Source organism: Nostoc sp. C057 (assembly GCF_013393925.1).
GTDB classification, from domain to species: Bacteria; Cyanobacteriota; Cyanobacteriia; order Cyanobacteriales; family Nostocaceae; genus Nostoc; species Nostoc muscorum_A.
The window spans coordinates 4918803-5149488 of the sequence record NZ_CP040281.1; the positions used below are offsets into that span (position 1 = coordinate 4918803).

General features: G+C 41.7%; 193 protein-coding genes, 1 tRNA gene and 6 pseudogenes (1 of these 200 running past the window's edge). 97 read left to right on the top strand and 103 right to left on the bottom strand.

All coding sequences use genetic code 11. The features are described from left to right. Positions 1-251 precede the first annotated feature (251 nt). Positions 252-551: a ferredoxin gene (locus FD724_RS20985; protein WP_012410088.1), complete on the top strand. Its 300-nt coding sequence runs from the start codon at positions 252-254 to the stop codon at positions 549-551. Positions 552-911: 360 nt separating this feature from the next. Here FD724_RS20985 and FD724_RS20990 read toward each other — a convergent pair whose 3' ends face one another. Continuing rightward, positions 912-2627: a SpoIID/LytB domain-containing protein gene (locus FD724_RS20990; protein WP_179073985.1), complete on the bottom strand. Its 1716-nt coding sequence runs from the start codon at positions 2625-2627 to the stop codon at positions 912-914. 115 nt (positions 2628-2742) lie between these two features. Between FD724_RS20990 and FD724_RS20995 the strand changes: the two genes are divergently transcribed. The 4 genes from FD724_RS20995 to FD724_RS21010 all read left to right on the top strand — a co-directional run bounded on the left by FD724_RS20995 (position 2743) and on the right by FD724_RS21010 (position 5461). Then, entirely contained in the window at positions 2743-3006 is a 264-nt protein-coding gene (locus FD724_RS20995) for a ParB N-terminal domain-containing protein (protein ID WP_012410090.1), read from the top strand. 149 nt (positions 3007-3155) lie between these two features. After that, positions 3156-3647 carry a Dps family protein gene (locus tag FD724_RS21000; protein WP_012410091.1) on the top strand — a complete coding sequence of 164 codons (492 nt, stop codon included), beginning with the start codon at positions 3156-3158 and terminating at the stop codon, positions 3645-3647. Between the two features lie 146 nt (positions 3648-3793). Continuing rightward, positions 3794-4438, top strand: a complete 645-nt coding sequence (grpE, locus tag FD724_RS21005; protein ID WP_179075569.1) for a nucleotide exchange factor GrpE — start codon at positions 3794-3796, stop codon at positions 4436-4438. 696 nt (positions 4439-5134) lie between these two features. Then, the gene (locus FD724_RS21010; RefSeq protein ID WP_114084717.1) at positions 5135-5461 is read left to right on the top strand and encodes an STAS domain-containing protein; all 327 of its coding nucleotides are present in this window, start codon (positions 5135-5137) and stop codon (positions 5459-5461) included. On the opposite strand, the gene FD724_RS21015 is transcribed toward FD724_RS21010, so the two are convergent. From FD724_RS21015 to FD724_RS21055, 9 genes are all read right to left on the bottom strand, one after another. Continuing rightward, the gene (locus FD724_RS21015) at positions 5462-6598 is read right to left on the bottom strand and encodes a SpoIIE family protein phosphatase (protein WP_114084716.1); all 1137 of its coding nucleotides are present in this window, start codon (positions 6596-6598) and stop codon (positions 5462-5464) included. A gap of 405 nt (positions 6599-7003) precedes the next feature. Then, on the bottom strand, positions 7004-7771 hold the full coding sequence (locus FD724_RS21020; protein WP_114084715.1) for a DUF1350 family protein: 768 nt from the start codon (positions 7769-7771) through the stop codon (positions 7004-7006). 287 nt (positions 7772-8058) lie between these two features. Then, a complete protein-coding gene (locus tag FD724_RS21025) occupies positions 8059-8778 on the bottom strand; it encodes a hypothetical protein (protein WP_179073986.1) in 720 nt (239 codons plus the stop codon). A gap of 377 nt (positions 8779-9155) precedes the next feature. Further along, entirely contained in the window at positions 9156-11087 is a 1932-nt protein-coding gene (locus FD724_RS21030; protein ID WP_179073987.1) for a M48 family metallopeptidase, read from the bottom strand. Between the two features lie 6 nt (positions 11088-11093). Beyond that, positions 11094-11681, bottom strand: coding sequence for a LemA family protein (locus FD724_RS21035; protein ID WP_114084712.1), 588 nt, complete (start codon positions 11679-11681; stop codon positions 11094-11096). Positions 11682-12112: 431 nt separating this feature from the next. Continuing rightward, on the bottom strand, positions 12113-12520 hold the full coding sequence (locus tag FD724_RS21040; protein ID WP_114084710.1) for a hypothetical protein: 408 nt from the start codon (positions 12518-12520) through the stop codon (positions 12113-12115). Between the two features lie 270 nt (positions 12521-12790). Beyond that, positions 12791-13222 (bottom strand): CAAD domain-containing protein, encoded by a 432-nt coding sequence (locus tag FD724_RS21045; protein WP_179073988.1) that lies wholly within the window; start codon positions 13220-13222, stop codon positions 12791-12793. A gap of 179 nt (positions 13223-13401) precedes the next feature. Then, positions 13402-13863 carry a BON domain-containing protein gene (locus FD724_RS21050; RefSeq protein ID WP_179073989.1) on the bottom strand — a complete coding sequence of 154 codons (462 nt, stop codon included), beginning with the start codon at positions 13861-13863 and terminating at the stop codon, positions 13402-13404. Positions 13864-13982: 119 nt separating this feature from the next. Further along, positions 13983-15263 carry a histidine kinase gene (locus FD724_RS21055; protein WP_179073990.1) on the bottom strand — a complete coding sequence of 427 codons (1281 nt, stop codon included), beginning with the start codon at positions 15261-15263 and terminating at the stop codon, positions 13983-13985. A gap of 513 nt (positions 15264-15776) precedes the next feature. Between FD724_RS21055 and FD724_RS21060 the strand changes: the two genes are divergently transcribed. From FD724_RS21060 to FD724_RS21080, 5 genes are all read left to right on the top strand, one after another. Beyond that, positions 15777-18878 (top strand): MFS transporter, encoded by a 3102-nt coding sequence (locus FD724_RS21060; RefSeq protein ID WP_179073991.1) that lies wholly within the window; start codon positions 15777-15779, stop codon positions 18876-18878. A gap of 434 nt (positions 18879-19312) precedes the next feature. Then, on the top strand, positions 19313-21949 hold the full coding sequence (locus FD724_RS21065) for a GAF domain-containing protein (protein WP_179073992.1): 2637 nt from the start codon (positions 19313-19315) through the stop codon (positions 21947-21949). 264 nt (positions 21950-22213) lie between these two features. Beyond that, positions 22214-23899 (top strand): dihydroxy-acid dehydratase, encoded by a 1686-nt coding sequence (gene ilvD / locus FD724_RS21070; protein WP_179073993.1) that lies wholly within the window; start codon positions 22214-22216, stop codon positions 23897-23899. A 708-nt stretch (positions 23900-24607) separates the two neighbouring features. Next, on the top strand, positions 24608-24988 hold the full coding sequence (locus tag FD724_RS21075; protein ID WP_179073994.1) for a hypothetical protein: 381 nt from the start codon (positions 24608-24610) through the stop codon (positions 24986-24988). Positions 24989-25015: 27 nt separating this feature from the next. Continuing rightward, a complete protein-coding gene (locus FD724_RS21080) occupies positions 25016-27541 on the top strand; it encodes an ABC transporter substrate-binding protein (protein WP_179073995.1) in 2526 nt (841 codons plus the stop codon). Between the two features lie 253 nt (positions 27542-27794). Here FD724_RS21080 and FD724_RS21085 read toward each other — a convergent pair whose 3' ends face one another. After that, positions 27795-33692 (bottom strand): AAA family ATPase, encoded by a 5898-nt coding sequence (locus FD724_RS21085; RefSeq protein WP_179073996.1) that lies wholly within the window; start codon positions 33690-33692, stop codon positions 27795-27797. A gap of 145 nt (positions 33693-33837) precedes the next feature. Here FD724_RS21085 and FD724_RS21090 point away from each other — a divergent pair, with 145 nt between their 5' ends. The 6 genes and pseudogenes from FD724_RS21090 (at position 33838) to FD724_RS21115 (ending at position 37548) form a co-directional block, all read left to right on the top strand. Further along, the gene (locus FD724_RS21090; protein WP_094344177.1) at positions 33838-34164 is read left to right on the top strand and encodes a DUF433 domain-containing protein; all 327 of its coding nucleotides are present in this window, start codon (positions 33838-33840) and stop codon (positions 34162-34164) included. Between the two features lie 3 nt (positions 34165-34167). Next, positions 34168-34508: pseudogene (locus tag FD724_RS21095) on the top strand (DUF5615 family PIN-like protein). Positions 34509-34615: 107 nt separating this feature from the next. Continuing rightward, the gene (locus FD724_RS21100; RefSeq protein WP_179073997.1) at positions 34616-35341 is read left to right on the top strand and encodes a pyridoxine 5'-phosphate synthase; all 726 of its coding nucleotides are present in this window, start codon (positions 34616-34618) and stop codon (positions 35339-35341) included. A 181-nt stretch (positions 35342-35522) separates the two neighbouring features. Next, complete coding sequence (locus tag FD724_RS21105; RefSeq protein WP_114084698.1) at positions 35523-36242, top strand: SnoaL-like polyketide cyclase; 720 nt, start codon at positions 35523-35525, stop codon at positions 36240-36242. A 65-nt stretch (positions 36243-36307) separates the two neighbouring features. Beyond that, positions 36308-36637 carry an MgPME-cyclase complex family protein gene (locus FD724_RS21110; RefSeq protein WP_114084720.1) on the top strand — a complete coding sequence of 110 codons (330 nt, stop codon included), beginning with the start codon at positions 36308-36310 and terminating at the stop codon, positions 36635-36637. A 275-nt stretch (positions 36638-36912) separates the two neighbouring features. After that, complete coding sequence (locus tag FD724_RS21115) at positions 36913-37548, top strand: hypothetical protein (RefSeq protein ID WP_256874328.1); 636 nt, start codon at positions 36913-36915, stop codon at positions 37546-37548. A gap of 111 nt (positions 37549-37659) precedes the next feature. Here the strand turns inward: FD724_RS21115 and FD724_RS21120 are convergent, their stop codons facing one another. From FD724_RS21120 to folD, 3 genes are all read right to left on the bottom strand, one after another. Next, on the bottom strand, positions 37660-38121 hold the full coding sequence (locus tag FD724_RS21120; protein WP_114084696.1) for a divergent PAP2 family protein: 462 nt from the start codon (positions 38119-38121) through the stop codon (positions 37660-37662). A 269-nt stretch (positions 38122-38390) separates the two neighbouring features. Further along, complete coding sequence (crtE, locus tag FD724_RS21125) at positions 38391-39323, bottom strand: geranylgeranyl diphosphate synthase CrtE (protein WP_163938862.1); 933 nt, start codon at positions 39321-39323, stop codon at positions 38391-38393. A 187-nt stretch (positions 39324-39510) separates the two neighbouring features. After that, on the bottom strand, positions 39511-40389 hold the full coding sequence (folD, locus tag FD724_RS21130) for a bifunctional methylenetetrahydrofolate dehydrogenase/methenyltetrahydrofolate cyclohydrolase FolD (RefSeq protein WP_179073999.1): 879 nt from the start codon (positions 40387-40389) through the stop codon (positions 39511-39513). Positions 40390-40639: 250 nt separating this feature from the next. On the opposite strand from folD, the gene FD724_RS21135 reads away from it, so the two are divergent. From FD724_RS21135 to FD724_RS21145, 3 genes are all read left to right on the top strand, one after another. Next, positions 40640-41128: a hypothetical protein gene (locus FD724_RS21135; protein ID WP_179074000.1), complete on the top strand. Its 489-nt coding sequence runs from the start codon at positions 40640-40642 to the stop codon at positions 41126-41128. A 24-nt stretch (positions 41129-41152) separates the two neighbouring features. Further along, entirely contained in the window at positions 41153-41587 is a 435-nt protein-coding gene (locus tag FD724_RS21140) for an NUDIX hydrolase (protein WP_179074001.1), read from the top strand. 148 nt (positions 41588-41735) lie between these two features. Then, on the top strand, positions 41736-42839 hold the full coding sequence (locus FD724_RS21145; protein ID WP_179074002.1) for an AI-2E family transporter: 1104 nt from the start codon (positions 41736-41738) through the stop codon (positions 42837-42839). Positions 42840-42904: 65 nt separating this feature from the next. On the opposite strand, the gene FD724_RS21150 is transcribed toward FD724_RS21145, so the two are convergent. Then, positions 42905-44377 (bottom strand): sensor histidine kinase, encoded by a 1473-nt coding sequence (locus FD724_RS21150; RefSeq protein WP_179074003.1) that lies wholly within the window; start codon positions 44375-44377, stop codon positions 42905-42907. 519 nt (positions 44378-44896) lie between these two features. Here FD724_RS21150 and FD724_RS21155 point away from each other — a divergent pair. Beyond that, positions 44897-46498: an alkaline phosphatase gene (locus FD724_RS21155; RefSeq protein WP_179074004.1), complete on the top strand. Its 1602-nt coding sequence runs from the start codon at positions 44897-44899 to the stop codon at positions 46496-46498. Between the two features lie 124 nt (positions 46499-46622). On the opposite strand, the gene FD724_RS21160 is transcribed toward FD724_RS21155, so the two are convergent. Further along, entirely contained in the window at positions 46623-46874 is a 252-nt protein-coding gene (locus tag FD724_RS21160) for a hypothetical protein (protein ID WP_179074005.1), read from the bottom strand. Positions 46875-46969: 95 nt separating this feature from the next. On the opposite strand from FD724_RS21160, the gene FD724_RS21165 reads away from it, so the two are divergent. Beyond that, positions 46970-47197, top strand: coding sequence for a DUF4926 domain-containing protein (locus FD724_RS21165; RefSeq protein ID WP_179074006.1), 228 nt, complete (start codon positions 46970-46972; stop codon positions 47195-47197). Between the two features lie 9 nt (positions 47198-47206). Here FD724_RS21165 and FD724_RS21170 read toward each other — a convergent pair whose 3' ends face one another. Both FD724_RS21170 and FD724_RS21175 read right to left on the bottom strand, forming a co-directional pair. After that, positions 47207-47620: a type II toxin-antitoxin system VapC family toxin gene (locus tag FD724_RS21170; protein WP_179074007.1), complete on the bottom strand. Its 414-nt coding sequence runs from the start codon at positions 47618-47620 to the stop codon at positions 47207-47209. Continuing rightward, positions 47607-47867, bottom strand: coding sequence for a DUF2281 domain-containing protein (locus FD724_RS21175; RefSeq protein ID WP_179074008.1), 261 nt, complete (start codon positions 47865-47867; stop codon positions 47607-47609). The genes FD724_RS21170 and FD724_RS21175 overlap by 14 nt, the downstream gene beginning before the upstream one ends. 237 nt (positions 47868-48104) lie before the next feature. Here FD724_RS21175 and FD724_RS21180 point away from each other — a divergent pair, with 237 nt between their 5' ends. Beyond that, complete coding sequence (locus tag FD724_RS21180) at positions 48105-48764, top strand: hypothetical protein (protein WP_179074009.1); 660 nt, start codon at positions 48105-48107, stop codon at positions 48762-48764. A gap of 146 nt (positions 48765-48910) precedes the next feature. Then, the gene (locus tag FD724_RS21185; protein ID WP_179074010.1) at positions 48911-49420 is read left to right on the top strand and encodes a hypothetical protein; all 510 of its coding nucleotides are present in this window, start codon (positions 48911-48913) and stop codon (positions 49418-49420) included. A gap of 177 nt (positions 49421-49597) precedes the next feature. Here FD724_RS21185 and FD724_RS21190 read toward each other — a convergent pair whose 3' ends face one another. Next, positions 49598-49819 (bottom strand): hypothetical protein, encoded by a 222-nt coding sequence (locus tag FD724_RS21190; RefSeq protein WP_179074011.1) that lies wholly within the window; start codon positions 49817-49819, stop codon positions 49598-49600. A 219-nt stretch (positions 49820-50038) separates the two neighbouring features. Continuing rightward, on the bottom strand, positions 50039-52252 hold the full coding sequence (locus FD724_RS21195) for a phosphoketolase (RefSeq protein WP_179074012.1): 2214 nt from the start codon (positions 52250-52252) through the stop codon (positions 50039-50041). A gap of 186 nt (positions 52253-52438) precedes the next feature. On the opposite strand from FD724_RS21195, the gene FD724_RS21200 reads away from it, so the two are divergent. The 6 genes from FD724_RS21200 (at position 52439) to FD724_RS21225 (ending at position 61018) form a co-directional block, all read left to right on the top strand. Continuing rightward, positions 52439-53821 (top strand): cytochrome P450, encoded by a 1383-nt coding sequence (locus tag FD724_RS21200; RefSeq protein WP_179074013.1) that lies wholly within the window; start codon positions 52439-52441, stop codon positions 53819-53821. 612 nt (positions 53822-54433) lie between these two features. Beyond that, positions 54434-55810 carry a cytochrome P450 gene (locus FD724_RS21205; RefSeq protein WP_179074014.1) on the top strand — a complete coding sequence of 459 codons (1377 nt, stop codon included), beginning with the start codon at positions 54434-54436 and terminating at the stop codon, positions 55808-55810. A 102-nt stretch (positions 55811-55912) separates the two neighbouring features. Further along, positions 55913-56671, top strand: coding sequence for a DUF2993 domain-containing protein (locus tag FD724_RS21210; protein ID WP_179074015.1), 759 nt, complete (start codon positions 55913-55915; stop codon positions 56669-56671). Positions 56672-56775: 104 nt separating this feature from the next. Then, complete coding sequence (gene crtO, locus FD724_RS21215) at positions 56776-58470, top strand: beta-carotene ketolase CrtO (protein WP_179074016.1); 1695 nt, start codon at positions 56776-56778, stop codon at positions 58468-58470. Positions 58471-59282: 812 nt separating this feature from the next. Further along, positions 59283-60026, top strand: a complete 744-nt coding sequence (locus FD724_RS21220) for a tetratricopeptide repeat protein (protein WP_179074017.1) — start codon at positions 59283-59285, stop codon at positions 60024-60026. A gap of 77 nt (positions 60027-60103) precedes the next feature. Then, positions 60104-61018 (top strand): NAD(P)-dependent oxidoreductase, encoded by a 915-nt coding sequence (locus FD724_RS21225; RefSeq protein WP_179074018.1) that lies wholly within the window; start codon positions 60104-60106, stop codon positions 61016-61018. Positions 61019-61061: 43 nt separating this feature from the next. Here the strand turns inward: FD724_RS21225 and FD724_RS21230 are convergent, their stop codons facing one another. The 4 genes from FD724_RS21230 to gcvT form a co-directional block, all read right to left on the bottom strand. After that, positions 61062-62516 (bottom strand): hypothetical protein, encoded by a 1455-nt coding sequence (locus FD724_RS21230; protein WP_179074019.1) that lies wholly within the window; start codon positions 62514-62516, stop codon positions 61062-61064. 269 nt (positions 62517-62785) lie between these two features. Next, positions 62786-65719: an aminomethyl-transferring glycine dehydrogenase gene (gene gcvP / locus FD724_RS21235; RefSeq protein WP_179074020.1), complete on the bottom strand. Its 2934-nt coding sequence runs from the start codon at positions 65717-65719 to the stop codon at positions 62786-62788. 190 nt (positions 65720-65909) lie between these two features. Further along, positions 65910-66299 (bottom strand): glycine cleavage system protein GcvH, encoded by a 390-nt coding sequence (gcvH, locus tag FD724_RS21240; RefSeq protein WP_069072677.1) that lies wholly within the window; start codon positions 66297-66299, stop codon positions 65910-65912. Positions 66300-66424: 125 nt separating this feature from the next. Next, entirely contained in the window at positions 66425-67561 is a 1137-nt protein-coding gene (gene gcvT, locus FD724_RS21245; RefSeq protein WP_179074021.1) for a glycine cleavage system aminomethyltransferase GcvT, read from the bottom strand. Between the two features lie 227 nt (positions 67562-67788). Between gcvT and FD724_RS21250 the strand changes: the two genes are divergently transcribed. Next, the gene (locus FD724_RS21250; protein ID WP_114081222.1) at positions 67789-68286 is read left to right on the top strand and encodes a pentapeptide repeat-containing protein; all 498 of its coding nucleotides are present in this window, start codon (positions 67789-67791) and stop codon (positions 68284-68286) included. A 142-nt stretch (positions 68287-68428) separates the two neighbouring features. Here the strand turns inward: FD724_RS21250 and FD724_RS21255 are convergent, their stop codons facing one another. Next, positions 68429-70195, bottom strand: a complete 1767-nt coding sequence (locus tag FD724_RS21255) for a tetratricopeptide repeat protein (protein WP_179074022.1) — start codon at positions 70193-70195, stop codon at positions 68429-68431. Between the two features lie 355 nt (positions 70196-70550). Here FD724_RS21255 and FD724_RS21260 point away from each other — a divergent pair, with 355 nt between their 5' ends. Further along, positions 70551-71909 carry a lipid-A-disaccharide synthase gene (locus FD724_RS21260; RefSeq protein ID WP_179074023.1) on the top strand — a complete coding sequence of 453 codons (1359 nt, stop codon included), beginning with the start codon at positions 70551-70553 and terminating at the stop codon, positions 71907-71909. A 41-nt stretch (positions 71910-71950) separates the two neighbouring features. Here the strand turns inward: FD724_RS21260 and FD724_RS21265 are convergent, their stop codons facing one another. The 6 genes from FD724_RS21265 to FD724_RS21290 form a co-directional block, all read right to left on the bottom strand. Beyond that, complete coding sequence (locus FD724_RS21265; RefSeq protein ID WP_179074024.1) at positions 71951-72337, bottom strand: hypothetical protein; 387 nt, start codon at positions 72335-72337, stop codon at positions 71951-71953. Positions 72338-72459: 122 nt separating this feature from the next. After that, entirely contained in the window at positions 72460-72918 is a 459-nt protein-coding gene (locus FD724_RS21270) for a type II toxin-antitoxin system YhaV family toxin (protein WP_179074025.1), read from the bottom strand. Next, positions 72911-73246, bottom strand: coding sequence for a hypothetical protein (locus FD724_RS21275; RefSeq protein WP_179074026.1), 336 nt, complete (start codon positions 73244-73246; stop codon positions 72911-72913). The genes FD724_RS21270 and FD724_RS21275 overlap by 8 nt, the downstream gene beginning before the upstream one ends. 90 nt (positions 73247-73336) lie before the next feature. Continuing rightward, positions 73337-75994 (bottom strand): DNA mismatch repair protein MutS, encoded by a 2658-nt coding sequence (mutS, locus tag FD724_RS21280; protein ID WP_179075570.1) that lies wholly within the window; start codon positions 75992-75994, stop codon positions 73337-73339. Between the two features lie 134 nt (positions 75995-76128). After that, positions 76129-77679, bottom strand: a complete 1551-nt coding sequence (locus FD724_RS21285; RefSeq protein WP_179074027.1) for a metallophosphoesterase — start codon at positions 77677-77679, stop codon at positions 76129-76131. Between the two features lie 111 nt (positions 77680-77790). Further along, positions 77791-78762: a YegS/Rv2252/BmrU family lipid kinase gene (locus FD724_RS21290; RefSeq protein WP_163935230.1), complete on the bottom strand. Its 972-nt coding sequence runs from the start codon at positions 78760-78762 to the stop codon at positions 77791-77793. Between the two features lie 196 nt (positions 78763-78958). Between FD724_RS21290 and FD724_RS21295 the strand changes: the two genes are divergently transcribed. Further along, positions 78959-79381 carry a lysozyme inhibitor LprI family protein gene (locus FD724_RS21295; RefSeq protein ID WP_114081214.1) on the top strand — a complete coding sequence of 141 codons (423 nt, stop codon included), beginning with the start codon at positions 78959-78961 and terminating at the stop codon, positions 79379-79381. A 178-nt stretch (positions 79382-79559) separates the two neighbouring features. On the opposite strand, the gene FD724_RS21300 is transcribed toward FD724_RS21295, so the two are convergent. After that, positions 79560-80237: a response regulator transcription factor gene (locus FD724_RS21300; protein ID WP_012410149.1), complete on the bottom strand. Its 678-nt coding sequence runs from the start codon at positions 80235-80237 to the stop codon at positions 79560-79562. A gap of 233 nt (positions 80238-80470) precedes the next feature. Between FD724_RS21300 and FD724_RS21305 the strand changes: the two genes are divergently transcribed. Both FD724_RS21305 and FD724_RS21310 read left to right on the top strand, forming a co-directional pair. Beyond that, entirely contained in the window at positions 80471-80800 is a 330-nt protein-coding gene (locus tag FD724_RS21305; RefSeq protein WP_306297070.1) for a phycobilisome rod-core linker polypeptide, read from the top strand. Between the two features lie 511 nt (positions 80801-81311). Further along, entirely contained in the window at positions 81312-81863 is a 552-nt protein-coding gene (locus tag FD724_RS21310) for a Uma2 family endonuclease (protein ID WP_179074028.1), read from the top strand. Positions 81864-81905: 42 nt separating this feature from the next. On the opposite strand, the gene FD724_RS21315 is transcribed toward FD724_RS21310, so the two are convergent. The 3 genes and pseudogenes from FD724_RS21315 to FD724_RS21325 all read right to left on the bottom strand — a co-directional run. Next, the gene (locus FD724_RS21315) at positions 81906-82472 is read right to left on the bottom strand and encodes a Uma2 family endonuclease (protein ID WP_179074029.1); all 567 of its coding nucleotides are present in this window, start codon (positions 82470-82472) and stop codon (positions 81906-81908) included. A 106-nt stretch (positions 82473-82578) separates the two neighbouring features. Continuing rightward, positions 82579-82797: a CopG family antitoxin gene (locus tag FD724_RS21320; RefSeq protein WP_179074030.1), complete on the bottom strand. Its 219-nt coding sequence runs from the start codon at positions 82795-82797 to the stop codon at positions 82579-82581. Beyond that, positions 82794-83000: pseudogene (locus FD724_RS21325) on the bottom strand (BrnT family toxin); the annotation flags it as partial. The pseudogene FD724_RS21325 and the gene FD724_RS21320, both read right to left, overlap by 4 nt. A gap of 302 nt (positions 83001-83302) precedes the next feature. On the opposite strand from FD724_RS21325, the gene FD724_RS21330 reads away from it, so the two are divergent. The 3 genes from FD724_RS21330 to glgA all read left to right on the top strand — a co-directional run bounded on the left by FD724_RS21330 (position 83303) and on the right by glgA (position 88259). Continuing rightward, the gene (locus FD724_RS21330) at positions 83303-85573 is read left to right on the top strand and encodes a PAS domain S-box protein (protein WP_256874330.1); all 2271 of its coding nucleotides are present in this window, start codon (positions 83303-83305) and stop codon (positions 85571-85573) included. 143 nt (positions 85574-85716) lie between these two features. After that, a complete protein-coding gene (gene hemC, locus FD724_RS21335; protein WP_179074031.1) occupies positions 85717-86688 on the top strand; it encodes a hydroxymethylbilane synthase in 972 nt (323 codons plus the stop codon). Between the two features lie 131 nt (positions 86689-86819). Continuing rightward, positions 86820-88259 carry a glycogen synthase GlgA gene (gene glgA, locus FD724_RS21340; RefSeq protein ID WP_179074032.1) on the top strand — a complete coding sequence of 480 codons (1440 nt, stop codon included), beginning with the start codon at positions 86820-86822 and terminating at the stop codon, positions 88257-88259. 340 nt (positions 88260-88599) lie between these two features. On the opposite strand, the gene FD724_RS21345 is transcribed toward glgA, so the two are convergent. Then, positions 88600-89898, bottom strand: a complete 1299-nt coding sequence (locus FD724_RS21345) for a HEAT repeat domain-containing protein (RefSeq protein WP_179074033.1) — start codon at positions 89896-89898, stop codon at positions 88600-88602. 292 nt (positions 89899-90190) lie between these two features. Between FD724_RS21345 and FD724_RS21350 the strand changes: the two genes are divergently transcribed. From FD724_RS21350 to FD724_RS21360, 3 genes are all read left to right on the top strand, one after another. Next, positions 90191-90991: a DUF1838 family protein gene (locus FD724_RS21350; RefSeq protein WP_179074034.1), complete on the top strand. Its 801-nt coding sequence runs from the start codon at positions 90191-90193 to the stop codon at positions 90989-90991. A gap of 732 nt (positions 90992-91723) precedes the next feature. Then, entirely contained in the window at positions 91724-91963 is a 240-nt protein-coding gene (locus FD724_RS21355; protein ID WP_012410158.1) for a hypothetical protein, read from the top strand. 32 nt (positions 91964-91995) lie between these two features. Beyond that, the gene (locus tag FD724_RS21360; RefSeq protein WP_179074035.1) at positions 91996-92901 is read left to right on the top strand and encodes a HEAT repeat domain-containing protein; all 906 of its coding nucleotides are present in this window, start codon (positions 91996-91998) and stop codon (positions 92899-92901) included. An 88-nt stretch (positions 92902-92989) separates the two neighbouring features. Here FD724_RS21360 and FD724_RS21365 read toward each other — a convergent pair whose 3' ends face one another. The 4 genes from FD724_RS21365 to FD724_RS21380 form a co-directional block, all read right to left on the bottom strand. Beyond that, positions 92990-93598: a HEAT repeat domain-containing protein gene (locus tag FD724_RS21365; protein WP_114081199.1), complete on the bottom strand. Its 609-nt coding sequence runs from the start codon at positions 93596-93598 to the stop codon at positions 92990-92992. A 194-nt stretch (positions 93599-93792) separates the two neighbouring features. Then, entirely contained in the window at positions 93793-94287 is a 495-nt protein-coding gene (locus FD724_RS21370; RefSeq protein ID WP_012410161.1) for a bleomycin hydrolase, read from the bottom strand. 86 nt (positions 94288-94373) lie between these two features. Further along, entirely contained in the window at positions 94374-94931 is a 558-nt protein-coding gene (locus FD724_RS21375; protein ID WP_163935266.1) for a bleomycin hydrolase, read from the bottom strand. 354 nt (positions 94932-95285) lie between these two features. Next, positions 95286-95456 (bottom strand): NblA/ycf18 family protein, encoded by a 171-nt coding sequence (locus tag FD724_RS21380; RefSeq protein WP_242060871.1) that lies wholly within the window; start codon positions 95454-95456, stop codon positions 95286-95288. Between the two features lie 304 nt (positions 95457-95760). Here FD724_RS21380 and FD724_RS21385 point away from each other — a divergent pair, with 304 nt between their 5' ends. The 3 genes from FD724_RS21385 to FD724_RS21395 all read left to right on the top strand — a co-directional run bounded on the left by FD724_RS21385 (position 95761) and on the right by FD724_RS21395 (position 98102). Next, on the top strand, positions 95761-96378 hold the full coding sequence (locus FD724_RS21385) for a phycobiliprotein lyase (protein ID WP_179075572.1): 618 nt from the start codon (positions 95761-95763) through the stop codon (positions 96376-96378). Further along, the gene (locus FD724_RS21390; protein WP_179074036.1) at positions 96375-96920 is read left to right on the top strand and encodes a hypothetical protein; all 546 of its coding nucleotides are present in this window, start codon (positions 96375-96377) and stop codon (positions 96918-96920) included. Before FD724_RS21385 ends, FD724_RS21390 begins: the two co-directional genes overlap by 4 nt. 414 nt (positions 96921-97334) lie before the next feature. Continuing rightward, complete coding sequence (locus FD724_RS21395; protein ID WP_012410166.1) at positions 97335-98102, top strand: phycobilisome rod-core linker polypeptide; 768 nt, start codon at positions 97335-97337, stop codon at positions 98100-98102. 233 nt (positions 98103-98335) lie between these two features. On the opposite strand, the gene FD724_RS21400 is transcribed toward FD724_RS21395, so the two are convergent. The 5 genes and pseudogenes from FD724_RS21400 to FD724_RS21415 form a co-directional block, all read right to left on the bottom strand. Further along, positions 98336-99253 (bottom strand): RluA family pseudouridine synthase, encoded by a 918-nt coding sequence (locus tag FD724_RS21400; protein WP_179075573.1) that lies wholly within the window; start codon positions 99251-99253, stop codon positions 98336-98338. A gap of 283 nt (positions 99254-99536) precedes the next feature. Next, positions 99537-99911, bottom strand: a complete 375-nt coding sequence (locus FD724_RS21405; protein ID WP_179075574.1) for a Uma2 family endonuclease — start codon at positions 99909-99911, stop codon at positions 99537-99539. A 70-nt stretch (positions 99912-99981) separates the two neighbouring features. After that, positions 99982-100335 carry a DUF952 domain-containing protein gene (locus tag FD724_RS41005; RefSeq protein WP_256874605.1) on the bottom strand — a complete coding sequence of 118 codons (354 nt, stop codon included), beginning with the start codon at positions 100333-100335 and terminating at the stop codon, positions 99982-99984. Positions 100336-100503: 168 nt separating this feature from the next. After that, positions 100504-101025 (bottom strand): annotated as a pseudogene (locus FD724_RS41010) (HAD family hydrolase); the annotation flags it as partial. 115 nt (positions 101026-101140) lie between these two features. Next, positions 101141-102679 carry a thioredoxin-like domain-containing protein gene (locus tag FD724_RS21415; protein WP_179074038.1) on the bottom strand — a complete coding sequence of 513 codons (1539 nt, stop codon included), beginning with the start codon at positions 102677-102679 and terminating at the stop codon, positions 101141-101143. A gap of 89 nt (positions 102680-102768) precedes the next feature. Between FD724_RS21415 and glsA the strand changes: the two genes are divergently transcribed. Then, positions 102769-103683: a glutaminase A gene (gene glsA, locus FD724_RS21420; protein WP_179074039.1), complete on the top strand. Its 915-nt coding sequence runs from the start codon at positions 102769-102771 to the stop codon at positions 103681-103683. On the opposite strand, the gene FD724_RS21425 is transcribed toward glsA, so the two are convergent. Beyond that, the gene (locus tag FD724_RS21425) at positions 103660-105309 is read right to left on the bottom strand and encodes a hypothetical protein (protein WP_179075575.1); all 1650 of its coding nucleotides are present in this window, start codon (positions 105307-105309) and stop codon (positions 103660-103662) included. The genes glsA and FD724_RS21425 overlap by 24 nt on opposite strands. A gap of 537 nt (positions 105310-105846) precedes the next feature. Between FD724_RS21425 and psaA the strand changes: the two genes are divergently transcribed. From psaA to FD724_RS21445, 4 genes and pseudogenes are all read left to right on the top strand, one after another. Beyond that, positions 105847-108105, top strand: coding sequence for a photosystem I core protein PsaA (psaA, locus tag FD724_RS21430; protein ID WP_114081191.1), 2259 nt, complete (start codon positions 105847-105849; stop codon positions 108103-108105). Positions 108106-108225: 120 nt separating this feature from the next. After that, positions 108226-110451, top strand: coding sequence for a photosystem I core protein PsaB (gene psaB / locus FD724_RS21435; protein WP_114081190.1), 2226 nt, complete (start codon positions 108226-108228; stop codon positions 110449-110451). A 157-nt stretch (positions 110452-110608) separates the two neighbouring features. After that, complete coding sequence (locus FD724_RS21440) at positions 110609-111079, top strand: transposase (protein WP_179074040.1); 471 nt, start codon at positions 110609-110611, stop codon at positions 111077-111079. Positions 111080-111160: 81 nt separating this feature from the next. Next, positions 111161-111329 (top strand): annotated as a pseudogene (locus FD724_RS21445) (DNA methyltransferase); the annotation flags it as partial. Between the two features lie 125 nt (positions 111330-111454). Here FD724_RS21445 and FD724_RS21450 read toward each other — a convergent pair. Further along, positions 111455-111649, bottom strand: coding sequence for a hypothetical protein (locus FD724_RS21450; protein WP_073640193.1), 195 nt, complete (start codon positions 111647-111649; stop codon positions 111455-111457). Positions 111650-112355: 706 nt separating this feature from the next. Here FD724_RS21450 and FD724_RS21455 point away from each other — a divergent pair. Next, entirely contained in the window at positions 112356-113411 is a 1056-nt protein-coding gene (locus FD724_RS21455) for an SGNH/GDSL hydrolase family protein (RefSeq protein ID WP_179074041.1), read from the top strand. Between the two features lie 61 nt (positions 113412-113472). Beyond that, a complete protein-coding gene (locus FD724_RS21460) occupies positions 113473-113835 on the top strand; it encodes a DUF4864 domain-containing protein (protein ID WP_114081187.1) in 363 nt (120 codons plus the stop codon). A gap of 25 nt (positions 113836-113860) precedes the next feature. Here FD724_RS21460 and larE read toward each other — a convergent pair whose 3' ends face one another. After that, positions 113861-114691, bottom strand: coding sequence for an ATP-dependent sacrificial sulfur transferase LarE (larE, locus tag FD724_RS21465; protein WP_179074042.1), 831 nt, complete (start codon positions 114689-114691; stop codon positions 113861-113863). 196 nt (positions 114692-114887) lie between these two features. Beyond that, complete coding sequence (hrmK, locus tag FD724_RS21470; RefSeq protein ID WP_179074043.1) at positions 114888-116726, bottom strand: hybrid histidine kinase/response regulator HrmK; 1839 nt, start codon at positions 116724-116726, stop codon at positions 114888-114890. Positions 116727-116931: 205 nt separating this feature from the next. Here hrmK and FD724_RS21475 point away from each other — a divergent pair, with 205 nt between their 5' ends. Beyond that, positions 116932-117798 (top strand): branched-chain amino acid ABC transporter permease, encoded by an 867-nt coding sequence (locus FD724_RS21475; RefSeq protein ID WP_114081184.1) that lies wholly within the window; start codon positions 116932-116934, stop codon positions 117796-117798. 21 nt (positions 117799-117819) lie between these two features. Here the strand turns inward: FD724_RS21475 and FD724_RS21480 are convergent, their stop codons facing one another. Further along, entirely contained in the window at positions 117820-117969 is a 150-nt protein-coding gene (locus FD724_RS21480; RefSeq protein WP_012410182.1) for a photosystem I protein PsaX, read from the bottom strand. 181 nt (positions 117970-118150) lie between these two features. Next, a complete protein-coding gene (gene lipA, locus FD724_RS21485) occupies positions 118151-119053 on the bottom strand; it encodes a lipoyl synthase (RefSeq protein ID WP_179074044.1) in 903 nt (300 codons plus the stop codon). A gap of 332 nt (positions 119054-119385) precedes the next feature. Here lipA and FD724_RS21490 point away from each other — a divergent pair, with 332 nt between their 5' ends. Then, positions 119386-120072 (top strand): response regulator, encoded by a 687-nt coding sequence (locus FD724_RS21490; RefSeq protein WP_179074045.1) that lies wholly within the window; start codon positions 119386-119388, stop codon positions 120070-120072. A gap of 776 nt (positions 120073-120848) precedes the next feature. Next, positions 120849-126527 carry an ATP-binding sensor histidine kinase gene (locus FD724_RS21495; RefSeq protein ID WP_179074046.1) on the top strand — a complete coding sequence of 1893 codons (5679 nt, stop codon included), beginning with the start codon at positions 120849-120851 and terminating at the stop codon, positions 126525-126527. A 249-nt stretch (positions 126528-126776) separates the two neighbouring features. Here the strand turns inward: FD724_RS21495 and FD724_RS21500 are convergent, their stop codons facing one another. Both FD724_RS21500 and FD724_RS21505 read right to left on the bottom strand, forming a co-directional pair. Then, positions 126777-128168, bottom strand: coding sequence for a cytochrome P450 (locus FD724_RS21500; protein WP_179075577.1), 1392 nt, complete (start codon positions 128166-128168; stop codon positions 126777-126779). A 158-nt stretch (positions 128169-128326) separates the two neighbouring features. After that, positions 128327-129343 (bottom strand): terpene synthase, encoded by a 1017-nt coding sequence (locus FD724_RS21505; RefSeq protein ID WP_179074047.1) that lies wholly within the window; start codon positions 129341-129343, stop codon positions 128327-128329. 665 nt (positions 129344-130008) lie between these two features. On the opposite strand from FD724_RS21505, the gene FD724_RS21510 reads away from it, so the two are divergent. The 3 genes from FD724_RS21510 (at position 130009) to FD724_RS21520 (ending at position 133612) form a co-directional block, all read left to right on the top strand. Continuing rightward, a complete protein-coding gene (locus tag FD724_RS21510) occupies positions 130009-131307 on the top strand; it encodes a response regulator (RefSeq protein ID WP_179075578.1) in 1299 nt (432 codons plus the stop codon). Between the two features lie 316 nt (positions 131308-131623). Continuing rightward, positions 131624-132166, top strand: a complete 543-nt coding sequence (locus FD724_RS21515; RefSeq protein WP_114081242.1) for a methanogen output domain 1-containing protein — start codon at positions 131624-131626, stop codon at positions 132164-132166. 84 nt (positions 132167-132250) lie between these two features. Continuing rightward, positions 132251-133612 carry an ATP-binding protein gene (locus FD724_RS21520; protein ID WP_179074048.1) on the top strand — a complete coding sequence of 454 codons (1362 nt, stop codon included), beginning with the start codon at positions 132251-132253 and terminating at the stop codon, positions 133610-133612. A 168-nt stretch (positions 133613-133780) separates the two neighbouring features. On the opposite strand, the gene FD724_RS21525 is transcribed toward FD724_RS21520, so the two are convergent. Beyond that, positions 133781-135385, bottom strand: coding sequence for an NAD(P)H-quinone oxidoreductase subunit N (locus FD724_RS21525; protein ID WP_114081178.1), 1605 nt, complete (start codon positions 135383-135385; stop codon positions 133781-133783). Positions 135386-135388: 3 nt separating this feature from the next. Here FD724_RS21525 and FD724_RS21530 point away from each other — a divergent pair, with 3 nt between their 5' ends. Next, entirely contained in the window at positions 135389-135607 is a 219-nt protein-coding gene (locus FD724_RS21530; RefSeq protein ID WP_179074049.1) for a hypothetical protein, read from the top strand. 121 nt (positions 135608-135728) lie between these two features. Here the strand turns inward: FD724_RS21530 and FD724_RS21535 are convergent, their stop codons facing one another. The 8 genes from FD724_RS21535 to prfC form a co-directional block, all read right to left on the bottom strand. Continuing rightward, positions 135729-136001, bottom strand: coding sequence for a hypothetical protein (locus tag FD724_RS21535; RefSeq protein ID WP_179074050.1), 273 nt, complete (start codon positions 135999-136001; stop codon positions 135729-135731). Between the two features lie 78 nt (positions 136002-136079). Continuing rightward, complete coding sequence (locus FD724_RS21540) at positions 136080-137141, bottom strand: WD40 repeat domain-containing protein (protein WP_179075579.1); 1062 nt, start codon at positions 137139-137141, stop codon at positions 136080-136082. A 96-nt stretch (positions 137142-137237) separates the two neighbouring features. Continuing rightward, positions 137238-138209, bottom strand: coding sequence for a GTP-binding protein (locus tag FD724_RS21545; RefSeq protein WP_114081175.1), 972 nt, complete (start codon positions 138207-138209; stop codon positions 137238-137240). 294 nt (positions 138210-138503) lie between these two features. After that, the gene (locus FD724_RS21550; protein ID WP_179074051.1) at positions 138504-139409 is read right to left on the bottom strand and encodes an alpha/beta fold hydrolase; all 906 of its coding nucleotides are present in this window, start codon (positions 139407-139409) and stop codon (positions 138504-138506) included. A gap of 80 nt (positions 139410-139489) precedes the next feature. Next, positions 139490-139930, bottom strand: coding sequence for a SufE family protein (locus tag FD724_RS21555; protein WP_179074052.1), 441 nt, complete (start codon positions 139928-139930; stop codon positions 139490-139492). A gap of 382 nt (positions 139931-140312) precedes the next feature. Next, the gene (locus tag FD724_RS21560; protein ID WP_179074053.1) at positions 140313-140831 is read right to left on the bottom strand and encodes an RNA-binding protein; all 519 of its coding nucleotides are present in this window, start codon (positions 140829-140831) and stop codon (positions 140313-140315) included. Between the two features lie 686 nt (positions 140832-141517). Next, positions 141518-143791 carry a M48 family metalloprotease gene (locus FD724_RS21565; protein WP_179074054.1) on the bottom strand — a complete coding sequence of 758 codons (2274 nt, stop codon included), beginning with the start codon at positions 143789-143791 and terminating at the stop codon, positions 141518-141520. Between the two features lie 193 nt (positions 143792-143984). Continuing rightward, positions 143985-145613, bottom strand: coding sequence for a peptide chain release factor 3 (gene prfC / locus FD724_RS21570; RefSeq protein WP_012410201.1), 1629 nt, complete (start codon positions 145611-145613; stop codon positions 143985-143987). Positions 145614-145737: 124 nt separating this feature from the next. Here prfC and FD724_RS21575 point away from each other — a divergent pair, with 124 nt between their 5' ends. Continuing rightward, on the top strand, positions 145738-146097 hold the full coding sequence (locus FD724_RS21575) for a DUF4870 domain-containing protein (protein WP_012410202.1): 360 nt from the start codon (positions 145738-145740) through the stop codon (positions 146095-146097). Positions 146098-146139: 42 nt separating this feature from the next. Here FD724_RS21575 and FD724_RS40365 read toward each other — a convergent pair whose 3' ends face one another. Next, entirely contained in the window at positions 146140-146415 is a 276-nt protein-coding gene (locus FD724_RS40365) for a hypothetical protein (RefSeq protein WP_114081169.1), read from the bottom strand. An 8-nt stretch (positions 146416-146423) separates the two neighbouring features. Between FD724_RS40365 and hemB the strand changes: the two genes are divergently transcribed. Together hemB and FD724_RS21585 are read left to right on the top strand one after the other, a co-directional pair. Next, on the top strand, positions 146424-147404 hold the full coding sequence (gene hemB, locus FD724_RS21580) for a porphobilinogen synthase (RefSeq protein ID WP_179074055.1): 981 nt from the start codon (positions 146424-146426) through the stop codon (positions 147402-147404). Between the two features lie 446 nt (positions 147405-147850). Continuing rightward, a complete protein-coding gene (locus FD724_RS21585) occupies positions 147851-148144 on the top strand; it encodes a hypothetical protein (RefSeq protein WP_179074056.1) in 294 nt (97 codons plus the stop codon). Here FD724_RS21585 and FD724_RS21590 read toward each other — a convergent pair. After that, a pseudogene (locus FD724_RS21590) lies at positions 148122-149189 on the bottom strand (ISKra4 family transposase). The gene FD724_RS21585 and the pseudogene FD724_RS21590 overlap by 23 nt on opposite strands. A 63-nt stretch (positions 149190-149252) precedes the next feature. Here FD724_RS21590 and FD724_RS41720 point away from each other — a divergent pair. The 7 genes from FD724_RS41720 (at position 149253) to FD724_RS21625 (ending at position 156603) form a co-directional block, all read left to right on the top strand. After that, the gene (locus FD724_RS41720) at positions 149253-150608 is read left to right on the top strand and encodes a CHAT domain-containing tetratricopeptide repeat protein (protein WP_306297071.1); all 1356 of its coding nucleotides are present in this window, start codon (positions 149253-149255) and stop codon (positions 150606-150608) included. Positions 150609-150714: 106 nt separating this feature from the next. Continuing rightward, positions 150715-151665 carry a serine protease gene (locus FD724_RS21600; RefSeq protein WP_179074057.1) on the top strand — a complete coding sequence of 317 codons (951 nt, stop codon included), beginning with the start codon at positions 150715-150717 and terminating at the stop codon, positions 151663-151665. A gap of 333 nt (positions 151666-151998) precedes the next feature. Beyond that, positions 151999-152982 (top strand): alpha-ketoacid dehydrogenase subunit beta, encoded by a 984-nt coding sequence (locus FD724_RS21605; protein WP_179074058.1) that lies wholly within the window; start codon positions 151999-152001, stop codon positions 152980-152982. Positions 152983-153154: 172 nt separating this feature from the next. Continuing rightward, positions 153155-154567 carry a protein translocase subunit SecD gene (secD, locus tag FD724_RS21610; RefSeq protein ID WP_179075581.1) on the top strand — a complete coding sequence of 471 codons (1413 nt, stop codon included), beginning with the start codon at positions 153155-153157 and terminating at the stop codon, positions 154565-154567. Beyond that, complete coding sequence (gene secF, locus FD724_RS21615) at positions 154564-155550, top strand: protein translocase subunit SecF (protein ID WP_179074059.1); 987 nt, start codon at positions 154564-154566, stop codon at positions 155548-155550. Before secD ends, secF begins: the two co-directional genes overlap by 4 nt. A gap of 72 nt (positions 155551-155622) precedes the next feature. Continuing rightward, positions 155623-156036 (top strand): hypothetical protein, encoded by a 414-nt coding sequence (locus FD724_RS21620; protein ID WP_179074060.1) that lies wholly within the window; start codon positions 155623-155625, stop codon positions 156034-156036. Positions 156037-156132: 96 nt separating this feature from the next. Beyond that, positions 156133-156603 (top strand): GNAT family N-acetyltransferase, encoded by a 471-nt coding sequence (locus FD724_RS21625; protein WP_179074061.1) that lies wholly within the window; start codon positions 156133-156135, stop codon positions 156601-156603. On the opposite strand, the gene FD724_RS21630 is transcribed toward FD724_RS21625, so the two are convergent. From FD724_RS21630 to FD724_RS21655, 6 genes are all read right to left on the bottom strand, one after another. Then, on the bottom strand, positions 156566-157504 hold the full coding sequence (locus FD724_RS21630) for a sensor histidine kinase KdpD (protein WP_114081164.1): 939 nt from the start codon (positions 157502-157504) through the stop codon (positions 156566-156568). The genes FD724_RS21625 and FD724_RS21630 overlap by 38 nt on opposite strands. Positions 157505-157608: 104 nt before the next feature. After that, complete coding sequence (locus tag FD724_RS21635) at positions 157609-158202, bottom strand: L-threonylcarbamoyladenylate synthase (RefSeq protein ID WP_179074062.1); 594 nt, start codon at positions 158200-158202, stop codon at positions 157609-157611. Positions 158203-158274: 72 nt separating this feature from the next. Next, positions 158275-159162, bottom strand: a complete 888-nt coding sequence (gene prmC / locus FD724_RS21640) for a peptide chain release factor N(5)-glutamine methyltransferase (protein WP_114081162.1) — start codon at positions 159160-159162, stop codon at positions 158275-158277. Between the two features lie 25 nt (positions 159163-159187). After that, a complete protein-coding gene (locus FD724_RS21645; protein ID WP_159402533.1) occupies positions 159188-159997 on the bottom strand; it encodes a Tic22 family protein in 810 nt (269 codons plus the stop codon). 601 nt (positions 159998-160598) lie between these two features. Beyond that, positions 160599-160672, bottom strand: a tRNA-Pro gene (locus tag FD724_RS21650). A 286-nt stretch (positions 160673-160958) separates the two neighbouring features. Then, positions 160959-161507: a GNAT family N-acetyltransferase gene (locus FD724_RS21655; protein ID WP_114081160.1), complete on the bottom strand. Its 549-nt coding sequence runs from the start codon at positions 161505-161507 to the stop codon at positions 160959-160961. A 507-nt stretch (positions 161508-162014) separates the two neighbouring features. On the opposite strand from FD724_RS21655, the gene FD724_RS21660 reads away from it, so the two are divergent. Continuing rightward, positions 162015-162734, top strand: a complete 720-nt coding sequence (locus FD724_RS21660; RefSeq protein ID WP_012410214.1) for a hypothetical protein — start codon at positions 162015-162017, stop codon at positions 162732-162734. A 202-nt stretch (positions 162735-162936) separates the two neighbouring features. Next, positions 162937-163848 carry an alpha/beta fold hydrolase gene (locus FD724_RS21665; RefSeq protein ID WP_179074063.1) on the top strand — a complete coding sequence of 304 codons (912 nt, stop codon included), beginning with the start codon at positions 162937-162939 and terminating at the stop codon, positions 163846-163848. Positions 163849-163939: 91 nt separating this feature from the next. On the opposite strand, the gene tsaD is transcribed toward FD724_RS21665, so the two are convergent. Next, complete coding sequence (gene tsaD / locus FD724_RS21670) at positions 163940-164989, bottom strand: tRNA (adenosine(37)-N6)-threonylcarbamoyltransferase complex transferase subunit TsaD (RefSeq protein WP_179074064.1); 1050 nt, start codon at positions 164987-164989, stop codon at positions 163940-163942. A gap of 267 nt (positions 164990-165256) precedes the next feature. On the opposite strand from tsaD, the gene FD724_RS21675 reads away from it, so the two are divergent. The 3 genes from FD724_RS21675 (at position 165257) to FD724_RS21685 (ending at position 166735) form a co-directional block, all read left to right on the top strand. After that, positions 165257-165751 (top strand): Photosystem I reaction center subunit III, encoded by a 495-nt coding sequence (locus FD724_RS21675; protein WP_114081157.1) that lies wholly within the window; start codon positions 165257-165259, stop codon positions 165749-165751. Positions 165752-165790: 39 nt separating this feature from the next. After that, positions 165791-165940, top strand: coding sequence for a photosystem I reaction center subunit IX (gene psaJ / locus FD724_RS21680; protein WP_012410218.1), 150 nt, complete (start codon positions 165791-165793; stop codon positions 165938-165940). Between the two features lie 273 nt (positions 165941-166213). After that, positions 166214-166735, top strand: coding sequence for a photosystem I reaction center protein subunit XI (locus FD724_RS21685; protein WP_114081156.1), 522 nt, complete (start codon positions 166214-166216; stop codon positions 166733-166735). A gap of 93 nt (positions 166736-166828) precedes the next feature. Here FD724_RS21685 and gmk read toward each other — a convergent pair whose 3' ends face one another. The 5 genes from gmk to tyrS all read right to left on the bottom strand — a co-directional run bounded on the left by gmk (position 166829) and on the right by tyrS (position 171281). After that, a complete protein-coding gene (gene gmk, locus FD724_RS21690) occupies positions 166829-167425 on the bottom strand; it encodes a guanylate kinase (RefSeq protein ID WP_179074065.1) in 597 nt (198 codons plus the stop codon). A gap of 165 nt (positions 167426-167590) precedes the next feature. Continuing rightward, entirely contained in the window at positions 167591-167857 is a 267-nt protein-coding gene (gene remA, locus FD724_RS21695) for an extracellular matrix/biofilm regulator RemA (RefSeq protein ID WP_012410221.1), read from the bottom strand. A gap of 752 nt (positions 167858-168609) precedes the next feature. Further along, the gene (locus FD724_RS21700) at positions 168610-169335 is read right to left on the bottom strand and encodes a hypothetical protein (protein ID WP_199346215.1); all 726 of its coding nucleotides are present in this window, start codon (positions 169333-169335) and stop codon (positions 168610-168612) included. Next, a complete protein-coding gene (gene pyrF / locus FD724_RS21705) occupies positions 169332-170051 on the bottom strand; it encodes an orotidine-5'-phosphate decarboxylase (protein ID WP_114081238.1) in 720 nt (239 codons plus the stop codon). Before pyrF ends, FD724_RS21700 begins: the two co-directional genes overlap by 4 nt. A gap of 42 nt (positions 170052-170093) precedes the next feature. Next, positions 170094-171281, bottom strand: a complete 1188-nt coding sequence (tyrS, locus tag FD724_RS21710) for a tyrosine--tRNA ligase (protein WP_179075583.1) — start codon at positions 171279-171281, stop codon at positions 170094-170096. 173 nt (positions 171282-171454) lie between these two features. On the opposite strand from tyrS, the gene FD724_RS21715 reads away from it, so the two are divergent. Beyond that, a complete protein-coding gene (locus FD724_RS21715) occupies positions 171455-173380 on the top strand; it encodes a transglycosylase domain-containing protein (RefSeq protein WP_179074066.1) in 1926 nt (641 codons plus the stop codon). Positions 173381-173444: 64 nt separating this feature from the next. Here the strand turns inward: FD724_RS21715 and FD724_RS21720 are convergent, their stop codons facing one another. Continuing rightward, positions 173445-173768, bottom strand: a complete 324-nt coding sequence (locus tag FD724_RS21720) for a DUF1825 family protein (protein WP_012410226.1) — start codon at positions 173766-173768, stop codon at positions 173445-173447. 126 nt (positions 173769-173894) lie between these two features. Continuing rightward, the gene (locus FD724_RS21725) at positions 173895-174818 is read right to left on the bottom strand and encodes a DnaJ domain-containing protein (RefSeq protein ID WP_179074067.1); all 924 of its coding nucleotides are present in this window, start codon (positions 174816-174818) and stop codon (positions 173895-173897) included. 183 nt (positions 174819-175001) lie between these two features. On the opposite strand from FD724_RS21725, the gene FD724_RS21730 reads away from it, so the two are divergent. Beyond that, positions 175002-175376 (top strand): NINE protein, encoded by a 375-nt coding sequence (locus FD724_RS21730; protein ID WP_012410228.1) that lies wholly within the window; start codon positions 175002-175004, stop codon positions 175374-175376. A gap of 14 nt (positions 175377-175390) precedes the next feature. Further along, positions 175391-175924: a ComEA family DNA-binding protein gene (locus FD724_RS21735; protein ID WP_114081153.1), complete on the top strand. Its 534-nt coding sequence runs from the start codon at positions 175391-175393 to the stop codon at positions 175922-175924. A 106-nt stretch (positions 175925-176030) separates the two neighbouring features. Here the strand turns inward: FD724_RS21735 and lepB are convergent, their stop codons facing one another. Continuing rightward, complete coding sequence (gene lepB, locus FD724_RS21740; RefSeq protein WP_012410230.1) at positions 176031-176603, bottom strand: signal peptidase I; 573 nt, start codon at positions 176601-176603, stop codon at positions 176031-176033. Between the two features lie 1703 nt (positions 176604-178306). Between lepB and FD724_RS21745 the strand changes: the two genes are divergently transcribed. Next, a complete protein-coding gene (locus tag FD724_RS21745; RefSeq protein ID WP_179074068.1) occupies positions 178307-179218 on the top strand; it encodes a polysaccharide deacetylase family protein in 912 nt (303 codons plus the stop codon). 189 nt (positions 179219-179407) lie between these two features. Here the strand turns inward: FD724_RS21745 and gltB are convergent, their stop codons facing one another. Further along, complete coding sequence (gene gltB / locus FD724_RS21750; RefSeq protein ID WP_179074069.1) at positions 179408-184090, bottom strand: glutamate synthase large subunit; 4683 nt, start codon at positions 184088-184090, stop codon at positions 179408-179410. A 764-nt stretch (positions 184091-184854) separates the two neighbouring features. Here gltB and FD724_RS21755 point away from each other — a divergent pair. The 9 genes from FD724_RS21755 (at position 184855) to FD724_RS21795 (ending at position 194491) form a co-directional block, all read left to right on the top strand. Further along, entirely contained in the window at positions 184855-186867 is a 2013-nt protein-coding gene (locus tag FD724_RS21755; RefSeq protein ID WP_179075584.1) for a phosphodiester glycosidase family protein, read from the top strand. A gap of 322 nt (positions 186868-187189) precedes the next feature. Then, positions 187190-187609, top strand: coding sequence for a cupin domain-containing protein (locus FD724_RS21760; protein ID WP_179075585.1), 420 nt, complete (start codon positions 187190-187192; stop codon positions 187607-187609). A 231-nt stretch (positions 187610-187840) separates the two neighbouring features. Beyond that, complete coding sequence (locus FD724_RS21765; RefSeq protein WP_179075586.1) at positions 187841-188170, top strand: iron-sulfur cluster assembly accessory protein; 330 nt, start codon at positions 187841-187843, stop codon at positions 188168-188170. Between the two features lie 125 nt (positions 188171-188295). Beyond that, the gene (rpsL, locus tag FD724_RS21770) at positions 188296-188679 is read left to right on the top strand and encodes a 30S ribosomal protein S12 (protein WP_012410236.1); all 384 of its coding nucleotides are present in this window, start codon (positions 188296-188298) and stop codon (positions 188677-188679) included. Between the two features lie 528 nt (positions 188680-189207). Further along, entirely contained in the window at positions 189208-189678 is a 471-nt protein-coding gene (rpsG, locus tag FD724_RS21775; RefSeq protein WP_012410237.1) for a 30S ribosomal protein S7, read from the top strand. 138 nt (positions 189679-189816) lie between these two features. After that, entirely contained in the window at positions 189817-191895 is a 2079-nt protein-coding gene (gene fusA, locus FD724_RS21780; RefSeq protein ID WP_012410238.1) for an elongation factor G, read from the top strand. Between the two features lie 23 nt (positions 191896-191918). Continuing rightward, positions 191919-193148: an elongation factor Tu gene (gene tuf, locus FD724_RS21785; RefSeq protein ID WP_100899834.1), complete on the top strand. Its 1230-nt coding sequence runs from the start codon at positions 191919-191921 to the stop codon at positions 193146-193148. Positions 193149-193327: 179 nt separating this feature from the next. Continuing rightward, the gene (gene rpsJ, locus FD724_RS21790) at positions 193328-193645 is read left to right on the top strand and encodes a 30S ribosomal protein S10 (RefSeq protein ID WP_008232935.1); all 318 of its coding nucleotides are present in this window, start codon (positions 193328-193330) and stop codon (positions 193643-193645) included. A 198-nt stretch (positions 193646-193843) separates the two neighbouring features. Then, positions 193844-194491: an LON peptidase substrate-binding domain-containing protein gene (locus FD724_RS21795; protein WP_114081149.1), complete on the top strand. Its 648-nt coding sequence runs from the start codon at positions 193844-193846 to the stop codon at positions 194489-194491. Between the two features lie 92 nt (positions 194492-194583). On the opposite strand, the gene pheA is transcribed toward FD724_RS21795, so the two are convergent. Beyond that, positions 194584-195459 (bottom strand): prephenate dehydratase, encoded by an 876-nt coding sequence (gene pheA / locus FD724_RS21800; protein ID WP_179074070.1) that lies wholly within the window; start codon positions 195457-195459, stop codon positions 194584-194586. A gap of 672 nt (positions 195460-196131) precedes the next feature. On the opposite strand from pheA, the gene FD724_RS21805 reads away from it, so the two are divergent. Then, positions 196132-196719 carry a DUF1997 domain-containing protein gene (locus FD724_RS21805; RefSeq protein WP_114081146.1) on the top strand — a complete coding sequence of 196 codons (588 nt, stop codon included), beginning with the start codon at positions 196132-196134 and terminating at the stop codon, positions 196717-196719. 8 nt (positions 196720-196727) lie between these two features. Here FD724_RS21805 and FD724_RS21810 read toward each other — a convergent pair whose 3' ends face one another. The 4 genes from FD724_RS21810 to FD724_RS21825 all read right to left on the bottom strand — a co-directional run bounded on the left by FD724_RS21810 (position 196728) and on the right by FD724_RS21825 (position 203560). After that, positions 196728-197384 (bottom strand): ribonuclease HII, encoded by a 657-nt coding sequence (locus FD724_RS21810; RefSeq protein WP_179074071.1) that lies wholly within the window; start codon positions 197382-197384, stop codon positions 196728-196730. 8 nt (positions 197385-197392) lie between these two features. Next, the gene (locus FD724_RS21815; RefSeq protein ID WP_179074072.1) at positions 197393-199552 is read right to left on the bottom strand and encodes an Rne/Rng family ribonuclease; all 2160 of its coding nucleotides are present in this window, start codon (positions 199550-199552) and stop codon (positions 197393-197395) included. Between the two features lie 852 nt (positions 199553-200404). Beyond that, positions 200405-203071: a TIGR03960 family B12-binding radical SAM protein gene (locus FD724_RS21820; protein WP_179074073.1), complete on the bottom strand. Its 2667-nt coding sequence runs from the start codon at positions 203069-203071 to the stop codon at positions 200405-200407. Positions 203072-203230: 159 nt separating this feature from the next. Beyond that, positions 203231-203560 carry an STAS domain-containing protein gene (locus tag FD724_RS21825; RefSeq protein WP_179074074.1) on the bottom strand — a complete coding sequence of 110 codons (330 nt, stop codon included), beginning with the start codon at positions 203558-203560 and terminating at the stop codon, positions 203231-203233. 475 nt (positions 203561-204035) lie between these two features. Between FD724_RS21825 and FD724_RS21830 the strand changes: the two genes are divergently transcribed. Then, positions 204036-204239: a hypothetical protein gene (locus FD724_RS21830; protein ID WP_094331166.1), complete on the top strand. Its 204-nt coding sequence runs from the start codon at positions 204036-204038 to the stop codon at positions 204237-204239. Positions 204240-204666: 427 nt separating this feature from the next. Here FD724_RS21830 and FD724_RS21835 read toward each other — a convergent pair. Then, positions 204667-205641, bottom strand: a pseudogene (locus tag FD724_RS21835) (transposase). 293 nt (positions 205642-205934) lie between these two features. Continuing rightward, complete coding sequence (locus FD724_RS21840) at positions 205935-206279, bottom strand: hypothetical protein (protein ID WP_179074075.1); 345 nt, start codon at positions 206277-206279, stop codon at positions 205935-205937. Between the two features lie 282 nt (positions 206280-206561). On the opposite strand from FD724_RS21840, the gene clpS reads away from it, so the two are divergent. The 3 genes from clpS (at position 206562) to FD724_RS21855 (ending at position 208835) form a co-directional block, all read left to right on the top strand. Further along, positions 206562-206843: an ATP-dependent Clp protease adapter ClpS gene (gene clpS / locus FD724_RS21845; protein WP_114081141.1), complete on the top strand. Its 282-nt coding sequence runs from the start codon at positions 206562-206564 to the stop codon at positions 206841-206843. Between the two features lie 59 nt (positions 206844-206902). Next, the gene (locus FD724_RS21850; protein ID WP_179074076.1) at positions 206903-207727 is read left to right on the top strand and encodes a CPBP family intramembrane glutamic endopeptidase; all 825 of its coding nucleotides are present in this window, start codon (positions 206903-206905) and stop codon (positions 207725-207727) included. Between the two features lie 229 nt (positions 207728-207956). After that, positions 207957-208835: a S1 RNA-binding domain-containing protein gene (locus FD724_RS21855; RefSeq protein WP_256874607.1), complete on the top strand. Its 879-nt coding sequence runs from the start codon at positions 207957-207959 to the stop codon at positions 208833-208835. A gap of 83 nt (positions 208836-208918) precedes the next feature. Here FD724_RS21855 and FD724_RS21860 read toward each other — a convergent pair whose 3' ends face one another. From FD724_RS21860 to FD724_RS21875, 4 genes are all read right to left on the bottom strand, one after another. Then, complete coding sequence (locus tag FD724_RS21860) at positions 208919-209098, bottom strand: hypothetical protein (protein ID WP_179074077.1); 180 nt, start codon at positions 209096-209098, stop codon at positions 208919-208921. Between the two features lie 70 nt (positions 209099-209168). Further along, positions 209169-209807, bottom strand: coding sequence for a pentapeptide repeat-containing protein (locus FD724_RS21865; RefSeq protein WP_179074078.1), 639 nt, complete (start codon positions 209805-209807; stop codon positions 209169-209171). Then, on the bottom strand, positions 209804-211201 hold the full coding sequence (locus FD724_RS21870) for a DICT sensory domain-containing protein (RefSeq protein ID WP_179074079.1): 1398 nt from the start codon (positions 211199-211201) through the stop codon (positions 209804-209806). Before FD724_RS21870 ends, FD724_RS21865 begins: the two co-directional genes overlap by 4 nt. A gap of 67 nt (positions 211202-211268) precedes the next feature. Further along, complete coding sequence (locus FD724_RS21875; protein ID WP_114082787.1) at positions 211269-212861, bottom strand: photosystem II high light acclimation radical SAM protein; 1593 nt, start codon at positions 212859-212861, stop codon at positions 211269-211271. Between the two features lie 575 nt (positions 212862-213436). Between FD724_RS21875 and FD724_RS21880 the strand changes: the two genes are divergently transcribed. The 4 genes from FD724_RS21880 (at position 213437) to FD724_RS21895 (ending at position 216032) form a co-directional block, all read left to right on the top strand. Continuing rightward, positions 213437-213817: a DUF1830 domain-containing protein gene (locus FD724_RS21880; protein ID WP_114082788.1), complete on the top strand. Its 381-nt coding sequence runs from the start codon at positions 213437-213439 to the stop codon at positions 213815-213817. 159 nt (positions 213818-213976) lie between these two features. Continuing rightward, the gene (locus FD724_RS21885; protein ID WP_114082789.1) at positions 213977-214438 is read left to right on the top strand and encodes a DUF4079 domain-containing protein; all 462 of its coding nucleotides are present in this window, start codon (positions 213977-213979) and stop codon (positions 214436-214438) included. A gap of 162 nt (positions 214439-214600) precedes the next feature. Continuing rightward, positions 214601-215167: a hypothetical protein gene (locus FD724_RS21890; protein WP_179074080.1), complete on the top strand. Its 567-nt coding sequence runs from the start codon at positions 214601-214603 to the stop codon at positions 215165-215167. Positions 215168-215264: 97 nt separating this feature from the next. Beyond that, the gene (locus FD724_RS21895) at positions 215265-216032 is read left to right on the top strand and encodes an ATP-binding cassette domain-containing protein (protein WP_179074081.1); all 768 of its coding nucleotides are present in this window, start codon (positions 215265-215267) and stop codon (positions 216030-216032) included. A 74-nt stretch (positions 216033-216106) separates the two neighbouring features. On the opposite strand, the gene FD724_RS21900 is transcribed toward FD724_RS21895, so the two are convergent. Then, entirely contained in the window at positions 216107-216880 is a 774-nt protein-coding gene (locus FD724_RS21900; protein ID WP_012410259.1) for a response regulator transcription factor, read from the bottom strand. 578 nt (positions 216881-217458) lie between these two features. Between FD724_RS21900 and FD724_RS21905 the strand changes: the two genes are divergently transcribed. Next, a complete protein-coding gene (locus FD724_RS21905; protein ID WP_012410260.1) occupies positions 217459-217707 on the top strand; it encodes a DUF6761 family protein in 249 nt (82 codons plus the stop codon). 306 nt (positions 217708-218013) lie between these two features. On the opposite strand, the gene grxD is transcribed toward FD724_RS21905, so the two are convergent. The 7 genes from grxD to FD724_RS21940 all read right to left on the bottom strand — a co-directional run bounded on the left by grxD (position 218014) and on the right by FD724_RS21940 (position 222661). Further along, positions 218014-218337: a Grx4 family monothiol glutaredoxin gene (gene grxD / locus FD724_RS21910; RefSeq protein WP_163928538.1), complete on the bottom strand. Its 324-nt coding sequence runs from the start codon at positions 218335-218337 to the stop codon at positions 218014-218016. Positions 218338-218429: 92 nt separating this feature from the next. Next, positions 218430-218687 (bottom strand): BolA family protein, encoded by a 258-nt coding sequence (locus tag FD724_RS21915; protein WP_069070136.1) that lies wholly within the window; start codon positions 218685-218687, stop codon positions 218430-218432. Between the two features lie 228 nt (positions 218688-218915). Continuing rightward, complete coding sequence (locus FD724_RS21920) at positions 218916-219521, bottom strand: hypothetical protein (RefSeq protein WP_114082793.1); 606 nt, start codon at positions 219519-219521, stop codon at positions 218916-218918. A 553-nt stretch (positions 219522-220074) separates the two neighbouring features. After that, positions 220075-220833 (bottom strand): 1-acyl-sn-glycerol-3-phosphate acyltransferase, encoded by a 759-nt coding sequence (locus FD724_RS21925; protein ID WP_179074082.1) that lies wholly within the window; start codon positions 220831-220833, stop codon positions 220075-220077. A 113-nt stretch (positions 220834-220946) separates the two neighbouring features. Continuing rightward, positions 220947-221432, bottom strand: coding sequence for a tRNA adenosine(34) deaminase TadA (gene tadA / locus FD724_RS21930; protein ID WP_179074083.1), 486 nt, complete (start codon positions 221430-221432; stop codon positions 220947-220949). Between the two features lie 294 nt (positions 221433-221726). Further along, on the bottom strand, positions 221727-222041 hold the full coding sequence (gene grxC, locus FD724_RS21935) for a glutaredoxin 3 (RefSeq protein ID WP_114082796.1): 315 nt from the start codon (positions 222039-222041) through the stop codon (positions 221727-221729). 47 nt (positions 222042-222088) lie between these two features. After that, the gene (locus FD724_RS21940; RefSeq protein ID WP_114082797.1) at positions 222089-222661 is read right to left on the bottom strand and encodes a DUF981 family protein; all 573 of its coding nucleotides are present in this window, start codon (positions 222659-222661) and stop codon (positions 222089-222091) included. Between the two features lie 355 nt (positions 222662-223016). On the opposite strand from FD724_RS21940, the gene glpX reads away from it, so the two are divergent. Together glpX and FD724_RS21950 are read left to right on the top strand one after the other, a co-directional pair. Continuing rightward, positions 223017-224054: a class II fructose-bisphosphatase gene (gene glpX / locus FD724_RS21945; RefSeq protein WP_114082798.1), complete on the top strand. Its 1038-nt coding sequence runs from the start codon at positions 223017-223019 to the stop codon at positions 224052-224054. Between the two features lie 238 nt (positions 224055-224292). After that, positions 224293-225579, top strand: coding sequence for a glutamyl-tRNA reductase (locus FD724_RS21950; protein WP_179074084.1), 1287 nt, complete (start codon positions 224293-224295; stop codon positions 225577-225579). A gap of 255 nt (positions 225580-225834) precedes the next feature. On the opposite strand, the gene FD724_RS21955 is transcribed toward FD724_RS21950, so the two are convergent. The 4 genes from FD724_RS21955 to FD724_RS21970 all read right to left on the bottom strand — a co-directional run. Continuing rightward, complete coding sequence (locus tag FD724_RS21955) at positions 225835-227829, bottom strand: ATP-binding protein (RefSeq protein ID WP_179074085.1); 1995 nt, start codon at positions 227827-227829, stop codon at positions 225835-225837. A 12-nt stretch (positions 227830-227841) separates the two neighbouring features. After that, a complete protein-coding gene (locus tag FD724_RS21960) occupies positions 227842-228711 on the bottom strand; it encodes a substrate-binding domain-containing protein (RefSeq protein WP_179074086.1) in 870 nt (289 codons plus the stop codon). A 309-nt stretch (positions 228712-229020) separates the two neighbouring features. Then, complete coding sequence (locus FD724_RS21965; RefSeq protein WP_179074087.1) at positions 229021-229803, bottom strand: ABC transporter ATP-binding protein; 783 nt, start codon at positions 229801-229803, stop codon at positions 229021-229023. Then, on the bottom strand, positions 229793-230686 hold the 3' portion of the coding sequence (locus FD724_RS21970) for a branched-chain amino acid ABC transporter permease (protein WP_179074088.1). 240 nt of this gene lie beyond the right edge of the window; 894 of the gene's 1134 nt are visible here — the last part of the coding sequence; its start codon lies off the right edge, out of view — the gene reads right to left on this strand; its stop codon occupies positions 229793-229795. Before FD724_RS21970 ends, FD724_RS21965 begins: the two co-directional genes overlap by 11 nt.

Genomic DNA, 230686 nt, shown 5'->3' on the forward strand with positions numbered 1-230686 from the left:
GCTTTCTTAGCTAGAGCATAGTTTTTTATTATCACAGCTCAACTAGGGCAGTAAATACATAAATAAAACTTATCGGGATTAAGCAACTAAATTTCATTACTAATCGGGTTCAATTTCGAGTTACATAGTTTAATTTTTCTCGTAGTATCAGAATTGAAGCAAATATAAACTAGCGGCTAATTCCCAAGAACAGCCGCGACCTTTGGCTTAAGATAACTTATACTGCCGTTCACAAAAGAGAGGATTACTCAATGCCAACTTATAAAGTGACACTAATCAACGAGGCTGAAGGGCTGAACACAACCCTTGATGTTGAGGACGATACCTATATTCTAGACGCAGCTGAAGAAGCTGGTATTGACCTGCCCTACTCTTGCCGTGCTGGTGCTTGCTCTACCTGTGCAGGTAAACTCGTATCAGGTACTGTCGATCAAGGCGATCAATCATTCTTAGATGACGATCAAATAGAAGCTGGATATGTACTGACCTGTGTTGCTTACCCAACTTCTAATGTGACAATCGAAACTCACAAAGAAGAAGAACTCTATTAAGAGGAAAACTAAATAGCCAAATACCTATTTCTATTGGTGATTATAGTTGCTCGAACATTTGGACTGAGCGATCGTCCAACGTCTTAATGTTGCAAGACTAAGCATCAATTTGTGTGTGCCTCTTAAAGCCACTTTGAAAAAAAGCCTGATTTTATGTTGAGCAGGAACACAGTAAATTTAGTGTTCCTGCTTAATTTTTTAGTATTGAGTTCCACCTCAGCAATTTTAGCTTTTGTTGACTCCTGATTCCTACCTCAAGATAGAGGTAGGAATCAGGAGGTAGAAACTTTTTCTATCTAATTTTGAGTCCTGTATTTTGTACCTAACTCAAAAAGCAAACTGCTGTAAAAAGCGATTAGCTTAGAATTTAATCTCTTTGTTGAGAACTTGAATCTGAGTACCAGGATAATAAAATTGGAGAATTTTAGGACTTGACCAACCTAGTTTTGCTAGATTTTGAGCGCCAGTTTGACTCAAGCCAACTCCATGTCCTAATCCACCACCAATAAAAGCGTATCCCCACAGTTCTGGTTTGCCTTTATTCAGAGGTTCTAGGTAAAAAAGCGTACTTGTAGGAGCAGCAAAGGCGCTGCGAACTTCGTCTTTGTGAAGAATAAAGGTGCTTTTATCAGTTTTAACCGCGAGTTCCAGAATGCGTCCACTCTCGCTTCGCTTCACCACTGCCATAGCCTGAATTGTCTTAAATTTGGCATGAGGACTGTTTTTTACCTGCAAAAATTTCTGCAAGTCCTTGATAATATCTTCTAAACGGGTTTCCCTGCGCCAGCGAAAAGCATCCCATTTGCTCTCATTAAATCCCTGTTGGATATTAATAAATTTCTGGAAGTTCTTTTCATCTGCCAAACTCTGCTTAGACAAGTTCCAAAAATTAGTCGCAGCATCTAGTACAGGGCGCAAATAGGGACGATCGTCGCCATTCCAGACATCGCTGAAGGAAGCAGTAACACCACCTGTGGTAGAAGAATACAGGGCATCTACTAGTTCGTTTTTATAAGTTACTACCTTACCCCTGGTGGAGGCGATCGCTTGGTCTGTTTTAGCCGCCGCTCCATTTAGCCCATAATAAACTTGGCAGTGAGTATCGGCACACAACTGATAGTTATCTGCGGCAAACCTGCGTAAATTTCTTAAAGCATAAGTCCGGGCGAGAATTGCTTGGGCTTCTAGCGCCGCTTTTGGTGCATCCGTTCCTATTTCGTAAGGCACAACCCCACGTAAATAAGTTTCTAAGGGGACTTGGTTAACTAAAGTGTATGTGCCGTAAGCATTTGGCTGCAAATTCAGTTGTCCAGAATAAAGACGAGCATTTTCTGGTTTTTCGCTTTTATTGACCCGAATCAAGTTTTTATCAGTGCTAATTTCCAAATCATTTGGGCTATAGCGTTTACCATCCACCACCCAACTAACTTGCGGCACTTGTTTTAAAACTTTAGTATCAAGATATACTTTATCTTTATTAGAAGCTTGAATGTTCTGCAATAGTAAGCGTCGCAATAAAGGAGTGCTATAAACATCTCGTTTAGCCCAAACCTGCCAGCGTTCTGGCTGGGCGATTTCCACTTCTATTCCCTGAGAACGCCATTTGTTAGCACTATCTTCCGCAGTTTCAAAAGTACGGTATGTACCTAAGACTACCATTTCTTCAACTGCTGGCTGGGGTAAAGCTTGCATAACTGTTTCCAGCTTTACAGGATTCTTTGTCACCAGGATTTGCTGCTTGTTACCCGCTTGAAATTTTAGCTTTAAGCGATCGCCTTTTGTGGGTTCCAGTTGCAGTTTAGCTGTGGGTTGTGAACCAAATCGCTGCACAATCCCAATTTTCAGTCCTATATCCTGGATGTTACTCTCAGGGCCTGATGCAGCAGTCAGTCCCAAGAGACAAAATGTTGTCAGCACAGTGTGGGAAAAACGCCAAAACAAAAATTTCATGGCTACCTGATAGCGTACCCCTATGGGGAAGCAAGCTACGCGCAGCATATCGAGCTTCTTTTGCCCCCTAATGCGGCGTTGGAGCTTATTTTCCAATTGCTTTGCAGTGCGGTCTTTTTGTCGCATGAGCGCTCCAATGATACCATTACCAGTTTTGCCCTAAATATAGATTGCAAAACGAAGTCATAACGACTATGATTTATTTAGAGACACAAAACAGAACTAGTTGGATAAACTCCTTATGGTTAGAGTCCAAGAAATTCCATTAAATCAGATAAAACGGCCATTGCCCCGTGCAAACGATCCAAATAAAGTGCAAGCCTTAATGGAATCGATTGCGGAGATTGGGCAGCAAGAACCTATTGATGTCCTAGAAGTAGATGGACAATATTATGGCTTTTCTGGTTGCCATCGGTATGAAGCTTGCCAGCGTTTAGGCAAAGAAACCGTTTTAGCCAGAGTTCGTAAAGCACCCCGTAGCGTTTTAAAGATGCACTTGGCATAGAGAATGAGAGTAGGGAGGCAGGGGGACAAGGGGACAATGCCCAATTCCCAATTCCCAATTCCCAATTCCCAATTCCCAATTCCCAATTCCCAATTCCCAGTGCCCAATTCCCCATGCCCAATTACATATAACCTAATTAGGAGAAAATTATGTCATCAAAAGTAACAGTCAAAAATGTAAATATCGGCATTGACGAGGCTAGTAGGGCTAAAATTGCCGAGGGTTTATCTCGTCTGTTGGCTGACACTTATACACTTTATCTGAAAACTCATAACTTCCATTGGAATGTAACGGGGCCGATGTTCCAAACATTGCATTTGATGTTTGAAACCCAGTATACAGAATTAGCTTTAGCGGTTGATTTAATAGCTGAGAGAATTAGAGCGCTTGGCTATCCCGCACCGGGAACCTACAGCGAATATGCCAAACTGAGTTCAATTCCAGAAACTCCTGGGGTTCCGAAAGCTGTTGAGATGATCCGCTTATTAGTGGAAGGACAAGAAGCCGTAGTCAGAACTGCACGGTCTATTTTCCCCGTGATAGAGGAAGTTAACGACGAGCCTACTGCCGATTTATTAACTCAACGGATGCAAGTACACGAAAAAACCGCTTGGATGTTGAGAAGTTTACTGGAAGAATAGGAATTAGGGAATAGGAATTAGGGAATAGGGCATTGGGAATTGAAAAAAACTTAATCACCAATACCCATGCCCAATCCCCAATACCCAGTCCCCAATACCTACTTGCCCTGAGCGGAGCCGAAGGGATGCCCAATACCCAATGCCAAATGCCCAATACCCAAAAGTTGCAAGATTTAATGCAACAAGTGGGTATTTCTAGTTTTAAAGCGCTAAGTCGAGCTACTGGTGTTTCAGAACGGCAACTTTTGCGGTTACGCCAAGGAAAGCTAGAGCAGATGCGGGTAGATGTGCTGCTGAAGCTGTCACCAGTGCTACAGATGCCATTGAATGAATTAATCGCAACTTTTTCAACCGTAGAGTTATTACAAGAGAAAGCAGCGCCCAATCAGGAATTGTTACAAGAGATTACAGATTTAAGAAAAGAGTATCAGCGATCGCAGTTTCAACTAGAACAGCAGCGAGAGATATTACTACAAGAACTCCAGCAGTCAACTTTACAACTGCTGGAGTCTTTCTTATTGCAATGGCCAACAGCAGCACAGAAAGCTCAAGAGAATCCACAGCTAGCAGCAGTGAAAATAGTACCGTTAGTGCAGAAACCTCTGGAAAAGCTTTTACAGGCGTGGGGAGTGGAAGCGATCGCACCAGTGGGAGCAGAATTACCTTATAATCCCCAACTACACCAACTGATGGAGGGAACTTCATTACCTGGAGAAATAGTCAAGGTGCGCTACACTGGATATCTTCAAGGTGAGAAGCTGCTTTACAGAGCTAAAGTTAGTCCTGTTTGAGGGAGTTAGGGGTTAGGAGTTATAAATTCATAACTCTTTACTTTTTATGCTGTCTGTTGAAAAATGACAAATATTGGGAATACTAAAATTGCAGATGCGATCGCCTCTGAGAAGTTCTGTTAAAGCGTTGGTGTAGGTTTAAGCTTACTTGGCGCTGTTGAAACCGAAATTTTTAGCTCTAGAGCGGCATTCCAGAGATAAATTATTTCCATAATGTAAGTAATCGGACATAAATAAAAAAATATTTAGGAAATAATCTGAAAAGTCATAACTTCAGCTTGTAGATCAGTAGATAGCTACATCAATGAGATGAAAGTAAGTTGGCGTTAAAAATCAATATCTGTGATAAAACATAAAATCAGCAAAAGCTTGAAAATTGGTTATTCCAATGTTTTTACACAATTAAACATACATGGGTTTTATCATGCCAACTTACCAATTTTGTTATTTATAGTTAGTCTGTTCGTAGTAGAAAAAATATACTTAATTAAGCTAGTATTTTTTTTATAATTACAAAAACATCATATTTAAATATTTATAATGAATCTTCGTCGATACAGATTAATTATCATTTATTACTCAATTTTTAATGTTAGATTTAATTTTGAAAGCATTTTTAAATGCTCTATGATGGGTATATAATAGCGAAAATAGCGGCATCAGAGCATCATTTACACAAATAAGCGTGACATAATTATGAGAGAACAAGTAAAAGTTATTCAGCTCAGTGGTAATTTGAATGCCACAACTTCACAAGAATTTCGACAAAATATCACTGATATTTTAGAAACTGGTGCGAAAATTGTGTTAGTGGATTTTAAAGATGTAATATTTATGGATAGCTCAGGTTTAGGAGCTTTAGTGTTAGCTTTTAAAACCTTGCGGGCAGCAGATACTAAGCTTGTTCTCTGCTCAATTAATGAGCAAGTAAGGATATTATTTGAACTTACTAATATGGATAAAGTATTTGAAATATTCCCTAGCCAAGACGCATTCAATCAGGTTTTAGTATCCAATACATAATTAATCAAACTTCATTTGCAAAATAGATAAATCATCATCAAAAGCATCTTTGGAGTTCAGAGCAATTAAATAACTCAGTACATGATCGAGTTGGCAATCAACAGGGTTTTGTAAGCTAACTAGTAGCTGAATAAAAGCATCCAAACTCCAAAGAGTGCCATCTGATTTAGTGATTTCATAAGCGCCATCACTAAAAATGTAAAGGCTACTGAATTTTTCAATATTGTAAACCCCGTCAACATATTTTGCTTCTGGAAACATCCCAACTGGCATACCGGGGGTCTTCAAAAGTTGAACATCAGACTTTCTCGGTGATAAACCAGTTATTAAAACTGCTGGCGGATGACCTGCACTAGAATAAACTAATTGGCGGGTAATTCGATTGTAAACTCCGTACCAAATCGTAAAGTATTTGTCATTTTGATAATTCATCTGGAAGGTATCATTCAAAGCCTTCAACACATCACTAGGTTGATAGTAATTCAGACTTTTGAGCGCACGAGAACGCAGCAGATTCAGCACTGAAACTGAGGGAAGAGTAGCTTTGAGTCCATGTCCCGCAGTATCGAGTAAATAAATTGCTAGATAATCGTCATCAAGCCAATAGTAATCGAAACAGTCACCACCGAGTTGCCGCGAGGGAATAAATCGAAAATTTATATTGAAAGGTTCAGTCATAGGAAAAGGCAGCAGCGATCGCACATATTCTGCTGCTTCTGACATTTCTGATTCTAAAAGCAACTTTTGAGCCTGCAAATCCCTACTCAACTGATGCAGGCGTAACCCCGCTCTTACCCGCGCTTGTAATTCATTATGCTCGATAGGTTTGGAAATAAAATCATCAGCACCAGCATCTAGACCTTTAACGCAATCGGCAACTGAGTCTAAGGATGTTAATAAAATAAAGAATGTGGTAAAAAATCTGGGATCTGCCTTAATACGCTGGCAGACTTCCAGACCAGTTAACCCCGGCATAATCCAATCACAAATAATTAGTGCTGGATGGCAAGCTAGCGCTTTTTCTATTCCTTCCTCGCCACTACTGGCAGTAACTACTTCATAACCCTGTTTTTCCAACATCCTTTTCAAAAGTATTTTTATGGAATAATCATCATCAATTATTAGTATTTGGAACATAGCAATTTCTCAGAAAAACTCATTAACAATTTGGTGAAAAGATAGAAATTAAAAAATAATTTTAATTAATTAGTTACTAATAAAACAGTTTTCTTTTTCATGAAGTACAAAGCTACGGGTTTTAATGTGGGAGGCAGAAACTCTTTATATCTAAATTTTTATTCCTAAATTATGTACTTAGTTGCAACCTGCTGTATTTCTGTATTAATAAGTAGGACAGCGTAAATAATTCAAAGTTTGCTGTAAGGGTTTTAGACCTACTTTGTTCGCATAGCCTCTCGTGAAGAATAAAAAGCTGAAACCTCCTACTATTAACTAATGCCAATATTATTACATTAGTTAATGTAGCTGGAATTTTTCTATATTTCCCAGTCGAATTTATGGCTTTTTGACAGTCATAAAACGTTATGGAGGTGCAAGAGGATTCATCCACAACAGGATAGAACTTCTTAACTGGTTCAAGTCGCGGTATGCTTCTTGCTTGAACCATTGCCCTAATGCATCAAAGGGGGTAAAAGACGTTCCAGTTTGCCATTTAATATCTTGACCTAAAGGCGTTGTATGATTTCCTGGTAACGTTTGTGCTGTCACCATGTCATCAAAGCGTTCTTGTAATATTTTGGTTAAAGCTGCTGATTGGTCAATTGTGTCATTACTAAACTTTATTAATAAATTACGTCGGATAGTGTAACGCTCTTGGACAAGCTTGTTAGTTTCCAACGGTGAGGGAGTAAACTCGATTTTCAAAGTAGAATTGAACTGTTCTACTAGGGGAATAGCTTCTTTGGCGGCGTAGTTGTTAAAGGATATTAAAATATTGCCTGCACGTTCTACTTTAAAGAGGCTACCAATTAGCAAGTGAAGTTTACAGCCCATACTGTGTCCAAGACCATAGATGGGGAAGTAAAGCTTGCGTAATGCTCCAGAATCATGTAATCGTTCCAAGGTGCGGTCAAAGTTTAACAGTACGGATTTTGCGATCGCTGTATGATCCAATGTATTGACAAAAGGCGTAGCAATTACAACATAGCCTTTACTTGCCAGTTGTTCGAGTAACCAGCGATAAGTGATGTGTGGTGCAGTGGCGACAAATGCACCTCCTAAAAAATGGATGATACCTATGGGATTTCGGGGAATGATTACCCAGTTACCTCTGACTTCTTTCCAGTCCATGCCGATAAGCGATCACTTTCTTGATATTCTTTATGTTAGACCGGGGATCGCTACCGTGGGAAGGATTATGGAAAAAGCTACGAACAATTGGTAATTACGTTACAGTTGAAGTTTAAATCTCTAGCCATAACTGGGCTATCAGAAGAGGTTTTTTAGTCTGACCTATTTTTCGATTACAACTTACGTTACTGAGTCTTGTCTGCGATATGCTGTTCGCAAACGAACGTGATTACGTTAGCGTAGCAAGTCCGCACAGCGTCTTGTAGAGAGAGTCATTACAAATTATTTTAACCCTGAGTCTGTAATCGTTTCATTTCGTGTTGCACATCTAATGCAATCTGTAATGCTTCATTGAGCAACCTTCCATGCTCAGTAGCCTGTTCATTTACTTGCATGGCTGTTAAAGTTGCTAAATTGTTGACGAATAGTTCTGTATTACTAAGGATAAAGCTCTTATTCTCTCTCAAAATCCTTTCTGTCTTCAAAGCGCGAACTAAATCAGCTTTGGTGAGATTAAGCGCTGCGAGTACACTTTCTCTTTCTTTTATCAGCACTTCTGGATTACCAGCTTCTTCTATTTGGTCATTGATATGTATTGCTCTAATTACAGTATTATATCTTTCAACATCGTTTAACAGGATTTGGAGAGATTTTGTCATGTTTATCTTGACAATTTTACTTCTCTTTTTCCATATTAAATATAAGATAGTTTGCGTCAGACCGCCAACCCAAAGACCTAATATAATTAATACTATCCAGGATGGAATTGCTATCCATGATACAAATATTTTGAGAATTATATCAAATAAAAGATAGCCAAAAACAAATGTAGCAAACCCAATAAAAACTACAGTTGCTCCTTCCGAACTTTTAATTTTTTGGATGTATAACTTTGCAAAATTTTTGAGAGGATTTGTAATGATTAAAAGTTGATCATTGACAGGTAAATTAGTCAGCTTTTGCAGTTCATCCTGACTAATTTCCAAGCCCTGTAAATCATCCCGCACAGCTTTTTAATCCTTGCCAGAATAGTTATTTAATCTAATATAGCAATCAAATTTCTAGAATGCTGGCATTTTGTCTAAACTTTTTTAAGCAAGTTAATACTTCTAGGCAATGCCAAGAGTTTTTGTACAATATGATACTCTTTTGCCCAGATAGAAATCCTATTTGAGTTGTGAAAATGAACGAACCGCCAACGTGTAGCGTATCGAAGAGAAGAACGCCAAGAAAAAATGAGAGCGTGAATAAATCAATTGCCTGTAAATGTAATAGATCATGCAACGGGTTATTTTCCTGTTAAACAGCTATTTCTAGCTATAGAAAAGTCCGCAAAAACGGACTCTATTGTTTAGTTATAAATAATTGTGTCTCACTCGTTACATTAACTTCCCTTCGGAGAAGATTGTTTCTGTTTTGAAATGCCACGCTGAGGGTTTAAAAATGGGGGAATGGGACAGTCTAGCGTCATAGCGATCGCTCTTAGTAAGTCTGCTTCTGACTGTGTAACTTTGTTATCTAATAGTACCGTGTGAGCGCAGGCATCTACAATAGCTTGCTTGAGTTTGGGACTGGCAAGGCGGAGGCGTTCAATACTTTTCTTAAGTTCAGTAAAATTACAGCTTGGTGGCGTGTCTGGTTTTTCTTGTTCTGCGGCTTTAGGAAGCCGAAAAACTCCAGAACGAAAAGCATAGGCGATGTCTTCGGTGGACGCATTGGGTTGAGAGTGTCCAACGCGGGCAATTACGGACAGTACTAACAGGCTATCTGGCCAAATCTGTTCTATGGAGGTGTATTCTACTGTTGTTGTAGATGTAGGATTTATACTAGGTTGGAGGCGATGCCACAGTATTAACTGCAACACAAAATGCCACAGTGATAAACTTCCGGTGGCTACAGCTAAACCGTGGACAGATTTGCATAGTCTTTTGCATTCTTTGGCAGAATTTTGGCGCAATACGGGTACTGCCAAATCTACAAGTGGTAAGCGAATTTTGGCATCTAACTGGCTAATTTCGCTACTCAATTCCAGAGTTTTATCTACCAGCTCAGCAGGCTGTACCTCGCGTAACCAAGCAATTTGACGTTCTTGGATCTCGATATTTTCTGTATCTAACGCTAGTGCAAAAGCGATCGCCATTGCACTTTCCTGCTCCCGTACACCCAAGCGCAGGGATTCTGGTAACTGCGATAACAGTGCTTGAGCATGGGCAAAATGCTCTGGGGTAACGCTGCCAACTTGGTTGACAACCTGTTCTGGTGTGGCGTTAGAACTACCAGCAAAGCCCATTGTTAGAGATTCCGGGGAAGGGGAACGCATTTGATTGCTAGATGGCATTGCTGGCAAATTGCTGACGTTCAAACCCCCAACGCGACGGATACGTTCTGCTAGAGGTGGGTGGGTAGAAAACATATTGTCCCAGAAAGAGGGGTTGAGCGCATTACCAAAAAACATGTGGCTAGCGGCTTCTGCACCAGGCGAAATCAAGCGTGAATCCATCTGTTGGAGTTTTTGGAAGACTCCGTTAAGTCCGTTGGGGTTGCGAGTGAACTGTACAGCCGAAGCATCGGCAAGAAATTCGCGTTGGCGAGAGACGGCGGCTTTAATCAAGCGTCCGCAGACTAATCCGATACCGCCAATTGCCATTAGTGACAAACCAAAAGCCCAGATAGGTAAACCCTTATCTTCTTTTCCTAAACGGAAGCTACCACGAATGCGCCACAACAATTCTCCGGTTAAATAAATGAACAAAATCCCGTGCAAGAGTCCCACTAAACGCAAATTTAGCCGCATATCTCCATTAAGAATGTGGCTGAATTCGTGGCCGATGACTCCTTGTAACTCATCTCGGTTTAGATGTTGTAAAGTCCCACGGGTAACACCAATTACAGCATCATTGGGCGTAAATCCGGCAGCAAAGGCATTAATGCTGGTTTCTCTTTCCAGGAGATAAACTTCCGGGACAGAAATACCAGAAGCGATCGCCATTTCCTCGACTATATTTAATAGTTGTCGCCCTTGTTCATCTGCCATATCTGGGAGTAACAGTCTTCCCCCCAACTCCTGAGCAATGACGCTTCCTCCTTGACGGAGACAGGCAATTTTATAGAGACTTCCCACTGCGATCGCAATTATTGTAATCCCAGCCACGTAGAGAAATATCCCTGGATGCCACCAAACACGAGGAGCCATGCGGAGCAGAAATAAAGTGGCAATGTAAATCGCCATAATCATGACTGCGATCGACAGGGAAAATAATCCAATTAATTGTTGCGTATTTTGGCGTGCCCGATCCTGATGTTCAAAGAAATTCATAGATATTTAAAAAGACACGCGTGGAGCATTTCTCATTTCTGGAGTAGCTTCGGCAAGCAATTCTGCAACAGTAAAGTTAAAAGTATTTGCCACAAGATTGCTGGGGAAAGATTCGCTCTTGGTGTTGTAAAGTGTCACCGCGTCATTAAAAGCCTGACGTGCAAAAGCAATCCGGTTTTCAGTGGAAGATAATTCTTCCATCACCTGAGTCATGGCGCGATCGGCTTTCAATTCTGGATAAGATTCTGAAAGTACCATCAACCGACTTAACGCACCCGTCAGCGCTCCTTCAGCATTGCCCAACTGTTGCATCGCTTGCGGATCGCCGGGATTTTGTGCGGCTCGACTGCTAGCATTAATTGCAGAATTACGAGCCGCAATAACTGCTTCTAAGGTTTCTCGCTCATGTTTCATGTACCCTTTGGCAGTTTCCACCAAGTTGGGAATTAAGTCATAGCGACGCTGTAATTGAACATCGATTTGAGAGTAAGCATTTTTGTAACGGTTACGATACTTGACTAAATCGTTGTAGGCATTAATGATAATTAGAGCAACAATGGCAACTAAAGCAACAGAAAATATTAAAAGCCCCATATTTTTAGATTATTTCAATCAGGTACTGACTTTATATCCAGCAAAATTTGTGTGGATATAAAGATGAGTCTACTTTTAACAAGTTGGCTTCGTCGCCTGTAAAATTAGTTACGCAATTGCACTGAGCTAGATAGGTTGCACCCAACGCAGTTAAGGGACTTTGCCCGGATTTCTCACAATACTGTAGGCAGAGGAGTGTGGGGAGTGTGGGGAGTGTGGGGGGTAAGACTTCTTCCCCATCCTCCCACACCTCCCACACCTCCCACACCTCCCACACTCCTTGATTTCTCACTTGTGAGAAATCAAGGTTTGGCGTTAACCCAAGCGTATTGCTATATAAATAGAGACGCAATTACTATAATTGCGTCTCTACAAAATGTCTATTTAGCCTTTTTACGTGTAATTGCACCCACCAAAAGGATAGTTGTTAATTAAATTATTCCTGGGCCTCTACCGCGTTTGTCACCCTTTTCGGTCAACTTGCCTTCTTCATCCTGATTAACTTCTCCAAGTTCTTCAACACGTTGTGCAGTATCTTCTGCTGCTTGTTTGCGTGCATCACCTGGTTCTTCGTAGTACATTTCCGGTTCAACCGCATAGTTGTTCAACAAACCTTCTTTGTCTACGGTGTATCCGTCAGTAGTGCGTATACTTTCTGGATCGGTTTGATCATCTGTAGCTGCATCTGCTTCTCTTTCTTCTGTAGGGAGTGTTTTGTAGTTGCCTCCTTCTCTTTCGATCCGAGCAGCTGTTTCGGCTGGGATAATGCCGCGATCGTAAGTATCTACTTCAGCGCGATCGGATGAATCTATATCTCTCTTAACTGCTTCATTAGCCATAATTTATGTCCTCGTAAAAGAATCTATTAAATAACTTCAAAAACTAGATTAAGCTTTTTTTAATCTCCGAGCTACTATCTTTAGAAGTGATTTAAAATTAAAAAGAGGATTACATCCTCTATCTTCCGGTGTATCAAAAGATTAATATTAATTCAGGTTAAATACTAATAATTTAGATTTACTATTTAAGACAAGGAGTTTAAGCCCCTTGTCTTAAAGGTAGATAAATTTCTACCATAATGTATTGTGCTAGTTGAATGGTTAGAAAGTTTATTCGCCCACAAATTGATTTTTGAGGGATTGAATTTCATCAGCTAATTCTTGCCTAGTTGAAGCCTTTAGTAAATAACGAAAAATAAACCAACTGGCATAACCAATTCCAACTAATTCAAAGAGTGGTGATAGTAATGGAATATCATTGATCGCATCCAGTAGTGCTAGCACTAACTTTGCTGTAACAATGGCAGCTAGAATTAACGCAACAGTTATTAGAGGCTGTTTATAGTCCTGAAAAAAGCTACCTAAGTAGTCGGGTAGTTTCTCCAAAAATTGAGAAACTTGTCTACTAATTTGCTGCCATTGAGATTCCGGTTCCGATGCTGGCGGTAACTTTGGCAAATTTGCATCTACACCTTCAAGTGCTAGCGTACCTTGTGATAATGAAGTATTGATGGATTGACGTTGCTGTTGTTCGGTTTCCATAGTTTTTCAACAATTACAAAATTTTCTGTAACTGAACTGAGCATCAATAAATATAATTATTAAAGTCGTCAGTTGTCAATTATTAATGGTCAGCAATAAGTATAACTGACCATTAATACCGAGTAGGAAAATATAAATTTATTTTTTATACCTACTCACTCGGATTTATTGTTAGTTACTTACCTTGTTGGTGGGGCAACAGTTGTTTTAACAACTACACTTTTCACGCCTTTAATTTGTTTAGCTAAAGTTTCAATTTTAGCCAACTCTTGCTGATTGTTAACAGTTCCACCAACAGTCACAACTCCATCCTTTGTGGCATCAACTGTTAGTTGACCCTTGGGTATGTTTGCCTCTAACTTGGAGCGAACTTCACTTGCTAAGTCACCTTTAGCTCTATCCGCATCGCCACCAGTGGTATTATTGCGCTGTTCGCGGGCACGGATATCAGAATCAAGTTGTCTTCTGCGAGTTTCACTTTGTGCGTCTTTCTGAGAAGCTTCTGTTGTCTGTACAGTCGGTGATTGTGGAGCTTCATTAGGATTACCTGGTGCAGATTCACTTGTTTTAGAAGCGTTATCACAAGCAGCAACACCAAAAACTAAAAGGGTGCTAATTAAGAAGGGGGTTAGCTTTTTCATAGATTTAATTCGCAATCGGAAAGTGAAATTTGTTGTTTTTACGGTGAAGTGAGGAGCAAGTTTTTGAATTCTTGCTCTTGCAATTGTGTGTAATTAGTGAGAGTGAAAACTACTTTGGATTAAAGTGTTTCATCACGACGGTCAACAATCACTACAGCAGGATCGTTAATATGAGGCTCTGTTGAGTGATTGGGGTGAATTGGATTAGCTACTGCTGTGTCATGATGGATTACTCGGTCGGAACCTGGCCGATGTTCGCCTAAATCAGTGGCATCATAAATAGCAAATTCTTCAATACCTCGACGGTTGAGAATCGCTTCAGCTTGGTGGATTTCAGCTTGGGTACCATCGATAATTACCAAGTAGTCGCCTCTTTGGAAGCGATCGCTATATACCCGCGCTCTGTCTTCAGGAATTCCCAAGCCAACCAATGCGCCAACAATACCGCCAGCAGCTGCACCGATCGCACCACCAGCTAAGGTTGTGGCCAAAGCTGTTGCGACTGCACCACCAGCAATCACAGGCCCAACTCCAGGAATTGCTAGAGTTCCAAGACCAACTAATAAGCCAGTTAAGCCGCCTAGAACACCGCCTGTAGCTGCTCCAGTTTTAGCACCATCGTCTGCTTTATTACCTGTTGCGACATTTCTATCTACATCGACACCAGCGATCCCACGACCGTCTGTATCTTTGGCGATGATGGAGACTCTACTTAAGGGAAAACCTGCATCTCGTAATTCTGTGAGTGCTGCTTCTGCATCTCGGCGATGAGGAAAGACTCCGATCGCGCGTCTAGCAACACCACTATGAGCCACATTTACGTTATGGGTTGGAGCGACATAATCAGCATTTCTCGCATCTGGGTTGTCGTAAATACCAAACTCTTCGACACCACGCTGATGGAGAATTGCTTCTGCTCTAGCGATTTCTGTATCTGTGCCATCAAGGATTACTAAATAGTGTCCTCGTCTTACACGTTCATCATAAACTCTAGCTCGTTCTTCAGGAATTCCTAAACCAATCAATGCACCAAGCAAACTACCAGCTACCGCACCGATCCCTGCACCAGCAAGAGTTGTAGCTAGAGTAGTTGCTGCGGCTCCAGCCAGCATAATTGGCCCAATTCCAGGAATTGCCAAAGTACCAAGACCGACTAATAAACCAGTTAATCCGCCCAAAGCACCGCCTGTAGCGGCTCCAACTTTAGCACCTTCATCAGATTTATCACCGACGCGATCGCGCACTTCAGCACCAGCAATATCTTCTCTGTCTCCATCTTGGGTAATGACAGAGACTCTGTTCATATCAAAGCCGACTTTTTTCAATTCATGTAGCGCATGTTCAACATCTCGACGATTAGAAAATACACCTACAGCACGTTTATGTACACCTACAACCATTATCTTTTTCTCCTCAGCAACAATAAATTATTCACAAATTTATAGCTTGTAATACCCTTATTAATACATGTTTAGATTTTTGTTTCATCAATCGCTTGGAAGAATTTTTATCTCTATCATTAGGTATAGGTGGTTTTATCTAAATGAGTATTTATAAAATCATGCTTTTATAAATACTTAGATGTTCTAGCTCTAAAATTTTTGCTAGATATTGACATAAAAAACATCGATTCATTATGTCTAAAATAGTAATTCACCCTTTTAAGAACTGCTGTGTACTTAGATTGTTTTTTATATATCTCACTTTTATAGTAAAAAACTTATTTTGTAAAAATGTGACAAAGTTAGCAAATTAAAAAGTTTTATTTAACTAAAAAAATAAATTTTAAAATACGACCTTTGGTAAATAAACCTATTACCTAAGAAAGTGTCAGCTTAGATAGTTGATAATTAAGCTGATAAATAAGCCATTTTATAAATGGGTATTTAATTGAGTGAAAGTGAGAAAATATTATGTTTCAAAGTGTTCCAACTATTTTAGGATTAGCGCCAATAACCTTAGCTCAGGAAGTACTAACTCCAGAAGAAGCATCAGTACTTTTTTCTGGGCCTAAATTCTTGGTAGCATTGCTGGCTGGGGTTTCGATGGCATTTGCTTTTCAATTGTTATTCACAAACTTTTCAGTTGCTGTCGGAATTTCATCTTGGGAAATTGATTCAGATTCCGATGATGAGTCAGAAAGTTTGGGTAAGACAATTCGTAAGGTTCAAGGCAAAGTTGGCGCTTGGGTGTTAATAACTGCGAGCATTGCATTATTTATTGCTTGCTTTCTAGCTGTAAAACTTAGCTTAATCGAAAGCGCATTCTTAGGAGCAATTATTGGTGTAGTCATCTGGTCTACCTATTTCTCACTAGTAATTTGGTTGGGTTCATCAGCCGTAGGTTCTTTAATTGGTTCTATCTCTAATACTGTCACTTCTGGTTTTCAAGCTTTAATGGGTACAGCAACTGCTGGTATCGGTGCTAATGCTGCAAAACAACAGTTAGTTTCGACTGCGGAAGATATTACAGCCGCAGTTCGGCGGGAATTAACTTCAGGTTTTGATTCTGAAGGGATTAAAAATACTCTCCAAAGTTCTTTAAGTTCTCTGCAATTGCCAAAGCTGGATGTTAAAGAAATTCGCAACCAATTTGACCAGCTTCTTAAAGATACAGATTTGCAATCTGTTGCTAATAGCGATTTATTGCAAAACATTAACCGTCAAACATTTGTTGATTTAATCAGCACTCGCACAGATTTATCTAAAGAAGAGATAAATGGCATTGCTGACCAATTTCAAGGTGCTTGGCAACAAGCTTTGAATCGCAAAAATCCCACAGAACAAGTAATTAATTTACTTAAGTCTGCTACTCCTGAAGAATTGAATTCCGAACAATTGGGTGAACGGCTTCAACAACTGGTTACAGTTGGAGGTGGTAATGGCAATGGTGTAATTAAACAAGCTATTAGATATGGTTTGAGCGCTGCCGCACCAGCAGTTCTCGAACGGGTCAATCTTTCTAATATCGATGTGAATAAAATTACAACTCAGTTGCAAAAGCTGAAAGAAAAAGTTCAAGATATCGATGTAGAACAAGTAACAGAACAATTTCAAAAGTTTAGAGAGCAAGCCACTGAGCAAGTATCTGCAAAATTGCCAATATCACTTGAAAACACGATTAAAGCAGATGTCGAAGATTACATATTGAATTCATTCCCTTGGCATTTTAATCGAATTACGCTAGTAGATGAATTTAAAGAAGTCATCTATGACGTAAACGCAGATCCGACAACTGTAAGACGAGAGTTGGAAGAAATAAATCAAGAATATTTCACCAACTTGCTGAACCAGCGAGACGATCTCAGTGAACCCAGGGTGAAAGAAATTGCCGAACAAATGGAAAGCGATCGCTTGGAAGTTTTAGAGACTGTAAAACAGGCCGAAGCGCGAGAAAAAGGGCAAAATTTCCGCACGCGCATCGAAGATTATCTCCGTTCCACTGGGAAAGAAGAACTCAACCCTGAAGGTATTGAACGGGACTTTGCCAAGTTAGTAGAAGATCCAGAAGCTGGTTTTGAAGATTTAAGTAGCCGCTTCGGACAATTTGATCGCGATACTTTTGTCCAATTGCTGCAACAGCGTCAAGATGTCAGCGAAGAGGAAGCTAATAATATTGTTGGTCAACTCGAACGCAACCGCGATAATATTTTGAATCGTGCTAGAGAATTGCAAGAACAAGCAAAAGCGAAAGCCGATGAACTGCGTCAAAGAGTTGAAAACTATCTGCGGAATACTAACAAAGACGAACTCAATCCCGAAGCTATCAAACGTGAGTTTAGAGTTTTACTAGACGATCCGCAAGCCGGAATTAGCCTATTACGATCGCGCCTATCGCAATTTGACCGCGACACATTGGTACAACTGCTCAGTCAGCGTCAAGATTTGAGCGAAGAACAGGTAAACCAAATTCTCAATCAGCTAGAAGCAGTCCGAGATAGTATTTTGCAAGTACCGCAGCAAGCAAAAGAACAGTACGAAAAAACTACAAAAGCGATCGCCGAATATCTCCGCAATACCAACTTGGAAGAACTTGATCCCGAAGGTATCAGAGCCGATTTGGAAAAATTACTCGACGATCCCAAAGCTGGAGCCTTAGCACTGCGCGATCGCTTATCTCATGTCGATCGAGAAACCTTAGTGCAACTCGTGAGTCAGCGCGGAGACTTGAGCCAAGAGCAAGTTAATCAGATCATCGATCGCGTACAAGATGCCATTGGTGATATTGTAAGAGCGCCGCGACGTTTAGCCAAGCGTACTGCTCAACAAGCCTTAGATTTTGAAGCCAATCTTGAAGAATATCTGCGTAATACCAACAAAGACGAACTCAACCCTGAAGGAATCAAACGCGATTTACAATTGCTGTTGTCTTCTCCCCGCGCTGGAATTGGGAGTTTGAGCGATCGCGCCTCAAAATTTGACCGTTCCACAATTGTGGCGCTGTTATCCCAACGTGAGGATATCTCAGAAGAAGAAGCTAACCGGATTGTGGATCAAATTGATTCTGTCCGCAGTTCCATTGTCGAACAATTTCAGCAGATTCAGCAGAAAGTGCAATCAGTGCTGGATGGAGTTTTTGCCAAAGTTCGCAACTATCTTAACTCCCTGGATCGTTCTGAACTCAACTATGAAGGTATTAAGCAAGACTTTGCCAAAGTATTCGACGATCCGCAAGCTGGATTTGAAGCATTGCGCGATCGCCTGAGTGAATTTGATCGTGACACCTTAGTTGCTGTGATCAGTTCTCGTGAGGATATCTCTGAGGCAGATGCTAACCGGATTATCGACCAAATAGAAGCAGCGCGGGATGGCGTATTGCAACGAGCCGAACGCATCCAGAAAGAAACCCAAAAACGTTTGAAAGCGATCCAACAGCAAGCTAAAAAGCAAGCCGAAGAAAGCAAAAAAACCGTTGCCAATGCTGCATGGTGGATATTTGGGACAGCGATCACTTCCCTTTGTGCCAGTGCGATCGCAGGTGCGATCGCTGTGACTGGGCTAACTCTTCCTGGGTAAAATATCTCTGTCATCGATAATTTTAAGAAATAGAGAGTGGGATTCAGTTTATACAAATGAATGCCACTTTTTTTATAAGAATTTATCAGTAAGGATTAATTTAATTCCTAATGGTCAAAACAGAGTAAATAACTGTGTTCAAGCCAGATTGATCCCCTTATTTCATTCAATAGCTGAACATACATACAGTTATTGTAAGTTGTTACAAATGATAATTTATGGTGCAATAAAGAAAACATATATTGAATCGGCACACCTCTTAAGGAAGAGCTATAGAAATAATAACTGCCGTAAGATTAATATCCTTGCATTATCAGATAATTTTAACTATATCTATTTCTACAAAGTATGGGCTACAGGCAATAGCACAGAGGCGTAACCAGCAGTCACTACAGATATTGACAACCTAATGGATTAAACCAGGCATATTACAGATGAACAATGATGAATTTAATTCAACGTGCCACCTCACAGAATGTCAGCAGGCAGAGGAGGCACTACAACAGCAAATTCAATGGCAGCGATTGGTGATGGCAATTGCCCAGCGCATCCGCCAGAGTTTGAATTTGGACAAGGTTCTCAATACCACCGTTACTGAAGTCCGTCAATTCCTACAAGTAGATCGAGTGTTCATGTATCAGTTTGAACCAGACTACAGTGGGGTAGTGGTGGTAGAGTCTGTTGATGATCGTTGGATTGCTATCCTGAATACCCAAGTTCAAGACACTTATTTGATGGAAACTCGCGGCGAGGAGTACAGACATGGGCGCATCCAAGCTATTGCAGATATTTATACAGCAGGTCTGACTGAATGCCACCGCGATTTACTTACTCAGTTTCAAGTCAGGGCAAACTTGGCGGTTCCAATTTTGCAAGGAAAAAAATTGTGGGGATTATTAGTTGCTAACCAGTGTGCAGCACCCCGTCAGTGGCAGACGTGGGAAATCGATTTTCTTAAACAATTGGCAGTACAGGTGGGCATTGCCATCCAGCAATCTCAACTTTATGAGCAGGTACATACTGAACTCGCTGAACGCAAGCGGGTGGAAGCTGGTTTGAGAGCGCGTGTGCGCCAGCAGGCAGCCGTAGCTAAATTGGGTCAGTTAGCTCTAGCTAATATCGACCTTTACACATTAATGGACGAAGCTGTTGTCCTGGTAACTCAAAGCCTTGAGGTGGAATACAGTAAAGTTTTAGAAATGCTGCCAGATGAGAACAGCTTATTCTTGCGATCGGGAGTTGGTTGGCAGCCAGGGCTAGTAGGAAATTTTAAATTAGAATTAGGTGGAGGAAATGAGACTCAGGCTTCGTATACACTACTTTCCCATGAGCCAGTAATTGTTTGTGACCTGCGGAAAGAAACACGGTTTCAAGGACCACCGCTATTAATTAACCACTCAGTGATCAGTGGCATGAGCGTCATCATTCAAGGTCAAAAACAACCTCTGGGTGTTTTAGGCGCACACACAACTAGACAGCGAGAGTTTACCCAAAATGATATTCACTTTTTGCAAGCGATCGCTAATGTGTTAGCTACGACCATTGAGCGCAAATGGGCAGAACAGAAAATCCGCGAACAAGCAGCTTTATTAGATATCGCTTCTGATGCGATTATCGTGCGAAATTTCCAAAACCAAATTTTATTCTGGAATCAAGGTGCAGAACGTCTATATGGTTGGGAAGCTCATGAAGCTTTGGGAAAGAACCTGGAGGAGTTGCTGTGCAAAGAAAGCTCACAGCAGTTACAAGTGGCTTTAACAAATGTTACTAACTCTGGCTTATGGCAAGGTGAGTTACATAAAGTGACAAAGGGCGGCAAAGAAATTATCGTGGAAAGCCGATGGACACTGATGCGTGATGAAGCAGAGCAACCCAAATCCATCCTCTGTGTTGACACCGACATCACAGAGAAAAAACAACTCCTGGCCCAATTTCTTCGTGCCCAGCGCCTAGAGAGTCTTGGCACGTTGGCAAGTGGTATTGCCCACGACCTCAACAATATTCTGACACCCATTCTTTCCTCAGTGGAAATGTTAGCGCTCAAACTTCCCAATCTGGATGCAGGCAATCAACAACTGCTGAAGCTTCTTGACCATAACTCTAAACGGGCGGCAGATTTGGTCAAGCAAATTATGACTTTTTCTCGTAGGTCTGAAGGCAACGGCATTTCTTTACAAATAGAACACCTACTGTTAGAAATTGAGCAAATTGTCCAAAGCACATTTCCAAAATCGATCGCAATTATTAATAATCTACCTAGACATAAACTCTGGACTATCTTGGCAGATCCGACTCAAATTCATCAGGTGTTAATGAATTTGTGCGTCAACGCTCGTGATGCAATGCCCAAAGGCGGTACATTATCTATCTCTGCGGAAAATTTATTCGTTGATGAAAATTTTGCCAAGATGAATCTAAATGCTCAGGTGGGCCCTTATATAGTCATAACTATTTCAGATACAGGATTTGGGATTTCTCCAGTAATTTTGGAGCGAATTTTTGAACCATTTTTCACAACCAAAGAACCAGGCAAAGGCACTGGCTTAGGTTTGTCAACTGTGATTGGGATTGTCAAAAACCACAATGGTTTTGTGAAAGTGTCTAGCGAGGTAAGCAAAGGTTCCCAATTCCAAGTGTACCTACCAGCTTTGAACAAAAGTACAAAGCAACAAACAGAGAACTTGGAATTGCCCAATGGCAACGGAGAATTAATCCTAGTTGTAGATGATGAAGCCGCTATCCTAGAGATTAGCAAAACTTTGCTAGAAGACCACAACTACAAAACCTTGACAGCTATTAATGGCATCGAGGCAATCTCATTATATGCCCAGCATCAAAATCAAATCAGTATGGTGTTGATGGATATGATGATGCCGTCAATGGATGGGTTAACTGCAATTGGCATAATGCAACAAATGAATCCACAAGTCAAGATTATGGGCATCAGCGGCATGGTGACAGACAGCCAAATAGTCGAGGCTGCTAACGCTGGTATCAATATATTTTTGAAGAAGCCTTACACTTTCCGTCAATTATTACACGCTATTAACGACTTCTTGAGCGAGCCATAGTCTTAAAAATGGGGTTAGCTTGGGTTAAGGCTAAAAACTAAAACTGGCGTAGTAGTCTGTCCCATTAATTTTGCTAGGTTTGTAGTAAGCACTTTAGTGCTTGAATGTTTGAGGACTAAAGATCCTTACTACAAGCGTATTTACCCCTCAAATTTAATGAGACAGACCAGTAGTGGTTACTCATGTTCGATCGTGCTGCGTATACATGAGAAAATCAGGTAATACAATCGCAATACAAGCGATCATGCCAGGGAAGGAAAAAAGATGTCGGAGAATTTGAGAAGCCAAGTAGTGACGCAAGGAGTGCAGCGATCGCCAAATCGAGCTATGCTGCGTGCAGTTGGTTTTAAAGATGAAGATTTCAACAAAGCCATTGTCGGTATAGCCAACGGTTACAGCACCATCACTCCCTGCAATATGGGGATAAATCAACTGGCGCAAAGGGCAGAGGTGGGGATTAAAACCGCCGGAGCGATGCCACAAATGTTTGGCACAATTACCATCAGCGATGGGATTTCGATGGGAACAGAAGGGATGAAATATTCCCTCGTGTCGCGGGAAGTCATCGCCGATTCCATTGAAACCGCCTGTACTGGACAAAGTATGGATGGTGTACTAGCCATTGGGGGTTGTGATAAGAATATGCCAGGGGCAATGCTAGCGATCGCCCGGATGAATATCCCTGCAATATTCGTTTACGGTGGCACAATTAAACCCGGTCACTACAACGGACGCGATTTAACCGTTGTCAGTTCTTTTGAAGCAGTTGGTCAATACAGTGCGGGAAAAATTGACGAAAAAGAATTATTAGAAGTCGAAAGTCGCGCTTGTCCTGGCGCTGGTTCTTGTGGGGGAATGTTCACGGCTAACACCATGTCTTCAGCATTTGAAGCGATGGGAATGAGTTTGCCCTATTCTTCCACAATGGCAGCCGAAGATGCTGAAAAAGCTGACAGCACCGAAAAATCAGCCTTTGTGTTAGTCGAAGCCATCAAAAAACAAATCTTACCTCGCCAAATTATCACCCGCAAATCTATAGAGAATGCTATCTCTGTGATTATGGCGGTGGGTGGTTCGACCAATGCCGTGTTGCATTTTTTAGCGATCGCCCGCGCCGCGAATGTAGAGTTAACCCTAGATGACTTTGAAACAATCCGCGCCCGTGTTCCTGTTTTGTGTGATTTAAAACCAAGTGGTAAATATGTCGCTACAGACTTGCACAAAGCTGGTGGCATTCCCCAAGTCATGAAGATGCTACTCGTGCATGGCTTATTGCATGGTGATAGCCTGACCATTAGCGGGCAAACCATTGCAGAGATATTAGCAGACATCCCCGAAGAACCATCCGCCAATCAAGATGTGATTCGGACTTGGAGTAACCCAATGTATGCTCAAGGACACTTAGCCATCCTCAGAGGTAATCTGGCAACGGAAGGGGCTGTTGCCAAAATTACTGGCGTGAAAAAACCAGTAATTACTGGGCCTGCACGGGTGTTTGAGTCGGAAGAAGCTTCTTTAGATGCAATTTTGGCGGGTAAAATTCAAGCTGGTGATATTTTGGTTATCCGCTACGAAGGGCCTAAGGGTGGCCCTGGAATGCGAGAAATGTTGGCTCCCACCTCCGCAATTATCGGGGCTGGTTTGGGTGATGCGGTGGGATTAATTACCGATGGGCGCTTTTCTGGCGGTACTTATGGCATGGTAGTTGGTCATGTTGCTCCAGAAGCAGCCGTTGGTGGTGCGATCGCACTTGTAGAAGAAGGCGATAGTATTACGATTGATGCACCTGCACGACTCTTGCAGTTGAATATCTCCGAAGAAGAATTGGCCCGTCGTCGTGCTAATTGGCAACCCCCCGCTCCACGTTACACCAAAGGCGTGTTGGCGAAATATGCCAAACTGGTATCTTCTAGCAGTATCGGTGCTGTGACAGATTTGGATTTGTTTTAATTAACCTGACAACTGTGGCGCAAGTTCGCCTTTAACAAGGGGATTTTGCCCCTTTTCTGGTTAATTGAGAGCGTCGCTGCATTTACGCTGTAATAGTTGGATCTAGCGATCGCCAGGAAGTTGCAAGGTTCAAGGAGGCAGGAGGCAGAAGGAGTAAATCAGTAGGGGATTCGACCCTTACTGATAGCGCAGCGTAAAGCCTGCGGCATAGCAACTCTTAGAGACGCTACGCGAACGCTTAGAGCGAGTCTGCGAGCGTCTTTAGAGCCACTGAACTCTCGTACCCTGCGGGAAGCTAACGCAACAGTGTTCTTGTCTTAAACCCTTGCTCCAGATGGTCGCAGCAGAAAACACAGGGCAGTTTTCCTCCTGCCGACGCTCGCGGACTCGCTAACGCTGCGCTATCCTGCCCTCTGCCTCCTGCCTTCCTTGATAAACTCAGTAGCTCCTTTGCGATCGCAAGCATTGGTAAAAAAACTGCTGTATCAAAACAACTTGTCAGATGAAATAGTATTGATTGCCTCTAAGTTTTGAAGCTATTGAAGAGAGATGTTCTGTGTTTATACCAGATTTTTACCTAAATTTTATGAGTTTTTGTAAAAATTTTGAAGAAGTTTCAGGAAATTTACATAGAAGATGTGATGTCAATCGATATACTACAGAAATACAATTGACCATCAACTGCTGAAAAACCTAAAAGGGCACAAAATGAGTTCTGAATCTAACGTCAAACTGACGATCGCTCTTTCTAATCCAGACTTAGATGCAGAGGAACAAGAACGGGAAACACGGAATCTGCTGCGAGACATCAAAGAATTAGATGTAGAAAGTGCTGAACTTGTAGCAGTTACAGAAATACCTCAAGGAGCCAAATCTGTTGGTGGCTTTTTGGTAGGAGTGTTGCAGGCCGAGGTTAGCCTTGCCAATTTTAAGAAATTGTTGGGATTTTTGGGCGATCGCTTGGGTAACAAAACCATTGAATTAGAAGTCGAGGCTAACGGTAAGAAGCTCAAGGTGAAAGCTAGCAGTCAGCAAGAGTTAAACGCTGCCATTGAACAAGCTCAAAAGTTTATCGCGGGCAACTCATAAATTCCATTAGCAAGGAAGAATAGGGAGATGGCAAAAGTAGCACTGCTAATCGGAGTCAGTGAGTATGAACCTGGTCTTACTCCATTGCCAGCAGCGACAAAAGATGTCGAGGCAATACAGCGAGTTTTAGAGAACCCAGAGATTGGCGGTTTTAATGATGTCAAAGTGCTGCTGAACCCTCAACGGCATGAGATGGAGGAAGCGATCGAAATCTTGTTTGATAATCGTCAAAAAGATGACCTCGTGCTGCTGTTTTTTTCTGGACATGGCATTAAAGATGAGAGTGGTAAGCTTTACTTTGCAGCTCGTAATACCCGTAAAACTGACAAGGGAGTACCAGTTAGGGCAACAACAGTACCGGCTAACTTTGTCCATGAGGTTATGAGTAATAGTCGCTCCAAACGCGAGATAGTGATTCTTGATTGTTGCTTTAGCGGCGCATTTGCAGAGGGTATGGCGGCTAAAGATGATGGTTTTGTGGATGTCAAAAACCAATTGGGTGGAGAAGGGCGAGCTGTTCTCACATCTTCGACTTCAACTCAATTTGCTTTTGAACAGCAAGGGGTAGATACCTCAAATTACACCAGCTACATAGTTGAGGGGTTAGAGACTGGTGCAGCAGACCGCGATGAAGATGGTTGGATTTCTGTTGATGAATTGCATGAATACGCTGCCAAGAAGGTGCAAGAAAGTACGCCAGCCATGAAACCAGAGATATATCCTGTCAAAGGTGGCTTTAAAATCAAGCTTGCAAAAGCACCAAGTAACGATCCCAAACTCACATATCTTCGAGAAGTTGAGTATTGGGTAGAGGGCGGGAACGGTAAAATTTCTGTTGCTGGTCGCACTGCATTGGATGCATTACGAGAGACCCTGCAACTATCATCTGAGGACGCTGCTGCAATTGAAACTCAGGTTTTAGCACCTATCGAAAACAAAAGGATAAAATTACAGCAATATGAGCTAGCGTTCCGTGACGAGATTAGACAAGGGTTTCCTCTCAGCGATAGAACTGGTGCTAATTTGAAACGTCTTCAGCAAGCGTTAGGACTTAGAGATGAAGATATAGCCCTAATAGAAGCTCCAATAATTGCTGAACAGCCACTTACCCCACCTCCGGTAATTGTCAATCCCCCACCTCACGAACCTAGCAAATTTAACTATATAGCAGCTAGCATTATCGGAGTAATCGGATTAGTTATTGGCGGTACTGTAGTCTACTTTTTTAGACCAGGAAGTAAATCTCAACCTGTAGTTCAGCCAATAGAAAACTCCTGTACCAAAGAGGAGTTTACTTTAGGTGATAGAATTAGCTTGGGTGAAGAAATTTTATTAAAACCAGATACAAACCCAGATAAAAAAGCTGGAGTTCAAGCATTTGCTAACAGTGACTGTAAGACTGCTATTGAAAAATTTGATGCTTATCGAAAAACTAATTCCACTGACCCAGAAGCATTAATTTACTTAAACAATGCTAAAGCTCGCCAGAAAGTAGATCGGCTCAAAATTGCCGTGAGCGTACCTATCGGTACAACTCAATCTGTCGCAGAAGAGATACTACGCGGTGCAGCTCAAGCCCAAGATGAAGTAAATAACAGTGGCAGTGTTAATGGCAAACTATTGGAGTTGGCGATCGCTAATGATAATAATGACCCAACCGATGCCGTACAGATTGCCAATCAGTTTGTTAAGGATACCAAAATTTTGGCTGTGGTTGGGCACAATGCCAGTAATGCTTCTATACCCGCAGCTTATGTCTATCAAAAAAACGGGTTAGTGATGATATCTCCTACCAGTTTTGCCCAAAACCTCTCTAATACTGGTAATTATATTTTCCGCACTGTTCCCAATGTTAGTTTAATGGCAGATAGCCTGTCTCGTTATGCTATCAAAACAATGAAGAAAAACAATATTCTTATTTGTGTTGATTTTAAAGCAGTTGACAATCAGTCGTTTAAAGAGGAATTACTCACAAAAATAACGGCTGCTGGGGGCAAGATTAATACTACAAATTGTGATGTTTCTTCCTCTAATTTCAATCCTAGTGCAGTCATTTCTCAGGCTATCAATAGTAAGGCGGATGGTTTGGTATTAGGTCTATACATCGACCAAATTAAGAAAGGTTTAGCAGTAGCAGAAGCTAATAAAGGGCAGTTAGCACTATTCAGTAGTCCCACACTTTATACAATTGAAACATTAGAAGTTGGGAAAGCCAATATCAACGGTATGGTACTCGCTGCGCCTTGGCATCCCGCAGCATTTCCTGATAATCCTTTTTTAAAAAATTCTCAAAAACTTTGGCGTGGGCGTGTGAATTGGCGAACGGCTACGGCTTATGATGCAACTAAAGCAATTATCGCAAGCTTGCAGCAAAATAGTACACGTGAGGGATTACAACAAGTACTGCACAGCCCAAGTTTTTCAGTCGATGGTGCTACAGGAAAGATTCAGTTTGCACAATCAGGCGATCGCATAAATAATGACATCTTTTTAGTTAAAGTTCAACAAATACCTGGCACTGATAAATACGAATTTGTGCTTATCAAACCTTAGTTTTGCAGTTTTACTTAATAGCGATCGCATCACAACAGAATTTGCCAAAGTTTTGATTTCTGTCTTCTGAATGGCTAACCAATTATTAATATTATCCTTACCTTGCCCGTGTTTTTAACAGTGCTTGCTGCTTGAGACTATCAGGTTTTTTCCTTCCCTTTACGCTTTACCTCAAAAACCGAAAAGTATTGAAGTGGAAATTACTCTAGCATTCAGCACGGGCTAAACGCCCCGCTACCGCTAACAGCACTCATTATTGTTGTTGAGTAGAAATTTGAATGACAAACTCTGTGCCCTGTCCAAGTTCTGAAGTGCAGGAGAGTAAACCGCCATGTCCTTCTACCACAATTTGACGAGCGATCGCTAATCCTAATCCAGTGCCTTTTCCTACAGGCTTGGTAGTGAATAAATGGTCAAATACTCGTTCCTTGACCTCCGGTGACATCCCCACCCCGTTATCGGCAATCTTAATCAAGATATTCTGACCTGAGTTTGCTACACGGGTTTGAATGGTGATGCAATTGGGGTTAGCTAGAATTGCTTCCAAACTCCGCTCTGTATTGTATTGTTCAAGTGCATCAATGGCATTTGCTAATAAGTTCATAAACACTTGATTAAGTTGTCCAGCAAAGCATTCGACTAGGGGGAGTTTGCCATAATTCTTCACCACCTCAATTGCCGGACGATTTTCGTTAGCTTTTAAACGATGTCTCAGAATTAGAATAGTGCTGTCAATGCCTTCGTGAATATCAAAGGGAACTTTATAATCCTTATCTGCTCTGGAAAAGGTTCGCAAACTGGTACTGATACTACGAATACGGTTAACACCCAATTTCATCGATTCCAGTAATTTGGGTAAATCTTCACGTAAATAATTAAGGTCGATGGCATCAATTTCGTCTTTAATATCTGAGCCAGGATTAGGAAACTTCTCTTGATAAAGATTAATCAGTGCAAACAAGTCTTTAATATAATCTTTGGCTGGTTCAATGTTGCCGGCAATGAAACCAATAGGATTGTTGATTTCATGGGCAACACCTGCCACCAGATTACCAAGAGCAGACATTTTTTCACCTTGCACTAATTGCAATTGCATCGTTTGGAGTTCTTGTAAAGCTTGTTCTAATCGTTGCTTCTGCTGTTGCAGCAATTGTTTTGCTTCCTGGCTTTCGGTTATGTCTTCAGAAGTACCAAGAATACCAAAAATATTTCCTTCTATATCTTTTAGAGGAATTTTATTTGTGTTTGACCAGATTTTTTTTCCATCTGCTTGCTGTAATGTTTCGATAATATTGAGTTCAGCTTGTCCAGACTCTATGATCTGGCGATCGCACTTTACATACCAATCTGCTTCTTCACGAGTCCAAGGTAGATCGTAGTCCGTTTTACCAATAACATTTTCTGGCAATTCTACACCCGAAGCTTGAGCAAATTTCTGGTTACAGCCTAAATAAACACTATTGCGGTCTTTCCAGAAAACAGACTGAGGGATATTATCCATAATTAACCGCAAGAATTGTTCCGTCTGTCCCAGGTTTTCTAGAGTATTTTGTGCTTGCTGATAAAGTTGAGCGTTTTCTAAGGAGATTGCAGCTTGAGTACATAACAAATTGAGAATTTCGACGCGATCGCTGCTAAATGCCCCAGCAACCAGATTGTTTTCTAAATACAAAATCCCTAATAGTTTACCTTGATAGATAATCGGTGTACACAGCAAGCTTTTGGGTTGCTGACGCATAATGTAGGGATCAGCCATCAACACCGGATGCACTGTGGCATCAAGAATAACGGTAGGTTGCAGGCTGCGTTTAACCGCATAAATTAGGCTATGGGGAATGTCTGCGCTATCTTCTACAAAAATGGACTGTAACAACCGTGATTGCTGCCCAACTTCAGTAGTTGCCTCAACTAGCAATCTACCTTCTTTGAGCAGTAGTAACGCACACTTATCTGCTCCAGCATTTTCAATTACCACTTGTAGCAGCTTCGTAAGTAATTTATCCAGTTCAATTTCACTGGAAAGAGTCTGAGAGGCTTTGAGAACCGTTGCCAAATCTAGCATTACTGATGCACTGCTGCTAGATGTTACTGATTTATTAGTGCTTGAGTGCAAGGTAGCAATGCTGTCAATATTTGCGATCGGCGATACTCTTTCAGAATCACTTCGTGAACGCGTCTGTTGTAAAATAGGCGCTAGAAGCTGTGGATAACGTTGTTCTAAATCATCAACTTTGGCTTTAGCACCCCAGCGAGTGTAACAATAGTAAGCATTAATCAAATATTCTTGGGCAATGCGTTCTTTGCCCCATTCTAAATAAAACTTAGCTGTGAGTTCATTAGCAAGAGCTTCCTCGTTGAGATATTCGTTTTCTTTGGCTTTAGCAATGGCGCGATCGTAATACTCAATTGCCTCAGCTTTTGCCCCCAAAACTCGACATTTTTCTGCGATAATTAAAGCATGGCGGTGAGCCTGATTATTTGGTGCATAAGCCGCCCAATTGCTGAGTTTTTCTTGATGGCCCCTCACCCGTTCTATAATGCTGATTTGGTCTGTCTTACTGGCAGTTGGGTAAACCGCTAATCGAACTAGTGCATCGTAGAAGTAAAACAGAGGAACCATCACTAGTCCTGTGATTGCACCCAAATACGGTTCTGCAAGTTTGGCGTTTTGTAGAGCTTGTTCATAGTCTTGGAAAAGGTAGGAAAGGAAAAGTTTATTGAAATAAACCTGATATAGTCCTGCTCCCTGATTAGTTTTGACGTAAAGCTGAATTATTTCATCTTCATGGCAGTATTCGCCAAGCAATCGCTCAGGTTCAACCACAACCTCCAACAAATTGACTACAACCTGATGATAAATACTTTGTGTGTGCAGACAGTTATCCTGGCGCAATTGCTGAATGACCTTGCGATGCACTTCTATCGTTTGTCTTAAGGCAGATAGTTCTTGACCACTCCAGTAAGCTGTGTAGCAATAGCACATCAGGCTGAGAGCGACATACTCGATATCACCGCTTTCTAGCCCACTGGCGTAGGCTTGCAAATATCCTTCCAAGGTATATTTTGCAGGTTCTTGCCAATGTCTGAGGAAGCAGTTAAAGGCAAAAATTGTTTTAGCAGTTAGCTTGGGGGCATGGATGCGTTGCATAAGATTCATCCCCAGTTGCCCAAACCGATAGCCTGCGTCAATATCTCCCAATGTGGCAACCAAGGTCAACCCATACATTACATAGCCATGAGTCGATTCTGGAGCATTGCCGTATTCTACTGATAAATCGAATTCGGCAAAGATCACCAGGGGCAAAAGTTCAGGAGCAGCTTGATAAGCCGCAGAAATAATACTGGATAAAATAACCATTGCCGCTTTTTTCTCCGGTGCGGCTATTTGCGGTAATTCCAACAAAGATTCGATTGACCTGTCATTAAGCAAAGTTTGGGTGTGCCTCAGTGCCTGTTCGATGTCTGCTGAGGTGGGTTGTTCCGGCAAATGCACTCCCAGATGCTTGAGGATTTCTCGTGCTAATTGCAAGGCTTCTAGCTGTTGATGTTGTGCCATACAAGCCTGGATTTTAATACTGTAGATATTTACTCGATCTAGCCAGGATTGGGCATGATTCAGTACTATCTCAGCTAACTGTTCCATCTGTTCAAAATCGGTGCAGAGGTAAGCTGATTCTGTTGCTCCTTCATACAAAATGAGGGCGAGATTGTATTGGTTGTGCCAGCAATTACTCGTTAGTATGGCAATACCTGTGTTGAAATAGTTTAAAGCTGCTGCATAAGCTGTTGCACCCTTGGCTTTATGTCCAGCCGCCAGGTTTAGCTGCGCGAGTTCCTGTTGCTCCTGTTGATCACTAATCAAAGTGATCCCTTGATTAAGGTGGTTGACGATCGCAAAAATTTTCTCATCTCGTTCATTGACAGTCGTCGCTTGTTGCAGCAAACGTCCAATGTGCAGGTGAGTAACTTGCTTTTGATTGTCAGGAATTAGTGAATAGGCAGCTTGCTGAATGCGATCGTGAAGAAATTTGTAAATTGTCATTTGTCCTTTGTCATTCGTCCTTTGCAAATCACTAATGACTAATGACGAATCCTGATAAAACTTATAGACTTCATTAGTAGGAATAATCAAACCATCTTGGACAGCTTTCCAAAAGTCTGCGGCTGTTTCCATCTGGGATTTTTCATGGACGATCGCTAACGTAGCTAAATCAAATTGATTTCCGATACAAGCCGCTAATTTCAAAACTTTTTGAGTTTCTGGTGACAACTTTTCAAGCTGAATTGCCATAAACTCTACTACATCATCAGTAAGGGCGAGCGATCGCACTTGAGCAACATCACATTCCCAATAACCACCATCAAAATTAAATGTAATTAGTTTTTCTTGATGTAGAGCTTTGAGAAACTGGGTGCTGAAGAAAGGATTACCTTTGGTTTTGCTCAATATCAACTCTGTTAACGGTGTGGCTAACGCTAGGGAGCAACTCAATGTATCTGCAACCAAGTGATTAACAGACGTTTGATCGAGAGGAGTTAAGGTAATTCTATTGACTGTAGCACCCAACTTCTGAATCTCTTGCAAAGTCAGCATCAGGGGATGTACTGGATTAACTTCGTTATCTCGATAAGCACCAATTAATAGTAGATAGCCGATGTCAACTTCACTCATTAACAAGTGCATTAACTTTAAAGAAGCAGAATCTGCCCATTGCAGATCGTCAATAAAGATCGCCAATGGATGTTCTACGGCAGTGAAGACTTGAGTGAATTTCAAAAACAGCGATTTGAAGCGATTTTGTGCCGCACTCCCAGAGAGTTCCGGCGCAGGAGGCTGTTTACCAATCATACTTTCCAGTTCTGGAATCACCTCAATCATCACTTGTCCGTTCTCACCCAAAGCAGAGAGAATTTTGCACTTCCACTCCTCGAATTGAGTGTCAGTTTCACTCAGTAGTTGTTTGATTAAGTCTCGAAAGGCTTGCACAAAGGCAGAGAAAGGAATGTTGCGCTGGAATTGGTCAAATTTACCTTTAATAAAGTAACCCCGTTGTCGCACGATTGGCTTGTGGACTTCGTTAACCACAGCAGTTTTGCCAATACCAGAGAAGCCTGCTACTAACATAATTTCAGTGCTTCCCTGACTGACTCTCTCAAAGGCATTCAGTAAACTTTCAACTTCGTCTTGGCGACCATAAAGTTTTTCTGGGATGATGAAGCGATCGCAAATATCCCGCTCACCTAATTGAAAGGATTTGATTTCTCCAATTTCTTGCAATTGAGACAAACATTTTTCTAAATCAAATTTCAGCCCTAATGCACTCTGATAGCGGTCTTCAGCATTTTTCGCCATCAATTTCATCACAATGTCACAAAGAACTTGGGGAATCTCTTCTTCCCCCCTGCCCCCTGCCCCCTGCCCTCTGCCCCCTAATTTTTCTGGTTCCTTGGCAATATGGCAGTGAACCAACTCCATCGGATCGTTAGACTCGAAGGGTAAGTGTCCAGCCAGCAATTCATAGAAGGTAACGCCGAGAGAATAGTAATCACTGCGATAGTCTATTCCGCGATTCATCCGTCCGGTTTGTTCCGGGGAAAGGTAGGCAAGAGTACCTTCTAAGACATTAGGACTGTGAACTTCTTGGGTTTCTCTGGATAAGAGAGAGGCAATACTAAAGTCAATCAACTTGACTTGCTTAGTTTCTGGGTTGATGAGGATGTTAGCAGGCTTGATATCTTTGTGGATAACTCGATGGCGATAGAGTCCGTCAAGAATATTGCTCAGAGCGATCGCAATTTCCAAAAACTCTGTCAAAGTATATTGCTTACCCCTTATTGTTTCATTCATCCAATCTCTGAGGGAAATACCACCAAAATCCTCCATCACCAAAGCATAGCTGTTGCGGTAAGGTTCCAGGCTGTAGGGATGGGCAATACCAGGTAGGTCAATATTTTTAGCGATCGTGTATTGATTGCGGAATAGCAGTAGATCGTTGAAGGTAGGATACTCCTGCTGTAGCAGTTTGATTACAACCGGAAGTTGATCAGCCTCTCGAATTGCACGATAAACTAAGGTTCTAGAGCCTGCATAAAGTTGTTCGCTAATTCGATAGTTAAAAAGCTTGTCCATCGGCTTAACTGCTATATTCATACTTCATCAACTCTTCATAAATAGCTATTTATTTAAAGTATTGTGCCCAAAAACCTGCTTTTGCTAACGCAATTACATTTTGTAACGGAGATTTAACACCTAAACTTTGTTAATAAGTACAATAAAAATTGAGCTAAGATAAGCTATGACTCTTCAAGAACTAGAAAATCAAATCCTGGCACTACTTCCAACAGAAAAAGCAGCAATTATCCAAAGCCTAACTCAAACCATCAACATCGGGGCAAAAGGGATCACGAAAACACCAGGTATTTGTGGTGGAGAAGCTTGTATTGCTGGGACTCGTATTGCAATTTGGCTATTAGTTGAAGCACGTCGTTTGGGAATTACTGAAGTCCAACTTTTGCAAGATTATCCTCATATTGGCGCGGCTGATTTAGTTAATGCTTGGATATATGCAGATGCTTATCCTGAAGAAATTGAAGCTGCGATTCGGGCTAATGAGGTTGCTTAAATCATGGCGCGTTTATACGCTGATGAGATGTTCCCACGTAAAGTTAGTGAACTGTTAAGAACAATGGGACATGATGTTTTAACTGTACAGGAAGCTGGTAACGCAAATTTAGGTATTCCAGATGACGAAGTGTTAGCCTTTGCAATCGCGATAATCGAACTGTAATAACACTAAATCGTCAAGATTTTATCAAACTGGATAGAAGCTCACCTAAACATTTAGGTATTATTGTTTGTACAAATGATACTGATAGGTTTCGAATGGCAACTCGAATTAATGAAGCAATTAATCAAGACGAATCATTGACAGGTAACTTGATTCACGTTGTACGCCCTACCAGTTGAAAATAATTGAAGCTCGTCTTCAATTTGTTTTGAGCTTCTCAAGCAAAACTTCCCCAATTTCCGGTAAAATCAAGTTCTGAGGATTGTGGAATTGGGAGAAATTTGGGGTGCCTACACTTGGCGTTAACATTGACCACATTGCCACCATCCGGCAAGCGCGGCGGACGGTAGAACCAGACCCAGTAGCGGCGGCGGTGCTGGCAGAATTAGCGGGTGCTGATGGAATTACGGTGCATCTGCGCGAAGATCGGCGACATATCCAAGACCGGGATGTGCGTATATTGCGGCAAACAGTGCGATCGCATCTTAATTTAGAAATGGCCGCAACAGAAGAGATGCTAGCGATCGCTCTGGATATCAAACCAGATTACGTGACTTTAGTCCCCGAAAAGCGCGAAGAAGTCACAACAGAAGGCGGACTAGATATTATTGGCCAAATTGCTAGAATAGGTGAGATAGTCGATAAATTGCAAAGCGCTAGCATTCCAGTTAGTTTATTTATCGATGCCGAACCAGCACAAGTTGAAGCATCTGTCAAGGTACAGGCGCAGTTTATCGAATTGCACACCGGACAATACGCTGAGGCTAAAGATGAAACAAATCGCCACCGAGAATTAGCCATATTAGCTAAAGGTTGTCAACAAGCGATTCAAGCTGGATTGCGAGTCAACGCTGGTCATGGACTCACTTACTGGAACGTCTATCCGGTGGCTGCGCTTCCAGGCATGGAAGAACTGAACATTGGTCATACCATCATCAGTCGGGCAGCATTAGTAGGTATAGAAAGGGCAGTCCGCGAGATGAAGCAAGCTATCAGAGGTGACAGGGGATAGGGAATAGGGAATAGGGGAAGAAACTATAACCTGTAACCTGTAACCTATAACCTGTAACCTATAACCTGTAACCTATAACCTGTAACCTATAACCTATAACCTGTAACCTGTAACCTATAACCTAGAGGGGTTGTCACTGCGAAATCTGGAAATTGGGATCAAATCTTCAGCAAAAACTTCTATGAGCGCAACACAGTCTAACAACCTGCCACTTTGGGTACAGGATAGAGATAAAGTGATAGCAGAAAGCACTGATGTCGAGTGGCGCTATCAGACACCGCCTGATTATTCTCGTTCCAAAGAAAATCTTGCCCAAGAAAGTATCCACAATCACCTTGAAGGTACACTGGAAGCGATCGTGCAAAATTTAGTGCGAACCTTCGAGATGGAGGTATCTTTCAAAGCTAACCCACAACAGTGGTTATCTATTGTCAATGAACAGTTTCGTGTGAGTACCAATGGCGGAGTAGAGTATACCGCAGCAGATTTATCAGCCCAAGGTACTTACAATCTCTTTATGCCTGATTCAGAGCATTACAAAGCTTCAGAAGAAACCTTTGAATCATCCGCAAAAGTCTTCCACACAACATTTCCCCAAGGATTTCCTTGGGAAGTGCTGGAAGTTTTCTCAGGGCCACCAAATGTCACATTCAAATGGCGGCATTGGGGACATTTTAATGGAGAATATAAAGGCCATGCACCGACTGGAGAGACAATAGAAATTATCGGTATGAGCATTGCAAAAGTTACCGATGACTTGAAGGTTATTTCCTTAGAACACTACTTCGACAATAATCTGTTCTTGGAAAAGCTAACATCTGGTGGCAAACAGACAAATGCCCAAAAGTCGGGAAGTGCTTGTCCGTTCAGTTCTTGGTTCAAGAAATCCCCTAAGAGTTAGTTGATAAGGGTACAGAATGTCGTACTGTGCCCTTACATTATTCACACAGCAACCAAAGGATGAAAATGCAAACATACTATTACGTTTTGGCTAGTCAACGCTTTCTTCTCCAAGAAGAACCGATACACGAAGTTATCAAAGAACGCACTCGTCACTACCACGAACAAGAAAAACAAATAGATTTTTGGTTGGTTGAGCAACCAGCTTTCTTGGAAGCACCCCAATTTGCACAAATCAAGGCAAAGTGTCCCCAACCAGCAGTAGCAATTATTTCTACAAATCCCCAATTTATTACTTGGTTAAAACTGCGTTTAGAGTACGTTATCACTGGAGAATTCCAGGCTCCTTCTGAGACAATACCAGATGCTTTGGCATCGCTTGCTACCGTATCTTAAAAATGGGGAATGGGGCATGGGGAAGAGGTTATAGGTGACAGGTTATAGGGAATAATCTGTACCCTGTAACCTATAACCTATTCCCTTCTTTACTCCAATTTTATTTGCTAAGAAGAAAATATGTTTTGTAACAGTCCTTCCATTCCCACACTGAAGTAAGTAGGTTTTCAGCTTTTTTCTTATAAAATCTTCTAAGACACCTTGATTTACATAATCTAACTTTTGTGCATAGATTTCAGACTTTACCAAGTGTTTTAGGATTAGCGATATCTACGATGAGCTTCGCTTACGCAGGGTTGATTGGTGGCATGAGTTCTGTTTTTGCCCAACAAGCCATTCCTCTTTGTCAACCACCGACTTCGGGCGAGTATCTTTTATTAGTAGTCAGTCCCACAGCTGATAATCAAAAGCAGTTGCGTAGCGCCTTACCGCCTGAACTCAAAACCATTACCTGCAAATATCTCAACGAAACTGTGACGCGGATAGGGGGGTTTAAAAAGATTGATGATGCCAATCGATGGGCAAGGTATGTAAGTAATATTGTTGGCTTGTCTGCTATCATCACCACTCGACCAACAACGGCAGATGTAAAGCCGCCACAAACACAGCCACAACTACAGCAACAGCCACTTCAGCAAACAGTTAACTATAATCCTCAAGCATTAGGAGAGGGTTATGCAGTTTTGGTAGATTATTACAATCGTCCTGAACTAGTAAATAGCGTGCAGCAAGCAGTAGGAGGTAACGTAGGTTTTGTTTCTTATGGACAACGCCCTTACTTGTTGGCAGTTTATACCACCAATCAAAGTGAAGCATACAACACATTGCAGAAGCTGAACAATGGCGGTTTTGTTGCCAGCATAGTAGATAGCCGTAAAGTGATTCTGCTGCGCTCAACTGTGCGATTGTAGTGATATTAAGTTTTCTAGAATACTGATGCGATCTACCAAGTTGGTAATTTGTCAGCTGACAAATTACCAGTTCCCCATTAAAAATAGTCGCTCAAACAAGGATTTATTACCCTAGTTTAAATAAGCAAAACTAGCTAACCAACAGATGGTTATACCCAAAGCCGACCCAGCTATTACCTGAACTGGTGTATGTCCAAGTAATTCTTTCAGACGGTCTTGGCTAAAGTCTGGTTTTTCATGAAATAATTCATCAATCATTTGATTGAGGATACGAGCTTGCTTACCAGCCGCTTGGCGAACTCCGGCTGCATCGTACATAACGATGATGGCAAAAACCATCGCAAGGGCAAAATCAGGAGATGCCCAACCAAGTGTTTGCCCTACACCAGCCGCTAGAGCTGTAACTAAAGCTGAATGGGCACTGGGCATACCTCCTGTTGTCACCAAAACACGGATATTCAGTTTGCGATTTTTGACGATCTCGACTACGAGCTTTAATGCTTGAGCAATTAAACAAGCGACCAGAGCAACCAGCAGCACCCGGTTGTCTAAAATGTTGCCTATGTCCTGCATGGTATTTTGGTTAGGTTAGTAAATATTAGCAGCGTTTGTTGGTTGAGGAAACATTTAGATTCAACCCAAAATCCAAAATTAACCTAGTACATCACGGCGGAAACAGATGAATTATTCAAAATTCTCTAAAAGCTTATTTAATCAGCTTTTTGAATTTTGAATTTTCAATTCTGCTGGGCGGTAGTAGTACAGTATCGTGTAAAGAAACCACCCATTCCCAATCAATAAAATCCTTACGGTATAAGAATTTAGAATTCCGCAAAGCGTTGCTAGTTATTGCGGCTAGTAATGAAATGAGCGATCGCTTGGAGTGGCTTGGCTCTGTCTCCAAATGGTTCTAATTCTGCACAAGCTACTTTAACTAGCTCTTGGGCTTTTAAGCGCGATTCTTCAAGTCCCCAAAGGCTAGGATAGGTCACTTTCTTTGCTTTTTGGTCTTTACCAGCTGTTTTACCTAATTGCTCTTTTGTAGAAGTGATATCCAGAATATCATCTATGATTTGGAATGCTAGCCCAATATTTTCGGCATAACGGGTTAGTCGCTGCACATCTTCAGTTGATGCCCCAGCGATGATCCCGCCAGAAACTACGCAAGCTTCCAAAAGGGCGGATGTTTTGTGTCTATGAATGAAATTTAGCGTTTCTAGAGAAATATCTGATTTCCCCTCACACTCTAAATCGACAACTTGACCACCGACCAAACCAGCTGCTCCCAGCGCCCGACCAAGACGAACAATTACCTGCAAGGTAAGCTCTCTGTTAACGCTTTGGGGGGTTTTAAGGGCAACTAACTCAAAAGCGAGTGCCAACAAGCCGTCCCCAGCCAAAATCGCCACATCTTCGCCATAGACTTTATGATTTGTCAGCTTTCCCCGACGGTAATCGTCATTATCCATCGCTGGGAGATCGTCATGAATCAAAGACATTGTGTGGATCATCTCCACAGCACAAGCCGTTGGCATAGCCATTTCGATAGTGCCGCCCATCATTTCACAGGTAGCAAGACAAAGAATGGGACGTACACGCTTGCCGCCAGCTAATAACGAGTAGCGCATCGCCTCATAAATCTTTTCTGGATAAATGATGGGGATAGCCTGATCTAAAGCATTATCACAAAGCTTTTGTCGCTCTTTGAGATAGGCTACTAAGTTAAATGTGGCTTCCTCTGGTGGTGTCTTTTGAACGTTATCAGTTGCTACCATTCTTCAATTCCTGACACTTTGGGATTTTTGTCTTATACGTCACAATTTTAAGGTGCTGTGGGGCTGAAAAAATGAAGAGTTCACAATTATGAGTTAGGAATTAAGAGTTAGGAGTTGAGATGCGATTAATCGCGTCTGTACAAGAGTTAGGATTAATAATTCTTAACTTTTAACTCATCACTCTCTTTCATTTTCTTGCTGCTCTGGAATAGCTGGTGAAGGTATTTTGTAACAATATGGCAACAGTCATAGGGCCAACACCACCAGGAACGGGGGTGATAAATCCTGCTACACCAGCAGTTGATTCAAAGTCAACATCTCCAATTAAGCGACTTTTGCCACTAGCATCGATGACACGATTCATTCCCACATCTACCACAACAGCACCTGGTTTTACCATATCAGCAGTGATGAGTCCGGGACGACCTGCTGCTGCAATTAGAATATCAGCATTTTGGGTGATGCTTTTGAGGTCATGCGATCGCGAATGAGCGATCGTGACTGTAGCATCAGCTTCTAATAGCATCAGCGCCATAGGTTTACCCACCAAAATACTCCGTCCCACCACTACTGCCTGTTTTCCTTGCAATGGAATCTCATATTCCTGCAAAAGCCGCATCACACCATCTGGGGTGCAGCTGCGTAAACCGATTTCTCCCCGTACTAGTCGCCCTAGGTTAACTGGGTGCAGTCCATCAGCATCTTTATCGGGATCAATTTGATGTAGCAGAGCCACAGCATCTAAGTGGTCAGGTAAGGGCAGCTGCACAAGAATGCCATCCACCTGTTCATCATGGTTTAGTGCAGCAATGACCTCTTGTAATTCCCTAAAGGTAGTTTCGGCAGGAAAATGCTTACCAAAAGAGGCGATGCCAACTTTTGCACAGGCTTTTTCTTTATTGCGGACATAAGCGGCTGACGCTGGGTTATCACCAACCATTAACACTGCTAAACCAGGGGGTCGTCCAATTTCTGGTTGTAATTGTGTAATTGCTACAGAAAGTTCTTGCTGAATTTTTGCAGCTAAAGCTTTACCATCAAGGAGTTTGGCAGTTTTTGTTTCCATGAAAATTCCCAATTATAAATTAATGCGCTTTTTATCCAAAAGTCTAGAGTAAAAATATTGCCTATTGACTTTTAACTATTATTGTGTATCTGCTTGATGTCGTAGCGTTTCTCTCACAGTCAATCCATAATGCTTATTTTCTCAGATCAACGGCTTTATCTGAAGAATAAAGAATTGCAGGATGAAATTCAGAACATTTTTTGCTCAGTTGAGAGCGTGTTTCTGAAACCACAGAGAAAGAATATTATAAATGGGAACTGACCTAATGAAACTGGCGACAAAGCAAGCAGTGAAGCAAAAATTTGCTCAATCAGTGGCTTTCATGCAACAAACAAGAAATTTGTCCCTTTCGTTCTTATCCGTGCATAGTATTGTTTCTTACCGCCTGGGGTTGATTTTTTTATTGGTGGTAGGACTTTGTAGTTGTGGTAGTTTAACCTCATCTGGCTTGAATGGGACTAATTTCCAAATTGGTAGCAATGTCACGCCAATTCGAGAAATTAAGCCAGAACAAGACAATCGGGCTATAGTTTACATCCAAGGTCAGGTAGAAAAACAAGCTCCTCTGATGAAGCAATGGGCCTATCAAATCAATGACTCGACTGGCAAAATTTGGGTTATCACCAATCAAAAAAATCTAGCAAAGGGAGCGCAAGTGGTGATTAAGGGTAAAATTCGCTACCAAAGCATCCCTTTAGGTGGTAAAGAATTGGGGGAAGTTTATCTAGAAGAAGAGTAATCAGCAATTAAAAATTAATAATATATGAACAATCAACCAGTGCATGTAGCGATCGCAATTCTCTATCAAGAAAACAAGTTTCTCATGCAACTACGCGACAACATCCCCGGTATTCTCTACCCTGGTTACTGGGCGCTATTTGGCGGTCATATCGAACCTGGTGAAACGCCAGATGTCGCAGTGAAGCGAGAAATTTTAGAAGAAATCGGCTATGAACTACCGCCCTTTGTGGAATTTGGCTGTTATACCGACGAAAGAGTTGTCCGTCATGTCTTTCATGCACCACTATTGGTGGAATTAAATCAACTGGTTTTAAATGAAGGTTGGGATATGGGATTATTAACCCCAGAAGATATTCACCAAGGTAACTGTTATTCGCAAAACGCCCGCGAAGTACGCCCTTTGGGAAATACGCATCGGCAAATTATGTTGGATTTTATGGAGAGAAATCAATCTTAATGGGAATTGGGAATTGGGAATTGGGCATTGGGTTATTAATTTTTCTCCCCCTGCTTCCCCTGCTTCCCCTACTCCCCCTACCTTCCTCTCCCCACTCCCGCTCCCTAGAAGCCAAAATAAAGTTATAACTCTTGTGGAGTCATCACTAATGCAATCAGCAAACAAACTACCGCGATGGTTAACTATAGGATTGGCATTTCCGATTATTATTCTCAACGGTTGGCTATTGCTCCAGGTGGTGCAGTATTTTCAGCCATTGATCAGTATTATTGCAGCCGCCATTCTACTGGCTTTTGTGTTGAACTATCCAATCCAGTTTTTGCAAGAACAAGGGGTAAAACGTAACCTAGCGATCGCAGGAGTGTTACTTTTAACTCTAGTGATTTTAGTAGCTTTAGGCATTACCTTAGTTCCCCTAATTATCCAACAACTCGTTGAGCTAGCCAATATTTTGCCAAGTTGGATTGATTCTGGTACTCAGCAACTCCAAACTTTCCAGGATTGGGCGTTAAGTCAGCAACAGCTTCCCATTAATTTAAGTGGGTTATTTACCCAAGTTCTGGAACGATTATCTAACCAACTTCAGTCTTTCACTGGTAGAATTCTTGGTTTTGCCGTTGATACCATTGGTATTGTTCTCAATGTGTTGCTGGCGGTAGTGCTAACTGTCTATCTAATATTAAATGGCGAACGTCTTTGGGACGGAATATTTCAGTGGTTTCCCCATAACATTGGGTTAAGATTGCGGGAATTACTACGAGAAGACTTCCACAATTACTTTATCGGTCAAGCAACATTGGGAGCCATATTGGGGGTGACAATTACACTGGCATTTTTGACGCTGCGAGTTCCCTTGGCTTTACTTTTTGGCATCGGGATTGGTTTATTTTCTCTCTTCCCCTTTGGTACAGGATTCGGCATTGCCATAGTAAGCCTTTTGGTGGCATTGCAAAACTTTTGGTTAGGAGTTGAAGTATTAGGTATAGCCGTTGCAATCGACCAAGTTAATTCTAATTTTGTTGCACCTCGAATTCTTGGTAATTTAACTGGTTTAAATCCCGTATGGGTAGTGATTTCTTTGTTGTTGGGGGCAAAGTTAGGAGGGGTGCTGGGTTTATTAATTGCAATTCCTATTGCTAGTTTTATCAAGGATACAACAGATAGCTGGCAGGCTGGAGAGTTTAATAAGATAGATGATATCGTGTCAGAACCTGTTACAGTAACCAATGAAACAGCAAGGACTTATAGTTAGAATCCAATATCTAAATGAAGAAAAACTGACAAACAATGTCTCTTCTTTGGTTATTGTTTGATTTTCTAAACAAGCTCAGAATTTAGGTGAATCGGAATTTCAATAATAAACTCAGTCCCTTTGCCAAAAGTTGATATACATTGCAGATGACCACCGTGTTTTTCCACAACAATTTGATAACTAATAGATAAACCTAATCCAGTTCCTTTCCCAACGGGTTTAGTAGTAAAAAAGGGATCAAATAATTGCTTTTGCAAACTCTCTGGAATTCCCAGACCATTATCGGAAATGCGAATAATTACTTGATTGTCATCAGTGAGTTGAGTCCGAATACAAATTTTTCCTTTATCCCTTAACAATGACGTAGGCGCTTCGCCTTCCCGCAGGGTATGACTAATACTTCGACTACGCTCAGTACAAGTGACAAATGACTCTTCTATAGCATCAATAGCATTCGCCAAAATATTCATAAATACCTGATTGAGTAACCCGGCGTAGCACTCCACTTGGGGAAGATCGCCGTATTCTTTAATTATGTTGATGTTTTCACCTATTTGGTTATTTTGAAGACGACTTTGTAAGATTATTAGCGTACTATCAATACCTTCATGGATATCAACTAATTTTTTCTCAGATTCATCAAGACGAGAAAAATTTCGTAAAGAAAGAATGATTTGCTCGATTCGCTTGGTACCAACCTGCATAGAAGTGAGAAGACGGGGGAGATCGGTAGTTAAAAAATCCAGTTCAATTTGTGCGATCGCAGTTTTAATTTCCGTTTCTGGTTCAGGATAAGATTGTTGGTACAATCTAATAATATTGAGTAAATTTTGACTATATTCGATAGCGTGAACAAGGTTCCCAGCAATAAAGTTGACAGGATTGTTGATTTCGTGTGCAATACCAGCAACAAGTTGTCCTAATGCAGCCATTTTTTCATTCTGAATTAACCGCGTATAGTTTTGCTGAAGATCGCGAAAGCCTGCTTTAGCAACTCTAGATTGTTCTTCTACCTGTTGTAGCTGAACGAGTGTTAATACATGAATTTGGGAGTATGCTAAGAGTAATTGATGAAAATCGACTAGCTTATATTTTCCACACGTAGTTTTAATCAAAATTGGCTCGTATGCAATTTGAGGTGGTCGTTGCAAAGTTATCTCAGTTGCTTTAACAATAGGCGTATCCTCAGAAATGGCTAATATCTCTGTCTGGAAAAACTTGTAAAGAATTTTAATCGGTTTTGTAGAAAATAAAGCCAAACTGTAGGGGTAACTCATATACTCAAAAAATTTCCGCCGTGAAATCATCCCTACATACTCTTGATTGTTATTGAGGATAATTCCTGGTAATAAAGGCTCTTGCTTAAAGAGCGTAACTAAATCATTCCCTGGAAACTCTATTTCAATATGAACTTGCCAAGAGAGTAATTCTTGTAACGTTGACTCTAATCGCAAATTTGACTCATCAGTATTTGTTGTACTACGAATAGTCGATATACTCTCATGTCTTGACTGTTGAGGTAATATTTCTGGCAACATTATGAATACCCGTCTCTATAATTTCAAAATTCATCAATCGTTATAAACTTATCTTTCCCAGATTGCTCACCAAAATTCACAGTGTAGATGTGGGAATATAGAGTACCTCAGCAAATCTAATACTTTTATGAAAGCGTAGACATTTATCGGCTTATCATTAGGGGCTATTTCTCAGGTAAATTTTAATTAGGATACGTTAGTCTAAAGCAATAACACACCATTTTCATAGCGATGTGTTAAGCGCTATGAGTATCTTTTGAGCTGCAAATTATATCAAAATATTCACTTAATAAAAAGGTTAAAATATAACCTTTTTATTGATGTTCTCTTTCTATTTAATATTAAACCAAGGCCACTAGCAACAGAGTACCACCTAATGTTGTAGACTCAGGTACTTTATCTGTAAGAGACATATTAAAAATTTTATTAACCCTTAGATAACTAAATCTTTACTTTTTATTATAAAAAAAGTGGTAAAAGCTTATTTTGTAATACTTTTTAAAATTGCCATTATTTAATATGGAATCTCATAACTCATTGAGGCTAAACCGTCGCCAGTTTTTGCTACGTTCAGCGATTACGGCAGGTGGGATTATATCCACCAATTTTGTATCAAAATCACAAGTTTTTGCTGAAGCACCTGCAATTATCACCTCAGATAAAATGCGTCCTGCTATACCTTATGGCGTAGCTAGCGGAGATATTTCTAACGATAGTATTGTTATTTGGAGTCGTAGCGATCGCCCCGCCAAAATGATCGTAGAATACTCTACCAGCGAATCTTTTAGAAATGTGCAGCGAGTTGTCGGGCCCAATGCTTTACAAAATAGCGACTTTACAGCACGACTTTATCTGAGAAACCTGCCACCAGACCAACAATTATTTTATCGGGTAATCTTCCAAGACTTAGATTATAAAGGCACTTACAGCGCTCCTGTAAAAGGCTCTTTCCGAACTCCCCCCAAATTTGGGCGAGATATATTCTTTGTTTGGGGTGGCGACACCGCCGGTCAGGGATGGGGGATTAATCCTGATTTTGGTGGGATGAAAATTTACGAAACCATGCGTCAACTTAATCCCGACTTTTTCATTCACTCTGGCGATAATATTTATGCTGATGGCCCCATTCAATCAGAAGTAAAGCTAGACGACGGCACAATCTGGAAAAACATCACTACACCAGAAAAATCAAAAGTAGCAGAAACTCTTACAGAATTTCGTGGCAACTATATTTACAATTTGTTGGATAAAAACATCAAGCGTTTCAACGCTGAAGTTCCGATATTGGCACAGTGGGACGACCACGAAACAAGAAACAATTGGTATCCTGGACAAACTATCCTCAATGATGACCGTTATACAGTTAAGGATGTTAACTTGCTAGCTCAAAGAGCAAGGCAAGCATTTTTGGAATATCTGCCTATTGGGTATACAACCAATGAGTTAGACAAAGCGAAAATTTATCGCTCCTTTAAGCATGGCCCATTATTAGACATTTTCATGCTGGATGAGCGTACCTATCGGGGGCCGAATAGCCCTAATAATCAGCCAGTACCAAGTAAAGACACAGAATTTACGGGTAGAACACAAATACAATGGTTAAAAAGGCAATTGCTGTCATCAAAAGCAACATGGAAAGTGATTGCTAGTGATATGCCTCTGGGATTGATAGTTAGAGATGGTAGCACCAACTTTGAAGCTTGGGCTAACGGAGATGGCCCGGCTTTAGGAAGAGAACTAGAACTTGCAGATTTACTCAGATTTATCAAAAATAAGAATATCCAGAATGTTGTTTGGTTAACTGCTGATGTACATTACGCAGCAGCCCACTATTATGACCCCAGCAAAGCACAGTTTACCGACTTTAAGCCTTTTTGGGAGTTTGTCGCCGGGCCTCTGAACTCTGGCACATTTGGGCCAAACCAACTAGAAAATACCTTTGGCCCCCAATTGATATTTCAAAGTCTTCCTCCAGGTACAAAAGCAAATCGTCCTCCAAGTGAAGGTTTGCAATTCTTTGGAGGAGTCAAAATTGATGCTTATACAAAAGTGATGACTGTAACATTGCGTAACTTGGCTGGAGAGACTGTTTACAGTGTAGATTTGCCGCCAGAAAAATAAATCATCAAAAGCGTGGTGAAATATTAAAACAAGGGGATTTCCCCCTTGTTTAAGGTAAACAAATTCTCTTTTCTCTGTGTACTCTGCGCCTCTGTGGTTGATTAAAAATTGTACTCAGAGTAAGTTACCCATGAATATGAAGAAATAGGGAATAACCACTAGCAGCAAAAATAAAAAGCATAGCCGCAGGAAAAATTACTACATCCCTGACAATAAATAAAATCCAATCTTTTCTTAATTCTTGTTTAAATTTAAGTTCTCTCAGCTTTCGCTCAAGTTCCACATCTTCTTGTGACTGCAAACTTTCAGGTGATAAAATTAGCGGATCGTCGCCTGTACTGGCAATTATTTTTGATAAATCTGTTCTATCTGTCATGCTATTTGGACACAAATAACTAAAATACTGCTGTCGAAGTTATTTGATAAACTCTGATTACATTATAGTTGGCTGATGCTGCAAGATTGATAGCGATGATTCAAGAACTTGATCGGGTTATTTTGACTAGTGATATACCAGAATCTAGTTTAGAAGAGGGTGATATAGGTACAGTTGTTTTAGTGCATCAGAGTGGCAAAGGATATGAAGTTGAATTTGTCACATCAGATGGGGAAACTGTGGCAATTGTTTCACTATACAGCATACAAGTACGTCCAATCGGTAGAAGAGAAATTGCGCGATCACGGCTGATATATTTATAAATAATTACTTCAAAATAGGAGATTTTCAAAAGGATAACTTTGCTTCCAACGATAGGTATTAAAGTCACGTTGATCTACTGAAAAAATGCGTCCATGCCCTAAATGTTCTGCTAAAATTACTAGGGAAGCATCAGCCAAATCCATTGGAAGATCAGCATATTTTTTCATTAATTCAATAATTCGAGCAGTATGGTGAAGTTCTAAATTAAAAATCGTAAATAATTCTTGTTGCAGACTATTTAGAAAAATAATTTCAGCGTCAACTCCCTTGCGAGTTAGCAAAAGATAACAGGTTTCTGTGACAACACACCATGTTGTAATTAAAGGTTCATTATATTGTTTTAAAGCTTGTTTTGCTCTTTCGTGGTGAGTGTCTTTTTTATCAATAAGAGCTAACCAAAATCCTGTATCAACGATGATCATATTTATTATCTAATGTATTAGATAAAACTTCTTTATAGGTTGTTGATAAATTTTCGTCAACAGAACAACAACCAATTAATCCAATTTCATCAAACTTATCATAGAGACTTTTTTCTTGACTATGATTTTCTGATTCTGGTTGTGGATACCGCTTTTTGAGTAACTGAATAAAATCAAGTAGTAAGATTTGAGCTTCTTCTGGTAAAGTATCAATATCTCTAGATATCTCTTCAAATTTAATTACCATAATTAACTGCTAAATTGAGTCTTTTCAGTATTATCCCATTATAAACTACGCGGTGATGGTAGGGTGAGACGTTTGATACGGTGAGCTAGTTTATCACGAGTCAAGTATTATTACTGTTAGATTGCTCTATATTTATAGGCTAAAAAGATACTAATATGCCACTTAGCTAAATTGTAAATAGTTCTAGGTATTTTTTGTTTGCCGGAAATTTAGACGTAAATCTAGGAGTAGTTTGTTATGAGTTTACAAGAAGAAGTTGCTCAGATTTTTAGGAATTGGGGCAGTGGTATGTTGGAAGTTGAACGCAAAGCATTAAGAGAAAAGGCTTCTAAATATACAGTTGATGATTGGAAAGCAGAACACATAGTATATGTAGCTGGATCTGGTGCATTAACTGGCGCAATTGGAGGCCCAGTAGGGTTAGCAGCAATACTACCTGATCTTTTTTGGTGTAAAAAAGTAGGCACTCAGGGATGTCTTGGGATTGGTTACATCAAAGGTTACGTTATAGACTATGAAAATGACATGAACATGATCCTAGCTGTTTGGTCAGACTTAGCAGAAGCAACAGTTTCAGTACCAGTTGGAAAAGTAGGGATTAAGATTTCAAACAAGATACTTCCTAAAGTAGCTGGCAAGGTAGTAGAAAAAGTAATCCTTAAGGGAAGCAGTAAAATTGGGGCTAAACTAGCAGCAAAAGCTGCATCCAAAGCAGCGACAAAACTAACTGCGAAATTAGCAGCAAAAACTGGTGTTGGATGGATTCCTTTAATTGGTGGAGTAGTATCAGCAGGAATCAATTGGTGGTTACTAAGCGGATTGCTAGATGCGGCAGAAACTTACTATAAGAGTGATTACATTGTTTTAAAGGATGATGAGATTTCCTCACTAGCCTAAATAAAAAAATCAGTGTGAGCGCATTGCAAATCTTGTCTGTCGGGTGCGTTATGATCTTTTTATTTTTAAAGTTTTTTTGCAAACATGACTGCAAGTAATTACAACTAAGTGTAATATTTTTTATTAAAAATAAAAAATTAACTAATATGAAAAAGTTTTTTTGTTCAATTCTCATTTTAATAATATTATATGGCTGCAAAGGCTCTGGGAAACTTGCAGGTAAGATAGCAGAAGGTGTAGGGAAAGGTTTCGCTAATGCCGTAGGTGAATCTATGGTAAAAACTGGTAGCGAAGCTATTGCTAAGTCATTTAGTAATCAGAACAAAGTCTCTAAACAACAGGCTTTATGGGAAACAGCTAGTGAGATGAATAAGTCTACACCTATACAAATAGATCAAGAAACTATGCTGAATAACGTTAGTGTAGAAGGCAATGGATTAGTTTTTAACTATGAATTGATAAACTACTTATCTTTTCAAGTAGATCCAAAACAGCTTTTTCATAATATATCTCCGGTAGTACAAAATTCTCTCTGTAGCACTCCAGATACAAAACTTGCTTTGCGAAAAGGTGTATCATTTTCCTATTGTTATTTTGGTAATGATAATAGATTTATAATGAAATTCATTATAGAGCCAGCAGATTGTGGCTATTAAATTAGTGCCTGCTTACCGATTTTGTCAAGTTAAAATAACTACAATCTATATCTGCTTTTTTGTCACAAATTTCACTAAATCCTCAGAATATCCCTAACCTATTTTAAAATAGGTTAGGGATATAAATTTATAGCAATATAGCAAATCCTTAATGCAGTAACTCGATCGCACTTTTTCTCAAGTCTCCACATTCCCCACACTTCCAGATAAAAATATCACTCTTCGTCCTAGCTTCAAAACTAGCTTTTGCGACTTGTAAACTAAGTTTCTGGCTTCAAAACTAGCTTTTGTGACTCCAAAACTAGCTTTTGCAACTTCAAAACTAGCTTTTGCAACTTCAAAACTAGCTTTTGCGACTCCAAAACCAGCTTTTGTGACATCAAAACCAGCTTTTGTCAAAGGATTTCAGCAAATCTACTCCCATTTTTCCTGCTTGCTAAGTTCTCTTCAATAAAAAAACGCAAGTATACGCATTCCGACGCAATTTCAGCGTTTCTATACGTATAAATGCGATAAAAGTAGGAACAATTCCAGCTTGATTTAATAGGCGTTGCTGAATCTAGGGATGAAACGCAAAGGAAAATTCAATAAAATCATCCCGCATTTATGCAACATCATTTAATGCACTAATGCGATCGCACGTTTTGTTAACGCTTCAGCAGTCAATCCATTAAATGCCATCAACTCACCAGCACTCGCAGTTGTTTCGCCACGCTTCCAAGCAAAGGTGTCACGCTTGGCTGTACTCCGTAACAAAATTGGTTCTAGCATTCCCGCAGCACCACCTGTCACCGCAATTAGCGCATCACCATCAAATAATTCGGCAAATGCTGCATCATCCAAGAAACCGCCTTCGGGTTCAGAACAGGTATCCCACGCAGTATCATGGCTACGGTACAATTGCCGAGGATTGATCACAGAAACAATCTTCACACCAATACCTTCAGTTTCTAAGAAAGCCGCAGCTTCAAATACTGGTATTAATGTTAAATCCCCAATCACAGCAAACACAACTTGTTTATCGCCAGCAACTTCATGCAATAGCACAGCACCATCGCGCAACCCTTGACGAGTTTGTTCTAAAGTTGTGCGAATTGGCAATGGTGATTTACTAGCTGTAATCACAACTCCCTTATTCTTAGTTTTCAACGCCCAGTCATAACAGGCTTGAATACTATTAGCATCGGGAGGAAATAATGGGAAAACATTACCATTTCGCATCAACGAAGCAAAGTAAGCTTCAATTTCTGGACGTTGGTGAGTCCAACCGTTGCGCCCTTGCTCTAATGCGCCTGCTGTGAATAAAGTAATAGTCGAGGGAGTTTGACGGCGCAATTCTGCCATTGCTTGGGTTACAGTTTGCCAAATTGGTAATCCGTTGATGGCAAAAGATTCGTAAGAACACCACAAAGTTCTCGCACCCATTAACGCTAAACCCGCAGCTAAACCGGCACAAGCATCTTCACTCAATGGTTCATAAACTTGTCCATTTGGTGCTTGATTATATAAGTCGTCGGTTGTGGGGTGGATAATCTTTAATGCTTGGTTGATGTTGGCAATTCCAGATGCTTCATTACCGTCGGCGTTGGTGACAAGAAAATTCCGATCTTTATTTCCAACTATTCCTACTAATCGTCCCATCGCAGTTGTGGAAACTTTTGGTTCGCCGCCAACTGCATATTCTTCTAAAGGTAATTCGCCTAATTCTGGCAATGGTAATTCAAATTCTGTCACCACAGTTTTTGCTGCTGGGCCACCGCCTGCACGTTCTGCATTTGTTCTGACTAATTGCCAAGCTTCTGCTGACAAAGCACGGGTTTGCAATGCACTAACAATATGCGGCGCATCCAGCGTATCTTTAGGATACAAGTTGTGAGATTTCGCTCCCCGCGCGTGGACTCCTGCACCTTTGAGTTGTTTAATAATGAAGACGGTAAGTTTACCACCCAGTGCCGATCGCGCTGCTTTATCTACACCCGAAAGTACTGCTTGAGTAAATGCTAGGCGTTTCTCAAAGGAAAAAGCGGTACTATCAACGTAATCCCCTGGTTGGTTCTGATCGTCAAAATCCTTGGCATCCACTAATACGACTTCATCAAAACCGTTACCTTGCCAATATGCTTGCATCTGTTCGTTGGTTTTGAGGGAAACCATGCTGTGATGTTCTTGGCTGTAACCGTTCCACACCAACACTGGTAAGAAGTTGGTGACAGCAGGATAAGCAGTATGGAAATGTGCGATCGCACTTACAATATAAGGCTCACCCAATCCACCATCCCCAACTGTAAAGGGGAACAACTTATCTTTGTGCAACAGTGCAGCCGCCATTGCAAAGTGTTGCCCTTGTCCCAAAGGCCCCGCAGGTGCGAGAATACCGGGAATGTAACCAGAAAGGTGTCCTAAAAGTCCATGCTTTTCTCGGAAGCGATCGCGCAATTGTTGGACTGTAAAAATTCCCATGTCCTCTAGCGAACGATCCAAGAACATGGCACTATAAAATCCGGGGGCGTGGTGTCCGACTTCGGTAATAATGTTCTTGTATCCCAGCATGACAAGAGATGCGTAAGCTTCTGCTTGACTGGCGAATCCGCCGGGATGCCCAGAAGCTTTACTAGCGGTAACTTGCAAAGTCAGGTAGCGCAGGGCATCAGCAGCTAGTAAAGTTTGATATACAGCTGCTTTATCTGTGGTTGATGCGATCGCTATTTTGCCCGATTCGATAGCAGGTGTTGCACCATGAGTTTCAAAATCTGGTAATGCTTCACCAAAATATTGAATTCCTTCAGAAAAATTGGGAAGCGCTGAAGATGCTTTTGCGGAGATTGCAGTCATGCTGAGTACCTTGTGACGATGAGATGAAACTGTAGATGCTCGTTGAATTTAACCAAAATTTTACATCTTCGAGGTTGTAACAGTTTATTGCTTTTTTGCAACGTTAGAATAAGTACTTTAAATGCTTACTCAACCAAGATTTCAATTAGTTGAAGTAGCAAAAAAATATTCAGTAGGAAAAAATTTATGAAATTCCCAAATGGCCCGCAAACTCCAGCAGTTGTACAGATGCTGCGCTGGATTGTTAATCCGATGTCATTTATGGAGGCTTGTGCCAAAAGCTATGGCGAGATTTTTACTCTCCGATTAGACAAAAATCTGCCTCCTATGATAATTGTCAGCAACCCCCAAGCACAACAGCAAATTTTGACAAATGATACCAAGGAATTGGAAGCCCCTGGCGATCTGAATAAGGTGTTTGAACCTTTGCTGGGCAAGCATTCTGTAATTAGCATTAGCGGCGCAGAACACCAGCGTCACCGCCAGTTGTTGATGCCTCCCTTTCACGGCGAAAGAATGCGGAATTATAGTCAGGTGATTACTGATGTCACCAAGCAAGTCATTAGCCAATACCAGATAGGCAAACCCTTCAATATTCGATCTGCAACTCAAGCTATTACCCTGCGGGTGATTATGCAAGCTGTGTTTGGGCTACATGAAGGGCCTCGTGCCGAAAAACTACAGAACTTTTTGAGCGATCTTTTAGAAAAGGCCAGTTCTCGGTTAAGTGTGGCTTTGCTTTATTTTCCAGCTTTGCAAAGAGATTTTGGCCCGATTAAGGTCTGGGGAAACCAGATGCGCCTTCAGCAAGAAGCTGACGAACTCATCTACGAGGAAATTCGGGAACGTCGAGAACAACCAGATTCATCACGCACGGATATTCTTAGCTTACTCATGGCTGCTAGAGATGAAGCCGGTCAACCCATGACGGATGAAGAATTGCGCGATGAATTGATGACTCTGTTAGTCGCTGGTCACGAAACTACAGCTACAGCTTTAGCATGGGCATTATACTGGATTCACAAAATACCATCAGTACGCCAAAAGCTACTGCAAGAATTAGATAGCTTGGGCGATAACCCAGATCCCAACACCGTCTTCAAGTTACCCTATCTCAACGCTGTTTGTTCCGAGACATTGCGGATTTACCCAGTTGCTATGCTAACTTTTCCCAGAAAAGTAAGAACCCCGATATCGCTGGGCGGTTACGAACTAGAACCCGGTACAGTCCTACTTGGTTCTATTTATCTGACCCACCACCGGGAAGATATTTATCCAGAACCTAAGCAGTTTAAGCCAGAACGCTTTTTAGAACGGCAATTTTCTGCCTATGAATATTTGCCCTTTGGCGGTGGTGCTAGGCGCTGTATTGGGCTAGCATTCGCCCAGTTGGAAATGAAGCTAGCACTTGCTCAAATCCTTTCTAGTAAAGAATTAGAACTAGTTAATAAAGGTGAAGTACGACCTAAACGCCGTGGATTGGTGACAGGCCCAGATCGCCCTATTGAGATGGTTGTCAGGAGTCAACGTCAGGTGAAGTCTCCCATTCTACAGACAACTACTGTTTGATGTTGAGGGGTTTGATGGTTGCATTCAGGGAACCTTCAACTTTCATCTATATATTTAGATAGATTTTCAATGCTTTTAAATAATCCCCCATAATCCTCTTTTAAGGAGATTTATGGGGGATTTTAATATATTGCAACTGTAAAAAGAATGAGTTTGAAGACTGAGTTCATACAGCAATATCAAACATTTTAACATCACCAAAAGACAAAGACGTAGTTTTCATAGATATATCCCAAAATAATTGAGTAAGCTTTTTCTATAAATACCTCTAAAAACTTGGTAAAAATATTATTATTATCTTTGTAAAAATTCATGTTAATGATTTGTCAGCATGATTCACCTAGCGGTAATTAACTCTCGAACATCTCCCCAAAGTATTAAAAAGGTTTGCTCTAATTCCCTAATTAAAAATTAAGCTTAGGGAGTATCTAGTGGTCTGTCTCATTAATTATGAAGGTTTATAAAAGTTCGTAGTAAGGACTTTAGTCCTTGATTTGAGCGATAAATCGCTCACTACAAACCTAGCAAAATTAATGCGATAGACCACTAGGCTTACCTCAAGTGTATTGAATTATTTGCAGCTTACTAAACCCTAAAAGTATCGAATAAATAATGAAAACTCTTGATAGTCTAACCACACCAGCGTTGCTGCAAACTCTGCAATTAATTGCTCAACCCACAAAAACTTTAGAAAAGTATGCTACAAAGTACGGTGATATTTTCACAATGCGGGTAATGGGTTTAAAGTCGCCACCAATAGTATTTTTTAGCCATCCCCAAGCAATTAGTGATTGTTTTGCCATCCCTGCACACAAGTTAGATTTTAAAAAAGCAACCCATGTGTTTAAACCCTTATTTGGAGAGAATTCTCTTGTATTTCAAGAAGCGCGATCGCACCAACAACAACGGCAGCTATTACTACCAGCTTTTCATGGCGATAATTTAAAATCTTATGGACAAACAATTTGCCAAATTACTGAAGAATTTACACAAAATTGGACATCAGGTACAAATATTTGTATACACAAATTAATGTCAAATATCACTTTAGAAATTATTTTACAAGTGGTATTTGGTATTACTCATGGTAGGCGTTACCAAGAATTAAAAGAACAATTGAGTTCTTTATTAGAAGACATAACTAAACCTTGGTATTCCAGCTTGTTTTTCTTTCCTTTGCTGCAAAAAGATTTAGGCGCATGGAGTCCTTGGGGACTTTTCTTAAAAAGACGAGAGCAAATTGACAAACTCATCTATGCAGAAATTTCTGAAAGACGTTGGCAAAATGATGCTATGCGTACAGATATTCTCAGTATGCTGATGTCAGCGCGTGACGTAAATGGGCAACAGATGACAGATGAGGAATTACGCGATCAACTAGTTTCATTATTGCTGTTAGGTTATGAAACTACATCTGGTGTATTAGCTTGGATATTTTATTTAATTCACTCTCACCCAGAGGTTAAACATCGGCTAATGCAAGAACTAAATACCTTGGACAATCTCACAAATCCTGAAGCGATTACACAATTACCTTATCTCACCGCCGTCTGTCAAGAAACACTGCGAATTCATCCTATTGCTTTAATTTGCACACCACGAATGGTAAAAGAACCAGTGGAAATTCTGGGGCATAAATTTACATCAGAAACAGTTTTAGTTCCATGTATTCATTTAGCACATCGCCGAACAGACACTTACTCAGAACCAGAACAGTTTCGTCCAGAAAGATTCCTCAACCAAAAATTTTCACCTTACGAATATTTACCCTTTGGTGGAGGTTATCGCGGTTGCATTGGTGCAGCATTTTCTATGTATGAACTAAAATTAGTAACAGCCATAATATTATCTCGCTTTGAATTAAGCCTTACTGATAAACGTCCAGCATATCCAGTCCGTCGTGGTATTACAATTCTCCCTAGCGGCGGTGTCAAAATGGTTGTTACTAAAAAAGCAAAATTTAAAAGACAAACAATACTTTCTACTTGATTACTCAATCCTCCGATTTGCATATACCTAAATACAGATCCGCTCCTTAGCATATAGCCTTTACAGTAACTAGTAAGAGGACATTTAGGAGATTACTAATTCATGCCTGATGAGCATCGGTTGGAGGAAAAATTTTTATCCCAGGAAGCTGAAAGAAGAATATCTGAAAAGCTAGATGACGCGGAAAAAATAGAAATAGATGTACAAACCGATCTGTTGAAAATAGTTCAGGGACAAGCGGATGGAGTTTCGGTTGTAGGACAAGGATTAGTAATCCAAGAAGATATTCGCGTACAAGAAATACGGCTGCAAACAGATAGTATCTCCATCAATCCTTTCAGCGCTCTTTTGGGTCAAATAGAACTCAATGAACCAGTCAATACCATAGCTCGTATTATACTTACAGAAACCGATATTAACCGCACCTTGGCATCAGATTTCGTTAGCAGCCAGATGCAAGATTTTGATTTGGATGTAGATGGCAAAATTGTGAGTTTTGAGGTACAAAAAATTGAGATATTTTTACCTGGTGATGGGAAAATAGAATGTAAGGGAAGAGTGCTGTTAAAAGAGAGGGGAAATACTCGCCCTTTGGCTTACACTGCGATCGCACGTCCACGCACACATTCACAACCCGCGATGCTGGAGAGTTTTAACTGCACTGAGGGAGGAGGAATTTCCATAGAAGTAGTTTCAGCTTTAATGCAGAAAGCAAAAGGATGGATGAACATACCATATTTTAAATGGGAAGATATGGTGTTTCATATTAAAGATATAACAGTAGAAATTGGTATTTTAATACTGATGGTAGAAACCCAAGTGAGGCAAATACCGTCATCGTCAAATCTACCATCTTCTTAGTAGAATTGACTTTAGTTAAAGATAATTTTTGTTACCGAAGGATGATGTAAAAGTAATAAAAGGTTTCTACTATTTAGAAAGCTACTTATTTCTAAATTCCAACTATGCAAGAGTATGATGTTGTGCTGATCGGTGCTGGACACAATGGGTTAGTTTGTGCAGCTTACTTGTTGAAAGCTGGTTATAGCGTCCTGTTATTGGAAAAGCGTTCTGTTCCAGGTGGTGCAGCAACAACTGAAGAATGTCTACCACAAGAGGCTCCTGGATTTAAATTTAACTTGTGCGCTATTGACCATGAATTTATTCATTTGGGGCCAGTTGTTGAAGAATTAGAACTAGAAAAATATGGCTTGCATTATTTGGAGTGCGATCCAGTTGTTTTCTGTCCTCATCCTGATGGCAAGTATTTCTTAGGGCATAAGTCGCTAGAAAAAACTTGTGCAGAAATTGCTCGTTATAATGAACGTGATGCCAAAAAATACGCAGAATTTGTAGATTTTTGGCAACGAGCAATTGGTGCAATGATTCCTATGTTTAATGCACCGCCAAAGTCAATTATAGATATTCTTGGCAACTACGATATCAAAAAATTCAAAGATTTATTTTCAGTTATTGGTTCTCCAAACAAAACGCTGGACTTTATTCGCACCATGTTAACCAGCGCTGAAGATTTACTTAACGAGTGGTTTGATGAAGAATTTCTGAAAGCACCACTAGCCAGATTAGCATCAGAACTTGGTGCGCCACCATCGCAAAAAACCCTTGCCATTGGTGCAATTATGATGGCGATGCGTCACAACCCTGGAATGGCAAGACCGCGCGGCGGAACTGGCGCACTTGTGCAAGCTTTGGTGAATTTAGTCACAAGCAAAGGTGGCGTTATTCTCACAGATCAGCATGTTGAAAAAGTTTTAATTGATGATGGCAAAGCTGTAGGTGTACGGGTTGCTGGTGGTAAAGAATATCGCGCCAAATACGGGGTTATATCTAATATTGATGCCAAGCGATTGTTCTTACAAATGACTGATAAAAGCGATGTCGATGGAGCCGACCCTGATTTATGGGAAAGATTAGAACGCCGCATCGTTAACAATAACGAAACCATCCTCAAGATAGATTTGGCTTTAGATGAACCATTGCACTTTCCTCACCACGCTCACAAAGATGAATATCTCGTCGGTTCTATCTTGATTGCCGATTCCGTGGCTCATGTAGAACAGGCTCATAGTAAATGTACTTTGGGAGAAATTCCTGATGCTGACCCATCAATGTATGTGGTGATGCCTAGTTATTTAGATCCAACATTAGCACCACCAGGTAAGCACACTGTATGGATTGAGTATTTTGCCCCTTATCAAATTGCTGGTGCAGAAGGCACTGGTTTAAAAGGTACTGGCTGGACAGATGAATTGAAAAACAAAGTTGCAGATAGAGTGGTTGATAAGTTGGCAGACTATGCACCAAATGTCAAAAGTGCAACTATCGCCCGTCGTGTAGAAAGTCCAGCAGAACTAGGAGAAAGATTAGGCGCATACAAAGGGAATTATTATCATGTTGACATGACATTAGATCAGATGATATTTTTCCGTCCATTACCAGAAATAGCCAACTATAAAACGCCAATTGATAATCTATTTTTGACTGGTGCTGGGACTCATCCAGGGGGTTCGATTTCAGGAATGCCGGGACGCAATTGTGCCCGCGCCTTTTTACAGGCAAAACATCCTATTAGCCAAACCTTGAAGGATGCAAGAGATTCGATTAAGTCAACTGTCGAGTCAGTGTTTGGAATTAATTAGGCGTTACAAAGATAAAGCCTCATTATTATCTATTTCTTGCCTTCATGTCTTTGTACTGAAAACATAATTTTGGTATCACAAAGATATGAAGGTATTATTTAAAGTATCCTCTTAGATAGGAATCTGTTTTGATGTTTGTTCGTGCAACGTGGCGTAGACGTACTTATTTGCGTGGGTAGAAAAGAGGCAATAGGAAAGAAGGCTTTTTTAGTTGTACGGAGTTTTTTTTAAATCAAATATGAGTCCTATAGATTTTACAAGCGATAAGTTACATTGATAGACTTCTCATAATTTTTGCAAATATAACGTTGATAGTCATCATTGAGAATTAGTTATTGGCATCCATCCAATGATAGATATTAATCTGATACGCTTTTAAGTTGCATAGTTTCAATCGCTAAAAAGACGCAAAGACGTAATTTGAATGATGATTAGCTTAGATAAATGCTTGAAAAATGAAGCAACTAACATCATTGTCTAGCGAAAACTATTACGATCGCCTATGGCGGGTGGTATACCATTGCACTCTTAGGAAATTACCAAACACTTGCGATGTCTACAACAGGCGACATTTACACAATATATACAACACAAATAATTGTTTTTTTAATGAAATAGGTACTAAGTAATTGCTTTATGTAGATTTAATATGATAATCTAGCCTACGCTTGATTTTAATAAACATCTATGCGTCGTCAACAAAGCTCTTTCTGAAAAGATAAGTGAATTAATGCGTAAAAACTAGTGTATTTTGATAATACTCAAAAAAAGAACGAATTTTAACATCATCTCATAAGTTTTGTAGGTACAGCATGATTGTTCAGCGCTGCTTCGTTGCATCTGGTTTGATAGCTTTCTTCGCATTTGGTTGTAATGGTGGGGCAAACTCATCAATAGAAAATACTACACAAGTTGTCCAAGAAAGTAATGTAACCCAGCTTTTCATAGAAGCGAAGGCTACCCAAAAAGCAGAAGACTTTTTTCATCAAGGTAATAATTTATTAGATGGACAACGTTATGAAGATGCAATAAAGGTATACGATAAAGTGATCGCCATCAAAGTTGAGAGTCCTGAAGCTTGGATTAACCGTGGCATAGCTTTAACATCGTTGCAACGCTACCAAGACGCTCTTGCATCCTATGATAGAGCGATCGCCATCAAACCCGATAAATATGAAGCCTGGTATAATCGTGGTATAGCTTTGACATCGTTGCAGCGCTACAAAGACGCGATCGTATCTTACGACAAAGCGATCGCTATCCAACCCAACAAATATCAAGCCTTAATTAACCGAGGCATTGCACTGACAAAGCTACACCGCTACAAAGACGCGATCGCATCTTATGATAGAGCGATCGCCATCAAGCAAGATTTGCACCAAGCATATTACAATAAAGCTTGCTCTTATGCTTTACAAAGCAATCTAGAATTAGCAATTGAAAACCTAGACAAAGCAATCAAGCTTGTTCCTGATAAATACAAGAAATTAGCAAAAACTGACCCAGACTTTAGCAAAGTGCGTAGTGAAAAGCAGTTTCAGGAATTAGTGCAATAGTATTTTATCACTACCACTCAGTGTAGAATATAAGCCTGCTTTAGCAAGATTTTTTCTTGAGCGGTTTACGGTTAGACATGAAAAAATTGTTAATCACCGGGGCAAGTGGTTTTTTAGGATGGCATCTTTGCCAGCTTGCAAAACCAGAATGGGAGATTTATGGCACTTATTTATCCCATCCTTTAGAGATTTTTGGCATTAAAACTTTAAAAGCGAACTTAACAAATTTTCAGGAATTGAAACGCATATTTAATGATGTCAAACCAGAAGCAGTTATTCATACTGCCGCACATTCGCAACCAAATTTTTGTCAAACAAACCCCAAAGAATCGCACGCAATTAACGTCATAGCATCCTGTAATATTGCCGGACTGTGTGCAGATAACTCTATTCCTTGTGCTTTTACCTCAACCGACTTAGTTTTTGATGGTTTAAATGCCCCATATCAAGAAACAGATGCCGTGTGCCCCGTCAATCTTTACGGTGAGCAGAAAGCTATAGCTGAAGCAGATATGCTAGAAAGGTATCCCATGACCGCAGTGTGTCGGATGCCGTTGATGTTTGGTGCAGCAACACCCACAGCTAAAAGCTTTATTCAGCCATTTATTGAGACTTTACAAGCAGAAAAAGAACTAAGTTTATTTATAGATGAATTTCGCACCCCAGTAAGTGGAACAACCGCCGCCAAAGGACTTTTATTAGCATTAGAAAAAGTTAATGGCATCATTCACTTGGGTGGCAAAGAGCGGATTTCGCGTTATGATTTTGGACAGATATTAGTGGAAGTATTTCAACTTCCTAGCACTGGTCTGAAATCCTGCCGACAACAAGATGTGAAAATGGCAGCACCTAGACCAGCAGATGTTTCTTTGCATAGTTCTAAAGCTTTTGCATTGGGGTATCAGCCTTTATCTGTAAGGGAAGAATTAGAAATGCTACAGGTACTTGCACTTAAAGAATACGATTTAGACAAAAATTCAGCCCATCAATAAATGGAAACAGTTTCTAGACTATTGGTGATCAATTGCTTGGTCTTTATTCCGCAGATTCAATAAGAATCACTTCCTCTCTAGGAATATATCTACCGCTATAAGCAAGACGTACTTTTCCATCTTGGGCAATATCATTGATTTCTTCTCCCTTGCGATTCCACCAATTGGGTGCATACATCCAGGTGCATCTGTCACCTATTTTGAGTCTCTGTACTTTACTTGCAGTTTCCTGGCTCCAATCTTGTATTGGATTAAGTATATTGTAAGGAATTATTTCTGTTTTAATTATCTTTATGCAGGCGGTATTGCCTTCTTCTTTTTCTAATTCAGTCTTTTTGCATGAGCTTGTCATAGATATAAAATCTGCTTCTGAAATAAATAAGTTTTTAAAGTCTATCCACTCATAACGCTCTATACTTTGCCCTAGCAAGACAACTTTGGCTCTATGGGTATCAATATCAAACTCTATTGCAGCCCCTATATCTCCCTGATGTGTTTGACATAGTAGCTTGAGTTTCTGAAGTAACTCTAAATCTAATTTTGCTAAAGGTGTTTCATATCTCTTTGTATTATCATCATCACCATCAAATTGTTCGACTGTATCGCTCACATGTGAGATAGAAGACTTGCCAGTAAAACCCATATCAAATATTATAGGGTCTTTGAGTAGTTTCTCATGTTCAAGTATTGCTTGATATATAACCTCGGCTGTTGTGTCTGTGGTTACATCACTGATTTCACTATGTCTGTTTATAAGCTTGTGCTGATTAAATTGAATGTCTCCATATATATCTTTTTCTTCTATATAGATGAATCCGGTTCTAGTATCTTCCAAGTGCGTGATTTCATGATAAGTTGCAACTTTTTGAATATCCTGAGCCATTCCATAAGCTTCCAGGCATGAAGCTAACAGTACTGCCTGAGTTGCACCCAGACCACCAACACCTTTACCCCATTCATCAGCAGATCCTCTTCTGCTGATTTCCCCAATTGCGTAAATTGTTGCTCCTACATTGTTGCTTTTGTCTTTCTCTACCCTTGTTGTAATAGAATTAAAACTTGTAGGAGAAGTCTGTATTTCGTAATTTAGAAAACCTGCTCCCTTTTTATTAACAAGTGCAATATCAGTCCTTCTACCTGGGTATTGGTATTCTTGAATTGACTCAAAATTGTCTTGTTTAAAGTAGGTTTGAGTAGTTGCATTAAGTATATTTTCTGCTCGACTTTTGGCATATTTATGTACTGCACTTTCGCTTCTAGTACTGACAAATTGATTGATGATACAATCTATTTCTGTTTCTTGTACTTCTTCTATATTGACGTTATGAGAAAAATGTCCACTAACCCAGAATGATGTTTCTTTGCGTGTTTTATGGTGCGCTTTTTTATAGAAAAGTGGGCGATCGCAGAATATATATGTGAAAATTTCATCCTTATCGTAGAGGCTCAATTGAGCATCAACAAAAATACGGTTCTTATTTAATGCGTATCGAACCATATATACTAAATTCCATAGCTAAGTAAAAAATATCAATAGCTATAAGATATTATACCAATTTTTTGTAAATTTACACTGGATAATTACTTAAGTTATATCTTCCTTGTAGTTCGTTTAATAAATATTACCTGCATCTTCATGGAGAATTAGTATTAATAAAGAAATCTTTCATCTTGTGTCTTGGGACGAAACAAAATCCATACCATTATTCCGAGACTCCAAATATTAGCCGCCTTTCTGTAAACAGAAAGGCGGTTAGCGCTGAGGTACTACGAATAAGCATCCATTGGCAGACAAGAACAAACAAAATTCCTATCGCCAAAGGCTGCATCAATGCGACTGACAGCAGGCCAGAATTTATACTCACGAGTCCAAGGTGCAGGGTAGGCAGCTTGTTCACGAGAATAAGGATGATTCCATTCTCCAGTAATCAGACTTTCAGCAGTGTGGGGTGCGTTCTTCAAAACATTATCTTGGATATCCACCTTGCCAACTTCTATTCCGGCAATTTCTTGGCGAATAGAAATCAACGCATCACAGAAACGATCCAACTCTTGCTTAGATTCACTTTCTGTAGGTTCCACCATGATTGTACCGCCTACAGGCCAGGAGACAGTCGGCGCATGGAAACCATAATCTATGAGACGCTTGGCGACATCATCGATTTCGATCGCAGCTGATTTTTTTAGCGATCGCAAATCTAAAATACATTCATGGGCAACTAGACCATTTTTCCCCTGATATAAAACCGGATAGTACGATTCCAGTTTCTTAGCAATGTAGTTAGCGTTGAGAATCGCCACCTTAGTTGCTTCGGTCAAACCATCTGCACCCATCATGGCGATGTACATCCAAGAAATCACCAAGATACTTGCACTACCCCAAGGCGCAGCCGCCACAGCACCAATATGTGAGTGCTGAGTTGAGTCGTTGATAGTAACAACAGGATGTCCGGGGAGAAAAGGCACGAGATGAGACGCTACCCCGATAGGCCCCATACCAGGGCCACCGCCACCATGAGGAATACAGAAGGTTTTGTGCAGATTCAAGTGACAGACATCTGCACCAATATCTCCAGGACGGCAAATTCCCACTTGGGCATTCATATTTGCCCCATCCATGTAAACTTGTCCACCATGACTATGGACAACAGCGCAGATTTCCTGAATTGGTTCCTCAAAAACACCGTGAGTTGAGGGATATGTCACCATTAAGGCGGCGAGTTCATTGCTGTGTTTTTCTGCCTTCGCCTTCAAGTCATCAACGTCAATATTACCTTGTGAGTCACAGGCAACAGCCACCACCTTCATTCCACACATCACTGCACTTGCTGGATTTGTCCCGTGTGCCGAGGTGGGAATCAAACAAACATTGCGGTGTGCTTCGCCCCGATTTTCGTGATATTGACGAATTACTAAAAGTCCAGCATACTCGCCCTGAGAACCAGCATTTGGTTGTAGAGAAATTCCAGCAAAACCAGTAATTTCAGCTAACCATGCCTCAAGTTGCTGGAATAGGATTTGATAACCTTGGGTTTGGGACGCGGGGGCAAATGGATGAATCTTGCCAAATTCCTCCCAACTTACCGGAATCATCTCAGCAGTTGCATTCAACTTCATTGTGCAAGAACCCAAAGGAATCATCGATGTAGTTAGCGACAAGTCCTTAGCTTCTAGCTTGTGCAGATAACGCAACAACTCAGTTTCTGAGTGATAGCGGTTAAAAACTGGGTGAGTGAGATAGGTGCTTTGACGGCTAAATGGTTCACCGCTTAAACCTGATTGCTGAATTATCCATTCCATCTCTTGCACATTCAAAACAAACCGTAGCTCATCTGTCCCCACAAAAATCTGGCATATATCTCGCACATCATCCAATGTGGTAGTCTCATCAAGCGAAATACCAACAGTAGATGTATCAAAAATACGTAGATTAATTTGACGAGCTTCAGCAGCTTGTAGAATTTCTTGCAGAGGTTTAGTTCCTAACTCCACCTGTAGCGTATCAAAGAAAGGTTTAGAACTGATGCTATAACCTAGTCGCTGCAACCACTCTGCCAAAACCAAAGTCAGGGAATGTATCCTTTGAGCTATTGTCTTAAGTCCATCTGGCCCATGATAGACAGCGTACATACTCGCCATCACCGCCAGTAGCACTTGTGCAGTACAAATATTACTAGTAGCTTTCTCGCGGCGGATGTGCTGTTCGCGGGTTTGTAAGGCGAGACGCAATGCAGGTTTACCTTGAGCATCTTTTGATACTCCCACAATTCGCCCTGGAACCAGCCGCTTATACTCTTCCTTCGTCGCAAAGTATGCCGCATGAGGCCCCCCAAACCCCAACGGAATACCAAAGCGCTGGGTGCTACCGACAGCAATATCAGCGCCAAATTCCCCAGGAGGGGTGAGCAAAGTTAAACTTAAAGGATCTGCTGCTACCGTCACCAATGCACCCTTAGCATGGGCTTTTTCTATAAAAGCGCGGTAGTCGTAAATGGTGCCATCACTTGCAGGGTATTGCAAAACAGCCCCAAAAATTGGTTGATCAAAATCAAATGTTTGATGATCGCCGATAATGATCTTAATCCCTAATGGTTTAGCCCGTGTTTGTAACACGTCGATAGTTTGGGGATGGCAGTCACCAGAGACGAAATAAGCATTTGCCTGATTTTTACAAACACCATAGCTTAGACTCATTGCTTCAGCTGCGGCTGTGGCTTCATCTAGTAACGAAGCATTGGCGATTTCCAAACCTGTTAAGTCGATAATCAAGGTTTGAAAATTTAGCAGCGCTTCAAGTCGTCCTTGGGCAATTTCTGGCTGATAAGGAGTGTAAGCAGTATACCAACCAGGGTTTTCCAAGATATTACGTCCAATCACAGGTGGGGTAATAGTGTCGTAATATCCCATACCGATGTATGAACGGAAAACCTGATTTTTGGCAGCAATTTTTTTTAAGGATGCCAGTGCTGCATACTCACTTTCGGCTTCTGGTAACTTTAGGGGTTGCTTCAGCCTGATTGTCTGGGGAACTGTTTGGTCAATTAGGGCATCCAGGCTGGGAAATCCCAAAACCTTAAGCATAAGCTGGATGTCGTCGGAGTTAGGGCCAATATGTCTTGGCACAAAACTACTCAACTTTTGACTTTTTTCGTCCAGCACTTGCTGCTCATTAGACTTGAGAATAGGGGCGTTTAATACCACAAATTACTCTCCAGATGGTACTATTTCATATTTTGCAATAAATACTGATGAGAAGTAGGTGTAACTTTTCAATTTATCTAAATTTCATGACTTATTTTCGAGTGGAATGGCAGATAGGAGAGATGCGGGAGACAAGGGAGATGGGGAGGAAATTTTTACCTGTCCTCCTTGTCCCCTCATCTCCCACTCTTTACTCTCCTTCTACTTGCGCCCGATACTCATCTGCTGTCAAAGCATCTTCAACTTCACCAGGGTCATTGACGCGCACTTTCAAAAACCACCCTTCTCCGTAGGGGTCTTCTGACACTTCTTCAGGAGAATTAATTAAGGCTTCATTGCGTTCTATAACAGTACCAGTGACTGGTGAATTAAGCTCTTCAACGGCTTTCACTGATTCAATTGTGCCAAAGTTTTCTCCCCTGGTCAGAGCGTCGCCAATTTCTGGCAGTTCCAAAAAGACGATATCACCCAATTCATGTACGGCAAACTCAGTAATGCCAATGGTGGCAATTTCGCCATCTATTCGCACGTATTCATGAGAATCCAAGTATCTGAAATCTTGAGGATATTCAAAAGACATATCACTTCCTCTCCCTTATCAAAAAAATTATTGCCCCAACAGTCATCCAAGCCATATATGGTAATGAACCTTACTGTAGATTGAGTAACTCACAACACATTATTCCTCAAAAACCTTGGCGCTTGTTAGTTAGCAGCACGATTTTTTGACCGATAAAAAGGACGTTTAACTACAACTGCTGGGTAAGCTTTGCCGCGAATTTCGACTTCTAGCTGTTGACCAACGGTTGCTAATTGGGTAGGAACGTAAGCTAAAGCAATGGGATAACCCAGTGTAGGTGACAAAGTGCCACTAGAAACTTCTCCCACAACTTTACCTGTGGATAACACTTGGTAGCCATGACGGGCAATGTTGCGTCCTTGAGTTTGTAAACCCACCAATCGACGCTTCACTCCCTTGGATTTTTGCTCTGCTAAAACTTCTCTTCCAATAAAATCACCTTTGGTATCTAAGTGGACTAGCCACCCCAAACCCGCTTCTAAGGGTGTGGTGGTGTCATCAATATCTTGTCCGTAAAGTGCCATCGCTGCTTCTAGGCGCAGAGTGTCTCTCGCACCAAGTCCACAGGGGATAACACCACTTTTATGGAGACTTCGCCACAATTCTACTCCCACATCTGGGTCTACCATCACCTCAAAGCCATCTTCTCCGGTGTAACCTGTGCGGGCCAGGAAGGCAGGTTTACCTAGTAAGGTTGCTTCTAAATGTCCGAAGGCTTTGATTGGTTGTAAGTCTTCTTGCACTAAAAGCTGAAGATATTTAATCGCTTTTGGCCCTTGCACGGCAATTAAGACTTTATCTGGTGAAAGGTCTTGGAATTGCACTTTATCCAGGTCAAGATGTTGCAAAATCCATGCTTTATCTTTACCAGAGGTTGCTGCATTGACGATAATAAATGCTTTTTGTATACCAGTGGTGTCTTCACCTTGGTAATAAACAATGATGTCGTCAATAATTCCCGCTTGGGGATTTAACAATACGGTGTATTGTGCTTGACCAGGTTGCAATCGACTCAAGTCTGAAGGCACTAGAGGCTGGAGTTGGGAAATGAGATTTTTACCTTGGAGGGTAAATTTACCCATGTGGGAAATATCGAACATTCCGGCTGTATTTCTTACAGCCTCGTGTTCGCGGCTAATGCCACTAAATTGCACGGGCATTTCCCAGCCACCAAAACTAGTAAAGCGGGCTTTGAGTTCTACACCCACTTGATATAAAGGGGTTCGCGCCAGAGATTGGGCGTTGTCTTCTTGATTAGCCACAGGTAATTATTGCGTAGATGCGGAGCAACTTGCCGTTAGGCATCGCACCTCAACATCTATCATCCTACGAGAGATTAGGGAAGAGGTGACAGGTGACAGGGGACAGATGACAAGTGACAGGTAATAGGAAATAATCTGTACCCTGTAACCTCTAACCTGCACCCTATTCCCTTCTGTGAGGTTTAATAGTTAATAGTAAAAGTGTTGAGATTTATTAAGAAGAGATTATGAAATATTGGCGGCTGTTAGCTAGCTTTGTCTTAGCTATGGTTCTTTTTTTGTTTCCCCTATCGGCGGAAGCTGCAAGTTCTTCTAGTATTACCCGTTCTGTGGGTAATGATGAACTAAAGGGTAAGGATTACTCTGGTCAAAGTTTAGTTGGTACTGAGTTTACCAATCTCAAATTAGAGAATGCTAATTTTAGCAATGCTGACTTACGTGGTGGCGTGTTTAACGGTACCCTATTGGAGGGAGCAAATCTGCATGGTGCTGATTTTAGTGAAGGCATAGCTTATCTCACAAGGTTTAAAGATGCTGATTTAAGTGATGCTGTGTTGACCGATGCAATGATGCTGCGTTCTACTTTTGATGATGTAAATGTCACAGGTGCTGATTTTACGAATGCAATTTTAGATGGAACGCAAGTGAAAAAGCTTTGTGTTAAAGCAAGTGGGGTAAATTCTAAAACTGGTGTAGATACTCGCCAGTCTTTAGGATGTAAGTAAAATCTCACCCCTCTTCTTCGCTGGTGGAGAGAGGGGTTAGATTTTAACTAATAGGGGTAGGACAGACTCAGGAAGTATCGTGGTCTAAATAAAAGTCTGAAACAGTCTTTAATTACGAATTACGAATTAGGCGCAGCGATCGCTAGCGATATGCTTCTCTTAAAAAGCTGGCATAATTTGCCCGAATCGTCATAGTAGTAGGATGACCTACAGCTAAAGTTCGTTCGCAAATTTTCAAAGCTTGCTCAAATAAGGGTTTGGCTTTCTTGTAGCGTCTTGTCTGACGGTAGAGTGATGCGATATTATTCAGGCTAATGGCAACATCGGGATGTTCCTCTCCCAGTAGGCGTTTACTCAGTTCTAAAGCTTGCTTATACAAAGGTTCGGCTTTACTGTAGCGTCTTGTCGATTCGTAGAGTTGCGCTAAATTATTCAGGCTAGTGGCGACATCAAGATGGTTGTCTCCTAGCAGGCGTTTTCTCAGTTCTAAGGATTTCTTCAGCAAGGGTTCGGCTTTACTATAGCGTCCTGTATAACAGTACAATGCTGCTAAATTGTTCAGGGTAGTGGCAACATGGGGATGTTCTTCTCCCACTAGACGTTTCCACAGTTTTAAAGCTTGCTGATAAAGTGGTTCAGCTTCTTTGTAGCGTCCTGTAGATTCATAGAGTAATGCTAAATAGCTCAAGGTAGTGGCAACATCGGTATGTTCCTCTCCCAACAGGCGTTTTCTCAGCTCTAAAGCTTGCTGATAAAGTGGTTCAGCTTCGCTGTAACGTCCTGTAAAATCGTAAAGTTGCGCTAAATTGTTCAGGCTAGTGCCGACATCGAGATGTTCTAAACCAAGACGATTTTTAGTTAGTTCTACACACTGCTGCAACCAAGGTTCTGCTTGCTGATAAAGTCCTTGACCTTGATAAAACCAGGCTAATTTGGTAAATAGAGTAATGAGATTTTCATCGCTCACATACTGGGATAAGTGGGTTGCAACTTCTGTTATGTGCGGGATATGTGGAGTGAAATTGACAATATCTTCAGGAGTAAGCTGTTGCGGAATTAGCTTTGCTACCTCTAACATCATCGCTGCAAATTTAGTTTTTGCTTCATCCGCCTCACCTGACTCCTGCAACTTCATTTGAAAAAGTTGCCGAATCGTTGGATTTAGATGATAAATTCCTTGACTTTTTTGTTGTAGTAAATGTAATTCCAGTAAGTCGGCTATAGCTTTCTCCCAAAGTTCTTGTTTTTTGTCATCTTCTACCGTCCCAATAGATAATGGAATGTCAGCTAAGGCACACAAACTTAGCAAACAGCCAAAGCTTTTTGCATTTTCATCTAACTGTTCCCAACTCAACTCAAAAGCTTCAGCTACACCGTCTTTATCAGGCATCAATGAGTTCTCATTGACCACGTTTTCATGTTCCACTCGCTTTTTCTCTAGCCGCTTCAGTAGTGTTTCCAGAGACAAACCTGGCATCTTATCCAGATATTGCCCTACTAACTCTAGCGCTAAAGGTAAATATCCTAAAAATTTACAAATTCTTCTCGCAATCCAAGGTTCTTTTTGCAGTCTTTCCCGAGCCACTAGCGTTTTTAATAATTTCATCGCCGCTAATGGTTTGAGGATATTCAATTCGCTATTATATTTTGCTGTTAGGTAAGATTGTAACTTTTGTAGTTTATCCCGACTGTTGGAAATTGTTAACTCAGGATAGTTTTGGACAAACTTTTTATATACTTCATCTAGCAACTTTTTGAAAACAGCAATATCAACGTTTAATTCGCTAGCAAGTTTCGCTTCACTTTTACCTAAGTGTTCAGTCTGAAAATACTCTACAAAAGCTGCTGTTTGCTGTAGGGATAAGCTATGGGTAGCAGCTTCGTTGGCTAGAAAATTAGCCCATTGCATAAACAGTTTGTCAAGTTTATTTTAGATTCTACTTCGTCTGCATTGGGAAATCTCCTCCCTTGGGGGTGGAAATCCTATTTACATAGAAAGATTTCAAAGCAGCGGCTTATGGTTAGGAATCTTAAGTTGAGCCTCTGAGGGTGAAGGTTGAGCCTTTTAACCTCAAATTTTGAGTTTGGATCTCACAAGGGCCAGGTAATATTTACAACGAGCTACGCCTACGCTCTATTTTTACTGTACTTTAGATACAGGTATTAAATCCTACTTACAAATGATACTATCGCTGATAACTTAGGAACGAATTAATTAATATTTGCCTCTTGAGTAATGACCCCTAACTTTTGACCATTAACTAATGACTCAAGTAGATATTCTCATCCTATCAAATGGCCCTGGTGAGGTAACAACCTGGGTGCGCCCAGTAGTAAGGGCATTGCGGCAAAAATTCGGCGATGACCGAAATCAAGTGAGGATCAGTGTAATCTTATCACCTTGCTCAAATGCTAGTGGTAAAGAAGCTGCGATCGCACTTTCTTATCCAGAAGTAGATAGAGTACAGGCGGCAGAGCATTTTTGGCAATTTTTGCTCTGGGGTAAAACTATTGACAATTGGGACTGGAGAAGTCGCGGTGTAGTTGTTTTTCTCGGTGGCGATCAAATTTTCCCTGTAGTTATAGGTAAAAAGCTCGGATATCGCACAGTGGTTTACGCTGAATGGTCAGCCAGGTGGCATAACTGGATTGATCGTTTTGGCGTGATGAAACCTGAAGTTGCGGCCCGCGTCCCCCAAAAATATGCTCACAAATTTACCGTTGTGGGTGATTTGATGGTAGAAGCTAGTAGTCATTCGTCATTAGTCACTTGTACTGAGCGTAGTCGAAGTATTGGTCATTTGTCCTTAGCAAACGACAAAGGACAAATGACTAATGACATAGACGCGTCAGCGACTTCCCACAGCGTAGGACAAAAGACTGAATTGATTGGTCTACTTCCTGGATCAAAAGCAGCAAAATTAGCCCAAGGAGTACCATTAATTTTAAGTATTGCCGAATATGTTCACGCGAAAAGACCGCAAACTAAATTTGTAGTTCCTGTAGCCCCAACTTTGGATTTACAAACTTTAGCTAGTTTTGCCGATCCTCAAAGGAACTCTATTGCTGAAATCTTTGGCTTTGGTGGTGCTTCCTTAATTGTCCCAGAGGACGATAAAGGCAAACCATTGCTCAAAACAGCAACGGGCGTAACTGTGGAACTGTGGCAAGAAAACCCCGCTTATCACTTATTATCCCAGTGCTGCATCTGCTTGACTACAGTGGGAGCAAACACTGCCGAACTCGGTGCTTTAGCAGTGCCAATGATTGTTTTGCTGCCAACCCAGCAACTTGATGCTATGCGTGCTTGGGATGGTTTACCTGGGTTGTTAGCAAATCTGCCAGGAGTAGGTACACTTTTTGCTAACGTAATCAATTGGTTATTCCTAAGATTCGTAAGACGCAAAGGTTTATTAGCATGGCCAAATATCTGGGCACAGGAAGAGATAGTACCAGAACTTATGGGTAAAATTCAACCGCCAGAAATTGGGGAAATGGTTGTAGACTTATTAGCCCATCCAGAAAAATTGGATGATATCCGCGCTAAACTCCGTAATATTCGTGGCGAAAGCGGTGCAGCCCTGAAGATAGCACAGATTGTTTGCGAGGAAATTGAGAAGTAGGAGGAGAAGTTGCAGTCAGTTTTTCCTGTTCTTCTCTCTACTTAATCGGAAGATTCTCCATCCCTGCGCCCAAGTTCATAAATGCCGGCACCCATACAAGCTAATATTCCTGTACTAATTCCCCAACTCTCACCTAGACTAATTTCCAGACCCCAGTTACATAAAGCACCAACTACCAGAAAAGGCGCGATGCTAAATAATGAGGCGTAGAAAGCATTTTGGGCTTCTCTGCCTTTGCGAGTCTTTTCAAACTCTGTTTGGCTAGTATAAAGCGATCGCTCGGCAAAGTTAAACCAGCGATTGAGTTGTTCGATTACCCATTGATTGACAGGGGAAAAACCTAGATATAGCGCCAATGACCACAAACTCGCTCCTGCGATCGCGATCGTGTTGAACTCAAAGGAAAAAGGAAAAATTTCAGTTAGCATTGCTTATGGGAGTCCTGCAAAGGGTCAACTTTAGCTTTTAGTAGATGCTAAAAAAACCTCTTGTGCAATTTTAAGCATAAAGGTCAACAAGATTTCAACTAGTTGACAACTCTCTTCCTCTTTTAATCCTCCGTTACCTCACAATCTGTCAACAACTCATCTAAACTGTCTGGAAATGTCCCTCGTTCAACCATCTTAGTAAACACCTGGTAGCAATCATTTTTCGCTCCCTGTTTACGTGGAAATCCTAACCACAAAATTACAATCACTTTCAACTCTTCCGTATCAAACGCCCTAAAAAATAGCCGATACCGCTCCGGTAGACCCATCTTTTTCACGCGTCCATAGCGTTTTAATGCCCCCGTCAAGGCAAAATGACTTGCAAACGGGTCAGAAGGAATCTTACTTTCAATTGCAACAGTAATCGCTGCAAATAACTTTACCGTTGTATGGGTTTTATATTCAGCCTCTGGTAATTGCTCCCGTAAACGGGAAACGCGCTCAAACAATTCTTTATATTGAGTAGCAAATAGTTGTGGATGAAAGTAAACTCCCCACCCATTACTGGCAAAATTAGCCATCTTCTAATAACTCATTGTCTAATTCCACACCTGCAATTAGTTCGTGGGCAACCTCAGACATTTCAGTTGTATAAGGTTGCAGCGTGTTATTTTTAAGCGTTTCTGTCATAGCAAAATCGAGAAACAGCCGCATCATTACTGAATCTTCTGCATCTTCATCATCACTAGATTGAGCTACAATCCGCAAAATTGCAGTATCCGGCGACAATACCTCTATCCAACCATCTGCATTGGCAAACTGAGGATGCTCCAGATAAAATTCAGCAGGTAGCCTAAAACCTGCACTGTTACCAATTTTGGTACTACGAATGTTGTAAGAGTTGCTCATCTTCAAGCGTATCTACATGATGTACTTACATTATCGTCATTTATCATGCAATGCCGTCAGCCTGAATTGTTAAGGCAATGCAGTAAGATATCAATCCAGATTTTGCAGCCCCATCGCAATCTTACTATGTTTCTCAATTTGCCCCATCACTTGTTTGGCTCGTTGAATCACCACTGCTGGTAAACCCGCTAATCTTCCCGCCTCAATACCGTAAGATTTATCAGCGCCTCCCGGTTGGACTTGGTGCAAAAAGATAATTTGGTCGGGTAATTCTTTCACCGTCACTTGATAATTAGCTACATTCGGCACAATGCTAGCTAGTTCATTCAATTCATGGTAGTGAGTCGCAAAAATCGTTCGCGCCCGAATATCCACTGCGATATATTCCGCCACCGCCCAAGCGATAGAAAGACCATCAAATGTTGCTGTTCCCCGGCCAATTTCATCTAATAATACCAGCGACCTAGATGTGGCATGGTTGAGAATATTTGCCGTTTCATTCATTTCCACCATGAAGGTAGATTGACCAGTTGCTAAATCATCTACTGCCCCTACACGGGTGAAAATGCGATCGCATATTCCCAATTTGGCCAATCTAGCTGGTACAAAACTACCAATCTGGGCCATTAACTGAATCAATCCCACCTGACGCAAATAACAACTTTTGCCACTAGCGTTTGGCCCGGTGAGGATAATTAAATCGGGATTGTCATTTGTCATTTGTTCTTGGTCACTTGTACTGAGCGTAGTCGAGGTATTTGTTATTTGTTCTTGATTATCTGCTAATGACAAATGACTAATGACTAATGACTCTCTACCCAATTGCGTCGAATTCGGCACAAAGAAACCCGCAGGTAACGATTGTTCCACCACCGGATGACGGCCATCAACAATGTTTATCTCCCTTCCTGACAACATTTCTGGACGACAATAACCTTGATGCACTGCCAACTCAGCCAAACCACACAATACATCTGCCGCCGCGACTGCACGAGATAGATTGCGAATTACCTCCGCCTCTTGTGCTACCTCTTCCCGCAATGCCGTAAAAATCTCATATTCCAACTGATTTAAATCATCCCGCGCCGAGAGAATCCGGGCTTCTCGTTCCTTCAAATCTGGGGTAATATAACGTTCCTCATTGGTCAGGGTTTGCTTGCGGATGTAATTAGCGGGTACTTGGTCAGCTTTGGTGCGGGAAATACTGATGTAATAACCAAAAGTTTTATTAAATCCTACCTTCAATGTCGAAATTCCCGTCTTCGCCCTCTCATCAACTTCTAGGTTGGCAATCCATTGCTGGTCTGCTTCGACAGTCGCTTTTCTTTCATCCAATAAGGGATTTACACTAGGGCGAATTAATCCGCCTTCTTTGATTAGTATGGGTGGCGACTCCACAAGATGCGCGTGTAACTTTTGTGCTAATTCTTCTAACACACTTGGGACTTTCTGCAAAGCTTTGAGGAATGGAGAATGCGCTTCAGTTACTAAATGAGATAATTCTGGTAAACGTGAGAGAGAATCTGCCAAAGCTACTAAATCTCTAGCATTGGCTGTACCAGAACCAGCCCTTCCGGTGAGGCGTTCTAGGTCATAAATTTGGCGTAATAACTGCCGCAAATCTTGACGCAGGGGTGTATTTTCCATCAATTCTTGGATGGTCTCTTGCCGCGCCCGAATGCCTTTAATATCGAGTAGTGGTTGCAATAACCACCGCCGTAAAGCCCGCCCACCCATCGCTGTACTAGTTCTATCCAATGACCAGAGTAGGGAACCGTGAAAAGTGCCATCCCGGACGGTTTGGGTAATTTCCAGGTTACGGCGGGTTTGACTATCAACAATTAGGTAGTCGGTGACAGTGTAGGTGCGGAGTCTTTGCAGGGGAACTGGGTTTTCTTTTTGGGTATCTTCCAAGTATTCTAAAAGACCACCAGCCGCACGAACAGCGAGGGGAAGATGATCGCAACCGAGTCCTTCGAGCGATCGCACTTTAAATTTCTGCAATAATCTAGGTCTAGCTTCGCCTTGAGAAAATGGAACTTGCGATCGCAAACTATAGCAAAATGATGGTGGCAAACACTCCGGTAGATGAGGCGAAGTTTCTCCCGGACGTAGCAAGCTACCCAAATCAGGCGCATTTGTTGGAACTAGCACCTCTGAAGGTTGCAAGCGCATTAATTCCTGTGTCAAATGTTCTAAATCACTACCTTGAGTTGTCAGAAATTCCCCCGTGGAGATGTCTGCATAAGCTAAACCCCAATGATTCGCGGCAATTACTACTGCTGCAAGGTAATTATTGCGACTTGATTTCAGCATTCCTTCTTCCAGCAAAGTGCCTGGGGTAAGAATGCGCGTTACTTCCCGCCGCACCAATCTACCAGCAGCTTCCGAAGCATCTTCTACTTGGTCGCAAATTACGACTGCATAACCTTTTTCTACTAGCATCGTCGCGTAGCGTTCCCAAGCGTGATGTGGAACACCAGACATCGCCACTCTTCCCTGTTCGCCAGCTTGCTTGCTAGTGAGGACTAATTCTAATTCTTGTGCTAGTTTTACAGCATCTTGGAAATAGCATTCAAAGAAATCTCCTACCCGATACAACAATACCGCGTGAGGATATTTATCCTTCGTCTCGACATAATGCAAGTACATTTGACTTAGCTTACTGCGATCCACCTGTAGATGGTCAGAAATAAAAGTACTTGCGTCGGGTTTGCTAGATGGAGTTTCAGAGTGAGAGGCGGTCATAGATGCTATCGAGTTACGCACGGAAATTCCCCAATATCCGATGATAACGTGATTTGAAAGTTGAATGGCGATGCCTGCGGCGGGCTTCTCTACGAGACGCTACGCGAACGCCTACGCTCAAGGATATTTTACCTTTAGATGATCAGTGACTCAAGTTCCCGATTATGCCATTGTCGCTGATGCCATTCGGCAACCAAAGGACGGACAATAAACTTAGGCTGTCCATCGGCTTTAACGTCAATGCGTAAACCTGAATAAGGTCGTCGCTTTTGAGAACCTTGACCGTTGCGACCAATAAAGAGATGCGATCGCGCTACTAATCTATTTTCCTCCATTAAATCTGCTCCCTCAATCCTTTGGCGGCGCAAACTAAACCCGCTACCACCACAAACAAGCCAGTGGATACCAGAATCAGCGTGTCCTGTATCCATTGTCTCAAGATGTTCTAAGCAGTGGGCGTGACCATTTAATACCAAATCAACCAAAGGACGACCCTGATTTAGAGAACCTATTTCTTTCGCTACTGCATCCAGCACCCCACGGAAGCGATCGCGAATGATCAAAGTTTGTGCTTGTTCCCACTTTGTCGCCTCAGTTACATAAGGAGGATGATGGAAATAAATCACTCTTCCCCGAACTTCTGAATTATTCCAAGATTCAATTAATCTCTTTTTGAGCCAGTCTAGTTGTTCAATATCAGTCTGAATTGTTTTATTAGCAGCTAGTTGTTTCTCGATATCAACAATAATTTCTTCAATTTGTGACAGTTTGGCGTGGTAATCGTCTAATTGGTCGGCTTCAATGGGGTTTTCAGGACGAAGCTTGGCCGAGGTTTCAATAATGTACTGCTTTTCTTGTTCTAAATCTTCACGGCGCTTTTCTAATATTTTGCGATCGGCATCACCTTTTTTTGTTTTAGGTAGAGGTGGTGGATCGTTAAATGTATTAGAATCCAAGGCGAAGAAATCAATTCCGCCATAGCGAAAAGTGTAGTAACGATTGGGAAGGCGGGTAAAATGCCCAGGTTCATACTTAAGACAAAGACCTGTATCTGTCTTACCTGTGTAGTGCTGATCTAAATGGCTGCTTAACTCTCCTGGAAGCTGCAATGCCTTCAGATAGTCTATAAATGCGTGTGCGTAGGCTTCACCCGTTCCTGAGCCATGCAAACCCACATCTAGGTCTAACCGCGATCGCAACAGGCGACGAAGGGGTAATGTTGTGAGAGAGGCCAAGCTCAATAAAATGGGCAAGTTATAATAATCGTGATTTCCCGGTACTGGTAAAATGGGCAGCTTAAAAATCATCTGGTCATAAGCAATCCGCTTCGGATGCTCTCCGCCCAAGATAAACTCTCGGTAAGGCTCGATGAAGTTTTGCTGGTAGTATTCACTCGAACCCACTAAATAAATCACATCCCCGGTATGCAGCATAAAACGGGATTCATCGTGATGGGGCAACATCAGTTCAGCTATCTGTCGTTGGGGATTGTGTCCCCGATGCTTACCAGAACCACTATCACCCACAACTAAAAATGAAAACTCAGGATTATCTTCTTGACCATCCTCCAACACCAGGCGAGTTTGGTCGATGTTCCGTTCCACAATTAACGGATCTTGCCATCTGACTCGCTGATTCATTTTACGAATTTTGTTAGCGATCGCTGGATCTGATACAAGTTTCAATGCAACATACTCCTTCCTGAATCTTGAATTGCAGGGGAAGCAGGGGGAGACAAGGGAAAGGAAAATAACCATGCCCAATTCCCCATTCCCCATTCCCAATTCCCAATTCCCTTACTCTTCTACCGTATCTTTCATCTCAATAGTCAAATTAGGGAGTCCTTCTAGTTTTTCGGTAGGCTCAACTTCTTCTACTAATGGCACAAAAATCTTCAACCCACCTGGTATGCACTTAATTTCTACTGGTGTTGTGCCGACTATTTCACCATCTAGAACAACCTTTTGCGGTGGCTCAGTTGTAATTTTAAATTGTTTGGCTCGCAGAAAGCCAATATCATCCCGTTCTACGGCGTTACCTGTAGAAGCTGTTTGGAATAGATGGAATGTAGCAGCGATCGCTCCTGCTTTGTTGGCTGGAGCTACAATCGTTAAATCTAGTAAGCCATCATCATAAACCAAACCTGCTGGCCCCTGAGCTAAGACTGAAGTGGGAGGCGCGGCATTTGCGACTGTGACTGCACAGGCACTAGTTTTAATTATTCTGTCTTCTGTTTCAATTTCAACATCAAATTTATGTAAGTTTCTCAGTTGCTGAATTCCAGCGAAAACGTAGGCCATCATTCCAAAGCGATTTTTGGCATCTCGGTCTGCCAATTCTACAGTTTCAGCTTCAAAGCCAATACCTGCCAAGAGTACCATTGGGCGATCGTTGCAATAGGCTACGTCTACATGACGGGTTCCTCCCTGCAAAATTGTTTCACACGCACCTGCGATCGTGTCAGGAATTCCCAAAGCTGTAGCAAAAGCGTTTGCTGTTCCTCTGGAAATGATGCCAAATGAAATATCAGTACCCACTAAAGCCGCCGCCGCTGCTGAGAGAGTCCCATCTCCCCCTGAAGCAATGATTGTATCTACCCCTCGCTCTACGGCTGCATAAGCTAGTTGATCTGCATCAATTTCTTGAGTTGTGAGATGAATATCTAGATCAATATCTGGCTCTAATATTGCTCGAATTTCTGCCAGTTCTATATCTGGGTCTCCCTGACCCGCAACTGGATTAAAAATAAGACAGGCGGAACGATTCATAAAATATAAAAGCTAAACTTTATTTAGATCACTAAAATACCAAATTCTTTCTAGCATTCTTGTGAAATTTTGCCTTCCTTCTGACGGCTGGTTTATCTTTTGTAACAAGTTTATAAGTCTTCGGCGTTGAAACATATCAATACTGCACATTTTGGTATCTTTTGTCTATACTTGCCTAAACAATAAAATTTTTGTCATGCGTCAATTATTACTAGTTTTGGCAAGTATGCTAACTCTTAGCAGTTTAGATACCCCTTCGATGACAATGGCAGGCACAACGCCTGATTTACCCCAGATTCGCCTAGCTCAAAAATTTAACTGCAATAATCCTCAAACTCAAGCAGCAATTAATGAATGCGCGAAGTTATCTTATCAGAATGCAGATAAAAGACTGAACCGAGCTTATCAACAATTGCTACCTACCTTAGAAAAATCTAGGAAGCAGAAATTGATTGCTGCACAACTTGCATGGGTAAAGTTTCGAGATACCAATTGTGAGTTTGAAAGAAGTAAATATGAGGGAGGGAGTATTGCCCCTAGTATTTATGCTGGGTGTCTAGAAAATCTCACAAAACTGCGTACCCAAGAATTACAAGAATATCTTAAATCTGACCCTTAATTACTTTAAATAGAGTATTTCACAAATTAGTAGCGAAAAAAAAACTGAAATCTCTGCGAGCCTCTGTGCTACTCTGCGTTGAAAAAAAATAATTTTTTAAACTCAGAGTCAAAGCAAACAAAGCAGAGTTTTTGCTAATAGCTGAAATCTTCTCAAGTGGTCTATATAATACAACATTTTATTCGAGTTGTTTAAGACGGTAGCCAATACCATGAACTGTTTCAATAAAATCTTCAAAAGCTCCGGCTGCTTTGAGCTTCTGACGCAGGCTTCTGAGATGAACTTTCACAGCATGTTCTTCTGGAGGTGACTCTAGCGACCAAATATGTTCAATAATTACGCTGCGACTAAGGACACGACGACCATTTCGTAGCAATAACTCTAATATGCCGTACTCTTTTGGGGTTAAATGTAGCATATTTTTCCCATAACTCACTTCATAAGTGCTGGGGTTGAGGTGCAAATTGCCCCATTCTAAAATCGGTGGCGATGAAACGTTACCCCGACGAAGCAAGGCGCGAATTCGGGCAAATAGTTCTTGCAAATCCACTGGTTTAACGACATAATCATCAGCTCCCGCATCGAGTCCGGTGATTTTATCGCTAACGGTATCACGCGCAGTAAGCATGAGAACAGGCATACTGTAGCTGTGCGATCGCAACCGATGGCATAAACTAATTCCATCTAGCTCTGGTAACATCACATCAAGCAGCAGCAAATCATAATCCAGCATTTTGGCTTGATTCCATCCAGCCTCACCATCTGTCACCACATCAACCATATAACGCTGGTCTGTAAGGGCTTCTGCTAAAGTCTCGGCAAGGCGTACATCATCTTCAACTAAGAGAATCCGCATAAAATTTTTTTTAACCATACAACTTATGTTTAAAACTATCTGTGGACTCCCATTGAGAAAATATTGCAAAAAGTAACAATTTCTAGTTTTCGTTGCTTCTTTCCGATTTCTTTACCATTTCATGAGTGATTTCCTTACTTTTTATATGTAATTTTCTATCCTATGTAGGTTTTTAATAACCTCCTTTAGACGTTCCAAAAGAACTCTATGTTTAACCAGGAGATTTTCAGAAAATGGCTTTTGGGCAAAGTTCACATTTAGGTGTCAGTTTGTTTGAAGACACTCACTCAACTGGAGGAGTACCTGGTTATTCAGCAGAAGAACTTGAGGTTATTATCAGGCTTATATATAGACAGGTTTTAGGAAATACGTATGTGATGGAAAACGAACGGCTCACTGTGCCTGAGTCGCAGTTTAAGCGGAGCGAAATCAGCGTCCGCGAATTTATCTGTCTGGTAGCGAAGTCAGAGTTATATAGTTCCCGGTTTTTCAGCAATTGTCCTCGTTATCGGGCAATTGAGTTGAACTTTAGGCATTTGCTCGGTCGCGCTTCACTTAACTGAAAAGGCTGAATAGACAATTAAGTGTTTATTTACGCCTTTGTGCGAGCTAAAAAAATGCTTTATGCAAGAAATCTATTTATCCAAAAATCGATGTAACTAATTGCATTCATATCAAATTATTTGAAGCAAAACAATGTTGCCGCCACAAGCACATAAAAAGCTCCAATGTTGGATAAGAAGCCGTCATTTAATATGTTCCGGTCACTTTTTTATATTTGAAACTATAGACTATTCTTGCGTTGATAGATTTACTGACTGTATAGCCGCTCTAGGAGGAACATTAATTTCTGTTGAGCCGATTGACAAAATTTGGATGGGCGACCATCGACAGGTTCTTCTTTATCGTGTCAAAGCCAGTTTGTTTACACCTTGTCATCAGTTAAGGCAATACTGGTTTAAGTATGGTGGTTTGTACACTAGATTTGATAAAAATTGTTAATTTGTTTTGATTTATAGCGACTTATATAATTGCGTTAATATGTATTTTATTAGGTAATAAAAAATTTTCTCTATGACCGTAACTACAGCTAAGTGGACAATAGATGAATATCACCACATGATTGCGGCAGGTATACTAGATGATCGGCGTATAGAACTACTAAAGGGAGAAATAGTAGAAATGCCACCGGAAGGAGAACCTCATGCCTACTTCAGTAGTGAAGCTGGGGAGTATCTGATTCAACTTTTAGGCAATCGTGCCACAGTTCGCCCTAGTAAACCGATTACCCTTCCTAACAACTCTGAACCTGAGCCTGATATTGCTATTGTACAAAGATTGAGACGTGAATATTTAGAACATCATCCCTATCCTGAAAATATCTTTTGGTTGATCGAATATTCAGATTCCAGCTTAGATAAGGACTTACAAATAAAAACTAAAGTCTATGCTGAAGTAGAAATTCCTGAATATTGGGTAGTTAATCTTAGAAAGCGACAACTTATAGTATTTAGAGATCCTCAAGATGGAGATTATGCTTCAAAAAGCACATTATCTGGAGGCACGATTTACCCACAAGCATTTCCAGATTTGGCTATATCAGTAAATTTCATTGTGAGTATTTAGAACTAGAAACCGATTATTTAGCGGTAATTTTAATATATCTTCTCACTCTGGTTTCATCTTTAACCATCCAAATACTTGTTCTACTGTCAACTCTAAATCAACACCATCTAGAACAGTCAATCTATCTTCTCTATGACAAAATTCTGGTTGTTGATGTGGTTTAAATATGAGAACTGAGCGATCATCAGGATCGATTAACCATCCTAGCTGACAACCATATTTTAGGCAGTGTAAAATATTATTGGTAACTCGATTAGAACTTTGATATGGAGAAAGAATTTCAATTGTCCAGTTTGGAGCAATTAACACATCGTCTACAGGTTCTCCGTTATCGTCAAACTCAATTTGTTGCCAACGAATAACCGCCACATCTGGAACAATTGAGCGACCACCAAAAGTACAACGCAACTCTGGAAAAGCATAAGCGATTTGCTTTTTCTCTGTGACTTCATTAATCCCATTAATCAACTTACCCTGAAGTCGGGAGTGGCGAGTTTTCGGCATTGGTTTCTGGATAATCTCACCATCAATATAAATACTTGCAGGTTTTGTTTCTGGTAACTTGAGAAACTCTTCTAGGGTTAGGGATGCAGATTTTGCAACACTCATGATTTCTGCCACTCCAAAAGTCCTACATCCAGTTTATCAACGTTCGCCACTAGCTGAATGCAACAAGGCGATCGCCTATACATAGCATTAACTCAAAAGCGCTTTGTTAGGCGTTGTTCACCCACTCCAGTGAGGGTTTGCGCCGTGATCTTACACAATCTTGTAAATAAAGGTTGATCAGGCTCTGATAGGAAATGCCAGTTTCTTCGGCAAGAACTTTGAAGTAATCAACGATATCCTCCTCAAGCCGAATCGTCACTTGCTTCTTAAGTTTTTTAATGTACGGATTCTTGATAGATTGAGAAAAATCATACTCTTCTTTCATGAGACAAAACTCTGATATTGTTGACGCTCCCGCTTAGTAGCTTTACGAGCCGAGATAATGCGGATAACCTCCTCGCTTTCCTGATAGAGATGACACACCAGCAACAAACGTAGTGAATCACTCATTCCCAAGAGTATGTAACGATCCTCTTCTAAAGAATGCTCAGGGTCATAGAGTAAGCGAGCATTCTCGTCATAGAAGACGGTTTCTGCCTCATTGAACGATACACCGTGCTTTTGCTCATTAGACTTAGCTTTTCGCTCATACTTACAGTGTAATTACAATGTATATCATAAGCAAGTTGAGTGAGAATTGGAAAATATAAATTTTCCAATTCTCACTCAAAGCTCAACTTTGTCGCGGATAATGCAGCAATTCTGTCTACGATTTGATACATATTCCGATCCAATTGAAGATGCTTGATGAATGCTCTATTGGGAGAATTTCCAAACGTGAAGCCTAACGCGCCCAAATCCAGACTTTATTTCTCCAATCTCTCATTCCTATGCTCATTCCCGATTTTAGCGTTATCAATCTCGCCCCTTTCGGTGTTGGCTGTAGCATTATTACCTTGGGGATAATTTACTATTTTCTCAAACTAGAAGTAACTAGACGGCAACGGGCAGAAGTGATTCTGCGGCAACAAACTGAGCGGGAACGGTTGGTAAACCAAATTGCTCAACATATCCGTGAGTCTTTGGAGTTAGATGAGGTTCTGACTACTACCGTTGCAGAAGTGCGCGAGTTTCTTCAAGCAGATCGGGTGTTAATTTATCGCCTTTGGGAAGATGGGACAGGTAGCGCAATCACTGAAACAGTTTTACCTGAATATACAAAAATTTTAGGAGAAACTTTTCCAGAAGAAGTGTTTCCGAGAGAATATCACCAAGCTTATTCATTGGGGAAAACTCGTGCGATCGCTAATGTTGAACAAGCTGATGTCGAATTATGCTTGGCAGACTTCGTTAAACACTTCGGTGTCAAAGCCAAGTTGGTGGTGCCAATTCTCCAAGAAAATCGGGAAGCAGATAAACAACGCGATCGCAAAACACCTGCTTCTACACCTTATCTTTGGGGCTTATTAATTGCTCATCAGTGCGATCGCACCCGTGTATGGGAATCTTGGGAAATTGAATTGATGAAGCAACTTGCAACCCAAGTGGCGATCGCTATTCAACAATCAGAACTTTACAAGCAGCTACAAACACTCAACGCTGAATTAGAACACCGTGTCCAACAGCGAACTCAAGAGTTAGCTAAAGCTAATGTCTCTCTAAGAGCAGAAATAGCTGAACGTCAACGCACCCAAGCAGCATTGCAAGCTTTGATTACTGCCTCTCCTCGTGCCATCTTCACACTTGATTTAGAAGGGAATGTGAAAATCTGGAATCCTGCTGCTGAACGAATGTTTGGCTGGACGGAGGCGGAAGTAATTGACCATCCTAACCCAATTTTTTTAGACGATCAATTAGAGGAATACAATACTCTTCAACAAAGTATATTACAAGGAACAACTTATACCAGAGTGGAATTGCGCCGTTTTAAAAAAGATGGCACTGCGATCGATATAGTTTTCTCTGCTGCTCCCTTGCATGATAGTGACGATAGTATCAACGGTATGGTGGCAGTAATTGCCGATATCACACACCAAAAGCAGCAGGAAGAACAGGTAAGGTTGCTGCAATCTGTGGTTGTAAATACTAACGATGCGGTAGTTATCACCGAAGCACAACCAATTGGCGAACCTGGGCCGCACATCATTTATGTTAATGAAGCATTTACCCGAATCACAGGTTACACCCTGGAGGAAGTTTTAGGTAAAACGCCCCGTATCCTGCAAGGAGCAAAAACAAGTCGGGCGGAACTGGATAAAGTTTGGACTGCTCTTTCTCGTTGGGAAACAGTTACCGTTCAGGTAATTAACTACCGCAAAGACGGCTCGGAATTCTGGAATGAATTCAGCGTTGTCCCTGTAGCCGATCAAACTGGCTGGTATACCCACTGGATATCAGTACAACGTGACATTACTGGACGCAAGCGGTTAGATGAAATTCGGATGGCGCTAGAGCGAGAGAGAGAACTTAGTGTGCTGAAAACACGTTTTTTCTCAATGGCATCTCACGAGTTTCGCACACCTTTAAGTACTGCCTTAGTAGCTGCCCAATTGCTAGAAAATTGTCAGGATGAATGGGATAACTCTTGTAAGCGACTGAGGAACTTGCAGAGAATTCAACTCTCTGTCAAAAATATGGTTCAAATGTTAGACGATATTTTAACCATCAATCGAGCTGAAACCGGAAAACTAGAATTTAATCCTAAACTCATAGATTTAGAAGAGTTTTGCGGCGATTTTGTCGAAGAAATGCGCCTGAGTACAGACGAGAGGCACACACTTAGCTTTGTTTGCCAAGGGAAAGCTGTTCCATGCTGGGTGGATGAAAGGTTGTTGCGTTCTATTTTGTCTAATTTGTTGCTCAATGCGATTAAATATTCTCCTCAAGGAGGGAATGTTCATCTTAGTCTGGAGTTTCAATCAGATACGGTGATTCTCCAGGTGAAAGATCAGGGTATTGGGATTCTGTTAGCAGATCAAAAGCAGCTGTTTGAGCCGTTTCATCGTGGCAAAAATGTCAAAAGCATTCCTGGTACTGGATTAGGATTGGTAGTGGTGAAAAAGTGTGTGGACTTGCACCAGGGTCATATTAACATCACCAGTGAAGTAGGAATAGGTACAACTTGTGCGATCGCTCTCCCATTAAAAGATAAGTCTAATTAGTATTGTTCGAGATTCCTCAAACTAGCTTTTGGTAAAGAATTGTAATCCAAAATCCAAAATCTAAAACCCAAAATTCTTATGAGTCCCTGACTACGGTAGTCTAGATGAGAGTGAATTTATCGCCTTGTTTGATATATTGTTTTATGACTTCAGTTGTTTCTAGTCCCCCACGCACCATTCGGATCGGTTCACGCAAAAGCCAACTTGCTCTAGTTCAAACCTATTGGGTACAAGAGCAACTCCAAAAAAGCTTTCCTGATATCACTTTTGAAGTCCACACCATGTCTACCCAAGGCGACAAAATCCTTGATGTAGCATTAGCTAAGATTGGCGATAAAGGACTTTTTACTAAAGAACTTGAAGTGGGAATGCTCAATCAAGAGATTGACTTTGCAGTTCATTCTCTCAAGGATTTGCCGACTAACTTACCAGAAGGATTGACACTGGCAGCAATTACTGAACGGGAAAATCCAGCCGATGCATTAGTGGTGCATGAAAAGCACAAAGATAAACAAATCGATACGTTACCCGAAGGTGCAGTAATTGGGACATCTTCGCTGCGGCGGTTAGCACAGTTACGCCACCACTTCCCCCACTTTACTTTTAAAGATGTGCGGGGAAACTTGATTACACGATTGGCAAAACTGGATGCAGGCGAATACGATGCCTTAATTTTGGCAGCCGCAGGGTTAGAGAGATTGGGAATGAGCGATCGCGTTCATCAAATTATCCCCAAAGAAATCTCCCTCCACGCCGTTGGACAAGGTGCTTTAGGGATAGAATGCCGTGCTGATGATAGTGAATTGCTAACTCTACTCAAAGCAATCGAACATCCTGCAACACGCGATCGCTGTCTCGCCGAACGTTCTTTTCTACGCTCTTTAGAGGGCGGATGTCAAGTACCTATTGGTGTAAATACAGAAATCTCTGGTGAGAATTTGACCTTAACAGGCATAGTTGCCAGTATAGATGGTCAAAAGTTGGTAAAAGATACCGTCACTGGAATTGCCAATAATGCCGAAGCGCTAGGTATTGAACTAGCAGAGTTATTACGGCAACAGGGAGCGCAAGAAATTTTATCAGAAATTTTTGCGGTCATTCAACGCGGTTCCTAAGCAATTAGGCAAGCCGATGTGATTAGATAAGAATTGATCGTCGTTTTACCAAAGACGCGACAAATCGCGTTGGTCGCGATCATCAAGTTAATTTGACAATTATAGACAGAATCGGGGAAGCAAAAATTACCATGCGGATTCTATTTGTTGCAGCAGAAGCAGCACCCATTGCGAAAGTAGGAGGAATGGGTGATGTTGTTGGGGCATTACCCAAATTTCTGAGAGAAATGGGGCATGATGTGCGGATATTCTTGCCTTACTATGGCTTCCTGCCAGACAAAATGGAAATTCCCAAAGAACCCATCTGGCGGGGGTCTGCCATGTTCCAGGAATTTGCTGTTTACGAAAGCGTTCTGCCTGGTACTGATGTTCCCTTGTACTTATTTGGACATCCCGTCTTCTTACCTCGCCGCATTTATTCCGGAGATGATGAAGACTGGCGGTTCACCTTCTTTTCTAATGGTGCAGCCGAGTTTGCCTGGAATTACTGGAAACCAGACATTATCCATTGTCATGACTGGCATACGGGAATGATTCCTGTATGGATGCACCAAGATCCAGATATCACCACAGTGTTTACCATTCATAACCTGGCTTATCAAGGGCCGTGGCGTTGGTATTTAGAAAAGATTACTTGGTGTCCTTGGTATATGCAAGGACACAACACAATGGCAGCAGCAGTGCAATTTGCCAATAAGGTAAATACAGTTTCGCCTACATACGCCGAGCAAATCAAGACAGCTGCTTATGGTGAAACATTAGAAGGTTTGCTGTCTTTTATTAGCGGTAAGTTATCTGGGATTATCAACGGGATTGATACTGAAGTTTATAATCCCGAAGATGACAAATATATTGCTCAAACCTTCACTACTGAGACTTTAGATAAACGCAAGGCTAACAAAATTGCTTTGCAAGAAGAAGTAGGATTAGAAGTCAATTCTAAAGCCTTTTTAATTGGGATTGTTACCCGATTAGTAGAACAAAAAGGCATTGATTTGATCTTGCAAATCCTCGATCGCTTCCTATCTTATACAGATGCACAGTTTGTTTTATTGGGAACAGGCGATCGCTACTATGAAACTCAGATGTGGCAATTAGCATCCCGTTTTCCCGGACGCATGGCAACTTACTTACTGTATAACGATGCCCTGTCTCGCCGCATTTATGCTGGTACTGATGCCTTCTTGATGCCTAGTCGTTTTGAACCATGCGGTATCAGTCAAATGATGTCTTTGCGTTACGGTTCAGTACCTATTGTTCGCCGCACAGGTGGATTAGTTGACACCGTAAGCCATCACGACCCCGAAAATGCCGCAGGTACTGGTTATTGCTTTGACCGCTATGAACCGCTAGACCTTTTCACTTGTATGATCCGAGCTTGGGAAGGCTTCCGTTTCAAACCGCAATGGCAAGAACTACAAAAACGGGGCATGAATGAAGATTTTAGTTGGTATAAATCTGCTAAAGAGTACGTCAAGTTGTACAGGTCAATTTATGGTTTGCCAGAAGAAGAGGAGACAGCAAAACCAGAGTTAGTGTTAAACGAAGCAGTTACCACTAGTAAATCCTAAACTGCCAGGGGCGTAAATTTCTGCGTCCCTAGCGTTTGTAACTAGTGAGTTCCACGAACCTCTCCCTGCCTTGAACTAAAGTTCAAGTCTGTCCCTCTCCGAGTCTGAGCTACGGTGTACACACATCTTTCTAGAAAACCAAAATCGTCGTAGATCCCCCTAAATCCCCCTTAAAAAGGGGGACTTTGAGAGCTTTTTGCCCCCCTTTTTAAGGGGGGTTGGGGGGATCAAAAGCTTGTGGCGCAACTTTAGAAGACTTGTGTGTACACCGTAGCCGACTCGGAGAGGGAAGGTTTTACTTAGTAAAGCCAGGGAGAGGTCTTTTCATTCAGCTAATTAGTTAGACAATATAAGCCGTCGAATTCATATATTGATTACTCGTCGCTTTTGCTCTAATTAACCAGTCACCATCATGAGCGCAAATTTCCCGACCAGAGGAATCTCCTAAGCGGTCTAGCGCCAATAAACAAGCATATTTCAAATCCCAAATTGGCGTATTGAGGCAAATTTTGATTTCAGGAATTGCTCGTGAATCACCCAATTCACCAAGAGCGATCGCACACGCCGCACGAGATTTCTGAAACTGAGGTTCGCGGTTGTGTAGGTTTTCTATTAACAAATCATAAGCGGGAGCATATTTCAGCCAGCCGAAAAGTTTCATTACATGATAATGAGCGCCATAATCGTTATATGCTTTATCCCCATAAGTTGTTAAAAGTGCTTGGGGTGCTTCTTGGGGATAGATATCTAGTAAGGTTTTTGTAGCCAAATAGCAGCGTCCAAAATCAGTTTCGTAGAGTTCGTTAATCACAAAATCTAATACAGGGGTCGCGTCATACTCATGTACTAAATCAAGGTCGTTAGGATGATCGTAAAGTACTTTTTCTAAGTAAGGCTGAATTTCTGTAAAGGTAATTTCATCACTGGGAACGCCTGCATCCAAAAGCATTCGCAATCCTCGCAAGCGAAACACCAGAGATACAGGACAACGAGCAATTTCTGGGATGGCTTTGTAGTAGCGTGCATCAATCAAGTCTTGAATGCAACCTCGCCGTGCATTGACGCTGGAACTTTGCAGCAGCGCCATCACCTCAGTTATTTGGGAGTAGTCACCGCTAAAACGACAAACTGTAGCGATCGCAGCACTACGCGTAGGTTCATCATCAGCTTGAGTAAATTTATTTACACGTTCCAAAGACGGCTGATAGTCAGCATTAGCTAAAGTGTGAATAATAACTCGATAAATTTGACCTGGTTTATCCAGTAATTGCGCCACTTCTTCAAGAATATCTGGATCTTTAGTCCCGATTTCCCCGATCGCCCACACGGTATTTTCGACAGTATAAATATCATCATCTTTAAGGCACTGCCGAATTACAGGTAAAGCTGATTCGGCCTGCAATCGCCCCAAGCTTTCCACAGCCTTGCGTCGAACAATGCGATGGTCTAACTCATCAGGGTTACTAGTTTCAATCGCTCGTACCAAAGCCGCGATCGACTGTTCAGTGGGATAATTAATCAGATGGGAAACAGCAATATACTTATCAGAAGCGTCTTCGAGTTGTTCTAATGGTGTATCGATAATTGCGATCGCTTGATCTTCTGTTAGCCCAAACATTTTAAAAAAACGTTTATCCATTGATCTATAAATGGCTCGTGGATAATTGCTCAGAGTTCATGTTTACTATCGTACTAGGGACTGGGGACTACAAAATTTTTTTGTGTAAGCTCTGTTAGATGAACGTTGCTATGTCTAGCGACAAACCGTTTTGCATCTTAGTAGTCATTTTAAAATGATAAGAGTCCTATAAGACTCATATTTAATTTTTCCCTAGGTACAACAAAAAAAGCTTTCTTTCCTATTGCCTTTTTCCCCCTTGCTATTGTCTTTTAAGCCAAAGTACATCACAAATAAAAGCGAATGCCTATATATGAATGATTATTTAGATGACTACGAATTTAATAACCTTGATTTTTACAGAAAAAATCATGGGTTACAGCTTTATTACAACTGGTCTGGAGAAATATGGTGGCAAGAAACGCCAGACAAGCCAAAAGAAAAATTGTTCTCTATTATTGGGATGAATGCTACCAAAGTATTTCTCAAACCCGATCCTGAACATGGCGAGGTTGGGTATCGCATCAATAGAGAGTTGGGTTTATTTTGCGATCCAGATACTCAAGAAATTCTGCACTTTTGGCAGTCACCAATAGCAAGTCAACCAGTACCAGTAGTTCACATTGCTAACCGCATTGTCCAAGGCTCAGTCAAACCAAAGAAATCTGTTATACCCAAAGGCAAGGGATACATTACCTCGGTTATGGAAATTCCTTTAGAATACCCACATCCTTTAGCAGGAGATAGTAAATATTTAGATTATTGCCCTGGAGAAAAGTTTAAGGGAGTTGAGTACTTTATATCAAATACTTGCCGACCTGATGCCACTGAAGTCCCTCCTGCTAAATGGGCGAGAGACTGTCCTTGGTTGCCCTGGATGAAGTTAGGTTATGCTCATCCAGCTAAATTAAGATTTGAAACAACAATATTTAGAGTAGATTCTTTTGAGCAGCTTCATCCTAGCTTGGTCAAGTTGGTGAGGGAAAAAGTACCAATTTATGAATTCACGCCAACAGAAAGTGACGAACCCAATGTGACGAGCATTCAATACTTTAAGAAAAATTTTGAATCCTACTTGCGAGGAGATATTTTCCCACTAGAGGAAACATCTTAAAATAATTGGGAATTGGGAATTGGGAATGGGGAATGGGAATTGTGCGATCGTAAATAGACCTTGCTGTAGGGGGACAGTAATGCTTGTGCCCTTACGAAAGATATGGTTTTTAACCTTAATCTATATTTGGTATTTCTTGTCAATGCGTAAGTCCTAAAGAGTAACCCTTTCAAGGTGAGTAAAATTTTGGTCAATAAATTCCTCTTTAAGCTCTATACTCTGTGTCCTCTGCGCCTCTATGGTTAGAAAAAATACTTTTAAACCGCAGAGGCACAGAGAGCGCAGAGACAAAATAAGAGATTTTACGAGTCACCTTGAAAAGGCTAGTCCTAAAGAGTTAAGCCTTAACTGAACCGTATTGGAATTGCCTCTACAACCTGTAGTTTTGCATCAGTTAGTTTTATGGCGTAACCATGCTAGCGCGATATCTACGACGGGCTACGCCTACACACTTCAACTTAAAAAACCTAAAAAACTTGCAGAACTTAGATCAAAAGCTGTAGTTGAGTTCGACTTTTGAAGATTTCTATCAAAAAGCTTTACCAGTGGTAACGCGATCTGAGAAGATCGGAATATATGCATTTGTCAGCGACTAGTTGAGTTACCTCTTGCCAATTGTGCAATTTTATGTATCTGCTAAGTGCTTATCTTTAGCGAGTAACCAAATACAAAAGATAGTCGAATACTGACTACACATCATTCATATAAACACGCATTTAGGAAACAAAAATTATGGATGAAACCTCAGAATTCACAACAACCGATAACATAACCCCTCAAGATGTCGCCGAAGTGATTGCAGAACTTGAGCTATATCGGGAACGTCTAGTTCAAGAAACTACAGAAACAGCAAAACGGGCGAAGTTGATGAGGGTAAATGTTATGGCACAACTGGAGCCTGAGCTTGCCAAAATTGATTCTGCACTCCAGGAACTGCGTAATCAGCAAGCTTCCCTGAGCGTCAATAACTAGTAATCATCTTGATAATTTAGCTAGAAGTCATAATGCTCGACTCCAAAACTCAATCCGGGGAGGATTCGTTACATCTTTCCCAGGCAGAAACCGATGCTTTACTTGCAACAGTGAATGAGCAATTAGGCTTAAAATCCTTCAACTCTGACGATCAAGAGCTACTCAAGCAGATGATTGAGAGTATGGGAGACTCACGGGGGATGGTTAGGTTGAGTTTTGCAGAGGCGCTGGGTAAAGTCGGTAAACCAGCGACCTCTTTGTTAATGGAAGCTGTGGCAAATCACCCCAACCCAGTTGTACGCAGAGCCAGCGCCAAAACCCTGACACTGATTGCCGATCCGATCGCAGTTCCCACCTTGGTTAATGCCCTCCTAAATGATGAAGATACAGTGGTCAAAACCTCGGCGGTGGGGGGACTTGCCAAAATCGGTGAGGCAGCTGTGCCAGCATTGCTGAAAATCTTAGCGTCAACAGAGTATCCAGAAAGTGCTAAAGGACATGCTGTGTGGGCGCTGGGATTTATTGGAGCAGAAGCGAAGGAGCATTTATATCGAGAAATTAACTCAGACTCGGCTGATGTTCGCGCTGCGGTGGTGGGTGCGATCGCTAAAATTGCTGAAGAAGGTACTGAAGAAGGAGCATTTCACATTCTAGTGAACGCTCTCACCGATTCATCCCTAATGGTGCGGTGTGAAGCGGCATCTGCTTTGGGTAGTCTGGCTTATCAACCCGCGATTCCTAATCTAGTTGAGTTACTGCATCATCCCGATTGGGAAACCCGAAAAGCGGCGGCTCTAGCATTAATGAAAATTGGCGATCGCACTGCCTTAGAACCCCTACAAGCCACATTAAACCAAGAACAGGAAGCAGGAGTTCAGGCGGTGATCAAGTTGGCGATTTCTCAAATTGAGAGACAGTTAGAGGAAAATGCTTGGTAATCACCAGTACTTTTGACCAATTTGCTTATAGCAGTCTACTGGCTGAAATTGCTCCCAAGATAATTTAGACAGAAGAAGAGTGCGATCGCTATCCTCTTTTATAATTAATCACCTGATCTAATCGGGGCAAAGCACTCACTGCTGATTCACGAACATAGGGATCGGCAGATTCATCATCAGTTAATGCTGTCAACACTTCTACTCCCCGCATATCACCCATCGAACCCAGTGCATTAACAATCGCTACAGCCAGGGCAACATTATCTATTGTTTTCAGAGCCTCAGCCAAAATTTCAAAGGCAGGAGAACCAATTTCACCCAGTGCCATTACTGATGCAATATAGACAACGGCATTTGGGTCATTGAGCGCTGTTTTTAATCCCTGTAAGCCCTCATCTGGGAAAGGAACATCGGGATGGTTAGCAGCAACCTGTGCCAGAGCCTTAGCACAACTACCCCGAATGGTTGCATTCTCGCTATTTATTAATGAATCTACCAATGATGGGACAGCATCTGTACCAATAGCACCCAGTGCCTTAACAGCAGCACGACGGTAAGTCACATCTTCTTCATCCAAAATACCCATTAAGCGAGAAATCGTATTTTCATCACGAACATCAGCCAGTTCCCACATGGCTCGTTCCCGCAGATTTGGGTTAGGGTGTTTCAACTGTTCAAATAATGAATCTATTGTCATAAAAGAAAATTTCCCTGTTTAAATCCCCCAGGTTCAATCATTAATTACGAATTACGAATTACGAATTAAGAATTAGTAACAACTGAGGGACTCTTGATCAATCACTCAACCAGATACAGGCAAAGCAACAGACTGAGAGTCCCTGAGTTTTAGAGTATAACGATCGCTCGTCTACGTCTAGTCAATCCCTATTACTATGAAAGGGAGTTGATTACGTAGTCGAGAAGAGCGCGGAACTCACCTAATGCTTGAGGAGACAAGTCACGAGGAGAACAAGCGCGATCGCGAGTGTAGGTCAACGCGGTAACGTAGGGAGCAGTAGGCAGACCCAAAGAGCGGTAAACTTCACGAGCGCCTGCAATACCCCACTCATCCAGAGGGCCAGTACCGCCCACAACTAAGCTGTAGTTGATCAAGCGTAGATAGTGCTTGATGTCGCGGAAGCACTTGTCTTTCTTAACTTGAGTGTCGCCAGCTTCACCTTCTTGGGTCAGGTAAGGATATTTCTTAAAAGCAGCATCATAAGCTTCTTTAGCGACTGCATCAATACCAGCAGCCAACTTTTCAGCAGCTTCTAAACGAGCGCTAGCACGTTGAATGCTACCTTGAACGGATTCTAGATCAGAGGTGGTTGGAAAACGACCTGCTGCATCAGCAGATCCAATAACCGTAGTGATAACTGATTTCATTGCTTTTTATACTCCAGATTAGATGTGATCGGGTTTTGTATTTCAGTTGGCTTGACTAATAGGCTTAAGACATTAGCGATTAGCAATTAGCTCAGAGCAGAAATAACGCGATCGAAGTAGCTAGCAGCTTCAGCAGCTAGAGCAGAGCAGTCGCCTTGAGGAGTGTCAATCTTGCGGAATCTTTTGCCAGCGTTAGCTTCAGTATTGGTGTTGGTGATGTGAGCAACGCTGATAGCCTTCAGGATTTGGAAAGCACGTACTGAAGATCCAGTAGGTACGCCCAAAGCTGTGTAGGTTTCTTTCAGACCGTTCAAAGCGCGATCGTCTAATACAGAAGAATCACCAGCTAACAACGCATAGGTTACGTAGCGCAGAACGATTTCAGCATCGCGTAGGCAAGCAGCCATCCGGCGAGTGGGGTATAAGTTACCACCAGCTTGAAGCAAACCTGTGTTTTCACAAGCAATACCAGCAATGGCATCAGAAACTGCACAGCTAGCGTTGCTGGCGATCGCATTCACAGCATCAAGGCGCTTGTTGCCTTCAGCAATGAAAGACTTAAGGGCTGCTAAGTCAGCACCACCGATAGGAGCGGTTTTGGCATCAGCCGCAATTACAGCTCTGGAAAAAGCATCAAGAACCATGAGTTCTCCTTAATATTCACAAATGGCGGATATTATTTCTGGCGTGTTCTCGATCAGAATTAACTGTGAGTAGCCAAACAAAAACATAGGGGATCAATAGTGCCCTAGTCTTTACTATGAGAGACAAAGTAATAATCTGTAATATTTAATTTGGGAATTGGGAAGAGGACTTGGGGACAAGGAGAATTGGGGACAAGGGGAAAGACTTGTTTCAAGTTCTCACCTCTTGTCCCCTTGTCCCCTGCTCCCCTGCTCCCTGTCTCTTCCAATGCCTAAAAAATTAAGACTTACGCATTTCAACGGAACTCTGCCACTGCGTAAGTCTTAAGGAAAGGATATTCTTTTTTTACTCTATCAAGCTTGTTTTAGCAGGTGTTTGACCAAATTATCTTTTACCATCATCTGCCGTAAAACTTCTAACAAAAATTCTTGAGCTTCTTGTTGACTCAAATTCTTTACCTGGTCTTTCAAATTTTGTAAGCGAAACTGTTGCTCTAATGTTAATTCGACTGGAAAATCCATCATTACACTCCTCTGATTGACTGAATCGAAGGTATCGGTTGTTACTAGTAATGTGAAGACGATCGCTTTAAACTATTTTAGCACTGAGATATTAAACTGTCCACATTGTCAAGCTATAAATAACCACCCTCATAAAAATTTACAATTTGGTAACAACATCTCTATCTCACCCTGCGTTTGTAGGGAGTTTGTTGAAGCTGATCGCTAATCGCTGTAATGTTTAGAATGTTTATATACCAATAACTGTAAAAAGAAAAAACACGTATAACATCATCCGCAGGAGTCATAAGTAGGAGTCAGAAGATTGATAGACGCAATGGAATTTTTTCAGCTAAGTGCTGGTAAGTGGCGATCGCAACGAGCAACTCATCATCTGGCGTTCAAACGCTCAGAGACTGGAGAATCGGATATACAAGTAGAAACTCTGGAAGCCAATCATCCAGAAATCATTGAACTGTGCCAGTATCATGAAATTGACCCCAGCCTTTCAGTAGGAGGGTCACGTGTGCGTTGGCTAGGCACAATGGCTTGGGATAGAGAGAACGAAGAGAACCATCAGGGGAAAACTATATTTGCGATCGTGCCTGATGAGGATAACCCAAGGGCTGGCAAATTACTGCGCGAAAGAGGCTATGCCGAAATTGTGCCTGTAGTCGGTCTTTTTCACATGGATGATGAAGATGGACTAGTGTTGACAACCGAATACGAAACAATGAGTTCCATTGAGAGGTTCTGGTTTGCCAGCCCAAATATGCGACTTCGAACCAGTACAGTAAAACGGTTTGGTGGCTTCAGTACGGCATCGTTTTGTACTGAAAGCCGCATCGAAAGTTCTGTTGAGGTTTCCGGCACAGAACAGGTAACAGAAAGACTTGAGCAGGATATTCTAGAAAAAAAACAGTTTTATTCAGTTCTGGGTTGGTGAATTATCTCAAGCAAAGTGATGCTTTTACTCGTGGGCAAGATTATCTACATCGGGTGCAGAGACTTGCCCTAGAGCCGGGGATGGTGGATGTGTTCGATAACCTGCGCGATCGCATCCCCATTTGTACTTGGATTGGCGAAAATATTAACACCGTAAACGCTCAGATCAACGCCTACTTAGAAGTTTGTCATGAGTGCTTTCATCCGCAAGAGCGTCGCCACATCCAAATTTTTGCAGTCCCCATAGCTCAATCTTTTGGCATAGACGGGGTGTGCAATATTCTCACAAATCCAATCACTATTTTGGTAGATGTCGGTCGAGTTGCACCTAAAGACTGGTTTGGTGTAGTCGTCCATGAATACGCCCATGCCCATCTAGGAGACTTTGGTCACAATCAGCAGTTTGCTAGCATCCTATCTCATCTATGTTTAGGACTGGGATTAGAACCACCCTACTGGGAGGAAGGAATGGAAGCAACTTTGCGTAGCTGGCCTTACTGTAAGTCAACCATAGATCCTCTGGAATTTTGGATAGGTCGTTGAAGAGGGCAGGAGGAAAGAGGGCAGGGGGCAGAGGAGAATAGGGAATAATCAATGCCAATTGACAATTCCCAACTCCCAATTCCCAATTCCCAATCTTCTATTAATTTCTTTTGCTAAATGTTAAATTTTATTGCTTCAGTTAAAAAAAGTGAAACTCAATCTTCTAATCTGAAATATGTGAATAAAATTTTTTAGTCATTTACAGTAACTATTAAGCTGGAAGTTGCACTACTTTTTTTATTGATTAGCTATGGGTTGAATCCAGTGTGCTAATCGTTTTTCATACCCAATACTTAAAATCACCCTTAGTTAAGTTTCGTGAAATTTTATCAGAATCTGAGGTTCTGATACAACTACTCCCTTAATATGTGATTTAAAGTTGTTAACTTTAATTAAGAACATGGAGGCTTTAGAATGGCAATTCCTCTGTTAGAATATGAACCTTCAAGTCAAAACCAGCGTGTCGCTGGATATGAAGTACCGGGTGATGAACAGCCCAGGATTTTTACTACAGACAATATCCTGTCTCCATCAGATTTAGGCGATCTGATCGAAGCAGCATATCGTCAACTTTTCTTCTATGCTTTTGCTGCCGATCGCGAAACATATTTAGAGTCTCAACTCCGTAATGGACAAATTACAGTACGAGACTTTGTTCGTGGATTGGTTCTTTCCAATACCTTTAAGAAAAGCTTTTACGACCTCAACAATAATTATCGCTTTGTTGAGCAAGTAATTCAGCGCGTTCTAGGACGTGACCCATACAACGAGCGCGAAAAAATCGCTTGGTCAATTGTGGTCGCTACCAAGGGTATTGTAGGCTTTGTTGATGAAGTTCTCAACACTGAAGAGTACCTGAGCAATTTTGGATATTCCACAGTGCCCTATCAGCGCCGTCGGATACTGCCATCTCAATCTACAGGTGAGTTGCCATTTAACATCAAATCTCCGCGATACGAAGATTACCACCGTGCCAAACTGGGTTTCCCCCAAATCATTTGGCAGGTCGAAGTACGCAGATTCCTTCCACAAGAGCAAAAGCCAAAAGCTGGCGATCCAGCTCTGTTCTTGACTATGGCACAAAGTGTCAATGCAACTGGCAATACGCCACAAAGAATCTCGTCATTCAATATCGATATCGAAAAGTCCGTACCTTATCGCCAGTTAGCTGGAATTAAGTAACAATTTTTGGTCGGCGGCTGTCTAGTACATCGCTTTGATCATTTTATAGCGTGCATGAGTCTTGGGTTATGTAGGAGTTTCATTTAGGTATAACTAGTGAAACAGACTCTATCCCATGTCTGATGCACGCTAGTTGTTAATGGGAATGGGGCATTGGGCATTGGTTATGGGATATGGTTTTTTGTTAATGCCCAATGTCTGTAAAATAGCGTTATTTTTAGGCGTGGGATGAGCTAAAGTGTAGTTCGTCTTTTTAGCATCTCCAAAAGTTTCGTAAATTGGGTGGGAGGGGTAGCTGTCACCTCAATCATCTCGCCGGATAGGGGATGCTGTAATCTTAGCCGCCAAGCGTGTAGTGCTTGACCAGACAAATTTACGCCCACTGAATGACCAGAACTATAAACTGGGTCGCCGACAATGGGATGGCCCATTTTGGCGCTGTGGACGCGGATTTGATGGGTGCGTCCTGTTTCTAATTGGAAGCGGATCAAAGTGAAATTACCGAGGCGTTCTAATACTTGCCAATGAGTGACGGCAGATCGTCCGCCTTGTTCAATAGGCATAATAGCCATTTTTTTGCGGTCTTGTGGATGGCGACCAATGGGTAAGTCAATTGTGCCACTCTCAACTTTTGGCGCACCATAAACCACGCCCAAGTATTCTCTGCGTGCGGTTTTAGCTTTGAGTTGAGCTTGTAGGTGATGATGGGCAACTTCTGTTTTTGCGATCGCGATCGCTCCCGTTGTATCCTTATCCAATCGATGGACGATTCCCGGACGTTGGATTCCGCCAATTCCTGGTAAATTGGGACAGTGTGCCAACAAAGCATTTACCAGTGTGCCATCTGGATGACCGGGTGCGGGATGGACAACTAAACCTGCGGGTTTGTTGAGAATAAGTAATTGGTCATCTTCGTAGAGGATATCTAAAGGGATATCTTCTGCTAGCAGTTCTAGGGGTTGTGCTTCTGGTATTTCCAGAGTGATGCGATCGCCTAGCTTGACATTGATCTTCTTAGAAGTGCAAACTTTATCATTAAGTTGAACATTACCCTGTTCGATTAACTGCTGGATGCGCGAACGAGATAAATCTGGTAATTCTTGAGAAAGGAAACGGTCAATGCGATCGCCTTTAGTGTCAGTGCAGTGTATCGTATTGCTGGAGGGAAGTATGCTAGGTGCTGCATCCTCTATATGAGAAGACAAGCGTTCGCCCTTGGCGTTGGCGCAGCCATCGCTATTTTCTTGGATTTGTAAATTAAATTCGGTCACAATTGCTCTGGATTATTAATTCCCCGTTCTTTAAGTAAAGCGCGGAATCTCTTTATTTGGGTGGTTAGAAACCTAGTCTACACAAGCAAAACCGAAAGAGGTGGGTTTTAAAACCTTAATTTGGACTTAAATTTTGTTTGTATAGGGGTAAATTCTATTCACCCTAGCTGTTTTGTATTTGTTCCCTTAACCATTGTCGAAATGATCTAAGTGCTGAACTTGTTCCTGTGGTTCGTGCCATTTCCATAAACCGAGGAATTATTTCATTGACAGGAAAACCAGGGAATATGGCGCTTGTGAGAGACTTTATATATTGTTCACCTTGCAATAAGTTAATTTCTAAATTTTTGCTTTCATATCGCCAAATTTCAGGTACTTTTAACGCTTGATATGCACTAATTTGGGTTTTAGAGGTGACATCAATTTCAATCGCTAAATCAGGAGGATGATCAACCGTTAAGTCGATCTTGTCTTTGCCAATCATTAGCTGATAGTTTTGAATATAAAAACAATCATCAGGTTCAATACCTACACTTATATCTTTTCGCTTAAAGGTGGTTGAACCTAAAGATTCCCAATTTTGCGCCCTTTGCGTCCTTTGCGGTTCGTTATTCTTCTAATTCTATAACTTCTTGCGGCAACTCAAACAAACCATCTTCCCCAGCTTCAAAATCAACCACCTGATACACAGCATCAACATTTAACTCACCATAAATGTGAGGAAATAAGTCGCCAATTTCAGCCTCTTCATAACGAATTTCAGCTTGTACTTTCTCAGAATCAATAAAAAGTAGTACTAATTCTTTTTGATTATTAAAAAATCTCTTTGCAACTTTGAGTATTTGCGTTGATTTTGAACAATGTATAAAACCTTCACTGTCTAACGAATCAGCGCGATATGTACCGAGATTTTTTGCCTGTTCCCATTGTTGGCGTTTGGCAATGTGGAGAATGGTGTTCATAGATAATCTAGGAATTGTTGCATCTTGTAATATTTTCAGAAAATTCCCTAAATTTGTAAAGTCTTTAATTACTTTTGTAGCGCCTACACTTGTTAATTTTTTATCACCTATTCCAATAAAAGTAATACTCAAGTCATAGGCTGCTTTTACATCCCAAACCCCATCACCGACAAAAACAACTTTCTGAAATTTTTCAACTTGATAAAAATTCTCTGCTTTGATAATAGCTGTTTTAATAATATCTTCTCGTGAAAGTGCATCATTAGCTGAAGCTAAGGGGATACCTTCTATTTCTAAATTAGCTTTTTGAAGTTTTAGTTTAGCAGACTCACGCCAACCACCAGTTGCGATCGCAACATACCAATCAGGATCTAGCTGTAATTTAGCTAATACATTTGCCGCGCCAGGAATTTCACTGAATAAATCTTGGTTGTTAATAAAAGCTTCCTGAAGTAGATTAACAAAACGTGCTTTGAGTCTGACTAACTCTTCATTTAAAGGAAGACGTTCTAATTTTTCTTGGAAAATTTTCTGAGTAATTCCCGAATCCGTCGTGTATGCGTATTCAGCCCAATTTGTATTTATACCAAAAATACCAAATTCTAATGCAAGAGCGCGTACAAAACAATTTTCATCAATTTTGTAGGTATTTGTTAGTGTCCCATCAACATCAAAAATTACTAATTGCATAGTATATTTATTGTAACTCACAGTTAATTTTAGAATCTTAGAAGCCAATTAAGCGATCGCTAAAAAAATTACCATTTAAAATCTCGCCCAAAGGCACTAGATGCAAATTTTATCTCTACATGAGGTTAAAATCGGTAGCGGTTACATTTGGCGGAATACAAACATCTGGCGCACATAAGCCAAAAAACTCTAGCGTCGTCACCTCAAGAGCATTTAAATCTAAGCGGCGGATGGCATGATTATTAGTATCAGCAATATATAAATATGAGCCGTTAACACTCAATCCCGAAGGTTCAAAAAATCGGCTATTCTTATCTTGTCCATCTTGTAATCCAGCAGTACCATCTCCCAAAACTGTTTGACAATTGCCACTAGGACTAACTAATTTAATTTTGTGATTGTAGGTATCTGCTACCCACAAAAAATTTTGAGCAAATTCCACTCCTAAACAATGTTGTAAACGGACATCTTCACCTTGTCCATCAACGTCACCAAAACCAAATAAACCACCACTACCGCAAACAGTTCGTACTTGATACGGTTCTACAATTCCAACACCACGAATTGAACTAACTTCACTGTCAGCGATATATAATTCTTTTCCATCGGTGCTAATACCACTGGGTTGAGCAAAGGCAGATTCGGTAAGTGAACCATCAACGCAAGCTTCTGCACCAGTACCTGCATAAGTTTTAATCATGCTAGTTTCTAAATCCATTTCCCAAATTTGATGCGGCCCAGCCATTGCAATAAATAAGGTATTTCCCACTTTCACTAAATCCCAAGGGGAATTTAGCGGGGTTTCTAAACCAGCACCGCCATGAGGATGAATACTCCGACTTTGTTCTCCAGTTCCTGCGATCGCTTCTACTACTTGACGCTTCAAGTCAACTCGGCGCAGGGTATGATTTTCTGTATCAGCAACATAAAGAATTTGATTTTCTGCATCATAAGCCATTCCCTGCGGTGCAAAAAACTGCGCTTCGTTAAAAGCACCATCGGTTAAGCCAGATTTCCCAGTACCAATTAAATGCAGAATTTCGCCGTCGAAGCTACTCATAATCAGGCGATGATGTCCAGAGTCAGCGATAAACAAACCCGCCTGGGTAGCTAAGACTTTACCAGGAAAAGCTAGGGGAGTAATTAATGGCTGGCGCTGTTTTTCTAATATCAAACTAAGTTCTTGAAAATTAATTGTGCCTTTATCTTGGTGTTGCTGAATTAATTTTTGAATCAACTCGTCTAAAGTGTCACGGTTTCCTTCTCCAGAAATCTGACCAATCACGTAACCTTCTGGATCAATAATTATTAATGTAGGCCAAGCACGTACAGCATATTCTTCCCAAAGTCGAAAATTGCTGTCAACTATAACTGGGTGTTCAACGTCGTAGCGCAGAATAGCTTGGCGAATATTTTCTGTTTCTTTTTCGTTGTCAAATTTGGCAGAATGAACACCGATAACGGTAAGGCTATCTTTATATTTCTGTTCTAAATATTTCAGGTTTGGCAGAATATGCAGACAATTTATACAGCAGTATGTCCAAAAGTCTAAAATTATGACTCTACCCTTGAGTTGTTTTAGAGACAAAGGTTTGTCGGTATTGAACCAAGAGTAATTGTGTGGTAATTCTGGCGCTCTTACACGGGGAAGCATAATAATTCGTAGTTCGTAATACTTCGGCTACGCTCAGGACAAGCTCAGTACAAGTTCGTAATTCGTAATTTAATTTGGGTGTATCTGTTGTGAAAGGACTTGAAAAATTAATTACTACGGAGTTATCAGCTTGGGTAGAACAAGCTAAAATTCAGGCTAAACAGGGACGAGTTATCAATCGCATTCCACAATTAGCTTTAGCCGATCCTGGTTGGTTTGCGGTTCACGTCTGCTGTGAATCGGGGAAAAATATCAGCTTTGGGGATACCGCTTGTGTCTTCCCGCTAATGAGCGTTATTAAGACATTTTCTTTACTTTATCTGCTGGAACATTTTGGCGCAGAAACAGTTTTTGGCTGGGTTGGAGTTGAACCATCGGATGCACCCTTCAATTCTTTAGAACAATTAGTTAGCGATCGCGGCCGCCCCCGTAACCCGATGATTAATAGTGGGGCAATCACCCTCGCTGATAAGTTACCAGGAAAAGATGCTACCCAACGCACTCTTTTATTTTGTCAATGGCTCAACCAATTAGCAGGTTGCCAACTCAGTTTAGATGAAGTAATGCTGGCTTCAGTGCGATTAACCCGCTCAACAGCCAATGAAGCGATCGCAAACTATCTTAGCGAAACAGGTTATTTAGAAAATCTTGAAATAGCACTTGACACTTATGAGCAAATATGTTCTATTTCTGGGCGAGTTGAAGATTTAGCTCTGTTAGGAAAACTTCTAGCTTGTGAAAGTGGGTTAGTGAAATCACAGAATCGCCGGATTGTCAATGCTGTGATGTTAACTTGTGGACTTTATGAAGCTTCTGCCGATTTTGCAGTCAGGATTGGTGTACCGATGAAATCAGGGATTGGTGGTGGACTTGTCGCAATAGTCCCAGGTGAGGGAGCGATCGCTTGCTACAGTCCTGGGTTGGATGATATAGGAAATCCTGTAGGTGCGATCACATTTGTTGAGGCTTTAGCGCAAGATTTACAGTTGAGTGTCTTTGCTTGATTCCGGTTTTTCTGCTTCGGGAGCGCTTATTTTAGGTAACGGCGTTGATTCAGGGGTTGGTATTACCTCTGGCTGTGGTTCTGCTACAGGAGACTCAATAATCTCTGGCAGTGCAGGTGGCAAATTAGGAGATGGCGCAACTGTTACTTCTGGAGTAGGTGTCTTGCTCGTTCGGCGCTTAAAATATCCGCTAAATCTAGATTTTGTTGGCTGAGGCGTAACTTTTTCAGTTGACGGTGTTGATTCAGGAGTTGGCGTTACCTCTGGTTGTGGTTCTGGTGTTGGCGTAATTATTTCTGGTGCTGGAGACTCAATAATCTCTGGCAATGCAGGTGGCAAACTAGGAGATGGCTCAACTGTTACTTCTGGAGTAGGTGTCTTACCCGCCCGACGGTTAAAAAATCCGTCAACTTTAGGTTTAGTTGGCTGGGGCGCAACTTTTTCAGGTAGCGGCGTTGATTCTGGAGTCGGCGTTACCGTTGGCTGTGCTTCTGATGGTGTCGGGGATAAGGTAGGAGATGGTACAACCGTTGGAACTTCCAATTTTGGTTCTTCTGGCTGTGTTTTAGATTCTTTTGGAGCTTCAGTTTCAGGAAGAGGCTGCTTTTCTAGCTTCGGTTGGATTTGAGGTGTTTTTTCAACAGAAGGCATAGGTGTAAGTTTATAATTCGGGTCTACAATGCCACGTACCTCATCTGCTGTGAGTTCTCCCCTCACAATTTTCGACAAAGTATCTTTACCCTTTGGCTGGAAGTCAATGACTCGCACTGTGGTATTGAAGACATTTTTGAGAGGATTTCCCTGATTATCGAGAAATTCTAGCTTTATCCAGTTTTTACCAGTTTGGAAGCCTTTAAGATAAACTGCCTGCCAGCGATCGAAAACAAAGCTTTCACCATTAATTGTGACGCGGATGCGCCAATCACTAAATCCTTCGTTAGTGTTTTCCTTGTCAACGAGGTGCAGGGGAGCGTTAGTGAGATAAAAGTCTAGTAAGATTGGCTCTGCCCCGTAGCTACTTTGGGGACGGCTGTAAGTTAGCAGAGGTAATTTGGCATCTGGGTTATTGTCGTCAGTTTTGGTAAAGACGTGAAATGTTGTCTCGGCATAAGCACCTTCATTCTTAAAGCTTTCATGCCAAGGACGAGAGGCAAAGACGCGCAGGGTATGAGTACCTGGAGACAACTCTGGTAAAACCAAGGGTTGATTCAGGTCGTAAACAGGAATATAAGGTTGATTATCCAGAATTACATGGAGATGTGGCCCCAGTTGTAATTGTGGGTCTTTAAATATTGGTAGATCCTTAACCTGAAAACTGGCTGTAACTTTATTATTTTGGAAAACTTCATCAGGTCTTGGAGTCAGAATTGCCACTTGTGGCTGATACACCTCCAAACTTGGACGCAGTGCTTGGATAACAGATGGTGGGGAAACTTCCGAAAATTGCTTTGAAATTTGAGAAATCTGTGGAGGGTTTTCTCTATAACCAGTAGATACTTCCTGGCTATCGGCTTTCTCACCGCAACTGGTCAAGCTTAATACCAGCACCAATGTCATTATCCACCTGAGAATCGGGAACCTCTCAGGGAGGAGCTTCTCTAACACCCTTTTCTGCCACGAGTTCATGCGTTGCACCCAGTGATAGTCTTCGACAATTGACAGATTATTTTCGCTCAAACTGTCATCTGGCACTATAGCCCAAAAGGTGAAATCTACCTCACATTCCCTAAGTTTTTCTGTGTCTATTTCAGTAAATTTTAAAACAAGTCATACTTTTTACAGCTTTTTACTTACAGCAATGGAAATATGACACAAATGTTCATGAGTAATAGCAGTAAAAGCTGGAAATCGAGTGTATACAGCAAAATCATAAAACTTACGAATTGTTATTCTTTGTAAATTAAAATGGTTAATCTATTGACTTTTAGACAAATAGTTTGAAGTTAAAAGGCAGATAAGACGGTAATTTCAGCAATTTTCCACCAAGTTTGAATTATTGTTAAAATATCTCCAACAAAGTGCAGGTGAAGACTCTATAATTCAACGAGAAACAACTCTCCACATAGGGTCTTCATCGCGGCTTCAGTAAAATTCTGAGTATGCGGTAATGGTTCACTTTGTGGTATTCATGATTCCTCATTCCTTATCAAGAGAGGAGGTCAAATGACAATAAGTCCTCCGGAGCGAGAGGAAAAGAAGGCAAGAGTAATCGTCGATAACGATCCAGTTCCAACCTCATTCGAGAGATGGGCGCAACCTGGACACTTTGACAGATCCTTAGCCAGAGGTCCCAAAACCACCACATGGATTTGGAACCTGCACGCACTCGCCCATGATTTTGATACACATACAAGCGATTTAGAAGACATATCCCGCAAGATATTCTCAGCCCACTTCGGCCACCTAGCCGTAGTGATGGTTTGGTTGAGCGGGATGATTTTCCACGGCGCGAAGTTTTCTAACTACGAAGCTTGGCTAAGTGACCCGTTGAACGTTAAGCCTAGCGCTCAAGTCGTTTGGCCCATTGTTGGACAAGACATTTTAAACGGTGATGTTGGCGGTGGTTTCCACGGTATTCAAATCACCTCCGGTTTGTTCCAAGTATGGCGTGGTTGGGGGATTACAAACTCCTTCCAGCTTTATGTAACTGCGATCGGTGGCTTGGTATTAGCAGGCTTATTCTTATTTGCCGGCTGGTTCCACTACCACAAACGCGCTCCCAAACTGGAATGGTTCCAGAATGTGGAGTCGATGCTGAATCACCACTTGCAAGTATTGCTAGGTTGTGGTTCCTTGGGATGGGCAGGTCACTTAATCCACGTGTCCGCACCGACCAACAAGCTTTTGGATGCAGGTGTTGCTCTCAAAGACATCCCCTTGCCCCACGAGTTCATCTTGAACAAAGACTTGTTGACCGAGTTGTATCCCAGCTTTGCTGCTGGTTTAGCACCTTTCTTCACCTTGAACTGGGGTCAGTATGCTGACTTCCTTACCTTCAAGGGCGGTCTGAACCCAGTAACAGGCGGCTTGTGGATGACTGACATCGCTCATCACCACTTAGCGATCGCAGTTCTCTTTATCGTTGCTGGTCATCAATACCGTACCAACTGGGGTATTGGTCACAGCATTAAAGAGATCCTAGAAAACCACAAAGGCCCTTTCACTGGTGAAGGTCACAAAGGTCTCTACGAAAACCTGACCACATCTTGGCACGCTCAGTTGGCTACTAACCTGGCCTTCTTGGGTTCGCTGACCATCATCATCGCGCATCACATGTACGCGATGCCCCCCTATCCATATTTGGCAACTGATTACGCTACACAGTTGTGCATATTCACTCACCATATTTGGATCGGTGGCTTCTTGATTGTTGGTGGAGCAGCTCACGCTGCGATCTTCATGGTGCGGGATTACGATCCAGTTGTGAATCAAAACAACGTATTGGATCGGGTAATTCGTCACCGTGATGCGATTATTTCTCACCTGAACTGGGTATGTATTTTCTTAGGCTTCCATAGCTTTGGACTTTACATCCACAACGACACAATGCGTGCATTGGGTCGTCCTCAAGACTTGTTCTCTGATACAGGGATTCAATTGCAGCCAGTATTTGCCCAGTGGATACAAAATATCCACGCCTTGGCTCCTGGTACAACTGCACCTAATGCCCTAGAACCAGTTAGCTATGTCTTTGGCGGCGGTATTTTGGCTGTTGGCGGTAAAGTGGCAGCTGCACCCATTGCTTTGGGCACAGCCGACTTCCTAATTCACCACATTCACGCTTTCACCATTCACGTCACCGTCCTAATTCTGCTCAAAGGTGTGCTGTATGCCCGTAGCTCTCGTCTGATTCCAGACAAAGCAAACCTGGGCTTCCGCTTCCCCTGCGACGGGCCTGGTCGTGGCGGTACTTGCCAAGTGTCTGGTTGGGATCACGTATTCCTCGGACTATTCTGGATGTACAACTCCCTGTCTATTGTAATTTTCCACTTCAGTTGGAAGATGCAATCAGATGTTTGGGGAACCGTAGATGCAGATGGTACTGTGACTCACATCACTGGTGGCAACTTTGCCCAAAGTGCTATTACCATCAACGGTTGGTTACGGGACTTCTTGTGGGCACAAGCTACACAAGTCATCAATTCCTATGGCAGCGCGCTATCTGCCTATGGTCTACTCTTCTTAGGCGCTCACTTTGTCTGGGCATTCAGCTTGATGTTCCTGTTCAGTGGTCGCGGCTACTGGCAAGAACTGATTGAGTCCATTGTTTGGGCGCATAACAAACTGAAGGTAGCACCAGCAATTCAGCCTCGCGCTCTGAGTATTATTCAGGGTCGGGCTGTAGGGGTAGCTCACTACCTCTTGGGAGGAATTGCCACAACTTGGGCATTCTTCCATGCACACATCCTTTCAGTAGGGTAGCAATCAGTTATTGAGTGCTGAGTACTGAGTGCTGAGTCAAAACTCAGAACTCAGGACTCAGAACTCAGGACTCTAGACGCTGATATTTGATGGCTAAAGGTCAGAGGATTTATTAAACCTATGGCGACAAAATTTCCGAAATTTAGCCAGGATCTCGCACAGGACCCGACGACTCGTCGGATATGGTATGCGATCGCTACAGGCAACGATTTTGAAACCCATGATGGCATGACGGAAGAAAATCTTTACCAAAAGATTTTCGCAACTCACTTCGGTCACTTGGCAATCATCTTCCTGTGGGCATCCAGCCTCCTGTTCCACGTGGCCTGGCAAGGTAACTTTGAACAGTGGATTAAAGATCCCCTTCACATCCGTCCCATCGCCCATGCGATTTGGGACCCCCACTTTGGTAAACCAGCGATCGAAGCTTTTACCCAAGCGGGCGCTAGTAATCCGGTAAACATTACCTACTCTGGTCTCTACCATTGGTGGTATACCATCGGTATGCGGAATAACGGCGAACTGTACAACGGTTCAGTGTTCTTGCTATTATTCGCTGCTGTATTACTGTTTGCTGGTTGGCTGCACTTGCAACCCAAGTACCGTCCTAGCTTGGCATGGTTTAAGAGCGCTGAACATCGCCTAAACCACCACTTAGCAGGTTTGTTTGGTGTTAGTTCATTGGCTTGGGCTGGTCACTTAATTCACGTTGCTGTCCCCGAAGCTCGCGGTCAGCACGTAGGTTGGGATAACTTCCTGAATACCCCACCCCACCCAGCCGGTTTGACACCATTCTTTACAGGCAACTGGGGTGTTTACTCTCAAAACCCTGACACTCCTGGACATATCTTCGGGACATCGCAAGGTGCAGGAACTGCAATTCTGAGTTTCTTGGGTGGTTTCCATCCCCAGACAGAAGCTTTGTGGCTGACTGACATAGCTCATCACCACTTAGCGATCGCAGTTTTATTCATTGTTGCTGGTCACATGTACCGGACAAACTTTGGGATTGGTCACAGTCTCAAAGAAGCATTGAATGCCAAGAGTTTCTTTGGTATTCCAGTTGAAGGGCCGTTCAACCTACCTCACCAAGGTATTTACGACACCTACAACAACTCCCTGCACTTCCAATTAGGTTGGCACTTAGCAGCGCTAGGTGTTGTAACCTCCCTGGTAGCGCAGCACATGTACTCCATGCCTTCCTACGCATTTATTGCGAAGGACTACACAACTCAGGCAGCGTTGTACACGCATCACCAGTATATTGCTGGATTCCTGATGCTTGGTGCTTTTGCTCACGGTGCGATTTTCTGGGTGCGTGATTACGACCCAGAGCAAAACAAAGGTAACGTGCTTGACCGCGTGTTGAAGCACAAAGAAGCGATTATTTCCCACCTCAGCTGGGTATCTCTTTTCTTAGGCTTCCACACCCTTGGTCTGTACGTACACAACGACGTAGTAGTTGCTTTCGGTACTCCTGAAAAGCAAATCTTGATTGAGCCAGTATTTGCTCAATTCGTCCAAGCTGCTAACGGTAAGGTGCTGTACGGTTTAGATACTTTGCTATCTAACCCCGATAGTATTGCTTACACAGCATGGCCTAACTACGCTAACGTTTGGTTGCCAGGTTGGTTAGATGCCATTAATGCTGGTACTAACTCCCTGTTCTTGACAATTGGCCCTGGCGATTTCTTGGTACACCATGCGATCGCTCTAGGTCTGCACACCACCACCTTGATCTTGGTCAAAGGTGCTTTGGATGCCCGTGGTTCTAAGCTGATGCCCGATAAAAAGGACTTCGGCTATGCCTTCCCTTGCGACGGCCCCGGTCGTGGCGGTACTTGCGACATCTCAGCATGGGATTCCTTCTACCTCGCTACATTCTGGATGCTCAACACCATTGGTTGGTTGACCTTCTACTGGCATTGGAAACATCTCGGTGTTTGGCAAGGCAACGTAGCTCAGTTCAATGAGAACTCTACATACCTCATGGGCTGGTTCCGCGATTACCTCTGGGCTAACTCTGCTCAGTTGATTAACGGTTACAACCCTTACGGCGTGAATAACCTGTCTGTCTGGGCTTGGATGTTCCTATTTGGACACCTAGTTTGGGCTACTGGCTTCATGTTCTTAATCTCCTGGAGAGGTTACTGGCAAGAGTTGATTGAAACCCTTGTCTGGGCACACGAACGCACTCCTCTGGCTAACCTAGTTCGCTGGAAAGACAAGCCCGTTGCTCTGTCTATTGTTCAAGCTCGTGTAGTTGGTCTAGCTCACTTCACTGTTGGCTACATCGTGACTTACGCCGCGTTCTTGATTGCTTCTACGGCTGGTAAGTTCGGTTAATTCGGCTGCTAGTTTTGTAGATAAGTAATAAAAATCCCCTGCCGCAAGGTGGGGGATTTTTTTGTGGGTTTTGGGTAGGGAGGATGGGAAAAATAAAGAAGGGGGCGGGCAAGATGCCCACCCCACAATAAAAATTACAAATAGTTTTGTATTCTGAATGCAAAAGCCAAAGTTGAAAATTTTTCGGAGAAGATTACCTCATTGGGAGTTAGGTGGGGCAGTTTATTTCATTACTTTTAATACTTGGGAAAAGTTAGAACTTAGCCTAGAAGCTAGAGAAATAGTTTTTAATTCTTACTTGTTTTTTGATAAAAACAGATATCAAATATTTGTCTTTGTAGTTATGACAAATCATGTGCATCTGCTTATTCAGCCATTAATCAAGTCGGAAAATGAGTTTTGGTCATTGAGTAGCATTATGAAAAGTATTAAAGGTTATAGTGCTAAACAAATTCCCAAAGTGATGAAACATATAGGAACAGTTTGGCAAGACGAAAGATATGACCGTATTGTTAGGAACGATGAAGAGTTTCAACAATATTGGGAATATATCAGACAAAATCCTGTAAAAGCAGGGCTGTCATCAAGCCCAGAAAATTACCCCTTCTTTTGGCAACTCCCTGAATAATCTCAATCATCACATTACTTGTGGGGTGGGCATCTTGCCCGCCCCTTTGTAGCCTTACATGTCATTAATTTTCTCTATGTTTATTTACGACACTGCAAAGAAGCCAAAATTAGACCCTATCAGCCCGTTATCCTCAAGGGTTTGCTAAGTTTTCATCAAATTCTTAACTTATGAAGCTGATATGGTGTTAGATCCATTTACAGGTTCTAACACAACTGGGTTTGTTGCTGAAACTCTGCAACGCCAATGAATATCTTTTGAAATTAACGAAATTATGTAATGGGAAGTTGTTATCGTTTTAGCCAATAATCAAATTAAGTAAAGAGTCACGAATGAGGAGTTAAAATTTATAACCCCTAACTCATAACTACTCACTTAAATTTCTCCATTCACCTGCATTTGGTGAACTTGATCGGCTAGCTCCTGACGACCTTGATCGTCTAGTTTATCAATAGCTAACATTCCCATCAGAATCACTTCTTTCAGTGTTAAACGTGTCGAATGTGCCTGTTTTTGCACAATCTCCTTAATAATTGGACTGACACCAATCGCTGTACTAGCTCTAGCCACAGAAGAACAAACACTAATGATTAAGCCTAAATCTTAGCACTTTCAATGAAGTTATTTTCTATAGTTAAAACTTAATTTAAAGGTGTTTCAACTCATACTTCTACAGGCAAACATAAACTTGAAATTATATATACAGAACTACAAAAGAAGTACAGAGAATTGCTCTAATACTGGGCAATCTGTATCAAACCCTAAATCATCCCGTCAAACCTAAGAGGCAACTTTTGGATGAAAATAAATTTAACTTTTGTTAGATCAACGCAATCTGTATAATTTTTGACTGCACTATAGATGACTTTAGAATTATCCCAAACCAGTTTGAGCGCCTAACTTTTTAAGAGCAAGTTCTTAAAAATCAACAGTAATAACCTTTTTCTTGCTCAAGAACAGCAGCTCATCGTATGATATCAACTAATCGCAAACTTATACACACTTACAATATTTGTGGACACTGAGTTATAAAAAATAGTTAGTTTTGTGAAAATAATCCTTTAAGTACCAGTATTTTCGCAAATCAGACTTGTATACCACCGAAAAAACCGTACTTTAAAGAGATCGTAAATTGTCTAAGATAATCTACTCAACACGCTTTACAGAACTATACAGTGTAAATAAGAATAATAACTTAACCGAAGTAAAATTTTCCTGAATACAGGCAATTAATGATGTGATAGGGAAAAGCAGTGAGTAGAGGAGAGAGAAAGCGATGAGGGACCCTTATCTGTTGGCAGCAGGCTTGTTAACAGGATTAGCAATACCAGCATCGGCTCTTCCACATTTGTCGATTGTCCTGCCAGAAAGTTCTAGATTCCTGTGGGATTTAAAACAAGGCTCGCAGACAATAGTAAGTAGACAAATCATCCCCAGCGTTGATCTCTCCTTACCAGAACTCAGTGGGCAAGCGTTCCAACCCCTAAAAAATTCGCAGCCGACGGTAGATGAGAAAAACGTCTCTAGCGTACCCGAACTCAGTAGTGAAGGATTACCAGCCTCAACAGAATCATTAGTCAAACCCAGTGCCCAAGCAGCTGGTATTTCTTTGACATCTGGTAATCAACTTTACTACCAAAGATTGGCGGCTCTGAAAACAGGTCAGATTTATACGCGCGTAGATAGTGATAATTTGCAATCTTTGTGGGAGTCGATTAGGAAGCGTCAACTAACTTATGATGACTGGAAAAGTTTATTAGCTTTAGAAGCTAGAGCGATCGCTCAAGGTCAAGGTGCAAATCATCTAAGCATCTTAGTGGGTGATTCTTTGAGCATGTGGTTTCCTAGAGAAAAACTGCCTACGGGGAAATTGTGGCTCAATCAAGGCATCTCTGGAGATACTTCCAGTGGGGTTTTAAAAAGGTTGGGGGCATTTTCGGCAACCCGGCCAGATGTAATTTATGTCATGGCTGGGATTAACGACTTACGAAAAGGCGCGAGTGATGACACAATTTTGCGTAATTATCGCCGGATTGTGCGTCGTTTACGCGAGACTCACCCAAAAGCTCAAATCATTGTCCAATCAATTTTGCCTACTCGCCTAGCAAAACTTTCTAATAGCCGCATTCGTCACATCAACACCCAACTAACCCAAATTGCTAAACAAGAAGGCGCTAATTATCTAAATATTTATAGCTGGTTTACCGATATGGAAGGCAATATGCGTCCAGAGTTGACCACAGATGGTTTACACCTGTCACAAGAGGGTTATGATGTATGGCGCTCGGCATTACAGCAGATAGAATACAAGGTGACTCAGCGTGAAGATTAAGCGATCGCTCGACCCTTAAAGCGATGTCTACGACGGGCTGCGCCTATGCAATTTTAGATTTATGGAAATTACCGACAACGATGCCATCACCATACGTTCTCTAATTGAAAACCAATTGGTAGCCTTTAAAAAGGATGATGCCCAAGGCGCTTTTGCCTTCGCCAGTCCAGGAATTCAGGCGCAATTTGGTACCCCAGAAAATTTTATGCAGATGGTGAAGATAAGTTACCCAGCAGTATACCGTCCTCGCTCTGTCTTTTTTGAGAAGATAACAACCATCCAAAAAAACATAACTCAGCCAGTGCTGCTACTTGCTCCTGATGGAGTTCCCTTGAGAGCTTTATATCTTATGGAAAAACAGCCGGATAATGCCTGGAGGATAAACGGCTGCTTTTTAGTTTCTGTAGAAGGTAAAGAAATATAAACTGGATTTCTATAAAACCAAAATTTTATAATTTAACGCCCAAGGCTTCCCGATTTAAAATCTGATTTAACTTACCACTGCGATAACCTTCCAAATCCAGAGTTACGTAAAGAAATCCAAAATCCTGAAATACAGAAACTACTTTTTGCAAATCTGTCGTTAACACAAACTCTTTAATTTGTTCTGGTGATAATTCAATGCGTGCTGTATCACCTTCCGATCGCACGCGCAAATTTTGCCAACCCAGCTTTCTTAAGAAAATTTCTGCTCTACCAACTCGTTGTAACTTAGCAACAGTAATCTCTTCACCATAAGGAAACCGCGAACTTAGGCAAGGTTGAGCCGGCTTATCCCACCAAGGTAAACCGAGTTGTTGCGAAAGTTGTCGAACTTCAACTTTGGTGACACCTACTTCGGCTAAAGGCGATCGCGCCCCTCTTTCTTTCGCTGCTTGAATTCCTGGGCGATAATCATGCAAATCATCGGCATTTACCCCATCCACTACATAGGGATAACCCAACTGCAAAGCTAAAGGTTTGAGAGTATCGTGCAACTCACTTTTACAAAAATAACAGCGATTAACCGGGTTAGAAGTGTAATTGGGATTTTCCATCTCGTGAGTCTGGACGATTTTATGAGCAATCCCAATAGTTGCAGCTTGAATTTTGGCATCTTCCAACTCTTCTGGCAACAGCGAAGGAGAAACAGCCGTGACAGCCAGAGCGCGATCGCCCAAGGCATCATAAGCAATTTTCGCAACCAAAGTGCTATCAACGCCCCCAGAGTAGGCAATCAATGCCTGATTCATCTCTTCAAATAAGGCTTTTAATTGCTCAAATTTTTCTGTTAGCATCATTTCCCAATCCTACTCAAACCCTATAGCACCCAACCATTTTTATTGTAGTCATTTGTTATGTTATGGGGCATTGGGAATTGGGAAGAGGACAAGGGGACAAGGAGAATTGGAGACAAGGGGAAAGACTTGTTTCAAGTTCTCACCTCTTGTCCCCTTGTCCCCTTGTCCTCTGCTCCCCTGCCCTCTTGCCCCCTGTCTATATTGGCGGTTTGCTGTACTTGGCTACCAGACTAGCTAAAAGTGGTAAATCAATTGGTTTAGAAATATAGTCATTTACTCCAGCTGCTAGACAGGTTTCGCGATCGCCTTTCATCGCCATTGCTGTTTGAACAATTACCGGAATCGTCTGATATTGCTCATGTTCTCGCAGTTGTCGTACCAAGTTAAGACCATTTCCATCTGCCAGATAAACATCCATTAAAATCACTGCTGGATATAGCTGTGTTAGAGCTTCCCACATCTCAGCAGCATTCTTAACCCAAGTCACCTGATATCCTAATTTCTGTAGATAAATTTGCATCAAATCAGCATTGGGTAAGTCATTTTCTACCAGTAAAATATCTACAGAAGAACTAGGCGTTAAAGGCAAATGAGATAAGGAGTACTTTGCCTCCCCTGCCTCCCCTGCCTCCCTTGCTTCCTCATCTCCCCCCGCTCCCACCTCTTGCTTAAGGGGAAGTAAAAGGGTAAAACGGGAGCCGCTATCTACTTCAGACTCCACTTTCACAGAACCACCATGAATTTGGGCGAGTTTGCGAGTCACTGCTAAACCCAAACCAGTCCCCTCAGCACCACCAGCGACAGCCTTAGCAATTTGGAAATAGGGTTCAAATAATTGAGTCTGGTCTTCTTGAGAGATGCCACTGCCAGTATCCCAAACTGTAAAATGTACAGATCCACCTTTGGGAACAACCTGTAAGCCAACACTTCCTTTGCTGGTGAACTTTAAGGCATTGAAGAGTAAATTCAACAGCATTTGCTTGAGTCGCAAAGAGTCGGCTACTAGGCTTGTGATATCGGGGTCAATTTCTAGGCACAGTCTTAAACCCTTATTAGCGGCTTTCTCTTTCACCAGTGCCAAAACATTGCTACATAGCAGTGGTACATCTACACTTTCCCACTGCACCTCTAGCTGGTTTGCTTCAATTTTTGAAAGATCCAAAATATCATTAATCAGAGCTAGCAAATGCTTGCCGCTAGACTGAATGATATTTAAATACTCCCGTTGACGTTCTATAGTTGGTTCGTACCCTGGAGCTAAAAGCAGATGGGTAAACCCAATAATAGAACTAAGCGGTGTGCGAATTTCGTGGCTGGTGTTTGCCAGAAACTGGTTTTTCAGCTGATTGGTGCGCTCCAATTCTTGATTGGAGTTACTTAACTGTTGATATTGTTGCTGCCAAGATAGGATGTGTCTCAGTTGTACCAAAGCTGTTGTACAGTAGTTGGCAGACCTGGACATCAATTGCGATCTGAGTTGGGCTTTTGATTCTATGAGCGACTCACGATCGCAACTTAGGGGCGCTGCGGCGATAATTAGCCAGCCCATAATGCTGCCAGAATCATCAGCTAACCGCCAAGCGCTTGGTGGCTGTTGATTCTCAAGTTGCTGTAAATCTTTGAATTCTATAACCTCTTGCAATCGCAACAGCAGCTTTTTTTCTGCTGTCAGCACATCTACAAATAAAGGTTGTGAGTTTTGAGATGGAGAACGAGAAATATAGCAAACTGTGGCTACAGTTTCTTGTGGTTGAAACATAGCAATGCCGACAGCATAATCTGTAAGTGCCAGATTAGTGCTGTTCATTACACTGTTAATCTCGTTAACCACAGCTTGGAGAACTTCTGATTCTGCGACTTCTGCCTGTAGGACATTGTTACAAGCAGAAAGCAGATAATGATTTAGGCGACTTTGCAACTGGTTCAAGCTGCTCTCCAGCCACAACTTGGCGCGAAGTTGCTGAATTGTTGTCAAAAGTTTTGGCGTTGCATCTATCTGTGAGTTTTGGTCTGGTAAGCTTGAGTACTGCTGCATGGTCAACTAGACCGCTTAACAAATTTAGCTTCACATAAAAATCCAAAAAGGATTTTATGTATATTAGCGGACAATTCTTTTTTATTTATAAACCATAACTTATGTTGTTATAAACCATAACTTATGATGTCGAATTTAGCAGCTAGTCCAAAAAAATTATTATCTGAACCACTGACCTAAAATTTGTTAAAGCAACTTAAGACTTATGGATACACAATTCGCCCAACTAATCGTCAATGGGATTGCGGTAGGGAGCATTATTGCTCTAGCCGCAGTCGGACTGACTCTTACTTATGGAATTTTACGGTTATCTAACTTTGCTCATGGTGACTTTTTAACTTTAGGAGCCTATCTCACCTGGCTAATCAATAGTATTGGAGTTAATATTTGGCTGTCAATGATCTTGGCGGCGGCGGGAACAGTAGCAGCAATGCTGTTATCGGAAAAGTTATTGTGGTCAAAGATGCGCTCTATCCGTGCTACTTCCACTACGCTGATTATTATTTCTATCGGGCTTGCCTTATTTCTTCGCAATGGGATTATTTTTATCTGGGGTGGCAAGAACCAAAACTATAATTTACCTGTCACCACAGCTTTAGATATTTTTGGTTTAAAAGTACCGCAAAATCAATTATTGGTATTGGGGTTAGCGATACTAGCAATTTTCGCGCTGCATTACCTGCTGCAAAATACCAAAATTGGTAAAGCGATGCGAGCAGTTGCTGACGATCTGGACTTAGCCAGGGTTTCAGGTATTAATGTTGACCGAGTAATTTTCTGGACTTGGCTAATTGCTGGCACTCTTACGTCATTGGGAGGCAGTATGTATGGGTTGATTACAGCCGTGCGTCCTAATATGGGGTGGTTCTTAATTTTACCGTTATTTGCCTCAGTGATTCTTGGGGGGATTGGCAACCCTTATGGTGCGATCGCAGCAGCTTTTATCATTGGCATTGTCCAAGAAATTAGCACCCCTTGGCTGGGTTCACAGTATAAACAGGGTGTAGCACTATTAATCATGATTTTGGTGCTGCTCATTCGTCCCAAAGGTTTATTCAAAGGAACGATTTGAGCAGCACCATTCCACTTCTAACTACTCAATAATGTGGAAATAGTAGGCCGCTACCAAGAAATTGATAGCTAGCAAGAATATTGCCCAGCCTGTGCGATAGGCGTAGGGAGGTTTTGCTCCACTGTCGGCAACTGCGGAATTTGCAGGATTCTTCGTTGTTTTAGCAGTCATAATGCGATTCTCCTAATGTCATGACTTTTTAAGAAATACCAAACTGGCGTACCAAATACCCAAATTCTTTAAGAATATTTGTGTGAATTTGGAAATTGGATTAGGGGGAGAGGTGACAGGTGACAGGTGACAGGGAATAATCTGTACCCTGTACCCTGTACCCTGTACCCTATTCCCTTCTTCACTCCTCTCCAGCATGATAGGAACTGCGAACCAGAGGCCCAGAACGGACATGGTTGAATCCCATTTCCCATGCTAATCTGCCAAGTTGAGCGAATTCCTCTGGAGTCCAATATTTTTGGACTGGGAGATGTTCAAGAGTTGGACGCATATACTGCCCAATAGTCAAGCGATCGCACCCCACAGTCCTTAAATCAGCCATTGCTTCGACAACTTCATCAACTGTTTCGCCATGTCCCAGCATCAAACCTGATTTGGTGGGAATTGTTGAATCGATTTCTTTAACCATAGCAAGTACTAAAAGTGAGCGATCGTATTTGGCTCCCCGGCGCACTGGCCCAGTTAACCGCCGCACTGTCTCGATATTGTGATTGAAACAAGCTGGTTTGGCTTCTACAATCATCGCTATGCGTTGGCGTTGACCTGATTCTCCAACACCTGCACCGCCCCAAAAATCTGGGGTCAGCACTTCAATTTGAGTCTCTGGGTTTAACTGACGGATAGTAGCGATCGTCTCTACAAAGTGACCTGCGCCCTGGTCGGGCAAGTCATCACGGGCGACAGAAGTCAGCACTACATAACGCAATCCTAAAAGCTGTACTGCCTGTGCAACCTTTTGGGGTTCCTCTAAATCAAGAGGCATCGGTGCATGACCTTTATCTACTTGACAAAAAGCACAAGAGCGTGTGCAAGTAGGCCCCATTAGCAAGAAAGTTGCAGTTTTTTGGGCATAGCACTCTCCCCGGTTGGGACAGCGGCCTTCTTCGCAAATTGTGTGGATTTGGCGCTGCTTAATAATGCGTTGTACGGTAGAGATTTCACTGGCTTTACCGATAGGGCGACGTAACCAGCTAGGCATTGCCGCAATTTCAGACTTTAGTTCGGCTTGTTGTGACGAAATCATAGACATCCAAGCAAGATACGGATATAAAGTAGTGGTCTTTCAATGGACAAATGATAGACAAGAATAGACGCAGAAAACGGTCTTAATATCTCCGTGTCTCCGTGTCCTTATATGCTTTATGCCTTAGAACAAAGCTAAAGCCTTAAATATCACCATGACATAAATCGAAAAGAGCGCCAGCAAAAGTTTTACAAAACACCTCTAGCAATGTCATTTATACCGAAATATACTATCCCCCAATTGCTAGAAATTTTGTATATAGTGGGAGGATTCTCAAGGACAATCGGCAAAGCCGCTATTTACACTTAAAGTTTCTGTTAGAGCAAACAGTCGTGGCAAGCAACAAGATTTTAGTTATCGATGACACTACAGTTGTCAGGGTAAAAGTACGAGAAATGTTGCCTCCGGGCAATTTTGAGGTACTGGAAGCAAAAGACGGTTTGGAAGGACTAAATTTCATTCTTCAGGAAAAACTCAGCCTGATTATGCTGGATTTTCTGTTGCCTAAAATGAGTGGCTGGGAGGTTTTCCAGAAAGTTCAAGCCGATCCGGAATTAAGGAAAATTCCTTTGGTGATCATGTCTGGTCGCAAGGAAGAAGTAACCGAGAAAATCACAGAACCCTTTGAATACTTTGAATTTCTGGGCAAGCCTTTTGATCAGAAGCAACTAATTAACGCAATTAAGTTAGCCATGAGTAAGGCGAAACAGCCGCGCCCAGAATTAGTCGCAGTAGGAGCAGGGGTTGCTGTTAAAAATAGCACAGTTGCTACTTCTAGTGTTGCTACTACTACGGTAGCAGTCCCTAGCGTTGCAAATACTGCTACCGTAGCAACTCCTGCTGCTGCCAATATTTCGATGCCTACGGTGGCAAGCAACGCAACCCCTACTGCCAAAGGAGTCTCTGAGGCAGAAATTAATGCGTTGAACGAGAAAATTGTCAAAATGCAAGCTGAAATCGATGGCTTGAAGAAACAGCTAACTCAAGTTGTTACCTTTATTAAACAAAAAATAAAGTAGCATTTGTGTTCATTATTATTATCGCAGCCGAAATACCCCGTTCATCATACTGGGTGTACTATTAAAAGCGGGTAAAAATAGTTAATTCAAAAATACTTATCTTGACAAACCATCGTTGACAACAAAATTCAAAAATAGGAAAAACTACATATAGGGGTAATTCATGAATTACCTCTATATTTAATTTTGTGTAAGTTTTATAGGTGCATCTTCAAAAATAAATATAGCAATCCGATTTGATTTCTGTTCGCGCAGCATGGCGTAGCTATAATTATTTGCGTGGTGCGCGTTCACGGAGCGTATCGTAGAGAAACGAAGCACGATAGGCAGGCAATAGTCAAAAAGGCTCTTTGAGATATACTGATTTTTTTCAATAATCAAATATGAGTCCTATAGTATCAGCTGTTAGTCTACTGAAACAATTCTAGACCAACTAAACCTGCCGCAATTTGTTCTTAACCTAAGAAAAACGGCAGGCTTTTTATTGGTTAGTCTCCCACATATACAATCTGCATCAGAACTTGATAAATAACCTACAAATAGAAAGCAGTAATACGGAACATTTACCAGATAAAGTTAGTAAAAATATTTTGACTAAGTTATGTTTTTATACCCAAATTAGTTTATTCAAAATTACATAGTTCCAGAGAAGATATGTCTTAAAAATTATTTTTATTAATACAAATTAAACAAATGAAATTATTATTTCATGATAATGATAGCCTTCGCACGGGAATACTAAGACATAGAAACAAGAATTATGAGCATATTCCGCAATGTTAGTAGTATTAGATACATTATATGCGTTTCCTGGCTATCACATCACCGAGCAAATATACTCAGGTAGTAAAACTCTAGTTTATCGGGGCATTAGAGAACAAGACCAAAAACCAGTCGTTCTCAAATTAATGCGGAATGAATATCCTACGTTCGCGGAAATCGCCCAGTTCCGCAATCAGTATATCATCACCAAAAACCTCGATATTCCTGGCATACTCAAAACCTATAGCCTAGAAAGCTACCGTAACAGCTACATCTTAGTGATGGAAGATTTTGGTGGCATTTCCCTGCAAGACTGGCGAATAGAGAACAAGGAAAAGAAGGAAAACTGTCTTTCTCTCAATGAGTTTTTCAATATTGCTATTAAAATTGCTTCTACCCTTGAGGGACTACATCGCGATCGCATCATTCACAAAGACATCAAGCCTGCCAATATCCTAATAAACCCTACCACCGATGAAGTAAAAATCATCGACTTTAGCATTGCCACCCTCCTACCAAGAGAAATTCAATTTCTCACGAATCCCAACATCTTAGAAGGTACTCTGGCTTACATTTCTCCAGAACAAACTGGAAGGATGAACCGGGGTATCGACTATCGCACTGATTTTTATTCCCTTGGTATTACCTTCTTTCAACTCCTCACTGGACAGTTACCCTTCACGACTAAAGATCCGATGGAGTTAGTTTACTCTCATATCGCTAAACAACCGCTAAAAGCCAGTCGAATTAATTCTAAGATTCCGGCAATTTTGTCTGAAATGATCGGTAAACTAATGGCGAAAAATGCCGAAGACCGCTATCAGAATGCTTTGGGGTTAAAGCATGACTTGGAGGTGTGCCAAAAGCAGTGGCAAGAAACAGGAAATATTGCACCCTTTGAAGTAGGCATGAGGGACATCTCAGACCGTTTCGTAATCCCTGAGAAACTCTATGGTCGCCAAGGTGAAGTTGAAACCCTACTCGCTGCTTTTAAGCGTGTAACAGAAGGGGCAACAGAAATGATATTAGTCGCGGGTTTCTCTGGTATTGGCAAAACTGCTGTGGTTAATGAAGTCCACAAACCGATTGTGCGACAGCGTAGTTACTTCATCAAAGGAAAGTTTGACCAGTTTCAACGTGACATTCCCTTATCAGGATTGGTACAAGCTTTTAGAGATTTAATCGGGCAACTACTTTCAGAAACTGATGCCCAAATTCAACAATGGAAAGCTAAAATCCTGAGGGAATTGGGTACACAGACTCAGGTAATTATCGATGTAATTCCTGAACTCGAACAGATTATTGGTAAGCAAGCTCCGGTTACAGAACTCTCTGGCAGTGCTGCCCAAAATCGTTTCAATTTATTGTTTCAAAAATTCATTCAAATCTTCACAACTAAAGAACATCCCCTCGTTATATTTCTTGATGATTTGCAATGGGCAGATACAGCCTCTTTAAAGATAATTCAGTTATTAATGTGTGAAAGTATGTCATCTTCTTTGGCAGAAAATGCAGAACACACGCATGAGAATCAGGGAGGTTTATTGTTAATTGGTTCTTATCGAGACAATGAAGTTTTCAAAGTAGATCCACTTTATTTGACACTACAGGAAATTGAAAAAGCTGGAGCAGCTATTAATACAATCACTTTAGTACCTTTAAATCAGGGTGATTTAAATCATCTCATTGCTGATACTCTCCATTGTGCTGAAGTAGTTGCGGTTCCCCTCACTCAGATGGTGTTTGCCAAAACCAAAGGCAACCCATTTTTTTCAGTCCAATTCCTCAAGTCTTTACATGATGATGGGCTAATTGTATTAAACTTTGATGTTGGTCATTGGCAGTATGATGTTTCAAAAATCAAAGAATTGGCTCTCACAGATGATGTAGTAGAATTTATTGCCCTACAAATAGAGAAATTGCCAATATATACCCAAAAGGTTTTGAAACTAGCTGCCTGTATTGGTAATCAATTTGAATTAAATAGTCTAGCGATCGTCAACGAAAAATCTGTAGTAGATACAGCATCAGATTTGTGGCAAGCATTACTTGAAGGACTAATTTTACCACAGACTGAAAATTACAACATCTTTGCAAAAGAAAATACTAATCAAGAATTCATTGTTCATGGAATAGAATCTATAGAATTTTCCAGTTCTAATTTACAGCTACCTAAATATAAATTCGTACACGATCGGGTGCAGCAAGCAGCTTATTCTTTAATTCCTGAAGAACAAAAAAAGCCAATTCACTTAAAAATTGGGCTACTGTTATTGAACAATATTCCTGTTGCAGAACAGGAAGAAAAGATTTTTGAACTTGTCAATCAGTTTAATATCGCAGTAGAATTCATATCTCCTCAAACTAAACGAGATGAACTAGCCCAGATGAATCTAACTGCTGGAAGAAAAGCTTTAGCATCAACAGCTTATCCATCTGCTGTTAAGTATTTAACTACTGGCATTCAACTGATGGACGATGATGGCTGGGAGACCAAATATAAGCTCATCCTAGCTTTGTATGAGACAGCAGCAGAGGCAGCGTATCTAGCTGGCAACTTTAGGCAAATGGAGCAATTAGTAGAGGTAGTATTGGCACGAGCGAAAACACTGCTGGAGAAAGTAAAAGTTTATGAAGTCAAAATTAAAGCCTATGGAGCGCAGAACCAAGCACTAGAATCTGTCAGGACTGCACTAAGTGTTCTAAACTTATTGGAAGTTGAGTTGCCTGAAAAGCCGAGCCAGTCAGATATTCAGCTAGCGATCGCTGAATTAACATCAAATTTAAATGGAAAGCGTATTGAGGATTTAATTGACCTGCCAGAAATGACGGCAAAACAAACATTGGTAGTTATGCAGATTCTATCCAATGCGCTTTTTTTCGCCTATGCAGTCACTCCTGAACTTTTTCTACTGATTGTTATTAAACAAATCAACTTGTCGCTCAAATACGGCAATGCTCCCTTGTCCGCTTTTGCATACGTTCTTTACGGAACGATCCTCTGTAGCGAAAAGGGAGATATTCAGTCTGGCTATCATTTTGGCAAACTGGCTTTAAGTTTGGTGGCTAAATACAACGCTAAAGAAGTTGAAGCAAGAGTCATGGAGGTATTTCATGCAGGTATCCGGCATTGGAAGGAACATCCTAAAGAAACATTAAATCCTGTACTGGAGGCTTACTCTCTGGCGATGGAAACAGGAGATTTAGAATTTGCAGCCTTAGCTCTTCAGTTTTATTGCTTCTGTTCTTATTCCATAGGTAGAGAACTGACAGTGCTGGAACCCGAAATAGCAAACTACAGCAATGCCCTGAATCAAATTAAGCAAGAAAGAGCCTTTAATTGGAATTGCATCTATCAACAGAGTGTCTTAAATTTATTGGGGGTTGGAGAAGATCCTTGTCGTTTAATTGGTGAAGCCTATGATGAGGAAAAAATGCTGCCGCTTCACTTGGAAGCCAAAGATGGAATCGGGCTTTTATATCTATATTTCCACAAACTACATTTATGCTACTTGTTTCAGCAGTTCCCTCAAGCAGCTGAAAATGCCACCCTGGCAGAAAAGTATTTAGATAGTGGTACAGGGCAACTGGTTGTTCCTTTTTTCTATTTTTACGATTCTCTGGCTAAACTGGCGGTGTACACTGACGCATCTGATTCAGAGCAAAAGTGCATTCTCGATCGGGTGCAGGCTAATCAGGAAAAGATACAATATTGGGCATATCATGCCCCAATGAACAATTGGCATAAATTTTATTTGGTGGAGGCAGAAAAGCATCGAGTTGAAGGGAAATATCTTGAAGCAATGGAAGGATACGACCGTGCTATCTCCCTAGCTCAAGAACATGACTATAAGAATGAAATAGCTTTAGCTCAGGAACTTGCAGCTAAGTTTTATCTAAAATGGGGCAAGCAAAAAATTGCCCAAACCTACTTAATTGATGCCTACTATGGATACGTTAATTGGGGAGCAAAAGCCAAAGTTGATGATTTGGCAAAACGCTATCCTCAATTACTTGGTTCTATATTCCAGCAAGAAAAAGTAAGTATCAACTCCAGCGAGGAAAACACTTCTTTCAATAAAACATCTATATCATCTTTATCTACTCTGAGTAATCATCAAACTGTTATTGGATCGAAGACAAGTATTTCTGACTCTCTGGATTTAGCCGCATTCATTAAAGCATCTCAAGCGCTCTCTGGAGAAATCGAACTTGAACGACTACTTTCTACTTTGATGGAAGTTGTTATGGAGAATGCAGGAGCCTCTAAATGCGCTTTAATTTTGAGCGAAGGTGAGAACTTAGCATTAACTGTCACAGCTGTTTGTTCAAGTTCAAATTTTGAGCATACCTACACTGAGTTTCCATCAACTTCTCTTGAGTCAAGCTACGATGTTCCTATTACTTTGATTAACTACGTTAAACGCTCTAGAGAAATCTTGGTTATTGATGATGCAAGGGCTGTTTCTTTTCTAGCAAGTGATAACTATATTCTTAGTGAAGAACCTAAGAGTTTGTTGTCTATACCTCTTTTAAATCAAGGTAAATTGATCGGCATTATTTACCTAGAAAATCATCTGACAACAGGAGCATTTACACGCGATCGCGTAGAAGTACTCAAACTCCTCACCACTCAAGCAGCAATATCCCTAGAGAATGCTATCCTCTACAAAAATTTGGCCAAAGCTAAAGAAAGCTTGGAGGAATACAACCATACCTTAGAAGAAAAAGTTCAGGAAAGAACGCAGGAACTGAACCACAAAAATAACTGTTTACAAGAGACTTTACAGGAATTACAGCGTACCCAAATTCAATTGATTCAAAGTGAAAAAATGTCTTCCCTAGGACAAATGGTAGCGGGCATTGCTCATGAAATAAATAATCCTATTAACTTTATTCATGGCAATATTAATCACGCTGGTGAGTATGTCCAAGACTTGCTTGACTTGCTAGTTGTTTATCAACAGGAATATCCCCATCCTTCGCCTTTAATTGAGGATAAATATGAGGAGATTGATATAGATTTTCTAGCAGAAGACTTGCCAAAGATTCTAGATTCAATGAAAGTAGGGAGTTCGCGTATCCGAAATATCGTTTTGAGCTTACGTAACTTTTCTCGCCTAGATGAATCTGAGATGAAGCCTGTAGATATTCATGAGGGTATAGACAGCACCTTAATGATTTTGCAACACCGACTTAAAGAAAAGAGCAATTTTTCTGAAATTGAAGTCATTAAAGAATATGGTAAATTACCGGAAGTTATTTGTTACCCTGGTCAACTCAATCAGGTGTTTATGAATATTCTGAGTAATGCAATTGATGCTTTAGAAGATTCATTCGTCATTGATCATCAATCGCTGGTAAATGACAAAGAACAAATAACCAAATATATAGAGTCATCATCGACTTCTCATTTAGTAGGAAAAATTCACATTTTTACTGAACTAACAGATTCTAATACGGCAATAATTCGGATTGCTGATAGCGGTTCTGGCATGACAAAAGCGGTACAACAGAAAATATTTGACCCATTTTTTACCACTAAATCAGTAGGAAGTGGCACAGGGTTAGGGTTATCGATTAGCTATCAGATTATTGTGGACAAACACAAAGGTAGTTTAACCTGTGATTCTACGCCGGGAGAGGGAACTCAGTTTACTATTGAGATACCAATGCAACAGTTAGATGGTTAGATTAGTAGTCTGTCAAGCCCAAATATAAGGCTGTAGGGGCAATTCATGAATTGCCCCCACAACAAATATTGTTTTTCGAATTACCCCTATTTAGTCTTTTCTGTCAATGCGTAATTCCTATAGCAATCTTAAATCATTCGTGAGAGAGGAAATTGCTGGAAGGCTCTAAAATACGTACTTTTAATCTCAGTATTCTCTCACGTTTAAATTCTGATTGCTATATATTCATTAAAATAGACCTGATAATCGCTAAAAGACAGGTGTAGTTTTCATATTCACTAGAGGCTCCTCACGCACACGTCGTCCTGTAACTACCATCTTGACGCCATTAGCTGGTGCAAGGGTGAAACCTCGACGCTGAGGCCGCTCTGGCCGCCGATCAACTAGCGCTAACTGATAGCGTGACAAGGCAGTTGCTAATACTAGCTTCATTTTAAATAGAGCCAAAACCTCGCCGATACAACGACGGACACCACCACCAAAGGGCAGAAATTCATAAGGAGAAAATTGCCTCTCAACAAAGCGCTCTGGTTTAAATTGCTTGGGCTGGGGATATAAATCCTCTCGCTGATGAATAAGATAAATACTGGGAAGCAGTAAAGTGCCAGGCTCTAAAGGATGTCCTAAGAGTTCAACAGGTTCTTGCACTATCCTAGGAAGCGAAAACATGAGAACAGGGTGGATTCGCAAAGTTTCATTACAGACAGCTGTGAGGTACGGCAGTCGATAAATGCTCATTGGATCTGGGAAATCACCAAGGATATCGAGTTCCTGAAGCAGCTTTTGACGGACTAGAGGCTTTTGGTGAATCCAGTATAATCCCCAAGCTATTGCTGATGCTGTAGTTTCATAACCGGCAATTATTAGGGTTATCAAATGATCGCGTAACTCTTGATCGCTCATCGGCTGACCAGCATCATCCCTTGCTGACAGCAGCATGGATAAAATATCAACACGTTTTGTATCGGGTTGCTGCCTACGTTCGGTAATTTCAGCGTAGATCAATTGATCAATTTGTTCATGATCATGTAGAAATTTTCCCCAAGGACTCCAAGTTCCTAAATCCTTTTGCAAAAATGAGAAAAAGAATACGCTAGAAGTAATCGGTGACTGAAAAAGATTCAACATCTGTAGCAATAGATGATTAAATTTTTGAAGTTTGTCTCCCTCATCCAAGCCGAAGAGAACTTGTAAAATAACTTGCAACGAGATTTCCTGTGTTAAATTCCGTGCTAAGAAGGGCTGATCTAGTGGTAACTGACTAAAAGCTTTTTCGGCGATACTACAGATCCTCTGACCGTAGCCTTGCATCTGCTCTCCATGCAACGCAGGCATCACTAATTGTCTTCGCTGTCTGTGACGATCGCCCTCCAGCAAGAAGACTGAATATTCTCCTACTAAGGGTTTCGCAATTCTGTTAGCTTCCGCAACAGCAAAAAACTTCTTTCTATCCTTAGTTAAAATTTCCTGAATTGCTTGGGGATGGTTTATAAAAACCACGGTATCCCCAAAACCAATTACCTCAGCAGTAAAAATGTCGGGATATTGTTGAGCCGCGTTTTCCATAAAACTAACAGGATCTATAACCCACTGAATTTTCTGAAGTAAAGGAGAGATATTGAGTGGATTAGGTAACTGCATTTTATTTTTCATACTGAAATTGCGTTACTTTTATCGTTGATTTTGGATGAATAGCAATTAACTTTGAAGCAGTAAAATTTCACATACCCCCAACTACAATTTTAAAAAAATTATTGGGAGCATTGTGAAAAATATTAGCTGAAATGGTATATTTTTTCTCAGGATGGTAATAAAATTTTCGTATTACTTTGAGGTTCATCTAGCTCCAAAGTTTCTACTAACTCCAGCCTTTCTATAGTTTGATAGCGCTCAGAATTAAAGTACCAATCGAGATTTCCGCGTATCCAGGCGTACATTCCTGATATGTATTTTGCGAGTTCAACATCTAATTCTTCTCCAAAAGAGGGCAAAGATGCTTGTATTTTAATTAGTTCTTGTACCTCTTGATCGTGGACTTCGATTGCACGCTTAATAGCTAATTCTAGAGGTATTTGCTGTTGATAGTGCAATATTAATACTAAATTGTGAACATCACCACTTGCCATTTCTCTAGCATACGAAAAGATATCATTACACCAGGCAAGAATATTAATTGTCTTCTCCTTGAGTTTTTTGAAGATGTCGTGCTGTCGTAAAATATCAGGAATCAGCAATTGATCGCAAAATTCAATCAGTACTACGGTAAGATCGCCAGCTGAACTTAAGTTCCGTATTCTGATATAAGTATCAATATCCGGTATAATTTCCTGTGCGCGGTTAATTGCTTCCTGTACACATCCGGCGAAGTATTCCTCAAAGCTGCAAACAAAGTGATGGAACCATTTTATGCTCCCTATTTGGAGCATCCGTTGTCGGAGGTCACTTAAAGCATAGCTAAGATGTATATCGTTGCTTTTGAGTTCTGCTCCATTTAATACTTCAATAAATCTCTTTTGAAAAAGCTCGAGTGCTTCAGGTTGTTGCCCTAAATCTGACATATCGCATTGGTCATCCCAAATAAACAGCCAACTGAACAAGTCACTAGCAATCTTTATTTTTTCTAGATCGCAGTAAGGATAAGCACCTGCTACTAGCATGAAAAAATTTGACTTTGTGAAGCGCTGATAAACTGATTCATTTGCCAGGAGGTTAAAGCGAGTTACCCATTCAAGAGCGTACTCTTCTAAAACATCAACATGCTCATTGATATGAGATGAAAATGGACAATATAAATCAGAGGAAAGTGGTTCCTTCATAGAAATATATTAGTTATAAGTAGCGAACAGAAATTACAGAATAAGAAAATTAATAGACTCATCGAGAGCCTATATAAATCTTTTTGAAAATAATTCAGTTTAAGCCCATACGCTCCACAGTATGGAAATGATATTTACGTTGCTTTGAGTGGTGCGTAAATCTATCTGAATATTTCAAAACTTAAGCAGTATTGTTAAACTTTCTTTGAAAGAAGATAACCGTAATTACACGTAATTATATTCTTTCTTATAAAAATAGTAATATTAAAAGCTATTCATAATAAATACTGTTGACTAACTGAAAAAAATAACTTATGTCATCAACTAAATTGTTCTGAGATAGCACAATTTTATAAAAAGACAAGGGTAATAATGACTAATTTTAGAGCGATCGCCTTCAGAAAAGAGGAGCTTCGACTCTAGTGAAAGTGCAGATTTGTAGTTGATAGCCATGTTGGAGCGATCGCTCCTGTAGTTGCATAGAGCAATTTGGCGTGAGAATGTTGCTGTTATCAGAGTTTTTGGGAACTATATGGTTGTCAGAGGATAAATTTGCCAGTCAGTCTGCAAAATAGAGGTGACTTAGCTGCGATCGCAGGTAATAGTAAACAATAAACAAGGAGTTAACTTAATTTAAATACATGAATTACAAGCCATATCTACAAATGCTTAATCTCCCAGAAGATAGTTTAATTTTAGTGGTAGATGATACCACTACCAACTTAAAAATTGTCTTTGATATATTAACAAATGTCGGCTTTAAAGTTGTTACAGAAAATAATGGAAAGAGGGCAGTTCAACAAGCTGAAGATATACTGCCTGACTTAATTCTCTTAGATGTAATGATGCCAGGAATAGATGGATTTGAAACCTGTCAAAAGCTGAAAGAAAATTCAGTTACTTGTGATATTCCAGTAATTTTCATGACAGCTAACTCGGATACTAATAGTAAGGTGAAGGGTCTAAGTATAGGTGCAGTTGATTATATTACTAAACCCTTTCATGAAGAAGAGTTACTCGCTAGAATTAAAACCCATCTGCAATTACGAAATCTCACAAAAACTTTAGAGAAACGAGTTGCAGAAAGGACAGCAGCTTTGTCTAGGGCATTAAAAGACCTACAAGAGTCTCAACTTCAGCTTGTACAGACAGAAAAAATGTCTGCTCTTGGCCAATTAGTAGCAGGAGTTGCTCATGAAATTAATAATCCAGTTGGTTTCATTCATGGCAATCTCGGACATGCTTCAGTATATTTCCAAGACATGGTTAATATTATTAACCTCTATCAGCAACACTATCCTAATCCAGTACCAGAAATTCAAGAGGAAATTGCAGGGATAGATTTGAAGTATATACTTTCTGATCTACCTAACTTAATTTCTTCAATGAAAGAGGGTGTACAGCGCATTCGTAATATTAGTACTAGTCTGAGAATTTTCTCTCGTGCAGATAGCGATCGCAAAGTTTTTTGCAACATTCATGATGGCATCGACAGTACAATTATGATTCTCAAACACCGCTTAAAAGCATCCGAGGCTCGACCCGATATTAAAATAGTTAAAAGTTACGATATTCTGCCAGATTTAGAATGCTTTATCGGACAGTTAAATCAGGTATTTATGAATTTATTAGCTAATGCTATTGATGCTTTAGAGGAGTCTAATATAGGACGAACTTATATTGAAATTGAAGCAAATCCTAATGAAATTCTGATTCAGACCACTCTTACCGAAGACAATAATCATATTTTAATTCGGATTAAAGATAATGGGGTAGGGATGACGGCTGATGTCCAGGAAAAAATATTTGACCATTTATTCACCACTAAGTCTGTGGGTCAAGGCACAGGATTAGGATTATCAATTGCTCGCCATATTGTTGTCGAAAAACATGGAGGAACCCTGGAGGTAAATTCAGCACTAGGAAACGGTTCAGAATTTATTATTAAACTTCCCATTTCCTAATCATACTAAGTGCTGTTATCGGAACCTTTATGTTTAAAACAGTAGTAGGTCACGGTAACAATCCAAATTCTCTATCAGCAGTTGAAGAAGTTCTTCAGCAATGTGTCAGTTCCCTTAGAGGAGTCTATCAATTATTCAAATTAATTTTAGTTAAAATAAATGTTCAATGTAGAATCAGGTGATCGTGACCGCTATCACAATTTATTATAAACACAAGCAAGCACCAAATCTTCTAAAGAAAGTTATCAAGCAGTTACTTTATGGTCATTTTCGGGAACTCTATAACTGTAGTTCCCAAATTGTATGCTTAAAATTTATGACCAATGCACTTAATCATTCCATAGCTACGCTTAATCTTTCTTTAGAACGCGATATATTTTTACGTACACTCATCAGAGAATTATCTGGCACTTTGCAGGATGTAGTTGGCTTAGAAGAAGCTTCTGGATTTATTAGCGTAGTTGGTGAAAGGATGGCTACGCAGCTTGACCAAGATTACAAATCTGCTCTGGAAGTCTCCAAACTATCTCGTAAGCAGGTCGCTGATGTCTTGATTGATTTAAAAAAACGCATTCAGGGCGATTTTTATGTTGTTGAGCAGGATGATGAAAAAATTGTCTTTGGCAACCGCGTCTGCCCATTTGGGGAAAAAGTGCTTAATCGCCCTGCCATGTGTATGATGACTTCAAACGTCTTTGGGACGATCGCAGCGAATAATCTGGGATATGCGAAAGTAGAATTGCAAGAAACAATAGCACAGGGTGCTTCTGGATGCAAAGTTATTGTTTACTTAAAATTTACAGAAGAGGCAGAAGATGCAGAAGGTCGAGAATACTTTAGGGGACTAGAATCTGTATAAACTCTTCATCATTAACCTAACCATAGGATACAAGCTTGAGTGCAGATATGTAAATTAGAATCGAACCCTGAAATTGGAAGCCCCATGACTCCTGAACAATTTCTTGAATTTGCCAGAGTTTTACCAGAACCTTTACTCCTGGTCAGTGGAGAAGGTCAGTTGTTAGCGACCAATCAACCAGTAGCAGATATGCTGGGGTTACGTCGTCAAGAACTGCGGGGAAAAATGCTTATTGAACTTGTAACTCAGGCTACTGACGATGTTGTAAAGTACCTGCAAGCTTGTTCAAGTAGTAGAGCAATGGTTATTGGCTCCTTGACTTTACGAAAGAATGATGGACAAACGTTAATATGTCGTAGCCAAGGAGCTGTTATTCAACCTTGGTCTCCTGAATCTTCAAGTTTAATTCTCTTACGCTTAGAAAATAGAACTTTAGCTAGCAGTAATTTTGTTCTTCTAAACCAGAAAATCGATGAGTTAGCAAAAGAAGTTCAGAGACGTAAACAAGCGGAAGAAGCGCTCTGGAAAGCTAATCAAGAGTTAGAAATTCGGGTTGAGGAACGGACAACTGCTTTACAAGAAACATTAAAGGAACTACAACTTACCCAAACTCAACTTATCCAAGCTGAGAAAATGTCTAGTTTAGGTCAGATGGTCGCTGGTATTGCCCATGAAATTAATAACCCGGTCAGTTTTATTCATGGGAACCTCCACCATGCTCATCAGTATACTGATGATTTACTAAAATTGGTGCAAATTTATCAACAAGTTTGTCCAAATACTCCTCCAGAAATTCAACAGAAACTAGAAGAAATAGACTTAAATTTTCTGATTAAAGATATAACTAAACTTTTCCAGTCAATGACAGTGGGAACAGAGAGAATTCAGGAAATTGTTAAATCACTACGTAATTTTTCGAGACTAGATGAAGCAGAACTTAAAACAGTTGATATTCACGAAGGAATTGATAGTGCTTTAATGATTTTGGAGCATCGACTGCAAGCTAGGCATGAGTACCCAGAAATCAAAGTCATTAAAAAATATAGTCAGCTACCTAATGTAACTTGCTATCCTGGTCAACTTAATCAAGTGTTTATGAATATTCTTGCTAATGCGATCGATGCACTTGAGGCGCTAGCGGTCAATTCACAAACAACGGACAATCAAAAGCTGACAAATAATAATCCCCAAATTCAAATCAAAACTGAGGTAATCAATGAAAAATGGATTGCGGTTAGTATTGCTGATAATGGTTTAGGAATAGATGAACAAGTTCACTCAAAGGTATTCGATCCATTTTTCACTACTAAAACCGTGGGTAAAGGCACAGGACTAGGGCTATCTGTAAGCTATCAAATTATAGTTGAAAAACATGGCGGACAACTGAGCTGTTTTTCTGTTCCAGGAAAAGGTGCAGAATTTGTTATCAAGATACCTGTTAACTAAGTCTCATAAAATTTTAGGACTTACATAAAACACTTCTAGGGGCATTGTTTTGCGTAAGTCTTATAGGTGCATCTTCATGCGGAATTGGTATTAAGATATATGAAAAATGCCTGTCTGCTAATTAGCAAACAGGCGTGTCTTTGAGTACAAAGTTATATTGAGAATCGGTTAAATCTTAGCGATAGAATCAACTGAGGGTTGAGACTGACTAACCGAATCTAACTTTGGCAAAAGCAGTAGATTTTGTGCTTCTACATTACTGTTGATTGTTGCTTGCAAAAATGGGGTATTGGAGATGGAATTGTTAGCCAATGTAAACAGTGGATTTGACAAAATCCCTGCTAGGGAAGTGGCAATTAATGTTATTACCAACCCGACTTGCAAAGGTCTTAGTCCAGGCAAATCCCAACGCACTTGTGGATAATTCTTTACCGCGTCGGACATTTCATGGGGTTCTTTGACTACCATCATCTTAACTACGCGAATGTAGTAGTAGATGGAGACGACGGTGGTAACTAAGCCCAGTAAGACTAACCAATAAAGTCCTGCTTGCCAACCAGCCCAGAATAAGTAAATCTTGCCGAAAAACCCAGCTAATGGTGGAATACCACCCAAGGAAAGCAGGGCAATACTCAACCCTAGCGTTAAGAGTGGGTCTTTTTGATATAAGCCAGAGTATTCGGCAATCTGGTCAGTTCCTGTCCGCAGTGAGAACAGGATGATGCAGGTAAAGCCGCACAGGTTCATGAACAAGTAAACCAGTAGGTAAAAGATCATACTGGCATACCCGGCTTGTGTGCCAGCAATCAAGCCAATCATCACAAACCCAGCTTGGGCAATGGATGAATAAGCTAGCATTCGTTTCATGCTAGTTTGGGCTAGGGCGACTACGTTACCCAAAATCATGCTGAGAACGGCTAAAGCAGTGAAGACAAATCTCCACTCGTCTGCAACAAGAGGGAAGGCTGTTGTCAGCAAGCGGATGGCTAGGGCAAACCCAGCTGCTTTGGAACCAACAGATAAAAAGGCGATGACTGGGGTGGGAGCGCCTTCGTAAACGTCTGGTGTCCACTGGTGGAAGGGTGCAGCGGAGATTTTAAAGCCAATACCTGCGATCGCAAAAACCAGGGCAATCACTAAACCTAAAGATTGTCCCAGTTTCGCTGTGGCAATGCCATTTGCGATCGCACTTAATTCAGTTTGTCCTCCAGATAATCCATACAGCAGTGATACACCGTACAAAAATACTGCTGTACTGGAAGCTCCAATTAACAGGTATTTCAGCGCTGCTTCATTGGAGCGGGGGTCACGCTTGGTATAACCTGTCAGCAAGTAAGAGGAAATACTCAGGGTTTCTAGGGAGATGAAAATCATCACCAACTCACTAGCCCCGGATAAAAACATCCCTCCTAAAGTAGCACTCAGCAAAATAGCGATGAATTCGGCTAAAGGAGTGCCGCTTTGATCGACGTAGCGAATTGACATTAGTATAGTCACAGCCGCAGACAAGGCAATGATGCCGCGAAAGACGATACTCAGGTCATCACCATTAAAGCCACCGGTAAAAGAGATGGGATTAGGATTGTCCCATTGAAAATATAGGGCGACAATGGAAGCAAATAAACCTGCGATCGCTAGATATCCAATCCAGCGCGCGGATGTACGCCCCAAAATCAAATCAACAATCAAAACCCCCAAGAGGGTGAGAATAACAATCCCCTCTGGCAAAATCGTTCCAGCGTTCAACTGGGATGCAATATTAGCAAAATCCATGAGATGTATAGGTTTTGGCGATTAGACATTAAGGCTAACTCTGTTCACTCTAGCAAGTTTTCTAATCCCCGGACTAGCTCTTTGAACAAGAGCTTAACAGCTTGGGTGCAGATTGCGATCGCCTACGGCATACTGTTCGCGTTCGCACCAACTTCACTAGCTTACCAGCAGGTTTCTCAGTATTTAGCGATTCACCTAAATACTTTCCTACTTGGTTTTTAAGGTATGACCTTAATTAAATAATGATGCCGCAGTTGCGATCGCTATGTACAAAAAGCTAATTAATAATTAATAAGGGCACAGGATTGCTGTGCCCCTACAAGATTCATAACTTTTAACTTTATTAAAAACCGACTGATGGCAGCTTGCCTTGTAGCGATTGGAATTTAGACTGAACACAGTTTGCACAATTGCAACCAACTTGATCACTAATCGGATTGGATGTTTGAATCAAGTTCGGGCTTGCCAGATCAGGAATTTGATGTGTAGATGTTACAGTAACAACTTGTGTAGCATCTAGAGATTTGAGGCTGGATGCGTTTACTGGATTAACTATCAGCAGCATGGATAGCAGAAATGCGGGAAAAGCAAGTAAAATCAGTTTCACTATGTTCATAATTTACACAAAAATACCTTTGGTGATACAGCATAACCAATAAATTGCCGAGGTTCAACTTTAATTACTGAGTATTATTTAACTGCGCCCAAATCCTTGACCTCGTAAAACCTTTGACCAAATAACCAATTCGCCTTGCTCACCGCCTGCGGCCAGTAACTTGCCTTGGGGATGCCAAGCTAAGGTCGAAAAACCTCCTGAGACACCTGTGATAATTTGAGATACTTCCTTGGCTTGGTTCCACAAACACAACCAACCATCAGCCGCAGCAGAAGCTAGAAGGAAACTTTTTGGTGCAAAGGCGATCGCATTAATTACACCTACATGATTAGTTAATACTCGTGCTTCCCAACCTAAAGTATCATCCTCTAGTTTTTCCCATACCACAATACCTTCAACGCTAGAAGATGCCAGTATTGGCGCACCTACTTTGGTCATAGCTTCTGACCATGCCAATTGGCGAATTTTACCAGGGAAGCCACGCATTACCCAAGGGTCGGGGTTGTTCCATTCCAAAACGGTGACACTACGATCCATGTTGCCAGAAGCCAGTAATTTGCCATCAGGCGACCAAGCCATAGCTACGCTGACAGTAGTCATATCTAGATTGTATGGTTCTTCATCCCAGTTTTGACTATGCCAAATCTTCACTCCCTTATAACCACTAATGGCTAAGTATTGTCCGTCAATGCGCCAATCTATACCCAATACGGAAGAGTTGTCAAAATTCAGCGTCACGACAATTTCACGAGTATCTGCATCCCAAACTTGGACGTAACGCCCCAAACTAAAAGCCAGTTGATTGCTGGTGTAATTCCAAGCTAGCTTGTCAACCCATGCGGGGGCATTTTCCAAGGTGGCGATTAATTCAGTATTCTGCCAAATTTTTACTTGTCCATCCTGTCCGCCAACGGCTAAGAATTTTCCATCTGGTGAAAATGCGAGACAGTCTACAGATTTACCGTTACCAGCTTGTAAAGTTGTGAGTTCGCCATCATTCCACAGAACGACTTCACCGGCGGCGGAAGTTGCTGCTAAAGTTTTACCTTGTGGCGACCAAGCGATCGCAGTTACATAATCTGAAAGTGTCCCCGAATAGTGTTGTTCAAATTCCTTAGATTTGCTGGTTGTGGTGTTCATATTTGTAAAGGGAAATGGGGAATTGGGAATTGGGAATGGGGAATAATCTGTACCCTGTAAGCTGTAACCTATTCCCTTATTCACTCCTTTCCTAACTTAAGCTAGACAAGCGAGAAAATCTTGCTTGAGTTTTGCTGCATCAAGGTTGCGACCGATGAAGACTAGTTCATTTTTGGGAGTTTCGCTGGGTTTCCAGGGGCGATCGGGTTTGCCATCAAATATCATGTGTACCCCTTGGAATACAAATCGATTATCTTCTCCAGCAATATTTAAAATGCCTTTCATCCGAAAAATATCGGGGCCTTGGGTACGCAGTAACTCCGAAAGCCAAGTGTTTAATTTTTCTCCATCAACTGCACCTGCTTCTACTAAAGCCACAGAATAGACAGTTTCATCGTGTACATGGGCATCTTCGCCTAAGAAATCTGGATCAATTTCTAATGCGCGTTCTAAATCAAAGGCTTTTACACCCAACAAAGCATCCATTCCTAGTTCAGAATTTTGGGTGCGGTAGATTTTTGCGATCGCATTCATCGCCCGAATCCGTTTTTCTAATTCATCTAACTCTTCTGGCGCTACCAAATCTGTTTTATTAAGTAAAATTACATCAGCAAAGGCAATCTGTTCTTGGGCTTCGTCTGCATCCCAGTGCTGCCAAATATGCTTGGCATCTACGACTGTCACCACCGCATCTAGAGACAGTTGGCTTTGTAAATCTTCATCAACAAAAAATGTCTGAATCACTGGTGCTGGATCGGCTAATCCAGTTGTTTCAATTACTAAATGGTCAAATTTATCGCGCCGCTTCATCAAATTGCCAATGATGCGAATTAAATCGCCACGCACTGTACAACATATACAGCCATTATTCATTTCAAAAATTTCTTCATCTGCATCGATAATCAATTGATTATCAATACCCACTTCCCCAAATTCATTGACAATCACAGCAACTTTTTTGCCGTGTTCGTAGGTGAGGATGTGATTGAGTAGAGTCGTTTTACCTGCTCCCAAGTAGCCTGTAAGAACAGTAACGGGAACTGAATTGTCGATTACGTCAGCCACCATACTCTAAATTCCTCTTGTCTCACCTTATGGATAATCATTATCGCCCATGATAAATCTTTTTATATTTTTGTGCGAACTTGCTGTTATTTCTCTTTGTCAAAGTCATTTTTTTAACGAACCGCAGAGGCGCAGAGAGCGCAGAGAGAAAAAGTGCGAGAACTGCATTTACTTCTCTCTGTGTCCTCTGCGCCTCTGCGGTTTAAAAGAATTTATTGACTAATATTTTTACCCATCTCGAAAGGGCTAGTTCTATAATCCTAGTCTCGCACCAAGGTGCAATGTAAAGATTTAATTTTATGGAGATAATAAAAAATCTTGAACTACTTCTAAAACAACTGCTGGGTATTCTTCATGCAATCCCAGAGAACCAGGGATAACAACACTTCTCACTCCTGGTAAAGCTACCAAAGCGTTCATTTCTTCTCGTGATTTTGGGGGGCTAGATTCCCCAATTACTACCATGAGCGGTATGCTTAGAGACTTTACAAGTTCTAAAAAATCAGATTGTTCGTGTACAGCATCAAGATTACCAGTTACAAAGGCAGCAGATGCAAATCGCGCTCCTGGCTGTTGAGTTGTTTGCCATTTCTTCTCAATGAAACTGGGTGTAATTTTAGCCGCGTCAGTAAAGACATGACGGCGGTACATAAAACTTAATAAAGATGGGGTAGTGTTGAGTTTGTAGAGAGCTTGACCAAGTATAGGCGATCGCACCAATCCTCTCACAATGCCAGCTATCTGCTGACTTGCCCCCATTGTCGGCAAAGGGCCACGCCAAGTAGGAGCTAACAATACAATTTTTGAGAAAGCAGCCTGCTTGAGGGCTAATTGTAAAACGTAACTAGCAGCATGACCAGCCGCTACTACAGTAATGGGAGTATTAAAAACAGCTTTGACAAAATCTTCCAGAAATTGCTGATATATTTCCGGTCGGTAATTCAAGCTAGGGCGAGAAGATTCACCAAATCCAGGCCAATCTATGGCTACAACTTGAAAATTGGGAGCTAGTAACTTGGCTAGTTCGCCAACTTCCAAGCGAGTCGAAACACTGCTGAAAGATGGTAATAGCAATAACGGTGAACCTTTACCAAGGGTTTCATAAACAACACGCAATTGCTGATTTTCCCAATTCCAGAGATATTCTTGAACCACTCCACCAAAGCCAGTAGCAACAGAGGTAGATAATAAATTTGTTGACATAAGACTAAATTTTGGTAGTTGTACCTTATTTGTCCTTTGCAAATGATCAATGACCAATGACTAATGACCAATAACCAAGTTTAGCTAGGCAAATCTAACTTACATTCCAACGCTTTTTTTTGCATGGTTTTAAAAATGTTGTAAAATCCATTAGCGCGGGAAGGTGTCAGACTAACGTTTAAGCCTGTTTCTTGAATAAAATCTGGGGTAACTTGGACAATCTCAGTTGGCGTTAGTCCCTGTAATCCTTCAACTAGCAGCCCTACTAATCCTTTGGTTAACTGGGAATCAGACTCACCCTGAAACACAACCTTACCGTCATTCAAAGTTGCTGTGATATAAACTTGAGACACGCAACCAGGAACTTTATTTTCGGGTAATTTCTCAGCTTCTGGGAACTCATTGAGCTTCTGAGCATACCAGATTAGCTGTTCGTAGCGCCGCTTCGGTTCGGAAGCGCGTTGAAAGCGCTGGACAATTTTAGCAAGCGCAGGTGGCAAAGAATCTAGAGTTGAGGACATAACAGAAGCTGCAAATGATCGGTCTTACCTTGAGTGTAGATTATCTGGAGAGCGATAGCGCCTCTGGTTCTCTTGGCATTATGAAGGTAGCCATTACCGACTTATAACTTGTCAAATAAAGATAATTCCTGCGTAGGCGCAGCCCGCCGTAGGCATCGCACTTATCATCAGTTACCTTTTTAATGGGTCTAATCGCAAAAACTTAATTTTTTTATCAGCAGGCTTTAACAGCAACTCTATACAAGTTACGTTGTATAGATATGGAGTTACAAAAATAGCTGCAAGTAGCTTTTAACTAAGCAGCCAGATGATAATCAACAATTAAAAATTAAAAATCAAAAAAAATTCTGACTTTTAATTTTTAATTTCTCTCCTTTAAGGATTAGTTTGTAGTTTGTGCAGCTAGCATCTGCTTCAGCTTTTCTAATTCCGAAGCCCAACGAGGATCTGGACGAATAGCGTCTGAATCGGTAGTTGTTGTGGTGCTGTTGTCGCGAGAACCGCCGCCACCGCCGCCACGACGGGGCTTTTTAGAGCTTTTCTCCCGACGGCTACCTTCTCTACCTTCTCTATTAACGGTAGGAGTGGGCGTACTACTACCAGCCAGAGTAACTGGTTTAGGAGCTTGTTCGTCGCCCTCTTCACCCTTTGTCCGAGGTAATGCCTTTTCTAGCTTAATGGCAGTGTCTTTAAACATTTGACCATTATACTTTTCAATGATTTCGTCAGCTTGTTCGTCATTGTTGACGGTAAGAAAACCGAAACCACGGCATTTGCCAGTTTTGCGGTCTTTAATTAATTTAGTAGTTACAGCTTCACCTTCTGCTGCAAAAACTGCTTGCAAATCTTGACGATCGATTTCTTCTTTAGGCAAATTACCTATATATAGGCGAACGGACATGAACTATACCTCCAGAGTTAAATGAACATGGCAAGGCGAGAAAACAATCACTTGGCTTTGGCTTTTAATTTAAATAGATGCTATTGACCAAGACTGCCATCAACCAATTTTTTGCTCGAAACTGTCAACCTATACAATACAGTTTTTCGTCGGGATCAAGCTTGTTTAATCCAAAGGCCCACACAATGGTGAGCTAATAACACCTTAATTCTAAGAATTGTAAATTTAATAGCCTATTGCCTGCTAAAGTACACGCTTTCTTCCATGCCTTTTTCGCAGAATCAAATACCATTCCTTACATTACCACGGTATTTTCTACGTAGCTAGTTTAGCGCATACATTTCTAACGTTAGTATTACTGCATCGTAACATAAAACACATTTTTTTATTCAAGGGAGCATAATTTGAAACAAAAACCAGCCGGTGGCTGGTTGATTTCCTGCTGTGTTGGGAGGATAAAAAGGTATGGAGGGGGGAAAAGCATCCGAATTCATGACTAAGCTGTAGTGCTGAGTTATGTCGGCTGCTATTGTTTGTGTAAATAAATGTAACACTTTGAAAGAAAATCTGCAACTTTTGTTTACATTCCGATTTGTCATTTGTCAGTTGTCCTTTGTCCTTTGCAAACAACCAATGACTAATGACCAATGACCAATGACCAATGACCAATGACCAATGACCAATAACTAACCAGTCAGAAAAACGTATGCGCCCAAAGCCTGTGCTGCAACTGCCAAAAAAGTAGACCAGATGGGATGAGGGCTATGAATAGTTTTACCACTTTGAGTTTCTAAGGTGTGGACATCGATCCAAGGTGTTGCTCCTCGCCGGAACCAACCTGTGACGATAATTTGCCGACCGATGAGATCCTGGTGATTCACTGACTGTCCTAGCCAAGAAATGTGGTGTAATTTCACCAAGCCTGTGCTGGATTGGAGGATTAAATCTTGTGCTAGAGAGTTGCTAGTACCTTGACGACCTAATAGTTTACCCACCAGACGCACACTGACGCTATCAATAGGTAAGGCAGAAGGGTCAGCTAATAGGTTGGGTAGGTAGTCATCAGTTTGCACAGTAGCGGATTTGATGTCAGGGAAAAAAGAATTAATCCGCATTACTGTACCGATGCTAAAGCCAATTAGAAGGCAGCCTGTAATGAAAGACCAATCTTCATATATCCACTTTAGATTTAAAAACTTGAGTATGAATGCTAGTTGCCAGGTTAGCCAGACCAAAGCTGCAAACAGAAACCCTAAAGGAATTCCCAACCAGGGAGCGATTTGTAATAAGAAAGATTGACGCTTAACCCTTGATGGTTCGCTAGCAAAATGTAGTTCGGTGTCTAGATGCCAGTGACGGGCTATTTTGCAGAGGCGTTCGATGCGATCGCCCATCAAAGAATGACTGTTATTAATCGTAAACCATTGGCGGTATGGATTGGCAGTATCCCACTTCAAAAATGATTCAAAAGATAAATTGCTGGCAATAGTGCCCAAAGAAAGGCTCTGTTGGTGGCTGACTGGTGTCAAGAGATTTAAGCTTTCTAGTTGCCAACTTGTCTGTTCTTCTTTTTGAATATCAGCTGCAATGCCAATGGAAATTTTGAGTAAAGCGCGAATCAGGGCGTTGGGATTACCGGTGATTTCAGATGCGACGCGATCGCTATAATAAAGCCGCAACCGCGACAACCACAATCCAGTCCCAGTTAGCAAACCCCAAAGTCCATAAACGAGACTAGCCACAATTGTCACCGGCCAGCGCCAAATCCCTGATATTTTGTCTCCCAACTCTGATATTTGCTGATAAAGCTTATAAATTGGTAGTGTCACCAGCAGCAACAAGGACATCACAGAGAAATCCCAGTGAGCAATGTGCCCTAGCTGCGTGGCGTAAATAATCGCGATTTCATCATCTGCCAGTTGCTCTAATAGCCCTTGACTCACAACAATCCTGGCATTACGTGGTAAACTACCGTAGGTCAGGATAATTGGTGCAGCCATTGGTAAAATCCGCAGTTTGGGTAACGGCCAGTGGCGCTGTTGACAACAACGTTGTAGCACCCGCACAGCTTCGCGGCTATGGGCATTCAATACATCTTTGGGAAATTCTCGCTGACCATATAAGTTAGCCAGTAGCAGATCCAGTAACCAAGGTGATACTCCGATCAAAATCACCAATACTATTAGCAACAATTTAGTAGGGTTGCTGTATAAAAGCTGCAACGGCTCCAGATAAGGTAGTTTGACTAGAGTCAGGTTGATGAATCCCATTGCGAACTTAAGGATTTCTCGCATCACCCAAAATAAGGCAATGAATGTTCCTGCTGTTAGCAATCGTAAGGGAATTAATTTTGGTTTACGTAGAGGTTGCCATGCTTTGGCGCGTTGTGCTTGTCGCCAATAAATAACACCAAATAATTTAGCTTGGGTGCGGGTAACAGAACCCATGAAACCGTTTAAAGGTGCAGCCGGTGGTGGTAATGGTGTAGCTACCGTAGCTTTGAGTCTAGGTAGTGGTACCATCGGCGGGGTGTCGGTCTTAGTTTCTATTACTGGGTCTTCTGGCTTTTCTTCTAATGTAGGGTTTATCGGAGGGGTAACTGGGGGAGAATCTGGAGGAGGATCTGGAGTTGAGTTATCAAACGCTACAAATCCAGTTTCGACATTTTTTGATTCTTGATCGCGTTTCTTACGTTTTGTCAGGTGTTCGAGAGCGCGTTTTGCCCACTCTTGAACTTGCGGATTGTTACTCTCAATGAGATTCTGGGAAATAGCGATCGCTTTGGGAACTTCGCCAGTGCGAGCATAAGCCATCACTAAACCAACCTGGGCTTGTAAGCTAGCAGTACCATTATTTTGGCTGCTAGCAATAGGTTCTAGTTGAGCGATCGCTGTTTGGTAATTTCCCTGCTTGAGGGCAATTAAACCAGCCTCCAAAGACGGTTTGGCATGTGAAGGCATACAAATTCTGGCACTCCAATCTCTTCTAGGTGATCCACGTTTGTGCAAAAGCGCGAACCTCGGATGCCGTGGAACTCAACCGCGCCCGAGTTTTGCTTGTCAAGTGAATGATAAAGATTGAATTCAGGAGTCAGGAGTCAGAATTCAGTTGAGTCTTCATCTGAATTCTGGATTCTGAATTCTGTATTCTTCTTCATTCCTCCACTGGTTGTTGACTAGAAAATACTGGAGCGATCGCGCTTAATTTTAACTCTGGATGGTCGCCCAGTAACTGTTGACAATTCCATTCATTGCGGAATAGCAACACTGGTCGTCCCATGCTGTCTTTAACTGTAGTGGTATTGAATATTCTTCCCACCTTTTCTAATGCTTCCCAACCACCCTCAACCCAACGGGCGACACTGTAGGGCAATAAATCTAATATGGTTTCTACACCATACTCGTTTTGTAAGCGAAACTGCACTACTTCAAATTGCAACTGACCCACCGCCGCCAAAATTGGATCGCGCTTGGCTTCATCAGTTGAATACATAATTTGCACAGCACCTTCTTCTCGCAATTCCGCAACGCCTTTTTGGAATTGTTTAGACTTCGAGGGGTTGGGATTCCTCAGAGATGCGAACAGTTCCGGCGAAAAATACGGAATTCCCTCATATTCGAGCTTTTGTCCTGTGTAAATTGTATCCCCGATCGCAAAAACACCGGGATTATTCAAACCGATCACATCGCCAGGATAAGCCACATCAATCGATTCTCGCTCTTGGGCAAAGAGTTTTTGCGGGCGAGACAGACGGATGAGTTTACCAATGCGGGCGTGATTCACCATCATATCTTTTTCAAACTTACCAGTACAGACCCGGATAAATGCGACGCGATCGCGGTGTTTCGGGTCCATGTTCGCTTGTAGTTTAAAGACAAATCCTGAAAATTCTGGGTATGTAGGGGCAACTTCACCAACACTGCTGTAGTGAGAACCAGGTTTGAGGGCATATTCGAGGAAATACTTGAGGAATAACTCTACCCCAAAGTTGGTCATGGCACTACCAAAGAACACAGGTGTCATTTTGCCTTCGTGTACCAACTGCAAATCTAGTTCTGGCCCAACTCCTTCTAGCAGTTCTAAATCATTTTTCAGTTGGTAGTAGAGGCTTTGTTCTAGCTTCTCTTCTATTCTCGGATCGCCTAATTCGACTATCGTATCACGGGCTTCTCGGCTACCGTGGGCACTGCGTTCAAAGAGGTGTATTTGTTGTTTGTGTCGGTCAAAAACACCTTTAAAGCGATCGCCCATACCAATCGGCCAGTTGACTGCATAGGTTTGCAATCCTAATTCTTGCTCAATTTCATCCAACAGTTCCAGAGGTTCCCTTCCGGGGCGATCGAGCTTGTTGATAAATGTAAAAATCGGGATACCCCGCAACTTACACACTTCAAACAATTTACGCGTTTGGGGTTCCAAACCTTTTGCCGCATCAATTAACATCACCGCATTATCGGCGGCGGCGAGAGTGCGATAAGTATCTTCACTGAAATCTTGGTGTCCGGGAGTGTCTAATAAATTTATTTGACACTTTTGGTATTCAAATTGCAACACTGTGGAGGTAATAGAAATACCCCGTTGTTGCTCCATCGCCATCCAGTCAGAGGTAGCCTTACGCTGTGCCCGTCGCGCCTTAACCGCCCCAGCTTCGTGAATTGCACCCCCGTACAGGAGTAGCTTTTCTGTTAGTGTCGTTTTACCCGCATCGGGGTGAGATATAATCGCAAAGTTGCGGCGCAGTTCAACCGCTTGAATAAGTTCAGACTGAAGTTCAGTAGACATAATTGTATTTGTTTGTTAGCTAGCTTAATTTTTTTTAACTCTGGCAAGTCTTTTAATCTTAAGACAACGATGCTCGTGATAGGGTCGTAGTATAAACAACAATCTAACTAAAGAGGAGAAAGCAATGTACGACACAGACAAGCGAAAGCTTCTATCAGCCTTGTCGCATGGAGCCATTTTTTTCAGCACAACATTGGTATCTGTCGGTGTACCCATCGCCATACTGCTTGTATCTGACGATCCTGTTGTTAAAGAAAACGCCAAAGAATCCATCAATTTCCACTTTAATGTCTGGTTTTATGGTGCAATTCTGGGAGCGCTGTTTTTTCTATTCGGTTGGTTAGTGTTACCTCTATTATTACTGGGGCCACTAGCTGGTCTGGGATATCTACTACACTGGGGATTAACAATTTGGGCGCTCATCGGAGTTTTCAGCAATCCTGATATACCCTTCCGTTATCCCTACATTTTCCGATTTCTTTAGAAGAAATTATCATTAGGCATTGGGAATTGTTGGTTATTTTTATTAAGCTGTTGTGCCTTGATGCACACAACCAATCGCCAGGATTTTGCCAATAGAAGGTCTTACGATTTTGAATTTTGAATTGCTTATTATGTCGTTTTTTTCCCAGTCCGTTGGATAGGTGCAACCAAGCTGTAGAATACAAAATTGCCCCACAACTTGATTAAGAGTAGGGCAAATGACAGTTAAGCACTGTTTGTAGTCTGTCTGACGGCAGGAAAATTTTAGCCTGCTTTTGTGACGCTTTATTTTGTGTCCATTTGCGTTGTTTTTCTTCATAAAATTTTATGTTTCCTACACACCGCCCCCGTCGTCTGCGTACCCATCCTCAACTGCGCCGGATGGTTCGTGAAACTGTTTTAACAACAAGCGATTTAATTTACCCATTATTTGCCGTACCAGGTGAGGGAATCGCTAATGAGGTGAAATCCATGCCCGGAGTCTACCAACTTTCGGTAGATAAAATCGTTGAAGAAGCAAAAGAAGTTTACGATTTAGGAATTCCTTCTATTATTTTATTTGGTATTCCGGCTGATAAAGATGTAGATGCAACTGGTGCTTGGCATGATTGCGGTATCGTCCAAAAAGCAGCGACGGCGGTAAAAGCAGCAGTTCCAGATTTGATTGTAATTGCTGACACTTGTTTGTGTGAGTACACCAGCCACGGTCATTGTGGTTATCTACAAGTTGGTGATTTAACAGGAAGAGTTTTAAATGACCCAACTTTGGAATTGTTGAAGAAAACAGCAGTTTCTCAAGCCAAAGCCGGTGCTGATATCATCGCGCCTTCAGGGATGATGGATGGGTTTGTGCAAGCAATTCGTCAGGGTTTGGATGAAGCCGGATTTCAAGACACGCCGATTTTGTCTTATGCTGCTAAGTATGCTTCGGGTTATTATGGCCCATTTCGGGATGCCGCAGACTCGACACCGCAATTTGGCGACAGAAGAACTTACCAAATGGACCCTGGTAACGCCCGCGAAGCAATTAAAGAGATTGAATTGGATATCGCTGAAGGTGCTGATATGCTCATGGTTAAGCCAGCCTTGGCATACATGGATATTATCTGGCGCGTGAAGGAAGCGAGTAACCTACCAGTTGCGGCTTACAATGTTTCTGGTGAGTATGCGATGGTGAAAGCTGCGGCTCTCAACGGTTGGATTGATGAAGAGCGCGTGGTTATGGAAACTTTAACTGGGTTTAAACGGGCTGGTGCAGACTTGATTTTGACCTACCATGCCAAAGATGCGGCGCGATGGTTAAAGTAGGCTAGGCATATTGAATACTGATTTACTGGAAAATCTCACGCAGAGGCACGAAGACGCAGAGTTGTGTTTTGGTGTTTGGGCGTGAGATTCTTTGTATTTTGGGTTTGGCTAGTGCGAAATTCAAACAAAATTTAACTAATCCGCCTTATATTTGTCATACGTATATTACAAAGATGGTGAAAGTTATTAGTACTTATGTACAAGACGTAAGTCCTATAGCTATTATCTGCCCACGTCTTGCGAGGAAGCGCAAGAACGAGAAAATCAGGGTTTACTGAGGAAGTTCGTTGCAAAAACAGAAACCAGAACTACAACTCTCAACCGCACCCATAAAATCAACATAAAGCTTCAGCAATATTCCTGATGAAAATTAAATAATTTACTAGTAAGCGAGATTTGTTCAGTCAGGAATATCGCTGTAAATCATCATGAAATGAGGCTTAAGAATGATCGAGAGTGCAAATTCTCAGTGGTTGTTTCACAAATCTATGCAAAATTTTACTCGCTACAGTTTAACTGCGTTACTGAGTGTAGTTGTGTTGTCTGATGCAGTGGAGGCAGCGAAAAATACAGAGTTACATATAGTACCACAGGAAAAACTCATTTCTCAAGAAGCTATTCGCGTAGCGGCGAAACGAGCTTATGTAGATTCGTTTTCAGAAAATATAGCTAGGGAAGTTTTTACTGGGAGCATCCACTTTTGGAAGAAACACCTAATCAGACAGCAAGTAAACCATTAAGATAAGCTTAAGCGTTCAGAGAGGATGTGATTAACACTTTCAACATTCCACTGTGCGCCAGAAATTTTAATCCTTAAACCAATTTGTTTAATTGCAGACTCAACGGCACCAGAACCAATAGAACATAATTGTTCAGCCTGATAATAGCTGTAATTGACAATGCGAGGGAGATGCTTTTCCAGATAAGCGATGAAATTTTTAGCTTGTTTACCTCGGCAATAATTAAATAAAGTCTTGGCTGCTTCTACTTGACCTTTCCACAATAAAGTTTCCGCAGCTTTGAGTCGCTTCAAAGAACCACCAACTTTATAAAGATTTTCCTTTAGATGATACCAATCCAAAATTTCACAGCGAGAAAACTGGTCTTGACCAAATTCTCGCACTAGATTCCACACACCATCGTGACCATCTCCCAAGCAAACAAGGGGGTCTACCAACTGTTGGCTATTAACATAATCAATTAATGATTGGTTGTCATCAAAAAATGCACCATAGTAAATCCCTTGCAGGCGAACAGTTTTATAATCTCGCCAGTGACAACCTGCTTTTGGTTTACCTCGCAGTCGAACTTTGCCTCCATCTACACTTACTTCGGAGACGGCTTGCAATGCTAAGGGTAGTTGAAAATCTTGTGACAAAACTAATTTTTGTTGGGTTGAGTGACCAACTTTTACTCCTGTTAGTGCCTCTACCTCTATTTCTGCATTCTGGTAGGAAATATTTGCTGATAGTCTCAAACAACACTTTTTCAGTAATGGACTTAACCTAGTTCTTGGTTTTAAACCCAGTCTCTGTAACTGTTTAGCTTTAAGAGTTAGTTCTCCAACCAGGCTTTTTATTTTCCTTGTTTTACCTACTTTTGTCCCTGTTTTCTGTTCGACAAAAAAAGGGCTATTTCTGGACTCACACGTTCTAGTATTTGACTACGAACTTTTTTTTCTATACTTTCTAGGTCTGTTAACTGACTCTTATCCGCTTCTTCATATAGTAATTTTGCAAGTTCCCTTACACAGGCTTTTATTTGTTCTTCTCTATCTTGGCTCATAGTAGTTGATGCACTCTTTTTATCTCCTTTTACATTCTCCCTTATTTTGTATATCTTCCAAAAGTGGATGCTCCCGTTTTTACTGGTGTCAACACTGCAAGTTTTCGACTGCAAATAGCCCAGTCGGCAACCACAAAACCACAAAACACAAAACCTGCGCCAAGCCCAATCCAACCACTTAAAGATAAAGCATCTCAACTCTGGAAAAAAGCAATTGAACTGTCCAAGCAACCATCAGCAGCATCACAGCGACAAGCAATTATAAAATACGAAGAAATACTAAAAATCTCGAGATTACCAGAAGTACGTGCAGTAATACCTGAAAAAGCTCGCTCCGATGAAGCTTCTACACTTTATATGATCGCCACTACTTACAGTAATCTAAATGAAAACACCAAAGCTCTGGAATATTTGGAGCAAGCATTAGCTATTTCGCGAGAAATAAAGGATCGTCTTTTTGAAGCTGATATACTTTTGGCGTTCGGCAATATCTACGGCATCCACCTAACTGAATACACAAAAGCTGTGGGATATCTGGAACAAGCATTAGCTATCTTGCGGGAATCCAAAGAACCAAAGGCTCGCTCCCCACAAGGTCTAACGCTCATAGCACTTGGTGGATTTTATCGACAACTAGGGGAAAAGCAAAAAGCGATTGATGCTTACAACCAAGCGCAGTCATTGTATGATGCTGACAATCAATCCGAGACAAAGGCTCAAGCACTATCAGGAATGGCTGGAGTATATGATGAATTTGGCGAACCGAAAAAGGGGCGTGAGTATTTAGATCAAGCCTTAAAGATTTACAAGGCAAATAACGATTTACCAGGACAAGCAAGTACACTGGCATCCATTGCATTAAACTACCAAAATTTGGAACTCGTATCGCCAAAAGATAGCCTGCAAGCTCTTGATTTTGATGCTAACTATAACTGGGTAACTAACCCACAACTGAGTCAATACCGCATCATTCATTTTGCTACTCACGGCTTTGCTGATAACATCAATCCAGAGTTATCAGGAATCGTACTTTCGTTGATAGATAAACAAGGTAAACCCATAAGAGGTTATCTACGACTAAACGATATCTTCAATCTTGAATTACCTGCTGATTTAGTGGTGCTAAGTGCCTGTAACACCGGACGCGGTAAGCAAGTTCAGGGAGAAGGCTTGGTGGGATTAACAAGAGGATTGATGTATGCAGGTTCACAACGAGTTGTGGTGTCTTTATGGAGTGTGAACGATGAGGGAACGAAGGAATTAATGAGCGAATTTTATCGTCAAATGTTGCAGCAAGGTAAATCACCAACTGCTGCTCTTAGAGCAGCACAACTATATTTGTGGCAACAGAAAGAGTGGAAAGATCCTTATTTTTGGGCTGCTTTTACTGTGCAAGGCGAATGGCAAAATAATTCGTAATGACGCTCTCTACGAGACACTAAAAGCGAACGACCTACCGCTACGCTAACACCATTCAGAATTAATAATGAATTTGCAAGTATTAATTAACTAAGGAATTCTATCAATGACTAATAAGCATATCTACAAGCAATGTTTTGCTGGAATTATTGGTGCGATAACTTTAGGCTCTTGGGTATCAGTTTATGCACAAGCACAGACAGAAACTCAACAAATTAAACCACCAAAATTCAGCAAATTTCAAGAAGCATCTCAATTAAAACTACCCGCGAATGGAAAGCCTTTTAAACCTTCTGACCTCAATCAGTCGAAAAAAGCAGATGAAGCCAGCCGGGGAATACCTCGCGGTATCGATGACCGTATCCCCATGACTAGCAGAAAATATCCTTGGTCAACTATTGGTCGAGTCCAGGGCACAACAACTGATTCCAAAAGCTATCATTGCACAGGAACTTTAATTGATGATGATATAGTTTTGACAAATGCCCATTGCGTTATTGACCCTGATACCCATAAATTAAGTCAAAAAATTCTGTTTATGCCAAATGTAATTGATGGTGTTGTGCAGGATGAAGTTTTAGTAGAGCAAGTTGTTTACGGTACAGATTTTACTGATGACAAGCTTACAAATCAGATAAACGACTGGGCACTTCTCAAAATTAATCAGCCTCTCGGTCGGAAGTATGGTCATTTAGGCTGGAAATCTTTGCGTTCTTCGACTCTCATTAATAATCCGAAAACGTTATCTTTTGTTGGCTACTCTGGTGATTTTCCCAATCCCAAGAAAAAAGGCTATGAAGACCTGACTGCTGGTAGAGGATGGACTGCAAGCTTTGAAACTGGGTGTAGCATTGTTGGGGAGAAGTCAGAAGTACTTTACCATGATTGCGCTACTGGAGGTGGTTCTTCTGGCGGGCCTCTTATTGCCTGGGTTGGTGAACAACCCTATATTGTTGCCCTGAATAATGCTGAAATTAAGAACTTGGCAACAAATCAGGATATAACCAATCTGGCTGTAAAAATCGATTTCTTGGATAAGTTGGCTGCTGGTAATTAATCCTTGGTGATTTGAATTTTGTAGGACACGCATCTTACCTGTCCTACGAAATGGTTGATTCTTGGAATTTTTGAATGCACGTTTTGCATATATTGTCAAGGTTATAGTACATAATCTATAAAGGATTTTCTCGTTTGCCAGAGTGAGAGGCGATCGCTCATAAAACCTCTAAAATCTAAATTAAATAGCTTTGATATAGTTATGGCAATTACTCGCTCTATGTTTGGGGTAGTTCGTTTAAAAAACCCAATCTCTAACTAGTGCGATCGCTAACCGTATTTGCGACAGCAGCACGATAAAATTCTAAAACCATAATCGTACTAAAAGGTCTAAATGGCAGAAACACTATTTTTTAACGCCTTACGGGAAGCCATTGATGAAGAAATGGCCCGTGATTCCAGCGTATTCGTTCTCGGTGAAGATGTAGGACACTACGGCGGTTCCTACAAAGTTACCAAAGACCTGTACCAAAAATATGGCGAACTCCGCATTCTAGACACCCCCATTGCCGAAAATAGCTTCACTGGTATGGCAGTAGGGGCAGCGATGACAGGGTTGCGTCCCATCATCGAAGGCATGAATATGGGCTTTTTATTGCTCGCCTTCAACCAAATATCCAACAACGCTGGGATGCTGCGCTATACTTCCGGCGGTAACTTTAAAATTCCGATGGTAATTCGCGGCCCTGGTGGTGTAGGAAGGCAGCTAGGTGCAGAACATTCCCAACGATTAGAAACTTACTTCCAAGCTGTACCAGGCTTGAAGATTGTTGCCTGCTCGACACCAAGAAACGCCAAAGGACTACTAAAATCAGCTATCCGCGATGATAACCCCGTGTTGTTCTTTGAACACGTTTTGCTTTACAACTTGAAAGAAGATTTACCAGAAGAAGAATATTTACTACCCTTAGATAAAGCCGAAGTTGTGCGCCAAGGAAAGGATGTCACAATTATCACTTATTCTCGGATGCGGCATCATGTGCTGCAAGCAGTAAAAACACTTGAAAAACAAGGTTACGATCCAGAAGTTATTGATTTAATATCCCTCAAGCCATTGGATTTTGATACAATTGGTGCATCAGTACGAAAAACCCATAAAGTCATCGTGGTGGAAGAATCAATGCGAACTGCGGGTATTGGAGCAGAAGTCATCGCTTCAATAAACGATCGCTTATTCGATGAATTAGATGCGCCAGTACTGCGGCTTTCTTCTCAAGATATCCCCACGCCTTACAACGGCAGTCTGGAACGACTAACAATCATCCAACCAGAGCAAATCGTAGAAGCTGTGGAAAAAATGGTGGCGTTGCGGGTTTAGGGAATAGGGAATAGGGAATAGGGAATAGGGAATAGGGAATAGGGAATAGGGAATAGGGAATAGGGAATAAATTCAACCCCGACTTCCTACTCCCAACTTCCCACTCCCTATTTCCCATTCATAACTCCTCAAAAGAGCGCTATTATAGCGTTTGTCAGTTGCGAGTTATGGTATGCAAAGACAGCGATCGCTATTAATTTTGATTTTAGTCCTGATAATCGCCGCTTTTACGGTGATTGCGACAATTCCGATACCCCTGGGACTGGACTTGCGGGGAGGCTCACAGCTAACAATTCAGGTGAAACCATCAGCAGAAATTCCTAAAATCACCGAACGAGAATTGGAAGGTGTGAAGAGAGTTGTCGAAGGTCGGATTAATGGTCTAGGTGTTTCTGAGCCAGTGATCCAAACAGTTGGCTCAGATAAAATATTGGTACAATTGCCAGGGGTCAACGATCCAGAGCAAGCCGAACGAGTGCTAGGGGGTACAGCACAGTTAGAATTTCGTACCCAAAAGCCAAATACAGAAACTCAACTGCTTGCTTTCCAAGCATCTAGAGCCGAATTGAAAGCCAAGCAAGAAGAGTTGAGAAAGAGTACTGACAAAGCAGCGATAGCTAAGAATCAAGAAGATTTACAAAAAAATAATCAAGCGATCGCAGAATTGTTTGAAAGCACCAATCCACCACTAAGTGGCAAATACCTCAAGGATGCATACGGTGAACCCACTCAAGGTAAAAACTGGCATGTTACCATTCGTTTCGACCAAAAGGGTGGTGAACTGTTTGCCAATTTAACGAAAAATCTTGCTGGTACAGGGCGGGCTATTGGTGTTTTTCTAGACAATGAACTAATCAGCGCTCCTAGTGTGGGTATAGAATTTGCTGCCGCAGGTATTACTGGTGGCTCTGCCATAATTACAGGACGGTTTACTGCACAAGAAGCTAATGACTTGGGTGTACAACTACGTGGTGGCGCATTACCCGTACCAGTAGAAATCGCAGAAAGGCGGACAGTAGGGGCAACATTAGGTAAAGATAGTATTCAAAGCAGTATTTATGCTGGGGTTGGTGGTCTGACTTTAGTATTAATCTTCATGGTGTTTTACTATCGATTACCAGGACTGATTGCGGATGTATCACTAGTGATTTATTCCCTTTTAACTTGGGCAACCTTTGCTTTATTGGGTGTCACCCTAACTTTGCCGGGAATTGCCGGTTTTATCCTCAGTATTGGGATGGCGGTTGATGCCAATGTCCTAATTTTTGAACGGACACGGGAAGAATTACGAGCAGGTAAATCTCTGTATCGTTCAGTAGAATCTGGTTTTTACCGAGCATTTTCTAGTATTTTAGATAGCAACGTCACTACATGGATTGCTTGTGCTGCCCTGTTTTGGCTGGGGTCTGGTTTAGTCAAAGGTTTTGCTCTTACCTTAGCTTTGGGGGTGGCTGTGAGTATGTTTACCGCAATTACTTGTAGTCGGACATTGCTGTTTTTGGCAATTTCAATCCCCTCCTTGCGGAAGACAGAACTTTTCTGTCCAAACCTGCCAACATCGAATAAGGCAGAGGTGACTCCATGAAACTGAGTATTAACAAATCGCGATCGCTTTGGTGGACTATTTCTGCTGCGATTATTCTTGCCGGTATCATCTCAATGGTGATTTCTTGGCAACAACCCAATATTCACGCACCCTTACGCCCCGGTTTAGATTTTATCGGTGGTACACGGTTACAGTTTGTCCGAGATTGCACCAAACCAGGCAATTGTGACAAACCAATTGATATCAATGCTGTTCGGGAAGTAGCAAAAGCGCAGGGACTGGGTGATAGCAGCATCCAACTGATCTCCGAAAATGGTGCAGAAAATGGTGTACTAATTCGGACAAAAGATTTGACTGTCGATCAGCGCACCAAGTTGCAAAATTCTTTAAGTGAAGAAATTGGGGTTTTTGATCCGCAAAAAAATCAAATTGACTCTGTTGGCCCTACGCTGGGAAAAGAACTGTTGAGGTCTGGGCTATTAGCTCTGATAGTTTCCTTCATCGGTATTACTATCTATATGAGCTTCCGCTTCCAGTTAGATTATGCTGTGTTTGCGATCGTTGCCCTCTTTCACGATATCTTAATCACAGTTGGGGCTTTTTCAATTTTGGGTTTGGTAGCGGGCATCGAAGTAGATAGCCTTTTTATCGTCGCTTTACTTACCATCACAGGTTTCTCAGTCAACGACACAGTTGTGATTTACGATCGCATTCGGGAAACCATTAAAATCAATCCTGAACGCCCAATTGCCGAAATTGTCGATGATGCCGTTAACCAAACTCTGACAAGATCCATCAACACGACCTTAACCGTGTTGCTGACATTAACTTCCATCTTTCTGTTTGGCGGAGAAACACTGAGATATTTCGCTCTAGCTTTGATTATTGGGTTCACGATGGGAGCTTATTCAAGTATTTTCATCGCCAGTACTCTCCTTACTTGGTGGCGAGAAAGGGATGAATCCCAAGTGATAGAAAGCGTAGAGCCGATTGATACATCTGCCAGTTCTCAGGATAGTTAAACTTGTGTGCATTTCACAATTGGGTTAAAGCATTTTAAATTGCTCACCTATGCTTTGGAATTTTATTCTTCTATGGATCAACCTGAAGAACCATTAATCCCTAATCCAGAATTTGAGAACTCTGACGCATCCTTTATTCAACAAGTACAAAGGCTACATAGGCTGACATTATACGGTAGATGGCTGTTTGTCGGCTGTTTGTGGCTCACCATTGCGCCTGTTAGCTTGTGGGGTCTACGTTCAGAAATTTCTCTGTGGCAACAATATTTTACCTGGGTAGCGGTGCGATATGGACTCTTCTACCATCCACTGTCTACCTTGGGTTTAGCCTTTTGTATTGGGATGACTGCTGCTGTTTTAGTTTGGCAAAGTCGGAATATCTTATTTGGACTCCCGAAGCCGGAAAAACAACGTTTAGAAAAACAAGTTTATCGGATACGTCAGCAGGGGCCAAGTCATCCTCTGTGGAAGTGGGTTTGTCATTAATTTTTCTTTTTCGTTGCATATACATATACACGTACAGCAATTTTTAGCAAAATATGACTTAAATATACAAAGTATTGCCAAAAGTGGATGCCATAAATGAACGAGTCTCAGATTCAATTTAGCGAACGCAAATCTGAAATTGACCTTTACCAACTGCAAGAACTGTTAAACGTTTCAGCTTTCTGGGCAAAGGGACGCAGTATTGAAGATTTAGGTATAGCTATTGCCAATAGTGAACCAGTGATTTATGTCTCGGATAGCGATCGACTCATTGGCTTTGCTAGAGCAACATCTGATGGCATATATCGCGCCACAATTTGGGATGTTGTCATTCATCCAGAGTATCAAAGTAGTGGGTTGGGAAGCAAGTTAGTAGAAACCGTTTTGTGTCATCCCCGCATGAGGTGGGTTGAGCGCGTTTATCTGATGACTACTCACCGGCAGGGCTTCTACGAAAAGATGGGTTTTCAAACCAACACCACCACTACAATGGTGCTACATAATCTAGCTAACCGTGTTTTTGTTTCTGCTACAGAAGTTCAGCTTCAGGAATCACTAGGGGGATAGAGATTTGTAGTCTGGTAATCTCCTGATGTGGTTCCTTGGCAATGGTCGAAGGCAGGATTTCTAACTTTCCTCCCATAACTTCCACTAAAGTCTGATTGATTAATAGTCTCATTCCTGGGGAAAGAGCAGCCTTTTGATCAATCTGGATCTGCTGCTCATCAGATTTGAGCAAATCAATCGGCTCGCTCAAAGGTACAGCATGAGTTGGAATATCCAGCCAAATGGTTACAAAGTTATTTGTAGGTAGGGTATTACTAGAAATACAAATACTGCCTTCCTCCATTTGAGTAATGGCAGTGTCTATTAAACTGATCAATATTTGGCGGAGCCAGAGATAATCTGCTAAAACATAAATTTCTGGATCGGCGGGTAACAATTGCAAGGGAAAATTGCGATTAGCCGCCAGCATATAAGTTAATTTATGAACCTCTTCCAAAATTTGCGCTAACGGTCGGGGCTGAATATCTAATTTATTAGTACCGTGTTCCGTTCTCGCAACGGTGAGAATTTCATCTATCAGCTTGAGGAGCTTCAGCGTTCGTTCGTGAGCTTGGCCAATAAATTCTCGTTCTTCAGCCGGATCTTCACATAAATCTGACAAAATTAATTGATGCAAGCCAATCAAACCATTGAGAGGCGATCGCAATTCATGGGTAGTTCGTGCCAAAAAACCAGCTTTAAACTGGCTCATTTCCCTTGCCATAAAGTATGCCAGCTGCGTTTGCTGTAGCTGTTGTGATATCAGTGGCATCTCCTCTTGATCTAATGGCGCTATTAGGGATGAGCTAGGTGAAAAATTTGCTGATGCCTGCGGCGGGCGTAACCATAGCACAAATAACCGATAGAAAATCATACCTAGTGCGAGTCCTGCTCCTAGATATATCCAGTTGCTCCAATTCATAATTAGGCAATTATTAACTTGTTAATTGACCACAACAGCGCAAACTAAAGTTCCAGATTTATCTGTTGTGAAAATCAGGAAAACAACATTATAACTACCTATATTTATTTATCACTCGAAAAATCTAACTTTATCGCACCTTGTCGTAAAATCTGCCAATTTATGCCTGTCCATTTAGCAACGGTGGAAGGTATTCCCATTGCTGCTTTTTCACCCTGACATTCTAGAGTCAAAACCTGGGGAAACTGAGTCTCAATTTCTGCCATCGTTTGCAAAGGTGGCTGACCGGAAAAATTAGCGCTAGTGGTAGCAAGGGGGCCTGTTTGCGCCAAAATAGTTTGAGCGATCGCACTGTTCGGGACTCGAATACCAATTGTCGTTGGATCGATAGGGTTCATGACTTTTGGCAATCGTTCACTTGCTGGCAAAACTAATGTCAGCCCTCCTGGCCAATGTTTCTCAACTAGTTCTTGCCAAACTTTATACTCGTTTTTACTACCTTTAACATAGAGCCACAAATCTTCAGCACTAGCAGCCATCAAAATCAAAGGTTTGTCTTGACTGCGTTGCTTCGCCGTAAAAATTAACCCGGCTTTTTCTGGTATCGCCGCAAGTGCAGGAACAGTATCAGTAGGAAAGCTTACCAAAAGACCAGCCCGTGCGCCAGCTATGAGATTTGTTAAAGAAACTTGTGTCATTTTTATGGGTACAGGTATAGAGTATGGAGCATTTTCCCTATGCGCTATGCCCCATGCTCCATACCCTATTTCCTAACTTTTGTAGGCAAGGGCAAAGCGTTCAATTCCAGCTAAATCAGCGTGAATTTGAATCTTACAATAGCTACCTTGATTTTGCAAAAGTTTTCGCACTACATCCGCCTGTCCTGCCATCATCTCAATTAACCATACACCGCCAGATTGTAAATAACTGGGAGAAATTTCTATCAAATGGCGAATGCAATCTAAACCATCACCGCCACCATCCAAAGCTAGATGTGGTTCATGGTTAACTACTTCTGGTTGCAATGTAGCTAAGGTGCTGGTGGGTATGTAAGGAGGATTCGACACCATACCACTAAACTGACCTTTGAGAAATGCTAGTGGTTCCCACCAAGAACCTTGATAAAATTTAATCCGGTCAGCAAAACCCAAATTAGCAGCGTTGGTTCGGGCGATCGCTAGAGCTTCTAAACTGTAATCAACTGCATGAATTGTTGCTTTTGGCAAGACATCTGCTAATCCGATGGCGATCGCTCCACTCCCAGTACCTAAATCTGCCCAATGCCCTGAGACACCGCTTGCTGCTAAAGCTAAATCAATTAAGCTCTCTGTCTCTGGTCTAGGAATCAAAACGGCACTTGACACCGCGATTTGAAAGTTACGCCAAGGTGTCACTCCGGCAATATACTGCACTGGTAAGCGATCGTTTAATCGCCTCTGCCATAGCTGGTCTAACTTTTCTAGAGGTAATTGCAGCTGAATTTGCGGCCAGTTTTTAAAAGACTCCAAACGCAGTGCCAAGCGGTCTAACCCAGCAACTTCTAAGAGCAGCCAATCTACCTCCATTGTTGGGACATCAGTGGCGATCGCTGCTTTAAGGGCTGCATTTCGCCACTGCCAAAGTTTTAAACCAGAAACTATCAGATGCTTCTCCCCCATGCCTCAACCTTGGAGTACATAACCGTTATTTTTTCGGAGCGGGCGCAGCAGCTGGCGATTGATTCGGCGCAAGTGAGCGAATAAAATTGATGGACTCTCGTGATGGATACAGAACAATTTTATTGATACTAGGGTCGCTGCTGCTATTGAGAGCCTCCATAACACCGTACAAATCTACTACCTGAATTTCAGTGTTCTCTGCTTCCTTGGGCACGGCTTTTTTGAATTGGTCTAACAGAGCCACTGCTTGCTCTTTTTCAAAGAAAAATGGGATGAATCGCTCGTTGCCTTTTGCCAGGGGAATGGTCAAATAGCTATTATCTTTCTTAAATTTGGGTACAAATAAGGGAATCCCATTGAATTGCTCCCCTTTTTTACCATTTTGATTCAGCATACTTGTTGCTGAAGCTACCTGTGCTTGCGTCGGCACTAAAGTATAAATTACAGAGTCTGATTTCTTTTTGCTTTCTTGGACTATTTTATAGTAGTCTGCCAGGGATAAAGGTCTCACCTGTAAAGTGCTTGCCAATTGGGGATTTTCTTTTTTGAGCCGATTATCAAGGAATTTTTGAGCATCTTGCTTGCTAATAAAAAATCCTACTTGTGAGATCGGCTTGGACGCGTTGTTTTTCCTCGAAAGAACTACGAATTCGCCTTTAGGATTAGTAAGGGTGAATACAGGTACTTCTTGGAGCTTTTTCACTATCTGATCTTGTGGCAAGGCTACCGCCTCTAGATTGCCTATTCCCGGTAGATTGCCTATTCCTGAAAGTCCCGCTAAAAATACACTACCAGCTATACCCAATGTTGCGCCTAAGCGAATAAATGATTTCATGACTGCTCCTCGCATCAATAATCTAATTAAATTAAACAAATGGTTGGATTTGCACAGCACCAACTAGCTTTAGTTATATAGCAATCTATTTCAGTTGGGAAAAATTCATTGTGCGCGTTGAGGTTTAGTGTTAAGCATCAACGGTCAAAATCCAATATTCCCCAGCTATTGAGGGTTGCTATAGTATCGTTTTCACAAATCGACAGTACTAAAGTTGTGTTCTTCTCGATTTCGCTTTGCTATTCAACACGAAATGCTGTAGATGCCTACTATATGTCTTCTCAAACGGTGAAAAGTTTCTTAGTCTCTCGACCTTGGATATGATAAATGCCATTCTATCGGCTTTCTCTAAGATCGGGTGACGCTATTACTTAATCAATCGTTCCATCGCGCTTGCTTTAATATCTTCTCAAATCGATACAAAGCTCAGTATCAGGAATATCTTACTGCTTTAGGGTGAAATTTGCTTGTTAGGCTTCAACAGTTAATCCAAAACTATAACAGGCAAATTGCGATTATCCGTAAAAATGTCCAATTTAATTGCATTGCCTAGAAAGTAAACTTTTCTAATTTACTTTAGCTGTTAAACATATCACTTAAATCGGGATGACAGGATTTGAACCTGCGGCATCCTGCTCCCAAAGCAGGCGCGCTACCAAGCTGCGCTACATCCCGGTTATACTCATCTACTTTTGGAAGTTTGGTTTTAGTTTCCCATCAAAGCGATCGCGCTTTACCAAAAGCATTAAGGTCAGTATATCACATCATACGGCTTATGCCTAATCTTTTTTCCTTTGCTAAGAACAAGATAGATTAGATTTTAGATTTTTACACCGATAAAGGTTTTTTGCCGACTTAGTTCTACAAGATATATACTTGCGCCCTTGTCGGCTGAACCTTTCAAAATTACATCAAAATAATAGATTTTCTTATGCAAATCGGGTTTTATTTTGATTGAGCGCTAGTGAGGATACCAGAACATGCCTTTAATGCCTTCTGGATCAGCCATAAACCCCATAGTCCGGTAGAAATCTACAACATGGGGATCTGCAAAGAGAGTGACATTACTAATTTCTTCACTTCTCAGTTTTTTGAGAACGTATTTCATCAGTGCTTTACCCAGTCCTTGACTTTGAAAGTCTGGGTGAACCACGACATCCCAAATAGTGGCATTAAACGCGTGATCTGAGGTAGCGCGGGCAAAACCAATGAGCCGCTTTTGGTTTCCTCTCACCTGCCACATTGAGGCGACAAGAAAACTATGCTCAATAGCTTTTTTCACTTTTCTTAGAGGACGACGCGACCAACCAACTGCATCACAGAGTTCTTCTAGCTCATACAGGTCAATATCTCGCTCCGTACTGAAGACGATGCGAGTTTCCTTTGAAGAAGCTTCGCTAATGCTGCTGGGGTTGGAGTTGCCCGCAGCATCCACACGTTCTTCAAAAGGGTTTGTCCTAGTTGTCGCTACAGATTCAGGAGTACTAAACCAAGTTTTCCAAAAACCCATGCCAACGTGGTTCGGGTAGTATAACTAAATTGGTTTCCACTCTCAGGAGTGTTGATTCACGTTTAACATAGCTACCTCCATTTGCTACCCCTTACACTCAAAATTTTTCGGTTGTTTTCGGGATTTGCAATGGTAACAGCTATTTAGAGCGTGTTTCACACCAATCATTTTCAACTTTAGCATTTTGTTGTAAAGGCTAGGAGAAATTCCCCAAAAGTAAGGATATAAACTAATTCAAAATTCAAAATCACTCCTTATTCACTCATCCTCTTGTTGGCTAAAGGAATTGGACACCGAAGTTATGATGGTCAGAAGTCTCTGCTTAGAATGCAAAATTTAATATGGAAAACCAAATCCTGATAATTGCTCGTATAGAGCTTAAATGCAGGTTAGCTTAGGAGTGAATTGTATACAAGAGATTGAGTATTTGGGAAAATTCTTCCCTAGTCCCCAACATCCAGCCCCTAGTCCCCAGGTGATGAAAGCAAGCGAGTCTTACCCTTAACAATGGCTTCTGGTTTAAAATCTTCAACACTGGAACTTCTAAAGCGCTTTAACCGAGCGTTTCCCCAGTTTTATGAGCAATTCGTCAGCAGTGAGATTCAACTGCAAAATTTGCGCCTAGCCTACCGTCTGTATAAAACTAGACGCGCTGTGATTGAACTGAAACCGGAAGGTAGTAAAAGTGCTTTGCATTTTGCTTACCGTAACCAGTCTTTTCTCCTCAGCGATATTTTTGGTGTACTAGCAGCTTATGGGTTGACTATTCACGGTCTGAGCCTATACGGTCAGATTCGTCCGCCAATGTTAGTTTTTATCAAATTGTTGGTATCTCGTGGTAGTAAAGCCTTGACCGAGAAAACCGCAGAAAATGTCTGTCGTGCCATCCGCGAGGCTTTAGGAGGTCGGTTTGAGGTAGAAGAGATGCTGGCTGTAGAATTTAATCTTGATACTGGCTTAGAGCAGGTACAAACTGAGTTCTATGTCGATCCGGTCTTTCATCTCCCTGCCTTGGTGATTGAAGCCGATAATCAACCAGGATTATTCTACAAAGTGATGTACGCCATCTGGCAGGAAGACCTGCTGGTAGTCAATGCCAATTTATTGGTTTGGCGTGGACGTACACGGCTAATTCTCTACTTATTGGGGCCAAATGAAAGCCTTATTCCTGAATATCTCGGTCACAAAATTGCCGAAGGAGTGCGACAGAGGTTGCTGGGGAAATGAGAAAAGTGAGGAGTTATGAGTTAAATAATTCGTAATGGGCTTCTCTGCGAGACGCTAAAAGCGAACGCCCCGCTACGCTAAGGTAATTCGTAATTAAAAATTAACAATTCCTAACTCTTAACTCCTGTCCAGACGAGATTAATCACGTCTCTCTTACTATTCCGTATTTAGTCGCACCCGCCCTTCGGGGTACGATATAAACATGGCAACTATCGAAATCTTGGGCGTTCCACACGCATACGAGCTAACGGCTCCCACTTCCTGCCCCCACGCTTTAGTATTTATCCACGGTTGGCTCAATAGCCGTGGATATTGGCAACCTGTGATTTCCCGCCTATCAGATGATTTGCAGTGCCTTTCCTATGATTTGCGGGGTTTTGGTGAATCCCAGTCCCCGGTACAAACCGATTTTAGTCGGGCACAAGGGTCTCTAAGTCTGATGCCCATCTCGAATAGTGCGGTTGGTTTACCAATCGATTCTCTTTATACTCCTGTTGCTTATGCTCAGGATTTAGCCATTCTCCTAAAACAGCTGAATATTAATAGTGCTTGGCTAATTGGTCACTCCTTGGGAGGTACGATCGCTCTTTGGGGAGCAGATCAAATGCCTGATTGTATCAAGGGAGTTATCTGTATTAATGCTGGCGGTGGTATTTACCTGAAAGAAGCTTTTGAGCAGTTTCGCTCGGCGGGTCAGAAATTTTTGCAAGTCCGCCCGCGTTGGCTCTCCCAAGTGCCTTTGATTGATTTGCTGTTTACGAGAGCCAGTGTAGTGCGTCCTTTAGACCGCCATTGGGCACGTCAAAGGCTGATTGATTTCGTTGTGGCTGACCCAGAAGCAGCGTTAGGAACTCTGTTAGATTCCACAACGGAGGAAGAAATCAATCGTTTACCTGAGCTAGTATCTCAACTGAAGCAGCCAGTTTATTTTTTGGCTGGTGCTGAGGATAAGGTTATGGAACCCAAGTATGTACGCCATTTAGCTAGCTTTCACAGACTGTTCCAATACTGTGGTGACAATGTTCTGGAAATTCCTAATTGCGGACACCTGGCTATGTTGGAACAGCCGGATGAAGTGGCCGATCGCATTCGGTCGATAATCATTAGTCATTAGTCATTAGTCATTAGTCATTGGTCATTGGTCATTGGTCATTGGTCATTGGTGGTTACAAAGGGACAAAGGACAAAGGACAAAGGACAAATGACTACTCAAGAGGGTGATATAACTTCATCACTTGGGTCAGCGCTAACCTAGACTCAACGCCTAGTGTAAGAGACGATGTATGACCATGAGATAGATGATCGGCGGCGGCACAGCCGATCATGGCGGCGTTATCGGTACAAAACTTCAGAGGTGGGAATAGGACGCGGAGGTTATGTTTAATGGCGGCAGCTTGGAGGTTTTTTCTCAACCCACTATTAGCTGCTACACCGCCACCAATGGCAATTGTATCTAGACCATAGTCTAGGGCACAGGCGATCGCTCTTTTGGTTAGCGATCGCGCTACAGTTTCCTGAAAGCTAGCTGCTACATCTGCCACTGGCACTTGTCCACCATCTTTCTCTAATTGCTGCACTAAACGCAATACAGCTGTTTTTAACCCACTAAAACTCGCATCATAACGATGAAATCCCCCACCAGGTAAAGAAACTTTTCCTTCTGGGAGAGGAAAGGCTTGGGGATTTCCTTGTTGTGCCAACTTGTCAATTACTGGCCCACCGGGATAACCTAGCTTTAATAATCGCGCCACTTTATCAAAGGCTTCACCCGCAGCATCATCACGAGTTTGCCCCAGTGTTTCGTAACTACCACAATCTTTGACGAAAATCAAGCTTGTATGTCCGCCAGAAACTAATAAACTCAAGAAAGGGGGATTTAAACTTGATTCGCTCAAGTAAGTTGCATAAATGTGACCTTCGAGGTGATGAACTCCCAAAAATGGCTTGTTGTGTACCATTGCTAGGGTTTTGGCAGCAGTTAACCCCACCAAGAGCGCTCCTACGAGTCCAGGGGCACAAGTGGCGGCAATTGCGTCAATTTGTCCCCAGTCTAGCTGGGCTTGCTCTAAGGCTTGTGCGATCGCAACATTTATCGTTTCCAAGTGCTGGCGAGATGCGACTTCCGGCACTACCCCACCATACTGCTGATGGACTGGAATTTGCGAGGCGACAATACTGCTACAAACTTTACGATTGTTAACAATTGCGACGGCAGTTTCATCACAACTGGTTTCTATTGCTAAAACGGTTGTCATTTAAAGTAATGAGTGCTGAGTCTGGAGTCCAGAGTAATCAAGAGAAAATCTTGCTTCTTTACTACCCTACAACAACAATTCTTATACTCAGCACTCAAGACTTCAGACTCTATTTTGGTTGAGAAGCTTTAACTTTTATTTACTTAAACTTTACTCGGTTCCCACCCAAGAGTATGATGACTTCCTAGTTATGCAAATAAACAGCTGTACAAGCCGCTTCGTTTTGTACAAAGAACTTCTTGTTTTGTAATAAAAGGAAACAACTCTATGCGACGATTGTTTGCTTTGATGTTAGCGATTTGTCTTTGGTTCAATTTTGCCTCCCCAGCACAAGCTTTAGGGGCTAATTTGACACCCTGCAAAGACAATCCCGCTTTTCAAGAGCTAGCAGCTAATGCCCGTAATACCACCGCCGATCCCCAATCAGGGAAAAAGCGGTTTGAGCGTTATTCTCAGGCGCTGTGCGGTCCTGAAGGCTACCCCCACTTAATTGTTGATGGTCGCCTAGATCGGGCTGGTGACTTTTTGATCCCCAGCATTCTGTTTCTATATATTGCTGGTTGGATTGGCTGGGTAGGTCGTACCTATCTGCAAGCAATCAAAAAGGAATCTGACACTGAACTCAAAGAAATCCAAATCGATCTTGGTTTGGCACTCCCTATAATTGCGTCAGGCTTTACTTGGCCAGTAGCAGCACTGCAAGAGTTTCTCTCTGGAAAATTAGCAGCCAAAGATTCAGAAATCACTGTTTCCCCACGCTAAATCAGCTTAACTAATTCATTCGTTTTGGAGAATAAATTCATGGCAGACAAAGGCGATCAATCATCATATTTGATTAAGTTTATTTCCACAGCGCCTGTGGCAGCTACCATCTGGCTGACAATCACAGCAGGTATCTTGATTGAATTCAACCGCTTTTTCCCCGATTTACTTTTCCACCCACTGCCATAGGTAGAAAATGGAATTTAGCACAGTTGAATTTCTTGTGTTTTTCCTAAAATTATGTAGTTGATGTATTCAGCTTAGTTAAGCAGAATTATCACCAAAATAGGCAGCACAAAGAGTTTTTTGAAACTCGTGATCCTGTTTACAGATCGCGAGTTTCATACTTTTAAAAGTAGCTAAATTAATTTTTCTAAACTTCTTAGCCAAAAGACATCTCTAGCTACAATTATTATTAATATAAAAATGCCACCATTTTAAATTTAGAGGCGAACATAAAATATGGCACAAGCTGTAGACGCATCAAAAAATCTCCCCAGCGATCCCAGAAATCGGGAAGTTGTTTTTCCTGCATTTCGCGATCCCCAACTGGGAAACCTAGAAACCCCGGTTAATGCTTCTCCCTTGAGCAAGTGGTTCATTAATAACTTACCTGCCTATCGCCCAGGTCTGTCTCCTGCTAGACGCGGTTTAGAAGTTGGACAGGCTCATGGTTACTTGCTATTTGGCCCCTTCGCCAAATTGGGCCCACTGCGAGATACAGCTAACGCTAATTTGGCTGGGTTACTGGGAGCCATCGGCTTGGTGGTTTTGCTCACCGCTTGTCTATCCTTGTATGCTAATAGCAATCCACCCAAAGCACTTCCTAGCGTTACCGTACCAAATCCCCCGGTAGATGCTTTTAACTCTAAAGAAAGCTGGAACAACTTTGCCAGTTCTTTCTTAATTGGTGGTATTGGTGGTGCAGTAGTTGCTTACTTTTTGACTAGCAATCTAGGGGTAATTCAAGGTTTATTTGGTTAATTTAGAGATGAAGAGTTAGGAGTTAGGAGTTGGGAGTTAAAATTCATAACTTCTAACTCCTGTACAGACGCGATTAATCGCGTCTCTCCAAACTTATTTAAACAAAACCGTTTCAATGTCATTTAAAGCAGTTTCAAAATCGTCATTAACGATTTTAATATCAAATTCATCTGCGGCTTGAATTTCTTCTTGGGCACGGAGTAAACGACGGGTGATCGCTTCTTCAGAGTCTTGGGCACGAGAGCGTATCCGTTTCTCCAGTTCATCAAAAGAAGGCGGTAAGATAAAAATGCTCAGGGCACTGGGGAAGGAAGCACGAATTTGTCTTGCGCCTTCTAACTCAATTTCCAGCACTACCAACTTGCCAGATTGAATTTGGTTAAGTACAGCTTCACGGGGAGTGCCGTAATAGTTACCAGCAAATTCTGCCCATTCTAAAAACTCACCTTCAGCCACTAATTGTTCAAATTTACTACGGCTGACAAAGTAATAATTTTTGCCATCGATTTCTCCTGGACGGGCAGAACGAGTCGTTGCGGATACGGAAAAATAAAGTTCTGGATGACGTTGTAGGAGCGATCGCATTAAAGTGCCTTTACCAACCCCACTAGGGCCAGTCAAAACAATCAATCTGCCTAAATGTAAGCATTCTTCTGTGGTAGCACTACTCTGTATGGGTAAAACTGGCATTATCCCCTCAACCTGTGAATCAATCAATAGATATTATTCATTAGTCTTGTGTTCCCGGCCAAGTCCACTAGTGACTAAGGAATTTGTAGCAAGGGTGACAGAAAACTTATCTAATTCACATCGTACTGCTGATACGGTACAAAGAGGAGTAGGAATAATCTAGTGTTAATTATCTACAGTTTGATGATCGCGGGAAATTACAAAGCGATTCGCTACCGTTTCCGGCTGAATTGCTGACAGAATTACGTGGCTGGAATCGGTAATAATTACAGCCCTAGTCCGACGACCGTAAGTTGCATCAATCAGTTGACCTCTGTCCCGCGCATCGGTAATAATCCGCTTAATCGGGGCAGACTCTGGACTGACAATTGCAACTACTCGGTTAGCAGACACAATGTTACCAAAGCCGATGTTGATTAATTGAATCTCCATAAAAAAAACTCACGCCAAAGGCGGTTTGAGAAGCTGGAAATAAACCTATTTCTATGTTATCGCCAAAAAATGGGAGTTACAACGCATAAATTCAAGCCAGCCTTTGTTTTTAAATAATGTCTGCTTTTTTTCGCTGTTTATTGGCTAAACTTGCTGAAAATCTTCCCAAAGGCATAGGCGCAATTACACTGATACAAGCTAGTTGGATGATGTACATTTATTTTCTTTGAAACAAGTATCTAGTTCCTAAATTAATGAGAGCAAAATCGACTGTTTGCAGAAATAGGGAAAAGGGAAAAGGGTAAGAAAAACCTCTTTCTCCCTCTTGCAAAAGCTATTTTTAGTGCTTTTCGTTTGTAATGCAATAAACTCTGCTCCCTCTGCTAAAAGGCTACAGTGTACATACAAGTAATACCGCAGCCATACCTTGTAAATCTCGTACTGCGTTTTCATCCCCACAGGGGTAGAAGTCGCGAAGCCCACCCAACGCACTGACTTCTCTGCGTTAGCCTGCGGGAAGCCGCTACGCGTCTAGATTATTTCGTTATCCCCTAACTTGTGCGTAAGTCCTATAAATCAATACGGTTCAGTTAAGGCTAAAACTCTTTATCAAAGTCAAATTTTTTAACGAACCGCAGAGGCACAGAGGGAACACAGAGAAGAAAAAAAATGCCTAACTGAACCGTATTGTCCTATAAATGATCAGATCAATTCAGTCCACTTGAGTGGACTTTGGCTATCAGCTCATAACTTCAGTTCTGGGCGGGATATTGTCCACCATTCACAGCACGCATCCGTCGGACACTTCCAGCTTGGCAATCGCGTAACCAAGTATTCACCGCTTGGGCAACAGTGCCATTACTACTATCGCGTGGCGGGGATAATGGCTGCTGTGCTGAATTGGAACCAGTTTGAGAAAACATCATCACTAAATGCCAACCAGTTGTAGTTTTAGTCAACAACAGCCAGTGGAATTCCTGCAATTCGATCGCTTTCTTTCCTATGTACTGGCGCTCCAAGGTAGTAAAGAAAACTTGCTCAACTCCTGATGCAGAGCTTTTAGACGCATCTGCACTATATTCTTCAAGGTTAAGGGGCAGAGGAGTAAACTCAGGTCTTCCTGCCACTAACATATAACTGTAAATATCACTACTTCTGCTGAGGCGACGGGCGCGTTGACTGGCGCGATTAGTATAACTAGGTAAATCTTGGAGTAGCTCTATAGTTAATGTTTCTAAATTTTGCTCAGAACAGAAAGACTTCGCCCCGTCGTTGATATTTTCTCTTTCTGCTAGCGCCGAGGAGTTAGGGGTGAGGATTTTCGAGAACGCTGGGTAAGTAAAGCTATTTGATACTAAAATCCAAAAGCCACAAGCTACAAGCCAACTATAATTTTTCTTCTTGAGTGAAGAGGCAAGATTTTTCTCCCCTACACCCTGCACTCTGTCTCCCAGTTTCTCACTGACTCTTAGCTTCATGCCACTGTGGTTAACTCCTCAGAAATCCTCTTCCAGGCCAACTCTGGCTCAGTAGCAGTAGTAATGGGACGGCCAATTACTAAATAATCTGCACCAGCTTTCATGGCTTGTGCAGGAGTGAGCGATCGCTTTTGATCGCCTTTATCTGCCCAAGTTGGTCTAACGCCGGGACAAACTAGCAAAAAGCGATCTCCACAAGTCTCTCGTAGCTGTGCCACCTCTTGAGGCGAACAAACTACCCCATCCAAACCACATTCTTGAGCCAGCAGGGCCATTTCTAGAGCATATTCTGGCAATTCCAGAGGTATTTTTAAATCAAATGCCAACTGCCTAGCAGAAATGCTCGTCAGCAGGGTAATAGCAATTAACTTTGGCGGTTGTACACCCGCTTGGGCTGCCCCTTCGTGTGCCGCTTCAATTGCGGCTTTCAGGGCATCTCTACCAGCAGTAGCATGAATTGTCAGCAAATCTACTCCGTATCTAGCTGCACTCCGGCAAGCACCAGCAACTGTGTTGGGGATATCATCAAACTTTAAATCTAAGAAAATGCGCTTTTCCTTAGACTTTAGGACTTCCAGAATTTTGGGGCCAGTGCTGGTAAACAACTCTAAGCCGACTTTCCAAAAACCGACTTGCGGGAGTTGATCTATAAGAGCGATCGCAGCTTGCTCATCCGGTACATCCAAAGCGACAATAATTTTTTCTTCTGCATTCATACGTGGTTTCTTGCTAACTACTTCCCAGTCTCTAGTTCCCATCTAAGGTACTAGGCGCACAAACTTATTTTTCCCAACTTGTAAAACCTTACCTTGTAACTGGGCAGAATCAGCAAAAGTAGTATCAACATCGGTAATGCGATCGCCATCTAAGCGCACCCCACCTTCTTGAATTTTCCGCTTACCTTCCCCTGTACTTTTGCATAAACCGGTGACATTGAGAATATAGGCTAATTTAGCGGGATGCGATATCTCAGCTAGAGAAAATTCGGGAACTGCACCTTCTTTTCCGCCACTTTGGGCTGCTTCTCTCGCTTCTTGGGCGGCTGTTTCGCCGTGGTACTGTTTGACGACTTCATAAGCGAGGAGCGTTTGGCGATCGCGGGGATTTTCTGGCAGATTATCCAAAGGTAAATCCGTCAGCAGTTCAAAATATTGTGACAGCAGATTATCTGGAACCCCTTGCAACTTCTGATATTTTTGCCCCGGATGTTCTGACAACCCAATATAATTACCTAAAGACTTGGACATTTTTTGCACCCCATCCGTGCCAATTAAAATTGGCAGCAGCATCCCAAACTGGGGCTTTTGACCAAAATGACGCTGTAAATCTCTGCCCACAGCGATGTTAAATTTCTGATCAGTCCCTCCTAATTCCACATCTGCTTCCACGGCAACGGAATCGAAACCTTGCATTAACGGGTATAGGAACTCATGGATAAAAATCGGATTCTCTTTCTTATAGCGATCGGCAAATCCTTCTTTCGCCAACATCTGCCCCACCGTCATCGTGGAAAGTAACTCCAAAATTTTCTCTAAGTTGAGCTTAGAGAGCCATTCGGAGTTATAGCGCACCTCTAACCTTCCTGGTGTGTCAAAATCCAAGATAGGACGTACTTGGTCAAGATAAGTCTGGGCATTTTGGGCGACATCTGCTTCTGTAAGCTGGCGGCGCACCTCAGATTTACCAGTCGGATCGCCAATGCGTGCTGTAAAATCGCCAATAATTAGAACTGCTATATGGCCTGCATCTTGAAACGCTCGCAGTTTTCGTACTGGTATGCTATGACCTAAATGAATATCAGTACCAGTCGGGTCAATCCCCAACTTGATCCTTAAAGGTTTGTTTGTAGTTGCCAAAAGCTTTTCTAGACTTTCACTGTTAACATCTACTGGTTGTGGAAAAACTTCTACAACACCACGACGCAGCCAAGCAAAATCTTGCGTCATACTAGAAAATCCACTGTTAGCTATGTTTTGCCCACTAGAAGTTAAGTTGGTTATAAACACTTGCAATTTATCCACTTTCTCATCTGCCAAACTACTATAATTGCAAAAAATTAACCGCCTTGCTTCATCCAATCAATTACAGTTAAATTTATAAGTGAGGAAGTGAAATCGCCGTGTCGTCTTCTAGGACTTTTGAAGATAAACAGCCACAACGTCGGGCTTCATCAGGTTTTGAGTTTTTGAAAGGAGTTGGTCAGGTAACTGGGGGTACTCTGCTCTCAATTACCATGTTGGCAAGTTCCATTGTAGCCGGAGGACTGGTTGGTTTAGCCATTAGTTTCCGTAATTTGCCAGATGTAAGACAGCTACGTAACTTTTTTCCCTCAGAAACAACTTACATCTATGACGTTAAGGGTAAACTTTTAACGAGTATCCACGGGGAAGCTAACCGGGAAGTCGTACCCCTGGATAGAATTTCTCCGAACTTAAAACGGGCGGTATTAGCAAGTGAAGATAGTCACTTCTACGATCACCACGGTATTAACCCCACTGGTGTTGGCCGCGCTATAGTAGTTAACGCTGTAGCAGGTGGAGTCAAAGAGGGTGGCTCTACTGTTACTATGCAATTGGTCAAAAACCTGTTTTTGTCTCAAAAGCGTGCCTTTACCCGCAAGTTGGCGGAGGCAGTGCTGGCAATCAGGTTAGAGCAAATTCTCACCAAAGACCAAATTTTAGAAATGTACCTCAATCAAGTTTATTGGGGTCATAACAATTATGGTGTACAAACGGCAGCCCGTAGTTACTTTAATAAGTCATCAGAATATTTAAGCTTGGGTGAGTCAGCAATGATGGCGGGTTTGATCCAAGCACCAGAGGAATTCAGCCCCTTTGTGAGCATGAAGCTGGCAAAACAGAAACAAAAAGAAGTGCTGGGGCGGATGCTGGAATTAAACTGGATCAACCAGTCTGAGTATGACGATGCCCTCAAGCAGGAAATTAAACTTGGTAGAATCAAATCCTTTCAAGGTAGTGCCCTACCTTATGTAACCAACACCGTAGCGCAGGAATTGGCTAAGAAGTTTGGGCGTGAGACACTACTCAAGGGTGGGATGCGAGTGCAAACTACAGTTGATGCCAAGTTCCAAATCATGGCAGAGGAAACTGTCGTTAAGTGGCATAAAACACTTTTAGATCAAGGATTATCTAAGAACCAAATGGCTCTGGTGTCTATCGATCCGCGCACGCATTTTATCAAAGCACTGGTGGGCGGTATAGATCCAAAGACCAGTGAATTCAATCGTGCAACTCAAGCTCAACGTCAGCCTGGATCGTCCTTTAAACCCTTTGTATATTATACTGCTTTTGCTACTGGGAAATATGCACCAGACTCAACGGTGGTAGATTCCCCAGTCAGCTATCGAGATGGTAACGGTTGGTACTTTCCCAGAAATTACGATAATAGTTTTAGGGGATCGATGCCGATTCGCACAGCTTTGGCCCAGTCACGTAACATTCCTGTAATCAAGATTGGTAAGGCTGTGGGGATGAATCGAGTGATCGAAACTTGTCGTACCTTGGGTATTATGAGTCCGATGGAACCTGTTACTTCCTTGCCTCTTGGTGCAATTGGCGTTACACCTCTGGAAATGGCTAGTGCTTATGCAACTTTTGCTAATTATGGTTGGCAGTCACCACCCACTGTAATTGCCCGTGTCACTGATAGTAGTGGTAACGTATTGCTAGACAACACTCCCAAGCCTCAGCTAGTTCTCGATCCTTGGGCATCGGCAGCAATTCTTGATGTGATGCGATCGGTAATTTCTGAAGGTACTGGTAAAGGTGCTGCTATCGGTCGTCCAGCTGCGGGTAAGACAGGAACAACATCATCCGAAAAAGATATTTGGTTTGTTGGTACTGTGCCACAGTTAACAACTGCGGTTTGGGTAGGCAGAGACGACAACAGACAACTTGCTGACCATGCAACAGGTGGTGTTATGGTTGCTCCCATCTGGAAAGATTTTATGGAGAAGGCGCTTAAGAACACACCAGTAGAAAACTTCAAGCCACCTTCCCAGTTTTCTCGCCCCAAGTCACAATAATTTTAGATTTTAGATTTTGGATTTTGAATTTTGGATTGGCAATTAATCCAAAATCTAAAATTAACTAAGCCTGTTTTTCTAGCTCGGCTTTCATCCGTTCTAAAGTCAGGTGCATTTGGTCAAACATTTGTTGCGGGGTGACACCGAATTGACCTAATTGCGTTTTCAGCTGTTCTACAGTCATTTGTGCCATAAAATCTTCTGATAGCTCGAAGCGCTTCATAAAGATGCGATACCGATCCATCATGGCTTCCATTTGCTCAATAAACAGCTTTTTGCCATCTCGGTCAAATTTGCCGTAGTTGTTACCAAGCTTAATTAGCGCTTGATAATCTTCAAACAGTTGTTTTGCTTCTTGCTGAACTATCTCAGAATCGAAGAATCCCATATTGCTTATATTAAACTGAGCGCCCAGACTCAGTAGCTTAATAGTTTTACTTCTATTTATTATTTTAGTCTAGGTGAGTAATCTAGTGACGAAGCTTCGGTTTTAGTACGGTTTGTTACCGAAATTTCAACACTTGACTTGAGAACCTTTTCGCTGTGTAAAGCGACTTAATAAAGCTGCAATACTCATAGCTTTAGCCATTGATTTAGGATTGGTGTTTTCACCCAGTTGAATTTTCAGTTCGGGAGCGTATTTTAAGGCTAGTGAATTTTTTGGGTTAAGTTTTAATGCTTGACAGATGTAAACCCTAGCCATCCCCATAAATTTTTGTTTGAGATGCACCAAACCTAATAAGGCATAATAGTCGCTGTTATTCGGCTCTAATTTTATGGCATCGCGCAGTTCTTGAACAGCTATAGTCCATTTCCCTAGCCTGACATACTCAATAGCTCGCTGGTAGTGACGTTGAGAGTAGTTTGTCAAAACTGGTTTGACATCAGTTAATGTCAATTCAACTGGGTTGACTTCTTCTTCAGGGATTATGGGAACAGCTTTTTGTGGTAAGAAGAGGTCTGGTTTATGCAACCGTAGGTATACTAAATTCAGTATAGTAATTTGTTGCGTCACCTGATAAAACTGATCTAGTGATTTGTATTGAGCTTCTGCATAACAGGCGATCGCTTCTTCATAAAACAATTCTGCTTCGGGTGTAGACATTTTCATAATTTCCTGAGCTATGGCACTTTGAGAAGACAAAGGCTTCTGCTCTAAAACTCTTGCATCTGATCGCAGCATAGCGATCGCAATCAAGCGCTTCTGTCGATGTTTCAGTTGTTGATAAGCTGGGTTGATTAAATGGCTAAATATTGCCGTTGCTAATTTTTGGTCTGGATTGCAGTTTTTGGCATGGCGATCGGGATGTAGCAGCTTCGCTAAAGTGTGATAGCGTTTGAAAATCTGGCGATCATCAGCAAATACAGAAATTCCTATCACAGCGTAAGGATCACAAAGCTTTTCAACCCATCCTGGCGGTAGTAAGGTCTGTGACATAGTAGTAATAAAGCTGTTAAAAACTTAAAATTAGCATCAAAGCTCAATGCACAGTCATGTGAAACTTACTCAAATTTCTTCAAATACTAAATTGTGTGGGAAATTTCAAAAGTCTGGAGAGCAAGCCAGGGTAGTTGACTGTCTGATTGTAGGAACTGTGGTATTGGTAGATTTATTAGAAATATGTTGACTAAGCGCAAAAGTAGAAGCGTTGCTGCTGTTTTAGCTTTTTCTGGCACGCTGACAATTTCAGGATTACATAAATTCTATCTGGGACAGCCTCTGTGGGGTGTTTTGTATGTATTACTTTCCTGGACACCTATCCCCAAGGTAGCTAGTGCCATTGAGGGAGTTTGGTATTTAGCCCAAGATGAAGAAGCTTTTGATCGTAATTTTAATCTAGGCAAGTCAGCAACAAGGAACTCACAAAAGGTAAGTAATCAGGTAGGAGCGATGGCTGACGCAATGCGAGAATTAGATGCTTTGCGTCAGGATGGACTGATTTCAGAGTATGAGTTTGAGCAAAAGCGCCGCCAATTGCTAGACCAGATTTCTTGAGGTAAGCGACAATCATGAATAACTGGCTACCTTTGAACCCCAGGTTGCAAAAACTCCGCGCCAAGCTCATCAACGATCCCTACTATCGCCTACAATCTGGGGAAGAAATTCAGATAGCGGCCAAATTAGGTATTCGCATTGATGCTAATCAAGCCACTGTAGATGATTGGTTACGCCTACCAGGTTTGTCAATTCACCAAGCGCGATCGCTTGTAGAACTTTCCCATTCTGGTGTGAAATTTTACTGTATTGAAGACATCGCTGCGGCTTTGGCTATACCAGCGCCGCGTCTGGAGCCATTAAAGCCTCTGCTGAATTTTATTTACTATGACCACGAATCTTTAGAAAGTGCTACGCATTTAGTCAATCCGAATACAGCAACAGTCGAAAAGTTAGCACAAATTCCATTTATAGATTTATCTTTAGCCCAAGCAGTGGTTCAAAATCGGCAATCCTCTGGGCCTTACCGTAACCTAGCTGATTTCCAACGACGACTGGAGTTACCTGGTGATGCGATCGCTCAACTGATGTATTATTTAAGGTTTTAAGTTAGAAGTTTTAAAATAACTTCTAACTCTGCTAATTTTAGATTTTGAGTCGAACCTTTGGTGCGCTTACAGCGCAACTTGGATTGAAGGAAAAATCCAAAATTTATTAAATGAACCCAATGCGATCGAGAGGCCAAAAACGAAATGTTGCCCGACCAATGACGTTTTCTCTGGGTAAAAAGCCCCAATAGCGAGAGTCATTACTATCGTTCCGATTATCTCCCATGACAAAAAATTCGTCTTCTGGGACTTTCACTGCTTGGTATGGCTGATTTGGTGGTTCAGCAATGTAGTCTTCTGTCAAGGGTTGACCGTTGAGATAGACTTTGCCAGAATCAACACTAATTACCTCACCAGGCTGGCCAATAACCCGCTTGATGAAAGCTTGGTCTTTAGGATATCCCCGACGTTGTAGTTCTGCGGGTGGCTGAAAAACAATAATATCCCCAGTTATGGGAGGGTGAAAATGGTAGGATATTTTTTCAACTACCAAGCGATCGCCAGTATGTAAGGTTGGCAGCATCGAATCCGAAGGGATATAGCGGGGTTCGGCGATAAAAGTTCTGATCAGAAATGCTAAACATAATGCGATCGCAATTAAAATCAGATTTTCTTGCCAACTACGCAATACTTTTGACGACGCACGTTCTTCTTTTGCATCACTTTCGTGAGGAATCATAAAAATTTGTAGCCAGTTTCAGAAGTGGGACAAATACCTTGATTATTTTGACTCAAAAGGTATACTAATAAACAATCTAGGTTATGCATAAACCCATACATATATTAAACAATACAGTTATTACGTCTACCAAACATAAGTAAAAGTACTGTAAATAAACGATGACCTCTTTAAGGGAATATAAGCTGATGATTAAGATTCCTTGAGAAGTTAAGAATTCTAATTCTTATTGTTGCAATTATAATATAAGGCAAGTTATTAGATAATTTTCAGTTTTACTGCGTTCTGCTAAAAAAGCTAGTTACCGATTGATAAAGCAATACATACAGTCGGTTTTTATTTGAGCAGAAAATTGGTCGTTAAGTAGCAAAACTGCTTACGACATATATAACAGTATCTGCTTCACTTCACTGAAAAAAAGCCGAGGTCAGTCTTGGTAGCTGAGTTAAAATCAAATATATTTGATATGTATTATTAAGTGATATTACATAAAACTAACTACTATTGCAATGTAATTTTAAATACAAAATTACAGCTTTAACAAGTGATAACAATAAAAAATATTACCTTTAAATGTAGAATTCAATAGTATAAATGTTATGTAGAACTGATATTTGATTTTTGAAAAAACTCAGTACATCTGACAAAGCCTTCTTTCCTATTGACTATTGCCTACCTATGCACTTAGATTCAGAAATCTCAGAAATCGAAGCGAATTCCTAATATTATGATGATTTTAACAACTTAGCCTAGATATATGCGAATTTTTCCGTAATTACACGGTGACAGTACATATTAAAGTGTACTATTAATAAGATATAAATCTCCATCATTATCGAGAAAAACATTAACCGACAAAAGCCATTAGCAATTTAGCCTAAAGTATCAGCATTAAAAATAGAATTAAACTGCCGATAAAATTATTTTTGCTAAATTGGTCAAAAGTATCTAGATTAACGAATAAGTGCCCCTTGGCAATGAGAAACTATATTGAATCAATTTTCGTCTGGTCTATTTCCTAGAAAGTACAAGGTAATATTCTGTCAGTTGAAAATTTAACTTTTTCTTAAAAAAGAAGCAATAGCAGCAGGCAGTAGAATATATCTTATCAACAATAGAACTAACAGTTTGCTAGACTCATTTTTGAAAGATACCCCGCCCCTCGTAAGTAGTTTTGTATGTTAACCACATAATTCGCTAAGTTGTATAATTTACAACTTTAGTGTCACAGTGTCTGAAGATAAAAACTTCAGTCCGCGAAAACTGCAAATTGTATACGCGACAGTCTAGCTCATCTTATTTGTAAAGCTATAAAACTTGAAATGATAATGCTGCCTTCGCTGTGAAGTGAAAGACAGAAACTAATTCAGAACTCCTATTAAGAGGATTTTGGGGCGTGGCTAATTATCTAATTGTACTCCTTCTTAGAGCTAGAGGTAAGAATGTGGAAATGCAGACCTTGCCTTTTATGAATGGGTTGACATTACACGGTACCAAGTATTGTGTAAGCATTGATTCTCATTGAAATCTCAAGTATGTAGGTTCAGTTAAAGCCATATAGTCTATTGTGAATCTTCGTTAGCCCAAATTCCAATTTTCAGAATTACCAGTAACTAGCTGGTATTTTAAGATATCTAAAAAAATGTGCTATAACGTACCGTCATAACCGTGGTTGATGGTTCGATCTTTGAAGGAGCTATGAGGTGGAAAACAATAAGTCGTTTCTGTGGCCAGAAGGAATATTAATTGCACTGCTTGCTTTAGGTGGTGTTTTTAGCCTTGCTTTCATGATGCTTCTCAGACCAAATGCCTCAGAGGCTCAGAGTAGACAAAATATCGATATCAAGGATGTAGCTGCAAATGTAGGAACTCAGCAGCGCATTGAGAAATTAAAGGCGGCGATGTTTACAAGTTGGCAGCAAGAAGCACAAACAAAAGGGCTATCCTACGCTGTGCCATTACGTTTTCAAGGGGCAATAATTGAAGAGGCAAAATTAACTCAGGGTGAAAAAGTGATTGCTCTCACCTTTGATGATGGCCCTTGGCCTGACACTACAGAGCAAGTACTAGATATTCTGAAATCAAATAATATCAAAGGAACGTTTTTTGTTGTTGGGCAGAACCTAAAAAATTATCCAGAAATAGGAAAGAAAATTGTAACTGAAGGTCATGTTATTGCTAACCATACTTGGCATCACTGGTATCACTTTTTTAATCAACAAGCAGCAGCTTTTGAAATTGATCGCACAACAGACCTAATCTATCAAATCACAGGCGCTAAGACAAATCTCTTCCGACCGCCTGGTGGGAATCTGCACAATGGATTGTCTGCTTATGCTAGAGGACAGAAGTATGCTGTGATCATGTGGTCTGCTGACTCAACAGACTACAAATTACCGACTGTACCAAAGTTGATAAATAACGTAATTAAAGATTCAAAACCTGGCGGTATTGTGCTAATGCATGATGGTGGTGGGAACCGTTCTCGAACTGTACAAGCTTTACCAGAAATTATTAGCAACTTTAGAAAGCAAGGCTATCGCTTTGTGACTATTCCAGAACTTTTAGAAATAGAAGATACAGGTCAAAAGTTGCTTGCTAATAAAAAGCAATAATTATGGTTAATTGGTCAATAATAATTGGCTAAAAACTAAAATTATATTTTTTGTTTAAAATACATTATTTTTGAATCACTTAAAAAAAGATTCCCCTTTATAAGGGGAATCTTTTTATATCTCTACTCTATTCTCAGAAGTAAGTTCAGGTAGCTGTCTTAGCAATCCAAAGGGATTTTCGCGAAGTTATTAATGACTAGTTACTAAACTAAACTCAGTTGTTTTTTCAGGATTAGCTTCGGGACTATCAGCTTCAGAAGGTGGAACTAACTGCCAGAACTTGGGCAAAAATTCTTGCCAGTTTTGCAGAATTTTCTTCGCCTTTGGTGAACCAGTGCGTTCCGCATGAGTTTGGATTAACTCTTGCAGTTGTTTTGCACCTACTTCCGTAATCACCCGTTGGATTTTGACTATTTCCGGGTTGACTAACTCACGGAATGCGTCGTCTTCATCTAAGAAGTATGCTAGTCCGCCAGTCATTCCAGCAGCGACGTTGCGCCCTACTTTACCGAGGACGACAATCACACCACCAGTCATGTATTCACAGCAGTGATCCCCAGCGCCTTCAATCACTGCGATGCCTTTGGAGTTTCTCACAGCAAAGCGCTCTCCTGCTAGACCGTTGGCAAATAACACGCCACCAGTAGCACCATAGAGGCACGTATTACCAACTATGACATTTTTTGATGCGTTATAGGTAGCATCAGTTGGAGGTTTGATGATGATTTCACCACCATGCATCCCTTTACCTACGTAGTCGTTTGCTTCTCCTTCTAAGGACAAACTTATGCCAGGGAGGTTAAAAGCACCAAAGCTTTGTCCAACACTACCTATGAAGTTGAGATTAATTTGTCCTTCAAAATCACTGTCACCATATTGAGAAGCGATCGCACCCGCTAATCTTGTACCCACTGTTCTGTCAGTATTGATAATTGGGTAAGTCTTGGTGACAGTAGACTGATCCCTAATAGCAGCCTTAATGTCGGGATCGGCAAGGAACTTGTCATCTAAAACCACGCCGTTGCTGTGGACTTCTTCATGCACTAACCAGCTACGATTGTCTCTGGTATCTGGCAGCTTAAGTAAACAATCCAGGTTTAGTGATTGTGTTTTGGTAATTTTTGCCTCTTGGCGCAGTTTCAACAAATCTGCACGTCCAATGATTTCTGACAAAGAACGGTAGCCAAGTCGTGCTAACAAACTACGCACTTCTTCGGCGATGAAGTAAAAGAAGTTGACAACCTGTTCCGGTATTCCCGTAAACCGCTTGCGGAGTTCTTCTTTCTGGGAGGCGACACCCACAGGGCAATTATTTGTGTGGCAGATCCGCGCCATGATACAGCCTTCAGCAATCATGGCGATGGAACCGAAACCAAATTCTTCAGCACCCATCAATGCACCTATTACCACGTCCCAACCACTCTTCAGACCGCCATCTACACGTAAAACCACGCGATCGCGCAGGCTATTTTCCATCAAAACCCGATGCACTTCACTTAAACCCAATTCCCACGGAGAACCAGCGTGTTTAATCGAACTGAGTGGCGATGCACCTGTACCACCATCATGACCAGAAATTTGGATGATATCAGCGTTTGCCTTGGCTACACCAGCAGCGATCGTGCCAATGCCAACTTCTGACACTAGCTTCACCGACACCTTTGCTTTGGGGTTAATTTGGTGCAGATCAAAAATCAGTTGCGCTAGGTCTTCGATAGAATAAATATCGTGATGCGGTGGTGGCGAAATCAGCGTCACACCTGGCTTAGAACGCCTTAACATCGCAATGTATTGGCTGACTTTGGGGCCTGGCAGTTGTCCACCTTCTCCAGGCTTGGCACCTTGGGCAATTTTGATTTCAATTTGTTTGGCGTTGACTAAGTACTCTGGTGTGACACCAAAGCGTCCCGATGCAACTTGCTTAATAGCACTATAGGCTTTATCACCATTTCGCAATCCTTTTAAATGAGGTAGGGTTGGCGAGTTACCAGACTCGTCTACATCATCTAAAACTTTATAGCGCACTGGATCTTCGCCGCCTTCTCCAGAGTTAGATTTACCGCCAATGCGATTCATGGCGATCGCTAAAGTTTCATGGGCTTCTCTTGACAAAGCGCCTAAAGACATACCGCCTGTACAGAAACGTTTGACAATCTCAGCTACCGACTCTACTTCTTCTATAGAAATTGGGGTACGCTCACCTTGGAAATCTAGCAAGTCTCGCAATGCAGTTACTGGTCTGCCTTGGAGGTGCTTTTTGTAAACTTCGTAGTGGTCATAGTTTTTGCCATCTAGAGCCTTATGCAGCGCCTTGACCATTTCGGGGCTATTCATGTGGTACTCGCCGCCAGGACGATACTGCACAAACCCCAGGTTTTCTAACTTCTTGGTCGTTAGTTCTGGGAAAGCCTTGACGTGGAAGGAAAGTACTTCATCAGCGAGTTCGCTAATACTCAAACCACCAATGCGGGAAGTCGTACCACGAAATCCTAGTTCGATTAAATCTCCACCAATGCCAATAGCTTCAAAGATTTGGGCTGCTTGATAGCTGGAGAGCAGAGAAATTCCCATCTTGGAGAGAATTTTGAGCAAACCTGACTCTACCGCTTTGCGATAGTTTCCTAAAGCTTGTTCTACGGTGAGGGTAGGAAGTTTTTTCACCTCCATTAACTTTTGGGTTCTGGGATCAATGCACCAATCACGCACCGTATCCAAAGCCATATATGGGCAGACTGCACCAGCACCGTAGCCAATCAGACAAGCAAAGTGATGAGTACTCCAGCATTGGGCAGTATTAACAATTAGGGATGTTTTCATCCGCAACCCTTCCCGAATCAGGTGATGATGTACAGCACCAACTGCTAACAGGGGAGGGATGTAGGTATATTCTGTGGTGATACCGTCACTTACCTTATCGGTTAAGATTAAAATCTTTGCACCTGCCCGGACTGATTCAGCTGCTTGTGCTTGTAAAGATTCGACTGCGGCTTTCAATCCTTCAGGGCCGTTGGCGATCGCAAATAGAGTTGACAACTCAGCCGTGGCAAATCCTGATAGCTTAATTGCCTCTAATTCAGTATCGGTTAATAATGGCGATTCAAGTTTCAATCTCCGAGCATATTCTGCTTTGGGTTCTAATAAGTTACCTCGTTCACCCAATTCGACTTTCAAAGACATCACTAGCTTTTCCCGCAGGGGATCAATTGCCGGGTTCGTCACCTGAGCAAAGCGCTGTTTGAAGTAGTCATAAAGCAGGTGGGGCTTCGTTGACAGCACCGCTAAAGGAATATCATCCCCCATACAGAAAGTCGGCTCTGAACCTGCGATCGCCATTTGCTGAATCACCATTTCCACATCTTCTGTGGTGTAGCCAAAGGCGGTTTGAAGTTGAAGCAGGGTTTGCTTGTCAATTGTCACTTGTCCTTGGTCATTTGTCATTTGTCCTTTGCCATTGCCATTTGCTAATGACGGATGACCGACTAATGACTTTAATTCTTGACGATACTGTTGCAGCCATTCTCCATAAGGGTGCTGCTTGGCAATGCGCTGCTTAATCTCCCAATTTTTCAGTACTTCATGGTTGACTAAATCCACGGCAATCATTTGCCCAGGGCCAAGTCTACCTTTCTCGACAATATCGGCTTCTGGAAAGTCCACTACACCAGCTTCGGAAGCTACAACAATGTAGTCATCTTTGGTGATTAGGTAACGAGCTGGTCTTAAGCCATTACGATCTAATGTTGCACCAACTTTTTTACCATCGCTGAATACTAAAAGGGCTGGCCCGTCCCACGCTTCTTGCAAACCACTGTAATATTCGTAGAAATCAACAATTTCTGGAGATTCACGCAAAGAAGGCTGATTTTGGTAAGCTTCTGGAACCATAATCATTAAAGCTTCCAAGGGGGTGCGTCCAGAACACACCAGTAATTCCAGTACGTTATCTAGGGTAGCTGAGTCGCTGTTATCAATATGAACTAATGGCTTAAGTTCCTTGATGCGATCGCCCCATACAGGATGATCCAGGCTAGCTTCTCGTGCCATCATCCAGTTGATGTTACCCAATAAGGTATTAATTTCGCCGTTGTGACCTAAAAGCCGCATCGGTTGAGCTAGGGGCCACTTGGGCATCGTGTTGGTACTAAAGCGGCGGTGATAGACAGCAAAGGCGCTTTTGTAAGCTGGATTTTTTAAATCTTGATAAAATTCTCCCAATACGGCAGAACGCACCATGCCTTTGTAGACAATTGTGCGATTTGACAACGAGCAGATATAAAATTCTTCTGAGATATTGGTTGCAATTTTACTAATTCGGCGGCGGGTAATGTACAACTGTCGTTCTAATTCATCGCCACTTTTGTCAACAGAAGCTAACAAAACTTGTTCGATCTGGGGTTGATTTTCTCTTGCTTGTACACCCAATAAATTAGATTGCACTGGCACTACTCGCCAACCCAGTACAATTAATTTTTCTTCAGTAGCTACTTGCTCAACTGCCGCCCTAGCTTTTTGTGCTGCTTCCTGGTCTTGTGGGAGAAATATCATCCCCACAGCTACATTATTGGTGGATGGAAATTCCTTCCCTCTTTGGGTAAAGTCTTGTTGGAACAAATCCCAAGGGATAGCTGTCAATACTCCAGCCCCATCACCAGAGTCTTGATCGGCGCTACAACCTCCCCGATGTTCTAAGCAGGTTAGAGCAGCTAAGGCTTTTTCGACAATTTCGTGGCTGGTATGATTTTGACGATGAGCAATAAAACCGACACCACAGGCATCTCGTTCTTCTACTAACCACTTTTGCCCCTGATAGGTATCTCTTGAGTTGATATTTGCTGTGATTTTCTGCTCTTGATTCATCGGTTGATTATTCATACCCTGTTCCTGAAGTATTGAGTTACCAATTTTGCCACTACTTACGGGAAAAATTTCTAAATTCCACGATGGAGAAATATATAAGCACCGAAATTTAGGGAAAAAAAATTTTAACTTCGGTTTTACTTTCTTAGTTTACCCGTGTTAAAATAGTTGCGTATCTTTTATGTATTTATGCGGTGTCAGACAATTTACCTCCGCCAAGACATGATTATTGTCCTGACAGTTTCTTTTTTATATTCTGAAGCTAAGTATTTTTTCAATTACCTTTTTCCAGATGCACGGTAGCTACCCACAGAGCCTATTTTGGCTCACCTGAAACCAAACTCAATGCTGTCTTATGTTTTAAAGCCAAACTCATCCCGATCCGGCAATAAAATCAGCGTATTAGAATATATACCCATTTGACAATTCCCAAATATTTTTGTTGTTGTCTGGAGTTTTGCTGCTTACCAGTTGCTATATTACTATTAACTAGACCTCACTGAAGTAGCAATATTCAGTTAGGATTGACTATCTTAATCCACTTTTGATAACCAAGACTACCGTGTATAGTGTGGTTAGGATTAGTGCCAGTTAAAACACTTCATTGCAGTGACTTTAGCTTCTAAATTTATTTCTGTTTAAAAGAGATGACTAGCCAATATATACAATAGCATCTTTTTTAATAAATAAAGTCATGTTTTTTTAATATTTTCAAATAATTAGTTAGTTTATACCTTGGGGTGATAGTTTTCAAAAGTACCTAGTAAATTATGGTAAAAATGCCGAGTTGTTGCCAATCAGGGATTAGCGATCGCAGATTCTTCCGGGCTACTGTGTCACCAATACTTTTAACATTACTGTGTCTAACCACTACTGGTGCTAGTAACGCCCAAGAGTTGCCAAAAAACAGCAAATCACTGATCTCCCAGTCACCTGCACCTCCTTTAACAGGGATGGTATCCTCTGGGAATCAAATTTCCCTCAATGGTCGTACTTTACCAGGAACTTGGTTGCAACGGCCGGGAAAATCTGGTCAGGTGACAACTCATCTCAGTGACGGGGTATTTAGGCAATTAATTGGAGTAAATTTCTTAAACAGTAGTAGTTCAGCGAAACAACCAATACAGTGGTTTTCGTCGGTGACAACACCACTGGTTTTAGCCACCAGGCTAATAGGAGCATATCGCTATCTGGATATCACTAATTTTGCTCAAACATCTGGATGGCAAATCCAAGCCAATGGGAACACCTTAGTGATTGCTACCCCAAAAGCACAAATTACGAATATTGTTCAGAGCCAGGAACCTCCAGAGGCAAGTGCCCCTTTGCAACAAAGTCGCATACTTGTAAATCTAGATCGTCCGACTCCCTGGCAAGTTGCACAAGGATCAGCGATCGCAAAACCGCAAACTCCATCTTCCGATCCAGACACACCAACCCCAAAACCCACTACACCGCCAAATCGAGAGTGGACAATTACCCTGGATGGAATAGCCGATCCCGTTTTGATAGAACGCTATACCCCCCAGCCACCAGCAGCAGCGCCAACATTACTGCCAAACCTGCTCAAACAATTATTACCAGTTACACCAACACAACCAATACCAACAGCCCCTGAACCACTTATCCGACAAGTGCAGGTGGTGAAAAACCAAACGATTATTAGTCTGAGCGTTCCCTTTGGTCTATCGCCTCAAGTTAAGACTATCGCTAACCCCAATCGCCTGATTATCGATATTCGACCCGATCCTCTAGAAGAACGAGATATTACTTGGGCCCCAGGATTACGCTGGCGACAGCATTATGTCAACTTAGGCACAGAACGTTTTCCGGTGGTTTGGTTAGAAGTTAATCCCCGTAAATTTGGGCTAACGCTGAAACCTATGTGGGCTAGTCCTGATGGGCTTGGGGGTACTGCTCCCTTAATTCAAACAGCACAACGTTACTTAGCAGTAGCTGGAATTAACGGTGGTTATTTTAACCGCAATAATAGATTACCATTGGGTGCGATTCGTCGGGATAGTCAGTGGTTATCAGGCCCCATTCTTAACCGGGGTGCGATCGCTTGGAATGATTCAGGTCAATTTTACTTCGATCGTCTCACCTTAGAAGAAACTTTAATTACTGCAAATAACCAGCGCTTACCAATTTTGTTTCTTAATAGTGGCTACGTCCAGAGTGGCATTGCTCGTTACACCCCAGTTTGGGGAGCAACTTACACACCCTTAACGGATAACGAAATTATCCTAGTGGTACAAAAAGACCAAATTACTCAGCAGCTACCAGGTGGCAAAGTTGGTGGGACGGCCGTTCCCATTCCCCAGGATGGCTACCTACTAACTTTACGCGCTAACAGCGTTAGCGCTGCCTCACAGTTACCGATTGGAAGCGCAGTACGTATTTCTAGCAGCACTACTCCCACTGATTTTAGTCGTTATCCCCACATTATCGGAGCCGGGCCGCTATTAATCCAAAATCGTCAAATTGTCCTTGATGCCAAAGCAGAAAAATTCAGCAATGCCTTTATTGCAGAAAAGGCTATTCGTAGCGGTATTTGTACAACTGCAACAGGCACACTGATGATTGCTGCCGTCCATAATCGTGCTGGCGGTTATGGCCCTACATTGGCAGAACATGCCCAATTAATGCAACAGATGGGCTGTGTGGATGCCTTAAATCTGGACGGCGGTAGTTCTACCAGCCTTTATTTAGGAGGGCAACTACTTGACCGATCGCCTAGTACTGCTGCTCGTGTTCATAATGGAATTGGTATTTTCCTGAAACCACGTTAATCAGGGATTAAGGATTAGGGAGTAAGGGAAAAGAGTTTTGTCCTCAGCATGAGCAGTAAATTCCCAATGCCCAATGCCTAATTCCCAATGCCCAATTCCCCATCTTTTTTTAAAGTTTAGAACAAGCTGCCGCTTTGCTTGATAAAGACTTAGTGTAAACCTAAGAGTTTTAATAGTGATGGTTTACACCATCAGGTTTGATTTTGTTATGTTTATCAAGGTGCGAAAAAATTGCTGATTTTCAACGTTGGAACATAGCGCCAGATTTTTTATCAATAGTTAAGAGTACAGACGGTTTGTTATGTCTTCAAATGAGGTAATTATGGCTCGATATCAAGAAACTACACAGACTGACACTCTACACCTACCTTCAACTATCACTTCCAGAGGCGTTGCTGCAACTGAGTTACGTCCTTGGGGTGCTTTTACAGTTTTGGAAGAAGGGCGCGGATACAAAATCAAGCGCATCGAAGTTAAGCCCGGACACCGCCTCAGTTTACAGATGCACCACCACCGCAGCGAACACTGGATTGTCGTCTCAGGTACAGCTAGGGTAACTTGTGGCGAGAAAGAAGTATTACTGAGCAATAATGAGTCAACTTATGTACCCCAATGTACATCTCATCGTTTAGAAAATCCTGGCGTGATTACCTTAGTGTTAATTGAAGTGCAAAATGGCGAATACTTGGGAGAGGATGACATTATCCGCTACCAAGATGACTATGCCCGAACTAAGGACTAAAGCTCTAATATAATAAAAACTGAATACATTTTTGTGCCAATCGTCTTTGCGAACCACTGCACCCCAGAAGTCCCTACCTAGTTAAGGTGGGGACTGAAGTTTGTTGTGCTATAAATGTAGTAATAGCGATCGCGCTGATGGCTTCGGTAATTTGGAATTTTCGAGAAGCAAGAGTTAACCCATCTGTCTGTAAAATGAAGATGGGGTATTCAATTGCAAAAAACGACTTCCATGATTCATCTGAGTCAAGCAGCCGCGAGTGAAATTGGGCGAATAAAGTCCAAGCAGCAGCCAAATGTCTTGTTTCGATTGGCAGTAAAACCAGGTGGCTGTTCTGGGTTATTTTATGATATGTCCTTCGATGAAACAATAAAAGTTGGCGACCAGGTTTTCAACTTGGATGAGATTCAAATAGTCATAGATGCTACAAGCTTAAATTACCTCAACGGTTTGAGAGTAGATTATTCAGAAGACTTAATGGGTGGTGGTTTTCGCTTCCACAATCCCCAAGCGATCGCAACCTGTGGCTGTGGCAATTCTTTTTTGACAACCAATCAATAGTTCTTAATTAGCGATCATTTGCTAATAACAAAGGAAAAATTACAATTGACATAAAACACTAAAAAACGATATAATCAGGATTTGTTAAAACTTAGACATATAAGCAGCTTTACGCGCTGTAACTCATGCCAACAATACAGCAGCTAATACGTAATGAGCGCGAGCAAGCGCGTCAGAAAACCAAGTCCCCGGCTCTGAAACAATGCCCTCAACGTCGGGGAGTTTGTACCAGAGTATACACGACCACACCCAAGAAGCCTAACTCAGCTCTACGCAAAGTAGCAAGAGTCAGACTGACATCTGGATTTGAAGTTACAGCTTACATTCCAGGTATTGGTCACAACTTACAAGAACACTCAGTTGTGATGATTCGTGGTGGTCGGGTTAAGGATCTACCAGGCGTGAGATACCACATTATCCGTGGCACCCTAGATACAGCCGGAGTTAAAGACCGTAAACAAGGGCGTTCCAAGTATGGAACCAAGCGTCCGAAAGAAGCGAAAAAATAGGATTAGGCGATTAATCGCACCCAACACGGTTAATCGTCTATCTTACGAAGCGCCCAAGGACAAAAAACTATCAGGGTATGTGTTCTAAGAGCAGTTATGAAAGCTGCTCAGTCTGTTAAAAAAAAATCAAGCAAGCTACACCTACACTAAGCGAGCAAGTGTAGAAGTTCTGAGGAGAATGCTGTAACCCACAGCAGAATTCTAATCTGGACATTAAGGTTTAGAATCTTGTCACCTTAAGTATTTAATTGCAGGTAGCAAGTCAATGAATTTTAGATTTTAGATTTGCAATTTTGGATTGGTCGAACCCACAAGGGGATGAGGCTTACAGACTTTTGATTTTTTCCAATCCTTGTGGTCGGAACGTCTACCAAAAACTCTAATCCAAAATTGGCAGTCAATAGGTCAGCCTTGCTGCAACAGTCGAAAACAAAATTGAAAAAGTCTGAGGGTTGGGTTCCACAGCTTTTAGTTTCCGGTGTCTGATAGCATATAATTTCGTTGCCAATTCCGAATTAAAGGTGAAGTATGTCTCGTCGTGGTGTTATTCAAAGGCGCCCAGTTCCGTCTGACTCTGTATATAACAGTCGCCTTGTGAGCATGATTATCAGGCGGATCATGCGTCATGGCAAGAAATCACTTGCCGCACGAATTGTTTATGAAGCATTGAAAACTATTGAGGAACGCACTGGAAATGGTGCTTTAGAAACCTTTGAAAGAGCAGTGCGAAATGCCACACCTTTAGTAGAGGTGAAAGCTAGACGAGTAGGTGGAGCAACCTACCAAGTACCAATGGAAGTGCGTTCAGAACGGGGCACTACCTTAGCACTGCGTTGGTTAGTGCAATATTCCCGTTCTAGACCAGGCCGGACAATGGCAAGCAAATTGGCAAATGAGTTAATGGATGCTGCTAACGAAACTGGCAATGCGATTCGGAAACGCGAAGAAACGCACCGGATGGCGGAAGCTAACAAAGCATTTGCCCACTATCGTTATTAAGTAGAAAAGCGATATATCGCCTTGCCGAAGCGGTATATCGTGGATTTACAAAAAGAAGACGGTTTTCCGCAAAAGTATAGAATCTTAACAAAGAGTAATATACAAGATATCATGAGGCAAAAACTATAGGAGGTAGCTGTGGCACGCACGATCCCGCTAGAGAAAGTACGCAACATTGGTATTGCGGCGCATATAGATGCGGGCAAAACAACAACAACAGAGAGAATATTATTTTACTCTGGGATAATTCATAAAATTGGCGAAGTTCATGAAGGAACTGCCGTCACAGACTGGATGGAGCAAGAGCGGGAACGGGGAATTACCATTACTGCTGCTGCTATTAGTACCAGTTGGAAAGATCATCAAATTAACATTATCGATACTCCAGGTCACGTAGACTTCACAATTGAAGTTGAGCGTTCCATGCGCGTGTTGGATGGTGTAATCGCAGTATTTTGTTCTGTGGGCGGCGTGCAACCGCAGTCTGAGACAGTGTGGCGACAAGCAGAACGCTACAAAGTTCCTCGGATAGCCTTTATCAACAAGATGGATCGCACCGGAGCGAACTTTTATAAAGTTCACGAGCAAATCCGCGATCGCCTGCGGGCGAATGCGATCGCTATTCAACTACCAATTGGTAGTGAAAATGACTTCCAAGGCATCGTTGACCTAGTACGGCAACGTGCGTATATTTACGCCAACGACCAAGGAACCGATATCCAGGAAACCGATATCCCGGAAGAATTGCAAGCGCAGGTAGACGAATTCCGCACTAAGCTCATAGAAGCTGCGGCAGAAACCGATGATGCTCTGATGGCTAAGTACTTCGAGGGCGAAGAACTTACAGAACAGGAAATTAGGACTGCTCTGCGTAAAGGCACAATTGCGGGGACAATTGTACCAGTACTTTGCGGTTCAGCATTCAAAAACAAAGGCGTGCAGTTGATGCTGGATGCCGTTGTAGATTACCTGCCAGCGCCAAGTGAAGTACCGCCAATTCAAGGCTTACTGCCCAATGGCGATACTATTGAGCGGCGGGCTGATGACAATGAACCCCTAGCAGCTCTGGCATTCAAAATTATGGCTGACCCTTACGGTCGCCTGACATTTGTTCGCGTTTATTCTGGTGTCCTGAAAAAGGGCAGCTACGTTCTCAACGCTAGTAAGAATAAAAAAGAACGGATTTCCCGCTTAGTTCTCATGAAGGCAGACGATCGGCAAGATGTCGATGAACTGCGAGCAGGTGATTTGGGAGCGGCTCTGGGTTTGAAAGACACCTTAACAGGTGACACGCTCTGTGATGATGGATCGCCAGTAATTCTGGAATCCCTATTCATTCCTGAGCCTGTGATCTCGGTGGCGGTTGAACCCAAAACCAAGAACGATATGGACAAGTTGTCCAAAGCTCTGCAATCTCTCTCAGAAGAAGACCCCACCTTTCGTGTTCGCGTCGATCCCGAAACAAATCAGACCGTGATCGCGGGAATGGGAGAGCTACACCTAGAAATTCTAGTAGACCGGATGTTACGAGAATTCAAGGTGGAAGCGAATGTAGGTGCGCCACAAGTAGCTTACCGAGAAACAATTCGGAAAGCTGTGAACAAAGTTGAGGGCAAATTCATCCGCCAAAGTGGTGGTAAAGGTCAATATGGTCACGTTGTGATCAATTTGGAGCCTGGAGAACCCGGTACTGGCTTTGAATTCGTTTCCAAAATTGCTGGCGGTACAGTACCTAAAGAGTACGTTGGCCCCGCAGAACAAGGGATGAAAGAAAGCTGTGAATCCGGTGTTCTAGCTGGATATCCATTGATTGACGTTAAAGCGACGCTAATTGATGGGTCATACCACGATGTAGACTCTTCAGAAATGGCTTTCAAAATCGCTGGCTCAATGGCGATGAAAGAGGCTGTGCTGAAAGCTTCACCTGTCATCTTAGAGCCTATGATGAAAGTTGAAGTTGAAGTTCCTGAAGACTATATGGGGAACGTCATTGGCGACCTCAACACCCGCCGAGGGCAGATTGAAAGCCAAAGCACCGAAAAGGGACTCGCTAAGGTAACATCCAAAGTTCCACTGGCGAGTATGTTTGGCTACGCCACTGATATCCGGTCAAAAACGCAAGGTCGGGGTACCTTCACGATGGAGTTCAGCCACTACGAAGAGGTGCCTCGCAGCGTAGCTGAAACTATCATTGCAAAAAGCAAAGGGAACGCTTAGTTAAAATAAGGAAATGAGCATTCATGGCACGCGCAAAGTTTGAAAGAAATAAGCCCCACATCAATATCGGTACAGTTGGCCACGTTGACCACGGTAAAACTACCTTGACAGCAGCCATTACCATGACCTTGGCAGCTATGGGTCAGGCTGTAGCTAAGGGCTACGACCAAATTGATAATGCCCCAGAAGAAAAGGCACGGGGTATTACCATTAATACCGCTCACGTAGAGTATGAGACTGCAAGTCGGCACTATGCTCACGTAGACTGTCCAGGACACGCTGACTATGTGAAGAACATGATCACTGGTGCTGCCCAAATGGACGGAGGTATCCTCGTAGTTGCTGCTACCGATGGCCCTATGCCCCAAACCCGCGAACACATCCTGTTAGCAAAACAGGTAGGCGTTCCCAGTCTAGTTGTCTTCTTGAACAAAGAAGATTTGATGGATGACCCAGAACTCTTGGAACTAGTAGAACTAGAACTGAGAGAACTGCTTTCCAGCTACGATTTCCCTGGTGACGACATCCCCATTATCAAAGGATCTGGTCTGCAAGCTCTAGAAGCAATGACCAAAAATCCTAAGACCCAACGCGGTGAAAATCCTTGGGTAGACAAAATCTACGAATTGATGGATGCTGTAGATTCTTATATCCCCACTCCTGAGCGGGATGTTGATAAACCCTTCCTGATGGCTGTAGAAGACGTGTTCTCAATTACAGGTCGTGGTACTGTCGCCACCGGTCGGATTGAGCGGGGTGTAGTCAAAGTTGGCGATAACGTTGAACTAGTGGGTATCAGAGATACTCGCGCCACTACCGTAACTGGGATTGAGATGTTCAAGAAGAGTCTCGACCAAGGTATGGCTGGAGATAACGCTGGCGTACTACTCCGGGGTATCCAGAAGGCTGATATTGAACGGGGTATGGTCATCGCCAAACCTGGTTCGATTAAACCTCACAATGAATTTGAAGGTGAGGTGTATGTCTTAACAGAAAAAGAAGGTGGTCGTAAGACTCCATTTTTCGCTGGCTACCGTCCCCAGTTCTACGTGCGGACAACTGATGTAACTGGTACCATCAAAGCCTACACCTCCGATGAAGGCAAAGAAGTAGAAATGGTGATGCCAGGCGATCGCATCAAGATGACAGTAGAATTGATCAACGCGATCGCTATTGAACAAGGAATGCGCTTCGCTATCCGCGAAGGTGGACGTACCATCGGTGCTGGTGTCGTCTCCAAAATCATCAAGTAGCACCTTTTTGCTCATAACAAAGGAGCAGAGATGGTATGATTCATCTCTGCTCCTTTCTCTTCCCTCTATAAATAAGGTAATAGGTTACAGGGGACAAGTAATAGTTTTCTGTAACCTTTACCCTGTAACCTTTAACCTGTAAATAATCCCCTAATTACGCAGAACCTGGAAAATTAAAGATGGCAACTCTACAGCAGCAGAAAATTAGAATTCGCTTACAGGCTTTTGACCGACGCTTATTAGATACATCTTGCGAGAAGATTGTAGATACAGCTAACCGCACCAACGCTACAGCCATAGGCCCAATTCCTTTACCAACAAAACGCCGTATCTATTGTGTGCTGCGATCGCCTCACGTAGATAAAGATTCACGGGAACACTTTGAAACCCGTACCCATCGCCGGATTATTGACATTTACCAGCCCTCTTCTAAGACTATAGATGCCCTGATGAAATTGGATCTACCATCGGGTGTGGATATTGAAGTAAAACTTTAATTTAGTCATTAGTCATTGGTCATTTGTCATTAGCAAAGGACAAAAGACAAATGGTATTAGTATTAATTTTTACATAGCCCTGAAGAAATATATCTCAGGGCTTTTATTTAGCTAGGAAACAAATGATAGAATATAGACAAAATACGGGAAAAGCAGAGAAAAAGAAATTTTAAAGATTAAGTTTATACCAAGGTAACAATGACATCATCTTCTAAAATTGCAGTTCGTGAACTACCTCTGTTCCCGTTACCCGAAGTAGTTCTGTTTCCTACTAGACCATTACCTTTACACATCTTTGAATTTCGCTACCGAATCATGATGAACACGATTTTGGAGAGCGATCGCAGGTTCGGTGTTTTGATGTTCGATCCAGTCAAAGGTACAATTGCAAACACTGGTTGCTGTGCAGAAATCGTTCATCACCAACGGCTGCCAGATGATCGAATCAAGATGTTGACATTAGGGCAGCAAAGATTTCGTGTATTAGAGTATGTTCGTGAAAAGCCATATCGCGTTGGCTTAGTTGAGTGGATTGAAGACCAACCACCAACTAAAGATTTACATCCTTTGTCAACTGAAGTAGAACAACTACTGCGAGATGTTGTGCGTCTATCAGGTAAATTAACCGAACAAAATATCGAACTGCCAGAAGATTTGCCCGATCTACCAACAGAACTATCCTATTGGGTAGCCAGTAATCTTTATGGTGTCGCCGCAGAGCAACAGTTATTGCTAGAAATGCAAGATACTGCAACGCGTCTAGAGCGGGAAGCAGAAATTTTAACTTCTACTCGTAATCACTTGGCAGCTCGCGCTGTTCTCAAAGACACGTTTAATGAAAAGTGAGAAGTGAGGAGTTTAGGAGTTAGGAAAAATAACAAAAAATACAAGATCGACAACTTATAATTTATATTGCCTAACTGATAACTCCTAACTTCTCAAGAAAAAACGCCGATCGGCAAAACATTGTAAGCGCCAAGAATTTTTAAAATCTCTGTGTGAATAGTTAATTCTGCTAAAGCAGATTGTATTTGTGCTTCCTTGACATCTGCTTCTAAATCCATGAAAAACAAATATTCGCCTAGCGATCGCTTCGTCGGACGAGATTCAATCCGGCTGAGGTTAATTCCTATTTGAGCAAAGATTTGCAAAGGTTTGACTAATGCTCCGGGTGTGTTAGCAGGCATACTAAAAGCAAGCGATGTGTGACTAGTAGGCACTTTTGATGTCTGGTATCCAGCATCTGCTTCACCCTGACTTACTACCCAAAAACGAGTACAGTTTTCTGGATAGTCGTTAATACCAGTGGCAAGTATCGGCAGGTTGTAGAGTTGAGCGGCTCTACTAGAAGCGATCGCTGCTGTTGTTGTCTCTTGCTCCAATCGCTGTAGTGCTTCAGTTGTAGAATTGCTGGGGATGATCTGTACAGTCGGGAGAAATCGCTCTAACCATCCCTGACATTGTGCCAAAGCTTGCGGGTGAGAGTAAACAGTTTTAATCTTATCTAAACCAGAGGCGCAGGAAATTAAGGTATGGACAATGGGTAATACCAAAGCCAACTGAATTCGCAAACTGTCTAACTGCCAGAGTGTATCCAATGTTGTAGTAACACTCCCTTCAATAGAATTTTCCACTGGCACAACAGCCAGGTGAGCTTGACCATCAGCAACGGCGTGCAGTGACTGTGAGATGGTGGGATAGGGAGATAAGGTAGCTTTATCTCCCGTACTTTTAGTCAACCAGTTGACATACAGAACAGCTGCTTGTTCTGCGTAAGTGCCGGGAGGTCCTAAATGTGCGATCGATAGAGTCATGCCTTTAGCCTTGAGTTGTGAGTTTAATGTGTAAACAGAGATTATGATATTTTGGATTCGGCAAATATCTTCAATATTTACTATTAGTAAAAACTGTTATTTATAAAATTTACCCACTAAACGAATAGTCCTAAATATGTATTTAGGAAAACAAATTATGAAAACTAGCCTTCTACCAGATAGATTTTCTGGCAGTTTTTTTGGCGAAATTGCTCTGAAATCTTCAGAGCAATTATGTTAGTTTTTCACCAAATAAAAATTCACATTCTTTACTTTGTGTCAAGAGTTAAATCCTAATTTTAGCCCTTTCAAGGTAACTCGTAAAATCTCTTATTTTTTCTCAGCGCTGCGCCAGTTGCTACAAGTCGGGGAACCCGCCCAACGCACTGGCTTCTCTGTGCCTCTGCGGTTGGAAAGTATTTTTTTTAACCAGAGCGACGCAGATGGCACAGAGTCCAGAGTTTAAAGAGGAATTTATTGACCAAAATTTTTACCCACCTTGAAAGGGCTAATCCTAATCTATATTTCTTGAACTAAAGATAGTAATGAGCGTACCAAATTTTTGCTAATGCTGTATAGCTGATAAGCAACGATAATTTTGTACTTTTCTAATAATCAAATTTAAGTTGTTAAAAAATATTAAAATTAAGAGACAGATATTTTTATCCGCTCATGGCTACCCGGTTTACTGCCTCCCAATCGGTTGAAATCGCTGTTCCAGAGCAGCCTATTCACATTCAGCACTACTTGCGTCAGCCTCAACGTCTGGTTAAGGCTTTGGCTGACAACACCCGAACTCAGCAGCTTTCTGAGGAAGTATTTCGCTTGAAAATGCGTCCGCTCACTTTTATGTCATTAAGCATTCAACCGACTGTAGACATGAGAGTTTGGGCAGAATCAAATGGAATAATTTATTTGCGATCGCTAGGCTGTGAAATCCTGGGTTTCGAGTATATTAACCAGCGCTTTGCCCTTAATTTAAAAGGGCATTTGTCTCCCAAAGAGTTTAGCACTGGCACTCGTCTGCAAGGAAGGGCTGATTTAGAAGTGCTGGTGGATTTACCACCGCCATTTTCCTTTACTCCTAAGCCAATTTTAGAAGCTACTGGTAATGGTTTGCTCAAAAGCGTGCTGTTGTCGGTTAAGCAAAGGTTATTAAATCAACTTTTGACTGATTATCGCTACTGGGTGATATCACAAACTAAAGATAGAAGACTTGACAGTGACAGTACCGAATTGCCAATCTTGAATGCTGAGTAATCATTTAATCACTCAGCGTTCAGTACTTTGATTTGGCAAGGACGAAAAGACTGACGATGTAGGGGCGATGGCCCATATTGTTGCAGAGCCAGCAAATGACGTTGACTACCATAGCCCTTGTTACGCTCTAGGTTGTACATAGGGTATTTCAATGCTAGACGCAGTACCAAATCATCACGCCAAACCTTGGCAACAATACTAGCAGAGGCAATAGCGAGCGATCGCTCATCTCCCTTAACTATTGTTTGTTGTGGCAATAGCAAGTCTTTGATTGACTGATTGCCATCAACCAAGCAGATTGCAGGCTGTACCTTTAACTTCAGTACAGCCCGCTTCATTGCTAATAGTGTCGCTTGCAAAATATTTATCTTGTCAATTTCGGCAGTAGAAGCAAACCCGATTTTCCAGTCTATAGCCAGCCCACAAATTTGCTGTGCTAGCTGAGTTCTCCGAGAACTAGACAACTTTTTACTGTCTTTAATTTTAGCTGCCATCAGTATTGGCAAAGCATGATCTGGTAGGATCACTGCTGCCGCCACCACCGGGCCAAATAGAGCGCCTCGCCCTACTTCATCCACACCTGCAACCAATCCTGGAATCCCTGACAAGGTAGAAAACTCCAGCCAATTGGATTGTTCCAAGAGCGTTGGTGATGTTTCTACCATAAAGCAAATTAATTATCCTCGATCGCTGAGGAACGACGGCGGCGACGGCGGCTAGCAGTGGCGGCGCTGTTTGCATCACTTTCATCTGCGATCGCATTGGCGGCGCTGCTTGAATCATTTTCATCTGCAATCGCTTTGACGGAGGCTTTTGCAGGAAAGCTTTCCGAAGGATTGGCAGTCAACTCAGCTGGTTCAAGTGTCTCTTCTATCAAAGATTTTTGTTCTGGCTCAATAACTTTTGGTATTGGTGACTTGGTTGCAACTACTTCCGGTATTACTTTTTGGGCAATAGGTGATTCTGAGATGGATTCAGTTGGAGTCGTTCGCACTTGACCAGGCTGAATCACGTTAATAATCACAGATTTGGTATTTTTAACCTCTTGCTCTAACTTCACCAAGGGAGATATTCCCATCAAGGCAAACATATCCTGTTCCTGGAGGCTCATTTCTACAGTTCTAATCTCCGGTGGTTCTACCACTGGTTTAACTGGTTCTGGCTTGATAACTTTAGCACGCTCTACAGTGCGCTCTACTCTTTCATTCCAACCTGGTTTACCAAGGGTGGGTGAGGGAATTTCTGGTGTAACTCCTAATTCTGGTTCTATATCAAGGTCTAAATCTGGCTCGTTGGCAAAAGCTAATGGATTGGCAATAACCCGAGATTCATCTTTCCCGTTTAACCCATTGATGCCAATTCGACTGCGGCGAGTGCGGGTACGACGCTTATTATCATTAAGTTCTTGATAACTAGGATGATTAATCAGATTTAGGTTAGTCGATTCCGAGTCGCCGTCAAATGCTTCCCCAAATCCATCATAAGTTTCTCGTGGTTCCGGGACGCGGGCAGATGGCTGACGTGGTTCTCGGTGAGGTAGAGATACAAAACGCTCACGCTCTGGTGTTTCTGCTGGTATTGGTAATCGATTTTCAAGTTCTCCAGGCAGACGCACAGTATGCCCTAAACCGCCACAGGTGGGACAAGTTTCACCAAACAATTCGTAAATATTTTGACCCTGACGTTTGCGGGTCAATTCTACTAAACCCAGTTCCGTAAGTTGAGCAATCTGGGGACGAGCTTTGTCTGCTTTGAGTCCTTTATTAAAGTGTTCGAGAACTTGCAGTTGGTCACGTCGGGATTCCATATCAATGAAATCAACGACAATCACTCCGGCAATATTCCGCAGACGCAACTGGCGAGCAATTTCTGTTGCAGCTTCACAGTTTGTCCATAAAACTGTTTCTCTGGCTGTCGCCGATCGTGTGAAGGAACCTGAGTTAACATCGATTACGGTTAATGCCTCGGTTGGCTCGATGATAATGTAACCGCCAGAAGGTAGGTCTACTCTCGGTTTCAGCGCTTCTCGAATCGCAGCACTGATGCGGAAGTACTCTAAAATTGGGGAGCGATCGCGGTGATGGTCAATCAACAATCCTTGCGGTGTTTGACCGCCACTCCAATTCTGTAAGTACTGCTTCACGCGCTTCAAACCAGTACTGGAATCTACGACAATCCGATTGACATCCGCGCCGTACATATCCCGCAATACGCGCTGGATAAAATCATCGTCTCGGTTGAGCAGTGCTGGGGCACGGGTAGAATGCGCTTCCTGCTGAATCGCCTCCCATTGCTTTTGCAGCAACTCCAAATCTTCCATAATCGCTTCTTCTGGTTTGCCTTCGGCTTCTGTACGCACGAGCAAACCCATTCCCGCCGGTTTTACCAAAATCGCTAGTGCCCGTAAGCGGTTGCGCTCACTTTCACTTTTAATTCGTCGGGATAAATTTACGCCCCTACCATAAGGCATTAGTACTACGTAGCGTCCGGGTAAGGTGATATTACCCGTGAGCCTGGGCCCTTTTGTCCCCGTTGGCTCTTTCATTACTTGCACCAAAACTTTCTGCTGTGGTGCTAATAGTTCTGTAATGGCTGCTGCGGTACGCTTGAGTTTCAATGGGCCCAAGTCGGTAACATGAATAAAACCGTTGCGCTCTGGGTCGCCAATATTCACAAAAGCCGCATCTATCCCAGGCAATACGTTTTCTACTACTCCTAAGTAGATATCACCTATTTGATGATGACCGGTAGCAACAACGAGTTCCTGTATTTGATCTTCGGAAAAGACAGCAGCAATTTGGTGCTGCTCCGCGATGATAATTTGTTTTGGCATTCAATTTCCTCAAAAATTGGCAGCACCAATAGGTCTGGAGGTTTGTTATACCTTTGTTGCCCTTGCAACCCTCAAAAGGCGCTACTGATGATAAAAATCGCAAACCTGATGTTCTAAGTTAAATAGCTATTGGCGCTCTTAAGAGCGTTTTCACGGCGGATTATTCCAGAACGGCTGCATGTTTAAGCAATTAAATCAACCATCTATGGTTGATTTGCAATGCAATACTCTCAATGAAGAGAGTTCTGAGTTGAAAGTTCTGAATCCTGAGTGAGTTTTTAACTCAGGAAGCTTTTTTTGAGAGTAACCTACTGAAGTCGTTAAGAAAAAGAAACTATTTCTATTTTCCATTCCCTGGATTTATTCTTAGGGTTATACTCAGCAACGCCAGCTGCTACCCTACTTTTAAGCCGCGCTTTGCGCGTCTGGTGAACGTCTGCAAATCGGCTTAACCTACAGTAGTTGTTTACCCTACGGTAACACCAAGGGCACACAACTCTAGAAGAGTAACGCACTAGCTCTTGGGCAATACTGTGGATTAGAGATTCAGCAGTTGTTGGAAAAGTATGGATTTAGAGAAGCTAACCGAGCCTGCTGTTAGTTACTGATTCACAAGTTAGCTATAAAGAGAGAGTGTGTTCTTTAATCTGCCTCAGTTTGTCTGGGATAAAATCCTAGAAGTTGCACTCTAATATCTTTGCTTTCGCCCCCTGAACACCAGGGTAGTGAACCAGCTAATTCAATGCAGCGCCAGAAAAATTCTCTTCACCCCATTCTAACGCAACCTTGCTAAAAATCAATTCTGACGATGTAACATGTTAGGACAACTACTAGCAAGCTGCCCTACAGGGATTATACCGCTAAAATTAGCCGATTGCGGTGGATGTGCAGGAGTTGAAATTCTCCACTACCCACTATCCCTAGCATAAACAGGATTTGTTCAGGACGCAATAGAAAACCATCTTGGCGATAGCTACCTACATAACGGATAACAGATATAGATTCTGCAATGCCTTTGTGGGTTTCTAATAATTCCAGTTCAAATAAGCGATCGCGCAGATTTATTAACTGGCTCTTACCTGACTTTGTTGTATGCTCGTACCAAAGCTCATCCTTTGCTTTGATGGTATCAATCCAGTTTTGCCATTGTATAGGTGTTGTTTCTTCAAGTGCTGCTACGGTAATTAAATATTCTGCGGTTTCTAGCAGTTGAGTAGCTGCCGGAGTTTTTAAATCTATCTGCTCCACATTATATATAGGTATGTCTGTGGGCATTTCCCGAACCAATTCTTCTCGAAAAGTATCGATGTCCACTGGTACAGTTAACTCAAAATCCGCAATTTCACCGCTACTAGTAGCACCTAGAGCCAAAGCAGTTGCTACAGAAATTCGCGGCATTGGATGAAACCCACCAGTGAAAGCAATAGGCAAGCCTGCTCGCCGCACAACTCGGTCAAACAGACGGATTAAATCTAGGTGGCTTACCAAAGCCATATTACCCTGTTTTCCAAACCAAACTCGTAGTCGTTGTGCCTTGGTTGTGTTGGGAACAAAATCGCCAGCGAATTGTGGGATAACAGGTGGTGCAATCACGACGTTATGGCCAAAGTCGGTTCCACATACGCCACAGTGAGAACAACCTTCAAAAGAGCAGTCGGGTACAATTGCGGCTGCTAAGGCGCGTTGTAAGTCTTCTTTGAGCCAGTTTTTATCAATCCCGGTATCAATATGATCCCAAGGTAGGGGAGTATCTAGGGAGTGAGGACTAAGGGATTGGGCTTTTTCCGCATCTGGCGATTTGTTCTGCTCTTGTGCGTGAAACAAATTCCATTCGCCATTTTCTACTTGGCGGTATTTCCAATCTAGATCGGCCCCGGCGATCGCATCTCCCCAAGCGCTAAAAGCCTGATCTAAATTTTCATACCAGGAATCCATCCCTGCACCCAATTTCCAGGCGCGGCGGACTACTTTGCTCAAATTGCGATCGCCTCGTCCCACAAAATCTTCCATTGCCGAAATGCGGACATCAGTAAAATTTACCTTCATTCCCTTCATCCGCCGGAATTCTTGCCGCAACAGGTTTTGTTTGCGCTTAAATTCGGTGGTAGAAACTGAGTGCCACTGGAATGGTGTATGGGGCTTGGGCGTAAAGTTAGAAATTGTCAGGTTAAAGTTCAGGGGTTTTCTACCTTTGCCTCGGCATTCTCGCTGTAGCCAGCTGACTGTTTCCGCAATGCCCAAAACATCAACATCCGTCTCACCTGGCAAGCCAATCATAAAATACAACTTGATTTTATCCCAGCCTTGCTCCCAAGCGGTTTTTACTCCCCGCAACAATTCTTCATTCGTCAAACCTTTATTTACGATGTCTCGCATCCGCTGAGTTCCAGCTTCTGGAGCAAAAGTTAGTCCACCTTGCCGTGTACCTCCCAGGATATTGGCAATATTCTCATCAAATCTGTCTACCCGTTGGCTTGGTAGAGTCAGAGAAATATTTTCATTTTTTAAGCGATTTTTGATTTCCATCCCTACTGCTGGTAGGGACAAATAATCAGAACAACTCAGAGATAGCAGGGAAAACTCATTGTAACCAGTTGCCCGCATTCCCTGTTCGATTGCTTCTACAACCTTATCGGGTTCTACATCCCGTGCTGGCCGAGTCAGCATTCCTGGTTGACAGAAGCGACAGCCACGAGTGCAACCACGCCGAATCTCAATTGTCAAACGGTCATGCACCGTTTCTACATAAGGAACTAACCCAATGGAATATGCTGGTATGGGGGTTGCCACACGTCGCAGAATTCGTTTTGGTACGTCAGTGCGACGAGGATGAACTGAGCCATCCTCTGCCATATCGTAAAACTGAGGCACATATACGCCTGGTATCTGTGCCAAATCCAGTAACAGATTTTCCCGACTCAATCCTGCTTGTTTGCCTTCTTCCAATACCAAACCAATTTCTGGGAGCAGTTCTTCTCCATCCCCAAGGGCGATAAAGTCGAAAAAGTCAGCGTAAGGCTCAGGATTCGATGTTGCTGTTTGCCCACCAGCAAAAATCAACGGAAACTGAGATTGGAGATTCGTAAATTCTCCCCCTGCTTCCACGGCTTTTTGCCTTTCTCTCCACGTCAATGGAATTCCAGCCAGATCCAACATCTCTAAGATATTAGTTGCACCCAGTTCGTAACTGAGGCTAAAACCTAAAATGTCAAATTCTGTGAGCGATCGCTTTGACTCTACCGCAAACAATGGCGTATTAGTTTCGCGTAGTTTGGCTGCCAGGTCTTTTCCTGGGAGGTAGGCGCGATCGCACAATTGACGCGGTTGGGCATTCAAGATGTTGTATAGGATAATGTGCCCTAAATTAGATGCACCGACTTCATATACTTCCGGGTAGGTTAAGACCCAGCGTATTGCTGTCTTATCCCAAGCTTTGTGTACTGCTAAACGCTCATTACCAAGGTAACGCCCTGGTTTTAAAATATCCGATGTTATTAATTTCTCAACTGCAACAGCCACTGTGCTATCTTCTAGCTACCTTAATTACAGCTAACCAAACCCAACATTAGCATTGAATTAGGTCTCCTAACATAGTTTCTCGTTGTAACTTATAACTCCTTTACATAAACTCCACTTTTTAACCGAACTTTTGTGCTTTTACATACATAAAGTTATAAATTATGTTGCAGCTAACTCAATTTCACCATCCAATATTTCAAATACGCTGTCGAGTTGCGTTAGTTCAAAAATAATTCTAATTGACGGAGCTACAGCACAAAGTCGCAAACCCCTTTCTAAACTCAGAGCCAACTTGTGTGTAGATAACAATGCCATTAACCCCGCGCTATCTAAGGATTCTACTGCTGCGAGGTCTACTACCAAGATGGAAATATCATTTTGTACCAACGCTGTGGTCATATCTCGTTCAAATTCCAAGGCGTTTGTAGCATTCAAATACCCTTGGGGGCGAATGACTGCAATTTTGGGATAGTTAAGCACTGCTTGCATGGTTACATCCTATTGAGAATTATTGAAGCGTCACGCTAAGGATTATTTGAACATAAACTCTATTCTGTTGCATCGACCATACGTCTTAGCTCTCTTTGCTGAATCTTTATTTCTTTAGTATCTCTGTTTAAAGATTGTTATAATTCCAGGTTAAAATGTGTTTATATATACTTTTTTTTTATCTCAGTTCAAAAACAATCAACATAGACAGCCATAGAGCAAACAAATAGATCAGTAACTATGCTGATAAAACTTGCTTAGTCTATAACTAAAGCTAATTTAGCCAAGTCTTAACGGTAAGTTAAATCTCCCACTTTAGCGTTGCTGATGGCATACGTCAGAGTCATAGCAAATTATCTATCTAACTAATTAAATGTGATCTATATCACAAATAAATTAGGATTTAGATCGCTCTTTATACTGAGACGTTTCTGGGATAATTAGTATCATATTACAGTTGGATGATGTATTACTTATGAGAACTAAGTACGCTATTCGTAAATTGGTAGAAAAAGCTCTTGACATTAAAAAGCTAACTCCTGAGATAGAAAATGAAATCAACTCAGAACTGACAGAACTTGGTTATATTTCTGACGTTGATTATGAAGCTCTGGAATTATTAATGTCGGAGATGGATGCTGGTAGAATTAAGTTGGTTCCTAGCTTCGGCTATTCCTAACTGCTTATGCATAGAGATATATAAAGTAAATTTGATGAATACTGAAGTAATCAAAATTTCGAGTTAGTAAAACAAGTTTTAGTAAAGGTAGGTAGGATAATAAGAGCGATATTATTGTTTGTATTTTTCTCTGAGGTTGATTATTTCAATAACTAAAATGGCGTAACCCGGATTTCTCACAAGTACGAAAAAATCATTGAGATGAGTAAAATTTAGGAAAATATATTTTATACATCAGTGGATTCAATTCAGAAACCGAAGATAATCACGTATTATCCGAGTCTTTAAAGATAAATAAAAGACAAATAAAACGAAAAATACTGAAGTAAAAACTATGATTAGCAATAATTAGGCAGCCGAAAACAGGGTTAAATTCAGTAAACTCAACCCCAGTAAGCTAATCATTATGATGACAATTAAGTAAAAATTAACCAGGACAGGGTAAGAGAGATAAATAATTGTAGGCCAGAGCGAAAATTCCTTTATAGGGGCAATAACTACTAATTGAAATTAAGATTTTTCAGCAGTTAATCGTGATAGTTGCTCCTAACTTCAGTAACTTTGTCCGAATAGTGCCAACAGTAGCGTTTTGAAGTTCTGTTTTGGCTAAACACTTCTCTCGTAAAGCATTCATTAAAATATAGGCAACAGATGAAAACCACAACCGTAGTTGATTACCTGCAAATGTATGGGTGCTTGTTCTATCACTTTTTAGTTCTAGTTTTTGCTCTTTGAGACAATTTTCCATGTTGCCTCTTGGACAATATTTTTCTGTATAAAGTTTTCCAGGCGGGATTTTATTTATCGCTAGTGAAGTTACTACAAAACGAGTATCTACCCCCTTGATTACTATATTCAACTTTAGCAACAACCCGACGATTTCGACTCCAAGAATATAGAGTTTTATAGTTAAGCGATGAATACCAAACTGAATTCTTCACAAATGCTGTTGCTGCGAGGTGTAAATCTGGTGACGGTGCCAATAAGGATTCAAAAAACTTAACTACTGGTTGCAGTTTTTGTTCATATTCTTGAGACGCACGGTATTTAATTGATTGTGAAAGCTGAATTAATCGACTATTTTTCCTAGTGCCAGAGCAAACATTGGGTCGTGACGTAGTTCCTCGTGGTCATTTAAGTCTTCATAACCCATTATCAAACCATATATTCTCTGCCCGATTAGACTTTTTACTGAATGATCAACTCTATTCATATTTCGGTAATCTTTGAAACATCTTGCTAATCGCGATGTAATTCCTCTTTTCCGGTCTAGCTCCGCAATTAAAGTTAACCCTGCATCTGATGTTACAGTCTCAGCCTTGAAATTAACTACGACTGGACATGACTTTACTTGTTCAAATTTGAACTGTTCCGGTATACAATCTGTTTTCTGAGGGGTCATGCTTAAAACTGCTGAAATTCATGTGCAATAGATATTTTGGCAGTTTTTAACTCCTCTTTTCTCCAGCCTCGTGAGAAATCCGGGGTAAACCGTGCTAATAACCCTCTACATTATTGTGCATTCGGAGTAAATCGCTATGTAGTTCGCTAAACGCCGAGAAAAAATTCCTCCCTTTCTGTTTGCTGAAATTGTCCACAAGCAGAATGAACTCGTTGCGAAGGGAGTTGATATCATCAGTATGGCTTTTGGCGCTCCAGATAAACTAACTTCTAGTCATATCCTTTGCCCTATGCCTATTGATATGCTGACCATAGTTGGTGAATAAATTGATTAAGTTGCTGCTTGGCGGCTGAGTCAGGCTCAGTTTTTGGTTCTTTTGCTAAAACTTGACTCAAGAAGGTAATTACTTCTGTGTCTAATGCTGGTCGAAATAAATTTGCAGGCCAAAGCAAGTCAGACGCATCTCGCAAATCGGTAATTAGCGGCGATTCTTGAATCAAAGTAACCATTATTAAAGGACGTACCCAGCACAACTGGCGGGAAACTACAAATTGAATGACTTCTGCATACAGATTTCTGTCGCCATGCTCTAAAGACACAATTTGTCCTGGTTGAAGAAAATCTAGGCTAATGTCCATGATTATGGAGTTTGGGCAGGGGCAAGGATTATTTTGCAATTTCCTTAATTTTAAAAATGAAAATACGCTAGGTTTAAGGAAGCTTCTGTAAGATTAGGGTAGCACTCTCACGGCAAGTATGTCTCAGACATCTGCCTCGCAAGTGGCTACGCAAAACTAAGTTGAGCGGTTTTTCTAGCATAGTATCTGAACTGAAATACTATAGAATAGGTAAATAACTGTTAAGCGATCGCTACACAGACACTTTGTAGTAGTGAATCAACAAGAAAAGAGCAAAGAGCCGTGTCAGTTGAAACTATTGAAAAGCCTTCCACAATTCGTAAGCTAGCGCCTCGGTATCGCGTTTTGCTCCATAACGATGACTACAACTCTATGGAGCATGTTGTACAGTCACTAATCGCCACTGTACCAAGCCTTACCCAACCCCAGGCTGTTAGCATCATGATGGAAGCCCATACTAACGGGCTAGCTTTAGTGATTACTTGCGCTCTGGAACACGCTGAGTTCTATTGCGAAACATTGATAAGTCACGGTTTAAGTAGCACAATTGAACCTGACGAATAGTCATTGGTCATTGGTCATTAGTTGAAATATAAAGTATTGGCTGGTGACTTAACATTGGTATGAAAAAAAACCTTGTCCGTTTAGCTGAACGCCCTGCCTCTATTAGGCTGGGTTGTTTTATTTTGACTTTATTGTTGCTATGGTTGCCATTAGCTGCACCAATATACTTACTAGTACATGATTCAAATTTAGAAAGTATATTGACATTGGTATTGTTATATGGAGTATTTATTTTTCTCCTGAGACTATGGGGTAAATATGTCTACCAGCAGCCTCAAATTCTACGGCGTTATGGCTTAGAATTCACGCGACAGAACGGTGTGGATTTATTGCGTGGCTTGTCTCTGGGGATAATTAATATTCTGATACTTTTTGGGGTAGAAAGTTTATTGGGTTGGTTGGTGTGGCAACAACCGAAAGTTTTTTTGCTAAAAGTTGTTTTAGAGGGTTTACTTGTTGGCTTAGGTGTTGGATTTGCTGAGGAATTGTTATTCCGAGGCTGGTTGCTAGATGAACTACAACGAGATTACAGTCCTCGTGTCGCACTGTGGACAGATGCAACTGCCTTTGCCACATTGCATTTTATTAAACCCTTGGAGGCAATTATTCATACATTGCCACAATTTCCAGCTTTAGTACTGCTGGGGTTAACGCAGGTATGGGGAAAGCGTTGGCGGAGGGGACGCTTGGGTTTACCAATTGGTTTGCATGGTGGTTTAGTCTGGGGTTACTACATTATTAATGTTGGCGAATTAGTTAAATATTCTGGTCAGGTTCCTGATTGGGTAACTGGTGTGAATAATAATCCCCTACAAGGAGTGATGGGGGTGTTGTTAATGAGTGTACTAGCTTTGGGGATACGAGGGCGAACGGTGAAAAATTAAAAATGGAAAAGCCTACGTAGCGTTTTGATGAATACTAAAACTATTGTTATACCGACTGTTTCCTGAGTATGCAACAACACGAACAATAGCTAAAGTTTAGCTGTTATTGTTGTGATTAACACGCTTACTAAATTGTTTATATAATGGGTTATGTTAAGCACACTATGCTATTAGCTTTAGTTTAGAGAGCTTTCAACTTGGCGATATTATCACTGGAAAAATCATTAAGCTGGAGCCTACAGGTGTTTTTGTTGATTTTTATACCGATCAACTAGCTTATGTTCCACTCCTAGAGCTATCACTCAATGAGATTCAGTCCCCAGAAAAAGCTGTGCAACTTAATGAAATCCGAGAATTTCTAGTTGTAGGAAATTACGATGGCGAACACGATATTTTCTTCTCGCATTGTTCATCTGAGACACTGAAAGATAGCGATCGCTTGTACGAGGTTACATTGGATCTGGCTTCTAAAAAATGTGGTCATTCCATAAGTAGAGAAGACCTGATCGTACACACCAAAATTCGTGATGTTCACGGAAGCGGAGTATCAGCAACTATTCAGTGGTTCTTGTGTTCTCAAGAGCATCCACCAACGGTTTATTTTTCAATTCGTAAACTAGAGATGCGAAAAGCATGGGAACGGGTACGGCAATTGCAGACTGAGGACGTAACAGTATATGGAAAAATCCTTAAAAAGACTTCGAGGGGTGCATTAGTGAAAATTGAGGGTTTGCGTGGGACAGTTCTTACTTATGTTGATAAGCATAGGGAGGAATTGATAGTAGGGGAGGAATTTCCACTCAATATTATAAAAGTAAGAGAGGACTGTAATCATGTAGTACTACTAAATCGCTCTGTTTCAATTAGACTCAGACAGTTGCAGGTTGGTCAGCTTGTTAGCGGCACTATACGGCGTATTAAAGACTATGGTGTGTTTGTTGATATTGGAGATTTATATGCCTTGTTACCGACCTCAAAAATGTTCCATCCATCTGTTGACCATCCAAACCAATTCTTCAAAATTAATCACCATTTAAAGGCAAATATCATCAAAATAGATCCTGAAAACGGTCAAGTTGTTCTAGAGAGTTGTGAGAGTTCGGCATAGCAGATGAGTGTCAGCTACAGCACACAGCATCAAATATCCTCCCGTGGAAAGCTAGCCCATTCTTCAGTACGGGCTACATCAATTTACTCTGTGGAAGGTGCGTTTCCTAAATCAGCACATAGTCCCCACAAGGATTGGCGGGAATGGATAGACAGTTTATCTGTTAACTCGCGTTCTATATCAGGAGCAATTTGTTGGATCAAACGTACTTTGTCCACAGTTGAAAGCTGCTTTGCTAGTCTGATAACTTCTTTTAGGCTCACAAATTTTCACCTGCTTCATCTGCAAAAATTTTAACAATAGCCAATAATACTGGGCTTTTTGGTGGAATCTTTACGTAAGCGTCTCAACCACTGTCCCCACCACACACGCTTTATTCAAATTAACGCCGCTCAAATTTGCACCTTCTAACTCTGCACAAAGTAAATTAGCTCCTGTCAAATTCGCCCCTGCCAAATTCGCCCCCCGCAAATCAGCTTCTTCCAGGTTTGCTTCACTCAATAAAGCCCCTTGCAAATCGGCGCGACTCAAATCTGCACCTTTGAGATTTGCCCCAGTCAGGTTTGCACCGCGCAAGTCAGAACCGCGCAAATCAACGCCTTGTAAGTTGACGTTCATCAAATTGGCACCACTCAAGAAAGCACCTACCAATGACACATCACTGAGTCTGGCTCCCATCAAGTTAGCGCCACGTAAATTACTACCCCGCAAGTCAGCGCCCGTTAAATCTGCTTGCATCAGGTTTGCTCCCATCAAGTTCGCCCGCAAATCAGTTTCTTGGAGGTTGGCTCCCATCAAATTTGCCCCCTCCAAATGCCCACCTTCGAGTTTGGAAGCGGCGAAATTAGTGCCGACAAGGGTAGCGCCAGCAAGATTAATGCGGCTTAAATCCAGTCGGGAGAGTTCCTCGTCTTCTAAATTTGCCCCTGGAAGTTGTTTGAGTTTTCCTAATCTAATGGCTTCAATATTCATGTAAAGTAACTACCAATCTGCTCACTTATGTTGCTGTGGCTATCCCATTGGGAATCCAGTATCCAGATGCCGGCGCTGACTTTGGGTGTCATGATGGGTAAGTCGAGTCCCTGTTGTAAACCCATAACTAATAAAGTTAGGGTATCTACAAGTTTAGGGTCAAAGCGGTTAGATTGTTGCTGTTTGCATTCATCTAAAGCTTGAGTAAATATCTGTTCCCGGCTTTGATTTGACGATTTTTGCTCATTAACTCGCCACTGAAAGTCTGCCAATAATGCCAAGATCCTCGACTCTAAGGGAATTTCATCTCCAGCTAAACCTGCTGGTTCCCCTGTGCCATTCCACCACTCGCTTTGGTGAGTAATAATTTGGGCAACGGCTCGTAATCTTGGCATAGTTCGCAATACTTGTGCCCCTGGTACTAAGGGACAAGTTAAAGGACAACTGGGAGCATCTTCTTGGTAGCGTGTGGATATACCATCTGTGAGAACGCTTTCTGCTTTTTGTAACGGATCTATGCGATGTAACAAAGCCGCCAAGCGCAATCTTTTAATCTGCCAGGCGGGAAGATCCAAAAGCTGGCCGATCGCTTCAGCAAGAACTACTACTTCCGCAGCTGCCATTGGATTGTTCACATCTGCCATATCCATCAGTTGCGCCATTCGCAAAAAGGCTTGGATTTCGTTAGAAACCAAGTTGCGATCTAGCGTTTGTTGGTGAGACGCTGTTGGGATGGATAAATTATCTTGCCCAGTCTGGAGGTAATCTACTACACGGGAGACAACTGCACCTAAATTTTGGGATCTGTCCATTGACGGTACAATTTGTTGTTTGTCGGCTGTGAGTTTTTGGGCCAGTTCTGGGTTGTATTTTTTGATGTGAGCGATCGCTATTTCTGCTGTCTCTTGGACTAACTCCGGCTCAAATGTCCACAAACCATAGAATTTCCGCTCTAAGTCTGATGTCGGTACTCCAGTGCTGCCATAATCAGCTTCCGATAATTCTTGACAAATTACCATTGCTGTGTATTTAGGCGATAAAATAATTAAGTGCCACTCCTGTTCAACTGGATCGCCTGCATCTAATCCTACTAAGTCTACATTGGGTAGCTGGCTGGTAGGATGTTCAGCAAAGCCAGATTCAGAGGCGGCCATAATGGCAATTTGGCGGCTACGATGGGCGATGTCTGCATATCGTTTAGCTTCTTGTAGATACCATTTCCCCTGTTGAAAGGCTGTGATAACTAGGGGTGTACCGTCATCTGTTAAGATATGGTCTTCTAGAGCGTGGCACAGGGCAACTAGGGTATTTTTGTAGTAAACACCGAATCGAATTGGCCTGGTGGTATGGCGATGGGCTGTTTCTAGCTTTTGTAAGATTGAACCTTCTAACATGGGATTTGGTAAAAATAACCGCAGAGGCACAGAGGAAGAGAGGGGAGAAATTCAGAATTCGTGTTTTCTAGGATATACCCGCTAACTGTTTTTCTTTCGTTTCTATTGGTGCGGAAAGTGCTGCTTCTAAGTCGGCACAACCTAGTTTTTCTTCTAAGATTTTCATGACTTCGCGTCCGAAATCGTTAGGATTTTGTTGCCAAGCTTGTAAGCAGACTTCGCCGAAGAATGAACCAAGGGGTTCGGGATTCCAAAGGAGTTTTTTGGCTGTCCACGGCATCAAACTCATTGGATCGTACCCTGGCTTGAGGATGCCTTCTTTGAAAGCATATTCTTCCAAATGGGTATGGGGTTGTAGTCCAATAAAGAAGATAGCAGGTTCAACTTTATCAGCACCGAAAATCCTTTCTAGTTCGCGGTGGTAAGCAATGGTTTGGCGGATGGTTTCGGGACGTTCGTCAATGACGTTAAAGGAGTAGTTGACGGAAACTAAATCGTTAAAACCAGCTGCTTTTAAGTCACGGCAGTTTTGCAAGACGGTTCGTAAGTTATACCCCATCCGCATTTTCCGCACGAGTTCTTGAGAACCACTGGTAATCCCGATTTCAAAGTAATTCATCCCGGTTTTTGCCATCAAGTCGCACAATTCGGGTGTCAAATTGTCGGCTCTGATATATGCTGCCCAGTGGATATCTGTCATACCAGAATCGACGATTTTTTGCAAGAGTTCTATGGCATCGTCGATAAATTTTCGTGCGGGGATGAATTGGGCATCGGTAAACCAAAAGTTGCGAATGCCGCGATCGTATAATTGGCGCATCTCAGCAACTACTTCATCTGCTGGGTTGATGCGTACTTGTTTGCCTTCGACAACCGTATAGACGCAATAACAACAGTTGTGGGGACAACCACGCTTAGTTTGTACACCTATATAAAAGTCTTCTTCTTGCAGGTAAAAGTTAAATTCCGGCCAGATGGTTTCGATATAGTCGTAGTTACAAGCTGTTTTTTCTAGTGGGGTGGGTTGTTCGTGAATCAGCCGTTTTCGTGGTTGGGTTTCTCCCGCAACGTAACAGCGTTCATCTCGAAAATCTTTGCCACTTAAAAGTTTTTCCAGCAGGGTTTCGCCTTCACCCACAGAAATAATTGTCCCTTGGGGTAAGCTTTTACCCAATTGTTCGTAAAATACGCTAACTGCACCACCACCGACAACGACACGGGCATTAGAATTATATTTTTGGGCACGCTTTAAACCGCGTTTGATTAAGCCCTGGTTTCGCCATAACTCTACATAGTAAGCGATGAAGATTCGTAAACCGCCCAATCCGCCACGTAGTTTTAATAGAGGATTCTTCGCGTAGTAAAATTCAAAGGCGTTTTGCAGTGGGTTGCCACCACGTCCGCCAACTGGGGCATAAATTTGAATATCCCGCCAAGAAAATACTAGCAGTGTCGGTTTAAATTCATCGATACAGCGATCCAAAGCAGAATTGTAGTCTAAAGGTGGCACCGTTCCTAAATCGAAGATGCGCTGTGCAATATTAGGAAACTGCTTATGGACATGATCGCTCAAGTAGACAACCCCAATAGGAAAGATGGGGTTACAAGGAAGGCGAACGTAAAGAATTCGATTTTCCATCATTTGTGTTTTGACTTCCATCTTGCCAATCTTTGGAGAAAGCGAGAAAAACATCCAGTTTTAAAGTATGTGCTTGTTTTATTAGGTTTTAATTATCACAATCGCCCTTGACATTTCACTTCATTGCTGGTAGTAAGAAAACTAATATTAGCAATTGCAGGAAACGCTAAAACTGCTATGCATAAAACATACATAGAATTTATAGATAGGCTTTATGAAGATATTTTTCATATAGCTTTACCATAACATTGAGTTTATTCATTAAGCGATGATCCCAGCCTATTAATCCTGGGATAGATGAAACGGCAAAACTCCCTTACTCGCTAGGCGAAAAGCAAGGGGATCGTCGTCTTATCTGCTCTAAGAGAATTAAAGCTTTGATACCAGGATAAAAATCTTAAAAAATTTTGTGTATAGTGTATAATTCCGAAAAAGCTACAAATAATTACAAAATTTTTATAACTAAAAATATATCTTTAGGAAGAAATAATCTCCAAAGATACAGTTGGTATTCACAGTTACAGCAACTGGGGATCAGTGAGTGCTAGGCTTGCCTCGTGTAATGTAAAATTGTGGCGTAAAGCTCCTCAGCAGTTATGGCTCAAATATTAGATCCTCTACCACCAGAGCAATCGGGAAAAATTCTCTGCTGCTACATTAATGCCACGAGCAAAATACAGGTGGCTCGCATCTGCAATATTCCCAACTGGTACTTTGAAAGGGTTGTTTTCCCTGGACAACGTTTAGTTTTTGAAGCTCCACGAAAAGGTCAATTGGAGATTCATACAGGGATGATGGCAAGTGCAATTTTATCCGATAAGATTCCGTGCGATCGCCTGATGCTCGAAGAAACCAGTACTCATGAGTTTGATACAGACTCATTATCTGGAAAAGACCCTATTAATACCAAATCATTGGTGCAGCAAATTAATACAAACACTGGAGATAGTATAAAACCCTTACAAGTCGCTCTTTAGCAGCTGTTAATTAAAAAAAAACAATTTGACTCAATTTTAGGGTTGCTGAATTCGGTAGCCCTTTTTATATTGGGCATGGGATAAGGAAAAAGACTTGTTGCAATTTCTCACCTGATCTCCCTATCTCCCCACTGCCCACTCTCATCTACAATCATTCTTATGAATCTGCCTTCATTTCTTTGGTTGTGGAAAATAGCGGCCTGGTCGATGGGTTTGTCCCTGCTGGCATATCTGATGTTAGCAATCACCGGCGTTTTAATGTTTCGAGCGAGAACTTCGCAGCAATTTCCTTTTATTACGCCATTTATGGGCGGAAATAAAGGGGTGCGATCGCTCCACTATACAATGGGTATCAGCATGGTAAGCTTAGTGCTACTATTGCTGGCTATCGGTATTGTTGGCACTTTAGGGCACTTTGGTTCTTTAGGTCACTCCTCACATTTAGTTGCGGGATTGATAGTGGTAGCATTAGTTTTACTGTCTGCTTTCAGCGCCACGCAAATTAGTGCCAGACGGTCTTGGGCTAGACCCTTACATATCGGCGTAAATATTATTCTGTTTATAGGATTTGCCTGGGTATCCCTGACTGGTTGGATTGTAGTGCAAAAGTATTTACCTTAAAGAATTAGTAATTACGAATTACGTAAAGCCTGCGGCATAGCTTTGCTTAGAGCGTAGTGGGGGGTAGCCCATTACAAATTATTAAAGTGGCATACCCTATTTCAACAGTCCAACTAAGACATAGACCTACCCTACAATGAAGAAAAGCATTGTAATTAAGCCGTGACAGCAAACTCAGCCAATATCTCAGTTTCTATTTTTCGTCTGTCTCCTTTAATTCGGATAACGCTGCTGAGTCTATACATAGCACTCACAGTCCCATTACCCTTTTTATCGCAGGTAACAGCCGCACCCGTACCTCCAGAATTTTTGTGGATAGGGATTAGCATCGGTTTAGTTGCCTTGTACGCTGTATTGACTGAACAAGTAATGGTAGATGACCAGGGAATTCAGGTTACTTACCCCACCTGGGTGCCTCGATTTTTTCGTAAAGGCTGGTTTTTACCTTGGTCAGAGGTGAAAGAGTTAAAACCCCGCACCACTGGTCAAGGAGGGCTAGTTTATTACTTCCTCAGCCATGATGGGAAAGCTTATTTACTACCAATGCGTGTAGCTGGATTTGCCCGTTTTGTGCAAATTGTCCAAGCAAAGACAGGCATTGATACTACAGATGTTCGCCCTTTAGCACAGCCGTGGATGTACCTGATTTTACTAGGATTCACGCTGCTGTTACTATTAGTCGATGGCTGGGCGATCGCTACAGCTTTAACTACTGCACAATTAACTTAAAATTGGCATAGGGCATTGGGCATGGGTCAAGAATCAATCAATAGTTCTTCTTCCCCTGCTTCCCCGGCTTCCCCATCTCCATATCTCCCCACTCCCCTTGAATAAGGTAACACTCAGGCTAGAGCAAGTTAATCTGTTTACAAAGCTGAAAACCCAACTTCCAGGCAATCAGCAAGGGTATCCCATATTGCGAGATATTGACTTGGAAGTATTTCAGGGCGAACGTATTGCCATTGTAGGGTCAGTAGGCGCTGGTAAAACTTCGTTATTACGCCTCATTAACCGCCTAATTGAACCCACTAGTGGCAAAATCTATCTAGAAAATCAAGAATATCGCCAAATTCCTGTCATCCAGCTACGCCAGATGGTTGTACTTGTATTGCAAGAGTCAAAGCTGTTAGGGATGACAGTTCAGCAAACCTTGGCTTATCCTTTAGTTTTGCGTGGTTTGCCCAAACAGAGAATTCAGCAACAAGTCAGTTATTGGACAGAACAACTGCACATTCCCAATGAATGGTTAGGGCGAACTGAGGTACAACTTTCTGCTGGACAACGACAACTAGTAGCGATCGCTCGTGCCTTACTCATCCAGCCTAAAATATTATTATTAGACGAGCCAACCTCTGCCCTTGATGCTGGTACAGCTTCCCATCTCATGCAAGTCTTAAACCAGTTGAGTCAAACTCATCAAACCACGATTCTGATGGTAAATCACCAACTGGAACTTGCCCAAATGTTTTGTACTCGATTATTACACCTAAAACAAGGTCATTTATCCGCAAATCAAACAGTCTCTGAGATAGACTGGCTTCAATTACGAGAAAGCTTAATTCAAGCAGAAGCTCAAGACGATTTTGGATTTTGAATTTGTTAGGAGACAGGAGTTAAGAGTCGTTATCTTACTTTCTCAATTCCCAATTCCCAATGCCCTATTCCCCATCACACTTGACTACTAGTAAGTGTTGAACGTTGATTATTAAATCTCTCTCTAGCTAACTTTGTTGTTTGTGATTGTGAAATATTGGTATTCAAAATTTCCATGTTAAAACGGTATCCTACATTGCGGATAGTTTGAATCAAGTTTGGTTGGCGAGGATCAAGTTCAACCTTTTTCCGCAGCGATAAAACGTGAGTATCAATGGTACGAGGGTTATCAATAGCGTCAGGCCAAGCACGACGCAGTAATTCCGACCTACTCAGAGGTACTCCTCCAGCTTGTGCCAAAACGTACAACAAACTGAATTCTTGGGGCGTTAAGTCGATAAACTCCCCCTGGAAGCGGACACGGCGCTGGACTAAATCTATTTGCAAAGTGCCATAATCCAAATAAGCTGGTGCAGTAGGTGTGCGTTTCCGGCGAATCAGTGCCTCTACCCGTGCCAAAAACTCTTGCATCCCAAAAGGTTTACTCAGGTAATCATCTGCACCCGCCTTTAAACCTGCGACGATATCACCTTCACTATTACGAGCAGATAGCATTAAGATTAGAGGCTGCTGCTGACGATGCAACCAACGACAAAACTCAATGCCATCACCATCAGGCAGGTCTGCATCCAATACTACCAGTGTTGGTTGATGGCTTAAAAAGACTTCCCTTGCTTGATAAATACTGGCAGCTTGATGCACACGGTATTCCAGCTGTTGCAAGTGCCAACCCAACAACGACCTCAGATGGGGATTCCCCTCAATGATTTCTATACAAACCGAACCCACGGCGGCAAGACCCCTTAGCGTCTGATGACTTTCAAAGTAACAAGCCCATCTCTAAGGTTTTGTAGCCTTTGTTACTTCAACTGCTATTAGCTTTACATTTCCTCATAAAAAACGTGGCAATATCTTTAATTTATGCCTTGCCGATAGGGGATTAGAAATATTATTAAATTTTTATTAAATTTCTCAGCAGTGTTGTTAGACGTATCAAAAATTCTTGTAGCTTAACATTCTGCTTTTAATGGGTGTAATGTGGGAATATCTATAACCAATCAGCTAAACGTTAATACAACAGCTTTTCAACCTGATGGTAAAAGTAGATTTATCCGCAAAATTACTGCCCTCATCCAGGAATATAACACCAATACAATTGGGTCATTGAATATGAAAATCAGACAAATAACTGAGCAGATAACTAGAATCGATGTTTTCTGGAATAGGATTAAAGTAGCTTGTAGCTGCTAGGGGTAGTACCCAAAGTAGATGTGTTGACTTTGAATTAATGCCAAAGTGAAATTACACTTCACATTTGAGCGTGAATCATTTACAATTCTCATTCCAAAGAGATTAATACAGCAGTTATGCTCCAAGACACACAAACCATCCGCTATTACCAAAGACTCACCGACGCCTTCGTCGAGTTATGGAATCGCGGTTATCGCACGGATGATATGCGGATGTATTTGGATGGATATCTAGCCGCACTGCGACATAGCAACGTTATTGAACCTTATCTGATTCATCGTCTAGAAGAGGAAGCCAGCCGCTACTTGTACGATGGGTCAAACTTTGCAGTGCCGCAACCACAGCCACAACCAGATTACTACTAAGTACCATTTAGTTGGTCATTAATAGTAACCGTTAATTACCGCAGATGATTATAGCATATTATCTGTATTGGTCAACGGGTTGCCGTGGTGTGAGATTTTGGAGATATTGTATTGATTAAACGCATCCCCTCAGCCCTATATTGGTCTTGCCAATACGACTGAGGGGATTGTTGACTAAAACCTATTAAAAAACCTTGAAAGGGGAGATAAATAGTGTCTCTCCTCTCAAGGACATTAAAAATGGCATATAGCCTAGATAAAGAAGCGCAAATTGAGCGTATTCCCTCTACTTTGCTTAGAGAAACATTAGGAAGCTAGTGCTACTTCTACCTTTTGCTGCAATTCACCTTTTTGGTAAAGTTCAATCAAGATATCAGAACCGCCAACAAATTCACCATTGATATACACTTGGGGAATTGTCGGCCAGTTAGAGTATTCTTTAATTCCTTGACGGATTTCAGAGTCTGAGAGAACATCAACCGTCTCGAAGGGAACTCCCAAGGTATTGAGAATCTGCACAACGTTGTTGGAGAAACCACATTGGGGCATTAACTTGTTTCCCTTCATAAAAACTAGAATTTTGTTCTGTTCTAGCAAGTTATCAATTTTCTCTTTGAGTTCTGGTGTCATGGTATTTGTGTTTCCTATGTTGCATTCAACGATGATGACTGAGGAGTTAAAAATTTTATAACTCCTAACTCCTAACTCCTATACTCCTAACTTTAGGAACTTGCTGTAGCTTGCCAAGCTTCGGGAGTGTATGTTTTTACCGCCAAGGCGTGAATCGCTTCAGTTGACATAGCTTGACCCAACGCACCATAAACTAACTGGTGCTGTTGCACTAGTCCTTTACCTGCAAAGTGCGATGAAACTACTGTCACTTGATAGTGGTCGCCGCCACCAGTCAAGTCTTGCACCTGAACCTGTGCGTCTGGCAGTTCCGCCTTGATCATTGCCTCAACCTGCTGCGGACTAATCATCGCAATTCCTGAAAAAACTTACTTTTCTATTATTAACAGATATGGAGTAAATGCCCGTGCCAACTTCAGGTTTTGGCAAGGCTGTAGATAAACCCGCCTCTGAGGTGTATTTTTGAGAACGCTCAGGTTTTGGCAATGGCGGATAGCTCTATCCTAGCACTGGGGCGTTCTCAAGCGACTAATTAGGGAGATAAGGGAGATGGGAAAAAGAGGCAACAAAAATTTAATTTATTTTTTTGGGGATGAGGAAGATGAAGTACCACCTTCTCTGGGATAGGGAGAATCAACAAAACCCAACTCAAACAACTGTTTATAAGCTTTCTTGCCTAAATCTCGTGTCGGGTTTTGACTCTTAATTATTTGAACCAACAACGGCACAGCTAATTCTGGCTGATTTTGGGCGCGATGTACCAATGCTAGCTGAAAGGTGGCTTCATCCCGCTTTTGGGCTGTTAATAGAGCTTTTTGACGCTGAGAATCAGAAACTCTGTTGTCAATTCCCGAAAAGCTAGAATTTAACTCTTGATAAAAATTAGATAGCTGATTATAAACCTGACGTGCTTCTTGTAGCTTTTTAGCAGCTAAAGTGTAGTTTTGAGCAGAAACAGCTTGTTCTGCATCTTTTACTAAGCGATCGCCACCTTCAATGCTCAAAAGGCTGTTACTTTGGGTTATGGGGCGCAGATTATTAGGATCGTTGGGGTCAATGGGTTGTGGGCTATTAGTGCCTGGTGACTGTGATACCTGAGCATTCACAGGTGATAGCAGGCTGAGGACTGCTATGACTGATAAAAGGGTACGGTGCATCAAGGTAACAGCGGCAGCAGTGTTCATGGGATCAATTAGTGCGACAACTATATAAAAAGTTATGGAAACTTCGGGTATCTTAACTCTGTTTTGGTTTTGGACAAAGCAAAGTTACATCCTAAGTATCTCTGATTTAGGACTGAAAATCGCTTTAATAGAGTTCCCATTGCCCTTGTATAGTAACTAACTTAAATCTTCGTGATGAGCGATACTACGGTGGGCTGGGTTAACACGTTAATTACTCTGATTTTCCAATCATCGGTTTACTCGCAACCACCTTGTAACTATCTAACTGAAGTAGCAAAAATGTTTTTTCTAAAGCAATTCAGTAGTTTGCAGACAATTATTAGCTATTTACTCAAAAAAATGTCAATTTGGCTAAATATCCTGTCAATAGGGAGTAATCTATATATGTATACATCCTCAAAGCTTGCAAAATAGCACTAAATCTTTAGTGACTTAATTCAGGATGGATATAGCTAGTTAGCAATTAGTGTCAAACATTGAAAATGTGCAGTTTCTTAATCATGCACGGTCAGGGGTTAAGAGGCAGTATTGTAACTTTTGCCTTTTGACAAGATCAAGAGTTAGTAATTTCTGCAAATGCGTGATTAGTAATTTTTGTTTCTTGATGACTTAATTGTTGCAGTGCCTTTCCTAAATCAGTTGTGATGCTTTTGGCATCGTGTTTTATACAACCACTCATGTATTCCGCTACTCTGATTGGGGAGCCAATATCAATACTGACATCTGTACCCCAATTTGGGTAAGGTTGGCTGTAATTAATACCTATAGGTATAATTTTCACTCCCAGCCCAGAATGACTAGATTCAGCACTCAAAGCAAGACGAGCAATTCCCGGCTTCAACTGGTGAACTTGGCCATCACGAAAAATATTACCTTCTGGAAAGATGACCAGGGTTTTTTTCTGCTGAAGTAGCTCAACTCCATGTCGCAGTGTGCGGATTGACGGATGCTTAGAATTTACCGGAAACCCCCCCAAACGTTTGACAAACCAGCCTTGTAAACCCTGGCATTCGTCAATTGTCACCATAAACCGCAGGTCTTGTTCTCTGCGACAATCAGCAGTCGCATAGGGTACAAGTAATGCATCCCAACGTGCCCGATGAGTAGGCGCGAGGATAATAGGCCCAGTTGTAGGGATATTTTTTTGTCCGGTTATTCTAATTTGCCCAAAGAATAATGGTAATAGGCAGTGACGGCCTAATAAATATGCCAGAGGACTTAACCAAGGAGAAACCCTTGAGGTAGTACCAGCTACCTGATGATTAGCTGATGGGCGCTGGCAGGGATCGGATGAAGAGTAAAATTCCATCATGACGGATGCAGCTGATTGACGGGTAAAAATTTAACGAAAAGCCTGATTAGTTACACCGTAGATTCTCTTGCGTGACTTGTGTCGTACTAGATGGACAGTTTTACCTCTGTCCGTTAGTTTACCTTACGCCGCCTAGTAGCAAACCAAGCCTGTAATTGTTGACGACAAGCTGACTCTAGAATGCCTCCAATGACTTGGAGACGGTGATTAGAAGCAGCACTATCGGGTATGTTAATAACTGTACGTATTGCGCCAGTTTTTGTATCGTCTACTCCATATACAAGTTTTCCGACACGCGCTTGCAAAATAGCACCTGCACACATCGGACACGGTTCAAGAGTTACGTAGAGGGTACATTCATTAAGATGCCAATTTTGTAAAGTTGTTGCAGCTGTCTTGAGAGCGAGAATTTCCGCATGGGCGGTAGGGTCTTTGTCGCGTTCTTTTCTGTTTTCTCCTTGTGCCAGCAATTTGCCTGTTGAATCAATGATAACAGCACCTACGGGAACCTCACCTGCATCACCTGCTGCTTTTGCTAATTCTAAGGCACAATTCATCCATTGTTGATGTATAAGATATTCTGTGTATTTGGTTAGCATATTCTTATCAATATAAAAATTTTAAAATTATGCTTGCCTTTGGACGGGCAAGATAATCTAACAAGAAATGGGCGGTTAGAAACCGCGTCTACACAAACAAAACCCACCTCCGTGGGTTAAAAAGCCTTAATTTCCCTTTAGTTCAAGGAGGCGGTCTACCCTGTGGATTCGCCAATGGGTACGTTTGTATAGCCGCGTTCGTGTAGCGTGCCGGAGGCTCTATTCTATTCGCTTGGGCTTAAGTTGATACAAATACACAGCTGTGTGCCCCTATGGTTGGGGCTAATTTGATTTCTAAATAGCGACTTGGGCTAAAAGGGGATCGAGTTGGCTTTGTGTGTCTAGCTGATAGAGGTCATCGCAGCCACCAATGTGCTGGTTATTAATAAAAATTTGCGGTACGGTACGTCGACCGTTAGCGCGTTCTGCCATTTTAGCTCTGGCTGCTTCGTCTCCGTCGATTTTATATTCAGTAAAATTTACACCTTTCCACCACAGCAGTATTTTGGCACGAATGCAGTAAGGGCAAGTTTGCCACGTGTAAAGCTCGACGTTGGCTTTAACTCGCTCTGGATGGCGATTTAAGAGGGGATTAAGAAAGTCCAGCATATTTTCTTAAGCAAGATTTTAACTATATCTCTAGCCTAGATCATTGCTTACCGCATCGGCGCTGGAACCCACTTTTGGAAACCCTCTAAATGATTCCAGTAAGCTAAATATCCAGTTAATGCCCAAATTAAAGCGGCTACTATTAGCACTGCTACGCCAATTAACCGCCAGGTTCGGTTGGTTTTCCAGTATAGGGTTGGCGCTGCAAAAATACCACCTAAGCCAGTTAAAATAAAGCCGATTCCTGATAAAAGGGGTTGCTTAGTCATGTTCAAGTTGATGATGCGGAAACCCACTACGATCGCAACTAGGCCCGCAAAGAAGCCGTAAATTGCTATTGTCGATAAATCCCAACCTTGAGCAAGTGCGATCGCAGCCGCAACAAATAAGATTCCAAATAGGACACTTGTCTCACCGAAGGCAATATTAAAGCTACCAATAACTGGCCAGGTGAAGCTCATGTGTAAACCAGTTGTTAGTGCGATCGCACCCGTAATTCCAAAACCGGGAATCCACTGTCTCTGATTAGAACTATCTATACCACGATACACATAGTCAGCCAGTAGAAATAACCCAGCTACCATATTGATCAACATGAGTGTGATGTAGTCGATAAACACTATTGACCTCTCAATTTGACAAGCTATTTACTCTGCGCTTCGTTTTTCAGTTTTTAGTGAATTTACTAACTTTTTTCTTTACTATTTTATACCTGAATATAAACACTGAAGAACAGCAATATTCTAAAATATTTACTGCTAAATAATTTGTGCAGTTTTTAACTTAGTTACTTTTAAACAGGTTTTATACTGGAGTTGGATGAGTGAAAAATAAGGATGTGCTAAATGGTACTTTTCTAACCAGTTAGCAGTAAAACTTAACTTTCTTCCACGTGTATCCGCCCTTTGGTAGACTTGAAGACTGAAATAGCCAGATAAAGCGGCGGAAATTCAAGCAGTTGAGAGGGCAGACTCTGTGGAAAATACACTTGGGTTAGAGATTATTGAAGTAGTAGAGCAAGCCGCGATCGCTTCCTCGAAATGGATGGGCAAAGGCGAAAAAAATATCGCTGACCAGGTAGCTGTGGAAGCTATGCGGGAGCGGATGAATAAAATCCACATGCGCGGTCGCATCGTTATCGGAGAAGGTGAACGCGATGACGCACCGATGCTATACATCGGGGAAGAAGTTGGTATCTGTACCCAACCAGATGCTGCAAATTTCTGTAACCCTGATGAACTAATTGAAATTGATATCGCCGTTGACCCCTGTGAAGGTACGAACCTGGTAGCTTATGGACAACCTGGTTCGATGGCTGTGTTGGCAATTTCTGAAAAGGGTGGATTATTTGCAGCTCCTGACTTTTACATGAAGAAGTTAGCAGCACCTCCTGCGGCTAAGGGCAAGGTAGACATCAACAAGTCAGCAACAGAAAACCTGAAGATTCTCGCTGAGTGCCTAGATCGGAATATTGAAGAACTTGTGATTGTGGTCATGAAGCGCGAACGCCACAACGATTTAATTAAAGAAATCCGTGAGGCTGGAGCGAGAGTCTCACTAATTTCAGACGGTGATGTGGGTGCAGCTATAAGCTGCGGTTTTGCTGGAACTAATATCCACGCTCTGATGGGTATTGGTGCGGCTCCTGAAGGTGTAATCTCGGCAGCTGCAATGCGTGCTTTAGGTGGACACTTCCAAGGTCAACTAATTTACGATCCGGCAGTAGTCAAAACAGGTCTGATTGGAGAAAGCAGAGAAGCTAACATTGATCGTTTAAAGTCTATGAATATCAATGACCCCGATAAGGTCTATGATGCTCACGAACTAGCATCTGGTGAAACTGTTCTGTTCGCTGCTAGCGGCATTACCAGTGGTAATCTGATGAATGGTGTACGTTTCTTCAACGGCGGAGCCAGAACTCAAAGCTTGGTAATTTCCAACCAGTCAAAAACTGCTCGATTTGTTGATACAATTCACATGTTTGGTGAACCCAAGACTCTCCAACTGAACTAATTTTTAGGGAATGGGGAAATAAAAGTATGGGCGAAGCATTTGGAAAGAAATCTTTCGATCAAACTGAAAAATAGTCACCCAAATGCTTCACCCTTGCAGTAGTTAGTAGTTAGTAGTTAGTGATTAATAGTTGTTTGTTGCTGGGAAAAACTACCAACCAATAAACAAAAATTCCCCATTCCCTATTCTGACTCAATGCCCTATTCTCAACTACCAACTAGTAACTACGATTTAGCAAATGAATATAGCAGTGGTGGGGTTAAGCCATAAAACAGCCCCAGTAGAAGTCCGGGAAAAACTGAGCATTCCAGAACCACAAATTGAAAGTGCGATCGCTCAACTGGCCAGCTATCCTCATATTGATGAAGTTGCAATTCTTAGCACTTGTAATCGCCTGGAAATCTACATTGTTACCAGTGAAGCAGACCAAGGTATCCGAGAGATAACTCAGTTTCTTGCCGAATATAGTAAATTGCCCGTTCTTTCTCTGCGACAGCACTTATTTATGTTGCTACATGATGATGCAGTGATGCACGTCATGCGAGTAGCAGGTGGTTTAGATAGTCTGGTACTCGGAGAAGGTCAAATTCTGGCTCAGGTGAAAACTACTCACAAACTGGGACAGCAATATAACGGTATAAAAACCATTTTGAATCGATTATTTAAACAAGCGCTGACAGCAGGTAAGCGGGTTCGGACTGAAACTAGTATTGGTACTGGCGCTGTTTCTATTAGTTCAGCAGCTGTGGAATTAGCACAGATAAAAGTGGCAAATTTAGCAGCTTGCCGAGTGGTAATTTTGGGCGCTGGTAAAATGTCGCGGCTGCTGGTGCAACACCTACTTTCTAAAGGTGCTGTGCAAATTAGTATTGTAAATCGCTCTCGTGAACGTGCCGAAGAATTGGCGAAGCAGTTCCCTGGACAACCGATCCAAATTCATCCGTTATCGGAAATGATGGCAGTGATTTCCGAAAGTGATTTGGTGTTTACAAGTACTTCGGCAACAGAGCCAATACTTGACCGCGCCAAGTTGGAAATGGTTTTAGAAGTTCAGCGTTCATTGATGTTATTTGATATTTCTGTGCCGCGTAATGTTCATGCGGATGTCAATGAACTGGAAAATGTGCAGGCGTTTAATGTGGATGATTTGAAGGCCGTAGTGGCGCAAAACTACGAAAGCCGTCGGAAGATTGCACAAGAAGCCGAGCGACTTTTAGAGGAAGAAGTGGAAGCCTTTGATATTTGGTGGCGCAGTTTAGAAACTGTTACCACTATTAGCTGTCTGCGAAATAAAGTTGAAACCATCCGCGAACAAGAGTTAGAAAAAGCTTTATCAAGATTGGGTTCGGAATTCGCTGAAAAACATCAAGAGGTGATTGAAGCATTAACACGGGGAATTGTCAATAAAATTTTACATGACCCGATGGTACAGTTGCGATCGCAGCAAGATGTTGAAGCTAGACGGCGCTGTATGCAAACCCTGCAAATGCTGTTCAACCTGGATGCAGGGGAGCAGTTTAGTTAAATTTAACAACAAAATCCCCAAGTTCTTTGAGAAGTTGGGGATTTGAACTTTTCAATTAGATAGATATCTAATTAGAAGTTAGTTATGCAACCAGAGCAATTTAAATCTTTATAGAAATACAGCACTTTGCAACTAAATGAGGTACGGAACCAAGGATTCACAAATCAAATTATTCTTCTCCCTCCTGCCTCCTGCCTCAAAACCAGTGACTTTGTGCCTCATGCAAAAGAAAACTGCTGTATTGTGCCAAATCATCTATCGAACTGGGATTGTAATTACGAACTCTGTACCTTCTCCTAGTGATGAAATACACTTTAACGAGCCACCGTGTTTGTCAGTAATTATCTGGTAGCTAATTGACAATCCCATACCAGTACCTTTGCCAACTGCTTTTGTCGTGAAAAAGGGGTCAAATAGACGAGACTGGATTGCTTCTGGAATTCCTGTGCCATTATCAGCAATATTAACAACTACATTTTCATTCACCTGGATTGAAGAAATACGAATTATCGGTTCTTGACAAAGCCCCTTTTCAAAAGCCTCTTCTAAAGCATCAATGCTATTTGCCAAGATATTCATAAATACCTGATTTAATTGTCCTGCAAAGCATTGAATTTTAGGGATATCACCATACTCTTTGATCACTGTAATTTGAGGACGAGCGTTTTGCGATTTGATTCGGTGTTGTAAAATCAACAGTGTGCTGTCAATCCCTTCATGAATATCAGCACTTTTAAACTCGGCTTCATCCAAACGAGAGAAGATTCGTAAACTGAGAACAATTTCTCGAATGCGACTGGCTCCAATCTTCATAGAAGCCAACATTTTAGGCAAATCTTCTGTTAAATATTCAATATCAGCTTCTTCTTTAGCATTTTGAATTTCTGGTTCTGGATAGGGGTAATGTTTTTGATAAAGTTGAAGTAACCACAACAACTGCTGAGTATAATCATCAGTGTACTTTAGATTGCCGTAGATGAAGTTAACTGGATTGTTGATTTCATGAGCAATACCAGCAACTAATTGTCCCAAAGAATACATTTTTTCGTTCTGGATTAATTGGGACTGGGTAAGCCTAAGTTCCTGTAAAGTTTCCTTGAGAACGATATTTTTTTGTCGCATTGCTTGCGTTCGTTCTTCTATTTTTTCTTCTAATGTTTGGCTGTAAGACTCTAGCTTTTGATTTGCTTCATTTTGTTCTGCTAATAGTCGCTTTACCTGTTGAATCAATTGGTTAAAAGAAATGGCTAAAATCCCAACCTCATCTTCAGTATTTACGGGAGCTTGGAGATCAAAATTAGATTCTTGAGTAACTCGTTGTGCTACCTGTGTTACAGCTTTTAGGTGACGAGTAATTGTTCGCGCAATTAAAAACCCAATAACCGCTACAATACTGCTTCCCAGCAAAAACAACAATCCTAAATATTTCCATAACTTTTGTTGTTCAACCTCTAGCAGTGAGATAGGATACAAAATTGTGGCTTTTAAAGACTGACTTACTCCTGGAAATATGATAGTTTTAGCTAAATAGTTTTTGTTATCAATAGCGATTTGTTTAGGAGACAAATCAAGAGCAGGAAATTGCCAATTTACCTCCGTGCTTGCAATCAACAAGGTTGCAGCAAATACACGATTTTGTCTGTGGATAATCAGATGTTTAGAGGAACCAGCAGCAATTTTTTGTAGTAGAGTGTCGTCTAGTAAGTTGCCAATAATGATTCCTCCCAAGAGTCCTGCTGATGATTTGATTCCATTTGTGACTACTTCGAGAACTTGTTGCTCACCTTCACCTTTTACATCTACCAAATCGTATAAATTCGCTCCTTTAATTGCAGTATTTGTAACTACATTATCTGAGAATTTGGCTTGACTCAAGGAATTATTTCGTAAATCTACGAGGACATTACCTTGAGTATCAATTACCTTAATCCAATCCAATTTTAAAATAGATTTAAGTGGTAGTAATATTTGCAAAAGCAAACTTTGATCGCGCTGTTTTACAGCCTGACTCAGCATATCTCGATTAGCAATCAGTTCTATTTCAGTTTCTAGAGTTTGCTGTTCATACTGGAAATCCTGATAAACTCGTTCAGAAAAACTTTCGATCTCTTCGCGAAAATTTTGCTCCAAACTATCGGTAAACCAATTTCCTAGCACTACTAAGCCAAACAGAAATACGCTGAGACAAACTGCAAGTATCGGTAGAACAATTTTTTGGCTGAGTCTCAGCCCCCTGAAAAATTTCTGCATGGCACGTTCAATTTATTTGGTAGGAACAAAGCCATTATTTTGTAGTAGTTTTTCACCTTCTTTACTCAAGATAAAATCAATAAAATTCTGAGTAGCTGCTGAAGGTGTTTTGTTCCAGAGAATACCTATACGACGCACCATTGTATATTGCCCACTGCTAAAGTTTTGCGATTTGGGAGCAACACCATTGAGGCTGAGATGATTGACAGGTAATTGATTGATTAGGGAATAAGCCAAAGAAAAAGCGCCGATGGAATTAGGAGTACTTTGTAAGGTTTCGATCAATTCGCCCTCTTTGTTTAAAATCACGGCTTTAGTTGTAGTCTTATCTTCTCCCAAATAATATTTTCGCAATAACTTTTTTGCTGATTCGTCTTCGGGCCTATCCAACACTACAATATTTGCATCAGGGCCGCCTAACTCTCGCCAATTTTTTATCTCCCCTTTATAAATTGCTTTTAATTGCTTGGTTGAGAGATTATTAACACCTTTAACACTGTTATGGGTGGCGATAAGTAACAAATCTTGTGCAAATTCACGATATTGAATTTTACCGTTGTCTTCTTCTGGTTTGAGTTTGTGACTACTACCAGCGATATCAATAATATTGTTTTTTAGGGCTGCGATCACACCTTCCGATTGGCTATTGGAGATAAATTCAATTTTGACAGTTTTATTTTGGGATTCATAGCCTTTTGCTAAAAGTTTTAAAACAGTTACCGTTGAACTAGAACCACCAATTTTGATGAGCTTTTGGTCTTGAGAATCAGTTTGGCTGGTAACTGGATTAGAATCTTTCAGTTCCGTTGTTTTAACTGAGTTGCAACTGCAAAGTCCAAGCAGGATGATAGCGATGATCGTTGACTCAGCAATCTTTTTCATAAATACATCTCCAAATATCCAAAACTCAATATTGTGTTTAAGCTCTCATAGCTTAATATTCCCGAATAATCCTAAAATATAACTGCGACCAGGAAGATACCCCACTGATTTGAGAAGTCGGGTATCTATGGCTTTCATAATAAAATATGTAAGACTACCCCTTTCAGGGCAACTTGTAAAATCTCTTGTTTTTTCTCAGCGTTCTCTGTGCCTCTGCGGTTTAAAAAATTAATTTATTTAACCACAGAGGCGAAAAGAACATATAACAAATCCGTAAAGAGGAATTTATTGTCCAAAACATTTGATAAATTATTTTCCCAAATAAGCTTCTAAAACTTTGGGATTAGTTTGAATTTCCGCTGGTGTACCATCAGCCAAATTTTGTCCTTCAGCAAGTACCCAAACGCGATCGCACAAGGACATAATCACATCCATATTGTGTTCAATAATCAAAAAGGTCATTCCGTCTTGGCGATTCCAAGTGATAATGCGATCGCAAATATCATCAATCAGTTTCGGATTCACCCCAGCAGCCGGTTCATCCAACAAAATTAACTTGGGATTAGTCATCAGCGCTCGTCCCATTTCCAGCAGCTTACGTTGTCCACCAGACAAGCAACCAGCATAATCGTGTGCTTTTTTTGCCAAGCCCACCGATTCTAACAAGAACATTGCCCGTTCTTGGAGTTGCTTTTCTTCCTTAGCGACAACGTGCGGTTGCAACTGCACCTGCCAAAAATTCTCACCCGTTTGTTTTTGTGCCGCCAGCAGCATATTTTCTAACACCGACAACCGCGAGAGAGTCCGTGCAACCTGAAAAGTGCGGATTACTCCTTGCTGGGCGATTTGATATGGTTGCAAATTGTGAATGGGTTCGCCGTCAAAAATTACTCGTCCTTTATCGGGACGAATGAAGTTTGAGAGTAAGTTAAATAAAGTGGTTTTACCAGCACCATTGGGGCCAATTAAGCCCGTAATGCTGCCTTTAGCAACTTCGATTCCCGCCTCATTAACTGCTTTGACACCACCAAAGCTTTTAGAAAGTCCAGTGGCTACCAAAAGGGGAAGGGGCGATGACTGGTTATTTACCAAGGGTGAGTTCCTCCTTTTTCCCTAGAATACCTTGAGGCCGCCAAATCATCAGTATCATCAAAATTAGTCCGATTACCATGATCCGAAATGCACCCAAACGGGCTTCATCAAGAGGAACGATTCTAGGTAAGACTTCTCGTGTTAGCGCATCGTAAGCAAAGAAAATTACCGCCCCTAAGATTGTGCCAACGTTATTTCCAGAACCGCCTAAGATCACCATGATCCAAGTGTCAAAGGTGATCTGCGGTTGAAAATTATCAGGGTAAATGGCGCTGAGTTGCCAAGCAAAGAAAGCGCCAGCGATACCCGCGATCGCACCCCCTAACATGAGAGATTGTAATTTATACCAAAAGACATTTTTTCCCAGCGCCTTGGGAATTTCTTCATCTTCACGGATGGCTTTGAGAATTCTACCCCAAGGCGATCGCACCAAAATTTCTAAGCGCCAGTATACAAGTGCTAAAACCAACAGCAATACCAGCATCAAACCCGCTTTTGGGTTGTAATTATACAGTCCAATTACCCCAGAAATATAAATCGCTGTTGCCAACACTGCTAATATAATTCCCACAACCAAGCGCGACAAAAATTCTTGCTTGCTAGTTGTCCTTTTGCCTAAATCAGTAGTCCGAGAGATTTGGGTGGTACGAATCCATTGCCATAACGTAAAAAAAGTTATAGCAGCTAGTAGCGTTAACAACCCAATCATCACTAATCTGACAAACAAATTCGGCTCTGTGGATAGTGGTATGGAATAACTTTGCACACCAAACGCCCCAGAAACCCAGGTATCACCCACAGGTAAATCCTGATTATTTACCACTAAACGAATTAATTCACCCGTACCAATGGTGACAATTCCTAAATAATCTTCCCGTAAGCG

Coding starts and splice junctions, on each gene's coding strand:
- tyrS (WP_179075583.1), bottom strand. CDS start 171,281: ATGACGCAAGATTTTGCTTGGCTGCGTCGTGGTGTTGTAGAAGTTTTT.
- FD724_RS21540 (WP_179075579.1), bottom strand. CDS start 137,141: ATGAACACCACAACCAGCAAATCTAAGGAATTTGAACAACACTATTCG.
- FD724_RS21040 (WP_114084710.1), bottom strand. CDS start 12,520: ATGGCTAATGAAGCAGTTAAGAGAGATATAGATTCATCCGATCGCGCT.
- FD724_RS21030 (WP_179073987.1), bottom strand. CDS start 11,087: ATGAATTTCTTTGAACATCAGGATCGGGCACGCCAAAATACGCAACAA.
- FD724_RS21225 (WP_179074018.1), top strand. CDS start 60,104: ATGAAAAAATTGTTAATCACCGGGGCAAGTGGTTTTTTAGGATGGCAT.
- FD724_RS21200 (WP_179074013.1), top strand. CDS start 52,439: ATGAAATTCCCAAATGGCCCGCAAACTCCAGCAGTTGTACAGATGCTG.
- hemC (WP_179074031.1), top strand. CDS start 85,717: ATGACTTCAGTTGTTTCTAGTCCCCCACGCACCATTCGGATCGGTTCA.
- FD724_RS21140 (WP_179074001.1), top strand. CDS start 41,153: ATGAACAATCAACCAGTGCATGTAGCGATCGCAATTCTCTATCAAGAA.
- FD724_RS21630 (WP_114081164.1), bottom strand. CDS start 157,504: ATGAATTGGAGCAACTGGATATATCTAGGAGCAGGACTCGCACTAGGT.
- rpsJ (WP_008232935.1), top strand. CDS start 193,328: ATGGCAACTCTACAGCAGCAGAAAATTAGAATTCGCTTACAGGCTTTT.
- FD724_RS21920 (WP_114082793.1), bottom strand. CDS start 219,521: ATGAACACTGCTGCCGCTGTTACCTTGATGCACCGTACCCTTTTATCA.
- FD724_RS21495 (WP_179074046.1), top strand. CDS start 120,849: ATGTTAGTAGTATTAGATACATTATATGCGTTTCCTGGCTATCACATC.
- FD724_RS21270 (WP_179074025.1), bottom strand. CDS start 72,918: ATGGCTAATTTTGCCAGTAATGGGTGGGGAGTTTACTTTCATCCACAA.
- lipA (WP_179074044.1), bottom strand. CDS start 119,053: ATGATTTCGTCACAACAAGCCGAACTAAAGTCTGAAATTGCGGCAATG.
- FD724_RS21480 (WP_012410182.1), bottom strand. CDS start 117,969: ATGACTGCTAAAACAACGAAGAATCCTGCAAATTCCGCAGTTGCCGAC.
- FD724_RS21655 (WP_114081160.1), bottom strand. CDS start 161,507: ATGGGTTTTTGGAAAACTTGGTTTAGTACTCCTGAATCTGTAGCGACA.
- FD724_RS21915 (WP_069070136.1), bottom strand. CDS start 218,687: ATGATTAGTCCGCAGCAGGTTGAGGCAATGATCAAGGCGGAACTGCCA.
- psaJ (WP_012410218.1), top strand. CDS start 165,791: ATGGCAGACAAAGGCGATCAATCATCATATTTGATTAAGTTTATTTCC.
- FD724_RS21455 (WP_179074041.1), top strand. CDS start 112,356: ATGAGGGACCCTTATCTGTTGGCAGCAGGCTTGTTAACAGGATTAGCA.
- FD724_RS21605 (WP_179074058.1), top strand. CDS start 151,999: ATGGCAGAAACACTATTTTTTAACGCCTTACGGGAAGCCATTGATGAA.
- FD724_RS21060 (WP_179073991.1), top strand. CDS start 15,777: ATGTTTCAAAGTGTTCCAACTATTTTAGGATTAGCGCCAATAACCTTA.
- FD724_RS21685 (WP_114081156.1), top strand. CDS start 166,214: ATGGCACAAGCTGTAGACGCATCAAAAAATCTCCCCAGCGATCCCAGA.
- FD724_RS21870 (WP_179074079.1), bottom strand. CDS start 211,201: ATGTTAGAAGGTTCAATCTTACAAAAGCTAGAAACAGCCCATCGCCAT.
- FD724_RS21925 (WP_179074082.1), bottom strand. CDS start 220,833: ATGATGGAATTTTACTCTTCATCCGATCCCTGCCAGCGCCCATCAGCT.
- FD724_RS21865 (WP_179074078.1), bottom strand. CDS start 209,807: ATGAATATTGAAGCCATTAGATTAGGAAAACTCAAACAACTTCCAGGG.
- FD724_RS21345 (WP_179074033.1), bottom strand. CDS start 89,898: ATGGATAAACGTTTTTTTAAAATGTTTGGGCTAACAGAAGATCAAGCG.
- FD724_RS21105 (WP_114084698.1), top strand. CDS start 35,523: ATGAGCGCAACACAGTCTAACAACCTGCCACTTTGGGTACAGGATAGA.
- FD724_RS21825 (WP_179074074.1), bottom strand. CDS start 203,560: ATGCAAGCAGTGCTTAACTATCCCAAAATTGCAGTCATTCGCCCCCAA.
- FD724_RS21185 (WP_179074010.1), top strand. CDS start 48,911: ATGAAAAAGTTTTTTTGTTCAATTCTCATTTTAATAATATTATATGGC.
- FD724_RS21880 (WP_114082788.1), top strand. CDS start 213,437: ATGGCTCAAATATTAGATCCTCTACCACCAGAGCAATCGGGAAAAATT.
- gltB (WP_179074069.1), bottom strand. CDS start 184,090: ATGAATAATCAACCGATGAATCAAGAGCAGAAAATCACAGCAAATATC.
- FD724_RS21840 (WP_179074075.1), bottom strand. CDS start 206,279: ATGGACATTAGCCTAGATTTTCTTCAACCAGGACAAATTGTGTCTTTA.
- FD724_RS21110 (WP_114084720.1), top strand. CDS start 36,308: ATGCAAACATACTATTACGTTTTGGCTAGTCAACGCTTTCTTCTCCAA.
- FD724_RS21395 (WP_012410166.1), top strand. CDS start 97,335: ATGGCAATTCCTCTGTTAGAATATGAACCTTCAAGTCAAAACCAGCGT.
- rpsL (WP_012410236.1), top strand. CDS start 188,296: ATGCCAACAATACAGCAGCTAATACGTAATGAGCGCGAGCAAGCGCGT.
- FD724_RS21230 (WP_179074019.1), bottom strand. CDS start 62,516: ATGGTTCGATACGCATTAAATAAGAACCGTATTTTTGTTGATGCTCAA.
- FD724_RS21315 (WP_179074029.1), bottom strand. CDS start 82,472: ATGAGTGTTGCAAAATCTGCATCCCTAACCCTAGAAGAGTTTCTCAAG.
- FD724_RS21520 (WP_179074048.1), top strand. CDS start 132,251: ATGACTCCTGAACAATTTCTTGAATTTGCCAGAGTTTTACCAGAACCT.
- FD724_RS21665 (WP_179074063.1), top strand. CDS start 162,937: ATGGCAACTATCGAAATCTTGGGCGTTCCACACGCATACGAGCTAACG.
- FD724_RS21220 (WP_179074017.1), top strand. CDS start 59,283: ATGATTGTTCAGCGCTGCTTCGTTGCATCTGGTTTGATAGCTTTCTTC.
- FD724_RS21075 (WP_179073994.1), top strand. CDS start 24,608: ATGAGTTCTGAATCTAACGTCAAACTGACGATCGCTCTTTCTAATCCA.
- FD724_RS21735 (WP_114081153.1), top strand. CDS start 175,391: ATGAATAACTGGCTACCTTTGAACCCCAGGTTGCAAAAACTCCGCGCC.
- FD724_RS21955 (WP_179074085.1), bottom strand. CDS start 227,829: ATGCAGAAATTTTTCAGGGGGCTGAGACTCAGCCAAAAAATTGTTCTA.
- FD724_RS21180 (WP_179074009.1), top strand. CDS start 48,105: ATGAGTTTACAAGAAGAAGTTGCTCAGATTTTTAGGAATTGGGGCAGT.
- FD724_RS21625 (WP_179074061.1), top strand. CDS start 156,133: ATGAACGAGTCTCAGATTCAATTTAGCGAACGCAAATCTGAAATTGAC.
- gcvH (WP_069072677.1), bottom strand. CDS start 66,299: ATGTCTTTTGAATATCCTCAAGATTTCAGATACTTGGATTCTCATGAA.
- FD724_RS21795 (WP_114081149.1), top strand. CDS start 193,844: ATGACATCATCTTCTAAAATTGCAGTTCGTGAACTACCTCTGTTCCCG.
- FD724_RS21265 (WP_179074024.1), bottom strand. CDS start 72,337: ATGCTAACTGAAATTTTTCCTTTTTCCTTTGAGTTCAACACGATCGCG.
- FD724_RS21555 (WP_179074052.1), bottom strand. CDS start 139,930: ATGTCCTCAACTCTAGATTCTTTGCCACCTGCGCTTGCTAAAATTGTC.
- gmk (WP_179074065.1), bottom strand. CDS start 167,425: ATGCCAGTTTTACCCATACAGAGTAGTGCTACCACAGAAGAATGCTTA.
- FD724_RS21065 (WP_179073992.1), top strand. CDS start 19,313: ATGAACAATGATGAATTTAATTCAACGTGCCACCTCACAGAATGTCAG.
- FD724_RS21530 (WP_179074049.1), top strand. CDS start 135,389: ATGTATAGGTTTTGGCGATTAGACATTAAGGCTAACTCTGTTCACTCT.
- FD724_RS21375 (WP_163935266.1), bottom strand. CDS start 94,931: ATGGTTCTTGATGCTTTTTCCAGAGCTGTAATTGCGGCTGATGCCAAA.
- FD724_RS21905 (WP_012410260.1), top strand. CDS start 217,459: ATGCTCCAAGACACACAAACCATCCGCTATTACCAAAGACTCACCGAC.
- FD724_RS21090 (WP_094344177.1), top strand. CDS start 33,838: ATGACTCTTCAAGAACTAGAAAATCAAATCCTGGCACTACTTCCAACA.
- FD724_RS21700 (WP_199346215.1), bottom strand. CDS start 169,335: ATGAAGCTAAGAGTCAGTGAGAAACTGGGAGACAGAGTGCAGGGTGTA.
- FD724_RS21205 (WP_179074014.1), top strand. CDS start 54,434: ATGAAAACTCTTGATAGTCTAACCACACCAGCGTTGCTGCAAACTCTG.
- FD724_RS21505 (WP_179074047.1), bottom strand. CDS start 129,343: ATGAAGGAACCACTTTCCTCTGATTTATATTGTCCATTTTCATCTCAT.
- larE (WP_179074042.1), bottom strand. CDS start 114,691: ATGATGCTAACAGAAAAATTTGAGCAATTAAAAGCCTTATTTGAAGAG.
- tadA (WP_179074083.1), bottom strand. CDS start 221,432: ATGCTAACCAAATACACAGAATATCTTATACATCAACAATGGATGAAT.
- FD724_RS21055 (WP_179073990.1), bottom strand. CDS start 15,263: ATGGTTGTAGGTGTACATAAACGTGCTGTAGGTGTATTTTCTAATCGT.
- FD724_RS21805 (WP_114081146.1), top strand. CDS start 196,132: ATGGCTACCCGGTTTACTGCCTCCCAATCGGTTGAAATCGCTGTTCCA.
- prfC (WP_012410201.1), bottom strand. CDS start 145,613: ATGTCTACTGAACTTCAGTCTGAACTTATTCAAGCGGTTGAACTGCGC.
- FD724_RS21320 (WP_179074030.1), bottom strand. CDS start 82,797: ATGAAAGAAGAGTATGATTTTTCTCAATCTATCAAGAATCCGTACATT.
- FD724_RS21425 (WP_179075575.1), bottom strand. CDS start 105,309: ATGAACTCGTGGCAGAAAAGGGTGTTAGAGAAGCTCCTCCCTGAGAGG.
- FD724_RS21160 (WP_179074005.1), bottom strand. CDS start 46,874: ATGACAGATAGAACAGATTTATCAAAAATAATTGCCAGTACAGGCGAC.
- FD724_RS21360 (WP_179074035.1), top strand. CDS start 91,996: ATGCTCGACTCCAAAACTCAATCCGGGGAGGATTCGTTACATCTTTCC.
- FD724_RS21560 (WP_179074053.1), bottom strand. CDS start 140,831: ATGTCCGTTCGCCTATATATAGGTAATTTGCCTAAAGAAGAAATCGAT.
- crtE (WP_163938862.1), bottom strand. CDS start 39,323: ATGGTAGCAACTGATAACGTTCAAAAGACACCACCAGAGGAAGCCACA.
- FD724_RS21950 (WP_179074084.1), top strand. CDS start 224,293: ATGAATATAGCAGTGGTGGGGTTAAGCCATAAAACAGCCCCAGTAGAA.
- FD724_RS21545 (WP_114081175.1), bottom strand. CDS start 138,209: ATGGTGGCTGACGTAATCGACAATTCAGTTCCCGTTACTGTTCTTACA.
- grpE (WP_179075569.1), top strand. CDS start 3,794: ATGCCCAATACCCAAAAGTTGCAAGATTTAATGCAACAAGTGGGTATT.
- pyrF (WP_114081238.1), bottom strand. CDS start 170,051: ATGAATGCAGAAGAAAAAATTATTGTCGCTTTGGATGTACCGGATGAG.
- FD724_RS21550 (WP_179074051.1), bottom strand. CDS start 139,409: ATGTCAACAAATTTATTATCTACCTCTGTTGCTACTGGCTTTGGTGGA.
- FD724_RS21210 (WP_179074015.1), top strand. CDS start 55,913: ATGCCTGATGAGCATCGGTTGGAGGAAAAATTTTTATCCCAGGAAGCT.
- FD724_RS21755 (WP_179075584.1), top strand. CDS start 184,855: ATGCCGAGTTGTTGCCAATCAGGGATTAGCGATCGCAGATTCTTCCGG.
- folD (WP_179073999.1), bottom strand. CDS start 40,389: ATGGAAACAAAAACTGCCAAACTCCTTGATGGTAAAGCTTTAGCTGCA.
- FD724_RS21275 (WP_179074026.1), bottom strand. CDS start 73,246: ATGAGCAACTCTTACAACATTCGTAGTACCAAAATTGGTAACAGTGCA.
- crtO (WP_179074016.1), top strand. CDS start 56,776: ATGCAAGAGTATGATGTTGTGCTGATCGGTGCTGGACACAATGGGTTA.
- FD724_RS21565 (WP_179074054.1), bottom strand. CDS start 143,791: ATGCCTTCACATGCCAAACCGTCTTTGGAGGCTGGTTTAATTGCCCTC.
- mutS (WP_179075570.1), bottom strand. CDS start 75,994: ATGACCGCCTCTCACTCTGAAACTCCATCTAGCAAACCCGACGCAAGT.
- FD724_RS21365 (WP_114081199.1), bottom strand. CDS start 93,598: ATGACAATAGATTCATTATTTGAACAGTTGAAACACCCTAACCCAAAT.
- FD724_RS21660 (WP_012410214.1), top strand. CDS start 162,015: ATGGCTTCTGGTTTAAAATCTTCAACACTGGAACTTCTAAAGCGCTTT.
- FD724_RS21330 (WP_256874330.1), top strand. CDS start 83,303: ATGCTCATTCCCGATTTTAGCGTTATCAATCTCGCCCCTTTCGGTGTT.
- FD724_RS21305 (WP_306297070.1), top strand. CDS start 80,471: ATGGCTTTTGGGCAAAGTTCACATTTAGGTGTCAGTTTGTTTGAAGAC.
- FD724_RS21050 (WP_179073989.1), bottom strand. CDS start 13,863: ATGAAAAAGCTAACCCCCTTCTTAATTAGCACCCTTTTAGTTTTTGGT.
- ilvD (WP_179073993.1), top strand. CDS start 22,214: ATGTCGGAGAATTTGAGAAGCCAAGTAGTGACGCAAGGAGTGCAGCGA.
- remA (WP_012410221.1), bottom strand. CDS start 167,857: ATGGAGATTCAATTAATCAACATCGGCTTTGGTAACATTGTGTCTGCT.
- grxD (WP_163928538.1), bottom strand. CDS start 218,337: ATGACACCAGAACTCAAAGAGAAAATTGATAACTTGCTAGAACAGAAC.
- FD724_RS21575 (WP_012410202.1), top strand. CDS start 145,738: ATGTACGACACAGACAAGCGAAAGCTTCTATCAGCCTTGTCGCATGGA.
- secF (WP_179074059.1), top strand. CDS start 154,564: ATGAAACTGAGTATTAACAAATCGCGATCGCTTTGGTGGACTATTTCT.
- FD724_RS21350 (WP_179074034.1), top strand. CDS start 90,191: ATGAATGATTATTTAGATGACTACGAATTTAATAACCTTGATTTTTAC.
- hrmK (WP_179074043.1), bottom strand. CDS start 116,726: ATGCAGCAGTACTCAAGCTTACCAGACCAAAACTCACAGATAGATGCA.
- FD724_RS21250 (WP_114081222.1), top strand. CDS start 67,789: ATGAAATATTGGCGGCTGTTAGCTAGCTTTGTCTTAGCTATGGTTCTT.
- FD724_RS21310 (WP_179074028.1), top strand. CDS start 81,312: ATGACCGTAACTACAGCTAAGTGGACAATAGATGAATATCACCACATG.
- FD724_RS21730 (WP_012410228.1), top strand. CDS start 175,002: ATGTTGACTAAGCGCAAAAGTAGAAGCGTTGCTGCTGTTTTAGCTTTT.
- FD724_RS21000 (WP_012410091.1), top strand. CDS start 3,156: ATGTCATCAAAAGTAACAGTCAAAAATGTAAATATCGGCATTGACGAG.
- FD724_RS21675 (WP_114081157.1), top strand. CDS start 165,257: ATGCGACGATTGTTTGCTTTGATGTTAGCGATTTGTCTTTGGTTCAAT.
- FD724_RS21415 (WP_179074038.1), bottom strand. CDS start 102,679: ATGCTTCCCCGTGTAAGAGCGCCAGAATTACCACACAATTACTCTTGG.
- FD724_RS21885 (WP_114082789.1), top strand. CDS start 213,977: ATGAATCTGCCTTCATTTCTTTGGTTGTGGAAAATAGCGGCCTGGTCG.
- FD724_RS21600 (WP_179074057.1), top strand. CDS start 150,715: ATGACTAATAAGCATATCTACAAGCAATGTTTTGCTGGAATTATTGGT.
- FD724_RS21585 (WP_179074056.1), top strand. CDS start 147,851: ATGATCGAGAGTGCAAATTCTCAGTGGTTGTTTCACAAATCTATGCAA.
- FD724_RS21300 (WP_012410149.1), bottom strand. CDS start 80,237: ATGCGGATTCTCTTAGTTGAAGATGATGTACGCCTTGCCGAGACTTTA.
- FD724_RS21370 (WP_012410161.1), bottom strand. CDS start 94,287: ATGAAATCAGTTATCACTACGGTTATTGGATCTGCTGATGCAGCAGGT.
- FD724_RS21725 (WP_179074067.1), bottom strand. CDS start 174,818: ATGTCACAGACCTTACTACCGCCAGGATGGGTTGAAAAGCTTTGTGAT.
- FD724_RS21960 (WP_179074086.1), bottom strand. CDS start 228,711: ATGAAAAAGATTGCTGAGTCAACGATCATCGCTATCATCCTGCTTGGA.
- FD724_RS21380 (WP_242060871.1), bottom strand. CDS start 95,456: ATGATGGATTTTCCAGTCGAATTAACATTAGAGCAACAGTTTCGCTTA.
- FD724_RS21810 (WP_179074071.1), bottom strand. CDS start 197,384: ATGGTAGAAACATCACCAACGCTCTTGGAACAATCCAATTGGCTGGAG.
- FD724_RS21460 (WP_114081187.1), top strand. CDS start 113,473: ATGGAAATTACCGACAACGATGCCATCACCATACGTTCTCTAATTGAA.
- FD724_RS21135 (WP_179074000.1), top strand. CDS start 40,640: ATGGGAACTGACCTAATGAAACTGGCGACAAAGCAAGCAGTGAAGCAA.
- FD724_RS21015 (WP_114084716.1), bottom strand. CDS start 6,598: ATGTTCCAAATACTAATAATTGATGATGATTATTCCATAAAAATACTT.
- FD724_RS21525 (WP_114081178.1), bottom strand. CDS start 135,385: ATGGATTTTGCTAATATTGCATCCCAGTTGAACGCTGGAACGATTTTG.
- FD724_RS21475 (WP_114081184.1), top strand. CDS start 116,932: ATGGATACACAATTCGCCCAACTAATCGTCAATGGGATTGCGGTAGGG.
- FD724_RS21145 (WP_179074002.1), top strand. CDS start 41,736: ATGCAATCAGCAAACAAACTACCGCGATGGTTAACTATAGGATTGGCA.
- FD724_RS21830 (WP_094331166.1), top strand. CDS start 204,036: ATGAGAACTAAGTACGCTATTCGTAAATTGGTAGAAAAAGCTCTTGAC.
- secD (WP_179075581.1), top strand. CDS start 153,155: ATGCAAAGACAGCGATCGCTATTAATTTTGATTTTAGTCCTGATAATC.
- FD724_RS21440 (WP_179074040.1), top strand. CDS start 110,609: ATGCAAAAGCCAAAGTTGAAAATTTTTCGGAGAAGATTACCTCATTGG.
- FD724_RS21045 (WP_179073988.1), bottom strand. CDS start 13,222: ATGGAAACCGAACAACAGCAACGTCAATCCATCAATACTTCATTATCA.
- FD724_RS21635 (WP_179074062.1), bottom strand. CDS start 158,202: ATGACACAAGTTTCTTTAACAAATCTCATAGCTGGCGCACGGGCTGGT.
- lepB (WP_012410230.1), bottom strand. CDS start 176,603: ATGATTCCTCACGAAAGTGATGCAAAAGAAGAACGTGCGTCGTCAAAA.
- glgA (WP_179074032.1), top strand. CDS start 86,820: ATGCGGATTCTATTTGTTGCAGCAGAAGCAGCACCCATTGCGAAAGTA.
- FD724_RS20985 (WP_012410088.1), top strand. CDS start 252: ATGCCAACTTATAAAGTGACACTAATCAACGAGGCTGAAGGGCTGAAC.
- FD724_RS21120 (WP_114084696.1), bottom strand. CDS start 38,121: ATGCAGGACATAGGCAACATTTTAGACAACCGGGTGCTGCTGGTTGCT.
- FD724_RS21515 (WP_114081242.1), top strand. CDS start 131,624: ATGACCAATGCACTTAATCATTCCATAGCTACGCTTAATCTTTCTTTA.
- FD724_RS21260 (WP_179074023.1), top strand. CDS start 70,551: ATGACTCAAGTAGATATTCTCATCCTATCAAATGGCCCTGGTGAGGTA.
- hemB (WP_179074055.1), top strand. CDS start 146,424: ATGTTTCCTACACACCGCCCCCGTCGTCTGCGTACCCATCCTCAACTG.
- FD724_RS21170 (WP_179074007.1), bottom strand. CDS start 47,620: ATGATCATCGTTGATACAGGATTTTGGTTAGCTCTTATTGATAAAAAA.
- psaB (WP_114081190.1), top strand. CDS start 108,226: ATGGCGACAAAATTTCCGAAATTTAGCCAGGATCTCGCACAGGACCCG.
- FD724_RS21620 (WP_179074060.1), top strand. CDS start 155,623: ATGGATCAACCTGAAGAACCATTAATCCCTAATCCAGAATTTGAGAAC.
- FD724_RS21085 (WP_179073996.1), bottom strand. CDS start 33,692: ATGAATATAGCAGTTAAGCCGATGGACAAGCTTTTTAACTATCGAATT.
- FD724_RS41005 (WP_256874605.1), bottom strand. CDS start 100,335: ATGAACACCATTCTCCACATTGCCAAACGCCAACAATGGGAACAGGCA.
- FD724_RS20995 (WP_012410090.1), top strand. CDS start 2,743: ATGGTTAGAGTCCAAGAAATTCCATTAAATCAGATAAAACGGCCATTG.
- FD724_RS21500 (WP_179075577.1), bottom strand. CDS start 128,168: ATGCAGTTACCTAATCCACTCAATATCTCTCCTTTACTTCAGAAAATT.
- FD724_RS21035 (WP_114084712.1), bottom strand. CDS start 11,681: ATGGGGCTTTTAATATTTTCTGTTGCTTTAGTTGCCATTGTTGCTCTA.
- FD724_RS21535 (WP_179074050.1), bottom strand. CDS start 136,001: ATGAACATAGTGAAACTGATTTTACTTGCTTTTCCCGCATTTCTGCTA.
- tuf (WP_100899834.1), top strand. CDS start 191,919: ATGGCACGCGCAAAGTTTGAAAGAAATAAGCCCCACATCAATATCGGT.
- FD724_RS21765 (WP_179075586.1), top strand. CDS start 187,841: ATGATTCATCTGAGTCAAGCAGCCGCGAGTGAAATTGGGCGAATAAAG.
- FD724_RS21295 (WP_114081214.1), top strand. CDS start 78,959: ATGCGTCAATTATTACTAGTTTTGGCAAGTATGCTAACTCTTAGCAGT.
- FD724_RS21355 (WP_012410158.1), top strand. CDS start 91,724: ATGGATGAAACCTCAGAATTCACAACAACCGATAACATAACCCCTCAA.
- FD724_RS21020 (WP_114084715.1), bottom strand. CDS start 7,771: ATGGACTGGAAAGAAGTCAGAGGTAACTGGGTAATCATTCCCCGAAAT.
- psaA (WP_114081191.1), top strand. CDS start 105,847: ATGACAATAAGTCCTCCGGAGCGAGAGGAAAAGAAGGCAAGAGTAATC.
- tsaD (WP_179074064.1), bottom strand. CDS start 164,989: ATGACAACCGTTTTAGCAATAGAAACCAGTTGTGATGAAACTGCCGTC.
- FD724_RS21165 (WP_179074006.1), top strand. CDS start 46,970: ATGATTCAAGAACTTGATCGGGTTATTTTGACTAGTGATATACCAGAA.
- FD724_RS21815 (WP_179074072.1), bottom strand. CDS start 199,552: ATGCCAAAACAAATTATCATCGCGGAGCAGCACCAAATTGCTGCTGTC.
- FD724_RS21080 (WP_179073995.1), top strand. CDS start 25,016: ATGGCAAAAGTAGCACTGCTAATCGGAGTCAGTGAGTATGAACCTGGT.
- rpsG (WP_012410237.1), top strand. CDS start 189,208: ATGTCTCGTCGTGGTGTTATTCAAAGGCGCCCAGTTCCGTCTGACTCT.
- FD724_RS21875 (WP_114082787.1), bottom strand. CDS start 212,861: ATGGAAGTCAAAACACAAATGATGGAAAATCGAATTCTTTACGTTCGC.
- FD724_RS21155 (WP_179074004.1), top strand. CDS start 44,897: ATGGAATCTCATAACTCATTGAGGCTAAACCGTCGCCAGTTTTTGCTA.
- FD724_RS21175 (WP_179074008.1), bottom strand. CDS start 47,867: ATGGTAATTAAATTTGAAGAGATATCTAGAGATATTGATACTTTACCA.
- pheA (WP_179074070.1), bottom strand. CDS start 195,459: ATGACTCTATCGATCGCACATTTAGGACCTCCCGGCACTTACGCAGAA.
- FD724_RS20990 (WP_179073985.1), bottom strand. CDS start 2,627: ATGCGACAAAAAGACCGCACTGCAAAGCAATTGGAAAATAAGCTCCAA.
- FD724_RS21010 (WP_114084717.1), top strand. CDS start 5,135: ATGAGAGAACAAGTAAAAGTTATTCAGCTCAGTGGTAATTTGAATGCC.
- grxC (WP_114082796.1), bottom strand. CDS start 222,041: ATGCTGGACTTTCTTAATCCCCTCTTAAATCGCCATCCAGAGCGAGTT.
- prmC (WP_114081162.1), bottom strand. CDS start 159,162: ATGGGGGAGAAGCATCTGATAGTTTCTGGTTTAAAACTTTGGCAGTGG.
- FD724_RS21290 (WP_163935230.1), bottom strand. CDS start 78,762: ATGAATCGTTCCGCCTGTCTTATTTTTAATCCAGTTGCGGGTCAGGGA.
- FD724_RS21115 (WP_256874328.1), top strand. CDS start 36,913: ATGAGCTTCGCTTACGCAGGGTTGATTGGTGGCATGAGTTCTGTTTTT.
- FD724_RS21850 (WP_179074076.1), top strand. CDS start 206,903: ATGAAAAAAAACCTTGTCCGTTTAGCTGAACGCCCTGCCTCTATTAGG.
- FD724_RS21195 (WP_179074012.1), bottom strand. CDS start 52,252: ATGACTGCAATCTCCGCAAAAGCATCTTCAGCGCTTCCCAATTTTTCT.
- FD724_RS21255 (WP_179074022.1), bottom strand. CDS start 70,195: ATGCAATGGGCTAATTTTCTAGCCAACGAAGCTGCTACCCATAGCTTA.
- FD724_RS40365 (WP_114081169.1), bottom strand. CDS start 146,415: ATGAAGAAAAACAACGCAAATGGACACAAAATAAAGCGTCACAAAAGC.
- FD724_RS21760 (WP_179075585.1), top strand. CDS start 187,190: ATGGCTCGATATCAAGAAACTACACAGACTGACACTCTACACCTACCT.
- FD724_RS21720 (WP_012410226.1), bottom strand. CDS start 173,768: ATGGGATTCTTCGATTCTGAGATAGTTCAGCAAGAAGCAAAACAACTG.
- FD724_RS21510 (WP_179075578.1), top strand. CDS start 130,009: ATGCTTAATCTCCCAGAAGATAGTTTAATTTTAGTGGTAGATGATACC.
- FD724_RS21150 (WP_179074003.1), bottom strand. CDS start 44,377: ATGTTGCCAGAAATATTACCTCAACAGTCAAGACATGAGAGTATATCG.
- FD724_RS21645 (WP_159402533.1), bottom strand. CDS start 159,997: ATGAAATCATTTATTCGCTTAGGCGCAACATTGGGTATAGCTGGTAGT.